Consider the following 226425-nt stretch of genomic DNA (forward strand, 5'->3'; position numbering starts at 1 on the left):
GCGGTACAGCTTGTGGGGCAAAGATGAATGCCAGAACGGCCGCCGCGACCCAGCCCGCAATGGCCAGAACCTCGCGCATGAAGCCACGTGAGTAGGCCAGCAAGCCCGACAGCACGATGATCAGGGCGACGACCCCGTCAATTATTGTAAAACCTTCCATGGCCCTCGCCTGTTCTTTTTCTGCCCCTCGGGGCGCGACTTTAACCTGCTCCGAAGGTTTCGCCAACAAACCCCACCAAATCAGAGGGTCGGGTGAGTGTCAGACCTGCCACAGTGCCGGTTTTGCCACCAGCCGGAGCAATTGCCGACGTGAAACCAAGTTTTTGCGCTTCTTTCAACCTGTTTTCGGTCTGTGGGGCCGGTCTAAGTGCCCCGGACAGCGAGATTTCTCCGAATACGACCGTGTCGGCGGGCAAGGCTGTGTCTTCGCGGGCACTCAGAAGGGCGGCAGCCACAGCCAGATCGGCGGCGGGTTCGCTGACCTTCAGACCTCCGGCAACGTTGAGATAGACGTCGAGCCCGGCAAAAGGAATTCCACAGCGGGCCTCGAGCACCGCAAGGATCATCGCCAACCGCCCGCTGTCCCAACCAACAACGGTGCGGCGGGGCTGTGAGTGGGGCGAGGGTGCGACCAGAGCCTGCAATTCGACCAGCACGGGACGAGTGCCTTCAATGCCCGCAAAAACAGCAGAGCCGGGGCTTGGCCTGCCACGTTCGGACAGGAACAGGGCCGAGGGGTTGGTCACTTGCGCCAGACCCTTACCGGTCATCTCGAACACGCCGATTTCGTCCGCTGGCCCAAAGCGGTTCTTGACCGCGCGCAGGATGCGGAACTGGTGGCCGCGCTCGCCCTCGAAATAAAGGACGGTATCAACCATGTGCTCGACTACACGAGGGCCTGCGATCTGGCCTTCCTTGGTGACGTGGCCAACCATGATGATCGAAACACCGTGCCGTTTCGCAAACGTGGTCAGTTCATGGGCCGCGGCCCGGACTTGTGATACGGAACCGGGTGCGCTGTCGACATTGTCTGCCCACATCGTCTGAATCGAATCGATGATGGCCAGGCCCGGTTTTTCGGCTTCCAGCGTCGTGAGGATGTCGCGCAGGTTGGTTTCGGCGGCAAGTTGAACGGGGGCGTTCTCAAGCCCAAGACGGCGGGCGCGCATACGAACCTGTGCGCTGGCTTCTTCGCCCGAGACATAGATGGTTTTCACGCCCGCACGTGCGAAACGCGCTGCGGCTTGCAGCAGCAGGGTGGATTTCCCGATGCCGGGGTCTCCGCCCACCAAAAGGGCGGAGGCCGGGACCAGCCCGCCGCCCAAGACGCGGTCCAGCTCCTCGACCCCGCAGAGGGTGCGGGGCGGCGGTGTTTCCTCGGTGGACAAATCCGTGAGTGCGATGGACTGGCCGCGTATGCCGCCGAGGGATTTTCTGGCCGGGCCAGTCGATATGGGCGCGTCCTGAACAATGGTGTTCCATTCGCCGCAACCGTCGCAGCGTCCGGACCATCGTGTATGCGTCGCACCGCAGGCCGAGCAGGAGAAGGATGTCGTCTTTGCCATGACGCACTTGGTGCCCGAGCTTGGACGGTTCTTCAAGCCCTTGCGGGCTTTCCTCACCGCCGATGGCGCGCTGCGGCCTCAGGCCCGGTTGGGCCATCGCCCGAAGCGGGTGCTGGCGCGCCTATTCCGCCGGTCGAAGGGGCGACATTGCAACCACGCTGGACGCCTTTGAGGAGCCGTTGTTGCGCGGTGTGTGCAGTTGGGTCGACAATTCGGGCAGAAGCTCGAACAGCTCATCCCGCAGGCGGGTAAGTTGCGACCTGGCGATCGTCTCTTCCATTTCCACATCCCGCGTCCACTGGCGCAATTCGTTCTGGATGACCTGCGCCTCTTCCAGACGCTGTTGAAACAGTTCGATCTCTTCCTGTCGCTGTTGCAGGAACATCCGCGCGCGTTCGACCTGCGCATCGCCATAGGTCCGGGCCAGTTCCTGGCTGATCTGGCTCATCTGCGCGGCCAGTTCCAGGATCTCGGGCTCGAGCGATTGCAGGTCGGGGTGCTGGCGCAGAAACCCCATGCGTTCCTTGACGGCGTCAAACTCGGACGACATCATGAACAGCCCGCCGCGATCGGCGGCATGTGCCATTTGATACGCTTGCGCGATGTCATGCATATTGAGCGCAAATTTGCGGTGGTTGTTTTCCAGCGCCATCATTCGGGCATTTGCCGGCAGGTAAAACGCCAGCATGAGAATCAGCGCTGTAAGGCCAATCTGGATGAACATGCCGGCATCCTTTGCCGGTGCCTCGCCAAATCCGGCCTGCATTGAGAGCCAGGGCAATACGCCAAAAGCGGACAACAACGTGGCTGAAACGGCCAACAAGGCCGCCAAACAGATCAGGAAAAAAGTCAGTCTTAAAAAGGCATTCTGAAATTGCAATGTAATACTGTGGAGGGCGGCCATGATCGTCGAACTCCTTCTTCAAACCGGTACACACCGGGCCCAAGCGGAAGGTAATCAAACGATTGCGTACGATCCGCTGCGGACCCGAAAACTACAAAACACTGCTGCTCGAAATATAAAGATGATACTTAGATTTGTGTTTTCAATCAATTAGGTCTGAGCTTTTCGTGAAGTGGATGTCATCTCTGTAATATGGCCAAGCACGATGGAGGCCAGAATGCAGGCCGTGAACAGGTAGAGACCCCATGCGGTCTCAACGGTGGCGTATGAGATGCCCTTGGCCAAAGTGATGTAAAGCGCGATCAGGAAAATGTCGGCCATGGCCAGCTTGCCAAGGATGTTGAGCGCGGGTTGGACGCGGGCATCCAGCAGGTTCCATTGGATCAGCGCGGTGCCGATGGTTTTGATGTAGGGCGCGAATAGGGCGAAGATGGTGACGATCAGCGCGAGGAAGACGTCGGATTTCCACAAGGATTGCAGCCCGGTGATGACACTGATTTCGCTGAGGCCGAAGATCGGCAGGAACCCCGCACGCATCAGTGGGGCGAACCACGCGATGGGGTAGAGGATCAGGAGCGAGAGAGTGGCGAGGCGGAGGGGCATGATCATATGCGCGAGAGAAGAAAAAGCAGTCCTATCACAACACTGCCAAAGTCAAATTCCAGCATACTGCCAGACCAACGTTTTCGAAAATTCCTTCGGATATTTATAGCCATGATGATCATTAGAACCCCGGCAGCCAAACTCAATATTGGATAGTGGAGCCTATTCACCAGAAACCACATAAAGAAAGCAATGGTTGCCAAGACTATGAGCCTCTGAACGTTTTGAAACAGAGAAGATTTCGTTGCCGCTTCGGAGTACTTTTCCTCGGCGCCCCAGCCAAACTTTTGCCTTCTGAGTGCGGCGATGGCGTCCGCGTAGTTGTCACCGGAGTCAGAGGTTCGTTGGAAACCAGGAATAAGGCCGGATAATATTATGCCAAGACCAGCCAAATAGCTGAAACCAATCTGTTTGACGAAATTCGACAGTTCTCCAAATGTCATTGGTTCGATCATCGCACCGCCTCGATCGGCCCTTCTGCGCTACCGCTGATGAACTGCTCCACGTAGGGATCACCCGACGCATCCATCTGGCTGACCGGGCCGGTCCACTGGATCACCCCATCGTGCAGCATGGCGACGTTGTCGGCAATCGCGCGGACTGAGCTCATGTCGTGGGTGATGGTCATCGCGGTGGCGCCCATCTCGGTTACGATCTCGCGGATCAGGTCATTGATGACGCCGGACATGATCGGGTCGAGGCCGGTGGTGGGTTCGTCGAAAAAGATGATCTCGGGCTCGGCGGCGATGGCGCGGGCAAGGCCCACGCGTTTTTGCATGCCGCCTGACAGTTCCGCCGGAAAGCGGTCGGCCACGTCGGATTTCAGGCCCACGCGGCGCAGTTTGTCGATGGCGATCTCGCGGGCTTCCTCGGTTGGACGTTTCAGAGAACCACGCAGCAGGCGGAAGGCGACGTTCTGCCAGACGGTCAGTGAATCAAACAGGGCCGCGCCCTGAAACAACATCCCGAACCGGGCCAGAAAGGCATCTCGGTCGCCCTTGCTGGCGTCTTTGCCGTCCACATAGATCATGCCGCGGTCGGGTTTGATCAGGCCCAGAATGCATTTCAGCGCGACCGATTTTCCGGTGCCCGAACCGCCGATGATGACCATCGAGGTGCCTTTGGGGATCTCAAGGTTCATGCCTTGCAGCACGTGGTTGTCACCGAAGGCCTTATGTACGTTCTCCATCCGGATCATAGCGAGAAGAATACCCCCGTGAGAACGAAGTTTGCGGCCAGGATCAACACCGCCGCGGCCTCGACCGAGCCTTTGGTGGCGCGGCCCACGCCTTGTGCGCCACGGCCGGAATTCATGCCGTAGTAACAGCCCATGATCGCCGCGATCAGGCCAAAGGCCGCGCCTTTGACCAGCGACGAGACGATGTCGCGTGTTTCAAGGAAATCGACCGTGTTTTTCAGATAGGCGGCCGGGTTGAAGCCCAGGTTTTGCGTGGCCACGGTGTAGCCCCCGGCAATTCCGATGATGTCACCCACTGCCACCAAAGCCGGCACGGTGATCAGGGCGGCCAGAACCCGCGGGGCGGTGAGGTATTTCATCGGGTGGGTCGACAGAGTGACCAGCGCGTCGATCTGTTCGGTCACTTTCATCGTGGCGATCTCGGCCGCGATGGATGAGGTCACGCGCGCGGCAATCATCAGGCCGACCAGAACCGGGCCGAGCTCTCGTACCATACCGATGGCGACGATCTGGGGCACCACCGCTTCGGCGTTGAAACGCGCGCCGCCAGCGTAGATCTGCAACGCCAGCGCACCGCCGGTGAAAATCGCGGTAAGGCCGACGACCGGCAGGGACAGCCAGCCGATGTTCAGCAGGGCCATGCCAAATTCGCGCGGATAGAAGGGGGGGCGCAGAATATGCGATATCGCATCAAGTGCGAACAGTGCCACCCGGCCAAAGGCCGCAAGCAGGCTCAGAACTGTGCGGCCCAGACCTCCGAGCGCGGTGAGCGGGTTCATTCCACATAGCCCCGCGAATAGCGATTGCCCATTGATGTGAGGATTTCATAGCCAATTGTCCCGGCAGCTTCGGCCAGGTCATCGACGGTCTGATGGCCATTCAGGATACGCAGGCGTTCCGGGTCTTTGGGCAGGTCCGTGACGTCCACCGTGATCAGGTCCATCGAGATACGGCCAACAACCGGGCAGGGCTGATTGCCGGCGAAGGCGTCGATGCCGCCCCCGATGGCGCGATGCAGGCCGTCAGCATACCCGGCCGCGACGGTGGCGATACGGGACGGCCGGCGCGCCACCCAACTGTTGCCGTAACCAACGGTTTCGCCCACGGCCAATCTGCGCACCTGAATGACAGGCAGATCGACGGTGACAACGGGTTTGGCATCCGCAAAGGGCAGGCCGCCATACAGGCCGATGCCCGGGCGGCAGAAATCGAAATGGAACTCGGGCCCCAAAAGCAAACCGCCGGTTGCAGCCAGAGAACGCGGCGCGGCGATACCGTCGGTCATTTCGCGGAAGGTTTTCAGCTGCTGGCGGTTCATCGGATGGTCCGGCTCGTCCGAGCAGGCCAGATGAGACATGACAACGGCCGGGTTCAGGGCCTCGGCCCTTGGGCGCAGTTCGGCCCAGTCGGCGGGTTCCAGACCCAGCCGGTTCATGCCACTGTCCAGCTGAATGCCAAAGGGACGGTCGGGCAGGGCCTCCATATGGCGCTGATACTGCTCGCCCGAGTTGATCAGCGGCGTCAGGTCATTGGCGCGCAGAAGGTCTGTGTCGCCCTCCATATGGCCGGAAAAGACAAAGATCATCGGGCCGGGGCCGACCGCCTTGCGGACAGCGGCGCCTTCTTCTGCGGCTGCCACAAAAAACTTGCGAACGCCTTCCTCGGCCAGCGTATCGCTGACGGGCCCGGCACCCAGCCCATAGGCATCGGCCTTGACCACGGCGCCGGTTTCGACCCCGGTTTTCGCGTCGAGCGCCCGCCAATTCCTGGCGAGCGCCTGAAGATTGATCGTCAAACGTGCAGTACTCATGGCACTGTTCATGACATTGCGCCGTCCAAGGTCAAGAGGGAATGGCGCATTTACCTGTCGGTTTATGTTGGTGTTTGGTCTGTTGTTACGGAAAACACCAAAAAAAAGAAGAAATGGCAGCATTCCGCCATGGTTGCAGGTTTTGGGGATTGTCTTCACATCAACGTTAAAGCGATCCTGGGAACCGGATCGTTCGGTTCCGGCAAAGACCGGGCGCAGCGTCAACTCATGAGGGAGCCATGGATTTTTCTACCGGTTTGACCCGGGACCCGTCAGAGATCATCCGTCTTTTTGCAGACGTTTTTTTCGCATCGGAAGGGCCAGAGGAAGGGGCGGCAATAGGTGCATTCGCACGTGAATTGCTCAACAGCACGCCGCCTGAAGATATCCTGGTGTGCACGGCTCAACACGATCACGAGCTGCTTGGCTGTGCCATCTTTTCCCGGATGACGTTTTCGCAGGATACGCGCAATGTGTTCATACTCTCGCCGATGGCCGTGCAAACGGGCAGGCAAAAAACAGGTATTGGACAGGCGCTGATTTCCTATGGTCTGGATCGCTTGCGGGCGGCAGGTGTGGATGTGGCACTGACCTATGGCGACCCGGCCTATTATTGCAAAACGGATTTTGTGCAGATCACCGAGGATACTGCCCAGCCACCGCTGAAACTAAGCCATCCGCACGGCTGGTTGGGACAGGCGCTGGACGGTTTTGACCTGAAACCGCTGAAAGGCCCGTCGCGATGCGTTTCCGCGCTGAACAATCCGTTGCTGTGGTAGGCGGGATCGGATTTTTCGCTTTGGTCGATGGCCTTGGTTCCACAGCCTAGAACAGGGCCTCATCTATGATCGCCTTGCTGTTCCGGACATGTCGGGCCACCAGCTTTTTCTGTCGCCTTCCGCTGGGGATATAAAAGGCAGGGTCCATATCCTTATTGCAGTCGAGACCCGGAAAAATCTGCAACAGCTCGTGCAACGCTTCGGGCGGAAGGGATTTGAGGGCTTCGGGGCCGGTGAACAGGCTTTCACTTGGCGCGCCTTCGGCAAAAAGAACCACGTGACGGTCACAGACAACGTGATGATAAACCACCTGCGTCGCATCGTAATCCACGTAAACGCCCGGCAGGTCTGTCAACCGGATGGCCGAGACCAAAACGTCCCTTGTGTCGAACATGCGCTGCGCGATGTCCGATCGGACCAGCATTCGGTGCTGTCGCGAAACAGTCAGGTCCCGGCGGGGCAGGCCGTGCCCCAGGGCGCCGGCCGTAATGCGGACTGGGCGCAGTTCGGGTGATTTCAACAGATCGGCCTGGCGCAGGGACCGGGATAGAACAAGCTGCACGCTGGCCGCGCTGCCTTCGGTCGTCATCACTTTGTCACCGGGGCGGATATCCTGAACGCTGATTTCGCCACGGTCCGTCAGGATCAGGGTGTCCGAAACGAAACAGGGCGCGCCGGGGCTGGGATTGGGATCCTCAACAAAGTTGACACCGTCCTTCGATGTCAGAGACGCTGTATCGTCCGTGCCGTTACTGCCGATCTGGGTCGAGGTCTGGCCGCTGGCCGGCCCCTGTGTCGCAGTCACCTGCGAGTCGAAGGATACAAAGCTGAGAACCGAACCATTGTCCGAAAGAGAGACCGCCCCAAACCGGTTGATGCGCGCCGAAATCACGTAATAGTCGAACCCGCCCACAGTGGTCATCGTTCCGTTGTCGACATCCGTCGAACTGCGCACCGAGCCATTGGGGTTGTAAACATCGACCTGCAAGCCGGTGACGTCGGTTCCGGTCGGAACCCGGATTTCAATGAAATCTCCGTCCGGAGCAAAGTTCGGGCCGTTGCGATATCTTATTTCCGATATGATCGCGGGCAAATCAGTGGGTCTCCGGGCAGGTTTGGCGCGTTGGGTTGAACGTCACCGTCACGTTAACACCGGGCAGGAAAAACACCAAAGGGCTTGGCGTTTCATTTCTGGGGCAGGTGTTCTGTCCGCGATCAATAACCCTCGATTTCACCACCCTGTTGCCAGGGCTTGACCAGATTGCCAAAGCGGGTGAATTGGGCTTCGAACGACAACTCGACCGTACCGATGGGTCCGTGACGCTGTTTGCCGACAATGACTTCAGCCTTGCCGTGCAGACGTTCCATCGCCTGCTTCCACTCTTCCATCTTTTCCAGTTCGTGATCGCCGGGCTTTTCGCGCTCTTTGTAGTATTCCTCGCGGAACACAAACATCACAACGTCGGCGTCCTGCTCGATCGAGCCGGATTCGCGCAGGTCGGACAGCTGCGGGCGCTTATCGTCGCGGTTTTCCACCTGCCGCGACAGCTGTGAAAGAGCAATGACCGGGATGTTTAGTTCCTTGGCGATAGCTTTCATGCCCATCGATATCTCGGCGATTTCGTTCACCCGGTTGTCGGCCATGCCGCGGCAGAGCTGTAGATAGTCGATGACCAGCAAGTCCAGCCCGTGCGTTCGTTTCAACCGTCGTGCCCGGGCGGCGAGTTGCGAGATCGGCAAGGCAGGGGTGTCGTCAATAAACAGGGGACACGCCTCAAGCTCTTTGGCCGCATCCACAAATCGACGGAACTCGGCCTCGGTCATGTCGCCCTGACGGATTTTGTGGCTGGAAATCTCCGAGGCTTCCGCCAGAACCCGGCCTGCAAGCTGTTCCGCACTCATCTCGAGTGAGAAGAAGCCAACAACGCCGCCATCGATTGCGCCTTCGCTGCCGTCGGGCTTTGTGCCGCGCTTGTAGGCCTTGGCAACGTTGAAGGCGATGTTGGTCGCCAGCGAGGTTTTACCCATGGATGGACGACCGGCCAGAATAATCAGGTCGGACGGGTGCAACCCACCCAATTGCTTGTCCAGATCGGCCAGACCGGTGGAAATCCCGGCCATGCCGCCGCCGCGCTGGTAGGCCTCGTTGGTGACGTTGACGGCTTCGGTGACGGCCTTGAGGAAGGACTGAAAGCCTTGCTCGGTCTGGCCCTGCTCGGACAGCTGGTACAGCTGCTGCTCGGCCTCGACGATCTGTTCTTTCGGCTCGCTCGAAACATCGACCCGCGCCGCTTTGTCCGAGATGTCGCGGCCCAGCCGGATCAACTCGCGCCGGATGGCAAGATCATAGATCATCTGGGCATAGTCGTGCACCGCGAATGCGCTGATCGAAGCGCCCGCCAGTTTGACCAGATAAGCGGGACCGCCCAGTTCTTTCAGGCCCTCATCCTCGGCCATGAATGATTTGAGCGTCACGGGCGAGGCAAGCGCATTCTTTGCAATGCGGGCCGAGGCCACTTCGTAAATCCGGGCATGGACCGGATCATAGAAATGTTCAGCCCCGATGATCGAGGCGACCCGGTCGTACAGGTCGTTATTGGTCAGGATCGCACCCAGAAGCTGCTGTTCGGCCTCAATGGAATGCGGCATGGTTTCGGCGTTCTGAATCTGTGCCGCTGCCTGCTCGATACTGCTGATCTCGTTCATTTTATCCCCGCTGCCCGTTCCGAGGTTCTACACGCGAAACGTCACCGCAAGCTATCTGGAAATACCTGTGACTAACTTGGGGTAAAGCCTAGGGATAACTTTCCAGACCGCTTGGATGCCTGCATATGCATCGCTTATTATGTAGGAATTGTCGGAAAAGTCACCACATATCGTGGCGACCTGCCCGATTCTTTCGGGTTTATCCCCAATCCTTCCACAAGAGGTTTACGCTGGTTTATTGGCCTCTTGCCATCCACGCGGGTCGTTCAGGAAAGCTTCGACACCCTCAAGTGTTTCCTGATCAAAGGCTTTCTGTGCCTTGGCCTCGGCCAGAACATCCCACCATGTGCAGAGCGAGTGCAGCTTGACGCCATGATCACCCAGCGTTTTCTCGGTCTCGGGGAAGATGCCGTAGTAGAAGATGACGGCGGTGTGCCCGCAGGTGGCACCGGTTTCGCGGATCGCATCGACAAAGGACAGTTTCGAGCCGCCGTCGGTTGTCAGGTCTTCGACCAGCAACACACGCTCACCTTCGCTCATCGCCCCCTCGATTCGGGCGTTGCGGCCATAGCCCTTGGGTTTCTTGCGCACGTAGGTCATGGGCAGAGCCATGCGCTCGGCGACCATGGCGGCAAAGGGGATGCCCGCCGTTTCCCCGCCTGCGATGTTGTCGAATGCCTCAAAGCCAGCCTCCCGCATCACCGTGACGGTCAGGAAATCCATCAGGGTCGAGCGGATGCGCGGATACGAGATCAGTTTGCGGCAGTCGATATAGGTCGGGCTGGGCAACCCGCTGGCCAGCGTGAACGGTTCCCGCGAGTTGAAATGCACGGCCTTGATCTCCAGCAGCATCCGTGCAGTCAGGCGGGCGATTTCGGTGCTGTCGGGAAAAGAACTGGGGATCATGGCGCAAACCTCGGGGCTGAAAATACGTTGCGGGCTGATAGCCCGACCCTTGGGCCGGAGTCGAGAGGGATTGGGCAAAAGAAAAGCGGACCCCCAAGAGGTCCGCTTTTGCCCATACGGGCGATGGGCAGCCAAGGTGGGCTTAACTGCTCATGTCATAGGCCCGCTCGCCATGTACCGAGAGGTCGAGGCCATTTGTCTCGGTCTCGGCGTCTACGCGAAGTGGTGTGATCTGTGCAACCAGTTTGACCAACACAAACGTGACAACTGCCGTAAAGGCACCCACGATAACGAGCCCGCCCAACTGAGCGGTCCAGGTTCCAAGGCCAAACAGGGCGATCATGAGCGTGCCGAAAATACCGCCGACACCATGCACGGCGAAGACATCCAGCGTGTCGTCGATATTCAGCTTGTTGCGCACGATGCTGACGGCTTCCTGACACAGAACACCGGCCACTGCGCCAATGATCAGGGCCTGAACCGGACCGACGAAACCCGATGCAGGCGTGATCGAGGCCAGACCCGCGATTGTGCCGGTGACCAGACCGACCATCGAGGCCTTGCCAAAGCGGATACGCTCCCACAGGGCCCAGCTTAGCGAAGCGGTGGCCGCGGACAGGTGCGTGACGGTCAGGGCCATCGCCGCTCCGCCATCGGCGGCCAGTTGCGAACCACCGTTGAAACCGAACCAGCCGACCCACAGCATTGCGGCGCCGACCATGACATAACCGGGGTTGTGCGGCGGAGTGGTGCGGTTGCGACGCGGCCCGAGGATGACCGCGACAATCAGCGCTGCCAGACCAGCGGTTTCATGCACCACGATGCCGCCTGCAAAGTCGCGCACACCGATCTCGCCCAGAATGCCGCCATCAGCCAGCATCCCGCCACCCCAGATCCAGTGCACCACGGGCGCATAGCACAGCAGCATCCACAGCGCCGAGAAAGTCAGGACAAAGCCAAAGCCCACACGTTCGACATAGGCGCCCACGATCAACGCAGGGGTTATGATGGCAAAGGTCATCTGGAAGGCGAAGAACAAGATCTCGGGCAGGGTTCCTGCAAGGCTGTCCACATCGACGCCGTTGAGGAAGGCCTTGCCCAAACCACCCCAAAGCCCGCTTTCACCGGGTCCGAACGCGATGGAATACCCTGCTACCAGCCACAGGACGCTCATCAAACAGGCGATGGCAAAGCAATGCATGAAAACGCTGAGAACATTTCGGGCACGCACGAGCCCGCCATAGAACAGGGCGAGGCCTGGCAATGTCATGAAAAGGACCAACGCGGTTGCTACGATGATCCAGGCTGTATCGGCTCCGTTCATGGGCCATTCTCCCTTCCGAATGAGTGCGCGGATCCGTGGAAACTGGGCACGGATCGGCGCTGCGTGAGCGGTGTGGGCTGTTTCAAGCCACCGTCGGTTGGAGAAAAAAGAGGCAAAGCGAAAAAAAGTGCCTGTTTTGGCAGCCTTTTTTCAACTGACTTCAAAAGAAGCGGTTTTTATGGCCATGTGCTGAAAGTTTAGGCGCCTGCGGAAAGGGCCGTGTACAGCAGGGTCAAGGCGTGGTCACGCGCCGCGCGCCGCACGGCATCGCGACCGGGTGCGCCGAATTCGACGGTTTCGACATGCGTCGGCTGTCCCTTGACGGCCAAGCCGAAACACACGCGCCCTTCGGGTTTGAATTCGGACCCGCCCGGCCCGGCAATTCCCGTGATCGAGACGGCAAGTTGCGCCAGTGAGTTGCGCAGCGCGCCATCTGCCATTTCGCGGGCCACCTGTTCGGAAACCGCACCGTGCGCGTTCAGCGTTTCGGTCTGAACGCCCAGCATGTCCTGTTTGGCCTCGTTGGTGTAGGTGACAAAACCCCGATCCACGACCGCAGAACTTCCGGGAATATCGGTCAGGGCCGCAGCGACCATGCCGCCGGTGCAGCTTTCGGCGGTGGCGATCATCACGCCCTGCGCCTTGGCGCGGTCCAGCAGGTCTGTCACGTTCATAGCCCCAGAACTCCGTGTGCGATACCTGCCAGAACCATCACACCGATGGCTGCAAACATACCCGCAATCACGTCATCCAGCATCACGCCCATCGGATCGCCGCGGCGATCAGCCCAGCCGACAGGGCCGGGTTTGGTGATGTCGAACAGACGAAACAGGATGAACCCAGCAACCCAGCCGGGCCAGAGCGCGGTAATGTCGATTCCATGCGCCCAGGACGGATAGGAAATTGCCCAAAGCGCAATGAACTGGCCTGCGACCTCATCAATGACGATTTCAGATGGGTCGTGGTCATCCTGACCTTCGGTCATCACGCGTGTGGCCCATAGGCCGCCGGCAAAAACCGCAACCGTTGCAAGGGCCAGCAACGGGAATCCGCCCAGCATGTGCAATACCCAGGCCATCGGCAGGGCCACCAGCGATCCCCAGGTGCCCGGGGCAGGGCGCAAATAGCCGACGCCGCCGACAGTCCCGATCATCTGTGCCGCGTTCATGCTTTCACCAGACAGGCCGTGGCGAGCGAGGCGATGCCCTCGCTGCGGCCGGTGAAGCCCAGACGCTCGGACGTTGTCGCCTTGACCGAAACCTGATCTGCACGCAGGTCCATGATTTCAGACATTTTTTCTCGCATGTCTGGTGCATGAGGGCCAATCTTTGGATATTCGCAGACCAGCGTGCAATCGACGTTCGATATACGGTATCCCATCTGCCCCGCCAGCTCGACCGCGTGGCGCAGGAAAACCTCGCTGGCGGCGCCTTTCCATTGCGGATCCGAAGGCGGGAAATGCTGCCCGATATCGCCCTGTGCCAGAGCGCCATAGATCGCATCGGTGACCGCGTGCATTCCGACATCGGCATCCGAATGGCCTTGCAGTCCGCGGTCATGCGGCACTTTCACACCGCAAAGGATCACATGATCCCCATCGCCAAAACGGTGCACGTCGTACCCGTTACCCAGCCTTACATCCATGTCCGTTCCCATTATGCGTTCCGCCCGGGCAAAATCCTCGGGTCGGGTGATTTTCAGATTGTCCGCATCGCCCGGTACGATGCAGACATCAAGTCCGGCGGCGCGGGCCACCTCGACATCATCCGCAGCGCCGCCCGGATGGGCGGCGTGGGCGGCGGTGATGGCGTCATAGTGAAACCCCTGCGGAGTTTGCGCGGCAAACAGGTTGCTGCGATCCTGCGTACCGGTCACGGCCTGTTCATGCCCAACCCACAGCGCATCGGTCACCGCCAGCCCGGGCGCCGCCGCCGGACATGTTTCCAGGGCGTTCAGAACGTCGGTGATGATGCGGGGTGTGACGCAAGGCCTTGCAACGTCGTGGATCAAAACGCGCTGTACGTTCCGGTCGGCCAGTGCAGCCAATCCATTGCGCACCGATCCCGCGCGATCCGTTCCGCCCGAAGCCAGGATCAGGTCGGTTTCACGGAATTCTTCCCATGCGGCGCTGTCTTCGTCGGACAACACCAGAACAATGTGATCCACCTGTCCGCGAAAGCGCTCGATCGTCCAATCGGCCACCCGCCGGCCCGCAAGGCTGCGCCATTGCTTTGGCACGCCACCCCCGGCGCGCGACCCGCGACCGGCGGCAACTATGATGGCAGCGGTTGTCATATGTGCGCGCTCTCCTCGTGATGGGCATTGTTTAGGCGGCGGTGAATGCAGAGGCAATCACCCATGGTCATGTGATTAATAATTAGGCAAATGATGATTTTGCGGGCTTGCTGCATGCCGATTTGTTGTTCATATGCGCAGAAACCGATATCAAAACCACAACTGCCCAAGGATTAAGCACGTTGACACTGCACCTTGCCGACAAGGAAATAGCACCGCCTGTTTTGCTGGCCCCCATGGCCGGAATCACCGACCGCCCGTTTCGCGATCTGGTGATGCGTTTCGGTGCGGGTATGGTCGTCAGTGAAATGGTCGCCAGTCAAGAGATGGTGCAGGCCAAACCTGGCGTGCGGGAACGGGCGGAACTGTCCGCGGATGTGGAAAACACCGCCGTGCAACTGGCTGGGCGCGAGGCCCATTGGATGGCCGAGGCGGCCCGTCAGGTGGCCGACCGTGGCGCGCGTGTGATCGACATCAACATGGGGTGCCCCGCCAAGAAGGTAACAAACGGTTATTCCGGCTCGGCCCTTCTGAAAACGCCGGACCACGCGCTTGCACTGATCGAGGCCGTGGTGGGCGCGGTCGATCTGCCGGTGACGCTGAAAACCCGGCTGGGATGGGACGACACTCTGTTGAACGCGCCCGACGTGGCACGCCGCGCTCAGGACGCGGGTATTCAGATGGTCACGATCCATGGCCGCACACGCTGTCAGTTCTACAAGGGTCACGCCGATTGGCGGGCAATCCGGGCGGTGAAAGAGTCCGTATCGATCCCGGTCATCGCGAACGGAGACATCGTGGACTCTGACGCCGCCCGAACCGCGTTGCTCCAATCCGGCGCGGATGGGGTGATGGTCGGTCGTGGCGCCCAGGGCAAACCTTGGGTGTTGGCGCAAATCTGTCACGACCTGTACGGGGCCGAGGCACCCGAGATTCCGACCGGTCATGATCTGGTTGATATGGTTTGCGCGCACTATCAGTCGATGCTGGATTTCTATGGCACAGATCTGGGTCTGCGTGTCGCCCGCAAGCACTTGGGATGGTACATGGACCAAGCCGCAACGCCTGCGCCCTTGCGCCGGGCGGTGCTGACGTCGCGCGATCCGGCGGAAGTGCTGCGCCTGTTGGCGGATGCGCTCAGCGTCACGGACGAGGTGGCGGCATGAATTCTGACACCAGCATCTGGAACTCGCTGCCGGTTCCGGCGTTCATTATTGATGAACAGGATCGGATATCCGATGTGAATGCTGCGGGTGAGGGGTTTCTGAACGCGTCGCGCAAATCGGTGATCGGCCATCCGGTGTGGGATCAGATCGCCGTGGACGCGCCGTTGGAAGAGGCGTTCGAGCGCGCCCGATGGCAGGGTACGCCATTGTTCGTGAATGATGTGGATGTGGGGTCGGGTAGCCGAGCGCCGCTGCAATGCGCGTTGCAGATTGCGCCTTTGGTCGGGCATCCGGGCTCTATGATCATGATCATATCGCCTCGTGAATTGGCAGGTCGGATGACGCGGGGGAATACGGTCAAATCCGCGGCACAATCCGCCATCGGCATGGCGGAAATGCTGGCGCACGAGATCAAGAATCCGCTGGCCGGGATCACCGGTGCGGCGCAGTTACTCAGCATGAATATACCGCCGCAAGATCTTGAACTGACTGACCTTATTGTCGCCGAAAGCCGCCGGATCGTGAAGTTGCTTGAACAGGTCGAGCAATTCGGGAACCTTCAGAAACCTGACTTCAAGCCGGTCAACATCCACGATGTGCTGGATCGCGCAAGACGGTCGGCATTGTTGGGATTTGGCGCGGACATGATGATCGCCGAAGATTACGATCCGTCGCTGCCGCTGGCTTACGGAGACCCGGATCAGATTCTGCAGGTGATCCTGAATCTGCTCAGGAATGCGTCCGAAGCGGCAGGACCGCAGGGTGGAACGATCCGCCTGCGGACCTATTTCGAACATTCCTTCCGGTTGCGTCGCAGTGACGGGTCAGGGCATTCGCTGCCTTTGCAGATCGAGATCATCGATGATGGTCCGGGCCTGCCAGAAGACATCCGCGGCGACATTTTTGATCCCTTCGTATCCGGCAAGGAAAACGGCACCGGCCTGGGGCTGGCGCTGGTCAGCAAGATCATCTCGGACCATGACGGCTGGATTTCGGCCGAATCCGTGCCCGGGCGTACGGTATTCAAACTGTCGCTGCGCCGCGCGCCGCGAGACGCAATCGAGGACAAGAAGGAGAGCACCTGATGGATGGCACCGTACTGGTCGCGGACGACGATCGCACGATCCGAACTGTTCTGACACAGGCCCTGACGCGTGCCGGGTGCAAGGTGCATGCGACTTCATCACTGACCACGTTGATGCGCTGGGTCGGCGAGGGAAAAGGGGACGTGGTGATTTCCGACGTGGTCATGCCCGATGGCAACGGTCTTGAGATGCTGCCGAAGATAGCCGAAGACCGCCCCGGTTTGCCGGTGATCGTGATTTCCGCACAAAACACCATCATGACGGCGATTCAGGCGACAGAGGCGGATGCGTACGATTATCTGCCAAAACCCTTCGACCTGCCGGATCTGATGAAACGGACGGCGCGGGCGTTGGATCAGAAGCAACGCGCCCAGCCAGAGCCGACCGTGGGCACAAGCGAGCGCCCCGAAGAGCTGCCTCTGGTCGGGCGAACACCGGTGATGCAGGCCCTGTACCGGTTGGTCGCCCGGGTGATGAACACGGATCTCTCGGTCATGATTTCCGGTGAAAGCGGCACGGGCAAGTCACTGATTGCGCGGGCCATTCACGATTTTTCCGACCGTCGAACCTTGCCCTTTGTCACTGTCACCGCTGCCGAATTGCGCGATCTGGAAGGCCCGGCCCGTGTGATGGCGCGGGTGCGCGGCGGCACGCTGTTGATAGACGAAATCGCAGATATCGAAGATGAGGTTCAGGCGCGCATCGTCCGCATGATGGACACACCGGGCGATCACGTTCCCCGTTTCATGGCCACCAGCCAGTCGGACCTGACCGAAGGGATGGAGAACGGGCGCATCCGTCAGGACCTTTATTATCGCTTGTGCGGGGCGACGATCCACGTTCCATCACTGCGTGAAAGGGTGGATGACATTCCGCTGCTGGCCGAGCATTTCCTGGCGCGGGAAGAGCGGGAAAACGGCACCAAGCGCTGGCTCAGCCCCGAGGCGGTGGAACTGGTGCGGCGCTATTCCTGGCCCGGGAACGTGCGGCAACTGGAAAATGCCGTGCGCCGGTTGGGTCTGACCAGCCGTGCTGATGAAATCACCAAAGCCGAAGTGGAAACGGTGCTTGGCAGCCAGCCAGAGGCGGAACCGGTCCTGAGCGGCGGTGAACGCGAAAAGCTTTCGACCTCGGTCGAGCGGCATCTGCGGAGGTATTTTGACCTGCACGGCAACATTCTGCCGCCCCCGGGCCTGTATCAACGCATATTGCGGGAAGTTGAGGCCCCACTGATCGAAATCGCGCTGGATGCAACTGGCGGAAATCAGGCGAAATGTGCCGATTTGCTGGGAATCAACCGAAATACGTTGCGAAAAAAGATTACGGATCTCGATATTCAGGTGACACGTCGACGCAAACTGATGTAATATCGCCACACAAACCGTGGCATCCCGGCATCTGTTGGGAAAAGATCACGATATATGGCGGTAAGCCGCGCAAGCGGCACATCAGGATGAGGGCAGACAGTGGCAACCCGAGCACAGAGCGGGATGATCCCATCGATCAGTCGATGGCGTAAATCACGGAAACTGCGCAATTTTGGCACGTTTGGCCTGGTTCTCATGGGGCCTGTTCTGGCGCTGGCCACTTACCTTGTCATCGGTCCTTTCGATCTTGGCGCCACGGCACCGACCTTGCGGCTGATTCTGTTGGCCGATCTCGTATACGTTCTGGTTGTTGCAGCACTTGTGCTTGGGCAGGTTGGTAGCTTGATTGCCGCACGTCGGGCCAAGTCGGCGGGTTCGCGCCTGCATTTGCGCCTGATCGGGGCGTTTACTCTGCTGGCGCTGGTTCCAACCGTGACCGTGGCGATTTTTGCCGGATTGACCGTCAATATCGGCCTTGAGGGCTGGTTCTCCGACCGCGTGCGTCAGGTTGTGGGATCTTCGCTGACCGCAGCAGAAGCGTATGAACAGGAACACCGCCGAGGGTTAACGCAAGACGCGTCTGTTCTTGCGCGATATCTGGACAACGCCCGATCGCTGGACTTCTATATCTCGGACGCTGAACTGCGCGAAGTTCTGGCGCAGGGGCAAGCTCAGATTCAACGGGGGCTGCGCGAAGCCTATGTCATCGACGGTGGTGGCGAAATCAAATCGCGCGGGGACCGGTCCTACCTGTTCAACTACGAAGCCCCAACCCCCGAGCAGATTGCAGAAGCCACCGACAAGGGCCTGCTGATCATCGCCGACTGGCCCAACAACGAGTTCCGCGCGCTGGTTCCTCTGAAGGCTTATCTGGACCGCTATCTCTATGTCAGCCGCGAGGTGGATGGGCAGTTGTTGACGCTGCTGGACGATACCAAGGAAACGGCACAGTTCTATCAGCAACTGGAAAGCGAACGGGGCAGGGTGCTGTTCGAGTTCGGCCTGTTGTATCTGGGCTTTGCGTTGATCCTGATCCTTGCGGCAATGTCCCTGGGCATGTGGTTTGCCGAACGGCTGTCGCGTCCCGTGGGGCGGTTGACCACCGCGGCGCAGCGGGTTGGGGCCGGTGATCTGAGCGTCCAGGTGATTGAAGAGGCCAGCGACGACGAAATCGCGATGCTGGGCCGGTATTTCAACCAGATGACCCGGCAGTTGAAAGGACAGCGCGATACTCTGTTGGAGAACACGCGGCAAATTGAAAGCCGGCGCCGTCTGTTCGATTCGGTGCTCAGCTCGGTCACTTCGGGTGTCGTTGGGGTGGACCCAGAAGGATGCATTACATTCGTGAACCGTTCGGCCGAGCGGTTGCTGGATTGGACCGGGGGCGAGCAGCATCTGGCCATCGGCATTGCGGTGCCGGAATTTCTGCCCCTGTTTGAAAGTTTGAAGGACAGCGGGCAAGAGGCCGTTCAGGGCGAAATCAAAGTGACCCGCAAGGGACGGCTCGAGAACCTGTTGGTCCGCATGGCCATCCGTCGGGGAGAAGATGGCGGCCTGGAAGGTTATGTGGTTGCCTTCGATGACGTCACCGATCTGGTCAGCGCCCAACGGATGGCGGCCTGGGGTGACGTGGCCCGCCGCATCGCGCATGAGATCAAGAACCCGCTGACCCCGATCCAGCTGAGCGCGGAACGGATCAAGCGCAAGTTCTCGCGCAAACTGGATGAGGAAGACAGCAGCAGCCTGGATTCGATGACTAACGTGATTGTGCGGCAGACCAACGATCTGCGCCGCATTGTGGATGAATTCTCGAAATTTGCACGGATGCCCGAACCTGAACGCAGGGAAGAAAACCTTGTTGATCTGGTGCACGAGGCTGTCCTGCTGCAACAGGCCGGGCAGCCGGATGTGCAGATCGATGCCGATCTGCCGCAACAGCCCATAATGGCTGATGTGGATGCAACCATGCTGAACCAGGCGCTGACAAACCTCATCAAGAATGCCGGGGAAGCCATTGTAACCCTTAAGGAAAAAGGCGCGCCCGACAACCTTAAGCCACAGATCAAAGTGGCGATTACCAGTGATGATGCGGGTACGGTCATAACCATTGCAGACAACGGGATCGGCCTGCCCGAGGATCGGGCACGGCTGTTTGAGCCCTATGTAACGACACGCGACGAAGGGACCGGGCTGGGCCTGCCCATCGTCAAGAAGATCATTGAAGAGCATGGCGGCGCGCTGACCCTCGAGGATGCGCCCGTATTTGACGGACAGGACCATTTTGGCGCGATGGCCGTGATCCGATTGCCGGGGGTTACTGTGTCCCAAACGGCAGCGCCACAGAAGCAGGCAATTAGAACCAACAAACTGAAAGCAGGCCAAAGATGAGTGACATTCTGATCGTAGATGATGAGCGCGATATTCGCGAGCTGGTGTCCGACATTCTGGAGGACGAAGGCTATTCAACCCGGCTGGCGGCCAACTCGGACGAGTGCATGGCGTCAATCAACTCTGAACCGCCGGGGTTGTTGATCCTGGATATCTGGCTGAAAGACAGCCGAATGGATGGCATCGACATCCTGAAAGCGGTGAAACGCGACAACCCGGATGTGCCGGTGGTGATCATTTCGGGCCACGGCAACATTGAAATTGCCGTCGCCGCAATCAAGCAGGGCGCGTATGATTTTATCGAAAAGCCGTTCAACATAGACCAGTTGATGGTGGTGATCCGCCGCGCGATGGAGACCTCTCGCCTGCGTCGCGAGAATGCGTCTCTGAAGCGGAAAGAAGTCAACAATTCCGACATGATCGGCAAATCCGCCGCGTTCCGCGCCATGCAGGGGCAGTTGGACAAGGTGACCAAGTCGAATGGCCGCGTGATGCTCAGCGGCCCAGCTGGGTCCGGCAAAGAGATTGCAGCACGGTATATCCATGCCCATTCAAATCGTGCCAACGCGCCATTTGTCACGGTAAACTGCGCGGGGATCGAACCCGAACGTGTGGAAGAGGTGCTGTTTGGCCGGGAATCGGCAGAACGCGGCGTGGAATCGGGTTTGCTGGAAGAGGCGCATGGAGGCGTGGTCTATTTTGACGAAGTTGCCGACATGCCCCTTGGGACACAATCAAAAATCCTGCGGGTGCTGGTGGATCAGCAGTTCCAGCGTGTCGGTGGCAGTGACAAGGTGCGCGTGGACCTTCGCGTGATCTCGTCAACAAGCAAGGATCTTGACGAAGAAATCGCGGCTGAACGGTTCCGGGAAGAGCTGTACCACCGTCTGAACGTCGTCCCGATTGCCGTGCCGTCACTGGAAGATCGGCGCGAAGATATCCCGGTTCTGGCGCAGCACTTTATCGAGATGTGCAACGAAACTCAGGGTTTGCCGATCAGGGAACTTTCGGAAGAGGCTGTCGCGCTGTTGCAGACGATGACCTGGCCCGGCAACGTGCGCCAGCTCAAGAACCTGATCGAGCGGGTTCTGATCCTTGGCGATGGCTCTGGCCCGATTGAGGCGCGTGAGTTGCCCAACGAGGAAGAAAAGGCAGAAGATTCAGGTCGTGTCGTGTTGTCTGGCGCATTGGCCACCTTGCCTTTGCGCGAAGCCCGCGAGGCGTTCGAGCGAGAGTATCTGCTGACACAGATCAACCGGTTTGGCGGCAATATCAGCCGCACGGCCAGCTTTGTGGGCATGGAACGCAGTGCCTTGCATCGGAAATTGAAATCGCTGGGCGTGGTGACGTCGAACAAATCCGGCGCGCGCGTGGCGCAGATCGATGAACCCGAACCGGCAGAATAATCTGCCGGTCGCACGGCCTCAGCCGGCCTGACCGGGCGTTATAATCTGAAATGAGCCGTCATCGAATTTCACAAAGCACGACGCGCTGTTGAGCGGTGGCAAAGTGGTTGTTCGCGTCGCGGGCACGCGTGATTTCACGTTCTGCTTGCACGGCGGCAGGCTGACGGGCCGAAACCCTTTCTGGGCCATGCATTGCGCTTCGACCGTGTTGCGCAGGCCCTGATTCACATCCACGGTATAAACCCGGCCGGGCTGCCACCAGCCTGGCGAATGATGGCAACGCCCCCTGCCGTCGCAATATGTACGCCCCGGCCAATAGGTTGGCGGGCTTTGGCGGATCTGATTGGCTACCGGCACTTCTTTGACCGCCTTCAGCTGGCACTGAGTGGTCTCTTTTTGCAGGCGCGATACGGTTTCACCTTCGCGGTAGTACAGCGAAAGTGGTCCGCAAGAAGACAGCACCATCAAAGGTACCAGCATAGGAAACAGCGTTTTCATACGCTTATCTTGCCGCAGCCGGGCTGCGATGACAATTCAATTGACCGCTCTGGGGGCATCTGTCATTCAATCCTTTCAGGCAGAAGGGCCAGAAGCATGAAGGTCATTATTTGCGGTGCGGGTCAGGTCGGCTGGCAGATCGCGCGGCATCTTTCGGGCGAGCTGAACGATGTTACCGTCGTGGACAACAATCCCGACCTGGTAAGGCGGGCGACGGAAACGCTTGATGTGCAGGGGATCGCCGGGTTTGCAAGTTATCCGGACGTGCTGGAACGGGCAGGGGCCCGTGACGCTGACATGATCATTGCCGCCACCCATTCGGATGAGGTGAACATGGTCACCTGCCAGATGGCGCATTCGGTCTTTTCGATCCAGCGCAAGATCGCGCGCCTGCGGTCGAAATCCTACCTCGAGGCGATCCACTCGGATCTGTACCGTCGTGATCATCTGCCGATTGATGTGGTGATCAGCCCCGAACGCGAAGTTGCCGCCGCCGCCATGCGCCGCCTGTCTGCCCCATCCGCCTTTGATACCGAGATTTTCATGGACGGCAAGGCGCAACTGCTTGGGGTGCGGGTGGAAGAGGATTGCCCGATCGTGAATACACCGTTGCGGCAGCTGACGGATCTGTTCTCGACCCTCAGTTCCATCGTGGTTGGGGTGCGGCGCGATGGCACGCTGTTTGCGCCCGAATCCGAGGATCAGTTGTTCGTGGGCGACGAATGCTATGTCTTTACCAACGTCAAGGACGTGGATCGCACCATGGAGGTGTTCGGCAAGGCGCAGAAGCGGCAGGATCGCGTAGTGATCGTGGGCGGCGGAAATGTCGGGCTGGAAGTGGCCAGAACGCTGGAGGAACGCGAAAGCCGTGTGCGGGCCAAGATCATCGAACGCGACCGCCATTGCGCTGAACTCGCCGCCGAAGCTCTGGAACGGACGATCGTGCTGCATGGCGACGGGCTGGATGCCGGGTTGCTGAGCGAAGCGGGGATCGAGCGGGCCGATGCGATGCTGGCAGTTACGGATGACGACCGTACGAACATGCTGGCCGCGGTGCGTGCCAAGGCCGAAGGCTGCGCTCTGGCGATTGCATTGATCAACGATCCCAGCATGGTGGCCCTGATGGGTCCTTTGGGGATCGATGCTTATATCAACCCGCGGGCCACGACCGTCAGTTCGATCCTGCGGCACATCCGGCATGGACGGGTGCGTCAGGTCTATTCCATAGGGGACGCCGAGGCCGAGGTGATCGAGGCCGAGGTTCTGTCAACCTCGCCTATGGCCGGGCAACGTCTGCGCGATATCGACTTTCCCGAGGGGGTGCTTGTGGGCGCGGTCCGCAAGGGAGACGAGGTTTTGCGACCGACAGGCAGCCTGCGGATCGATGAAAAAGATGTGGTCGCAATCTTTGCCATGGCCAAGGACGTACCAGAGGTTGAACGCCTGATGCAGGTTTCAATCGATTTCTTCTGATGGCGCATGCAGGGACACAACAGGTTGGATTGTTGCGGCGGTTGCCGTTGTTCCTGTTGATCTGGGGCATTGCATCCCTGACCATGTGGATTCCAGCGATCTATGCGTTGGCTCTGGACGATCACGACACGTCACGATCCTTTCTGTATTCCGGGATCTTGGGCTTGTTTCTGGTTGCCACCATCGCGATGGCTTCCTCCAACCGCATACCCCGGCGCGGCACGTTGGGGCAGCTGGCGGTGATGCTGGCCTGTTTCACGCTGCTACCCATCTTTCTGGCGATCCCATTTCACGACGCACTTGGAACGACCACCTTTCTGAACGCCTATTTCGATATGGTCAGCTCTCTGACGACCACGGGGGCGGACCTGTTTCCGGATCCGGCCCGCCTGACGGCCCCGTTGCATTTGTGGCGCGCCATGGTCGGTTGGATGGGCGGCCTGCTTATGTGGACCGCCGCTGCGGCGATCCTTGCGCCGCTGTCGCTTGGTGGGTTCGAGGTCACTGCCAAAGGCCAGCCGGGGCGCCCGGTGTCAGGGGTGGCACAGAGCGAGCGCGTGGACCCGCGAGGCCGTCTGATCCGTGTCGCCAGGACCCTGACGCCAGTCTATGTCGGGCTGACGACCGTGATCTGGGTTCTTCTGTTGATCGCCGGTGAAGTCGGTCTGACGGCCGTGTGCCATGCGATGGCAGTGATGGCCACGTCCGGAATCTCTCCGGTCGGCGGCATGGAGGGTGCGCAGGCCGGGTTTACGGGCGAAGCCATCCTGTTTCTGTTCCTGTTCTTTGCGCTCTCGCGCCTGACTTTTTCAAAGGATACCGCGACAACAGGCTATTCCCGTCTGGATACGGACCCAGAGTTTCGCATTGGTCTGATGATTGTCCTGGCTGTCGCAATCCTGTTGTTCTTCCGGGTTGTCGCGGGCGTGACGGAAATCGGTGGTCAAATGGAACCAATGCAGGCCTTGCAGGTCATCTGGGGGATGCTGTTCACCGTTCTGGCTTTCCTCACGACGGCCGGATTCGAAAGCGCGAACTGGAACGACGCACAGCAACTGTCGGGGTTGGGAACGCCCGGTTTGCTGTTGATGGGGCTGGCATTGATCGGCGGCGGGGTCGCGACGACGGCCGGAGGGGTCAAGCTGTTGCGGGTCTTCGCGCTGTATCTGAATGGCGCACGAGAGATCGACCGCCTGATCTATCCCTCGTCCGTCAGCGGTGCAGGGGGAGGCAATCGCCGCATTCAAAGCGACGGGGCGTTCATCGCCTGGATCTTTCTGATGCTTTTTGCGCTGACCCTTGCGGTATTCAACCTATTGCTTGCGGCGATGGGGTCCGGATTCGAACAGGCCATGGTGCTCAGCGTGGCCACGCTGAGCACGACGGGGCCGTTGATCGAGTTGGCCACCGACGTTCCAATTCGCCTGATCGACCTTTCTGCCAGCGCCAAGCTGACGCTGTGCGCGGCCATGGTCATCGGGCGTCTGGAAACGCTGGCGATCATCGCCCTGATCACCCCGTCGCTTTGGCGGGATTGAGCCGGGCACATCGTGCGGCGGCTAACGCCTGATTTTTCATCTGGAATATCTGTGCGTAGCACTCCATACTCTGCCGGAGGGAGCGCGTTGGTCCGCAGCGCGTAGCAAGAACAATGGCGAGATTATAAAAATATGGCTTCGGACAGACAGAATCTTCAGGATGCATTCCTGAACAATGTACGGAAAGCTAAGGTTCCGGTCACGATTTTCCTGATAAACGGTGTGAAATTGCAGGGTGTCATCACCTGGTTCGACAATTTCTGCGTATTGTTGCGCCGCGACGGACAGTCGCAGCTGGTCTACAAGCACGCGATTTCGACCATCATGCCGTCACAGCCGATCAACCTGTATGAGGGCGAAGACGCCTCTTGATGGAACATGAGCGGGCGCGCACCCGGGCCTGGGTGCTGCATCCCGAAATCAAATCAGACGAACAGCGCCGTGTCCCCGAACCGGCGCTGGAAGAGGCGGTGGCACTGGCCGCCGCATTGCCCGATCTGGACGTGATCGGATCAGAAGTCGTGCGACTTCAACGCGCGCAGGCCGGGTATTTGTTCGGCAGCGGCAAGATTGAAGAACTTGGCGAGCGTTTTCGCGACAACGAGGTTGAACTGGTTCTGATCGACGGGCCGGTGACCCCGGTGCAGCAGCGCAATCTGGAAAAGGCGTGGAAGGTCAAGATCCTCGATCGGACCGGGTTGATTTTGGAGATTTTCAGCGATCGCGCCCGCACGCGGGAAGGGGTGTTGCAGGTCGAGATGGCCGCGCTCAGCTATCAGCGGACGCGGCTGGTACGGGCGTGGACACACCTTGAACGTCAGCGCGGTGGTTTGGGATTTGTCGGCGGACCCGGCGAAACCCAGATCGAAGCCGACCGCCGCGCCATTGACGAGCAACTGGTACGCTTGCGGCGGCAGTTGCAGAAGGTGGTCAAGACCCGGACACTGCACCGGGCCGCCCGGGCCAAGGTGCCTTATCCAATCGTCGCACTCGTCGGGTATACGAACGCAGGGAAATCGACGCTGTTCAATCACCTGACCGGGGCCGAAGTGATGGCCAAGGACATGCTGTTCGCCACGCTGGATCCGACCATGCGCCGCGTACAGTTGCCCGACGGCCCCGAAGTGATCCTGTCGGACACGGTGGGCTTTATCTCGAACCTCCCGACCGAGCTTGTGGCGGCTTTCCGGGCCACGCTGGAAGAAGTCCTGGGTGCCGACCTGATCGTCCATGTGCGTGATATCAGCCACGAGGATACAGAGGCGCAGGCGCAGGATGTCGAGGCGATCCTGACCTCGCTGGGCGTCGGCGAAGAGAGGCCCCGGCTTGAGGTCTGGAACAAGATAGACCTGCTGAGCGCCGATGAGCGCGAGGCAACGCTGGCGCGGGCGGACCGAGATCCTGAGATATTCGCGATTTCGGCTGTAACCGGTGAAGGCATCGCGCCATTGCTGTCCGAGATCGCGATGCATCTGCAAGGTGCACGGCGTGAGGCGGTGTTGGATCTGTCTTTCTCTGACGGGGACAAGCGGGCCTGGTTGTTCCGCCAGGATGTGGTGCGCACAGAAGAACAAACCGATGACGGTTTCCGCATCACGGTATTGTGGACCGATAAACAGGCGGCTCAGTTCGAGGCGCTGAAGAATTAGCGACAGGGCCGGATATGTCTGACAAGCCGGACCAAAGAGTGTTCCTGACCGGCCATATCGATGTGCCCGTGGACCGGCTGGAAGAGGTGCGCGCAGCGTTGCCGGACCATGTGAAACTGACCCGGGCGGAACAGGGCTGCATATCCTTCGACGTGATCGAGGATCAGACCCGTCCAGGTCGGTTCAACGTGTCAGAAGTGTTTACAGATCAGCAGGCTTTCGATGCACATCAGGCCCGGACACGGGCGTTTGACTGGTCGCGGGTCACTCAGGGGATACCGCGGGACTACAGGATGGAACGCGCATCCAGCGGACGGTGAGTCAGGCCCCGTCTATCTGCCGTTGATGGTCGTCCGCGTCGAACCAGCCCGATGATGATTGTACAAGATAATCTGACGTCAGTTCCCACTCTTCCCAGCCGCGCGCTGTGACGTGATTACCGGTTACGGAATGGTGCCCTTCGCGGGTCCAGACGAATATGGCATGAGATCCGGCCCATCGCATCATGTCGCAACGCAGTTCGAGATCCGGAAAATCCGCGTAAAACCTCCGGGCCATGTCGGCGATCGCCACGCGCCCCTCGATCGGGTCGCCCCGGTTGATGGTGACCTGCCCGTTTGACGCGAAGAAGCCGGCAACCGCGTCGGGGTCACCTGAGCTCCAGGCTATTGCGTAGTCTCGCGCGAGGTTATTCAGAGTATCCCGAATGCTGGCCATACTCGCCCCCTTTTGGTCCCACATGATCGGTGATGTTATGTTAGGCGAATAAAGCTGTGGGTGCCACGATGCCCCCGCGAACAGGGCGGGGACTTGCCGAATAGGCGGATTATCGCGGGATCAGATTGGTTACCCCGACAGCCGCAGCGCGGGCCAGATCAAGATCCAGTGACATGGGTATGTATTCGCCACGCCGCCACAGCTGCGCCTGATCGTCATAGTAACGCGACAGGAAATGACCCGATTGCCCGGTCGCTGTAATGAAGACCGAGCTGTTGGGGTCGGCAAAGTCATACACCCCGCGATACCCGGCGCCGTGCACATTCTGGAACGGATCAGGCCCTTCCCCCGATGTTCGGCCACGCAGCAATGTGTTGTCGCCGCCGCTGGTCGATTGGCGAATATTCACAAAAAACCGCAATATCGGGACAGAGCCCAGCACGGGGTGATCATGAGTTGCCTGATGCGCGTCGCCCCAACGAAGGGATTCAAGCGCGCTGCCATATCGTTCAGAGATCCAGATCAGCGCGTCGTCCAGCGCAAGCCGCGCCATCTCGGTGCATGTCTCGACCGGTGCGCTTTGAATCACGTCGCACCAGACACCCGCGCCGTCAATGTCGCGATAGACCCGTTCGATGAACAGCGGTTCGACATGTTTGTATTCACTGGCCAGAGGCCCAAGCTCGTCCGAGATCAGCCGGATTTGCAGCGCACGCAGCCAGGCCGCATAGATCAACGGCTCGGGCAGGTGTTCGTTCATCTCACCGTTCCAGTCCGCCAGCAGCGACAGCGCGATCTGGCGCTGGCGTTCCGGCGTTCCTTCGGGGGCCGAAGCCCCGGTGAACCAAAGATCGGCACCGATCAGCGGCAGCAGGGACCGCGCGGTAAAGCTGACCGTGTCCAGCTGTGCCTCGATAAAGCTGTCGCGGGTATGCACCTCGCGCGATTGCATCAGGCGCTCCCAACGATGCACGCGCTGCGTATCGCCCCATTCATACGAGACGTGATCCGGGAAGGGGCGGTCGATGATCTTGTTGTTCGTGTTGCCCAGAACCCCGCCGACGGGGGCCACGAATTCCGGGTTGTCGGCATAGGGCAGGCGGCCTTGCCAGCGATTGGCCTCGATCCAGCCGGGCGAGGGGATGCGCCCCCTACTTTGATTTAGCAGATCACGCCGAGGCATGGCGCCGATCAGCTTCATCCCGATGGTCGTCTTGTCGACCAGCGACAGGTTCTGAGAAGGCGCGATGAACTGCTCACCGACCGCGATGGCCTGTTCCACGTTGTCGGCATTCATCAGCGCCATGGACGCCGACATCGACGTGTCCTGCGGGCTGAGCGCCGTCCAGGACAGCGATGCCACATGGCCTGGCGGCGTGATGGTTTCCAGCTTGTAATCCGTGCCCGGCAGCACCGGCCCATTGTCCGTCCAGCGCAGGGTCAGCGTTACCGGAGCTTCCCCCTTGATCTCGATGATCGAAGGGCGGGTCTGGAATTCCTTGAAGCCGGTCGGGGTCAGGTATTCCTCGGGATTGTCAGGATTCAACTGCTCGATATGAACGTCCTGATCGTCAAGATACGAGGATGTAAGCCCCCATCCCAGCCGGTCGCTGCGTCCGGTCATGATGGCGGGCACACCAGGGATCGAAGCCCCAATGACACCGCCTTTTTCCAGGCCGAGATGTGCCAGGTACCAAATCCCGGGCGCAGTGAAACCCAAATGAGGGTCGTTGGCCAACAAGGTCCCGCCACTTGCAGAACGTGACGGCGCGGCGGTCCAGGCGTTTGAGGCTCCGGCCAGACCACGTTTGGGAAGGGGCGAAAGAGGTGTGTCGGGAACGTCCGTTCCCGCCGCATACCGCGGGAGATTTGGGAACAGGGCGGCATATTCCGGCAACGCCGCGATGCCGGGTCCGGGAACGTCGGGCAGGATATCGGCCAGACGTTCGGGGTTGTTCAGCATCAGGGACGTACGCGCACGCAGAACTTCATCGGTCAGGTGGCCTGACAGTTGCAGCGCCATCAGCTTGATCACCGCGATACTGTCACCCGGTTGCCAGGGCGAGACCGGGGCGTTGAACAGGAACATTTCGGGTGCGCCGCGACCCAGCGCCTCTTCGTTGATCTCGGTCAGGCGGGCATTGACCCCGGCGGAATAGGCGCGCAGGGCGGCCTTGGTATAGTCGTCCTGCACCTCGACCGAGCGGTGGGCCAGCCCGTAAAGGTCCAGTCTGCGCAGCAGCTTGTCGATGTGAAGCGTGCGCGGGCCAAAGACCTCGGACAGTCGGCCTTGCGCGGTACGGCGCATGACCGTCATCTGCCACAGTCGATCCTGTGCATGGGCATATCCCAAACCAAAGAACACATCGGGATCGGTCTGGCCCAGAATATGCGGCACGTTGGCGGTGTCGCGCACGATCTCGACCGGGGCGGTCAGACCGTCGACCTCAAGCGTTTGGTCATAGTCCGGCAGGGATTGGCTGGCCAAAAAATAGACAAGGCCCATGGCGGCGAGGATCAGGATGATCAGACCCGACGCGATGCGCACCAGCCAGCGGAAAACAAGACCCATTACTGCCCCTATTCTTGTTCAGATGAATGTTGCGCAGAGACTAGAGGATGGTCGGTCCGACCGAAAGAGGAACGCGGCAAGAACCTGCGCGGGAAGGGTTGAAATCAAATGCCCCGCCGCAGTGTTGTGCTGCGACGGGGCCGTGTGTGGGGGAAGTGGTAATCCGGGTTATGGGATGATGCGGGTGTATTTCGTCCCTTCGACGGTCGCGCCGAATTTAAGACCGGCCTGGCCAAAGACCACCGCCAGCACCGGCGAACGCAGTGTTGTCGTGTCCGTGGACAAGGAATTCCCAGTTGCGTCAACTACATATCCAATGTCGGCACCAGCTGTCCATCCGCTGGAACGGCGGAAATCGTTCAGCGCATCTTCGGTCATGAAGAACAGGATGTGCGCATATTGCTGCGCACCGATTTGCAGACCTGCGGTGCCGGAAACTGCGGAATAGTAATCGACCGTGGCGCCGTTGATGCGCAGCGCGCCTTGGCCGTAGGCACCGCCAAAGAAGATCAATCCGGCGTCGGTGATCAGGGGCATAACCAACATGCCGTTGGCTTTGTTCGCGATTTCCACGGTGTTGGGATACCGGCTGTACATTTCGGTCAGCGTGGCATCGACGCGGGCGTCGATCATGGCCGAGTTTGAATTGCCGACGCCGTTGCCGCAGGCGGCGGTCAGGGACAGGCCTGCCATGCCCAAGGCAAAGCCGCGACGGTTCAGTCGGGGGGAGTTGGAACTGCTCATGGTTTTTTCTCTGTAACTGTGCCTGATGTGTCGGGTGATCCCGATCTTGCCGGCAAGGATACGCCGATTATGGCGTTGTGTCACGGGAAAGCTGCCCGCTCAAGGGGGTTTGTCGGCGAAAAGTTGCGACTCTTCGGGGTTTTAGCCTTGCAGGATGCGGGCAACCTGAGGTGAGAAATAGGTAAGAATACCGTCGCACCCGGCGCGCTTGAAGGCCAGCAGGCTTTCCAGCATCGCCTTTTCTCCGTCGATCCAGCCATTCTGGGCGGCCGCCTGGATCATCGCGTATTCTCCCGACACCTGATAGGCATAGGTGGGCGCGCCAAAGCTGTCTTTCACCCGTCGGCAGATATCCAGATAGGGCATTCCGGGTTTGATCATCACCATGTCCGCGCCTTCGGTCAGATCGCGTTCGATCAGGCGCAGGGCTTCGTTCGAGTTGGCCGGGTCCATCTGATAGGTTTTCTTGTCACCGGTCAGCGCGCCCGAGGCGCCGACGGCGTCGCGGAAGGGCCCATAAAAAGCGCTTGCGTATTTCGCGGCATAGCTGAGGATCATCACGTTGTGATGCCCGGCACCTTCCAATGCGCGGCGCATTTCCCCGATCCGGCCGTCCATCATGTCCGACGGTCCGATGATGTCGGCACCGGCATCGGCCTGGGCAAGGGTCATCTTGACCAACGCTTCGATGGTCTGATCATTCACGATCTCTCCGTCGACGACATAGCCGTCATGACCATTGATATTGTACGGGTCCAGCGCCACGTCCGTCATCACCGCAATGTCGGGGGCTGCCGCCTTGATCGCCCGGATGGCCCGGTTCGACAGGTTGTCGGGGTTCCAGGCCTCGGCGCAGTCTTCGGTCTTGAGCGCGGAATCCGTGTAGGGAAAGATGCATATCGCCGGGATTCCAAGCGCTTGCGCTTCGACGGCCGCTTTTGCAATCAGATCCACCGACCAGCGAACCACGCCCGGCATCGAGGGAACGGGTTCTTCAACCCCTTCGCCGTCGCGGACGAAAACGGGCCAGATCAGGTCATCCGTGGTCAAGACATTCTCGCGCACAAGTCCGCGGATTGCCCGGGATTGACGGGCACGCCGAAAGCGGGTCATGGGATAGGGGGCAATGGTCGGTTTCATGGCGCGTTCTCCTTGAACATTCGTGCATTGGGTGGCATGAATTCACAAAGGTCTCAAGGGTATCAATGGACGCGGCAGCGTGGCCAATCCTCCCTGAGTAGTTTGAATAAAGGGTTGGGTTTGGACTGGTACTCTTCGATCTTTGAAGTCATCGACATGCGTAGCTTTTCGAATCTCTGGTTCTGGATCGTGCTGGCGGTTGTCTGGTCTTCGGCGAGTCACTGGGTAATGGGCATTCCCTACGATCTGGTGGTGCGTGCCCGACGCATTGGCGGGCAGGTCGAGATCGACCTTCTGGACATCGTTCGCATACACACCAACCGGATCTTGTTGATCGTCGACATGTCAGGCACCATCCTGTTGGCATTCGGGTGTTTTCTGTTCACAGGGCTGGCCACGCTTGGGTTCTATTACGGCGTCGAATTCGCGCAGGCCGTGTTCCTTCTTCTGTTTCCACTGACGCTTGTTCTGGTGGTGAACATCGTGCACGCGCGACGATTGCGGCGGCAGGAACTGACGCTCGAGTCCGTTTCGAAAACCATTGCGCGCTGCCGGCTCTATACCCAGATCATAGGCATGATCTCGATACTGGTCACTTCGTTCTGGGGCATGTATCAGAACATCTCGATTGGCGTTCTGGGATAGCAAAATCTGAAAGGCGAGGCGATGAAGGCTCCGAACCACGTGACAGTTGGCGGCGCCCCCGAAGGGTTTGACGCGCAGCTTGTGCTGAACGAAATCGCCCGCAGCAACGGGCCGGTGGCCCATGTCGCACGTGACGACAAGCGGATGGAGGCGATGCGCGCGGCGCTGGCCTTCTTTGCCCCTGACATGCCGGTCTTCGTGTTTCCGGGCTGGGATTGTCTGCCTTATGACCGGGTGTCACCCAATGCCGACATTTCAGCGGCCCGCGTTGCCACGCTGGCGGCTCTGGTTCACCAGATGCCGCAGAAATTCGTGTTGTTGACGACATTGAATGCGGCAACCCAACGCGTCCCGGCGCGAGACGTGCTGCGCGAAGCTGCGTTCACCGCCCGTGTCGATCAGCGCATAGATGAGGCCGCGCTACGCAACTTCCTGGTGCGCATGGGCTTCACGCAAAGCCCCACCGTGATGGAGCCGGGCGATTACGCCATTCGCGGCGGTATCATCGACATCTTCCCGCCGGGTGAATCGGGCCCCGTCCGTCTGGACCTGTTCGGAGACGTACTGGACGGCGCGCGCCGTTTTGATCCCGTGTCTCAGCGCACGACCGAAAAGCTGGACGTGGTTGAGCTTGCGCCGGTGTCCGAGGTCATTCTGGATGATGCGGCCATCACGCGGTTCCGCCAGAACTACCGGATCGAATTCGGCGCCGCGGGCACGGATGATCCGCTCTACGAAGCGGTAAGTGCCGGTCGCAAGCATCAGGGTATCGAACATTGGCTGCCCTTCTTCCACGAGAAGCTTGAAACACTGTTTGATTATCTGCCGGATGCCACGATCACCGTCGACGATCAGGTTACACCGGCCAGACTGGCCCGATGGGAGACGATTGCCGATCAATACGAAACCCGGCGTCTGGCGCTGGAAAACCGATCCCGCATGGATACGGTCTATAAACCCACACCTCCGGGGCTGCTGTATCTGGATGATGCCGCGTGGGAGGCGGCTGTTGCGGATCGGCGCGTCATGCAGTTCAGTCCTTTGCCGCAGGCCTCGGGTCCGGGTGTCATCGATGCGGGCGGGCGGATCGGGCGCAACTTTGCTCCGGAACGTCAGCAGGAAAGCATCAGCCTGTTCGGTGCTTTGGCCAGCCACATCACCGCCAAGCTTGACAACGGTCCGGTGCTGATTGCGTCCTATTCAGAAGGTGCGCGCGAACGTCTGACCGGCCTGATCGAGGATGAAGGTCTGGCCGAGGCGATTCCCATTGCCAATGGAACGCGCATCGGAAAGCGCGGCCTGCACCTTGCCGTCTGGGCGCTGGAACACGGTTTCGAGACCCCCGACCTGACGGTGATCGCGGAACAGGATGTTCTGGGCGACAGGCTGATCCGCCAACCCAAAAAACGCCGCAAGGCCGAGAATTTCCTGACCGAGACCCAATCCCTCAGCCCCGGTGATCTGGTGGTGCATGTGGATCACGGCATTGGTCGTTATATGGGGATGGAGGTCGTCACGGCCGCCGGTGCCGCCCATGAATGCCTGCTGCTGGAATATGCCGAGCAGGCAAAGTTGTACCTGCCGGTCGAAAACATCGAACTGCTGTCGAAATACGGTCATGACGAAGGGCTTTTGGATCGACTTGGCGGTGGTGCCTGGCAGGCCAAGAAGGCCAAGCTGAAAGAGCGCATCCGCGAGATGGCGGACAAGCTGATCCGCATCGCGGCGGAACGTGCTTTGCGTAAGGCCCCCGTGATGGACCCACCGCCGCACGCGTGGGAGGAGTTCAGCGCGCGTTTCCCCTATCAGGAAACCGATGACCAGTTGCGCGCCATCTCGGATGTGATGGAAGACATGCATTCTGGTGCCCCCATGGATCGCCTGATCTGCGGCGACGTCGGTTTTGGCAAGACCGAGGTGGCGATGCGTGCCGCCTTTGTCGCCGCCATGTCAGGCGTGCAGGTTGCGGTCGTGGCACCGACAACACTGCTTGCCCGACAGCATGCCGCAAGCTTCAGGGAACGGTTTCGCGGCTTCCCTCTGGAAGTGCGGCAATTGTCGCGTTTCGTCTCGGCCAAAGAGGCGCAGCTGACACGTGACGGGCTGGCCAAGGGCACGGTCGATATCGTGATCGGGACCCATGCGCTGTTGGCCAAGAACATACGGTTTCACAATCTGGGTCTGCTGGTCATCGACGAAGAACAACATTTCGGCGTGGGACACAAGGAACGGCTGAAGCAACTGCGCAGTGACATCCATGTTCTCACCCTGACCGCAACCCCGATTCCGCGAACCTTGCAATTGTCGCTAACTGGGGTGCGCGATCTGTCGATCATCGGCACACCGCCCATCGACCGCTTGGCGATCAGAACCTATGTCAGCGAATTCGACGCGGTCACGATTCGAGAGGCGCTGCTGCGCGAACACTATCGCGGCGGGCAGAGTTTCTACGTGGTTCCGCGCATCTCGGACCTGCCCGAGATCGAGGAGTTCCTGAAAAACCAGCTGCCGGAACTGACCTATGTTGTTGCACATGGCCAGATGGCGGCGGGTGAACTCGATGACCGAATGAATGCGTTTTATGACGGTAAGTATGATGTGCTGCTGGCGACGACAATTGTGGAAAGCGGTTTGGACATTCCAACGGCGAACACGATGGTAGTGCACCGCGCTGACATGTTCGGTCTTGCGCAGCTCTACCAGATCCGGGGCCGGGTGGGGCGGTCCAAAACCCGCGCCTATGCCTATCTGACCACCAAGCCACGGCAGAAACTGACGGCTACGGCCGAGAAACGCCTGCGGGTTCTGGGCTCGTTGGACACGCTGGGGGCCGGGTTCACTCTGGCCAGCCAGGACCTCGACATTCGGGGCGCTGGCAATCTGCTGGGCGAAGAACAGTCTGGCCAGATGCGCGATGTGGGCTACGAGCTTTATCAATCCATGCTGGAAGAAGCGATTGCCAAGATCAAGGCCGGCGAGATGGAGGGGCTGTCAGATGCTGACGACCAATGGGCCCCACAGATCAATCTGGGCGTGCCGGTTCTGATTCCCGATGATTACGTACCCGATCTGGATGTTCGTCTCGGCCTCTACCGCCGCTTGTCGTCGCTGTCGACCAAGGTCGAGCTGGAGGGCTTTGCCGCGGAGTTGATCGACCGTTTCGGTAAATTGCCGAAAGAGGTGAATACCCTGATGCTGGTCGTGCGCATCAAGGCCATGTGCAAAAGGGCGGGCATCGCCAAGCTGGACGGAGGCCCGAAAGGCGCGACGATCCAGTTCCACAACGACAAGTTCGCATCCCCTCAGGGATTGGTTGAATTCATTCAGAACCAGCGCGGCATGGCCAAGGTCAAGGATAACAAGATCGTCGTGCGCCGGGATTGGAAGAAAGACAGCGACAAGATCAAAGGGGCCTTTGCGATTGCCCGCGACCTTGCTGAAAAAGTGGTCGCGGAAAAGAAGAAGACCAAGGCTGGTTGATAGGCAGGATGGGGCTCTGCCCCCTCTGCGCGTTCCGCGCATCTCCCCCGGGATATTTGCGGCCAGATGAAGTCACGGATCCCAGCTTCATCTGGCTGAAAATATCCCCGCCGGAGGCATCGCGCGGCAGCGCGATCCCGCCTATACACGCATTGCAGCCTGCGCGCAGAAGCAAGACGCTGCAACCGCCCGATCAGCGCGGGCCAAAGCCAAGTCGAGGCGTTGTTTGACCTGTCGGATTTCAACATCTTCCCCGCGGGCTTTGAGACAATCGTACAGCCCCTTCAGGCTCCAGACGTTGTCGGGATGGATCGACGCGCGGCTGAGCGAGCCGCCAAGGCCAAGATCTTCGCGATAGACGGCTTCTGCTTCTGCTGCATGACCTTGTTCGAACAGCAATGCGCCAAGCGCGTGGCGGGTGGGCTGCATCCAGCCCCAGGGCTCGTCATAGGGCAGGGTGTCGTCCAGTTCGACCGAGCGGCGCAGATGGGCAAAGGCGATCTCGAAATTGCCCTTTCGGTACTCGATCTCACCGCGCAGCATCTCCCCCGCGATTTCCAGCAGGTCGATCGCGCGATTGTTGTGCAACCGGCGTGTTGCCGGAACGCATTCCCTGGCTGCCAGAAACAGGTTCTCTTCCGCTTCGGCATGGACGACGTCACCGGTTGCGGCACGTGCGATGGCGCGGGCGTAGTGGGTCGTCGCCGTCAGGGTGCGGTAGAGATCCGGATCGGAGGGCAGCTCCAGCGCCTTTGCCTCTTCCCAGCGGCCAAAGCGGATCAGGATGTGCGGCCCCATGGACATGTAGCTTTCGAAGTAATCCGCCATGGGGGGGCTTTCGATGCGCAGCATCTCCTCTGGCGTTGTATCCCACAAACCCTGATTGGCGCGCAGGGCAGGTTCGATCTGACCCAGAAACAGCGCGCCGTAGATGGCGAAGTGATAATTGTGTTGGCGGTAGCCGGTGTAGATATTGAACGCGCCTTCGCGTTCGTAATATTTCAGATCCGCATCCGAGGCTTTTTCGTTCCACTGCACCACGTTGTGATAATGGCCGCACAGCACATCAATATGTGTCGGCATATGCACGAGGTGCCCCGCATCGGGCACCAATGTGCGCAGGACATCACCGGCTTTCAGAGCTTTTTCCGGCGTGGGCGACATCTCCATCAGGTGAACATAAAGATGCAGCAGGCCGGGATGTGACATGGCGGCCGGATCGTTGGCCATGGCCCATTCCAACGCCTCCTGCGCTTCAAGCGTTGCAGCGCCTTCGGCCGGTTGGCCTGTTTGCAGGTCCCACATTTTCCAGGGTGTCAGGTTCAAAAGCGCCTCGACGTAGATCGTGCGCAGGTCCGCGTGATCGGGGTGTGCGGCGAAGGCCGCGCGCATCGCTTCGGCAAAATCGTGGTCCCACCGGTGCATGTCCTCTGCCGGGTCTCGTTGCGGATAGCGCGCAGGGAGGGCTTGGATCAGAGCTTGCTCGACGGGCGTACAGCCATCAGTCAATCGAAGGGCGTTTTGCATGGCATCATAGGCCAGCGCCAGCGCCTTGCGGCGACCCCGCTCGTCCTGCAAGTCCCATGGCAGGTTGTAATTCGGTCCCGCCGCGTAGGCGACGCCCCAATATGCCATGGCGCATTGGGGGTCGTGTTCAGCTGCGCGCTGGAAACAAACCACGGCTTCTTCGTGATTGTACCCGTAGGTCCAGTTCAGGCCGCGGTCGAACCACAGCTGAGCCTCGGGAACGGAGGTCGTTACCGGACAGGAATAGCTGCCCAGATCATAGTATTCACGCATCAGAAGCCCTCCGCTTGGTTCAGGTCGAGGGTAGCGTGTTTCTGACGAGTCGCACAGATCAGGCTGGCAGACGTTCTTCGACGCGGCCCATGTGCAGCATAAGCCCGAAGGCCAGAATGCACATGCTCAGGATGCCGAAGGTCAAAGGCGTGATCGAACCGTCGAACAACAGCCCGATCGGGGCGGCGATGGCAGCGGCCAGCACCGTCGAAATCGATCCGATGACCGAGGCTGCCATTCCGGCAATATGCCCCATCGGCTCCATCGCGATGGCGTTCAGGTTGCCCAGCGTCACGCCGGCCATGAAAAACACCATTGTTTGCCAGAACACGAACAGCGCGAATGAGGCGTCTGGCGAAAGATGCGCGGCGTTCAGGGTCATGACAATGGTGGTAATCACGATTTGCCCCCCCAGCGCCCATGTCACCATCCGGCGCATGCCCACACGCACCACCAGTGCCGCGTTCAGCAAACTGGCCGACCCGGACATCAGCGCCACGAACCCGAACCAGAACGGAAAGCTTTCGGCGCGGCCATGGATTACGTCATAAACGGGCTGAACCATTGTCAGCATGGTGAACAGCACCCCCATGCACAGGGTCTGAACCATGATCGAAAGGCGCACGGTCGGATGCGCAAACATCTCCTTCGTGGCCGAAAGCATCAGCGGAATGCGGAACGGACGACGGTTTTCCCGGGCCAGAGATTCCGGCAACCGAAGGCCCATCCAGGAAATGATGATCAACGCAAACAGAATGAAAGATACAAAGATCCCGCGCCATCCGAACAAAGCGATCACACCGGCGCCCAGCATCGGTGCTGCCGCGGGTACCAGCGTGAAAATCATCATCGCAATCGAGATGATCCGCGCCATTTCGCGGCCTGAATACAAGTCGCGGATGATCGCCATGGCCACCACGCGCGGTCCTGCGGCGCCCAGGCCCTGAACCACGCGTGCAATCAAGACCAGTTCCAGTGAAGAACTGGCCCATGCGACAGCAGACGCCGCAATGTACAAAGCCGCGCCGCCGTAAATGACGGACTTGCGTCCCAGCGCATCCGAAAGCGGGCCGGTGAAAAACGTGCCGATCCCCATGCCCAACACAAATGACGTCAGGATCAGTTGGGCACGGTTGACGTCATCGGGGCTGAGCTGCGCGCCGATCTCGGGCAGCGCAGGCAGCATGGAATCGATCGAAAAGGCGATGGTGGCGAACATCATTGCGATCAGCGCAATGAACTCCGCCTTCGACATGCGATTGGCCATGAAGAACTCCTAACCCGTTCGCGCTATCACGGCGGGCCGGCATAGGCCAGACTTGAATTTTGCACAGACCTCTGTGCTATTCTGCAGGGGAAGCCTCAAGTTGAGACATGATCTCGGCGATCACTTTCTCCCACATTTCAGGAGGTTGGGCGCCGGGAACTGCATGTTGGTTCGCAACAATGAAGGTCGGGACCGAGCTCACGCCCATTTTGCGGGAATGGGCATCGCGGCTGCGGATATCCTCGCGGTCGGCGTCTGATTTCAGCAGCTTCATGACCACGGCGGCGTCCATTCCGGCGCTATCCGCGATGTCGGCCAGCACCTCGTGGTCGCCGATGTCGCGACCCTGCACGAAATAGGCGTCGAACAGCGCGTCGACGACGGCATTCTGCTTGCCTTCGATGCCAGCCCAATGGATCAGGCGATGCGCATCCAGCGTGTTGGGGGTGCGTTTCATGGCCTCGAAGTTGATGTTCAGACCGGCCTTTTCGGCATGTTCCACCACCGGCGCATAGGCGCGAACCGCGCCGTGCTTGCCGCCGAACTTGCGCTCGAGATATTCGCGCCGATCCATTCCCGCTTCCGGCATGTCAGGATTCAACTGGAACGGATGCCATTCAATGACAAAGGGGTGGTCGGGTACGTTGGCCAGCGCCTTGTCCAGTTGAGTCTTGCCGATATAGCACCACGGGCAGATCGGATCGGACAGGATGTCGAGCTTGACGGTCTGGGTCATTTTGTTGGTGCCTCGAAATAGGCCGGCAGCGCCCGGCGCAGGAGTTTGCCGTTTCCACCGGTCGGCAGGGCGGGCAGATGGATGAAGGCGCGTGGTTGTTTGTAACGCGCCAGGTTGGCTTCGACATAGGTGCGCAAGGCCGCATCGTCCAGCTTTTCCTGGCCCGTATAGAATGCTGCTATCACAAAGGTGTCCGGTTTGACCTCGACCGCGGCGGCGCCGACCTGCGTGATGCCCGGAAAGCGGGACAGGGCGGCTTCGACCTCGACCGGGGACACGCGATAGCCACCCGCGTTCATCATATCGTCGTCGCGGCCCAGATAGCTGATCTGGCCATCCACGGCCATTGCTCCCTGATCGCCGGTCAGAAACCACTCTCCCTGCATCCGCGCTTCAACCTCATCGGGTGCGTTGAGATAGGTCAGCATCAAACCGGGGTCAGAGCGGTGAATGGCGATGGTGCCTTCTTGCCCCTTCGGCACCGGGCCGTCCGGACCAAGGATCGCCACTCGACGCCCCGGTTGCGGTTGTCCCAATGCGTCGCCGCGCGCGGGGTGATCCGGGCTGGAGGAAATGAAGGTAGAGCATTCGGACATGCCGTAGGCTTCGAACAACTCGGTGCCGGTGGCCTTTCGCCATTGTTCGTGCAGCGCGCGCGACAGTTTCTCACCCGCGCACAAGCCGTGGCGCAGGTCTGGCAGCCCAATCCGATCGCACCCTTGCACCATCTTGCGATAGACCCCGGGGGCCGCTGCAAAGATCGTTGCGCCATGCTGGCGCAGCAGGGCAGGCAGGGCCGTGATTTCGGTGCCGGGCGCGGGGATCAGGGCAGTTGCGCCCATGATCCATGGATCCATCAGGCCGGTGCCTAGCGTATAGGTCCAGTTGAAGGCTCCGGCGTGGCACAGCCGGTCGGTCTCGCGAAGACCATACCAGCCATCGACCATCATCTGCCGCGCCCAGATTGCCCGGTGGGCATGGGCCACGGCACGAGGCTTGCCCGAGGTTCCAGAGGTATAGACGACATAGGCCATACGTTCCGGATCGCCCATGTCAAATTCTGCCGGGGGCAGGCATCGCATCGCTTTCAGCGCGTCCAGCCCGATCTGCTTGGAATGCGAGGCGCAGGCAACGCTCGGATCACGCAGAATCACCGCCGGAGAAAGCTCGTCGATCATCCTGGCGGTTTCGGGTTCCGTCAGTTGTGACGATGTCGGCACCGGTACGATGCCCACGGCAATTGCCCCCAGATAAGCAATCGGGAAATCCACCGTGTTTCCCAGCCGCATCAGCGCGATATCACCGGGTTTCAAACCGGCCCGCAGCAAACCCGTGCCTGTGCCCAGCACAGCAGCTTTCAGATCGCGATAGGTCCAGTCCTGCGCGCCATTCGGGCGCAATATCGACAAAGCCACTTTATCCTGCGCGTGATCGGCACGGCCCAGAACATGGGCCGCCAGATTGAATGGCGTGGGGCAGGGTGCGGGTGACCCCTGATCGAAGATTGACAACATGGCCTCTGGCTATCGCGCCGCCTGCCGCGTTGCAAGCGTGGCTGGCCGGGCCTATAGAAGGGTCATGAGCACTCAATATCCCAAATCTCTGATCCGAATTGCCCGCGACTCTGGCGACCATACCGAAGTCGAGCCGCTGGACCTTGGCGCACGTGTGCGAGAGCTGCGCAAAGCGCGGGAATGGACATTGGAACAGGCCGCCAGTCAGGCCGGATTGGCACGGTCGACGCTCAGCAAGATTGAAAACGGGCAGATGTCGCCGACTTACGACGCGCTCAAGAAGCTTGCGACCGGGCTGGAGATTTCTGTTCCGCAACTGTTTACGCCGCCCCAGCGCGATCAGGTGATCGGACGCATGGCGATCACCCGTGTGGGCGACGGCACGGCTCATGCCACCACAACCTATGAGCATGAGCTGCTAGCCGAAACCCTGACCAAGAAACAGATGCTGCCCTATCGTGCGCGGGTCCGCGCAAGATCAATGGATGAATTTGACGGCTGGGTGCGCCATGACGGCGAAGAATTCATGTATGTGCTGACCGGTGTCGTCAAGCTTTACACCGAGTTTTACGAGCCGGTTGAGATGCGCAGAGGGGACAGCGCGTATTACGACGGCAGCATGGGCCACAACGTGATTTCCGTCAGTGATGAAGACGCGACGATCCTTTGGGTTACATCACTTGCCTAAAGCGGTTCTGCTGAATTCCCGGTTCAGCCCTTCGGTGAACAGGAAATCTTCGACCTCTTCATGCGCCTCATTCATCGTAAGTTGGTGACGTTCGGCCAAATAGGCTTCAAACCCTTTTCGATCCTTCAACACGCGCATCATGTCCTTGTCACGCAGGTTCGGAAAACGCCGCTTTGCGCGTTCGCATGCCGCATTCCAGTCGTTTGTAAGATCGGTCCAGTTCATCATCAATGAGCTTCCCTTAGCAACGATTAGGACTGCTCTCCCCCGCTTCAGAGTACGGATAGGGTGCCGTTACGTAAGACATGACAAAATGTCGCAGCGCTGGACCTTGCCTTCTTGAGGGGAAAAGTGCCCGCTGCGAAGTTTCCGCAACGGGCCGACGGGCCTACATTTGGTGTGAGTGGTGGCGGGCCTGGTTGTTCTGTAATCCGCAGCGCCAGATTGTCCCGGCAGGCAGAGAGGCGGGGTCATCGCCAGCTTGTTATTAAGCTTAACTGCGCAATATATATGCATATTTTCCAGACAAGTAAAACTGTTTGTGGGTGTTTCTTTCCGGATCGCTTGCATGTGACGATGTTGGACCCTGATTACGATGCTTCCAATGCGGCCAAACGATATCTTGTGTGGGATGGCAATGTGCTGAAATTTGCCGATTGGTGGAAATTTCCTGAGCGCTGTTTGTATGAAACAGCTGGAACTTCAAGCTTCCGTCTTTCGGAAACTTCAATTGGAAAGACCAGCCGGATTCACATGTACAACGGCTGGTCTTGGGTTTGCGCCTTTTACCGGGCGTCGTACCACCAGACTTCGGGCATGTACTGCGGACCGTCGCCATAGATAGGCAGGGTTTCCGGGTGCTTAAGCTCTTTGACATGCGCGATGCGCCCGATGTCAAAGCTCCAGATCGGGATGACATAGCGGCCTGCCGTCAATACCCGGTCCAGCGCGCGGGTGGCCGCGGTAAAGTCCTCGCGGGTTTTTGAGGCCAGCATGGCATCGATCATGGCATCAACTGCGGGCGAAGAAACGCCCATCAGGTTGCGAGTGCCGGGGGCATCGGCAGTTTCGCTGCCCCAATAAAGACGCTGCTCATTGCCGGGAGATAGGGAAAGCGCTCGGCGGAACGTCGTGACGTCAAAGTCTAGTTCAGACGTGCGCCCGACATATTGGGCATTGTCGACCTGTTCCGTCGTGACCCGGATGCCAAGACGTTCCAGCGCGCGGGAATAGATCTCGACCACGGTTGCCATCTCGCTGTCACCCTGTTGAAGCAGGAAAGTCATCTGAAAGGGATCGCCATTTGCATTGCGCAGCACGCCATCCTGAACGGTCCAGCCTGACTCGGCCAATAGTCCGGCGGCCTTGCGGAGGTTTGCCCGGTTCCGGGCCGATCCGTCGCCTTTCGGCAGTTCATACCCTTCCAGCGTGCCGGGCAACAGGATGTCAGCGAAAGGAAGCAACTGGTCTTTTACCTGCCCCTGGGCCGGGCCGGGCTGCATCGCAAGGTCGGACCCCGAGAAATAAGACGTAATCCTTGGTTGCGCACCACCGGTTACCGTGTCGTTGATGAACTCGAAGTTGAACGCAAGCATCAGCGCTTCGCGCACGCGCCAGTCGTCGAACGGAGCCTTTCTTGTGTTCATCACGAACCCGGTCATTCCCGAAGGTTTTCCATGCGGAATTTCGGTCTTGATGACATCGCCGCGCTGCACGGCGGGAAAGTTGTATTGCGTGTCCCATTTGTCGGCGTTGAATTCACGCACGGCTGACAGCTCTCCGGCCTTGAAAGCTTCGAACAAGACGCTGCCGTCGCCGTAGAATTCGATCCGCAGCTCATCAAGGTTCATGGTGCCGCGGCGAAACGGGAGGTCGTTCCCCCAATAGTCCGGATTGCGTCGCAGATTCACGAAGCGTCCCGCTTCGTAGCTTTCGATCACATAGGGGCCGGTTCCAATCGGTACATCATGAAGTTGCGCATCCGCGAAATCCTTGCCCTCCCATTGCGCCTTTTTCAGGATTGGGCGCATCCCGGCCAGCAGCGCAAGCTCTCGGTCGGGTTCATTGAACGTGATCCGCACCGAACGCGGGCCGGTTTGTTCGATACTGTCGATCTTGCCCAAAAGACCGCGATAGCGCAGATGCCCCTGCGTGCCCAACGTTTCGTAAGACCAGATAACATCATCGATCGTGACCGGACTGCCGTCGGAAAACCGCGCCTCCTCCCGCAGGGTGAATTCGACCCAAGACCGGTCCGGATCGGTCTCAACTGATTCGGCTAACAGCCCGTAAAGTGTGAAAGGTTCGTCCCATGACCGTCCCATCAGGCTTTCATGGGTCCAGAAAGGCAATTGCCATGGCGAGGTGCCTTTTTGCAAAAACGGGTTCAGGCTGTTAAAACCGCCCGTGTTTCCGAATACGGCTTTGCCGCCTTTGGGTGCATTCGGGTTGGCGTATGGGAGTGACACAAAATCCGGTGGTAGGGCCGGGTCCCCATACATAGCTATGCCATGAGACGATTCTGCATGGGCGACAGAGATCACGAAAATGGTGGCGATTCCCGCCACAAGTGATCGAAACGGACGGAGAAAATCCGGGCTCATTTTGGAAACAATCCTGCTCTGGCCTTATTTTGTTGGTATTCACCGTAGTGATGATTTTTCTTATTATCAAACTTTTAGCTTGGACCAAGGCGCAGAATTGCTTATAAAGGTTGCACTGCTCGATAGGTTTCTTGCCTGTATGAAACCTGCCTCAATAACTTAACGCCCGCTTCGTGCGGGCGTTTTTTTTGCCTGTGGAAGTCTCAGGCCGGTATTCCAATCCCATATGTTTCCCCGTTTTCTTTGCAGGTGCAGCATGGCATGGTGCGCCTGATCAACGCTTGAGGGAGAATGGACATGAGCCTGTCCGGCAAAACGGCAATCATCACGGGATCAAATTCGGGCATCGGCCTGGGCGTCGCACGCGAGCTGGCCAAGGCCGGTGCCGATGTGGTTCTGAATTCCTTTACCGATCGCGATGAAGATCATGCGCTTGCCGCGCAGATTGCGAAAGAGACCGGAACCAATGCGCGCTACATCAAGGCCGACATGTCCAAGGGTGAGGAATGCCGATCCTTGATCGAACAGGCGGGGTCTTGTGACATTCTGGTGAACAATGCCGGGATTCAGCATGTCTCACCGATCGACAAATTCCCGGTTGAAAAATGGGATGCGATTATCGCAATCAACATGAACTCGGCCTTTCACACCACAGCGGCCGCGTTGCCAATGATGCGCAAGGCGGGTTGGGGGCGTGTGGTGAACATCGCCTCGGCCCACGGTCTGACGGCATCCCCTTTCAAGGCGGCATATGTTGCAGCCAAGCACGGTGTGGTTGGAATGACCAAGACCGTAGCGCTGGAAACAGCGCAGGAGCCGATCACCTGCAACGCCATCTGCCCGGGATATGTGCTGACGCCGCTGGTCGAGTCCCAGATTCCCGACACGATGAAAGAATACAACATGAGCCGTGAGGACGTTGTGAAGAACGTTCTTTTGGAACGGCAACCGTCCAAGGAATTCGCCACGGTCGAGCAACTTGGTGGAACGACTATCTTCCTGTGTTCGGACGCGGCCGCTCAGATCACCGGAACCACAATTTCCGTCGATGGTGGCTGGACCGCGCTTTGAGGTTTTGCGGGGGCGCTGCCCCCACACCCCCAGAGTATTTTGGAAAAGATGAAGGGTTTGCGGCATGAAGCAGATCAATCTGGCTTTGCAGGGGGGTGGGGCGCATGGCGCGTTCACCTGGGGTGTGCTTGACCGACTGCTGGACGAGGACGACATCGAGGTCGCTGCAATTACCGGAACTTCCGCAGGGGCGCTGAACGGTGCGGCCTACAAATCTGGTATGGTTCATTCCGGGCGCGAAGGCGCGCGGGCACGCCTGGACGGGTTGTGGAAGCGCATGGGCGCTATTGGCGACATGCGCTTTGCCAACTGGTTTCGCGGCCTTGAACCGGCGGCCATTGCGCAGGCGATGGAATATTCGGTGCCGTTTTCGATTGGGGATGCCTGGTCGCGGATGGTGTCGCCCTATGCGTACGGGCCGTTCTACAGCAACCCTTTGAAGCCGGTGGTGGACAGGTTCAATTTCGACGAGGTGTGCGCAGATGAAGGCCCGCGCCTGTTTGTGTGTGCCACCTGCGTACGCAGCGGCAAGATCCGCGTCTTTACCGGCGACGAAATCAGCACCGACGCCATCTTGGCCTCGGCCTGTTTGCCGACCCTGTTCAAGGCGGTTGAGATTTTCGACCCGAAGTCAAACCGGACCGAAGCCTATTGGGACGGAGGGTATACCGGCAATCCGGCGCTCTATCCGCTGTTCAACGATGATTTGCCGGATGACGTGGTGATCGTGAACATCAATCCGCTGGAGCGTGACGAAGTTCCGATCACGCCGCAGCAAATCCAGAACCGGATCAACGAGATCAGTTTCAACTCATCCCTGTTTCGCGAGTTGCGGGCGATCAGCTTTGTTCAGCGGCTGCTGAAAGAGGGCAAGCTGACGGCCGGAGAGATGAGCCGCGTGCTGGTTCACATGATTGCAGATAACGAGTTGATGAACAGCCTGTCGGTTGCCACCAAAACCGTGCCCAATCCGGTCATTCTGCACAAGCTGAAACAGGCCGGACGCAACGCCGCAGATGGTTTTCTTGCCAACCATAAGGACGATTTGGGTCAGACCAGCACAATTGATCTGCCTGCGATGTTCAGCTGATCACTCGGGCGGCTGTGTCGGGTCTTTTCCATTCGGGTATACAAGCCCCGCCGAAATCACCAGTTTGGCGGCGTCTTCGATGCTCATGTCCAGCAGGATCACGTCTTCTGCGGGGAAGAACAGCAGAAACCCCGATGTCGGGTTGGGTGTCGTGGGTACGAAGACGCTCAGCAGCTCGCCACCGGTTTCGGCGCGTTGGCTGACCTCACCCTTGGCGCTGGTCGAGACAAAGCCGATGGCCCAGATCCCGCGACGCGGGTACTGGATCAGGCAGGCTTTCTCAAAGGAACGCTCGGTCTGGGCAAACACCGTTTCCGAAATTTGCTTGATCCCGGAATAGACCGAGCGCACGACGGGCATCCGGTCAACAACGCTTTCGGCGAAGTGGATCAGGGAACGGCCCAGAATGCCCTTGGCGATCCAGCCGACCAGAACGGTGAAGATCAGGAAGATCACCACACCCACACCGCGCAGGTTGATGCCCACGTATTGTTCGGGCTGGAACTGTTGGGGCACCAGCGGCAGAACCGCGCTGTCTATCCAGCCGACCACCGACCAGATCAGCCAGACCGTCAACCAGACAGGCGCAATGACCACGATGCCCGTCAGAAAGGACGCGCGCAGCCGTGAAAGCATGCCCGGGCGGCGGTGAGGCTCTTCGTCGAAGGGTGTATTCATTGCGGTTCCGAATGGTTTCCGGATTTAGGTAGTCAATCCACGGCCTTGGTACAATAGGTTAACGTCACCTCTGTTTGACGAGCGCTTGCGCGATCTTGGCCGCCAAACGCGCATTGTTTCGAACAAGGGCGATGTTGGCGACCAATGACCGGCCTTCGGTCTTTTCAAAGATACGTTGCAGCAGATAGGGGGTCACGGCTTTGCCGGTGATGCGATGGGCATCCGCATCTGACTGGGCTTCGGCGATGATGGGGGCCAGTTCCTCGGCCGGGATTTGATCGGCGGCTGGTATCGGGTTCGCCACCAACTGCCCGCCGGGCAGACCCAGCGCGCGGCGGGTCGTGTGAGCTTTGGCGATGGCATCGGCACTGTCCATGCGCAGGGGCGCGTTAAAGGGCGACTTTGCCGACCAGAACGCAGGAAACTCGTCCTGGCCATGTGCGATCACAGGCACGCCCAGGGTTTCCAGAACCTCAAGCGTTTTGGCGAGGTCCAGGATGGCTTTCGCCCCGGCTGCGACGACGGTCACGGGCGTATGTCCAAGCTCGTGCAGATCGGCCGAGATGTCGAAGGTGGTCTCGGCCCCCTGATGCACGCCGCCGATACCGCCGGTGGCAAAAACCTCGATCCCGGCATAATGCGCGGCGATCATCGTGGCGGCAACGGTGGTGGCCCCGGTACCACCGGTCGAGATGCACGCCGCCATGTCCGCGCGCGAGATCTTGGCAACGCCTTGGGCCTGACCCAGCCATTGCAGCTGATCCTGCTCCAGCCCGACATGCAATTTGCCTTCGATCACGGCCATGGTTGCAGGAACCGCACCCGCATCGCGGATGTCCTGTTCGACCTGGGCCGCGACTTCGATGTTCTGCGGATAGGGCATCCCATGGGTGATGATGGTGCTTTCCAGCGCAACGATGGGCAGGCCCGCGTCCTTGGCGGCGCGGACCTCGGCAGAGTTTTGGATGTCGATCACAGTGGGGTTTCTCCGGAAACGTAGGTTGCAGCGGCGTGCAGGGCGCGGGTCAGAGCCTCGTCGCTGGATGCACCGCCGGATTCTGAGGCGATATGGGCCGCCATGAAGGTATCCCCGGCACCGGTCACGCGGGTGACCAGAACGGCAGGGGGTGTTTGCGTCAGGATTTCTGTCGCGCTGCCGATGGTTGCCGAATTGCCGCCATCGGTGACCAGCACACGCAGCGCGCCGCGATCCAGAAGACCCTTGGCCGCGGATTCGGAATCGGTGAACTCGCGCTGGCACAGGATACCGGCCTCTTCGAGGTTCACGTACAGCGTGGCGCGGGCATGTTTCAGGAACGGCAGCAGTCGTTCGGCCTTGCCCGGCGATGCCGGGGCCACGCGCAGATCCGCACGCGCAAAAGCAGGGCTTTGGGCAATCTCTTCCAGCAGGTCCAGTGTCAGATTGCCATCCAGTGCGATCGGGCCCTCAAATGGTGCGTTCTCATAGCCCAGCGGCCCGTGCATCAAAGGGTGCAGTATCTTTGCGCCTGCGGCCTCCAGCGAATGCGCGTCGGCAATCGCCGCGATCAACCCGTTCGCGCCTTCGACGGCCATATAGCGGTCAGTCGGCAAATCCTGCGACCGATAGATGTGATCCGTAACCATGCCCAGGCGCGAACAGGCATGGACAAGCTCGTCGCCTTCGGGATCGCAGCCAATGGCGGTCAGCAGGGTGGGTGTCATGCCGAAACGTACCAGTGTCATGGCAATGTTCATCGCAACGCCGCCGGGCAGGCGGGTGATCCGGCCCGGCACGTCCGAGCCCTGTCGCATGGCGCTGGCCGATCGGCCGATCACGTCCCACAGGACCGAGCCGATGCACAGGATATTGGTGTTCTGAGTCATAGGGGACGTCATGCCGCAGCGGTGTTGCCCGTGCAAGCCGGAACGTCATCGCAACAAGAGATTCCCGACCGGCCCGGACCGATATGGCCTTTGGGCTTGCGATCCGTGGTCTTCGCGGGAACAATCAAAAGCAATGATTGGTGATTATATTTTCCTGTTGGAGCGTTTCGTATGAATGGCCCTGTCTTCCGTGCCATCCTCCGAGCCCTCAATTTCTGCGCCCTGAGTTTTATCGTTCTTCTGACCTTGCATCCGGGATCCGTAAAGGCACAAACGGTCCCGCCGACGGTCATTGATTTCTGGGTCAAGGATGACACTCTGTTTCTCGAGGTGAAACTGAACGCCGAGGCCATGCTGGTCGGTGCCGATCCGACACAACCCGACGCTTATTCCGGCAACTCACAGTACCGATCTCTGCGGCGCATGGTGTCGTCGGAACTGGAACCGCAGATCAGAAATTTCGTTCAGGTCTGGAAGCAGAACCTCGTGGTCGAAGCGCCTGAACGCCTCGACCTGTCTTATGAAGGTGTGCGCATTCCCGTTGTGGGGGATGTGGAAAAAGTGCGTGTTTCCAAATTGTTGTTGACCGCACATTTGTCGGATCAGGCATCGAACCTGCGCCTGACCTGGCCGTTGCAAGGCGGGTCGGTCGTGCTTCGCCAGCAAAAGGTTGTGGCCCCGTATACTGGCTTTCTGGCGGCCGGAGAAATCAGCCCGTTGATCCCGTTGCGGGGCGGGGCGTCGCTGACGACCGAGCAGACACTGCAGACGTTTTTGGCAAAGGGGATCAGCCGGTTTGTTCAAAGTCCCCTCAAGCCAACCATCGTTGTTCTGACGCTCGTGATGCTGACGCTGAGCCTGCGGCCTGTGATGTCTCAGGTGGCGTTTTTGGCAGCAGGGGTTTTTGTCGGGCTCGGGTTGGACATGTACGGCGTGCTGGACCTGCCGGAAAGCTTGCAGGATCAGGCCTTGGTGGCTTCGATCATCATTCTGGCGCTATGGAACCTGGTGGCCCGGCACTTGCAGGTCTGGCGCCTGCTGGCCGTGCTTGCCGCAGGCTGCGTTTACGGATTGGCGCTGGCTTCGGATTTGACAAAGATCGGTGTGCCGCCCGATCATCTGGCCCCTGCTGTTTTGGGGTTTGGCGTCGGAAATATACTGCCTGTCGTCTTTGTGGCTGTTCTGGCCTTTGCCTGCGCGCTTTTGCTTGCAGGCGCGTCACACAGAAAACGAGGTCGGATTTCGGTTCTGGCCTCGATGCTGATCGCCGGGATCGGCGTGTATTGGATGGCTGAACCCTGGTTGCTGGCTTAAGACATTGCCGCCAGCAGCCTGTTCAGCGCACCCAGCGGGTCGTCATCGCCCCAGATCTCGTCCCCGATGCCGAAGAAATCGGTGCAGGGGGCCAGATCACCGATCAGTTCGGGCGTCAGGCCGCCTTCGGCCACGACCGGGACTTCGATCATCTCGGACCACCATTGGAACAGATCCTTTTCGGCGCGGGTTCCGTCGCCCAACGTGGCGGTGCCCACGGGGCCGAAGGCCACATAATCCGCGCCGTGTTCACCCGCCGTCATGCCGTCATGGCTGGACGCGCCGCAGAAACTTCCGACGATCGCGTCCGCGCCCAGTTCCTTGCGCGCGGCACGGACCGAACGTGCGCCGTCATCCAGGTGCACCCCGTCCAGCCCCAGACGTTGCGCCAGCAGCACGTGGTTCGAGATAACGATGGCCACGTCGCGGGCGTGGGCCACCTCGCGGCAGGCATCAGCAGCACGGGCGATGCTGTCTTCGTCGTTGCCAGCCAGCGCCAGACGAATGCAGGCGATCTCGGCCCCGTCCAGAACCGATGCCAGTTTGGCGGGGAACGTGCTCAGCTCGATGGTCGGAGGCGTGATCAGGTAAATCTGCGGCTGCTCGGGGGTGTCCATGGGCGCGTCCTTCGGCTTTTGGTCTTTGGCGCGGTTTAGCGGATTGCGGCGGGGAAGCAAACTTTTATGGCTGAGGCCGCGCAAATAACACCCCCAACGCCTTGCCCTGCAAGAGCCTGCCGATTACAGCAGGCCAAGTTTTCATAAGGTGAACCATGCCCAGCGACAAATCCCAGCCTTCCTTCGTGCTTGTTCGCCCGCAGATGGGTGAGAATATCGGTGCCGCGGCCCGGGCGATGTGGAACTTTGGACTGGACCGGATGCGCATCGTGGCGCCCCGCGACGGCTGGCCAAACCCCAAGGCGGTGGCGATGTCCAGCGGTGCGGGCCGGTTGCTGGACGAAGCGCAGCTGTTCGACGATCTGGCCGGATCGCTGGCCGACAGCACCTTTGTCTTCGCCACCACTGCACGGCAGCGCGGGTTGACCAAACCCGTCTACAGCCCCGAGCGCGCCATGCAGATCGCCGCCGAAAAGGTCGCGGCGGGTGAAAAGGTTGCGGTTCTGTTCGGCCCCGAACGCGCAGGGTTGGAGAACGAAGACATCGCCACGGCAAACGCAATCATCTCGGTGCCCGTGAACCCGGAATACGCGTCGCTGAACCTGGGCCAATGCGTTTTGCTGACCGCTTACGAGTGGATGCGCCAGACCGGCGACGTGGTGCATGAATCCACCGATCTGGGCAAGGGCGACTGGGCCACGGGGATCGAAGTCGAAAAACTGGTCGAGCACTACGAGGACCGGCTGGAAGAGGCCGGGTTCTTCTACCCCCCCGAAAAGGCCGAGGGCATGAAGATCAACCTGCGCAACCTGTGGTCGCGGATGCGGATGACGCGGGCCGACGTGCAGATGCTGCACGGGATCATGCGGCAGATGGTCCGCTGGAAAGACAAAGGCTGAGGCTGGACCTATCTTCCACCAAGCCCTAGCTTGCGACGAAATCAGGACATGAGGACAGCATGAGCGGTAAGCGCAGCATCTTCGAAGAGGTCTCGGAAACCGAAAAACAACAGGCTGTTCAACCCGGTATGATCGACCGGGGGCGTGGCGGTGCGCGCAAGGCAATCCGTGCCTGGCTGATGATCCTGTTCGCTTTGGTCGTGGTGATGATCGCTGTCGGCGGTCTGACGCGGCTGACTGACAGCGGGCTGTCGATTACTGAATGGCGCCCAATCACCGGAGCCGTTCCACCGTTGAGCGAGGCAGACTGGCAGGCCGAGTTCGACAAGTACAAGCAGATTGACCAGTGGCGCATTCAGAACCAGTGGATGCAGCTGAGCGACTTCAAAACCATCTATTGGTGGGAATGGGGGCATCGCCAACTGGGCCGTGTGATAGGGCTGGTCTGGGCCATCGGTTTCCTGGGCTTCCTCGTGGCCCGCAAGATACCCACGGGTTGGACCGGCAAGCTGCTGATCCCCGGCGTTCTGGGCGGTGTGCAGGGTGCTGTCGGCTGGTGGATGGTCGCCTCGGGTGTGACGCAGGGCGAAGGGATGACCGCCGTCGCCAGCTATCGACTGGCCACCCATCTGGGGCTGGCATTCGTAATTCTCGGGTTCCTCGCGTGGTATATTTTCGAGCTTGGCCGGGAAGAACGTGACCTGATGCAGGCGCGTCGCATGAAGGAAGCGAAACTGTTCTCGTTGTCCACCGGCCTGATGCATTTCGCCTTTTTGCAAATACTCATTGGCGCGCTTGTCGCCGGGATCGACGCCGGACGGTCTTATACCGATTGGCCGCTGATCGGCGGGCAGCTGCTGCCGCCGGACGCCACCGCGTTGGAGCCGATGTGGCGCAATTTCTTCGAAAGCCCGGGACTTGTGCAGTTCATTCACCGCTGCGCAGGTTACCTGTTGTTCATCTTTGCTATTGTCGTCTGGCGCCGCGGCAGCGCCAGCGCGCATCCTCAGACGCGCTTCGCCTTCAACGCGGCTTTCGCGGCCCTGTCGTTGCAAGTTGTCGTCGGCATTGTGACCGTCGTCTACGGAGCACCGTGGCAGATCGCCATCTTCCACCAGTTCATGGCCGTCGTCGTCTGGACCCTGATCCTGCGCGCGCGGTTCCTGACTGCTTATCCAATCGCAACATCTGTGCGCGGAGTAAAATAACATGACCGCTTTCGATGAACTGATGGCTTTTCAGCGTGAAACCTCGGCACTGGGCCAAATCGCTGGGCGATTGGGTTGGGATCAGGAAACTGTCATGCCGCGCGGGGCCGCGCCTCAACGCGCCGAGGAAATGGCGGCGATCGAGGCCGTCCTGCACGCGCGCCGATCGGATCCGCGCGTGGCAGAGTGGCTGGATCAGGCCGCGCCTCAGGATGAAGTCGGAAAGGCGCAGCTTCGAGAAATCCGGCGCGCCTATGATCGGGCGGTCAAGGTGCCCGCTGATCTGGCCACGGCGATTGCCCGGACCACGTCCGCCGCACAGGGAACATGGGCACAGGCGCGCGCGGACGAAGATGTCTCGTCCTTCCTTCCTGTACTGGAAGAGGTCGTATCGCTGAAGCGTCAGGAAGGCGAGGCGCTGGCACAGGGCGGAGACGTCTATGACGCCATGGTCGAGGATTATGAACCCTGTACGACTGGCGCTCAGATCGCGGCCATTTTCGATGAGATGCGCCCACGTCTTGTGGCCTTGCGCGCGGCCGTTCTGGAACGCCCTGAACCTGCCGCGCTGACCGGAAGCTTTGACGAGCTGACCCAGATGCGGCTTACGCAAAAACTGGCGGTCGCCTTCGGCTATGACCTCAACAACGGCCGTGTCGACAAGGCGGTTCACCCGTTCAGCTCGGGTTCGGGCCTGGATGTGCGCATCACCACGCGAACCAGCGAAACGGACCCGTTCAACTGCTTTTATTCCACCATTCACGAGGTCGGCCACGCGGCTTACGAACAGGGGATCGACCGCGGCTACCTGCTGACGCCGCTGGGGCGTGGCGTGTCCATGGGGGTGCATGAAAGCCAAAGCCGGATCTATGAAAACCAGCTTGGCCGTTCGCGTGCGTTTACGGGATGGTTGTTCGATCAGATGAAAGACGCATTCGGCGATTTCGGAATTGCCGATGCAGATGCTTTCTACGCTACCGTCAACCGGGTTCACAACGGTTATATCCGGACCGAAGCCGATGAAGTGCAATACAATCTGCACATCATGCTTCGGTTCGATCTTGAGCGCGCGCTGATGGCCGGGGACTTGCAGGTCAGCGAGCTGGAAGCGGCGTGGAATGACCGGTTCAAGGTCGACTTCGGTTATGCGGTCGACAAACCGTCGAACGGCTGTTTGCAGGATGTGCACTGGTCGGTTGGACTGTTCGGGTATTTCCCGACCTATTCGCTGGGCAATGTCTATGCAGGATGTCTGTATCAGGCACTGCGCGGCGCAGTTCCTGAACTGGATGCGCAACTGGCAGAAGGTGACACAACAGGCGCAACCGCTTGGCTGCGTGAACACGTTCAGCAACATGGCGGGCTTTATGCCCCACGCGAGATTATCCAGAGGGCGAGTGGAGTAGAGCCGGGGCCCGAACCTTTGCTGGACTATCTGGAACAGAAGTTCAGCGGATTGTACGGGCTGTGACAGCATGAATCGGTAGCCGATTGGCAAGGCTTCTCGCCATATACGCTGCAACATTGGCTTTGGCTTGAATACTCAAACCAGCGTGTCGTGCAAAACGTTTTCACATCTGTACCAAGCAGAGGAATTCGGGCGCGCGGGTATTTCATGTATGGTTTCCGGGTGACAACCCAATGTCTTGCGTCCGAAGGGCGAATGACCATGTCCAACCATGATTTTTCTTCGTGGATCTCACGGAACGGCGCAGCGGGTGCTTCAGAGTCTGTTTCCTATCACGCCGGTACTGGAACGCCGGTAGGCCAGCGTCGTTCCGACCACGCTGGAAATTGAGCACCAGAATGGCCGGGGCACAGGCTGGGTTTGGAGTGACTCTCACGATAGGCGCGATGTTTCTGAATTCATTGCCAAATACGCTTGAGGAGGTGTTGGCACGATTCCCGATTGATCTGGCACAGATCGTAACCACCGGCCATTCCCGCAGCGAACCGGAAAAGTGCGCATCAACAGATTTCGACATGTATTGCCGCCATGGCTACGACAACAGCGGTACTCCCTTCGCCACGCCCGGTTCTGATTGGTTTGATCCAGGTTCTATGGGCGCCGTGGAAGCCACACTAAGGCGCGGGACCTCTGCGGGTTTTCAATGGGACCAAGTTTTTTAGCATGGTGCTATGATCGGCGCATTCCGGGGGACTATGAGACCGGTTTGAACATTTCGGTTGTTGGCTACTAAATCAGGCATGGCGTTCCAAATGGCTGGAGCGATGTGATGCTCGACTGGTTTGAAGCGGTGAATGCTTTGGACCAGAGTGCTGCGAGCACAAATCCGATCACGTGAAGATCGAGTGGAGACTGCGATATATGAAAGTCAGATTGTTTTTTGATTTCACACTGAACGCTGATTTTGGGTGGCGCGTCCTTTCATTCTGCCCAAACACTTGCCGAACAAACATGCACAGATTGACCTAAACCACTGGCACCAGTTCAATCCGGGTCGCGACGGCTGCAAAGAACAAAACGCTGCCGACCAACACAAATACGTGCCAGATCGTATTGTGGAACGGCAGCCAATCCAGCAGGTAGAAGGCGACACCGATCGTATACACGAGCCCACCGGAAATCATCAGTGTGACGATTGTGGGGGACAGATCTGCCAACATGGATTGCCCGGCCCAGACGGCTGCCCAACCCATCAAAAGGTAAAGCGCAAGCCCGAACCAACGGAACCGGTTTGGGTCTAACATCTTGAGAACTGACCCAAGCGTTGCCGAGGACCACAACCCGAGCAACAGCCCAGGAGGCTGAGCACCGGACAACAGTAGAAATGGGGTATAGGTCCCTGCGATCTTGACGTAGATGCCGGAATGATCGAGGCGTTGCAGAAACCCGCGCCATTCCTCGCTTTCAATCATGTTGTACAACGCAGAAAACGTCAGCATGAGTATCAACGTCACCCCGTAAACCGACGCGCCCAGTACCGCAGATTGATCATACCGGTAATTGATGGTCATCGTGATCAGCAGGGGAACCGCAATCAACGCGCTCGAGACACCGAGCACATGGACCACCCCGTCGCTGATACGTTCTGTGCGGCTGTAAGCTGGTCGGATATGTGCAAAAGACCACATATAAAAAAGCTAGGCGTCAGAATGGCTTCGGGCAAGCGGATCATCCCGAGAGCTATCGATATCGTGATCCAGAATTACAAAACGCCCGCAGAGCGAGCGTTTTGTTTCATATCCGTAATTTAGCGTGAGAATTATTCTTCGGTTTCCTCATCACCCTGATCGGCGATCCGGGCGACGCTGACGACCTCTTCGCCCTTACCGGTGTTGAACACTTTGACCCCGCCGGCCGAGCGCGAGCGGAACGAGATGCCGTCGACCGGAACCCGGATCGACTGTCCCTTGGAGGTGGCCAGCATGATCTGATCGTCGATTTCGACCGGGAACGAGGCCACCAGCGGGCCGCCCCGCATCGCCTTGTCCATCGCCATCACGCCCATGCCACCACGGCCGCGCACCGGATAGTCATGCGACGAGCTGAGCTTGCCGGACCCCTTGGCCGTGATGGTCAGGATCAGGTTCTCGGCCGCCGACATCTCGGCATAGCGTTCCTGCGGCAGGATGCTGTCGGCATTGCCGCCATCCTCGTCGGCTTCGGTATCGTCGGTCACGCCGGCCATCAGGCGGCGCATTTTCAGATAGGCGGCGCGCTCGTCCGGGGTGGCCTCGAAATGACGGATCACCGACATCGAGACCACGCGGTCGCCCGCGTTCAGCCGGATGCCCCGCACGCCGGTCGATTTGCGCCCCTTGAACACCCGCACGTCGGTTGTGGAGAAACGGATCGCCCGGCCGGAATTGGTGACCAGCATCACATCGTCCTCGTCCGAGCAGATACGCGCGTTGACCAGTTCCACGCCCTCGGGCAGGTCCATCGCGATCTTGCCGTTGCGCTTGACGTTGGTGAAGTCGCTCAGCGCGTTGCGGCGCACGTCGCCGGCGCTGGTGGCGAAGACGATCTGAAGGTTTTCCCATTCTTCATCCGGCACATCGACCGGCATGATCGCCGCAATGGAAACGCCGGTGGGAATCGGTAGGATGTTGACGATCGCCTTGCCCTTGCCGGTGCGCCCCGACTGGGGCAGGCGCCAGGTCTTGAGCTTGTAGACCATCCCGTCGGTGGTGAAGAACAGAAGCTGGGTGTGCGTATTGGCCACGAAGAGGGTGGTGACCACGTCCTCTTCCTTGGTCTGCATGCCCGACAGCCCCTTGCCACCCCGCTTTTGCGCGCGGAAATCGGCCAGCGGCGTGCGCTTGATATAGCCGCCCGAAGTCACGGTCACGACCATGTCTTCGCGCTCGATCAGGTCCTCGTCTTCCATGTCACCCGACCAGTCGACGATCTCGGTGCGGCGCGGTACCGCGAATTGTTCGCGGACGCTGCGCAGTTCATCAGCGATGATGCCCATTATGCGTTCGCGCGAGGACAGGATATCCAGGTATTCCTTGATCTTTGCGGCCAGGTCTTCCAGTTCGTCCGTGACCTCTTTGACGCCCAGTTGCGTCAGGCGTTGCAGGCGCAGGTCAAGGATGGCGCGGGCCTGAACCTCGGTCAGGTTGTAGGTGCCGTCGTCGTTCATCTTGGACAGCGGATCGTCGATCAGGCGCAGATAATCCGCGATGTCGGCGGCCGGCCAGCGCCGGGTCATAAGCTTTTCGCGCGCCTCGGCCGCGTCGGCCGAAGACCGGATCGTGGCCACGACCTCGTCCACGTTCGAGACCGCCACGGCCAGACCGCACAGGATATGGCTGCGTTCCCGCGCCTTGCGCAGGTCAAAGGCGGTGCGGCGGGCAACGACATCTTCGCGGAAATCGATGAAGCTGGTCAGGAAACGGCGCAGGGTCAGCTGCTCGGGGCGGCCGCCGTTCAGCGCCAGCATGTTGCAGCCGAACGAGGTCTGCATCGGCGTGAACCGGTACAGTTGGTTCAGCACGACCTCGGGTGTTGCGTCGCGCTTCAGCTCGACCACCACCCGCACGCCGTTGCGGTCGGATTCGTCCTGAACATGGCTGACGCCTTCGATGCGCTTTTCGCGCACGGCTTCAGCGATCTTTTCGATCATCGAGGCCTTGTTCACCTGATAGGGGATCTCGTCCACGATGATGGCATAGCGGTCCTTGCGCAGCTCCTCCACGCGGGTCTTGGCGCGGATGATGACGCTGCCGCGGCCTTCCAGATAGGCCTTGCGCGCGCCGGAACGGCCCAGCATCACGCCGCCGGTGGGGAAATCAGGGCCGGGGACGTATTCGATCAGTTGCTCGGACGTCAGGTCCGGGTCGTCGATCAGGGCCAGCGTCGCATCGACCACTTCACCCAGGTTGTGCGGCGGGATGTTGGTGGCCATGCCCACCGCGATACCGCCGGCGCCGTTGACCAGCATGTTGGGGAACCGCGCGGGCAGGACGGTGGGTTCCTTGTCCTTGCCGTCGTAGTTGTCCTGGAAGTCGACCGTCTCTTTTTCGATATCCGCCAGCAGGGCGGCGGCGGGCTTGTCCATCCGGACCTCGGTGTAACGCATGGCCGCCGGGTTGTCGCCGTCCATCGAGCCGAAGTTGCCCTGACCGTCCAGCAGCGGCAGCGACATCGAGAAATCCTGCGCCATCCGCACCAGCGCGTCATAGATCGCGCTGTCGCCGTGCGGGTGATACTTACCCATCACGTCACCCACCGGACGGGCCGATTTGCGATAGGGTTTGTCATGGGTATTTCCGGTCTCGTGCATCGCATAGAGGATGCGCCGATGCACCGGTTTCAAACCATCGCGCAGATCGGGGATCGCGCGGCTGACGATGACCGACATCGCATAGTCCAGATAGGACGTGCGCATCTCGGATTCGATCGAGACCGTCGGGCCGTCATAGACAGGGCGCTCGGGCGGGGTTTCATCTATGTTTTCGGGGATTTCTGGCGTATCGCTCACGTAAACTGCCCGTATTTTGTGCTGGGTCTATATCTTGTGGATGCACCTTATCAGACCCGGCACATAAGGTGCAAGCAAGCAGCGTTCCCCAAGGTTCGAATCCTCGGTAACACCCAAGTAACATATTGTTATCTAAGTATTAGGGGGTTTTCGTGCTAGCCTGAGAATACCGTGCAACAAACCGGAGGTCTGCATGAAGACAAGTGAAACCGAATTGATGCTTAAGGGCTATGGCCTGACAACGGCCGAATTTTTCTATCACATGCCCGATTACGTCCACGTCCTGAATACCTTCATCTGGCAGGAATATGACCTTGCGCCGGATCATCCCAAACTGTTCGAATTCATCGAGTTTTGGCAACGAGAAATAGAAGGACCGCTGCATTCCGTGAAATTCACGCACCGCAAGATGATCGCACCGGGCGAGTGGCGCAACATGGTTGGCGAGTTTCGCGTGAACTGAGTGACCGGCCAGGTCCGCCTGTGCGTCGGAATTCCTGTTCTCATTTGAGGCAAGTCGCGTATGGTGACTGCCAATCTGATGGCGTCACAGGAAAAAACAATGATCAGAGCCGTTCTCTTTGTTGCAGCGCTTTGCATGACCAGCCCCGTTTTTGCCGAGGGTGTTCTGGACAAGATCAAGAAAGGTGCCGAGAGCGTCGGGAAGACGATCGACAAAGGTGCCGAAGCGGTTGACGATACGATCACGTCCACCTCGGAGCTGCTGTCCAACGAGGCAACACCTGAAGAGACGCGCGCAAAGCTTGACGCGATGGCAGGCGAGATTCTGGATCAGCTTTTGGCGGAAAACCCCGATGTGCGGCCACTTTATGACGTCAGTGCCGGGTATGCGGTGTTCGACTCTCGCAAGGTTACAGTATTCCCTGTGTCGGCGGGCTATGGCCGGGGCGTGGCGGTGTCGAAGGACACCGGGCAACACACATACATGAACATGGGAACGGGCGGGGTTGGTGGCGCCATCGGCATCGGTGGGTTCGAGACCAAATTCGTGATCCTGTTCGAAACCCCCGCTGATCTGGATAAGTTCATAAACCAAGGCTATGACGCGACCGCAGAAACGGGGGCCATGTATGGCGAGGACAAAACGGGCGAAACCCTGCGTTTTACTGATGGACGCTCGTTCTTTGTTCTCAACAAAAAGGGCTGGCGCGTATCGGCCGGCGCGTCCGGCACCAAGTTCTGGAAATCGCCCGAGCTGAACTGATCAGCCAGAACAGCTGGCCCCGCCCAAAACGCAGAATTTGGCGCAATGAGGATGGTTCAGATGCACGTCCGCCTCGGCCTCGGCCAGGGTATGACCCATCTCGAACTCGGGCGCATAGGGCAGCAGGGTGCAGGCCAAAACAGCCGGTTTTTCGGCCCCCTTGCGTTTGACCACCATTCGGGCGCTGGCGCACATGACGTCGTTTGGGGATTTGTTCAGAATTCCCCAGCACGCGGTGGTGATTTCTGGAACCTCGACAGTTTCGTCCATTTCGGGAAACAGAACGGTCTGAGCCGGGTTCTGCGGGTCAATGTCAAACCCGTGCTTGGCAAAGAACCTGGCATAGCCCGCACGGCTTTCCGCGTCTGACTCCCCCCAGACCGTACGCCCGGCGATGGCCATGTTGAAACCGTGGTCGCGCAACCATTCCATACCGGCCAGGGTTTTGTCGAAACTGCCGTCGCCGCGTTCTTCGTCGTGCAGCGCCGGGCGGAAGTGATCGACCGAAATGCGCAGAGTCAACATGTGGTTGAATTCCTTTTGCAACCCCAGCAACCCTTCGCGCATTTTGCGGCGCATCATCGGCGCCATTGCGTTGGTCAGGATCAGAACCTTGTACCCTCGTTCCAGCGCGGCGCGCGTCATGTCGATCATTTGCGGGTTCATGAACGGCTCACCGCCGGTGAAGCCGATCTCGTGCACGGGCCAGTTGCGGGCTTCGATCTGATCCAGGTAGTTCCGGACCTCGTCAGCGGTGATGTAAACCAAAGCGTCATTGCTCGGGCTGCTGGCGATATAGCAGTTCACGCATTCGATATTGCACAAAGTGCCCGTATTGAACCAAAGGGTCTCGGGCCGTGTAAGGGAAACCCTTGCGCGGGTCTGGCCGTCAGCTGTCACCGATTTGTTTTGAAACTTGCCGATATTGGCGAGCTGAGGGGCGTTGTCTTTCATTCCCGCATCCGGTTCTTAAAGGTCATCAATCCGATCTAGCCCTTTGTCGCGGATTTGGTAAGGGTGACGCAGCGGTTCTGACAGAGTTTTGAACAGAGTGATTTATTGCCGAATGGTTGCGCTAACATTGGACATGCCGGAAGGGGCGGGGTAAGGACAATTCATGGTTTCACGCGTCATACCTGTTGATCCCTTTGATCTGATCATTTTCGGCGGCACCGGCGATCTGGCGCAGCGCAAGATTCTGCCCGCGCTCTACCGTCGTTATTGCGCCGGGCAATGGCACGAGGATGCCAGGATTATTGCAGCAGCGCGGGCGGGCCATTCCGCGGAAGATTTCCGACGGATGGTCGCAGAATCGCTGCACCGGCATGCTGTGGTCCGCGCTTCGGAGTCCCCGGGGGTGTCCGGTTTTCTACAGCGGGTCGATTATGTCCCGCTGGATGCAGTATCAGCCGAAGGATGGGAGTTGCTGGGTGAAAAACTGTCGCCCAACCGCGTGCGCGCGTTCTATTTCTCGGTCGGCCCCAGCCTGTTCGGCCCCTTGGCCGAGCGGGTCCGGGCCTATGATCTGGCGACCGAAGATACGCGCATCGTGGTGGAAAAGCCGTTCGGGCATGATCTGGGCAGCGCGCGAGAGCTGAATGCCACACTGGCTGCGCATTTTGATGAAGGCCAGATCTACCGAATCGATCATTATCTGGGCAAGGAAACCGTCCAGAACCTGATGGCCGTACGGTTTGGCAACATGCTGTTCGAACCGCTGTGGAACAGCCAGTATGTCGACCACATCCAGATCACCGTTGCCGAAACCGTCGGTATCGATGGGCGCGAAGAATATTATGAACGCGCCGGCGCGATGCGGGACATGGTGCAAAATCACCTGATGCAGCTGCTGTGCCTGATTGCCATGGAACCCCCGGCAAAGTTCGATCCGGACGCGGTGCGGGATGAAAAGCTCAAGGTGATCCGGGCGCTTGATCCGGTGGAGCCGCATCACATCGTGCGCGGCCAGTTTTCGGCAGGGCCCGAGGGGGCGGGATACCGCGAATGTGTCGGCAATCCACGCTCGACCACTGAAAGCTATGTGGCGCTGAAGGCGCATGTCAGCAATTGGCGATGGGCGGGCACGCCGTTTTACCTGCGCACGGGCAAACGGCTGGTGGCGCGCTCGTCGATTATCAATGTGATGTTCAAGGACGCGCCGCATTCGATTTTCGGGGAAGAGGCCGGGCGTCACGCCAATGCGTTGTCAATCCGGTTGCAACCCAACGAAGGGATCACGCTGAAAGTTACGATCAAGGAGCCGGGACCGGGAGGGATGCGCCTGATCGACGTTCCATTGGACATGAGTTTCGCCGAAGCGCTGGGGCCCGAGAACCAAGACCCGCCAGACGCTTACGAGCGCCTCGTCATGGACGTGATACGGGGCAACCAGACGCTGTTCATGCGTGGGGACGAGGTCGAGGCCGCCTGGGCCTGGACCGATCCGATCATCGCCGGATGGCTGGCGCGCGGGGACGTGCCGAAACCTTATGACAGCGGCAGCACAGGGCCGGGCGACGCCGAGCTGCTGATGAAACGTGACGGTCGCCGCTGGCAGGGAATAAAGCCATGAACATTCAGGAATATGCCGACCGGGAAATGCTGGCCATCGATGTGGCAAACGCGTTGGCTGGTGAGCTTGAGGCCGCTTTGTTACACAATGACACGGTTGCATTGGCCGTTCCCGGCGGGACAACACCGGGGCCGGTTTTTGACAGCCTGTGTGCCGCCGATCTCGAGTGGGACCGTGTGCGTGTTCTGCCTACGGACGAACGCTGCGTGCCGGCTGATCACGAACGTTCGAACGAACGTCTGATCCGGGAAAGACTGCTGACAAACCGGGCATCCGTGGCGCAGTATCTTCCACTTTATGTTCCGGGCGCAGAGCCTGAAGCGGCGTTGCCGGAAATTGAATCGCTGATCGCGCCGGTGCTGCCTTTGTCGGTTCTTGTCCTCGGGATGGGGGAAGACATGCACACGGCCTCGTTGTTCCCGGGAATGGACGGGCTGGACAAGGCCCTCGACAGCCAGGCGCCGACCTTGATCGTCGCCCGGACCGATGTGCAGCCAGAGCCCCGGATTTCTTTGACGGCCCCTGTTCTGGACGGGGCCTTGTCGAAACATCTGATCATCTACGGTCAGGCAAAACGAGACGTTTTGGACAAAGCCATGTCGATGCCACCGGAAGAGGCACCGATCGCCGCGGTCCTCAGCGGCATGACGGTTCATTGGGCGGAGTGAGGCAATGCAGTTGGATGCTTTGAAGGCGCTTGCAGCAGCTGACCGCCGTATCGTCGACCTGTTTGCAAAGGATGCAACCCGGGCCGGGTCGTTTTCAGCCTCGACCGGGGATTTGCTGTTCGATTATTCAAAAACGCAGATCGATGAAGACGTGCGCGCTGCTTTGTTGCAATTGTGCGAAGATGCCGGGCTTGCGACGCGGCGCGACGCCATGTTTGCCGGGAAGAAGATCAACGAAACCGAAGGGCGCGCAGTGCTGCACACCGCCCTGCGCAACCTTGATGGTGGGCCGGTTGACGTGGACGGTCAGGACGTCATGCCCGGGGTTCTGGACACGCTGCATCGGATGCGTGTTTTTGCCGAGGAAGTGCGCGGCGGCGCCATTGCGGGGGCAGGGGGCAGTTTCACCGATGTGGTGAATATCGGCATCGGGGGGTCCGACCTGGGCCCGGTGATGGCCACGCACGCACTGGCCCCTTATCACGATGGCCCGCGGGTGCATTACGTCTCGAACGTGGATGGGGCCCACATCGCGGACACGTTGCGCCCGTTGGATCCGGCGCGGACGCTTGTGATTGTCGCGTCCAAGACATTCACCACGATCGAAACGATGACCAATGCGCGCACGGCCCGCGCCTGGATGTCCGAGGGCGGAGGTGATCCGTCCCGCCAGTTTGCCGCCGTATCCAGCGCGCTGGAAAAGACGCAGGCTTTCGGCATCCCCGAGGCCCATGTGTTCGGTTTCGCCGATTGGGTGGGCGGGCGTTATTCGGTCTGGGGGCCGGTCGGATTGCCGGTCATGATTGCCGTCGGTTCAAATGCATTTGATGCGTTTCTGCGGGGCGGGCAGGCGATGGATCTGCATTTCCGCTCGGCGGATTGGGTGGAAAACATGCCTGTGATGCTGGCGCTGGTCGGCATCTGGCACCGTCAGGTTCTGGGTTGTACCAGCCGCGCTGTGCTGCCCTATGATCAGCGGCTGCTGCGCCTGCCGGCCTATTTCCAGCAGTTGGAAATGGAATCGAATGGCAAATCTGTCGCGATGGACGGGTCTTCGCTGGCTGTCCCCTCCGGGCCGGTGGTCTGGGGTGAGCCGGGCACCAATGGCCAGCATGCGTTCTATCAGCTGATCCATCAGGGGACGGATGTCATTCCCTGTGAATTCATGGTCGCCGCCGAAGGGCACGAACCCGAGTTGACCCACCATCACCGCCTGCTATTGGCCAATTGTCTGGCCCAGTCAGAGGCTTTGATGCGTGGCCGGTCTTTGGATGAAGCCCGTGAACGCATGGCAGAGAAAGGCCTTGATGGCGACGAACTTGACCGGCAGGCGCGACACCGCGTGTTTCCGGGCAACCGCCCTTCCACAACGCTGATCTATCCGAAGCTTACGCCGTTCGTTCTGGGGCAGATTATCGCGCTGTACGAGCATCGTGTGTTCGTTGAAGGTGTTCTGCTGGGCATCAATTCCTTTGATCAGTGGGGTGTGGAATTGGGCAAGGAACTTGCCAACTCGCTTGGACCTGTCGTGGATGGTGTTGCCAGTGCTGACGGTAAAGACGGATCAACCGCCGCATTGGTCGCCTATGCGCTGAAACACCGAAATTAAGAGCGAAAAAATGCCGCCCACGGCCGTGTTGGGCTGCATTCTTTTATTGTCAGACAATTAAATGATTGGCAGGGTTCCTCCGTAGGAAACGACTGTATTGACGCATCGGGTCACGCCCCAAGCCGTCAATGCCAGATGGATAAGGCAGAGGCCATCCAAGGTCTCGCCAAGGACGGGAGGATGTCCATGCTAGGACAGATGATGACGCAGCCCCTGCTGGTTTCGTCGCTGATCGATCATGCAGACCGCTATCACGGCCAGACCGAGATTGTTTCGGTTGAAACGGATGGAACGGTCACTGAAACCAACTGGTCCGAGATTGCGGAGAATGCCCGACGAATGGCGTCGGCCTTGACCAATCTGGGGCTGGAACCGCAGGACAGAATCGGGACACTGGCCTGGAACAATCGGCGGCATCTTGAAATCTATTTTGCCACGTCGGGCGCGGGCTATGTCTGTCACACGGTCAATCCCCGCCTGTTCCCCGAGCAGCTGACTTTTATCATCAACCATGCCCAGGACAGGGTTCTGTTCTTTGATGCGACGTTCATTCCGCTGGTCGCCGCGCTGCATGACGCTTTGTCCGAAGTTCAGCATTTTGTCCTCATGGGGCCTCGCAATGAAGAGGCTGCGGCTCAGGTTCCTGATCTGAAGTTCTATGACGAGTTGATCCAGACAGGAGATGCGGATTTCCAATGGCCTGACCTGGATGAAAAGACGGCCTGCGGTCTGTGCTATACGTCGGGAACCACGGGCAACCCAAAGGGCGTGTTGTATTCCCATCGGTCAACACTGCTGCACAGCTTTGCATCGAACACACGGGATGTGATCGGGTATTCAGCGATGGATGTTGTCATGCCGGTTGTGCCGATGTTCCACGTCAACGCCTGGGGGTCGCCCTACGCCTGCGCCATGTCGGGATCGCGGCTTGTGCTGCCCGGGCCGGATTTGCACGGCGAAGCGCTGGTCAATCTGATCGACACCTATGGCGTGACTTTGGCCATGGGCGTGCCGACCATCTGGCAGGGCTTGCTGGCCCATGCCGCGGCATGCGGAACCGAACTCAAAAGCCTTGAACGCACGGTTATCGGCGGCGCCGCGTGCCCTCCGTCGATGATCGAAACGTTCCGCGAAACCTATGGCGTTGACACGGTCCACGCCTGGGGCATGAGCGAGATGAGCCCGCTGGGAACGACGAATTATCCCTTGGCCAAACACCTGAAGCTGCCGCCGGAGGAACAGCACAAGATCCGTCTGAGCCAGGGCAGACCACCCTTTGGGGTCGAATTGAAAATCGTGGACGAAGATGGGAATGATCTGCCGCATGACGGCGAAACCCAGGGCGATTTGATGGTGCGGGGTCACTGGGTTCTGGACAGCTACTTCCAGTTGCAGGATCAGGATCTGTTGCAGGATGGCTGGTTCGCCACCGGGGATGTGGCCACATTGGACCCGGATGGCTACATGACCATTCGCGACAGATCCAAGGACATCATCAAATCCGGTGGGGAATGGATCAGTTCTGTCGAGCTTGAAAACATCGCCGTGGCCCACCCCCAGCTTGCGACGGCCGCCGTGGTCGGTGTTCCGCATCCGAAATGGGATGAACGCCCCTTGCTGGTTGCCGTGAAAGCCGATGGTGAAGAGCCCAGCGAAGAGGATTTGCTTGCCTTTTTCGAAGGCAAAATCGCCAAGTGGCAGATTCCGGACAAGGTTGTCTTTGTCGACGCATTGCCGCTGAGCGCGACCGGAAAGGTATTGAAACGCAAGCTTCGGGCCGAGTTCGGCGACGCCCTGACAGGGTAGGTCTGCTGTGTTTTGGGGAAATGGCTCCGGCGGTAGGGATCGAACCTACGACCAATTGATTAACAGTCAACTGCTCTACCGCTGAGCTACGCCGGAACGGTTCGCGCCGTATAGCAATCCGGTTTCCCGACGTCCAGAGGGTGCGTGTGTTTTTCGACGAAAAAAAACGGCATAAATCGATGTGATTCTTGACGCCAATGCAGGTCTGAACGAAGGGGGATTTTGGCTCCGGCGGTAGGGATCGAACCTACGACCAATTGATTAACAGTCAACTGCTCTACCGCTGAGCTACGCCGGAACTGAGGCGCATATAGCAACCCCGATTCCGGACGTCCAGTGGTTAAGTACGAGAACCATCAAAAAATTTTGCTGTTTTAGCGAACCCGCCGAAAAACAGATGAAACTGACAGGGGGCCAATGGGGACCACTTTGTTTTTTCCAGTCAGATCAACGAGATGAGCGAAAACGTTGCGCTCGGCTGCGGGCAGCAATGCCGCTGGCGTATCCGTATAGATGCGCTCGGCCAGATGCCGCGCCGTCCCGTCTTCTTCTTCCAATGCGCTCAGAATCTGGGCCTCGCGGGTCTGGCGATGTGTAATCAGCCAGTCCAAACGTTCGGCAGGGCTGGTGATCGGTGCGCCATGGCCTGCATGGAAAACCGACCAGTCGCGCGCGCGCAGCCGATGGCAGGCAGTCATGAAGTCGGTCAGGTCACCATCCGGAGGGGACACCAACGAGCTGGCCCACCCCATGACATGATCCGCCGTGAAGCAGATGTTCTGCCAAGCCAGAGAAATGTGATTGCCCAGATGGCCCGGCGTGTGAATGACCTCAAGCTGCCACCCGTCGCCATTGATGATCTCACCATCCGCCACTTCGACATCAGGGCGAAACGTGGTGTCGATGCCTTCGCCGCCGCCGGTCAGCCCCTGCGCTGCAAGATCGGTCATGACGGCGCTGCGTCCTGCCTCGGGCCCGCCATAAGCATAAATCGTCGCCCCTGTGCGCGCCGCCAGCGGAGCGGCCAGGGGTGAATGGTCCACATGCGTATGTGTGACTATGATATGGCTGATCCTTTGACCCGGCGCCAAGGAATCCAGAATTGCGCCCAGATGTGCCTCGCTTGCGGGGCCTGGATCGATGACGGCAATGTCGCATTCACCCAGCAGATACGTGTTGGTGCCACGATAGGTCATCGGAGAGGGATTCGGGGCCAGAACACGCCGCAAACCCGGATGCAGTTCCTCTGGCTGGCCGACGGGCGGATCGAAATCATCTGGTGCCTGCATTCTGTGCTCTTTCTCTTGTCCGGGCAGCCCGTTAGGTTTAGCGCATGTCTTCGCACTGGCTCAAACCTTATATGCCTCGCAGTCTTTACGCCCGGGCAGCGCTGATCCTGGTTTTACCTGTGATCGTGCTGTTGCTGGTCGTGGGAATCGCGTTCCTTCAAAAGCATCTTGAGGATGTCACCGGCCAGATGACGCGCGCGGCATCCCGCGAGGTGATGCTGATTTCGACAATGATCGAGGACGCGGAAACGCAACAACAGGCGCTGGCGGCGATTCGTCCCGATTTGCAGGCCCTTGAGATGAGGGCCAGGTTTCTGGGCGTCAACGAACAGCCTGAGATCGGCGCGCGGCGATGGTATGATTTCATCGCGCCGCAGGTCGAATCCGAACTGTATGCCAGGTTGCCCAATCTTGACGCCGTGGCTTTACCCAGCAGCAAAGAAGCGCGGGTTTATCTGAATACGCATCTGGGGCTGCTGCAATTGACGTTCGATCGGCGCAGGTTGTCGCCCGCGGCCCCGCATCAATTGATCGTCACCATGGTGTTCTTTGCGGTCATCATGACGACGATCTCGTTTCTTTATATGCGGAATCAATTGCGTCCCATTACGCGCCTCGCTGATGCGGCGCAGGCATTCGGGCGGGGGCGAATCGTTCCGTATTCACCCGGTGGTGCTATCGAGGTGCGCGCGGCGGGAAATGCGTTTCTGGATATGCGGTCCCGGATCGAACGCCAGATCGAACAACGGACGTTGATGCTGTCGGGTGTCAGCCACGATCTGCGGACCCCGTTGACACGTTTGAAGCTTGGACTGTCGATGTTGCCGGAAGACGAGGCCGCACCGTTGCAAAAGGATGTCACGGAAATGCAATCCTTGCTGGATGCGTTTCTGGATTTTTCGCGTGGGGCTGCCGAGGGATCGACGGAAGAGGTCCAACCGGATGAATTCCTCCGCCAGATCGTGGATGATGCAAAACGGGCCGGTCATCAGGCAGAGCTGATCGCGGTCGAAGGGCAGGGGACGGTCATGATACGCCCCATGGCTGTACGCCGGGCGGTGGAAAACCTGATTGGAAATGCCATGCGCTATGGCAGCCGGGCCGAGCTCAGCCTGTTTCTGAACGCGAAATCGATGCGCATCCGCGTTGAGGATGACGGCCCTGGTATACCTGCGGACCAACGTACAGAGGCGGTAAAGCCTTTCACGCGGCTCGACCCGGCTCGCAATCAGAATCAGGGCAGTGGCGTTGGCCTTGGTCTTGCGATTGTGGCGGATGTCGCGCGCGCGCATGGTGGAGCTTTGCGACTGTCGAAAAGTGAACGTCTCGGAGGGCTCTGCGCGGACATTATTATCGGGCGATAGACCCCCTGTTATGTCTGCGCATGGGGTTCAATTTTGTTAATTTGTCTCGCCATGGCATCCTGTCCCCATAGTTTTTTGCTTTTTTGGGGGCGCATAGGATGGTTATCGCAGGATTCGTGAAATTGGCCGAAAAGGGGTTTGTCGGGTGCGCGACACTTGCGGCCCTGCTGCCTCTTTGGCAGTGGTATGACGAAACCGATGAAAGGCGGGTGGAACGCCTGACCGGTTTTATCGGGGCAGGCGATACATGTCTGAAATGGTTGCGGTCCGACCTGATCGAGCCGTTGGCATCCGAGTTGTGGCATGCGTCGCAGCAGGACGTGGTGGAAGGCGACGAGGATCTGGCACCTCTTCCGGTTCAGGTGCGTGCCAATATGGCGATATTTTGCGCTGAAATGCTGGACTATTTGCAGAATGACTTCGGCAAGTTCGATGAGCCTCTCGCCTATGATTATTACATGATGATCATGGATGCGTCCTTCTGGGTCGATCCTGATGAATTCGAGACCTATTTGGAGGCGGTGCATCAAGATCCGAGCCTGTCCGGCAGTCACGAGGATTACAGCTTTGGTGGGCGCGACGGCTATTCCTATGAATGGCAAGTAACCCAAGAGGAGCTCGACGCCTATTTTGGGTTCGAAGATTCGGACGGATAAGCCAGCGCATCAACGTCCAGACGGCAACAACCCACTCGGATGTTTCGGCGAAATGGTAGGCCCGGAGGGACTCGAACCCCCAACCAAAGCGTTATGAGCGCTCTGCTCTAACCAATTGAGCTACAGGCCCGCCTAGGCGCTTGGGTATCACGGTGAACAGCCGCGTCAAGCCTGACCGTTGCAACAAACGCCACAATCGACTAACCCGCCCGCAAAGCTTTCTTGAGGGACCGAACATGACAGCGGGTAAAAACGGAATCACCTATGCCGATGCAGGTGTGGATATCGACGCGGGCAACGCCCTGGTCGATCGGATCAAACCCGCCGCCAAGCGGACCAACCGCCCCGGTGTGATGAGCGGTCTGGGTGGATTTGGCGCGCTGTTCGATCTGAAGGCTGCCGGATACCAGGACCCGATCCTGGTCGGTGCGACGGATGGTGTGGGCACCAAGCTGCGGATTGCGATTAATACCGGCGTCGTGGACGGGGTCGGCGTCGATCTGGTGGCCATGTGCGTGAATGACCTGATCTGTCAGGGGGCCGAGCCGCTGTTCTTCCTCGACTATTTCGCGACCGGCAGGCTGGATACCGATACGGCGGCGCGGATCATCGAAGGGATTGCCGAAGGCTGTGCGCAGTCTGGCTGTGCCCTGATCGGTGGTGAAACCGCCGAGATGCCGGGAATGTATCCCGATGGCGATTTTGATCTGGCCGGATTTGCAGTCGGTGCGATGGAACGCGGCGCAGATCTGCCCGCGGGCGTTCAAGCCGGTGACGTCCTTTTGGGTCTGGCCTCGAACGGGGTGCATTCCAACGGCTATTCGCTTGTGCGCAAGCTGGTCGAACTGTCCGGTCTGGGCTGGGATTCGCCGTCGCCCTTCGGAGAGGGCAACCTGGGTGAGGCACTTCTGACGCCCACACGCCTTTACGTAAAACCGGCTTTGGCTGCGGTTCGTGCGGGTGGTGTTCACGCGCTGGCGCATATCACCGGCGGCGGGTTGACCGAAAATCTTCCGCGCGTGCTGCCCCAAGGGCTGGGGGCCCGGATCGATCTGGGCAGCTGGCAACTGCCCCCTGTCTTCGGCTGGATGGCGAAGACCGGCAGTATCGTTGAGGCGGAAATGCTCAAGACCTTCAATTGCGGCATCGGCCTTATTGTCGTGTGCGCCGCGGACAAGGCGGATGAGCTGTCAGCCCTGCTGGCAGATGCCGGTGAAATCGTCGCTCGGATCGGTGCCGTCACGGAAACGCCCGGCGTTGCCTATTCGGGCAAACTGCTGTGAGCCAGAAGCGCGTCGCGATCCTGATCTCCGGGGGCGGGTCGAACATGGTGTCGCTTGTTGACAGCATGACCAAAGATCATCCGGCGCGGCCCTGTTTGGTGCTGTCCAATGATGCGCAGGCAGGCGGGCTGAAAAAAGCTGCGGACCGTGGCATTCCGACCGCAGTGGTTGATCATCGCCCTTTCAAGGGCGACCGCAGCGCGTTTGAAGCCGAGCTTTTGAAACCCCTGCAAGAGGCGCAACCCGACATTGTCTGTCTGGCTGGCTTCATGCGGGTTCTGACCGCGGATTTCGTGTCTCGGTTTCAAGGGCGGATGCTGAATATCCACCCTTCATTATTGCCAAAATACAAAGGGTTACACACCCATGCCCGCGCGATACAAGCCGGAGATTCCGAACACGGATGCTCGGTGCATGAGGTGACGGCGGCACTGGATGACGGCCCGATTCTGGGCCAGGCACGGGTGCCGATCCAAGCCGATGATACACCGGAATCGCTGGCTGCGCGGGTGCTGGTGTGGGAACACAAACTCTACCCCGAAGTGCTGCGGCGCTTTGCAGAAGGCAACAGGTCGCCCGTCCTGTTGCCGTGAACGCTCGGTGGGTGATTTACACCCGTGCAATAATCGGCCTATGGTCGTCGACAACGCTCGGGACGAGGACAAAAACGGGCAGGCACAAAAACAAGAGCGATACTAGTACGGCGCATGAAAACCCTGACGACGACGCAAGAGCTGGCCGATTTCTGCAAGGCCGCCGAAGGCTATCCCTATATCACGGTCGACACCGAATTTCTGCGCGAGCGGACGTATTACTCCAAGCTGTGCCTGGTGCAATTGGCTGTCCCGTCCGAGGATGAAGACAGCGCGGTTCTGGTCGATCCGCTTGCCGATGGTTTGTCGCTTGACCCGCTTTACGATCTTTTCCGGAATGAAAGCGTGGTCAAGGTGTTCCATGCCGCCCGCCAGGACCTTGAGATCTTCTGGGTGGAAGCCGGCGTGTTTCCCAAGCCGCTGTTCGACACACAGGTCGCAGCGATGGTGTGTGGCTTTGGCGAACAGGTTGGCTATGAAACTCTGGTCCGGAAAATCTGCAAGCAGGGCGTCGACAAGACCTCTCGGTTCACCGACTGGTCCCGGCGCCCGTTGACCGATGCTCAGAAAAACTATGCTCTTGCAGATGTGACCCATTTGCGCGGGATCTACGAGCGTCTGGCCGCAGAACTTGAAAAGACGCAGCGCAGCCACTGGGTTGCCGAAGAATTGCGGACGCTGACACAGCCTGCCACATATGACATCCGCCCCGAAGACGCATGGAAGCGGGTAAAGACGCGCACGAACTCGGCCAAGTTTCTGGCTGTGGTGCGGGAATTGGCGCAGTTTCGCGAATCCTATGCGCAGGAAAACAACGTGCCCCGGAACCGCGTATTCAAAGACGACGCGCTGATCGAGCTGGCATCGACCAAACCCAAAACACATTCGGATTTGGGCGGATCCCGCCTGTTGCTGCGCGAAGCCCGCAAAGGGGCGATCGCCGAAGGTATTCTGGCAGCGGTCAAGCGTGGCGTGAATTGCCCGCCCGACAAATTGCCCAAGGTCGACACTTCGCGCGACAAGCTCAAGGTCAATCCGGCGCTGGCTGACCTGCTTAGGGTTCTGCTGAAGTCCAAGACCGAAAGTTCAGGTGTGGCGGCGAAATTGATCGCCACAAGCTCGGACCTGGATCAGATTGCGGCCGGCGAGCGGGATGTTCCAGCCTTGTCGGGATGGCGGTTCGAGGTCTTTGGCGAGGATGCTCTCAAACTGTGCGAAGGAAAGATTGCCCTCGCGGCCAAAGGACAGTCGGTCAAGGTCGTGTCCCTGTAACGGCGCTTACCGGCGCCGTGATTCCAATGCGTTCTGTTGTCCGACCACGCGGACCAGCCGAATACCTTCCAGTTCCTGCTTCGAGACGTTGATGGCGTCCGATACCATCCGGGTACGCTCCGACCCTTGCGGCGTCTCATAGCTGGGGTAGGTCACGCGGAACACGAATTCCAAAGTTCCGTTCTTCTGGTTTTCTTCCTTTTCAACAGGAACCAGACGCGCGTTGAATGCCCCCTGTCGTACAGCCGTGCCAGACGCATAGATGATCGCGCCGGTGGGGGTTGGGTCGATGCGCAACTCGTCGATCTGACCAATTGGAATGCTGGTGTCTTCGGCATCGGGGCGGGAAAACAGGCCGGTTCCTCCGCCTTGCTTCGGAACCAGTGCGTCGGCGGCATTTGGGTCGGGCGGTGTTTCGGCTTCGACAGATCTGCTGGATCCGAACCAGTTTGAAGGGTTCACCCGAGAGTCACGCCAGCTGCTGCATGCAGTCAGGGTCAGCGTGGCGATGATGAGAACGGACAGAGATTTTTGCATGGACCCACAGACTTTCACACGAGTTCAGGCAATGGGTTAGCGCATATTCTTCGCGTTGAAAAGCCACCGCGGGGGCTGGACAGTGGCGGGTCACCGGCTTAGGTCACAATTGTGAATGCAACCAAAGGATCACCGCATCATGGCCACGCCCGCCTTTGAAGAGATTGTCGAGGATTTCGAGTTTCTCGAGGATTGGGAAGACCGGTATCGCCATGTCATCGAGCAGGGCAAGGCGATGGAGCCGTTGGACGACGCATTCAAGGTTCCGGCGACAAAAGTGCATGGATGCGCCAGTCAGGTCTGGCTGCATCCGATGATTGAATCCGGCGTCTTCAAGTTCGATGGTGACAGCGATGCACTGATCGTGCGCGGTCTGATCGCTGTTCTTCGGTCCTTGTACAACGGTTTGCCCGTGGGCGAAGTTCCCAAAGTCGATGCGGGGGCGGAACTGGCACGCCTTGGCCTGAACGACCACCTGTCCGCCCAGCGCTCAAACGGCCTGCGGTCGATGATCGAACGCATCCGGCAGGTCGCACAGGAAAACGCCTGACCTCATCCTGGGCGGTTTGCCCAGTCCGACAGCGTGTTTTCCAGATCGCCGTAACCGGTGAACCGGCGTTCGAATTCAAGCCCCATCCGGTCTGCGCATTCGCGCGCGCGTTCCGTCAGCTCTGGGCTGTCGATCTGGGCCTGATAGACAAGTTTGGTGTAATTGCCGAAATACATGTCACGCAGTTCCGGGTGGCGGTCCAGGCCCAGTGGTTTCCAGACAAAGGCGTCGAATTGCCGGGCCAGGAAATCTGTCAGATAGAACGCGGTTGTTTCGTCTTCTCCGCGGTCCTGAAAGGCCTGATTTCCTTCGAAGAAGGAATAGCAATGGGGACCCTTCACCATTTCGACCCCAAGCTTTTCGCAGGCGGCCTGAAGCAGACCCCCGGTGCCGCAATCGGCGTAAACGATGTAGATCTTGTCAAAATTGCCTTGATGCTTGGCCACGGCGTCTTCCACTGCCTGGGTGATCCGCTCCGGGTGAACGTGCAGGATCGCAGGTAGGCAGGTCAGAGCCATGTGATCCCAGCCATTCCGTGTTTTGATATCCAGTATTTCGCGCGCAAGAGCGCCGCAGGCAATCAACAGGATGCTTCCCTTGCCTGTATCTTCATAGCCCGTCGAGGTCAGGCTTGCATCATCTGGCAGGGATTCGTTTGACATCGCTTGGCATCCTCCGGAGCTTTTGCCATAGGAGGATGATTGAGGCCGTTGGGCAAGCCCCGATCCGACATCTCATGTCAGGCCGCCGACGCATGCGCTTCGAACGTGGTCAGCAGGGGCCGGGCCAGCGGGCCGTAAGCGGCAACACCGTTCAGCGACAGTTCCGGAAACAGCGACAGGATTTCTTGCCGTGCGGCAGACCCGAGACTGTCCCAGATTTGCGCGCCGGGATGAAAGCTCTCGCTCAGGCAATCTTCGGCCCAGAGCAGCTCATGCCGGTCGAACAGCAAGTGGATGTAGGTCACCACCCCTCCGGGTCGCAGTATGATGTCGGACCCGTTCACGAGATGTTTGGCAGGCGCCAGGGCTTCGCGATGTCCGGTGTGCAGCTCAAGACGCCAGTCCCCAATCAGCATGCGGTGCTGTTGTGACACCAGAAGGTCGCGCGTGTTTCCGATGGCGCCGGCTTTGAAGAGAATTGGCGCATGCGGTCCCGTTGCCTTGACGGTTCGCCGCCCCATCCAACGCAGGGGTTGCAGGCCATGATCATGGGTTTCAATCCGGTCGCCGACGGATAGGGTTTCAATCGGTCGCGCGCCTTGCTCGGTGCGGATCATCGTTCCGGGGGTAAAGCAGGGTACCAGATCCCAATCTTCACGGCGGGATGTCAGGCCTGAATACCGGTTTCCGGCAAGGCTGTTGAGCGTGATCGAGCGGACAGGGCCAGCCTCCAATGCGGATTGGTCCGCATTGTCCGAGAATTCCGGCATCAGGTAGGTGTTGCCATCCACATCCTGCGCCACAACTGCGGAAATCCTGGCAGTTGATCCGTCAAAATAGGTGATCGTGGCGTTGTAGACCGAAGTGCCAGCGAATGTCTGAGGCGGCCCGCCATCGATCGAAAACCGATCATTGGCCGACATGTTGTTCATGTTGTAGTACGAACCCGGATTGCCGACCGCGCTCCAGGTGACGCTGTTGTGAGCCAGCGGATCGTTGGACCCGCCAAAGGTTTTCCCCACAAGCGCCGAAGCGTTTTCAGCTGTGTTGTTGCCTTCGAAACTGTCGATATCGGCAAGTTTGCCGAGCGAGATGGCTGTGAACGTAGTCGGCACGAGACCCCCTGAGGATGTGGATGCCTCGTTCTTTTAGACCTGCTTTGGTTTAGAATTGGATAATCCGGATTTTCCGGTGGCAAAGCGCTTCAGAATCGAAAAGGCCGCCCGGATCGGACGGCCTTTCAATCAGTATTATTCGGGTCTTAGCCAGCCAGTTGATTGTGCTTGCGGCCCACGAATTCCTTGGCGGTTTCCACTGCAACAGCTGCGTCGCGGCAATAGGCATCCGCGCCAATGGCCTTTCCGAACTCTTCATTCAGGGGCGCGCCGCCGACCAGAACGATGTAATCGTCGCGGACGCCCTGTTCGACCATCGTGTCGATGACCACTTTCATGTAAGGCATCGTAGTGGTCAGCAGGGCCGACATGCCCAGAATGTCGGGTTGTTCGTTTTCCAGTGCTTCCAGGTAGTTTTCGACCGGGTTGTTGATGCCCAGATCGACAACTTCGAAGCCCGCGCCTTCCATCATCATCGAAACAAGGTTCTTGCCGATGTCGTGGATGTCGCCCTTCACGGTGCCGATGACCATCTTGCCGACGCGCGGTGCACCGGTTTCGGCCAGCAGCGGCTTGAGAATGGACATGCCGCCCTTCATGGCGTTTGCGGCCAGCAGAACTTCGGGGACGAACAGGATGCCGTCGCGGAAGTCATGGCCCACGATGGTCATACCGCCAACCAGAGCCTTGGTCAGGATGTCATAAGGTGTCCATCCGCGTTCCAGCAGGATGTTGGTACCTTCTTCGATCTCTTCCTTCAGGCCATCATAGAGATCGTCGAACATCTGCTCGACCAGTTCGTCGTCATTTAGTTCGGACAGGACGATGTCTTCTTCGTCGGACATGGGGTATTCCCTGTGCTGGGCGGGCCATCGACCCGTGGTGGCATTTTTTCCGTTTTGGCCAAAACGTCGCATCGTGACTGTGACGATTGCGACGTCGGTCGTTTCGGGACCGACCTATAAGCCAAAAAATGGGGGGGCTCGATAGAAAAGTCTGCAAGATCATCCTGCAGACTCTTCAACTAAATTCAATCCAACGAAGATTTGGCGGGGGTTGCGCCAAATCGGCGACAGGCCTATGTTTGCGCTGGAACAAAAGAAGAACATGCTGACATGAACATCGCGCGAACGATCAAGGCAAGAGGAACAACGACGAACGAAGCTGGTCGGTTTGAACGCTTTGTCACCACGCCCGCCGAAGACGGGTGGGACATTGAGGAAGAATTGCCGCTGCTGCGTACCGAGACAAGCGAAGAGGTTGCGCGCAGCGCTATTATTTACAACCGATCCCCTGACTTGCCCTTCGATCGGTCGATCAACCCTTACCGGGGATGTGAACATGGCTGCGTTTACTGTTTTGCGCGGCCCAGCCACGCGTATCTTGGGCTATCGGCAGGATTGGATTTCGAAACCCGCCTGATCGCTCGACCCAACATGGGGCGTGTTCTGCGCAAGGAATTGTCTGCCAGATCCTACAAAGTCGCGCCGATTGCAATTGGTACGAATACGGACCCGTATCAGCCGATTGAGAAAAAGCACATGATTACAAAGTCATGCCTTGAGGTATTGAGTGAGTTCAACCACCCGGTCGCAATCGTCACCAAGGGTACCCTGATAGAGCGGGATCTGGAGTTGCTTGCCGATATGGCGGGCCGGGGGCTGGTGCGGGTTGGTATCTCGCTGACAACGTTGGATGCGGAATTGTCCCGCCGCATGGAACCTCGGGCGCCGTCGCCCCTTCGGCGGTTGCGCGTGATCCGAACGCTGACGGAAGCGGGCGTTCCGGTGCGTGTCATGACGTCACCCATCGTGCCGGGGCTGACGGATCATGAACTGGAAAGCCTTCTGGAGGCCGGGAAAGAGGCTGGTGCGGATGCCGCAAGCTGGATCATGTTGCGCCTGCCGCGCGAGGTATCGCAGCTCTGGCAGGGCTGGCTTGCCGATCATGAGCCGTCGCGGGCGGAAAAGGTCATGTCCAAACTGCGGGAAATGCATGGAGGGCGGGATTACGATCCGCGTTGGGGGCACAGAATGCGGGGCGAGGGTGAGTATGCCGGGATCATTGCTCAAAGGTTCTTGAAGACCTGCAAACGTCTGGGGCTGTCCATAAAATCGGCCCCGTTGCGTTGCGACTTGTTTGCGGTGCCGCCGCAGCCCGGGGATCAGCTGAGCCTGTTCTGAGGTCATGCGCCCCGGCTTGTCCGGTGCTGTCTTGCGCGGGAAAACACCGGGTCTTCGCGCTCTCATTGCTTCAGCCCAAACAAAAAGACCCCGGCAGTACCGGGGCCTTCGAAACAGATTGCCGCAAGGCGCATATCAGCGGTTTTCGATATCCACGTAATCGCGCAGCGTTTCACCCAGGTACAGCTGACGCGGGCGGCCGATTTTGTTTTGCGGATCGGCAATCATCTCTTTCCACTGGCTGACCCAGCCAACAGTGCGTGACAGGGCGAAGATCGGCGTGAACATCGAGGTCGGGAAACCCATCGCTTCGAGGATGATGCCCGAGTAGAAGTCGACATTCGGGAACAGCTTTTTCTCGGCGAAGTACGGGTCTTCCAGCGCTTCGCGTTCCAGTTCCTTGGCAACCTGCAATTTCGGGTTGTCCTCAACGCCCAACAGATCAAGAACTTCGTCTGCCGATTGCTTCATCACTTTGGCGCGCGGGTCGAAATTCTTGTAAACGCGGTGACCAAAGCCCATCAGGCGGAACGGATCGTTCTTGTCCTTGGCGCGGGCAATAAACTCGGGGATGCGATCAACGGTGCCGATCTCTTCCAGCATCTCCAGGCAAGCCTGATTTGCTCCGCCATGTGCCGGACCCCAAAGGCAAGCGATGCCGGCGGCGATACAGGCAAACGGGTTTGCCCCCGAGGACGACGCCAGACGCACGGTCGATGTCGAGGCATTCTGTTCGTGATCCGCATGCAGCGTAAAGATGCGGTCCATGGCGCGGCTGAGGATCGGGTTGACCTCATATTCCTCGGCAGGAACGCTGAAACACATGCGCAGGAAGTTCGAGGCATAGTCCAGATCGTTGCGCGGATACACGAAAGGCTGACCAGTGTGATACTTGTAGGCCCATGCAGCAATAGTCGGCATCTTGGCGATCAGACGATGCGATGCGATTTCACGCTGCTGCGGGTCCGAGATATCCGTTGAATCGTGATAGAAGGCCGACATCGCGCCGACAACGCCGACCATGATGGCCATCGGGTGCGCGTCGCGGCGGAAACCGCGATAGAAATACTGCATCTGCTCGTGCAGCATGGTGTGGCGTGTGATTGTGGTCTCGAATTTCTCAAGATCCTTTGCCGCCGGCAGTTCTCCGTACAGCAGAAGATAGCAGACTTCGAGAAAATGCGATTTCTCGGCCAGTTGGTCGATCGGATAGCCCCGGTGCAGCAGTTCGCCTTTTTCGCCGTCGATATAGGTGATGGTGCTGTCGCAGCTTGCGGTCGAAGTGAACCCGGGATCGTAGGTGAAGACGCCGGCCTGACCATAAAGCTTTCGGATATCAATGACATCCGGACCAGCGGTCGGAGAATGAACAGGCAACTCATACTCTTTGCCGTGAACGGTCAGAGTGGCTGTTTTGTTGCTATCAGTCATGGTTGTCCCTTCTTCATTCATGCGCACGCCAGAGATACCTCCGGTGATACGGGCAATGACTGCGCGTGGACGCGCAGTCCGGGTGTTAGCGGAGCAGCGTTACCCGTTTATGAAGCTTGGGTTATTTGCTGCTTCAGAAAGCCGCGCCAGGGTTTCTTCCCGTCCCAGCACAAGCATCATGTCAAAAACCGAAGGCGTAACGGCCCGACCCGCCAGGGCGGCCCTCAGCGGACCGGCCAGCTTGCCGAACTTGAGCTCCTTTGACTCGGCAAAGGAATTCAGGGCCTCCTCCAGTTCGTTCCGCGACCAGCTAACATTTTGCAGATGCGGCGTCAATTCCGTCAGTATACCATCGGATACAGTTGCCAGTGCCTTTGCCGCCTTTTCATCCGGAACGATCGGGCGGTTTGTCAGTGCAAAATGAGCCTTTTCAAGCAGTTCTGGGAAAGTGCGCGCCCGGTCCTTGAGGCAATACATCGCACGTTCCAGATCACTGGATTGTGTTTCGGTAAGGGGCGGAAGGTCTGCTGCGGCCAGATATGCTTCGATCTCTTGCCGCAGTGCAGCATCAACCGAGATTGCGATATGCTGTCCACACAGGTTTTCAAGCTTTTTCAGATCAAACCGTGCAGGGCTTTTGCCGATCCCGTCCAGATCGAACCAGTCCTTTGCCTGCGCATCCGTGAAAAACTCATCGTCGCCATGACTCCAGCCCAGCCGGGCCAGGTAATTGCGCATCCCGGCTGCGGGATAGCCCATGGCCTGATACTCCTGCGCTCCAAGAGCACCATGGCGCTTGGACAGCTTCTTGCCGTCCGGCCCGTGAATCAGCGGGATATGCGCCCAGACCGGAACGTCCCAGCCCATGGCTTCGTAGATCATCATTTGCCGCGCGGCGTTGTTGAGGTGATCGTCGCCGCGGATGACATGGGTGACACCCATGTCGTGATCGTCGACAACGACTGCCAGCATGTAGACGGGTGTTCCGTCCGAGCGCAGAAGAATCATGTCGTCCAACTGGTCATTGCGGATGCTCACATCGCCCTGAACCTGATCGTGGATCACGGTCACCCCGTCCTGAGGCGCCTTGATGCGTATGGCAAAAGGTGCATCCGGATGTGTCGCAGGATCGGCGTCACGCCATGGGCTGCGGAACAGGGTTGATTTCCCTTCGCTGCGCGCCTGGTCCCGGAAAGCCGCGATTTCTTCCTGGGTCGAAAAACACTTGTAGGCTTTGCCCTCGGCCAGCAACTGATGCGCGACCTCGGCGTGACGGGCAGCCCCTTCGAACTGGCTGATCACATCACCGTCGTGATCAAGGCCAAGCCAGGCCATGCCCTGAAGGATCGCGGCGGTCGCCTCGGGTGTCGAACGTTCGCGATCGGTGTCTTCGATCCGCAGCAGGAATTTGCCGCCCCGACCACGCGCATACAGCCAATTGAACAATGCAGTGCGCGCGCCGCCGATATGCAGGAAACCGGTGGGCGAGGGGGCAAAACGAGTGACGACCTGTTCAGTCATGGTGAGGATTAACCTTTTGGTAACCGTATCTGGCTTAGTTTGAAGCCTGTCTAACGAGCCCGAAGGACGGGGGCAACCATGCGTGTTCTTGCACGGGTCGAGGCCGCGCTGCTGCACCAGACAGGTTACCTTTTCCCTTGGACGCCGGTTTTTCTGGCGACGGGGATTGGTCTTTATTTCGGCGTCCGCGTCGAACCGGATTGGTCAGTTTATGCCGGTCTTGTCTGTCTTGGAATCGCTCTTGTCGCCTTGCGCCGCCGGCTGCCACCGGGGGTGGGAACGTTGGCAATCGGGGGGGTGCTGATCGCTGCCGGTTTCATTCTGGCAGGCGTTCGCGCCCATATGGTGGCAGAACCGGTACTGTCGTGGCGATATTATGGCCCTGTCGAGGGGAGGGTCGTCGCCATGGATCGGTCTGCCTCGGATGCGTTGCGGTTGACGCTTGATCAGGTACGCATAGGGGATGTACCTCAGGAGCGCAGGCCGCAGCGCATCCGTCTTTCCGTTCATGTTCCAACGGGCGCAATCGCACCGGGGCAGCGTATTATGACCACGGGTCATCTTTCGCCGCCGCAGGGCCCGGTCGAGCCCGGAGGTTTCGACTTTCGCCGTCATGCCTGGTTTCAACGATTGGGCGCGGTCGGCTATACCCGCGTCCCGATCATGACCATCGCGCCAGCGACCGAGGGGATCGACGGCATTCGGGTCACTGCGATCCGCATGGCCATTTCGCAGCGGGTCAGGCAGATTCTGCCCGGTGAAATCGGTGGATTTGCCGCCGCCGTCACCACCGGAGATCGCAGCGGGATGGGGCAGGAGACGCTATCATCCTTGCGGGCGTCCAATCTGGCCCATCTGCTGGCCATTTCCGGGCTTCATATGGGGCTTCTGACAGGCTTCGTATTCGTCGCGTGTCGGTTGGGGCTGTCGTTGTGCCCCCCCGTGGCGTTGCGACTTCCGGTTCGGAAGGTGGCTGCTGTTCTCGCGCTTTGTGCCGCAACCCTTTATCTGTTGTTGTCCGGGGGCAACGTTGCAACCGAACGGGCCTTTGTCATGGTCAGTGTCATGCTGGGGGCCGTGTTGATCGACCGACGCGCGATTTCACTGCGTGCGGTTGCCGTTGCCGCCGTAATCGTGCTGGTTCTTCGGCCCGAGTCGCTGCTGAGCCCCGGATTTCAAATGTCCTTCGCTGCAACCACAGCGTTGGTCGCCGTCTTCGGAGCGTTGCGAGAGATGGGCCCGATGCCCGGCCCAAACTGGTTGAAGCCCGTCGTCGGTGTGGTGATGTCATCGGCAATTGCAGGCCTTGCAACAGCCCCCATAGGTGCCGCGCATTTCAATACGATGTCCCATTACGGTCTGCTGGCCAACCTGCTTTCCGTTCCTGTCATGGGTCTTTTTGTCGTGCCCTCCGCCGTCGTTGCGGCGCTTCTGGCCCCGTTTGGACTGGAGGCAATTGCCCTGACCGTCATGGGCTGGGCGTTGCATTGGATCCTTACGGTTTCCGACTGGGTATTGCACCTTGATGGCGCGCAGGGGTTTGTCGTCAGCCCGCCTTGGTACATCCTGCCCCTGGTCGCATACGGCGCCTTGTGGATGGCTTTGTGGCAGGGACAAGCACGATGGGCCGGAGTGGTGCCTGTTGTCCTGGCATTTCTGCTTTGGAACTCGGGGCACCGACCGGATGTCCTGATCGCTGAAAACGGCGGATTGGTGGGGGTCATGACCGACAAGGGGCGGGCCCTCAGCAAAAGCAAAGGCAGCGGGTTTGTCGCCGGTGTCTGGCTTGAAAATGACGGAGACGGCGTTGATCAGATCGAGGCGGCGCTCAGATGGCCGGACAGCGACATCGTGCAACGATACCCGCTGAAGGATTTTGAGATCATCCATATCACCGGAAAACGGGCGGCGCGGGCGTTTGACGAATGTCAGGAAAACCAGATCATCATCTCGGCTGTTGCGCTTGCCCTGCAAGGTTCGTGCGGGGTGTTCGATCCGGAACGGTTGTACGAAACCGGAAGCCTGTCGGTTTCGAACGGAAAGCTGACCACGAGCGCGGACATGACCGGCCATCGGCTTTGGTCCCCGAAACCTGCCGGGGACCGTCATTCCAAGCGGGCTCAGTAGGTGCGGATCAGTCCGACCAAACGGCCCTGAACCTTGACCTTTTCTTCGGGCAGGACGCGCGTTTCATAAGCCGGGTTTGCAGCCTCGAGCGCGATTGCGTTGCCGCGGCGGAAGTACCGCTTGAGGGTCGCCTCCTGATCCTCGACCAAGGCAACCACGATGTCGCCGTTATCCGCGGTCGAGGTTTCCCGGATGACGACCACGTCACCGTCATTGATGCCAGCGTCGATCATCGAGTCGCCGCGAACTTCCAATGCATAGTGCTGACCCTGTCCCGAAACCATGGGGCCGGGAACGGCCACGTGATGCGATACATGGCTGATTGCTTCGATGGGAACACCGGCTGCGATCCGGCCCATGACCGGCAGTTCGAGCGCGTCGACCGATACAGGCTCCACGTTCGCAGGGCGGGGGCCCTTGGGCCGGTCGCCTTCGATCACACGTGGCGTAAAGCCGGCCGTCGGCTCGCCGCCAAGGCTTTCGGGCAATTTCACGATCTCGATGGCCCGAGCGCGATGGGCAAGGCGGCGGATAAACCCACGTTCTTCCAATGCGGTGATCAACCGGTGAATGCCGGATTTCGACCGCAGGTCGAGAGCAGCCTTCATTTCATCAAAACTGGGCGGAACACCGTCCGCCTGCACGCGTTTGTGGATGAATTCCAGCAAATCCAATTGCTTCTTGGTCAGCATCGCTCACACCTCGTCGCTCATGCGTTTTCTTTTGTTCTACGCATGTTCACGTTTTGTGTCAACGAATTTGAGGCTACATCAGATCGGCAGGTATTCGACCAATTCCCCGACGTCGCGCGCCGGATCGTGTGGGGCGCGGACCAACAGCGCGTTGGACTGCGCCAATACGCTGAGAAGGGAACTGTCCTGATCTGCGCAAGCTTCGATACCGGCATCCGTCACCACGGCGCGCATATAATGCTCGCGCGGGCCATTCTCGGGCAAAGGACCACTCAGCCGGGCCGTGCGGAAGGGCGGCAGCACCTGTTCAAGCCCCAGCATCCGGCGCACCATCGGGGCCAGAAACAGATAGCCGCAAACCATGGCGCTGACCGGATTGCCCGGCAACCCGACCATTGCCGCGGTGCCGATACGACCGGCCATCAGGGGTTTTCCGGGGCGCATTCGGATCTTGTAGAAGGATTGCTTCATCCCCAAGCCCTGCGAAACGTCCGACACGAGGTCATAATCGCCAACCGACGCCCCGCCGATCGTCACGACCAGATCCGCCCCCTGCGCAAGACCAAAGGCCGTTTCAAGCGACGATACAGTGTCCCGTGCGATCGGAAGCACGCGCACCACAGCCCCCAATCCTTCGAGCATTGCCTTCAGGCCAAATGTGTTCGAGGCGATGATCTGATCCGGGCCGGGTTCTTCCCCGGGCATGACCAACTCATCACCCGTCGAGATGAGGGCGACAACGGGTTTGCACGACACCGGAACGCGAGGGATGTTCATCGCGGCCATCAAGGCCACATCTTCAGCGCGGATCAATCGCGGGGCCGATATGGACGTGCCAGCCTTGAAATCCACGCCAGCGGGTCGGATGTTCGTTTTGGCGCCGGGTGTGTCCGTGATTGTCAGAAGATCACCGCGGCGGTCCGTATCCTCTTGAATAACAATGAAATCCGCGCCCTCGGGCACAGGGGCGCCGGTATAGATGCGAACGGCCTGTCCGGGGCCTACAGTGCCCTCAAACCGACGCCCGGCGGCTGACTCGCCCACGACTTTGAACATGGCGTGCAGTTCGACCTCGTCAGATTTGACTGCATAGCCATCCATGGAAGAGGCGGCAAAAGGCGGCTGATCCCGCGTGGCCGTGACGTCCCGCGACAGAACGCGCCCTGCGGACTGGGCCAGTGGGACTTCTTCTGCCGGCAATGGCCCCACAAGATCGAACAACAGGGCGCGCGCCTCTTCGACAGTAATCATTTCGCCTCGTAACGCCCTGATTTGCCGCCATCTTTAAGCAGAACGCGAATGCCGCCTATCTCCATCGCCTTATCGACGGCCTTGGTCATGTCGTATACGGTCAAGGCGGCTGTCGATACGGCGGTCAGCGCTTCCATCTCAACCCCGGTCTGGCCCGAGGTCTTGACGGTGGCCTGGATTCGAACACCCGGCAAGTCCGGGTCAAGAGTCAGCTCGACGGCCACTTTGGTCACCGGCAAAGGATGACACAGCGGAATGAGGTCCGGCGTCTTCTTTGCGCCCATGATGCCGGCCAAACGGGCAATGCCCAGAACATCGCCTTTCTTGGCGCGACCTTCGGAAATGATTTCAAAGGTTTCCGGCGCCATCCTGATGTGACCCTCGGCAACTGCGACGCGATCTGTCACCTTCTTGTCCGAGACATCGACCATATGTGCCTGACCTTGGGCATCGAAATGGGTCAGTGGCATCACATCACTCCGGGGATCAGCGGGTTTGACAGGATATGGCGCGTTGCCGCTTCAACATCATCCTGGCGCATCAGGTTTTCTCCGATCAAGAAGCAGCGGGCCCCATAGCGGGCAATGTCCTTCAGATCGTCTGGTGTACCCAGTCCGCTTTCGCACACGATGGTGCGATCGGCGGGCACCAGCTTGGACAGGCGGCGCGTCGTGTCGAGCGTTGTTTCGAAGGTTTTTAGATTGCGGTTGTTGATACCGATCAACGGGCTTTTCAGATGTGCCGCGCGTTCAAGCTCTGCCTCGTCGTGTACTTCGATCAGAACATCCATTCCCCAATCGAATGCAGTGTCTTCCAGTTCAGCCGCCTGATCATCGCTGACCGAGGCCATGATGATCAGAATGCAATCCGCCCCCAGGGCGCGTGCTTCGACCACCTGATACGGGTCGTACATGAAATCCTTGCGCAAGGCGGGCAGGGACGTCGCCTCGCGCGCCTGCGTCAGATACTCTTTCTTGCCCTGAAAGCTGGGGGTGTCGGTCAGGACGGACAAACATGTCGCGCCACCATCTTCATAAGCCTTTGCAAGAACGGGCGGGTCGAAATCCGGCCGTATCAGCCCCTTGGACGGGCTGGCTTTCTTGACTTCGGCGATCAGGCCATAGCCTTGCCGCGAGGCGTGTTGCAGCGCATTGGCAAAGCCACGGGGTTCCGAGGCGGACCGGGCCTCACTTTCCAGTGTTTCCAGGGATTTCTGCGCTTTGTCCGCCGCGACTTCTTCCAGTTTGTAGGCTTTGATTCTGTCCAGAACGGTTTCGGTCATGCGGCTTCCTGTGTCTTGGCGGCCAAGGCCGTGATTTTGTTTTTGGCATTGCCACTGTCGATGCTTTCAGCAGCCATGGCCACGCCTTCGCGCAGATCATTTGCCGCTTCGGCGACGACCAGAGCGGCGGCCGAATTCAGCAACACCGCGTCACGATACGCGGACGGGGCGCCATCCAGCAAAGCCCGGAACGCAACGGCGTTTTCCTCGGGCGAGCCACCGATGATGTCCTCGAACGGATGCACCGGAAGACCTGCGTCTTCGGGGTGCAGTTCGACCTCTTTCACAATCCCGTCTTCCAGAGCGGCGACCCAGCTGATGCCGGTGATCGTAAGCTCGTCCGTCCCGTCCGAACCATGCACCAACCAGGCGCGGTCCGAGCCCAGCAGGCCAAGCGTTTCGGCCATCGGGCGGATCAGGTCGCGGCTGAAGGCGCCGGTCAACTGCCGTTTGACGCCGGCAGGGTTGGTCAGGGGGCCGAGAATATTGAAGATCGTGCGCGTTCCCAATTCTTGCCGGGACGGCATCACATGGGCGATGGCAGGGTGGTGCATAGGCGCCATCATGAAGCCGATACCAACATCTTTCAGCGCATTTTCAACAACTTGCGGGCCAACCATGACGTTGATACCCATCTGGCCCAATGCATCCGCCGCGCCGGATTTCGAGCTCAGGTTGCGATTGCCGTGTTTCGCGACCGTGACTCCGGCACCGGCCACGACAAAGGCGGTCGCGGTCGAGATGTTCAGGGTGCCTTTGCCGTCACCGCCGGTGCCGACGATATCCATCGCCCCCTCGGGTGCGTTCACGGCATTGCATTTCGAACGCATCACGGCGGCTGCCGCGGCGTATTCATCGACCGTCTCACCGCGTGTCCGCATGGCCATCAGCAATCCGCCGATCTGGCTGGGCGTGGCTTCGCCATCGAACAGTATGGCAAAGGCTTTTTCGGCCTCGGCACGTGTCAAAGGACGATCGGCAGCGGCTCCGATCAACGGTTTCAGCGCGTCGCTCATGCCGGGACTTTCAGTTCTTGCAGGAAGTTTTTGAGAAGGGCGTGACCGTGCTCGGATGCGATGGATTCCGGATGGAACTGCACACCGTGGATCGGCAATTCCTTGTGCTGCAATCCCATGATCGTGTCGTCATCCAGCTCGGCCGTGATCTCCAGGCAATCGGGCAGGGTCTCGCGCTCGACCACCAGCGAATGGTAGCGCGTAGCCTCAAAGGGTGAGGGCAGACCGGCAAACAACCCCTTGCCGGCGTGCTTCACCGTGCCCATCTTGCCATGAACGATCTCGTGGCATCGAACCACCTTGCCGCCAAACACCTGGCCTATGGTCTGATGGCCCAGGCAAACCCCCAATAGCGGCGTTTTGGTTTCAGCGGCCGCTTCCGTCAGCGCCAGGCAAATCCCCGCCTGATCCGGGTCGCAGGGGCCGGGGCTCAGCAGAATGCCGGCGGGGTTCATGGCCATCGCTTCCTGTACATCCAGCGCATCATTTCGGCGAATGACCATTTCGGCACCAAGTTCGCCTAAATAATGTACCAAATTGTAGGTAAACGAGTCGTAGTTGTCGATCAGCAGCAGCATTTGGGCACTTATCTTCGCTTGGGCATTTCGGGCTGGCGATGCAGCCCCGGGCCACGGTATAATGTCCGCACATACATGCTCAGGCTTGAGCGGCAGCGTCAAGAGGACATACCGTTTCTGGCGCGTTCAATTGGCCGAGCGCCACACCAGATGGCGCAGAGCTGGACGAGGCAGAGGAAAGAGGCGAAAGGCAGGAAAATGGGCGGATTTTTCGGAGGAATGGTCGCGGGCGCGATCGTTGTTTTGATCTTGGGTGCGGTTGTGTCACTCAAGACGCCGATGGTGAATACCCCGGTTGTTGCAACCGAAGCACCGGCGCCGACGATTTCTGAAACTCCCGAGGCTCCGGCTGAAGTGGCGGACGCCGGATCTGACGCCGATCTGGTGGAACTTGCCCCGCGTGCGCCAGAAGCCGCCGATGACGCCGGCGAGGATCTGGCCGATCTGTCGGGGCTGGAAACGTCTATCGATTCCCAGCCGGTTGTCGGCGCGGCAACGGACGCGCTGAACCAACCGGAAGCGGCAGATGCAAATGAAGTGTCATTCGTGATCGAAGCGCCCGCCGCCCTGCCAGAGCCAAGTCAGGTTCCCGCAATTCAGCCAGACGATGCGCTGCCTGCCGTCATTGATGAAACACCGGCCCCGCCGGCAGAGCCCGAGAACACCGAGGTGGCCGCGCTTGCGCCCGAGCCAGACCCTCTGCCACGGGCAGCGCCCGAGCCGGAGCCAGAGGCGACAGAGGCCGAAGAACAGAACCCCTTTGAAAACAGCCCGATTGCCGTGGAAGGGGATGAAGACACCATGCCTCGCGAACTGCCGCGCATCGCTGCGCTGCCCCAGATCGGGGGTGAGCAGAAAGCAAGTGCCAGCTCGATCATCGGAAAACGCGTCGTTCCGCTGACGGAACGCGATGATGAGCCCGTCGTGGAACAGGCTTCGGCTGAGCAGCCGAAATCGGCCAAGCCGATCGAGCGTTTTGCGGCAAAGTTCGAAAACCCCGAAGCCAAGCCGCTGATGTCCATCATTCTGATCGATGACGAGGGCGCATTCGGGTCCGAGGCGTTGCAGGACTTTCCCTATCCGATCAGCTTTGCCGTGAACCCATCGGATCCAGACGCGGCGGAAAAGATGGCCCGTCATCGCAAGGCCGGGTTCGAGGTGCTGGCCCTGGCGGATCTGCCCGAGGCCGCAAGCGCGCAGGACGCCGAGGTGTCGCTGTCGGTGTGGCTGGATACCCTGCCGGAAACGGTTGGTATTCTGGAAGGTGTGAACAGCGGGATTCAGGGCAATCGCAAACTGGCTGATCAGGTCGCCGCGATTGCTGCGGGAACCGGCCGGGGGCTGATCACGCAGGACAACGGCCTCAACACCGTGCAGAAACTGGCGGCGCGAAACGGAATTCCGTCCAGTGTCGTTTTCCGCGATATCGACGGCGCACGGCAGGATCCCAAAATCATGCGCAGATTCCTGGATCAGGCCGCTTTCCGTGCGGGTCAGGAAGGGACAGTGGTCATGCTGGGGCGCGTGCGTCCCGAGACGATTTCAGCCCTGTTGCTGTGGGGGTTGGAAGATCGGGGCAACCGCGTGGCAATGGCTCCGATCTCGGCCGTCATGATGAAACAGGTGCAGTGACCTGCGCAGAATGCAAAGAAAAGGGGCGGTGATCATCTGATCGGCCGCCTCTGTTTTTTAGCCGTTTCCGTTGCCGGTAAACCGCGCGGCGTCAGCTGCTGCGCGCCGTATGGCGTTGGATTTATGAACAGTTTCCATGAACTCGGCTTCGGGGTCGCTGTCGTAAACAACACCACCCCCAGCTTGGATATAGAGTTTCTGATCCTTCACGATGGCGGTACGCAGGGCGATACACATGTCCATGTCTCCGCCTGCGCTGAAATAGCCGACGCCGCCGCCGTAAACGCCGCGCTTTTCCGGCTCCAGCTCGTCGATGATCTCCATCGCGCGCACTTTTGGCGCGCCCGAAACCGTTCCTGCCGGCATACCCGCAAAAAAGGCGTCCAGCGCGTCTTTGTCTTCGGCCAATTCGCCCACAACGTTCGATACGATGTGCATCACGTGGCTGTAGCGTTCGATGATGAACTCTTCTGTCGGTCGTACGGTGCCGATCTTTGACACACGACCGGTATCGTTGCGACCCAGATCCAGCAGCATCAGATGCTCGGCCAGTTCTTTCTTATCGGCCAGCAGATCCAGCTCGTTCGCCTTGTCTTCTTCGGGCGTCGCGCCGCGTGGGCGCGTGCCTGCGATGGGGCGAATGGTGACTTCGTTGCCAAAGACACGCACCAGGATTTCGGGGCTTGCGCCCACCACCTGAAAACCGCCGAAGTTGAAGTAGAACATGAAGGGTGACGGATTCGTGCGCCGCAAGGATCGGTAGAGTGCAAAAGGCGGCAGCGGAAAATCCTGCGTCCAGCGTTGAGCCGGGACAACCTGAAAGATGTCACCCGCGCGGATGTATTCCTTGGCCTTTTCAACCGCCTCCATATAGCCGGATTTGGTGAAGTTCGACACCGGCGGGGCGACCTCGCGCGCGTCGCCCAGATCGCGGGTTTCCGCGGGCATGGCCCGTTCCAGGTCGCGGACCGCATCCATCACACGCTCAGCCGCCTGGGCATAGGCCGCCTTGGCCGATTGGCCGTCGCTGGCCCAGACGGGTGAAACCACCGTCACTTCACCCTTGACCCCATCCAGCACCGCGATGACAGACGGGCGCAGCATGATCGCATCAGGCAAACCCAGTGGATCAGGGTTCACATCCGGAAGGTGTTCCACCAGCCGAACCATGTCATAACCCAGATACCCGAACAGCCCGGCAGCGGCCTGTGGCAGGTCATCGGGCAATTCCATGCGGCTTTCGGCAAGAAGCGCCCGCAGATTGTCCATCGGGTTGCCATCTTGGGGCAAGAACGCCTCGGCATCGAAACGGGCCGAACGGTTCAGTTCCGAGGTTTCCCCGTGACAGCGCCAGACCAGATCAGGTTTCATGCCGATGATCGAATAGCGGCCACGAACCTCACCGCCTGTCACCGATTCCAGCATGAACGCATCTTTCTGCGCGCCCGTCAGCTTGAGCATCAGTGAAACAGGTGTGTCCAGATCGGCGGCCAGACGCGTATATACAACCTGGTTTTCGCCCGCCTCATAGGCGCGCGCGAAGGTTTCAAAGTCGGGTGTCAGGGCCATATCTGTCTCGTTTAAAAGCTCGCCTGCACGGCGTTCAGCGCCTGTTGATCCACCACGGGGCGCGCCCGGGTCTGGGCGTCACGTACGTAGGCGTTGAAAATATTTTGTGCCAGAGCCTGATCCATCTGCGAGCTCAGGGCATCACGCAACTGACGCAGTTCATCAGTATCCGCCGGCGGCAGGGTTTCATCCAGACGCACTATCCAAGCCGCACCATTACCCGAAACAACGCGCAGCTCACCCGGTTCCATCGCGAAAACTTCGTTCATGAAATTGGCTGGAACATCATCCAGAAACGCTGTGCGGGTCAGGGCATTTTCGACGCGGAAGGGCAGGCCGGTGGCTGCGAAATCACCGTCAGGTGCCAGTTGGTTCAGAATGGCATCTGCCTTTTCGCGCAGGGCTTTGTTGATCTCGGCCTGTTGCCAGGCCTCGGCGACACGGTCGCGCGCGCTCTCCAGCGGTTCCGGGCGACGCGGCAGAACCTCGTTTAGGCGCAGGGCAAAAATTGACCCGTCTTCGAGGAAGGCGATTTCAGGGAAATCCCCTTCCTGAACGGCTTCTGCGGCCGCTCGGAACCCGTCATAGGCCGCAACGCCTTCGTCGCTGTCACGGGTCCAGTCGATCTGACCCAGTTCCATTTCGGTTTCTTCCGCCAGTTCTTCCAGCGTGGCACCGCCCGCCAGCATATCGTTGATATCTTCGGATTGCGCCTCGATCAGACGGCGGGCGCGTTCAGTCGCCAACTCTTCGCGAAGTGCCGGCTCGGCCTCTTCAAATGGAACAGTGTTCGCGGCCAGTGATCCGTTGACGCGGAACAGGGCCGGACCGAACACCGAAGGCAACGGGCCCACGACTGTGTCAAGCTCGGCCGCAAAAACAGCGTCCGCCGCTTCGCCCAGATCCTCACGCGTCACGTCGCCCAGATCAATGTCATTCAGTTCCAGATCGCGATCCCGAACCAACTGTTCGAACGTTGTGCCGCCAACCTCAAGCTGCGCCAAAGCGTCCTTGGCGGCCTGTTCGCTTGGAAAGTTCAGACGTTCGACCAGACGGCGTTCGGGCTGGTTGTATTCGTCGTTTCGTTCTTCATAAAGCTTGCGCAGCGCGTCTTCGTCGATGTCGACCGTGTCCACCAACATTGCTGGCGACAGAATCGCATAAGTCAGCTGCTTGGTGCGGGGCAGCATGAACTGTTCCCCATTGTCATCATAGAATGCCTGGATCTGTGCGTCCGTTGGTTCGGCTACAGGAGTATCCAGCGCTTCCGTCCCAACAGTTGCAACCGTAAAGCTGCGCCGCGCGCCGATATAATCGATCATCGTGTCCGTCAGCGTTTCCGGCATTTTCACGCCGCCCATGATTGCGCCCTGCACGATGGTTCGGGCGGATTCCTTGCGCAGATCGGATTCGAATTCGGAATCGGTCATGCCGACCTGTTCCAGCTGAAAGCGATAGGATTCACGGTCAAATGTTCCGTTGACACCCTGAAAGGCCGGGATCGAGATGATCTCTTGCTGAAGGTTCTCATCGCCGATGGAAATCCCAAGCTGACCGACCTCGTTGTCCAGCGCCGCCAAAGCGGTCAGGCGGGCAAGGGCGTTTCGGTCCAGACCCAGGTCGCGGGCTTGCGACATCTGCAAAGGTTGCCCGGACTGTGCCTCTACCGCTCGAATCTCGCGCTGCAATTCGCGCACGTAGTCATCGACCGAGATGCTTTCGTCGCCGACTGTCGCAACTGTGCGGATCGTCCCGCTGAGGTTGACCGCGCCAAATCCCGCAAGGCCCAGCATCAGCAGGCCCATCAGAATCCAGACAAAGGTTTTCGAAAGACTTTTAGCGCCTGCGGCCATGATGCCCTCTTGTTTTTTCGGCAGAGTTCTGCCCTGTCGGTTGCGGCCCTGAATACGACGCACACCGCCGAGGGGCAAGCTTAGAAGGGCAGGTCCTGCAACCGGTCGAACAATTGGCCCAGCCCGGCCCGATCCAGATTGGCAAAAGCAATGCGGACCTGCCGTTTTCCAGCCGGGTCATGATCGGGCATGAACATGGTTCCGGGCAACAGCAGCACGCCGGCTTCGCTGACCAGACGGCGCGCAAGCTCTTCTGACGGCATGTCGAACGGATGTTCGAGATAGGCAAAATAGGCGCCAAGTCCCAAAAGCCGCCACCCCCGTGCTTCAAGCGCCGGCATGCCTTCTGCAATGGCTGCGCGGCGGTCAAGAATTTCGTCACGCTCGCAGGCCAGCCATTGCGACAGGTTTTGCATACCCCACAACGCTGCGAACTGGCCGATCTGGCCCGGGCAAATGGCGACCGTATCCAGAAATTTCTCGACCTCGGACAACAACGCCGGGCTTGTTGCGATGGCACCCACCCTGTGGCCCGTCAGACGATAAGCTTTGGAGAAAGAGTAAAGATGGACAAGTGTTTCGTCCCACCCGGGTTGCTGAAACAGATCATGCGGGGGGCCGCTGCGGCTGTCGAAATCGCGATAGGTTTCATCGACGATCAGGCGGATCCCGGTTTCACGGGCCAGGTTAAAAAAGGCTCTGACAAGTTCGGCAGGGTATTCGATGCCGCCCGGATTGTTGGGCGTGACCAGCGCAATGGCGCGTGTCTTGTCGGTAATCAATCCGCGCGCACGCTCTGGATCGGGCAAAAGATCATCGCCGGTCGGCAGGTCCACGGACCGTACTCCGGCCATATCCAGCCACATTTTGTGGTTGAAATACCATGGGGTTGGCAGAATGACCTCATCCGCTTCGCCGGTGATCGCCGATATCACGGCCGAAAACGCCTGATTGCAGCCCGAGGTGATGGCGATCCGAGGTGCATCTACCTGCGCCGCATAGTGAGCACTGATCTGCGCCGCCAGTTCGGTGCGCAGATCGTCATTGCCCAATACCGGGCCGTAAAGATGCGCGCTGTCTTCGCGCACAGCAAACTCGGCCATAGCCTGCCGCAAGGCCAGCGGCGGCGGATCAACCGGGGCCGCCTGGCTTACGTTGATCAACGGGCGGTCGGATGGGAAGGCAACGCGCTCGACCCATCGGCGCGCCTCCATCACCGGAGGTGCGAATGTTGCGGCGGTACGGCTGAGCGTCATGAGCGGTCTACTAATCAGAAATCAATCGGTGCCGCGATACGGCTCGACATATTGAAGGGCCATATCCCATGGGAAGAAGATCCATGTGTCCTGGCTGACTTCGGTGATGAAGGTATCCACCATCGGGCGGCCCTTGGGTTTGGCGTAAACCGTCGCGAAATGCGCATGGGGGTACATGTCCCGAACCAGTTCCAACGTCTTTCCGCTGTCGACTAGGTCGTCGATGATCAGAATACCGGTTCCGTCACCCATCAGGTCGGCGTCCGGAGATTTCAGCACCTCTGCTTCACCCTGTTCCTGGTGGTGGTATGAACGCACGCTGATCGTATCGACCGTACGGATGTCCAGTTCTCGGCTGACGATCATCGCAGGCGCCATGCCGCCGCGCGTGATCGCGACAACACCCCGCCAGTTGCCATCATCGGGACCTTGCCCGTCAAGACGCCAGGCCAGCGCACGCGAATCGCGATGAATCTGGTCCCAGCTTATATGAAAGCCTTTTTCGTGGGGCAGGCGGTCCTTGGCGCTCATGTTATTAACCTTTTTCAACGTCCGGGGCGTCAACGGCCTTCATGCCGACGATGTGATACCCCGAATCCACATGCAGATTCTCACCAGTGACACCGCTGGACAGATCCGACAACAGGTACAGCGCCGAGTTGCCGACGTCATCGATCGTCACGTTGCGGCGCAGGGGCGAGTTATATTCGTTCCACTTCATGATATAGCGGAAATCGCCGATGCCGCTGGCGGCCAGCGTCTTGATCGGCCCGGCCGAGATCGAATTCACGCGGATCCCATCCTTGCCCAGATCCTCAGCCAGGTATTTGACCGACGCCTCCAGCGCGGCCTTGGCGACGCCCATGACATTATAATGCGGCATGACCTGCTCGGCGCCGTAATAGGTCAGGGTCACGGCGCTGCCGCCCTCTGACATCATCTTTTCGGCACGCTGCATCACGGCTGTGAAGGAATATACCGACACATCCATCGTCAGTTTGAAGTTCGCGCGGCTGGTGTCGACATAGCGACCGCGCAGCTCGTTCTTGTCGGAAAAGCCGATGGCGTGGACGACGAAGTCCAGCTTGCCCCATTTCTCTTCCAGAGCTGCAAAGAGCGCGTCGATGGATGCTTCGTCACTGACGTCGCAGGGCAGAACAATTTCGCTGCCCAATTGTGCCGCCAGCGGATCGACGCGCTTTTTCAAAGCCTCGCCCTGATAGGAAAAGGCCAGCTCGGCCCCGGCATTCGACAAGGCGCGGGCGATTCCCCATGCGATTGATTTGTCATTGGCCAGTCCCATGATGAGGCCGCGTTTGCCGGCCATCAACTGATTTGACATGTTCGGTTCTCCGCCTGTCTTCGCGTTATGTTGAGTTGGTTTATGCCATTGGTTGCGTTGCATCAAGGCCGTGCGCTCTTGCCCGCAGCGAGTTCTCGCCTTAGGTTCGACGTTAATACTTTCCAGGGGATGGAAATGACCGAGCGTGATGGCATCTTTGCTGGCTCCGATCCGTTTGAAATAGCGGCCCGGTGGCTTGCCGAGGCTGAAGAAACCGAATTGAACGACCCGAATGCGATTGCGCTAGCAACCGTTGATCCGGATGGCTTGCCAAATGCACGCATGGTGTTGCTCAAGGAAATCGAAGCGGACTCGTTTGTTTTTTATACGAACTACGAAAGCGCCAAGGCCAAGGAACTGGATGCCGCCGGAAAAGCTGCATTTGTGATGCATTGGAAATCTTTGCGGCGTCAACTTCGTGTTCGTGGTACAATACGTCGTGAAAATGGGCCCCAAGCAGATGAGTATTATGCATCAAGGTCATTGAAAAGCCGACTGGGCGCGTGGGCTTCAAAGCAGTCTCAACCGCTTTCAAGCCGGGCAGCTTTGATGGCAGAGGTCGCGAAAGTGACGGCGAAACTTGGGCCAAATCCACCGCGTCCGCCGTTTTGGGGCGGGTACAGATTGACGCCCACCGAGATTGAGTTCTGGGCCGATGGAGCGTTCCGCTTGCATGACCGGTTCAGATGGCAACGAATTGAGCCGGGATCGGCATGGCATGTTGAAAGGTTGAATCCATGACGTTCACGTGTCGTGAAATGCAACAGGCAGAAAATAAACGATTTTTTCAGCTTGAATTTGCCTGCCATTCCCATAAACAACAAACCCTTAACGAACTGTTGAAATTCGCGATGGGAAAACCGTGCCAGAAGACCTGAACAACATGTACCGCGTCCGTGGACACGTAAAATGGTTCGACCCTGCCAAGGGTTATGGCTTTGTTGTATCCGAAGAGGGCGGCCCGGATATTCTGTTGCACGTGAATGTTCTGCGCAATTACGGCCAGAGTTCGGTTGCGGATGGCGCCAGCATTGAAATCATGACTCACCGCACGGACCGAGGGGTTCAAGCGGTCGAGGTCGTTGCGATTGATCCGCCGGCGCGGACCGACTCGATGATGCTTGCCGATTTCGCCGAGCTGGATCCGGAGGCTATCGCAAAGGCGCCGCTGGAAGCCGCACGGGTGAAATGGTTCGACAAAGGCAAGGGTTTCGGATTTGCCAATGTCTTTGGGCGAAATGAAGACGTATTCCTTCATATCGAGGTATTGCGCCGGTCGGGTCTTGCCGATCTGCAACCAGGTGAAGCTCTGGCCATGAGGGTGATCGACGGCAAGCGTGGTCGGATGGCCGCGCAGGTTCTGGCCTGGGAAGCGGCTTTGGATAGCTGAACCGGATGAAACGGCTTCGGATACTCTTGACCATATTCGTAACGTTGTGGGCAGGAGTTGCCGCTGCTGCTTGCAGATCGGATCGTGTCACACTCAGAAATGACAGTGCGACCGTGCAATTTAACGTGGAAGTCGCCGTTACTCCGCAAGAGCGATCCCGCGGTTTGATGTTTCGCGAATCGTTGCCGGCTCGATCCGGTATGCTGTTCGTCTTTGATCCGCCTCAACCCGTTGCTTTCTGGATGAAGAACACACTGATCCCGCTCGATATGGTTTTTCTCGATCGCACCGGTTTGGTGACGCGTGTGCATGAAGGGGCGATTCCGGGTGATCTTACGCCGATTGAAGGGGGCGATTCCATATATGCGGTGCTTGAAATCAATGCAGGATTGTCCGCGCGCTACTCCATCGGGCCCGGGACACAGATGAAGCACGAAATTTTTTCGCAAGGACCTGCAATTTGGCCCTGTTAGGGCTTTTCAAATCAGATCGGCGTCGTTAGGAAGGCGCACGGTCCGGGGCGTGGCGCAGTCTGGTAGCGCACCTGTTTTGGGTACAGGGGGTCGTAGGTTCGAATCCTGCCGCCCCGACCACTTCCATCAAGCTAATTCGGCGAGCCACCCATTGTCTGGTAGAGCTCGCTGATGGCTTGATTCAAAACCTTACTTTCGACCGGAACTTCAACTGCCGCACCGGTTTTTTGCGGGACGTGGAAGAAAACACGCGCGTCCACGCGATACCCTGCGTTTGTTTTTGTTGACGTAAGTCGCATGACGCTTTGGGGCAGTTCCTGCGGATGTCCGTCGTAGTTCAGAATCAGAAAAGCTGTCGCCTTCGGGGGCAGGAACTCACTGCATTCAAAAACTTCGTTCCCGGTTTTTTTGAAAGACTCGCCAGGGCCCGAGCAACTGGTTTCAAAAGTATCGAACAGCCGTTTCGGGAAGGATTCAAACTGTGCGCTGCGTGACGGGATGGGCACATCTTGTGGTGCGCATGCAACGATGCAGGCCATGGCCGGGAAAAAATGAAACAACTTCATTCGCTTGAACTCCCTCGCTCTTGGGTAAACCGTTCGGCACATGGCGCAGGTCTGTTTGCCCGGACGGTATTGATTCCCTTTCAAGGTAACCAGCATGCCATTGGTTGATCAAATCCAGATAACTATGCTGGTAAAAACGGGAATTCACTTTGAGAGCGCAAAACGTCGGCGGAAATTCGCCGTGGATGAAGCTGTGGAGGAATCGCAGCCGGCACGCAGAAGGCCTCATGCAGCCATCAGGTCAATAAAAAAGATTTGGAAAATGACCGAAAAAGGGCGTTGACCTACTATGGGAACATACGTCAAATTGTATGAGCCAACGAGATTGCCACAACATCTGGTGTATACTCCGGAAAAGGCAGCGGGCGAGGGTCGGATAAGCACAAACGATTAACGTGCGGCCGCATTAGCGGCATTGCGCTGTCCAAGGCAGCGAACAGTACCTTTTTGCACGCTTCTCAGGGCGTTGTGGGCGACACCCTGCAACACAAGATTTGGTGTCGGGAATCTGAAATTGAGCTGAATAAACCAGGGCTGCGGACATGAAGATTGAAAGAAAATTCACCAAACCGGATCAGGACGCCTATGCGGAACTGAATTTTGTGTCCGCAACATCTGAAATCCGAAATCCGGACGGTACAATTGTCTTTCGTCTTGATGACATCGAAGTCCCCTCCAGCTGGTCGCAGGTCGCAAGCGATGTGATTGCGCAGAAATACTTCCGCAAGGCGGGGGTGCCCACCAAGCTCAAGAAAGTGAAGGAAAAAGATGTTCCTGAATTTCTGTGGCGATCGGTTCCCGCGGAAGGCGCAGATTTCGAAGGAGAAACATCGTCGAAGCAAGTGTTCGACCGTCTGGCTGGCGCCTGGGCCTATTGGGGCTGGAAGGGCGGCTATTTCTCGACCGAGGAGGACGCGCGCGCCTATTTCGATGAGATGCGCTATATGCTGGCGACCCAGCGTGCGGCGCCGAACTCACCGCAGTGGTTCAACACCGGCCTGCACTGGGCTTATGGAATCGATGGCCCGGCGCAGGGGCACCACTATGTCGATTACAAGACCGGCAAGCTGACCAAGTCGAAATCGGCCTATGAACATCCTCAGCCGCACGCGTGCTTCATCCAGTCGGTCGATGATGATCTGGTGAACGAAGGCGGCATCATGGACCTGTGGGTGCGCGAGGCGCGCCTGTTCAAATACGGGAGCGGCACAGGCACCAACTTCAGCCATCTACGTGCAGAAGGCGAGGCGCTGTCGGGCGGCGGCAAATCCTCGGGCCTCATGGGCTTTCTCAAGATCGGCGACCGCGCCGCTGGCGCGATCAAATCAGGCGGAACAACCCGTCGGGCAGCAAAGATGGTGATCGTCGATGCGGATCACCCGGACATCGAGCAATTCATCGAATGGAAGGTGATCGAAGAACAGAAGGTGGCCTCGATCGTTGCCGGATCGAAGATGCACGAGAAGATGCTGAACGGCATTTTCGAGGCCATCCGGTCTTGGGATGGATCTGCCGATGACGCCTATGATCCGAACAAGAACGACGCGCTGAAAAAGGCGGTTCGTGAAGCGAAAAAGGTTGCAATACCAGAAACTTACATCAAGCGTGTCTTGGATTATGCCAGGCAGGGCCACGACAGCATCGAGTTTCCGACCTATGATACAGACTGGGATTCGGAGGCCTACAGCTCGGTTTCGGGCCAGAACTCGAACAATTCCATCCGCGTGACCAATGCGTTCCTCAAGGCGGTTGAAAAGGATGCCGATTGGGAATTGATCAACCGCACCGACGGCAAGGTGGCCAAGACCGTCAAGGCGCGCGATCTGTGGGAAAAGGTTGGCCATGCCGCGTGGGCCTGTGCCGATCCGGGCATCCAGTTCCATGACACGGTGAACGAGTGGCACACATGCCCCGAAGATGGTGAGATCCGCGGCTCGAACCCGTGCTCGGAATACATGTTCCTGGATGACACGGCCTGTAACCTTGCTTCGATGAACCTGCTGACCTTCCTCAAGGATGGTGAGTTCCAGGCAGCGGATTACATGCACGCTTCGCGCCTGTGGACCCTGACGCTAGAAATCTCGGTGACCATGGCGCAGTTCCCGTCGAAGGAAATCGCGCAGTTGTCTTATGACTTCCGCACACTGGGTCTGGGTTATGCCAATATCGGCGGACTGCTGATGAACATGGGCTACAGCTATGACTCGGACGAGGGCCGGGCGATCTGTGGCGCACTGACAGCGATCATGACCGGTGTGGCCTATGCGACCTCGGCGGAGATTGCAGGCGAGCTTGGCCCGTTCAAAGGCTATGAGCGCAACGCCGAGCATATGCTGCGTGTCATCCGCAACCACCGCCGCGCGGCGCAGGGTGTGACAGAAGGCTACGAGAAACTGGCCGTCAAACCCGTGCCACTGGATCACGGCAACTGCCCGGACAAGCGCCTGGTCGATCTGGCCATGTCCGCCTGGGACGAGGCGCTGAGCCTTGGTGAGAAAAATGGCTATCGCAACGCGCAGGCCACCGTGATCGCGCCCACCGGCACCATCGGTCTTGTGATGGATTGCGACACCACCGGGATCGAGCCTGACTTTGCGCTGGTGAAGTTCAAGAAGCTGGCCGGTGGCGGGTATTTCAAGATCATCAACCGCTCGGTGCCATCGGCGCTGGAAAAGCTGGGCTATTCCTCGTCGCAGATCGAAGAGATCGTATCCTATGCCGTTGGTCACGGCACCATCGGCAATGCGCCAGGGATCAACCACACCTCGCTGACCGGTCATGGCTTTGGCCCGAATGAACTGGCCAAGGTGGATGCGGCTCTGGAAAGCGCCTTCGACATCCGGTTCGTCTTCAACCAGTGGACACTGGGCGAGGATTTCTGCACCGGTGTTCTGGGCATCCCGGCGACCAAGCTGAATGACCCGACATTCGACCTGCTGCGTCATCTTGGTTTTTCCCGTGCGGATATCGAGGCGGCCAACGATCACGTCTGCGGAACCATGACGCTGGAAGGTGCGCCGCACCTGAAGGAAGAGCATTATTCGATCTTTGATTGCGCCAACCCGTGCGGAAAAAAAGGCAAGCGTTTCCTTGGAGTTGAAAGCCATATCACCATGATGGCGGCGGCGCAGAGCTTCATCTCGGGTGCGATCTCGAAAACGATCAACATGCCGAATGACGCGACCATCGAGGATTGCCAGAAGGCCTATGAACTCAGCTGGTCGCTGGGTGTGAAGGCCAACGCGCTCTATCGTGACGGCTCGAAACTGTCGCAACCGCTGGCGGCGGCGCTGGTCGAGGATGACGACGAAGCGGCGGAAGTGCTGGAGAGCGGCTCGGCGCAGGAAAAGGCCGTCGTTCTGGCCGAAAAGGTGATCGAGAAGGTTGTGGTCAAGGAAATCATCCGCAGCCATCGCGAGAAACTGCCGCATCGCCGCAAGGGCTATACCCAGAAGGCAATCGTTGGTGGCCACAAGGTCTATCTGCGCACCGGTGAGTTCGAAGACGGCCAGTTGGGCGAGATTTTCATCGACATGCACAAGGAAGGTGCCGGCTTCCGTGCGATGATGAACAACTTTGCCATCGCCGTTTCGGTTGGTCTGCAATACGGTGTGCCGCTGGAAGAATTCGTGGACGCCTTCACCTTCACCAAGTTCGAACCCGCGGGGATGGTGCAGGGCAACGACTCGATCAAGAACGCAACGTCAATCCTGGATTACATCTTCCGCGAACTGGCCGTGTCCTATCTGGACCGCACCGATTTGGCCCACGTGAAACCCGAAGGCGCAACCTTTGACGATTTGGGTCGGGGCGAGGACGAGGGTGTCTCGAATGTTTCGGAAATCAGCGATACAGCCGCGTCCAAGTCGTTGGAAGTGCTGAAACAAATCAGCTCTACCGGTTATCTGCGCAAGCGCTTGCCGCAAGATCTGGCTGTGTTCAATGCGGGTCAGGTCGAGGTGAACGGCATGGCTGAACCGGCGGCTTCCTTTGAAGCATCGGCAGCCGAAACGGCGGTGGCCACAAGCATGGACGCCCGCACAAAGGCCAAGATGCAGGGGTACGAGGGCGATCCCTGCGGCGAATGCGGAAACTACACACTGGTGCGCAACGGCACCTGCATGAAATGCAACACCTGTGGCGCGACAAGCGGGTGTAGCTAAGGAAAGCGCCCCGGCACCCCGGGGCGTAGGGGTCGGACGCTGCCCTAGGTAACCGACCCCGACGAATTCGGAGAAAGGACACAAGACTTACCAGATGTCCTTTCTTCACTCGGCCGACATGCCCGTGTTGGCCGGGAACAGGGTGGGGCGGAATATTTGCTCCCTCCCACTCTTTCACGGAACGGGTGCGCTCGTTCCATGCGACGTCCAGGCCGCAGGCAAAAAAACACCGGGCGGTCAACGAAATGAGCCTGGATGGCGAAACTGACAGGGGGCTTCGGCCCCCTTTCTTTTTTGCGACTGGTTGCCCGGATGAGCGCGGTCTTGCCGGATCGGGCCATGCCTGTCGGGCAAGTTTTGCCGAAACGGGTCTGGCAAGGTTTTGCCCGGCGGTGTGTCGCAACACCGACTCGGGCAAACACGCAAAGATTGGCGCGACTTCCCGGAAATCACGCAAAACGGGTGACGCCTGCGGCTGTTCCGGTGTTTCTGGGGCCTGTCCGGACGAAGACATAATCAACTTATCCAGGAGGCACGAAAATGAAACCGCAGTACTTGATTGGGATTTCCATTGCTGCACTGACCTTGCCGGGAGTGCTCTCGGCGCAGTCCTCAACCGACGCCAATGGCGATGGCGTTCTGACCATCGAAGAAATTCAGGCCGTGTTGCCCGACGTTGACGCCGATACATTTTCGGCGATGGACGCAAATGGCGACGGGGCGCTGGATGCTGATGAAGTGGCCGTTGCACAAGAGGCAGGTTTGCTTCCACCCAGCAACGGGTAAACAAGAAAGGGCGGCCCGACACTCATCGGGCCGCTTTTCAGATGTTATAACGGCAAGTGAATGTTGAATTTTTCCCGAATCTCAGCATCCAGAAGCGGGTCGAACCGGGCCGCCGACGGGGTGGACAGGATCTCATTCTTTCGGGCCACTGCCTTTTCAACCAGATCCGGCTTGCCAAGCTCCACCCATTCCTTGGGGGACGAGCGGTCACCAAAGGTCGGATAGACATAGTCGGCCTGCATACGGCTGAGGGTCGCATCGGTGCCCAGATAATGACCGGGGCCGCCCATGCACACGGATGCGATCTGATCCAACGCCAGGGTTTCATCGGTCACTTCGATCCCGCGCACACAGCGTTGTGCCTGACCGATCAGGTCGTCGCTGAGGATGAGACTTTCAAAGCAGAATCCCAGCAGCGAGGCGTGCATGCCAGCGGCTTCATATACCATGTTCAGACCGGACAGCCCGGCCATCACGTTCGAGCACATCTGTTCCCACCCGGCCTGCATGTCGGGCAGCTTCGAATCTGATGCACCGGCCGCCGCGCCCCCCGGCAAATCGTAGAAGCGGTGCATCTGGGCGCAGCCTGCCGTCAGCAGGGCTTGTTCACCGGAACCGATGGACATTGCTCCGGTCCGCAGATCAAGACCAAAGGGCCAGGTGCCGAAAACTGCGGGTGCGCCGGGACTTACGGCGTTTACATAAACCAATCCCGCAAGGCATTCTGCCGTGGCCTGGGTGATTGCTCCGGCGATGGTTGATGGCGCGGTGGCACCGGCCATTCCGGCTGACAGCAACAGAACCGGCATTCCGGCCTTGATGCATTCCTCCATCACTTCGCAGCTTTCAGTGGCGAATTTCATCGGTGGGACGACGAAGCAGTTCGAGTTCGACACGAATGGTCGCTCGCGATATTTGTCTTCGCCGCCCGCGATCATGTAGATCATCTCCATCGCTGGGGCGACATGGCTGGGTTCCGTGAAGGATGTGCCGACGTGTTTGAATGTTCCTGAACAGCTGGCGTAGATCGTGTTCAGGTCCATTTCCAGGTTGTCCGCGATGTCGCGACAGACCATGGGGCGCTGAACAAAATGAATATTGTCAAGCTGTTGGCAGATACGTGCGGCATCGTGCAAATCCTGAACGGTTGAATCGCGATACTTGCGACCATGCACGTCGACCATGGAAACGGCTGCACCAGCCGTGCCGTAATGGACTTTTGTACCTGTCAGGTCCAGATCGGTTTTCCCGTCACGGCTGTACAAAGTGACATTGCGGTTCGCCTTTGCGATCGTGTCTTCGACAAGCGCACGGGGAAAGCGGATGCGGCCATCGTCGCCCAATATGCAGCCTGCACCAACCAGATAGTCGATTCCACTTTGCGGCGCGTCCGCCAGACCAATGGTTTCCAATGCGGTCAGGGCGGCCTCGTGGATACGTTCGATCTGTGCCTGGGTCAGGACATTCAGGACACCGCCCTCCATACCGGGGCGCACGGGACGCAGATGTTCAGGCAATGCGGTTGCACGGGCAGCGCGACGCGCAGCGCGACCGCCGCTGCGCGATGTGTTGCGAGATTGGTCGTTCATTTCTTTTTCCGATCTGTGAGAGATGTTTGGGGAACTGGCAAACGGCCGCTTACGGCCGTCCTCTCGCTGCACGCCCCCGGTCCGCACCAATGGTGCGGCTGATCAGGCTGATTTTCCAGTCGTGGTCAGTCATTCCGCCTCTCAACGTTTGGCGCAACAATTCCAAAACACGGCGACGCAATCTGTTCTGTTTGCGACCTCAACGGAATTTACTTCAGCAAATATCTGCCCAACAAACCTCTGACGGAATTCTAAGGCAGATTTTCTCCCCCGAGGACAGAAATCTGTTATACTGCATTCACTTACTCTTGAGCTTTGCGTGCAAGGAATTGAACTCTGACAAAAGCGATCCCAGTTGAATTATAAGTTAACACATGATCTGAAGCCCGAGTGAAATCGCGTTGAAACAGACTTTTGAACTTTTTTCTGTCCTGATTGTCGTGGCTCTGACGGCCAGCGCCAGCCCGGTTTTGGCAGAGGATTGGACAGGGGGGTACGTTGGGCTCAGCTTTGGGTACGCGGATGCGGATGGACCGGGTGGATCAAGCGGGGACGACACCGCCTTTGGTGCGCATGTAGGCTATGATCAGGATTTCGGGGCTTTCGTTCTGGGCGGTGAACTTGAATACAACCGCCTTTCCCTGAACCTCAGCCAGTCTCAGGGCAGTCTGGACAGCATGACCCGATTGAAACTGCGTGGCGGGTACGATTTCGGCAGCGCGCTGGGGTATGTCGTCGTTGGCGCGGCACGGGCCGAAACATCCGTCGACAGCGATACCGCCGCTGTTTACGGGATCGGCATCGCTTATCCGATTGGCGAGAATTTTGTCATCAGCGGTGAGGCGCTGCGGCAAGACTTCGATGATGTCACCCGATCCACCGGTGGTCTGGATTCTAACGTCTTCAACTTGCGTACAACGTTTCGTTTCTGACAACAGGCTTATTCAGCTGCGTGCTTCCTCGCAAGATGCGACGCGAATTCGCAAAGCGTTTTCAGCGCAACCGCAAAGCGTTCATCCGCCACGGTCATGGCCACCCGTATGTGCCCGGCAGCGGCCTTGCCGAAGCTTTCGCCGGGCATGACGGCAATTTTGTGTGCGTCCAGCAGCGCGTTGGCAAACGCGTCCCCCGACATCCCGGTCGCGCGGATATCCAGCATCAGATACATGGCGCCCTGCGCGGGGACGAGGCCAACGATGTTTTGCGAGGCCAGAATATCCATGGCCAAGGCACGGCGGCGGCGGAACGGAGCAGCGATTTTTTCTTCAAGTTCAACACCCGCGGTCAGCGCAAAACTCGACGCGTCCTGTACGAACCCGGGAACGCCGTAGGTGGTGTGGGTCGCCAGATTGATCAGATGGGCGATGACCTCCTGTGGGCCGATGACCCATCCACATCGCGACCCGGTCATGGCGTGGGACTTGGACATGGATCCAACCACAAGCGTTCGCTCTGCCATGTCGGGCAGCGCACGCGGAGAAAGATGTTCACCGTCCCAAACCTGCGTGTCGTATACCTCATCCGAGATCAGCCAGAGATCGCGCCCCTTGCACACGTCAGCGACCGCCTCAAGCGATTGACGGGAATAGACCACGCCGGTCGGATTGTTCGGCGTGTTGATCAACAGTGAAACCGCGCCTTCAGCAGCGGCATCGATCCGCTCGGCCTGGGGCTGGAAAGCGTCATCGGCCGGGGTTTGAACCGCACGGGCCACGGCGCCAACACCCCGAATCGTGCCGGGATAGGTGGCGTAGTACGGGTCGAGATACAATCCGACATCACCGGGGTCGCAAACGGCCATATGTGCCGCGAACAGGGCGGCTTGCCCGCCGGGGGTGATCAGAACGTTGTTCCGAGCGGTCGGAACGCCAGTGCGGGTCTGAACCCGTGCGGCGACCGTGTCGCGCAACAGGTCCGTGCCGGGCACCATCGCGTAACCTGTATGGCCGTTGCGGGCCGACAGCTCCATCGCCCGAAGAATCGAAGGGTCGGTTCGGGTGTCATGTTCACCGATCGTCAGTTCGGTTACGGCTTGTCCTTCACTCAACATCCGGCGCGCGCGATAGAACACGTCCCAGCCATCGCTGCCGCCACCGGTGATCTGCGTGATGCGTTCAGACAATCTCATGAAATCGCCTCTGGTTGCTTTGCGCTGAATGGGGCAGAGCAGTGGCCGTTTGTCAATCAGCTTCGCGGCGCCAGCGTTGCCTGAAGCTTTTTTGTCAGCGATGCGCGTACGAGGTCATAGGAAACCGTCAAACGATGGCGCAGTTCCTCGGTCTCGGCATCAAACGGCAGGCGGACCCAGCTGCGGTGAAAATAGGGGGCTTTCACCGCGACACCGGCATCAATTAGCATCTGAGCCGTCTCCGCATCGGGTGTTTTGACGGAAACACCGTCATTTGCAATTCCGATACAGGCAAACATCTTGCCGCCTACTTTCCACGCGTCATGACCGCCGCCCCATGGGTCTGACAGTTCTGCACCGGGAAATTCCTTGCAGATGGAATTAATGAAGTCTCGGTCCATGACGGGCACTCTGCCGGACCCGGTGAACAAACTCAACGCTTGGCTTGGCGGGGTTCCCGTGCTAACCGAGGGGCATGAACCCGGTGACCTGCATCATTATCTGCTGCATTACCTGCTGATTTATCAAGCGGGCCGGTTTCTTTCGTTTTCATCCCTGAGACAAGTTGCTAAGCCCGCGCCAACGCGCAAGCCTTTGCTGTTTTCTAGGAGCCCGACCGATGACGACGATCAAGCTGCACAACACGCGGACGCGGACGAAGGAAGATTTCGTACCGATCGACCCTGATAACGTGCGGATGTATGTCTGTGGTCCGACGGTCTATGACCGCGCCCATCTGGGCAATGCCCGCCCGGTGGTGGTGTTCGATGTGCTGTATCGTCTGTTGCGCCATGTCTATGGCGCAGAACACGTGACCTATGTGCGCAACTTCACCGACGTAGACGACAAGATCAACGCCACGGCGCTGGCCCGCAAACAGGCGGGCGCGGAAGGTACGCTGGAACAATTGGTGCAGCAACGGTCGGATGAAACCATCGGCTGGTACCTGCATGATATGGGCGCTTTGGGCACGTTGGAGCCGAACGAGATGCCGCGCGCGACCCAGTTCATCGCGCAGATGATCGCGATGATCGAAGACCTGATCGCTAAGGGTCATGCCTATGCCGCCGAAGGCCATGTTCTGTTCGCGGTGGATAGCTGGAAAGAAAGCTACGGCAAGCTGTCGGGACGCTCGGTGGATGACATGATCGCCGGCGCGCGGGTCGAGGTGGCGCCCTACAAGAAGAACCCGATGGATTTCGTTCTGTGGAAACCCTCGACCGATGAGCTGCCGGGCTGGGACAGCCCATGGGGGCGGGGACGCCCGGGCTGGCACATCGAATGCTCGGCCATGAGCTATGAGTTGCTGGGCGAGAGTTTTGATATCCATGGTGGCGGCAACGACCTGATGTTCCCGCACCACGAGAACGAGATCGCCCAGAGCAAATGCGCACACCCGCACGGTGAATTCGCGCGGGTCTGGCTGCATAACGAGATGTTGCAGGTCGAAGGCAAGAAGATGTCCAAATCGCTGGGCAATTTCTTTACCGTGCATGATCTTCTGGAGCAGGGTGTTCCGGGCGAAGTGATCCGCTTTGTCTTTTTGCAGACGCATTATCGCAAGCCGATGGACTGGACCGAGAAAAAGGCCCGCGAAGCAGAGGCGACGCTGCGCAAGTGGCGGGCGCTGACATCGGGCATCGAACCCGCTGCCAGCGCGGCACCTGAAGTGATCGCAGCGCTGAGTGACGATCTGAACACAGCAGGTGCCATGGCCGAGCTTTACCGTCTGGCGTCAGATGGAGACGCTGCGGGATTGCTGGCAAGCGCACAAATACTGGGTTTGCTGCTGCCCCAGATGGGGGGCTGGGCGGACACGGCGTCCATAGACCTGAGTGCCCATGCAGATCGCTTGGCAAAGGCCCGCGTATCTGCAATGGAAAACAAGGATTTCTCGGAGGTCGACCGCCTCAAGGCGGCGTATGTTGCGGCAGGGCTTGAGGTTCGAATGAGCAAGGAAGGTGTTGAACTGGTGCCGGGCGCCGGTTTTGATGCCGCCAAGCTGGAGGAGGTCTGATGACCAGAAAACGCCTCTATCTTTATGACACGACGCTGCGTGATGGGCAGCAGACCCAGGGCGTGCAGTTTTCGACCGCTGAAAAAGTGCAGATCGCACAGGCGCTGGACGCGCTGGGGGTGGACTACATCGAAGGCGGCTGGCCCGGCGCCAACCCCACCGACAGCGCGTTTTTCGAGGCGGCGCCAAAGACCGCGGCCCGCTTGACGGCCTTTGGCATGACCAAGCGGGCGGGGCGCTCGGCCGAGAATGACGATGTGCTGGCTGCGGTGATGAACGCGGGAACACAGGCCGTTTGTCTGGTTGGCAAGTCGCATGATTATCACGTGACCCATGCGCTTGGCATTTCGCTTGACGAGAACACGGAAAACGTTCGTGCTTCGCTGGCGCATATCGTGGCGCAAGGGCGCGAGGCGCTGTTCGATGCCGAACATTTCTTTGACGGGTACAAGGACAACCCCGAATACGCGACACAAGTTTGCCGGGCAGCGCTGGAGGCGGGCGCGCGATGGGTTGTGCTGTGTGACACCAACGGTGGCGCGTTGCCGTCCGAGGTTGGGCGGATCGTGTCCGAAGTGATCGCGGCCGGTCTGCCGGGTGAACGGTTGGGAATCCACACCCATAACGATACCGAGAACGCGGTGGCCTGTTCTCTGGCAGCGGTCGAAGCAGGTGCACGGCAAATTCAGGGAACGCTGAATGGTCTGGGAGAACGCTGCGGCAACGCAAACCTGACGGCGCTGATCCCGACATTACTGCTGAAAGAACCCTATGCCTCGCAGTTCGAAACCGGCGTCAGCCCTGATGCGCTGGCCGGGCTGACCCGCATCAGCCGCATGTTGGACGATGTCCTGAACCGGGTCCCCAGCAAGCAGGCGGCTTATGTGGGCGCGTCGGCTTTTGCGCATAAGGCGGGGTTGCACGCCAGCGCGATCCTGAAGGACCCATCGACTTACGAACATGTAGACCCGGCGAGCATAGGCAATGAACGTATCATTCCGATGTCGAACCAGGCGGGTCAGTCGAACCTGCGCAAACGCCTGACCGAGGCGGGGCTGAGCGTCAAAGCCGGTGATCCCGCATTGGGCCGCATCCTAGAGCGGATCAAGGATCGTGAAGCGGAAGGGTATTCCTACGACACCGCGCAGGCCAGTTTCGAACTGTTGGCGCGGGATGAACTGGGACAACTGCCTGAATTCTTCGAGGTCAAGCGCTACAAGGTCACTGTTGAGCGTCGGAAGAACAAATACAACAAGATGGTCAGCCTGTCCGAGGCTGTCGTCGTGGTCAAAGTGGACGGTGAAAAGAAACTGTCGGTCAGCGAGTCCATGGACGACTCCGGAAACGACAGGGGGCCTGTGAACGCGCTGGCCAAGGCGCTGGCGAAGGATTTGGGCCAGTATTCGCAGATTTTGTCAGACATGCGCCTTGTCGATTTCAAGGTCCGTATCACCCAGGGCGGGACCGAAGCGGTGACCCGCGTCATCATCGACAGCGAAGACGGCCAGGGGCGGCGCTGGTCGACGGTGGGTGTCAGTGCGAACATAGTTGATGCGTCCTTTGAGGCGCTGCTGGATGCGATCCAGTGGAAACTGGTCCGTGATTGCGATCCGCAAAAGGCAGCAGCCGAGTGAGTGTGACCTTCGACGATGATGTCAAAGCCTGCGCCGCGCTGGTTCAGCGAGCGGATCCTGACCGGTTCCGCGCGACGATGGCTGCTCCGGTCGCGGCTCGCGTGGTTTTGTTTCCGATCTATGCGTTGAATGTCGAAGTCGCCCGCGCGCCATGGGTGACGCAAGAGGCCATGATTGCCGAAATGCGGCTGCAATGGTGGCGCGACGCGTTGCAGGAGATTGCAGAAGGGTCCGCGGTGCGGCGGCACGAGGTGGTGACGCCTCTGTCGCGGGTCCTGTCGCCGCATCTGGCAGGCGTACTGGATGAATTTGTTGCCGTAAGACGTTGGGAAATATACCGGGATCCGTTCGAGGATCAGGAACATTTTGACGCCTATATCAACCACAGTTCCGGATCTCTTTTCGTCGCCTCTGCGCAGGCGCTGGGTGTGGCGAATGAAAGCGTGTTGCGCGATTTCGGGTACGGAGTCGGTGTGGCAAATTGGTTCCGCGCCATTCCCGAACTGGAAAAGCGGGGGCGCGTACCTTTGCTGGATGGTACGACGGGCGGCGTTCAGCAACTGGCCCAATACGCTTTGGACCGATTGCGCAAGGCGCGATCAAACCGGGGCGACATCGCACCTGAGGCGCGTCCCGCGCTGTATGCAGGCTGGTTGGCGGAACGGGTGCTGAAGCAGGCCATCGCCCAACCCGAGCGGGTGGCGGCCGGAACGCTTGAACCAGGCGAAATGCGTCAGCGACTGTCCCTGATGTGGACCGTCGGCAGCGGGCGCTGGTGATCAGACCCTTTCGGGATCGGCCGGGCGCAGAACCAGCCACAGCAATGCGCCACCTGCCAGTGTCAGCAAGGGGATCATGGCCAGGTTGACGGCGTTCCACCCCTCGATCGCGGATCCGCCCGAGCAGTTCATCAACCCGCCCGAGGCCAGCGATGCAAGTGTCACACCGCCAAACACCAGCAGGTCATTGAGGCCCTGCATCCGACCACGCTCTTGCGGTTCATGAGATGCGGCCAGCATCGTGGTCGCGCCGATGAAGCCGAAATTCCAACCAATGCCCAGAAGGACGAGGGCAACAAAAAAGTTCCCCAATTCAACGCCTTGCAGCGCAATCACTCCTGATGCGGCAAGTATGGCCAGGCCCAGAGCGACGATCTTTTCAATGCCAAATCGGGCGATCAGGTGCCCGGTGAAGAAGCTGGGAACATACATTGCCAGCACGTGACTTGTCACGATATCCGCCGCGTCATTGGCCGAAAACCCACATCCGACAACCGCAAGCGGTGTCGAGGTCATGACGAGATTCATCAGCGCATAAGACACCATGGCACAGATGATCGCGACGGCAATGCGGGGCGTTTTCAACAGCTCGATCCGTGACCGCCCCTTGGGTTCATCAGCCGCAGGTTTCGCAGGCGTCGGAATGTCGAGAAAGAAGAACAGCGCCGAGCCCAGAACGTTGATGCCGATTACGGCCATATATGTTCCCAGAAACGGGATGACGTATGCTTCAGACGTCAGCTTCACGATCTGAGGCCCAATGATGGCGGCCGCCAATCCGCCCGCCATGACATATGAAATCGCCTTGGGGCGGAAATCGTCTGAAGCGGTGTCTGCTGCTGCAAAGCGATAGAACCCGTGTGCGCTCATATAGATGCCGGTCAGCAGGCTGCCGACTAGAAAGATGGGGAACGAGCCCAGAAACAGGCCATAGGCCCCGATCAGCCCGCCCAGTGCACCGGCGGTTGCCCCGACAAGGAACCCCACGCGACGGCCCCATTTTTGCATGATGGCCGAGATCGGCGTGGCTGCCAGCATCGATCCCAGAACGATCAGGGATATCGGCAGCGTCGCCAGGCAGGGGTTCGAGGCCAGCGATTGACCTGCAAGCCCGCCGACGATGAACATCATCGGCATCTGCGCGCCCAGTATGGCTTGGGCAGCCACCAGCACGGCCACATTGCGTTTGGCCTGCCGGTCGTCCGGAAGGGTTGAAATCATGGTCATGGGCGAATGGTTATCGGCTAAGTGTTTGAGGCACAAGCGGGTTGCATCTGCGTCACATGCGCCTAACGTGCCCCGAGATAGCAGAGCAGGGAGGCCGCATGTCCGCAGGCCGCATCATCGAAACACCGGACTGTGTTGCCGAAGGGGCTGAATGGCTGGCCCAAACCTGTCCGCGCATGGCGTATGCGATGGATCAGACCGGCCCTTTGCCGCTGCGCCGCCGCCCCGATGGGTTTGCGCAATTATTGAGTGCAATCGTCAGTCAGCAAGTCAGTGTGGCTTCGGCCAATGCGATCTGGAAACGGCTTCAGGATGCCAGGTTGACCGGTCCGCGCAAGATCCTGTGGGCAACGGATGATGATCTGCGGGCAGTTGGCCTGAGCCGTCAGAAGATCCGATATGCGCGGGCTCTGGCCGAGGCACGCATCGACTATAAGGCGTTGCGCGATGCAACTGACGCAGATGTCGTCGCCACATTGACGCAAGTTCCGGGTATCGGTGTCTGGACAGCCGAAATCTATGCCATGTTCTCGCTGGGTCGCGCAGATGTCATCGCACCCGGTGATCTGGCCCTGCAAGAGGCGGCGCGCATCCTCTATGACTTGCCTGAACGTCCGACGGACAAGGAACTGCGCAAAATGGCCGAGGCCTGGTCGCCCTGGCGTTCGGTTGCGGCGCGGGTTCTGTGGGCCTATTACCGGGTTGCAAAGCAAAGAGAAGGGATCAGATGACACGGGTTTTGAATGCGCTCCGGAAAGAGCCTGTTTCGGGTGATACGCGCTCGGTCGTGGTGTTCGTGCATGGCTATGGCGCAAACGGTGCCGATTTGCTGGGTTTGGCCGATCCACTGGGCGAACACCTGCCTGATACGTTGTTCGTGGCCCCCGACGCCCCCGAGCAGATCCCTGGAATGCCAAACGGGTATCAGTGGTTCCCGATTCCGTGGATCGATGGATCTTCCGAGGAAGAAGCCCGCCGGGGCATGGAAATGGCTGTCGAGGACTTCAACGCCTTTCTGGACGCACTGATGGTGGACGAAGATGTTCTGCCCGAACAGGTTGTGCTGTTTGGCTTCAGCCAAGGCACCATGATGAGCCTGCACGTTGCGCCGAGGCGGGAAGACCCCGTGGCCGGGATCGTAGCCTTTTCAGGTCGTTTGCTGGAACCCGATCTGTTGGTGGATGAAACCGTCAGCCGGATGCCTGTCTTGCTGGTGCATGGCGACGCCGATGATGTCGTTCCGCCACAATCCCTGCCGGAAGCGGCCGAAGCCTTGCAGGCTGCCGGTTTCAAAGAGGTCTATGCCCATGTCATGAAAGGCACCGGGCACGGTATCGCCCCGGATGGGCTGAGCGTTGCGCTGGCTTTCATGCGCGACAAGCTGAGCCTTTAGTGTTTGGAATCTGATCTGCGGAGCGCCCATGCGTTCCGCACCGGATCAAGTCCAGAGGTGCGCTTCGGCGAACTCGACCGAGTTTCCGGCCGGGTCGCGCACATACAAAGACCGCACGCCGCCGGGCCAGTCAAACTCGGCATCTACCGGAATATTCCAGTCCAGAAGGTGTTTGCGCATCACTGCGATTTCCTCTCGTGACAGCACAAGACACACATGTCCGGGGCCGCGCGCGCCGTGGGGCGGAACCGGCATACCGGGGTCAAGCGGCGGTTGTTCGGTCTGGTCGGGATTGAATATCAGCAGGACCGACCCGCCAATGCGATAGAATACATGGCGGTCAGCGACACGTTGTATGCGTTCGAGCCCAAGAACTTCGCCGTAAAACTGTTCTGCCGCGTCCAGGTCATCAACATAGAGCGCCGCTTCCAGAATGGCCGAAGGGGCCGGGATGTCAGGCGTTTTCTTCATGACCCCAGTTTAGCAGATCGGGGCAGGGTCTGTCACCGGCGCGGGCGACGGTCGCGCTTGCGTTGAGGGGCCGCGTTCAGTGTCGGCATTGGCAGACTGTCCCACTGCCCGGGCTCAAGATCATCCAGGGTCCAGTCTCCGATGCGGTAACGGATCAGGCGCAGCGTCGGCAGGCCCACGGCAGCAGTCATCCGACGCACCTGTCGGTTTTTGCCCTCACGTATGGTCAGTTCAAGCCAGCTGTCCGGTACCGTCTTGCGTTCACGGATCGGCGGGGTGCGCGGCCAGAGCATTTCGGGCTCGTCGATCCGGCGGGCTTTGGCAGGACGGGTCAGACCGTCCTTCAATTCGACCCCGTTGCGAAGCGTTTTCAGGGCAGCCTCGTCGGGGGTGCCCTCAACCTGAACCCAATAGGTTTTGGCCATCTTGTGCTTTGGGTCAGAGATCTGGGATTGCAGCTTTCCATGATCTGTCAGCAGTATCAAACCTTCACTGTCACGGTCCAGCCTGCCCGCCGGATAGACGCCCGGCAGATCGATGAAATCGGACAGCGTGCTGCGCGGGCTGTCCGAATTGGCGCGGTCGGTGAACTGCGGCAGAACATCATAAGGTTTGTTGAAGCGAATGAACCAGGACATGATCTGCGCATAGCCTGAAGATTACCCCCGGTGCAAGCTGTGGATAACTGTCATGTGCCTGTTACGGATTCGCGTTACCCCGTCTGCGACATATTGTGGAAAATCAGGGCTTGTCAGAGTTTTAACACGATATATAGTTATAAAAAGACCGGAGCGGGTGCTCCCCGCTCTGGTGTCACAAGCGGGCAGCTGAGAGCTAGGAGCGATTCTGTGATGGACGGAGACTTCAGGACCGAATTTGTAAGGGAGCCGGGTGCGCTCAAACAACACCCGGCCCTGGTTTTGAACGCCGATTATCGCCCCTTGTCCTATTACCCGCTGTCACTGTGGCCCTGGCAAGAAGCGATCAAGGCGGCCTGGCTGGATCGGGTCGATATCGTGGCTGAATATGACGAGGTCGTCCGCAGCCCAAGCACCGAGATACGAATACCCTCGGTCGTTGTTTTGAAAGACTATGTAAAACCCAGAAAGCGCGTGGCCTTCACGCGCTTTAATTTATTTTTGCGGGATGAATTCCGCTGCCAGTACTGCGGCAGCCGGGACAACCTGACCTTTGACCATGTGGTGCCACGGGCCGCCGGTGGTGTGACCAGTTGGCAGAACGTGGTGGCGGCGTGCAGCCCGTGCAATCTGCGCAAAGGGTCGAAATCGCTGCGCCAGGCTCGGATGACCTTGCGCAAGCCGCCACGTCAGCCCGATGCCGAAGCGTTGCGCAATATCGGACGGAAATTCCCACCGAACCACCTGCATGAAAGCTGGATCGATTTCCTGTACTGGGATGCAGAGCTGGACGAGTTCTAGGCCGCGCGAGATTTCCATGCGGCCAGCCAGATCAGTACCAGCACAGCAGAAGCAATAGCGTTCCAGCCAGCCATCGAGATGCCGAACATCTCCCAAGGGATATCATCGCACCGCACCAAAGGCGCGGACATGATTTGATCGAACAGATCGTCAGCGGACAGACCGCTGATGCTGCCGGATGTGCAGCTGCTTGGGCCTTCCCACCAACCTTGTTCAACGCCGGCGTGAAATGCACCCACCGCCGAAGTCGTCGCGGCCGCTGCTGCGCCCAGCAAAGGAAGAAAGGTCAGCCTTGGCAATGCCAGCGCCACGGCGCCGATCGCGATGGCCACTGCATGAGGATAGCGCTGCCAGATGCACATCTTGCATGGCGCAAGCCCGCCGAGATGCTGAAAGCCAAAAGCGGCCAGAAGAAGGGCCAGTGATCCAAGACTTGCCACCGCGACAAGTTGCGAACGTCTCGTCATAAGTATTTCACCACCAGGAATCCGCCAAACAGGAGGATGATGAACAAAGTGAACATTAGCCCCAGGCGCTTTTCGATGAAGTCGCGGATCGGCTCACCGAATCCCCAGAGCAGACCTGCGACCAGGAAGAACCTCAAGGCGCGGGCCAGAATCGAGGTCGCGATGAAGGTTCCAAGCGGCATGCCGGTCCAGCCGGACATAATGGTGATGACCTTGTAAGGGAAGGGGGTCACACCCGCCGTCAGAACGGCCCAGAACCCGAAGTCGTTGAACCGGGTATTGAACTCTTCCATGGCATGGGCTTTCCCCATGGATTCCAGAATGGGCTGCCCGATGCTTTCATAGAAAAACGCACCAATCGCATAGCCCAGCATGCCCCCCAGAACCGAAGCCACCAGTGCCACGGTTGCGATCAGCCACGCCCGGGACGGGCGGGCCAGAATCATCGGAATCATCAACACATCGGGGGGAATCGGGAAGAACGAACTTTCGATGAAAGCCACGATGGCCAGCGCCCACAGCGCGTGAGGGTGTTCGGCCAGACGAATGGTCCAGTCATAAAGCGATCGTAACATAAAGCACTCAAATCCCGTTTTCGGTCTGAAGCCCAGCCAAACCATGCGCCTGACGGACCGTCAACAGTCGAGGGCGAAACAAATGGAATATTGGATGGTTTTTGCCTCTGGACCTTCGCTCGGATGGGCGCTAATCCAGTGTTCGTGGCCCAAGTGGCGGAATGGTAGACGCAGGGGATTCAAAATCCCCCGCCTTCACGGGCGTGAGAGTTCGAGTCTCTCCTTGGGCACCACAGTTCCGACAAACTCAGAACACCGTCCGTCCTCTTGGCGGGGTGCCGTGATCAAGGTGATGATCCGCAACCTAGATCTTCATGTCCTGTTTGAGGTCCTCTGTAGCAGTCCGTGAATGCCACGACGTTCCGGGCCTGCTTCAACGACAGATCATCAGGCCCCCGGCCGGGGGGGATCTTGAACCGGGTTGGTGTTAAAGGGCCTTTGTCAGATTCGCCAGAACGTACAAACGTGATATGCCCTGCCTCCTTATCCGAAACGCGGTTCGCTCTGTTTCGCGGTGATTTGCGCCAGGAATGAGGTCAGGTTTTGGATTTGGAGTGACTGCATGAACCCAGACGGCTCGCTGTGAACTGATGGGGAAAGTTCAGGATTTATGCTCATATATGCGAATTGGCGCAGGTCAGACCGGTGCCGGCCTTGACATTGCGGGTATCTGAATGAAACCTCGAAAGGGTTGGGAGAAATTGGGAAATTCAAAGATTTGTAGCCGTTGCGATGCGGGCCGGTTTGTATTATCGGCACGCTTCCCTGAGCAGGTGATCAAACTTGATTTCCAACTGCCAGACAAAAAAAGTGGGAGTTAACAGATGAAAAACAGCAGCAAACTGAGCGTCGGCGCCTTCGTCACCGCAGCCCTTCTGGCTCCGGCGGCATATGCCGAAGAGTTCATTACGATCGGTACCGGCGGTGTAACCGGCGTTTACTATCCGACCGGCGGCGCGATCTGTCGTCTGGTCAACAAAGGCCGGAAAGAGCACGGCGTGCGCTGCTCGGTCGAATCGACCGGTGGTTCAGTCTACAACATCAACACCATCCGCGAAGGCGAGCTGGAGTTCGGTGTGGCCCAGTCCGACTGGCAGTACCACGCCTATAACGGCACCTCGAAATTCGAAGAAGCCGGCCCGTTCGAAGGCCTGCGGGCCGTGTTCTCGGTGCACCCCGAACCCTTCACCGTGGTGGCCCGCGCCGATTCCGGCATCACCAACTTTGAAGACCTGAAGGGCAAGCGCGTCAACATCGGCAACCCCGGTTCCGGTCAGCGCGGCACCATGGAAGTTCTGCTGGGCGAGATGGGCTGGACCACAGATGATTTCGAACTGGCGACCGAGCTGAAAGCGGCTGAACAGTCGGCAGCCCTGTGCGACAACCAAATCGACGCGATGGTGTACACCGTTGGCCACCCCTCAGGTTCGATTCAGGAAGCCACCACCGCGTGTGACTCGGTTCTGGTGAACGTCAGCGGTGAGGCCGTGGACAAGCTGGTCAACGAAAACTCGTTCTACCGCAAGGCAACCATTCCCGGTGGCATGTACCGCGGGTCTGACGAAGACACCTCGACCTTTGGTGTGGGCGCGACCTTCGTGACCTCGGCCGATGTATCGGAAGATGCGGTTTACGCTGTCGTCAGCTCGGTCTTTGAAAACTTCGATGACTTCAAAAAGCTGCACCCGGCGTTTGCGAACCTGAAGCCCGAAGAGATGATTGCGGATGGCCTGTCGGCTCCACTGCATCCGGGCGCCGAGAAGTACTACAAAGAAAAAGGCTGGATTCAGTAAACCAGACCTGACGCAGGGTGCCCAAGGGCGCCCTGCACAAAACCCGTGTGAAACGGGATTTCAGAAGGCCGAACAATGGCCGCGACGGGGAGACATTTGATGAATTCCGACACTCAATCCAATCGTCCGCTTTCCGAAGAAGAGCTTCAGGATCTGGTTGCATCTTCTGACGCCGGAGGGCGCAATCCGGTCGGGAACGTGGGCGTTTTCCTGGCGGTCGTGGCCGCGATCTGGTCGATATTTCAAGTTGTTCTGGCCTCGCCCCTGGCGAATTATGTCTTGCCCGGAAGCGTCGTGAACAATGCACGGCAATTCCATCTGGCTTTTGCTTTGTTTCTGGCCTTTGCCGCTTATCCGGCGCTCAAATCCAGCCCCCGGAACTATATTCCGGTTCAGGATTGGATCATGGGGTTGGTGGGCGCGTTCGTCGCGCTGTACGGCTATTTCTTCTATGACAAGATCGTCAATGCGGGCGGTTTGGCCGACGACACCGACAAATGGGTTGCGTTGCTTGGCCTGGTGCTGTTGTTCGAGGCCGCGCGCCGTGCGCTTGGCCCGGCCATGGCAATTATCGCGACCATATTTTTGGCCTATGTGTTCTTCGGTGCCTCGGAATGGGTGCCCGAAGTTATCCGCTGGAAGGGCGCGAGCCTGAAAAAGGCGATGAGCCACATGTGGATCACGTCCGAGGGCGTGTTTGGTATCGCACTGGGTGTTTCCACGAAATTCGTCTTCCTGTTCGTGCTGTTTGGCGCATTGCTGGATAAAGCCGGGGCAGGGAACTACTTTATCAAGATGGCCTTTGGGGCCCTGGGCCACCTGCGTGGTGGTCCGGCCAAGGCGGCGGTTGTGGGCTCGGCTGCGACCGGCCTGATCTCAGGCTCGTCGATTGCCAATGTTGTCACCACCGGCACATTCACCATACCGCTGATGAAGCGTGTCGGGTTCAGCAGTGAACAAGCGGGGTCGGTCGAGGTTGCCAGTTCGGTCAACGGGCAGATCATGCCGCCGGTGATGGGGGCCGCTGCATTCCTGATGGTGGAGTATGTGGGCATCTCATATGTCGAGGTGATCACCCATGCATTCCTGCCGGCCGCGATTTCCTACATCGCACTGGTTTACATCGTGCACCTCGAGGCCGTGAAGCGGAACATGCCCACGCTGGGCGACCGCGATGTGCATCTGGCGCGGACCGTAGTGGGGATGCTGGGCTTCTTCCTGGTGTTTGCAGGTCTTTGCTATGGGTCACAATTCCCGGTGGATGCCGTGACAAGCTGGGTGCCGTCGGCCGCTGGGATCGTGCTCAGCCTGATTATCTGCGCGGTATATGTCGCGCTGCTCTATCTGGCGGCACAGGTGCCTGACCTGGAACCGGACGACCCCAATGCCAAAGAAGTGCAACTGCCGGTCATCGCCGATATCTACAAGGCTGGCCTGCATTACCTGCTGCCGATCATCGTTCTGGTCTATTTCCTGATGATCGAACAGAAGTCACCGGGCCTGTCTGCCTTCTGGGCCACATCGCTGCTGTTTGTCATCCTGCTGACGCAGAAGCCGCTGAAAGCGATGTTCCGGGGGCAGAGCAACCTGTACAACAGTTTCATCGATGGTGTTGCCGACCTGTGGCAAGGTCTGATCGACGGGGCACGCAACATGATCGGCATCGCGCTTGCCACGGCAACTGCGGGCGTGATCGTGGGAACCGTCACGTTGACGGGTGTTGGTCAGGTGATGGCCGATCTGGTCGAATTCCTTTCGGGCGGCAATCTGATCCTGATGCTGGTCATGGTCGGGCTGCTCAGCCTGATTCTGGGCATGGGTCTGCCAACAACCGCGAACTATATCGTTGTCAGCTCGTTGATGGCCGGGGTGGTTGTTGAGCTGGGCGCCCAAAGCGGGCTGATCGTTCCTTTGATCGCTGTCCACCTGTTCGTGTTCTATTTCGGGATCATGGCCGACGTGACACCTCCGGTCGGGCTGGCCAGCTTTGCCGCCGCGGCCGTGTCGGGCGGTGATGCGATCAAAACCGGTTTCACGGCGTTCTTCTACAGCCTGCGTACCGTTGCGCTGCCCTTCGTGTTCATTTTCAACACCGATCTTCTGCTGATCGATGTGACATGGGTCGAAGGGATCATAGTGGCGATTTTCGCGACGATAGCGATCCTTGTCTTCACGGCGGGCACCATGGGGTATTTCTTGACCCACAGCCGCATCTACGAAAGTATCGCGCTGATCGCCGTGGCCTTCGCCCTGTTCAGGCCGGATTTCTTCATGGATCGCATCGCGCCTCCATACACTTCGGTCGAACCTGCGGCGTTTGTCGAAACCATTGGCCAGACTCCGCCGGGAACCGAGGTTCGCATGGTGATCAGCGGGCCGGATTTTGACACCGGCAAGATGGTGGACACCACGATTGTGGTGCCAGTCGGATCCGAAGAGGGCGGTGAAGCGCGCGTCGATGCCATGGGGCTGCTGTTGCTGGAAGAGGATGGCCTCGTCAAACTTGACGAGCCGATGTTTGGATCACCGGTTGCCGAAGATCTGGCCAACTTTGACTATTACGGTGACGAGGCCGTGCGTCTGAGCTCGGTCAGCCTGCCGTCCAGCCAGCCTCCGAAGCAACTGGTCTATATCCCGGCGCTGATCCTGCTGGGGCTGATCGCTTTCCTGCAACGCGGCCGTGCCGCCAGACAAGAGGTGCTCGTATGACACGTTCCGTTCTGTGTGCCGTTGATATCAGCAATGGCGAGATTGATGCACCGGTGCTGCAAAAAGCAGCCGCGCTGGCGGATATGGAAGGGGCGCAACTTGACGTGGTGACAGTGCTGCCCGATTTCGGGGAAAGCTGGGTGTCGGGGTTTTTCGAATCCGATTTTCACGACAAGGCGTTGGAGGAAGCGCAGGCCAAACTGACGGCGCTTTGCGTATCGGCCCTGGGGGCCGAGCGCAACGAAACCATCCGCCATGTGGTTGCGACAGGCACAGCCTATCAGGAGATATTGAAGACGGCCGAAAATGCCGGCTCTGATTTGATCGTAATCGGAGCCCACAAGCCGGATTTCAAGGATTACCTGCTGGGCCCGAATGCGGCACGCGTGGTGCGACATTCCAACGTCTCGGTTTACGTGGTGCGCTGACGCGAAAAGCAGATGCTGTGCACAGTGGCGCCGGAGCCCCGACGGTCGCCTGCCGCCGTTCGGGCTCCCGCAGGCAGGTCAGTAGCCCGTCATCTCGAGATACCCGACGCCCTCGTGGCTGCCGGTGACCGTGACCGGACCCTCCCAATATTCAAAACGTGTCCCCATCCAGGCGTCCGGCGTCAGGGCGGATACCTTGACGTCGATGCCTCGGTCCGCAAGCACGACGCGCCATTGCGTCGGGACGTCGCGCCCTGCCACCAGATCGGTCGCAAGCGGCTCGAGCCTGACGGATCCGTCGGGGATGGCATCGGTGCTGCCGTCTGAATTGATCCATGTGGCCGAAGTGAAATCGCCGCGACCACCGCGCAAGCGAAAGGCCATCAGCTTGTCCCCGTCCTCGAAGCTGAGCGAGAACCAATCCCAGCCGGTTTGATCCTCGGCCAGGGGTTGCGAAGACCATTCCCGGTCCAGCCAGCCCTGACCGGTGACGCGCATATCGCCATCCGGCAGGTGCAGTACGCCTTCGACTGAATAGAAGGGTTGCGAATAGTAATAGCTGGCTTGTCCGTCGGCGGATTTGACGGAATAGCCCGCTTGGCCATGAAACACCAACGGGCCTTGTGCGCTCAGCGCAAGATCGTACCCGAAATCAGCCCCGTTTGCGGTCAGGGTCAGGGTGTCCATATCCGGTCCGGCCATGCGCCATTCGTCGATCCAGGCCTCGAACGGTTGCAACGCAACACCTGCCTGCCCAATCCCCCCACGCGACAGGCGTTCGGCAAAATAGTGGGTGTCAGGCGTGGTGACAGCCGCATGGCCCATCCAGATCTGCGGGCTTTGCCATCCATCTGTTTCAAACGGTTTCAGGGCCGACCGGAAAAGGGTCCATTGGATGCCATAGTCACGCCCGTCCTCGCCTTTGAGGTTGGCCGTCAGATACCACCATTCGATCCGATAAGCGGGATGAGGTCCGTGGTCTTTGGGAAAGTCGAATTCAAAGCCCGCCTGCGGAACCTCGAATCCTTCCGCCGACCCTCCAAGACCTGCATAGCCCTGCGCCCAAAGAGGCGATGGGCACAAAAACACGAGAACGGCCAAAAGGGCATTAACGTTCATTGGCGAACACCTTCAGCAAATCGGCAGGGGGCAGACGCAACATGCGCAGCGCGGGCAGGGCCGCTGCAACCAGGGCGGCCAGCAGGGTCAACAGGAACAGCCACAACCAATCCCAGGGAAACACGAACATCGGCAACCGCCAGCCAAAGGCTTGCACATTGATCACTGCCAACAGAACCCAGGCGAGGATCAGACCAAGCGGCAACGCCAGACACGCGGTCAGAGCCGCGAGCAGCACGCTGCGCAAAAGCTCCAACCGCGCCAGTTGCGCCCGGTTCAGTCCCAGCGCCCATACCGGAGCAATCTGAGGCAGGCGCTGGGTCCATAGGGTCAGCAGGCTGGTGAGTATGGCAAATCCCGCTACGCCGAGGGTCAGAACATTGAGCGCCGATGTCACGACAAAGGTCTTTTCGAAGATTGCCAATGATTGCGCCTTCATGGCGGCCTGCTGGACCACGGCCTGACGCGGAAGGGCAAACCGCTCGCGCAAGGCTTGCGCCATTTCAGTCGCCTGCTCGGGGTTCAAACGGATGCCAAACCGTCGAGTTTCGGCCCCTGGCGCGATCCGGTCAAGTTGGCTCATCGACACAATGGCTTGTCCGGTTGGGTTTCCATAATCCGAATAAACCCCGGCAATGGTCGGTGCGTGATCCGGGGGCAGTGTCAGCGTATCTCCGGGCCAGAGATTCGCGCGCCGTGCCAGTTGTTCGTTGATCAGCACCGCGTCTCCGGCCATGACGTCGTCCCATACGGTCGAGTTTGCCGATATCAACGGCCAGTGCTGCCGATAGACCGGATCGTCAATGACCCCGTACAGAAACAGGGGGCCCGTCTCGTGCGACAGTTCTATGTTGCGAATTGGAAGGATGGCGTCGACTTGTGGCCGCAGCCATTCCGTGATCTCGCGCCCCTGTTCTTCGTCACGGACGGTCAGATAGAGCTCTGAGGTCAGGCGCTGGTCGAGCCAGCCGACAAAGGTCAGCCGGAAACTTGAAACCATTGTGCCCACACCGATATTTGCCGCAAGCGCAAGCAACAGGGCCATCAGGGCAAGCGACAGCCCGGGCAATTGTGCGCGCATGTCGGCCCAGACCCACTGCGCGAGGGCACCACGGGACCTGTTGCCAAAGACGGAAAGCGCAAAGGTCAGAAGCGCGGGCAACAAAAGCGCGGCACCGGTCAGCAATCCGGCCAACAGCACGAAACCGGCAACCAGACCACCGATGCTGAGATAGGCGATGGTACCGCCGAAGATCAGGGCCAAGCCGAGCAAACCGGTCCCAAGGCGTGTCCGCGCATTGCCCTGCCAGGCTTGCACTCCGGGCCCCGCCAGCAGAGGCATACGAGACAATCGCCACAGCGCATGGCCACTGGCAAACAAGGTACCGCAGACAGCCATCGCCATCCCGGCAAACACCCAATGGGGGTGCAATGTCAGCTGTCCGGTCACGGGCGCACCATACAGACCGCGAAGGGTTGCTGCGACATCGGGCAACAACGCTCCGGCCAGAAAGAACCCAAGAAGCAGACCCATGGTTCCACCGATCAGGGCCAGCCCCGTCAGTTCGGTCAGGATCAGGAAGACCAGCCGCCGCATCGAAACACCCAGCGCACGCAGGGTACGGATCATGCCTCGGCGTTGGGCAAAAGCCAGCCCGACAGTGCCGTTCACGATGAACAGGCCAACGGCAAAGGACAACAGGCCAAAAGCCGACAGATTCAGGTGAAAACTGTCAGTCAGCCGTGCAGTATCGACTTGCGAGGATGGGCTGGCGCGCTCCAGTTCGGGAGCGATTTCGGCCAAGGGGGGGCGATCACGCGGCTGATCTGGCAACACAATGAGGCGCGAGATGAAACCAGCCTGGTTCAGCAGGGCTTCGGCTGTGCCGATATCCGTCAGGATAACGTCTGGTGGCAGCGCCGTGGTGAGTGAAAACGGCGGAAGGTTGTTCTGGTCGCGCAACAGCGGCGCGAGTTCTTCCGCGACCAGAAGCCGCCCCGGAGCGGTCAGCATGTCCGCCGGCTCAGTCGGCGCGGTGCTTTGGTCGGCTTCGGTAACGGCTGGCAGGGCCGGGTAGGCGACCATGTCCACACCCATCAGGCGCAATGTGCGGCCTCGAATACGATAGGGGCCTTCCAGAACGGCCGCCACCTGCCAGCCAGCACGACGCAGATCGACGTAACGAGAAACCGGGATCAGACCGGAAGGATTGCGCAGCTCGTCGAACTGCCCAAGGGCAAGCTGCGCGTTGGCCCGGGCATAGCTGGCGCGCGCTTCGGCATTGATGGCCTGAACCGCGGACCAGAGACCGGTGGCCAACGCGATGCCTGTCAAAAGCGTCGCCAGTTGCAACCAGTGCACCCGCCAGTGAGACATCAAAGCCTGAATGACGGCGCGTGTCATTGGATACGACCACCGCAGAGCTGGACGGTTCGATCCAGTCGGGCCGCAATCTGTTGGGAATGCGTGACCAACAGAAGTGCTGCGCCGGTATCAGCCACCAAGGCCAGCATCAGATCCAGAACCCTTGCGCTGGCGGTTTCATCCAGATTGCCCGTGGGCTCATCCGCCAACAGCAGCTTCGGACGCGCTGCCATGGCACGACCAATCGCCACCCGCTGCTGTTGCCCGCCGGACAGGCTTTCGGGATATCGGTCCAAAAGATCGGACAGGCCCAAGCGTTCTGTCAGATGCGCGGTCCAATCGGTATCCTCGGCGCCGGCAAGGCGGGCGTGAAAGGAAAGGTTCTGCGCAACGGTCAGCGAAGGGATCAGATTGAACTGCTGAAACACCAACGAAAGCTGACTGCGCCGCAATTCGGCCCGCCCGGCATCGTCCAGATTGGACAGAGGCGTTCGGTTCAAGATGATTTCACCGCTGTCAAAACAGTCAAGCGCTGCGGCAAGGTTCAGCAGAGTGCTTTTGCCACTGCCGCTTTCGCCGGTCAGGGCCAGTGTCTGCCCTTCATCCAATATCAGCGACACGTCGCGCAGAACCGGGCGCCCGCCGGGATAGGTTTTCTGAACACGGTCGATGGTCAACAGCATGGTCTGGCCTTTTTTCCTCCAAGGATGTGCGACGGAATTCCAAACTGTCCAGTGCGGACCCGCACTCGGTTCCATTCGCCGCAGGCGTTCCTCACGATCGCCGGGGTTGTGCCCCGTACCTCAAAGGGCCATTCTGCCCGGACGTTACACTGTCGTAAATCGGGATGAAAAACATGACGTTGCTGCATCAGATCGTTTGGGGCAGTACATTTCTGGCGCTCTGCTTCTTGGTCGAGATTCTCTTGCTGACCTGGTGTACCGTCGCGATCATCAAGTGGGATGAAAAATGGTCCGCCAAGGGGGTGTTCTTTGGAACGGCAGCACCAATCGCGGTATCTTTGGCCTTTATCGTCGCCACGCACACGATTCAGGTCTGGATTTGGGCCATCGTCTGGGTGTTGCTTGAGGTTTTGCCGGATTGGAACTCGGCCATCTATTTCTCATTGGTGACGTTCACGACCCTGGGATATGGCGATATCGTTTTGGGCGAAGGGTTGCGCATCTTTGGGTCTTTTGCTGCGGTTGCTGGTCTTCTGGCCTTTGGTCTGTCGACCGCTTATCTGGTGGCGATGATGACGCGCGTCTTTCAAGAGAAGTTCTTTACCTAGAGGATAGGCGCAAACAACCGCGCCAATGGGGCGCCGAACCGGATATGCGCGGGTTGCTGGGCCAGACTGCGCGTCAATTCATAGCTTGCCTCGAAATCCGCGCGTAGCATGCGATCGACAGCCAGGGCTGCGCGGGCATCGAAGAACAGGGCCATCGCCTCGAAGTTCAGCCGGAAGGACCGGTTGTCCAGATTGGTCGTGCCGACCGCAGCCAGCGTGTCGTCAACCACGAAAACCTTCTGGTGCATGAAACCGTCCGTGTATCGAAACACGCGCACGCCGCAATCGCGGATTTCGTCGAAATAGGCAAAAGCAGCCAGCCACGGCAGCCGATGATCAATCATATCCGGGACAAGGATGCGCACGTCAACACCGCGCATCGCTGCATGTTGCAGGGCGGTCATGACGTCGATGTCGGGCACAAAATAGGGCGAGGCAATCCACAGTCTTTCTTTCGCCTCGGCGATGGCCGAAAAGAACATCATGGCGCCGGTTTCGGTTTCGTCTCCGGGTCCGGTGGCCACCAACAGGGCATTCATGTCTTGCTCGGCCTCGCTGCCTGCCCAGTCGAGGTCGTCAATCAGGTCTTCATCGCGCGCCCAGTGCCAGTCTTCGGTAAAGATGAGTTGCAACTGCCGGACGATGTGGCCGGTCATCTTGATATGCGTGTCGCGCCAATGGCCGAAATGCGGGTCTTCGCCCAGATATTCAACACCCACGTTGTGACCGCCGATAAAGCCTGTTTCACCGTCGATGATGACGGTTTTGCGATGGTTCCGGTAATTCAGCTGAAACCTGAAATTCGGCCCGCGTTGCTCACGCGGGTCGGCCACGTCAATTCCAGCGTCGCGCATTGTGTCCAGATAGGTGTTTGCCAATCCATAGCTGCCGACGGCATCGGTCATGAAACGGACATGGACCCCGCGTTTCGCAGCTTCTATCAGCTTGGTCTGAAGCTGTCGGCCCAACGCATCGTCTCTGACGATATAGAATTGGATCAGGATATAGTTCCTGGCCTCGTCTATCGCCTGAAAAATGGCGTCAAACGTTGCCTGACCGTCGATCAGAAGCTGAGCGCCATTGCCACTGGATACCGGAAGATGAGCCAGAAATTCGAATGGTCGTGGATTGACCGACATCGTGGATGGGTTAGGTCTGGAGTAGTCAGCAAAGGTCTTGATGCCTTCGACGACCCGTTCGCTTTGTTGGCGCGAGATGCGGTAGCCGCGAAACCTGTGATGCCCCAGAAACAGGTACATCGGAACCGCAAAGATTGGCGCCGATACCAAAAAGACCACCCAGCCAACGGCTCCTTGCGGTGTGCGCGCGGTTTGCGCCGCGCGCACCGAAAACACAACTGCAGTTGCGTACAACGCAAAAACGAAGATGGATACAAGCAATGTCCACATGGGCGTTAAGTCTTTCGGGTCGTTCAGTTTCCTCCAGTGTAGACCCGCGACCAGTCTTTCGCCATATCGACGATGATCCAGCCTTTGTCCGGCCCCTGATCCAGACCGTCAACCAACCGCCCAATCGGACTTTCCCGATCATAGGCCCATTCACGTTCGGCATCCGTATGGTGGATCAGAACACCCAGCCGTGGTCCGCTACCCGAGGTTGTCCAATCCAGCATGGCGAAATCGCCGTCCGAGTTTCCTCCGGCCAGAATGGGGCGTTTGCCGATCGTGCGTTCGATGTTGATGGGTTTGCCTTCCTTGTCGTCGATGAAGGCAATCCCGGGGGCCTTGATGACAGTCGGAACGCCATCGACATCTTCGAATGTCGAGTTTCCATATGTGCCCAGAACCTGTTCCGGCGGAATGCCATAGGCCTGTTCCGCGAAGACCCGCATGAAGTGAATGCCGCCGCCCGAGACAATATAGGTCTTGAACCCTTCGTCCCGAAGATAGCGCAACAGCTCGACCATGGGCTGATAGGTCATCTGGTCATAGGGCAATCCGGTGTCCGGGTGTCGGGCCTCGGCCAGCCATTCCGCGACTTGGGCCTGAAACGCCTCGACAGTTGTTCCGGAATGTGACGCGTTGACAACTTCGATCAACGCATCGTGGCCCCCTTGAAGAACCGTCGCAAGATCACCTTCGGCAGCGGCTTTCAAAGCGGGTGTGGACAGGATCGAAGGATCTTGTTCAGCCAGTTCAGAAAGCCGATCCATGGCAAAGATTAACTGGAAATAAACCGGCTGTTCGGCCCAGAGTGTGCCGTCATTGTCAAATACCGCGATCCGATCTGAAGGCGTCACATAGTCAGGTCCTTCCGCGTCGGTAACACTGGACACGAATTCAAGGATCGCCTCTTTTGCCGCTGTGGCGTTCCAACTGGGCAGCGGATCAGCGAGCAGGGATACGGGAACACAGGTCAGAAAGGCACCCAAAAGAACGTGTTTCATGAAGCTCTCGATATCTGTTGTATTGAAGAAAGGCCGCCCTGCGCAGGGCGGCCTACAGCGTGGGGCCGCCGGGCCTAGTTGTTGGTCGGCGTTGTAAGCTTCTCCATGACCTGATCTAGGTTGAAGCTGGCTGCTTTCTGACGTGGCGGGAACTCCTGGAACGTGCTGAGGAAATTGCCAACGTATTGCTGGGCGGGCACAAGGAAATAGGCCCGGTCCAACAGCCAATCGTAATAGGTGTTGGACGTGCGGTACGCGCGTTCATACGGATCGCGGCGCAGGTTGACGATCAGCGGGATGCGCAGTTCGGTCCATGGCTCGATCCAGGCACGCAACGTGGCCCAGGCTTTCTGCTCCAGGAAGATGAGCTTCCAGTCTTCGAAACGCAGCGCCGTGAGGTCACCATCATCCGAGAAATAGAAGATTTCTTTCCGGGGACTTGCCGCAGTCTCACCAGTCAGCAGCGGCAGAATATTGTAGCCATCAAGGTGCACCTTATAGTCGCGACCCATGCCCGATGAGCTGTAGCCGGCCTTCAGTTTTTCCTTGATGTCCGGATCGCCGGCCACGGCGAGGTAAGTGGGCAGCCAGTCCATGTGATGCACGATCTCGTTTGTGACTGATCCGGCCTCGATCTTGCCCGGCCAGCGTACCATTGACGGAACACGCCAACCACCTTCCCAGTTGGTATTCTTCTCGCCCCAGAACGGCGTGGCAGCCGCATCCGGCCAGGTGTTCATGTGGGGACCGTTGTCAGTGGAATAATGGACGATCGTGTTGTCGGCGATGCCAAGCTCGTCCAGCAGATCCAGCAGCTGACCTACATGCATGTCGTGTTCGATCATACCGGCGGTGTATTCATCAGCGACCCGCCCCGACAACTCATTGGCCTTGGCGCGCATCTCGTCTTTGACGTGGGTGCGGAAGTGCATGCGGGTACCGTTCCACCAGACATAGAAGGGCTGACCTTGCTCATGCGCCCGCTTGATGAAGTCGATGGCCGCGGCCACGGTTTCGTCATCTACCGTTTCCATGCGCTTGCGGGTCAACGGTCCGGTGTCTTCGATCGTGCCATCGGATTTGGATTTGATGACGCCGCGCGGGCCATAGGCCTCGCGGAAGGTACGCCCATCCGCCAGAACGCGATCACCCGGATAGTCTTCGTTTTCCGGCTCTTCTTCGGCATTCAGGTGGTAAAGATTGCCAAAAAACTCGTCAAAACCGTGGTTTGTCGGAAGATGTTCGTCTTTGTCACCAAGGTGGTTTTTGCCGAATTGACCGGTCACATAACCGTGGTCTTTAAGAAGCCCCGGGATAGTTGGGTCTTCAACCTGCATTCCGAGATCTGCCCCAGGCAGGCCGACTTTGGAAAGACCGGTGCGGAACACGGATTGCCCCATGATGTATGACGAACGGCCGGCGGTACAGGATTGTTCACCGTAGTAATCGGTAAAGATCATTCCTTCTTTGGCAACCCTGTCGATATTGGGCGTCTGATATCCCATAAGACCCATTGTATAGGCCGAGATGTTGGATTGACCGATATCGTCGCCCCATATCACAAGAATATTGGGCTTTTGATCCTGCGCCCAGGCGGGCACGGCAAGGGCGACAGTTACGGTCGCCACTGCGAACCGGCGCAGTGTTCTACGCCAATTATCTGCAATCATTCGTGGAGAAGACATGAAGTGCTCCTGATCAGTCGAGCCTTAATGACCCGGAAAATTGAAATTTAATTGAAGCCGCTAGCTTATAACTTGAAGCTGCAAGCAAGTTCTTGATTGCCCGAATAAAAACAATTTCTTGTTCGAGCAGTGAACACAGCTATTTTACGCGATGAAACGTATCGAAAACTTATCATATGATCACTTTGAAAGATACAAATGTTTGATTCTGATGACGATATGCGGATTCTGGCCAATACCGACTGGTTTGGCACGCGCGATTCAAAGTTTCAGAGCGATCTTATGACGTGCGCAATTCAAAGAACCTTCGATTCCGGAGAAACCCTGTACCACCACGGTGACCGCGCCAACGGTATTCATGCGGTGCTCGCAGGCGCGCTTCAGATCACGGCACCTGCCGATGATGGACAGGAATTCGTATTGCATCAGGATGGATCAGGATTCTGGATCGGGGATCTTGCGCTGTTTGCCGAAGCCAAACGACTGGTCAGCGTCGTGGCAACGCAAAAAACCCGCACCTTGTATTTTCCCGGCTCGCGGGTAGAACGCCTGGTTCAGAAAAACCCAGAATACATCCGTGATTTCTATGCGTTAACGCATGAAAACATGAAGACTGCTCTGCGCATCATGGCCAATCTTGCGGTTACGGGGTCTGAAAAGCGCCTTGTACTGCGTCTGTTGCATCTTGACGAAGGTGCTTTGAGTTCGGACGGATGGATTGTTGTGTCTCAGGAAGAACTTGCTGAAATGGTTGCGGTATCTCAGCCGACCTTGCATCGGCATCTGCATCATCTGGCAGATCTGGGCCTTGTGGAATTGGGGTATGGCCGACTACGGTTGATCGACCGGCGCAAGCTGATCAGCAACTGTCAAAGTTGAAGTCTAAGGATTGAGCGGGGGCAAAGACCCGCTCTTTCGTTCTGTCGGGCTTTTCAGTGCGCCCAGGTTTAGCATGGCGGCATGCCAGTCTTCCGAGCTGTTGCCAGCCGTCGCTGAATACCGCGCCGCACCGATCTTCATCAGACTTCTCTCAAGATCCAAAGAACACTTGGGATGCGCGCTGCGTGATTTCCAAAGATCCAATGCCTGATAAACCGCAGGCAAATCCCGTGATATTAAAGCGGATCGCAAGGCATCGACGGCATATTTCTCCGATGCCAGATATCTGCGGCGCCGTTCCGTTTTCCAGGTTGCATAGCGCGGGCGCAGAAATCTTCCCAATGTCCACAATGCGAATACAACAATGACAAGGTAAAGAACTGATTTGATGATGGTTTGCGCGTCAGGCGGCTGTCGCCTGGGTAGTGCCAGTGTCAGCTTGGTCGGGGGAAGTGATGCCGTTTCGATCTGACCGGTGTCCAGATTGAACCAGTCGATGGAAACGGCCGACAACTGTGTTTCGCCACCATCTTGGGCGATGTACACGGTTTCTTCGACCCGCTGCCCGGACAAGATGCCCCGGTCTTCTGTTTCCGAAAAGCGGGGCTCCTTGGGATAGGCGCGAAGCAGTTGGCTTTGATCCTGCGGCGTCAGCGCCGGGATTGTCAGGGCCGTGGTGCCAGCGATCTGCGCGCTTATCTCGCGCGTGATGGAATCACCGGCCTGCATATCGGTCGGACCGTCCAGCTTCTGATCAAGAGAGAAACCACTTGCGATGATCAGCGGGTCAAGACCTTGAGCGCCCTCGGGGATCTCTGCGTTCAGCTGTATGGAAGGAAGCGCCACCGAAACCTGAACCGGGTCATTGGACTGCGGGTCGGCAAATGTCACGACAACCTCTTGCGCATCATACGCAACAGGCCCTGATGTCAGCGGATACAGGCGATAACTGCGCTGTACGCCGGACCACGTTTCTCCGTCCACCGTTTCGCTTATCGGGCCAGAAGCTCGCTCGGGCAACCGAACCAGGATATTTTGTTGCTCCAATGATGGGAATACCGGCGGCTGCGGCATGAAGGTCGGAACCAGAACCTTGATGCGGACGATGGCGGGCTGGCCGACGATGACGGCCTCGATCGGGACGTCCACTGATACCCTAGGTTGATAGGCTGAGTTTTCCTGTGCGGACACGGATAACGGCAACAACAGGAGGAAGACAGCAAGGTATCTCATTCTGTTTGCTCCTGAATTTCCAAAAGGAAACGGTTTCTCAGAAAATCCTGCATGTCGGTGTCGATCATACTGATCCACTGGTCGGCGGACAGTGACTGTGGCCCGTCCTTGGGGGCTTGAACCGTGGTGTCACTGCCGCGTGCTGCATCGTTGTCAAACACGGTATCATCGGCGCCGATGCCAGCCTCTTCCCCTGTGTCAGACTGTTCACGCGTCGTTTCGACATAGTCCAGGATGGCCTTGGATAGGTCGAGATTATGCTGGGCTTCGGGCCAGTCGGGGCGACGTTCCAAGGCGGTCTCGAACGCCGATATGGCTGGGCGATACTCGCGGTTTCTTATGCGGGCCATACCTTCGGCAAACGCAGCTTCCGGCGTGTCCAGTGTGGAAAACACGGCCGACGCCTTTTCGTATTGACCATCCCTGAGATAGGCATATCCCTTGTGATATGGATCTTCGAACATCTCGGCCGCGTCGCCAAAGCGTTTTTGGTTCATCGCGATCTGGCCTTGTTGGTCGGGGGTGAAAAACCAGTCTCGCCATCCTTCTGCCCGCGCGCCGGATGAAGGCAACGCAATCAAAGCCAGAAACGCCCAACGAATTACCCAGCCCTTGCGGAACCACAGCAGAGACAACACCGCAGCAGGCCAGGCCAGGATCCAGCCCTTGTCCTGCCAGTCCAGACGATCATCGTCATCCAGCGCAGCACTATAGGCCGATTGAATGCGGCGCATCAGTTGATTGATGTCCCGATCGTCGTCCGAAAACGCGACCACTGAGGCGTTGGGGATGTTGTCCAGCTGCGCGATACGACCACCATCCGGCAGCATGGTGAGAAAGAAAATATCAGAAGAAGAGGAGCTTAGCCCAGCTACCTGAGATGGATCAAGATCGTCCAATACGAACAGAATCGCCCCCGGGCTGTCGCTGTCGTCCAGAATGGACTGAGCCAACGCAAGCGCATCGGCTGCCGCATCGCCATCCTTTGGCATCACCGCGGGCGTCAACCCCTCAAGCAAGGGACGAAGTATATTCGCGTCTTCGGTCAAAGGCGCAACCCGGTGCGGCGATCCTGCATAGGCGATCAAAGCGGTACGTGCGCCGGCACGTTCGGTGATCAGGTCGGAAATCTTGAACCGTGCCCGATCCAGCCGCGATGGCGCAAGATCCGAGCTTTCCATGCTGTCGGTGACTTTAAGAGCGATCACCAACGGGGCCGTGTCTGCGATCAACGGGTTGGGCGCGCGCGACCATGTCGGGCCCGAGGCCGCCAAAGTGACAAGCGCCGCAATGATCAGCGCAACATCAATGGGCTGGATGCGCCTGTATTCTTCTTTGCCCAGCAGCAAGGCCTCTGCAAGGTGCGGGGCGATTCCTGATGGCAGTTTGGTGTCCGCCATCGGTCTGGGTCTGATCCGCCACCACAACGCAAGGATGGGGATGAGAAGCAGCAGGTAATAACCTCGGATAAAATGGAAATCGGCCAGATCCATTGTCAGACGACCCCCTGGTGTCGCTGTGAGAAATGGAACCAGGTCATGCTGACCATAATGACGATCAACGCGATGAGTAACGGAATATGGGCAAGGCTTTGCTTGGGGCGATAGCTTTGCGTTTCCACCATTCTGGGGTTCAGTGAATCAATGCGTGCATAGGTCTGTTCAAGGGCCGTTGCATCGTCGGCAAAGAAGTATTCTCCGCCGGTGCGATCGGCTATGTCCTTCAGTGCCTGAAGGTCGACACGGTCTTCGCCCGTGGCATTCGGGTCTCCGACGCCAATCGTATAGACAACCACGTTCTTTTCCGCAGCAATGGCCGCGGCATTGACGGGTGTCATGCGACTGGACGTATCGGCGCCATCGCTGAGGACAATCATCAGGCGCTGGTCAACCTTGCTGGATTCAAAGGTTCGAATGCCAAGCCCGATCGCATCGCCCAAAGCCGTGTTCGGACCCGCCATGCCAACTTGAGTTTGGTCCAGGAACCCATTCAAACTGCTCAGATCTTCCGTGAAGGGCGCTTGAATGAAGGCACGTGTTCCAAAGATGATCAGCGCGATCCTGTCACCATCTCTTTCAGAGATGAACTGCTTGAGAACCTCTTTGACCGCCTCAAGCCTTTGCATCGGGGCACCGGATCCGGTCTGGAAGTCGCGCTGATCCATCGAACCGGAGATATCCAGCGCCAAAACCACATCGCGGGCAGATTTTTCCATCACGACGGGGTCGCCCAGACGTTCCGGGCGCGCCAGTGCCAGAACCAGAAGTATCCAGATCAAGGCGGCGCTGGCCGTTTGGAGCCGGGCCCGGGTTCGGATCATTGACCCGGATTTCGGCTCGACACCCGCCGCCTGGGCCACGCGGCGGAAAAACGGAATGCGAATGGACACGGTTGTTTCCCGCCGGGGCGGAGCAATGGCGTAAACCAGCACCGGCAGCGGCAAAAGCAGAAACACCCAGGGTGCAGAGAAGGAAAACATCACGTTCCCCGATACCGTTTATGGGACTTGACCCAATGCCGAGCAAGCTGGGTCAAGGCACGGTTTGGCGGCAGGTCCTTGTACGGCGCGTCGACCAGCGTTTGTCCAAGATCTGATAAAAAGGAATTGTCATCAGAGGTTTGCGAAAGGAAATTCAACCAGTCATCCCCGTGAATCCCTGCAACCTGCCTGCGCGGATATGCGACCAACGCGGTGCGGCGAAGGATTTCGGAAACTTTTGCCGACGTGATATCCGGGTCTGCCAGCTTGGCCAGCGCATGGCGGCGATACGCGTTCTCCCGCCTTCGCCGGACCAAAAGAACACTGACCAGTACGGCAAGGCCAAGCAGTATGACGGCCAGCGCCAGCCACCCCCATGTCTGCGGAAACATCGAAACGGGCGCGGGGTCCGGTGCCGGCTCGAGCATATTCAGCAGATCAACCAGAGATTTCCCTGTCGTATCGATGCTCATTTCTGCCCCCTGCGATGTCCGAACAGATACAGCAACTGATCCAGGGCAGGTTCCGCGGTCGTCAATGGAACAACCGGAAAACCGTATCGACGGGACCATATGTGCAGGTGGTCCAACCTGTCTTCCATGGATTTGCGAATTTTGCCGGACAATTCGGGGTCGGCGCTGTCGATTTCGATCTGGTCGCGCCCGTCCGAGACCGTGAGTTTCAGATCGGGCGCCAGCCCCTTGGCTGTCCTGTCAGCGATATTGAACACAATCAGATCGTTTGAGACCGCAATGCGGCGCAGCAGGGATTCCGATTTTTCGTCAAGCCCGTCGCAGTCGGAAAACAGGCAAACCAGCCCGTTGGTTTGGGGCATACGCGCGGCTTCCGACAACATGTCATTCAAAGTTACGGTGGGTTGCGGGTTCAACGCGGCATGCAAGGCCGAATTGGCAGCCCCGATGGAAGACAGAAACCGCATGAGCGCGGCTGCGCGGCGCTGCGGCCTGTGTTCAGCAACGCTTGTGTCGTTGAATACCAGACCACCGACACGATCGCCCTGACCAAGAACGCGATGCGCGGTGATTGCGGCAGCTTCGGCGGCGATGACCGATTTCATGTAGACTTCGGTTCCGAAAAACATCGAAACGCGCTGATCGACCAGCAGCAGGGCAGGGCGGTCTCGTTCCTCGGTATAGACCCTAACGTGGGGCTCACCGGTTCGCGCCGTGACTTTCCAGTCAATTGTTCGGATGTCGTCGCCCGGTTGGTAGTTGCGCAATTCCTCGAAATTCAGGCCGCGCCCGCGCAGGCGCGATGCGTGTCTGCCATTCAGGATCGACCGGGCAGGCTGACGTGGCAAAAAGCTCAGGGCACGGGAATGCAGTTCCAGACGCAACAGGTGATCCGCACTGACGTGAATGCGGGGATCAACTGGATATGCTGAGGATCGCTGCACCCGGCCAACCCGAACCGTCAGGGCAGCGCGACGAGACGCAGGATTTCCGCGATCACGTCATCTGCCGTTTTGGCGTTCCCCTGCGCCTCGAAGCTCAGCGTGATGCGGTGACGGAACACGTCATGTGCAATGGCTCGAATATCCGCCGGGTCCACATAGTCACGCTGGTTCATCCACGCATGCGCCCGACCGCATTTGTCCAAGGCCAATGAGGCACGCGGGCTGGCACCGATGTCGATCCAGCTGGCCAGTTCTTCGCTGAGCGCCGCAGGCGTCCGGGTCGCCTGAACCAGATCGGCCATATAGCGATCCATTGCGTCCGAAACATGGATCTGCCCGATTTCCGAACGCGCTGCAAAAACGGCGTCCTGCGGGATTGTCGGTGGTTGCTCGCTTGACGCGCGTTTCCCGGCGGCGATCTCTTCGCCCCGAACCAGCCGGATCACTTCAACCTCGTCCTCGACCGGCGGATAGGTGATCTGAACATGCATCAGGAACCGGTCCATCTGCGCTTCGGGCAGGGGATAGGTGCCTTCTTGTTCAATGGGGTTCTGGGTTGCCATCACGATGAACAGCGGTTCCATCTTGTGGGTGGTCCCGGAAACCGTGACCTGCCGTTCTTCCATCGCCTCCAGCAATGCGGCCTGCACCTTGGCCGGTGCCCTGTTGATTTCGTCAGCGAGGACGATATTGGCAAAGATCGGCCCGGGTTCGAACCGAAAGGTGCCGCCTTCGTCAGTTTGTTGAAACACTTCGGTTCCCGTCACGTCTGATGGCAGCAGATCAGGCGTGAACTGGATCCGGCTGAAGTCTGCATCCAGATTGCGCGCCATCGCCTTGACTGCACGTGTTTTGGCCAATCCGGGCAGACCTTCGATCAGAAGGTTTCCGTTGGCCAGCATCCCGATCAGCAGTCGGTCGATGACCTCGGTTTGCCCGATGATGGACTGGCCCATGCGGGTTTTGAGATCAAGTATCTGATTAAGTGCATTCATGGGTGGTGGTCCAATCGGTGCCAAGCTGGAAGAAACGAATTGATAACGGAACAGGGGGTAAGCCGGTCAGGAATATCCCGAAATATCGGAATGCTAACAGGCTTTGGCGGACCGATCTACCGTGAATGCCTGGCGGTGAGGTGGTGCAAATCTTTCCTCAGTTCCTGTCGTATGGGCCCGGTGTTGGGCGCGTCTCGCAAACTGTCCAGCCAATGGGGGTGAGGCGCCTGTCCCGCGGCCCTGCTCCAGGTCAGATCCCGCAGGATTTTCTGTGCACCGACATCAAGTGTGTCAGGAATTTCGAAATCACTCAGGGTGGCCCAGACGCCGCTCCACAAGCGGCCTACGGACCAGGGATTGTATCCGCCGCCACCCAGAACCAGAAAGCGAGGCGAAAGAGGCTTCAGCGCCGCGACCGTTCGCCAATGCGCGTTGTTGGACAGGGTCAAACGCGAAAGCGGGTCTTCGGCCACGGCGTCTGCACCGCATTGCAGGACAATCGCCTGCGGTTTGAACGCCTCGGTCGCTGGCAGGATCAATTGATCCAGAATGGCGGCGAATTCGTCGTCGTTCAGATGCCTTGGAACAGGCAGGTTGAAGGCCGCGCCACCGGCGTCTTCCTCAAGTTGGCCCGTGAACGGCCATCGCCGCGTTTCATGGACCGAGATCATCCGAACTCTGTCCGACCCGTGAAACGCAAGTTCAACCCCGTCGCAATGATGGGCGTCGATGTCGACATAGACCACGCGATCCATGCCGGCGTTCAAAAGGGTCTGTATCGCCAGAACCGGATCGTTCAGATAACAAAACCCGTTCGCCCGGTCCGCAAGGCCATGGTGGGTGCCGCCCGCAGGGTTGAAAACGATCCCTCCATCCCGGATCAGTTCGGCGGCCAGCATGGAACCACCGGCGGCGGTTGCCGGCCGGCGGTACATCTCGGCGAAGACCGGGTTCGACAGAGTCCCCAAACCGTATTTATCCCGTGTTTCGTCCGTGACGTGCTGGTCCGCTTCGGCCTTTTGCAGGGCGGCGATATAGTCCGGCGTATGAAACCTTTCCAATACACTTGGCTTTGCGCAGGGGCTGACGCGGTAGTTTTCGGGCGTCAACCAACCTAGTTCGCGACACAGATCGATGACGGTTGAAACCCGTGGGATGGCCAGCGGGTGTTTTGAACCGTAGGTCGAGTTGCGGTAGATATCCGATCCGATGAACAGGGGGCGCTTCATGACCTAGCTTGCTGCGGCCTGACTGTTATCCTCGCCCAACCTGCCATCCAATGACATCAGTATGGCGACCGGCCGAAGGGCCGGGATGTGGCTGAACACGATCAGGATGCATACGGTCAGAGGAACGCTCAGAAACGCGCCGATCAGACCCCAGACCGTTGTCCAGAAGGTCAGGGCCAGAATGACAAGAAAGGTCGACATGTTCAGGGATCGGCCAAGCATGGCCGGATCCAGGAAATTGCCGATCAGGAATTGGATCGTTCCACATCCCAGCACGATCACCAGGAAGGGAAGGATCGTTTCGAATTGAACAAGCGCGATCATGGCCGGAAAAAACACCGCTATGATCGAACCGATCGAGGGGATGAAGTTCAGGGCAAAGGTCAATACGGCCCAGGTTTCCGCGTATTCCAGACCAAGCGAGCGGAAAACCGTATAGCTGATGGTTGCCGTTATCAGGCTGATCAGGGTTTTGACGCCGACATAGCGCTGCAAGCTGACCGAAATCGCATCGAGCATGGTGGAAAACTCTGCTGCGGCGACAGGATTTCCGGCGGCCAGTTGGATCTTTTTCCGAAAGGCAAGCCGTTCGGCCATCAGAAAGGCGACATAAAGGCTGATCAGGAAGAACTGGTTCAACAATGAAGTGGCGCTGCCCAGCAACACGCGGGCGACATAGGACATGTCGATACTGACCAGATTGTCACGAATGAAGGTGGTCACGTCGTTGCCGACCAGCCCCGTTACACGCTCGACCGCACCGTCAAACTGGTTTTCATAGGTGCTGATGGATCGTGCAAACTGCGTCGCCTGACTGCCCAGCACGTACATGATCATGAACAAACCCGCCAGAACGACGGTCACACCGGCAATATTTGCCAGCCAGACCGGAGCGCGGGTCAGGGCTACGACGCGATCGCTCAGCGCGATGATCAGAACATTGACCAGCAGCGCCATGGCCAGCGGGATCAGGAAGTTCGCACCGGCATAGAGGCCCAGCACGATCAGGGTCGCGATGATGCATGTATCCCGGACAACGGACAATCGAAGCCTGGGTCTAACCGTGATGTCTTTTTGATCCGGTGTCATTCGGTATCCTGTATCTGGCCCATTTCCCGTCCTGCGCCGCCCAATCCTGCACGCGAGGCCCGGTTTGTGCAATGCGTTCAGGCGTTTGTTGGCCCTCATTCTCGCAATAGATATCCATGACGGGTTCTGTGTTCCATTTCGGCAGGTTAGGGTTGCAGCATGACCACTGCCGCGAATCCCCTGTTTGGCCGACCTGTTCAGGCACTTTGGCTGTCGATCCGCCGGTTCAGCAGAAAGAACGGTTTCGTCATGAGCAGCCACGTGGCCATGTCGCTGATGATGGCGCTGTTTCCCTTTGTGCTGTTCACCGTGGCGCTGGCAGGGGCGTTATCTCAAGGCTATGTCACAGATGAATTGATTGACCTGATTTTCGGAGCGTGGCCCAAGGACGTCGCTGATCCGATCGTGGCCGAACTGCGGGCCGTTCTGGCCGGATCCGGCTCGGGTGTCATCACCTTGGGGGGGCTGCTGGCGATTTACTTTGCCTCCAACGGCGTGGCCGCCGTACGTGCAGCCATGAACCAGGCCTACCATGATGAAGACAGTTGGCCGTTCTGGAAAACCCGGCTGCTTTGTCTGGTGTTGGTCATTCTGGGCGGGTCGGCCATTCTGATCATTGCCGCGGTCGAGGTGGTTTTGCCGGTCTATACGAAACTGGTGGCTGAACACACGGAAGTTGCCGTGGCCAACTGGTTTTCCGTGGATCGCCTGCGCTGGACGTTCACCGTGGCGGTTCCTGCGGGCACCGTTCTTCTGGCGCATCTTGTGCTGCCGACTCGCAGGCACAGCCTGATGCAAATCCTGCCTGGCGTATTGTTGACTTTGGTCTTGTGGGCGGCTGGTGGATGGGCATTTTCAATTTATATCAGCCAGTTCGCCACCTACAGCGCCACCTATGCTGGGTTGGCGGGGGCCATGGCGGCATTGATTTTCCTGTATCTCTATTCCGCGATCCTGATTTTGGGGGCCGAATACAACGGTGCATTGATTGACCTGCAAAAAGCCGCCGAAGGAGATACGGCATGAGATTTGCCCTGATACTGGCCTGCCTTTCAATCGCTGGTGAAGTTCAGGCGCAGACACCGGAGTATGTGGGTTCAGACCAGTGTACCGACTGTCATCAGCAAGAAGCCGAAGCCTGGGCCGCGTCACACCATGCGCTGGCCTGGACAGACCCCGCTGACGGCGCTGTTGTGGCGGATTTCAACGGTACCCGGTTCGATCATGACGGGATGTCCGTCCAGTTCAAAAATGAGGCGGGTAGGTTCACCGCCGACGTAACGGAAAAAGATGGCGCAACCACGGAGTATGACGTTCATTCCGTAGTCGGGATCGAACCCTTGCAGCAATACCTTTTCGAGACCGAACCGGGCCGGTTGCAAAGTTTTGATGTGGTTTGGGACACAGAGCAAAAGCGCTGGTATCACCTGTACCCTGATCAGGACCTGCCGCCTGATGACGGGTTGCATTGGACCGGTCCTTACAAGAATTGGAACGCGCGCTGCGCCGAATGTCATGCCACGGGTTTTGAGAAGAACTACGACCCTCAAACCAGAAGCTACACGTCACAACAGGTCGAAATCGGGGTCGGGTGCGAGGCCTGCCATGGGCCGGGGTCCGCACATATCGACTGGGTCCGGGAAAAGCGTTCTTCAGATGGCCTGGCCAATGCCGGCTTTCTGTTGAGTTGGGGCAAGGGGCGGACCGAACAAGAAATACAGCAATGCGCCGGATGTCATTCCCGGCGCGAGGCGCATGGCAACGGAAACCCGGTTCCGGGAACCCCGTACCATGATGCCTATAATCTGGCCGTGCTGCGCCCCGGTTCCTATCATCCCGACGGGCAAATTCTGGATGAGGTCTACGTCTACGGCTCGTTCCTGCAATCCCGGATGTATGCACAGGGCGTCGGATGCATGAACTGCCACGAACCGCACAGCGCAGAATTGAAAGCCGAAGGAAACGGGGTTTGCACACAGTGCCATTCGCCTGCCGGAAATCCGGAATTCGCAACCCTTTCCGCAAAGGACTATGACACGCCTGCGCATCATAATCACCCGGAAAACAGCGAAGGCGCCCAGTGCAAAAGCTGCCACATGATCGAGCGGACCTACATGGGTGTCGACGGTCGACGCGATCACAGTTTTCGCATACCGCGACCGGATCTTGGGCTAGGCGTTGATGCCTGCACGGACTGCCATCAAGACCAGGATCAGGCCTGGGCCGCAAGCCAGATAGAGGGCTGGTTTCCGGGATCGCCAAATCGACGCCCGCATTATGGGACAGTTTTCAAAGCCGCGGCCGAAGGGCAGCTCGACACGCCCGAAGGTTTGCTTACGGTCGCAATGGATGCGTCGCAGCCCGGGATCGTCAGAGCGACCGCCGCTTATCTGTTGCAACCGTTTGGGTCGCCACAGATCGCCGCTGACACAGCGCCGCTTTTGCAGGACGTTGACCCGCTGATACGAGCAAATGCAGCGGCGCTGCAACGTCAGGCCAGCCCGGCAGATCAGGTGCGCAGGCTCGAGCCGTTGTTATCTGATCCTCTGCGAAACGTGCGCATCGCCGCCGCCAAAGAGTTCCTGAGCATACCGCCGCAGGGCTTGACGGCTGAGCAGCGGGCCAAGCTTGGGCAGGGCATGTCGGAATGGCAGCAGGTCATTTCGAACAGGTTGGACGCCCCGGAAACCCATCTTGTTCTGGGGGGCATGGCTTTGACGCTTCGCAACGCGCAGGCGGCGGAACAGGCGTTCAGAGAGGTCGTGACGCTGGACCCGCAGAGGGCAGAGGCGTGGCCGATGCTGGTGCAATTGGCGCAGATCAATCGTGGCCCGGAAGCTGCGCGCATAGTGCTGCAAGAGGCGCTGGAAAGGCTGCCGGATGATCCCAACCTGCTGCAATTGTCGCAACAGTTTGGGCGCTGACCCGGCACATCCGTGCCCGAATTCTTTCATTTTGACGGCAGAATTCCTTGTTACAGCCAAGAACAAAGTGCTGATCCGAGGTGAGTCATGTCCAGAGAAGCAACAATGCGGAAGATTCCGGGTTCAAGCTCGGTTTCACTAGCCCAGCGGATCGAAGACCTGCGCAACCGGGAACCATCATACGTGACGCACGGAGATACGCTGATGTTGCAGGGAATGGCTGCCACGTCCTTGCGTGAACAGCGTCTGAGCGGAAATCTTATCCGGCTAGATGATTAAGAGCCGCCTCGAAACCCGGTTGCTACAACGAATTTTTCCGAACTGTCCGAACGAGACGCCGGCGGTTTGACATTGGCGACTTTCTGGAATTTCTGCTTGAGCAACTTTTGCAGATCGCCCTCAGCCCCCCCAGCCAGAACCTTGGCAACAAAAGTGCCGCCTTCTTCCAGAACGTCAAAGGCGAAATAGGCGGCAGTTTCGCACAACGCCATGATGCGCAGGTGATCGGTCTGCTTGTGCCCCGAAGATGCCGCCGCCATATCCGACATCACGACGTCTGCCTTGCCGCCCAGCCAGTCTTTGACCTTCTGGTCGGCGTCATCTTCCATGAAATCCAGAACGTGGATTTCGGCCCCGGCGATTGGTTCGACCTCTTGCAGGTCGATGCCCAGCACGGTTCCGATCCGTTTGCCTGACTTTTCGCCCAGCGCGTTCACGCGTTTGACGGCCACCTGACACCAACCGCCGGGCGCACAGCCCAGATCCACAACCCGCGCCCCAGGCACGAGAAAGCGGAATTTGTCGTCCAGTTCCAAAATCTTGTAAGCTGCGCGCCCCCGATAGCCTTCGGACTGCGCACGCTTGACATAGGGATCGTTCAGTTGCCGCTCGAGCCAGCGGGTCGAGCTGAGCTTGCGCCCGCGCGCTGTCTTGACCTTGACCTTCAGGTCGCGTTGCCCGCGGCCCGAATTGTTTTTTCCACTTGGTGTCTTCGCCATCAGAACGGTCCGTCTTCCAATACACCGTCCGCGCTCATCTGTGCATAAAGCAGACCTTCGCGCAGCCCTCGGTCCGCCACCGAAAGGCGGTCAGTGGGCCAGCAACGGAGCAATGCCTGCAATATGGCCGAGCCGGACATGATCAGGGCTTGCCGGTCTTCACCAATGCGAGGGTCCCGGCGCCGCCCATGAGGGCCGAGTTCTAAATACCCGCGTATGACTTTGTCAATCTGATCGCTGGTCATGCGCAGCCCGTCCACTTTGGTCCGGTCATAGCGCTTGAGGCCCAGGTGCGAGGCCGCAACAGTGGTGACCGTGCCGCTGGTGCCGACGATCTGAAACCCTTCGCGCGCCTGTTCGTCCTTGTAGGGGGCAAAGTCGGCAAGGTTTTCTTCGAAAAACCAACTCATCAACGCAAAACGGGCCGCGTCATCCTCGACATCATTGAACTGGTCCCGCAGCGTTGCGACGCCCAGCGGCACGCTGATCCAGTCAACGACCTTGGCTGCGGGAAAAGGGCTGTCGACAGTGTGAAACCCGTGATGCAGCCGCATGATGGCCGCGGGCCGGTCGCGCCGTGGAACGGACGAGATGTCAATCCAGACCAATTCGGTCGAGCCGCCTCCGATATCGACGACCAGCAACTGCTCGGTCTTGGTCGAAACCAGCGGGGCACAGGAAATCACCGCCAGACGGGCTTCTTCCTCGGGCTGAATGATCTCGAGCGTAAGGCCGGTTTCGCGCTTCACCTGCCGGATGAACTCGCGCGAGTTTTTGGCGCGGCGGCACGCCTCGGTCGCGATCAGACGCATCCGTTTGACCTTGTTGCGTTTCAGCTTTTGCTGACAGATTCGCAATGCCTGAACGGTACGCGACATCGACGCCCGCGACAGTCGTCCGGTGCGTTCCAGACCCGCGCCCAACTGCACGGATTTGGAGAAACTGTCGACCACATGGAACCCACTTCCCTTGGGTTGGGCTATCAACATGCGGCAACTATTTGTCCCCAGATCCAGAGCCGCATAAAGAGCATCCGGATCGGGTCTTGCCGGCGCGGGGCTTTCGACCGCTTTCGGGAACGCGCCCGCACCTTTGGGACGCTTGGGCGCCATCTTTACGCCCTCCGATTTTCGAGTTACCCCGACCCTAGGCGGGGGATTGCTGACGTGCAAGTGATTTCAATTTTGAAATTAACGCGCGTGTCACATGCCGTTCACAAAATGATGCGATCTCCATGGGCGAACCCACGTTCGGGTTTATCTATTAGCTCTCAGCCAGATACGGAGACCGCAATGAAAGATGAGCGCATCCTTTCCTTCGACGAATTCGATGAAGTCGTAAATCCGCGCCCAGAAGAATGTGAATTTGATCGCGTTGTCGAACGCGCATTGTCCCGTCGCGGTTTTTTGGGCGGCGTTTTGGCGACGGGCAGTTTCACAGCTGTTGGTGGCTCGCTGATTCCTTCAGGGGCTCACGCGGTTTCCAACCGCTTCGCGTTTGAGGCGATTCCCGTGTCGACTGCGGACGAGGTCATTGTTCCCGCTGGATACAAGGCGGATGTTATGGTGCGCTGGGGCGATCCGCTTTGGTCGGACGCGCCAGAGTTCGATCACGCGACCCGTGGTACGGCTGCCAGCCAGGAACGCGCCTTTGGTGACAATACCGATGGTCAGGACATTTTCTTGCATGACGGTCACGTTCTGCTGGTTGTAAACAACGAATATACCAATCGTGACATCCTGTGGGGCAACAATCCGGACGCCAAGCCAGCATCCGATGACGACATCGCAAAGGGCATGATGGCGCATGGTGTCACGATCGTGGAAATCGCGAGCACCGATGGCAAGTGGGGCATCGTGAAGGACAGCCCCTATAACCGCCGCGTTACACCGCAGACCGAAATGTCCATTACGGGTCCGGCCGCCGGTCATGACTTGATGAAAACGGCCGCCGATCCGTCCGGAACGACGTGCAAGGGAACATGGAACAATTGCGGAAATGGCGTGACGCCGTGGGGCACTTACCTGGCTTGTGAAGAAAACTTCAATGGCTACTTCTCGGCCGAAGACGAAAATCACGAGGTCAATGCTGATCTGAAACGTTATGGCGTATCGTCAAAAGACTGGGGTTACGGTTGGGCCAAAATTGATGACCGGTTCGACGTCTCGAAAAACCCAAACGAACCGAACCGTGCTGGTTTTGTGGTTGAGATCGATCCGACTGACCCAACCTCGACTCCGCGAAAACTGACCGCTCTGGGACGCTTCAAGCACGAAAACGCCGAAGTCATAGTAAACAATGACGGTCGCGTCGTCGTTTACATGGGCGATGATGAACGCGGCGAGTTTCTTTACCGCTTTGTCTCGGAAGGTGTTTATGCCGCTGGTGTGGACACAAACGCACTGTTGGAACAAGGCACACTTTCGGTTGCCAAGTTCAACGACGATGGAACCGGTGAGTGGCTTGATCTGACGCCGGAAAGCACTGGCATGGCCTCGCAGGCCGAGATCAGCATCCACACCCGTCAGGCTGGTTCGGCGGTTGGAGCAACCACCATGGATCGTCCCGAGTGGGTTGCGGCAAATCCGAACGCGCCCGAGGTTTACTGTTGCTTGACCAACAACAAGAACCGTGGCGTCAAGCCGAATGCAGGGGGCGACGATACCTCGGCCAACGGCCCGAACCCGCGGGACAAGAACAACTACGGTCAGATCGTTCGCTGGCGCCCGGATGGCGGCGATCATGCTGCGGCTGGCTTTGGCTGGGATCTGTACGTTCTGGCAGGCAATCCCACTGTCCACCAAGACGCCTATGCCGGATCCGAGAACGTGAACGCCGACAATATGTTCAACTCACCCGATGGATTGAAGTTCGACAGCAACGGCTTGCTGTGGATCCAGACCGATGGCAATTATGGCAACGAAGGTGACTTCGCCGGGCAGGGCAACAACCAGATGCTGGCAGGCGACCCTGTCACCGGCGAAATCCGCCGTTTTCTGGTTGGCCCCAACGAATGCGAGGTCACCGGTCTCAGCTGGTCTCCGGACCGTCGCACGATGTTTGTCGGCATTCAGCACCCGGGCGAAGATGGCAACAGCCATTGGCCTGAAGGCGGGGACTCGGTGCCACGCTCGGCCATTATCGCCATTACGCGCGAAGATGGCGGTTTGGTCGGCTAAGGCCATTTGCCCCATCAATTCTTGCCTCGGACGGTTTTTCCCGTCCGGGGTTTTTCTTTTTCATGCAGCGCTTTCATAGAGACAATGAGAATTTTGATATGCGCGTTTTCCCGGAAACTGGGTAAAAGCCACTACACAGCAGTGGGCGCAAAACGTCGTTTGGAAAGCGTCGTGTGTCGAAAATCGACCGACCCAGGCCTACATTGAAGTTTAGAACCGGCCCATCGGGTTAGGAGGAATCACAGCAATGCCTGACGTCACCATCGTGTATTGGCGCGACATTCCCGCTCAGGTCATCGTCGGCAAAGGCCGTCGTGGCGCAAAGCGGCAGTTGGAAGAACGGTTTGAACAAGCCATCGACCGTGCCGCCATGAAGGTGAACGCCAAGGACAGTGATGCCTATCTGGCCGAATGGCGCAAAGCCGAACCTTTCGCGGTCGAAGGCGATCCTGCCGAGATTGCCGAAGCCGAGGCTGTGCGTCTGGAAACGGAATACGATCAGGACCGCGTCAAAGCGCTGATCGCAAATGACGGTTGGGCATGAGCCCCAGACTTTATGGGAGGCCGAAATGGCTTTGCTGAACTTCAAGAAACGTGATGCGGTCGAAAGCGGCCCAGTAAATCCGACCGTCGAAGCCTTTTTGCAAGGCTATTCGATCGAGGTCATGCCGCGTACCGCTGAAAAGGTCGACGATTTCCGCGCGCTGCTGCCCGAGGGGACACGCGTTTACATCGCCCATATCGAGGGCACGCCCATCGAAGACATGGTCAAGACCGCCAAGCGAATTGCGGCGGAAGGTTACCCTGTCATGCCGCATTTTCCGGCACGCATCATCAAGGATGCGGCGACGTTGGAAAACTGGATCGCCATGTATCAGGGCGAAGCAGGCGTTGAACAGGCGTTGTTGCTGGCGGGCGGTGTCGCCAACCCGCACGGCGAGTTCGACAGCTCGATGCAGTTGTTGGAAACCGGTCTGTTTGACAAGGCGGGCTTCAAGCGCCTGCACGTGGCGGGCCACCCCGAAGGCAACAAGGACATCGACCCCGACGGTTCGACCAAGAACGTCGATGACGCGTTGCGCTGGAAGCAGAAATTCAACGAGACCACGGATGCCGAAATGGCGCTGGCAACACAGTTCGCCTTTGACGCCAAGCCGATCATCGCCTGGGCCGACAGCCTGAAAGAAGCGGGCATCGATCTGCCGATCCATATCGGAATCGCTGGCCCGGCCAAGCTGCAAACCCTGATCAAATTCGCCATCGCGTGCGGCGTTGGGCCGTCGCTGAAGGTTCTGCAAAAGCGCGCCATGGATGTCTCCAAGCTGTTGCTGCCCTACGAGCCGACCGATGTCGTGACCGAACTAGCCAGCCACAAGGCGGCCAACCCGGATTTCAACATCACCAACGTGCACTTCTTCCCGCTGGGCGGGATCAAGACCAACGCCAACTGGGCGATCAATAACGGCGGCGCTTCGGCAAAGCCTGTAAACTCCTAAGGAACGGACATGACACGAACAGTCGTAGAATCAAAAACAAAAACAGCCGTCCTGGGCTTTGACGAACCGTTCTGCGTGATCGGTGAGCGGATCAACCCGACCGGCCGTAAGAAACTGGCCGCCGAGCTGGAAGCGGGCGACTTTTCGACCGTTGAGAAAGACGCCATTGCTCAGGTAGCGGCTGGCGCGACCGTTCTGGATATCAATGCGGGCGTTGTCTACAACTCGAACCCCAACCCGAACGAGACCGAACCACCGCTGATGCGCAAGATCGTCGAGCTGGTGCAGGGTCTGGTTGACGTGCCGCTGTGCATCGACTCGTCGGTTCCGGGCGCGCTGGAAGCCGGTCTTGAAGCGGCTGAAGGTCGTCCGCTGCTGAATTCGGTCACCGGCGAAGAAGAGCGTCTGGAACTGGTTCTGCCGCTGGTCAAAAAGTACAACGTACCGGTCGTGGCGATCTCGAACGATGACACTGGTATTTCGGAAGACCCCGATGTGCGCTTTGACGTCGCCAAGAAGATCGTCGAGCGTGCTGCCGATTTCGGCATCCCTGCACATGACATCGTGGTTGACCCGCTGGTTATGCCCATCGGTGCGATGGCGACCGCCGGTCAGCAAGTGTTCGCACTGGTTCGTCGTCTGCGCGAGGAACTGGGCGTGAACACCACCTGCGGTGCGTCCAACATCTCGTTCGGTCTGCCGAACCGTCACGGCATCAACAACGCGTTCCTGCCGATGGCGATGGGCGCGGGCATGACCTCGGCGATCATGAACCCGGTGGCGCTGCCCGTGACGCAGAAGAAGATCGCCGAGAAAAAAGAGGCCGTGGCTGCGGCCGGTATCATCCTGCCCGAAGGCATGGACGATGAAACCTTCGTACAGATGTTCGGTCTGGGATCGACCAAACCGCGCGCCGGCAAGGAAATGGAAGCCATCCGCGCGGCAAACCTGCTGACCAACAACGACCCGCATGGCGGTGAGTGGATCAAGTTCAACAAAGCACCGGATGAGGCTGGCGCCGCTGGGGCCGCCGGTGGCCGTCGCGGTGGTGGCCGTCGCCGCCGCGCCTGATCTGAACGACACAGACTGCAAACAAAGGCCGGGCTCAGCGCCCGGCCTTTTGCATTTGACCCGGATCAATGTCGAATTTGCAGAAGGTTTCAGAATACCCTGATCCAGGATGCATTGATCAGGTGGCAGCATGAGCAAACATCACCCCCCAAAACTCTCGGATGCGGATCTGACCAGGAAACTGAACAAAAAGGTCTACTTCGATCAGCTGATCGAATTGCAGACACGATTGGCGAGAATTCAGCAAGCTTATCTGTTTCATGGGCTCAAGGGCGTGTTGGTTTTCGAAGGGTGGGACGCTGCCGGAAAAGGTGGGACCATTCGCCGGATCAGTCAGGCCCTGGACCCGCGCAGCTTCAAGGTCTGGCCGATCGGCGCGCCCCGGAACTACTATCTCAACCGGCATTATTTGTTGCGTTTCTGGGAACGCCTGCCGCCTTCGGGTGCGATCTCCGCCTTCGACCGCAGCTGGTACGGCCGGGTTTTGGTTGAGCGGATCGAAAAGCTGACTCCGGAAACACGCTGGCGGGCCGCGTATCAGGAAATCAATGATTTCGAACGAATGCTGGTCGATGACGGGACACGAATCGTGAAACTGTTCTTCCACATTTCACAGGAAGAGCAGATGCGCCGATTTACCGAGCGGCTGACCAACCCGATGAAACGCTGGAAGCTGACTTATGAAGATTTCAGAAACCGCGAAAAATGGGATGTCGCAGAGGTGGCCGTGGATGAAATGCTGGCACGGACGTCGACGGAAGTTGCCCCTTGGCACGTGATTCCGTCCAACAACAAGAAATATGCCAGGATCACGGCCATGAAGGCCATTGTCGATGCGTTTTCGGAAGGGGTTGATCTGAACCCCCAGCATCTGGATCGCCGTACTTTGGAAGCAGCGGGCAAGACCTTGGCTGTCGACCAGTCCCTGATTGACAGCCTGAGGGCCCGAACCGAGTAAGAACCCGAAAAAGGTTGGTTACGATCCGGGTTGAACGTCTGGATGTTCTGGTGTTATTTCATCTGACAAGGCGGGTATGATGTAATGGTAGCCTGTCAGCTTCCCAAGCTGAACGCGCGGGTTCGATTCCCGCTACCCGCTCCAAAACCGGACTGCAAGGCGCTGTTAATTCATCAAAAAGGTGACGCTGCGTGGCTTTGCCACCGCCTTCACGGATCTAGCCGGCACGTGTTTCCACGGATCTGCTAAACGGGCTAGGAAAGGGAAAGCCGGTTCTAGCTGTTGAGGCCAAGCAAGGACTCTCTGCCAACGATGTGCGTCGGCAGTTCAACAGATTTGCCCGGTGCGTTGGATTCGATCATCTGAATCAACGCCTGAGCAGCCTTGCGTCCCATGTCACGATGAGGAACATGGACAGTTGTCAGGGCAGGGGCGACAATGCGCGCAAGCTCGATATCATCAAATCCGGTGATCGATACATCTTCGGGCACCCGCAGTCCCATCTGCTGAGCTTGCCGTACCGCACCGACGGCCAGAACGTCGTTGCCGCACAACACCGCGGTCGGCGGATTGTCATTCGACATGAGATGCTTGAACGCATCGGCGCCGTTTTCAATCTCGTACGAGGTTTCGATCACCGAAAGGTCGTCTTGCGACAGTCCATGTCGGGACATCGCGTCTTTTATCCCCTGGATCCTCAGACGCGCACGGTCGTTGCCCTTGCTGATGCCTGAAATCGTTGCCAAACGCGTATGGCCTAATTCGATGATCTTGCTTGTCAAAGCCTCCATCGCCCGCCTGTTGTCAAACCCGACGGACGGTATTGGTTCGTCTGGCAGGAAGGACCACGCGACAAGGGCCGGCACTTTTCGCTTTTCGAGATAGTCGTAGATTTGCGCGTCCCGGTCATGCCCGATCAGCAACAGCCCGTCCACGCCCCGCGCAACCAGTGTTCGGATCTGTTCTTCTTCTGCGGCCGGCTGGTAGGCCGAGCTGGAGACCAGCAAGGTGTAGCCCTGTTTGTGAATCTCCTCTTGGAACGCCTGCAACCCCCTTGCGAAGATTGCATTTTCCATCGTCGGAATTATTGCACCGATCGTGAAAGAACGCCGTGCAGCCATCACTCGGGCTGCAAAATTCGGCGTGTAGCCAAGGGTCTCTACGGCAGAAAGAACACGTTTCCGCGTTGCCTCGACCACCTGTTGCGGGGTGTTCAGGCACCGTGACACGGTGGCAGTTGAAACGCCTGCTGCCTTGGCAACGTCATCCAGCGTCGGTGCGGACCGATGTTTTGACATTCTCGAACTCTCAATTCCGGTTCGCCTAAGTTAGTCGCATTTTTCCAGGGATAAAAGCGTTTATGTAAGCGCTTGCATTTATGATGTAAGCGCTTACAAAGGTATTTGAGCCGATTCTGAAGGGAGTCCCGGAAATGTACCTCGCTGCATCAGTCATCGTTTTTGCGATCTATTTCGCAAATGTCGCTTTGGGTGCTTTTGCGAGCAGCGCGTTTCTTGGCGACGTTGGAGAGATGTTGGTTCTGTTCGCGGCTTCGATCCTGTTCGTTGTCGCAATTCTGAAAAAGGAAGCTGACCGGGACGCACAAAACGGCAGCTGAACTTTTGCTTGGGAGGGCAATTGATGAAAACCGACAAGACCGAACTGGCATCGGCCGAGCGCCGCAATTTTCTGAAACTGAGCGCCAGTGGCTCATTTACGGCCGCATTGGTCGCTGGGGCAGGGGGCGTTTTGTGGTCTTCCGAGGCCGCCGCGCAGACCGCGAAGGAAGAAAGCGAGCGTGAAAAGGCAGCAGATCACGTGATGACCGTGGCCACGGCCTATGTGCTTGGCGCGTCGCGCAGCTATCCGATCATGCAGCTGGACCTGAAGGAAAACATTCAGAACGCCACCAACGGCAAGGTCTATGTCAAACTGGCCCCCGGCGGTCAGCTTGGTGCAGGCGGCGCGCTGGTGCAGAAAGTGCAGGGCGGCACCATTCAGGCGGCGCAGCATTCGCTGTCGAATTTCGCGCCGTTCGCGTCGACAGTCGACCTGATCAACATGCCGTACCTGTGCGGCTCGAACCAGCGTTTCACCAACCTCGTCCATTCGGACACTTGGAAAAATGAGGTTCACCCCAAGGTCGAAGCGGCAGGGTTCAAGGCTCTGTTCTATGTGAACATCGACCCGCGCGTCGTTGCGGTTCGTCAGGGCGGCAATGCCGTGCTCACACCCGGTGATATGAGCGGGATCAAGTTCCGCGTGCCGGGATCGAAGATGCTGCAACAATACTACCGGATGGTCGGCGCCAACCCGACGCCCGTTGCCTGGGGCGAGACCCCCTCGGCCATCAAGCAGGGCGTTGCGGATGCGCTCGATCCTTCGGTAGGCGCACTCTATGTCTTCGGTTTCAAGGACATTCTAAGCCATGTGACCTTCACGCAGGCGGTGCCGGACAGCCAGGTTTATTCCTGTAATCTGGAATGGTTCAACTCGATGCCGGCTGATGTGCAGGAAGGCATCATGTGGGGGTCGGAAATGACGAGCCACCAGAACCTGTCCAAGGTTCCGTCGGCCCGCGCCTATGCCATGGCCGAGCTGAACAAGGCCGGGGTTCAGTTCCACTCGCTCAGTGACGACCAACTGGCGGAATGGCAGGATGCCGGCGGGTATCAGAACGCCGATTGGGATCCGTTCAAGACGGAACTGGCTGGATCGATGGAAAACTTCGAAAAGCTGGTCGAAGCCGCCGGTACACAGGGCAAATATTACGTCCACGACGCCTAAGGCCCAAACCGTGGGCGCCTGTCAGGCGTCCACGAACCTTACTTTCAGTCAGCCCGACAACAACCCGCCACATCAGGCGCGGGTCAGGCTGTCCCTGCGCCGGAGGATCAGATGACCATTCTTCAAAACATAGACCGAAACGCAGAGCGCTGGTTGCTGCTGGTGTTCTACGTGATGCTGGTGATTACCATGGCCATCGAAGTGCTGCGGCGCGAGATTTTTGCTTATTCGTCGATCTGGGGCGAGGAAATCGTTCGGTATTCCTTCATCTACCTTGCCTGGATCGGTGCCGCGGCTGCGGTGAAAGAGCGGGCGCATATCCGGATCGATGTGATCATGCATTACATCGGACCACGCCCCAAGGCGGTGTTGTATATTTTCGGCGATCTCGTGATGTTCGGCGTGGCGATCATCGCGCTCTACTGGTCGTATGAGGCGGTTCATGTCTCGGCCAAGTTCGGCTCGGTCACGGATGGGCTTCGGGTCTCGAAAGTCTGGTTCCTTATGGCGGTGCCCGCCGGATTCGCCCTGATGATATGGCGGCTGATCCAATCTTTCCTGCGTGACGTGAAATCACTTCGGGACGGCACCCCCGTCTTCGAAGGCGACAAGCTGTTTGACTGAGGAGAACACGAATGCTTTGGAATTCCCTCAATCAAACCGTTGAACTGGGCTGGGATTTTTACCTGCCGGTGATCCTGTTCGTGGGCCTGATCGCCTTGGCCGTGCCCGTTTGGGCCGCCATTGGTACAGCGGCGATCGTGATGCTGATCATGTCCGGTGATCTGCCTCTCAGCCTGGTCGGAGAAAGCCTGTTCACAGGTATCGACGCATTCGCCCTGACCGCTGTGCCCTTGTTCATTCTGACCGGAGACGTTTTGGTGCGGACCGGTCTGTCGCGCAAATTCCTGGACGTGGCCGAGGCGCTGACATGCTTTGCCAAGGGCGGGTTCGGGTCGGCCACGGTTCTGGTCTGCGGTATGTTTGCCGCGATTTCGGGGTCGGATGCCGCCGGGGCGGCTGCGGTGGGGCGCATGACCATCAACCGGCTGGTGGAAAGCGGATATCCGCGCCCCTATGCCTGTGCTCTGGTTGCGGCTGGTGCCTGTACCGGCATCCTGATCCCGCCCTCGATCGCCTATATCATCATCGGCCTCGTGCTGGGTATTTCCGCCTCGACCCTGTTTCTTGCAGCCTTGATCCCGGGTCTGGCCATCCTGGTGTCGATCCTGATCACCAACATCATCATGAACCGCCTTTATGCCTATGAGGGCGGCGGCATGATGACCATGGGGGAATGGCTGGCCAATCTGGGCAAGGCGCTGAAATCGGGCTGGTACGCGTTCATTGTGCCGGGGATCATCTTCTACGGCATCTTCTCAGGTCGCCTGACCCCGACCGAAGCCGGCGCAACGGCCGTTGTCGTCACCATAATCATGGGTTTCATCCTGCGCACACTGACGCTGGCAGACTTTCCATCGATGCTGGTCAGTTCGGCCAAGGTGAACGGAGTCATCCTGCCGATCATCGCATTCTCGGCACCTTTGGCCGAAGCACTGGCGATCATGGGAGTCCCGCAGGGGTTCGTGGCCTCGGTGACGTCGCTGACCAATGATCCCTATCTGTTGATATTGCTGATGATCGGCATCCTGATCGCAGCAGGCTGCGTGATGGAGACAACGCCGAACATCGTGATCCTGGCACCAATCCTGAAACCGCTGGCCGACAATATCGGCATGAACGAGATTCAGTTCTGCATCATGATGATCACCGCGTTGGGTGTGGGCTTCATCACGCCGCCGCTGGGACTGAACCTTTTCGTCGTATCTGGCATTACCGGTGAGTCCATTCTGAAGATTGCCGCCCGGGCCGTTCCTTTCGTACTGACCATGCTCATCGTGGTCATCCTGATCGCCTACGTGCCTGCTGTGTCGACCACCCTGCTTCCTGAAATCTACCAATAGGACCTGCTGAACATGCCTCGTGAATACTTGAAAAAGGCGACTCTCACCGCTCAATCGCATGCCTCTGAGGTGCATGATACGGTCAAGACCATCCTTGCCGACATCGAGGCAGGTGGCGACGACAAGGCACTGGAATATGCCCTCAAGTTCGACAAGTTCGAAGGAAATGTCCTGATGACGCAGGACGAGATTGATGCGGCCATCGCACGGGTGCCGGAAAAACTGAAGGCCGATATACGCTTTGCCCACGACAACGTCCGTCGCTTTGCCGAGACGCAGAAGGCCACTGTGTCGGACGTACAGATGGAGATCGTTCCCGGTTTTGTTGCGGGGCAAAAGGCGATCCCGGTGGATGCGGCAGGATGCTATGTTCCCGGTGGGCGCTACAGCCATATCGCCAGCGCGATCATGACGGTGACAACGGCCAAGGTCGCCGGGTGCCGTCATATCACGGCCTGTTCTCCGCCCCGTCCGGGTGAGGGCGTGGCGCCAGCGATTGTCTATGCCGCGCATATCTGCGGAGCCGACAGCATTCTGGCCATGGGCGGTGTGCAGGGCGTGGCCGCAATGACCTATGGTTTGTTCGGCTTGCCGCGCGCCAATATCCTTGTGGGGCCGGGAAACCAGTTCGTGGCCGAGGCCAAACGCATCCTGTACGGCAAGGTTGGTATCGACATGATCGCGGGTCCGACCGACAGCCTGATCCTTGCCGACAGTTCCGCAGACGCCCATGTGGTGGCAACCGATCTGGTCAGTCAGGCCGAGCACGGGTACAATTCGCCCGTCTGGCTGGTGACGGATGATCGCGACCTTGCGCAGAAAGTCATGGAGCTGGTTCCGGTTTTGATCGACGATCTGCCCGAGCTGAACCGGGAAAACGCCTCAGCCGCGTGGCGCGACTATGCCGAAGTCATTGTCTGTTCCGACCGCGAAGAGATGGCCGCCTGTTCCGATGAATATGCGCCCGAGCACCTGACGGTTCAGGCCGAGGATCTGGATTGGTGGCTGGATCGCCTGACCTGCTATGGCTCGCTGTTCCTGGGTGAGGAAACCACCGTGTCCTACGGGGACAAGGCAACCGGAACGAACCATGTTCTGCCGACTTCGGGTGCGGCCAGTTACACCGGCGGTTTGAGTGTTCACAAATACATGAAGATCGTCACCTGGCAGCGGGCCACACGTGAAGGATCGAAATCGATCGCCGAAGCCACCGCACGGATTTCCCGACTGGAAGGTATGGAAGGTCACGCCCGTGCAGCGGATGTGCGTCTGGCCAAGTATTTCCCGGATGAGCAGTTCGATCTGACCGCCGATGGATGACCCGCGCACATTGTTTGACCTGACGGGCCGGGTGGCCTGCATCACCGGCGCCAGTTCGGGGCTGGGACGGCAGGTGGCGCGGACACTTGCCGCAGCCGGCGCGCGTGTTGTCGGCGTGGCCCGGCGCAGCGACGCGTTGGCGCAGATGCAGGCCGAAATCGGCGAACACGCAGAAGCCGTCGTTGCTGATGTTGCGGATCGTGCCGGAATCGGCGGGCTGGTGCAGGTGATCAATTCCAAGTTTGGCGCACCGGATATTCTGGTGCATGCGGCCGGGGTCAACACGCGTGAGGCCGCCGACGAGGTGACACCTGATGGCTGGGATGCCACGCTTGCCCTGAACCTGAGCGCGCCGTTTTTCCTGAGTCAGGCGATGGTGCCCGAAATGAAAAAAAAGGGGTGGGGGCGCATCGTCAATTTCGCCTCACTGCAAACGACGCGGGCCTTTCCGGGCGGAATTGCCTATGGGGCCACCAAGGCGGGGATCGCGCAATTGACCCGTGCCATGGCCGAAGCCTGGTCGCCCTTTGGCATTACCGCCAACGCAATCGGCCCGGGGTTCTTTCCGACCGAGCTGACTCAGGCCGTGTTTGACGACCCCCAGCGCGCGGAACGCAACGCCGCTCAAACCTGCATTGGGCGCAATGGGCAGATGCAGGATATCGACGGGCCGATCCTGTTTTTGTGCTCTAACGCGTCCGGCTATGTCACGGGGCAGGTTCTTATGGTTGATGGAGGGTTCACAGCCAAATGAAGGCACTGGTTTACCAAGGTGTGGAGCAGATGGTGTTCGGCGATGTGCCGGATGCCAAGGCGGGTCCGTCCGAGCATTTGATCCGGATCGAGGCGGTTGGCATCTGCGGGTCGGACATGCACGCCTATCTGGGCCATGATGCCCGCCGTCCGGCTCCGCTGATTCTGGGGCACGAGGCGGCCGGTGTGATTGTCGACGGGATACGAGCCGGTGATCGTGTCACGATCAATCCGCTGGTAAGCTGCGGGAAATGCGCGGCCTGCCTTGCTGGTCGTGAAAACCTGTGCCCGGATCGCCAGATCATCTCGATGCCGCCGCGCGAAGGGGCGTTTGCTCAATACGTCACCATGCCTGCGAGCAATCTTGTTGAGGTCCCGGAGGATGTTTCGTTTGTCAAAGCCGCGCTGGCGGAGCCGCTGGCCGTCAGCTGGCATACGGTCCGGTTGGGGATCGAGGCTCTGCATACTGCGATGGACCGTCGCGCACTGGTGATCGGCGGCGGGGCCATCGGCCTTGCGGCGGCATTGGCCTTGCGGGCAATGGGCGTTGACGATGTGACCATCGCGGAACCAAACCAGCTGCGTCGCAACTACCTGGCGAAAATCGAAAGCTTTGCGCTGGTGGAGTCAACCAAAGGGACTTACCCGTTGGTCATAGATGCCGTGGGGTACGCTGCGACGCGGTCGGTTGCCTCGGCCATGGCCGAACCGGGCGGCGTGATCGCGCATGTGGGTTTGGGTGAGGATACCGGTGGTCTGGATGTTCGCCGGATGACCTTGCAGGAAATCACATTCATAGGGACTTACACATACACCGCCAAAGACTTTCGCCAGACGGCTCAGGCGATCTTTGACGGGCGGCTGGGGGCTCTGGACTGGATAGAAGAACGCACTCTGGCCGACGGCGCGCAAGCGTTTTGCGATATCCGGTCTGGCGCCGTGGCCGCACCGAAGATTATCCTGAGACCCTGGGGATAGAACTGACAGAACTGGAGACCTTCATGTACACAAAAATACTGGTCCCGTTAGCTTTGGATCACGGCATATCGCAACACACGCTGGAAATCGCACGGGCCTTGTCAGGAGAGGGCGCAGAAATAATTGCGCTGCATGTCTACGAGATGCCTCAGGGATCGGTCAGCGCCTATCTGGACAAATCGGTTGTCGCCGAAGGGTTTGAACGGGCCCGTTTGCAACTGTTGCAAAAAGTCGAAGGGCTTGAAGGAGTGACGGCCGAAATCGTCAAAGGCCATACCGCGCGGTCCATCATCGACTATGCCAGCAGCAAGAATGTCGACTGTATCGTTATCGGCTCGCACAAGCCGGACCTGAGCGACTACTTCCTTGGATCGACCGCTTCGCGCGTCGTCCGCCATGCCCCCTGTGCCGTGCACGTGCACCGAAGGGCCTGAATTCCTCAATCGCGCGTCTAGCGCCCCAAACAGGACCAAAAGCTGGATCATGAACATAGACAAAAAGATCACCGACGATCTGGTGGCCAACGAAATCTCGTTTGTCACCACTGTCCCGTGCAAGCAATTGGCAGGTGTCATCGCGGAAATCGACGAGCGCGAGGGCATCTATCACATCCCGTCCAACAAGGAAGACGAAGGGATGGGCCTGTGTGCAGGGGCGTGGATGGGCGGCAAGCGGCCCGCGATCATCATGCAGAACACGGCCATTGGCGTGACGATCAATACGCTGGCGACGCTGATCCAGTATTACCGGATGCCGCTGCCGATGCTGATATCGTACCGGGGGGAATTGCGCGAACCCATTGCCTGCCAGGTTGAAATGGCGGTTCACACCAAGGCGCTACTGGCTCAGTTGAACATCCCCACCTACCACTTCCACCATCAGGCCGATGTCGAAGAGCTCGACGCGATCCTGAAATACACATTCATGTGCAACAAGCCGGTCGCCATCCTGACCGACGCCAATTTCTGGGGAGGCTATGGCGACCAATGATCCGTTCTGAAATCCTGAAGGACATCGCCCCGATCCTGCGTGATCAACTGGTTGTCTGCAACATCGGCATTCCCAGCCAGGAACTGCATGCCATCGACGACCAGCCCACCAACTTCTACATGCTTGGCACCATGGGGCTTGCGTCCTCGATCGGTCTGGGGCTGGCGCTGTCACAGCCGAAGCCGGTGATCGTGATCGACGGCGATGGCTCGATCCTGACCAATCTGGGCACCCTGCCAACGATCGCCAACAACGTGGCGGACAATTACATCCTGCTGATCGTGGACAACGGCTCGTACGGCTCGACCGGCGATCAGCCGACCTATGCGGGGCAGAAGACCTCGCTGGCAAAGATGGCCGAGGCCGCCGGGTGTGAGCGCGTGATCGAATGTGCCGCCGAAGACACCGGGCGCGTACTGCAAGAGGCGCTGGATGCCAAACAGATGACCATCATCGTAAGCAAATGCGAAAGCGGCAATGCCAAGATGCCGCCGATCACGATGGATCCGGTGGTCATCCGCGACCGCTTCATGAAGGCCGTTCAGGCCTGATGGGCGCAAGCGCCATCCACAGCGCCGAGGACGCCCGCCGCCTGGCGCGGCGGCGTCTTCCGTGGATGGTGTTCGACTATATTGATGGTGCAGCCGGGGCCGAGATGGGTGCCGGTCGCAATCGGTCCGCTTTGGATGCAATGACCTTGCGCCCGCGCATCCTGCGCGACGTCAGTGAAAGATCTCTGGCAACTTCCCTGTTCGACCGGCCCGCGAAACGCCCGTTTGGTATCGCGCCGATGGGCTTGTGCAATTTGTCCGCGCCGGAGGCCGACTTGATGCTGGCCCGCATCGCGGCACGCCACGAGGTGCCGCTTGGGGTTTCGACTGTGGCCTCGACCGCGATGGAGGATCTGATCGTCGAAGCGGAAGGCCATGCCTGGTTCCAGCTGTATTTCAGCGGCGATGGCAGCGGCACGTTCAAGCTGGTCGATCGCGCCAAGGCAGCGGGGTACGAGACACTGGTGCTGACCGTGGATGTGCCCGAGGTTGGCCGACGCCCGCGCGAGTTGCGTCATGGGTTCAAAATGCCTTTCAAAATGGGGCCAAAGCAGGTGATGGATTTTGCCCTGCACCCCCGGTGGTCCTTGCCGGTCCTGCTGAAAGGCAAGCCGGAAATGGCGAATTTCCGGATGGATGGCTACGATTTCGACCGCACCGAAAGCCGCGCCAAGGCAACGTGGGAGACATTGGCTCGTCTGCGCGACCAGTGGGCCGGGAATCTGGTGGTCAAAGGCGTATTGGATGCAGACGACGCGCAAAGGCTCAAGTCAGCGGGCGTGGACGCCATTCAGGTCTCAAGCCATGGTGCACGCCAGTTGGAAAGTGCGCCCGCGCCAATCACGGTGCTGCCCGAGATACGCAAGGCCGTCGGTCCGGATTTTCCGCTTTTCTACGACAGCGGGCTGCGTTCTGGTGAAGACGTCCTCAAGGCACTTGCGAACGGGGCGGACTTTGCCTTTTTCGGTCGCATCCTTCAATTTGCAATAGCGGCCGAAGGCGAAAAGGGTCTGGCGCAGCTATGGTCGGTACTCAGCGAAGAAATCAGCATCGCCATGGCCCAACTAGGCGTCACGTCGCTGGACGAGGTCCGACGCAACGCCTGATATGGGTGAGGACAATGACCCGGGGTTTCCCACGGGTCACTGAACTGTCGGTTTAACCGCGGCGCCTGCGACGACGTCCGCCACCTGCTTCGGTTTCGCCGCCGGTGTTGAAGCTTGGGTTGGGCAAAGTGACAACCTGGGCCAGTTCCGGGAACGGATCCGTCTTGTGCGGGATCGCATTGGCGGCCACGAAGTGATCCTGAAACTTCGGCTCAATGGCGGTTTCGATCTTGGTGATCTCGCGCACGACGCGCTCGATCTCGGCGCGCGATCCGATATTGCACAGCGCGATACGTGCGCCGGTGCCTGCGGCGTTGCCCGCGCTCGAGACTTTCTCCAGTGGCGCGTCGGGTATCATTCCCAGCACCATGGCGTGTTTGGTCGAGATATGCGCGCCGAACGCACCGGCCAGAACCACGCGATCCACCTTTTCGACATTCATTTCGTCCATCAGCAGGCGTGCACCTGCGTACAATGCTGATTTCGCAAGCTGGATGGCACGGATGTCACCCTGCGTGACCGTGATGCGGGGGCCACCCTCGGCGCTGGCATCGTGGATCAGATAGGCATGTGTGCGACCTTCGGGCACGCAGCGGGCAGTGCCGGTCTGTTCCGCCGATCCGATCAGGCCGCCTTCGTCCAGCAGGCCTGCGATACGCATCTCGGCCACTGCCTCGATGATACCGGATCCGCAGATGCCTGTGATCCCAGTCGTAGCAATCTCCTGATCAAAGCCGTCTTCGTCGGACCATTTATCGGACCCGATGACGCGGAACCGGGGTTCCTTGGTAACAGGGTCAATCTCGATTCTCTCGATCGCCCCGGGTGCGGCGCGCTGGCCGGAACTGATTTGAGCGCCTTCAAAGGCAGGCCCGGTGGGCGAGGAGCAGGCGAGCACGCGGCTGGTATTGCCAAGCAGGATTTCAGCGTTGGTGCCCACGTCGACGATCAGAACCAGATCCTGCGACTTTCCGGGTTCTTCGGACAGGGCCACCGCCGCGCAGTCCGCGCCCACATGGCCTGCGATACAGGGCAGGATATAGACCTGCGCGCGTGGGTTCATGGTTGTCAGATCCATGTCGCGGGCGGGCAGGGACATGCTTTCCGACGTTGCCAGCGCAAACGGGGCCTGACCCAGTTCCACCGGGTCCAGCCCCAGCAGCAAGTGATGCATGACCGGGTTGCAGACGAACACAGTTTCCACGATCAGAGAGGCATCGATGCCTGCCTCTTCGGCAATCGACGTGGCCAGGTCATTGATTGCCTCGCGCACTGCCTTGGTCATCTCCTGATCGCCGCCGGGGTTCATCATGGAATACGAAACACGGCTCATAAGGTCTTCGCCGAACCGGATCTGGGGATTCATGAGGCCAGAGGATGCCTTGACCTCGCCGGTTTCCAGATCGGTCAGATGCGCGGCGATGGTGGTCGAGCCGAGGTCGATGGCCAGACCATACAGCCCGCCTTCATGCAGGCCGGGCCAGATTTCGACGATACGCGCCACGCTGTCCTTGTGACCTTTGTGGACCGCCACGGTGACTTCCCATTTACCCTTGCGCAGAACCGGTTGAAGTTTGGACATCAGCGTCAGGTCGGCCGTGACGGCTTCGATGTCCCACTGTTCGCGCAACGCGCGCTCGAGCCGTTCCAGATCACCGGTGGGCGAATGCATGTCGGGTTCTTCCACCACAACGAAATAAAGGCGCGTGGCCGGGTCCATCGTGATGGCACGCGCGGCTGCCGCCTTGCGCACGACCTGCCGGTGCACCTGGCTTTCGGGCGGTACGTCGATCACGACATCGCCCTGAACCGAGGCCTGACAGCCCAGACGGCGGCCCGGTTTCAGACCGCGCTTGTCGTCATAACGCTGTTCGACGGCGTTCCATTCGCTCAACGCGTCCTCTGACACCGTGACGCCGTGCTTGGGAAATTCGCCATAGCTGGGTGTGATCTGGCACTTTGAACATATGCCGCGGCCCCCGCAGACAGAATCCAGATCCACTCCCAATTGACGGGCCGCCGTCAGAATTGGGGTGCCGACGGGGAAGTGCCCGCGTTTGCCGGACGGGGTAAAGACGACAAGAGGGTCGGTGGTCATCAGTGACATACCTTTTCATATTCGCGCGTATGCCGGGCAAGATATGGGTTTGCGCGAAAAGGGAAAGGCCATCAGCGGCACGATCTGCACAACGAGCGTCGTTTTCTTCCACTGCATCGACAACCAGAGCCAAAGAGTTGCCCCCAAGGGCTTTTCCTTTGGTTCAATCCATGTAATAGGGTCACCGCCAAACGGGCTTTTGCATGGGGTATTCAGATGCAGATTCGTGAGGCACTTACCTTTGACGACGTTCTCCTGGTTCCGGGCGCATCTTCCGTGCTGCCGGCAACGGCGGATACGACCACGCGTGTGACGCGCGAAATCACCATGAACATCCCATTGTTGAGTTCGGCCATGGACACCGTGACCGAGGCGCGCATGGCCATTGCCATGGCTCAGGCGGGCGGCATCGGTGTGGTTCACAAGAACCTTTCGGTGGAAGAACAGGCCCGCGAAGTCCGCCGGGTCAAGCGGTTTGAATCCGGTATTGTCTATAACCCGGTGACATTGCGGGTGGATCAGACATTGGCCGACGCCAATGCGCTGGTACAGCGCTACAACTTCACCGGTTTTCCAGTCGTCGACGAGCAGGGCCGCGTGGTGGGTATCCTGACCAACCGAGACATGCGCTTTGCAAACTCGGACGATACACCGGTACACGCGATGATGACTTCGGACAACCTGGCGATGCTTCAGGAACCGGCCGATCTGGAAGAAGCCAAAAGCCTGATGCGGGCGCGCCGTATCGAAAAGCTGCTGGTCGTGGATGGTGAAGGCAAGCTGACCGGTCTTCTGACGCTGAAGGATACGGAACAGGCCGTTTTGAACCCAACCGCTTGCAAGGACCGCCTGGGTCGCCTGCGGGTCGCTGCGGCGACGTCGGTCGGGGATGCCGGATTCGAACGGTCCGAGCAATTGGTGGATTCGGGTGTCGACATCATCGTCGTCGATACGGCGCATGGTCATTCGCAGGGCGTGCTGGACGCTGTAAAGCGGGTCAAGACCCTGTCGAACGAGGTTCAGATCATTGCCGGAAATGTTGCAACAGGAGAAGCGACCAAAGCCCTGATCGATGCTGGTGCCGACGCGATCAAGGTGGGCATCGGCCCGGGATCGATCTGTACTACACGGATGGTGGCGGGGGTTGGTGTGCCTCAGTTGACCGCGATCAGCGATTGTGCGGCGGCAGCGGGCGACGTGCCGGTCATCGCGGATGGGGGCATCAAGTTCTCGGGTGACTTTGCAAAGGCGATCGCGGCCGGGGCATCCTGTGCCATGGTCGGGTCGATGATTGCGGGCACCGACGAAAGCCCGGGCGAGGTGATCCTGTATCAGGGCCGTTCGTTCAAATCCTATCGCGGTATGGGCAGCCTGGGTGCAATGGCGCGCGGATCAGCCGACCGCTATTTCCAGAAAGATGCAGCCAATGACAAACTGGTGCCCGAAGGCATCGAAGGGCAGGTACCCTACAAAGGCTCGGCCAGTGCCGTGATCCACCAGTTGGTTGGCGGCTTGCGTGCGGCGATGGGGTATACCGGCTGCGCCACCATCGAAGAGATGCGCAAGAACTGCAATTTCGTGAAAATTACGGGCGCCGGTTTGAAGGAAAGCCACGTGCACGACGTGCAGATCACCCGCGAAAGCCCGAACTACCGGGTCATGTAATCCATCCAGCAAGACACAAGGCACCCGTGAACGGGTGCCTATTTGCCACATGGATCGGCCAGCTGGGCCCATTTCTGCCGAGGTATTCCACAATGACACCCGCCGCCCGTGTTCAGGCCTCGATCGAAATTCTGGATGATATTATGGCTGGCGCGCCGGTCGAAAAAGCCCTCACCGGCTGGGCGCGGCGCAGTCGCTTCGCCGGATCCAAGGATCGGGCAGCCATTCGCGATCACGTATTCGACGCGCTGCGACGCAAGCGCTCGTATGCAGCGTTGGGAGGGTCCGACACCGGGCGCGGTTTGATGATCGGTGCGACCCGTGCGTCAGGCGGGGATCTGGCCGACCTGTTCACCGGCGACCGTCACGCTCCGATGCCGGTTGAGGAAACGGAAATGGCGCGGGAATTCGCGTCCGAGGCCGAAAGATATGACATTCCGGAGTGGCTGTGGCCTCGGTTCGTTGACTCTCTGAAAGATGCCTTGGTTCCTTGCGCGATGTCATTGCAGAACCGGGCGCCCGTTCACCTGCGGGTCAATTTGCGAAAAACCGATCTGGGCGGGGCCATCGACGCCTTGAAGTCCGAGGGCGTGATCACCCATCCGGTTCAGGTATGCCAAACCGCGCTCGAGGTGACAGAGGGGGCCCGGCGCATTGCCCAAAGCCAGGCCTATGCCCAGGGTCTGGTCGAGCTTCAGGACGCTGCAAGCCAGGCGGTCGTGGCCGCGCTGGATCTGCGGCCGGGGATGCGTGTTCTGGATTATTGCGCGGGTGGTGGCGGCAAGGCGCTGGCGCTTGCAGCGCACGAGGGCGTCGACGTGTTTGCACATGATGTGAATGCCGGTCGCATGAAGGATATTCCGACCCGGGCGGAACGAGCAGGCGCAAAGATAACCATCCTCAACTCCGATGACCTTTCAGGTGTGGATCCGTTTGATGTGGTTTTGGTTGATGCGCCGTGCTCTGGCAGCGGATCGTGGCGAAGGGCGCCTGCCGGGAAATGGGCCTTGACCGAGGATCGCTTGCGGGACCTCACCGCCATTCAGGCCGGTATTCTATCGGACATTGCGCCTTTGGTGCATCCGGGCGGCCTGCTGGCTTACGCAACCTGTTCGGTTCTGAACGATGAAAACGGCAAGATCATAGACGATTTTCTGGATCAGTTTTCCCAGTGGCGGGAAACCTTCCGGAAAACGTGGCACGTTACACACGACTCTGACGGGTTCTTTACGTCGCACTTGACGCGCTGAGCTTTTGGCAAATAACAACCTTGGGTAGATTCTTTATTTCCGAGCGCCGTTAAGCGGGAATTAACCAATTTTGGCCGTTATAGCCGATAACTTTGCGCCCGAGCCGTTTATGTCTGACACAGCAGAATTTTTCAGCGACCCATCTCTTGTCCACACGCCTTCGGCATCTCGTCTATGGTCGTTGGTGGCGGTGGCATTGTTGATCAGCATTGCCCCCATGGTCGGGTTGTTGCCACCGGATTGGACAATGGGCATGATGGTCGCGGGAACTTCGCTTTTCATCGTGGCACTATGCGTCGTGATCAAAGGCCAGGTCGACGCCAGACATGCGCAGCAAACCACTGCTGTCATGGCCGCGTTTGCAGAACAGGAAGAGTCACCTTTCCTGATCGCAAATGCCTATGGCGACATTCTGGCGTCCAACGCACCAGCGCGGGAACAGTTCGGAGCTGCGAAAGGAGCCTGCCTTGAAACCTGCCTCAGTTCGACGTTCTCGACCCCTCAGGTGATTTTGTTGAGGTTGCAATCTCAGGCCCGATCATTCGGTCGGGCCCGCGAAGACTGCGTGATCAGGGGAAACACAAGCAGTGTCACCGTGTTTCAATTGGCTCCCGACATTTTTTGCTGGCGGTTTCAACAGTCAGAACAGGAAAGCTGGCAGTCTCTCAACCTGCCGGTTCTGACCATCGGATTCGCGGATGATGTGGTGCACCCGAATCCGGCGGCTAAAAAGTTGCTTGGGCCGCGTCCCGGTCGGGTGCGCGACATCTTCGGTGATGCTGATCCCCGGATCGGAGCCTCAAACATCATCAAGTCACAGGACGGAATGATACCGGTCGCTGTGACGGAGCTTTCCCGATCCAGCAAGGAACAAAGCCTTGGTTTGGTGCCGCTCATTGAAACTCCGGCGCCCGGGGCCAGCACGTCTTTTGCAGATCTTCCGGTTCCGGTTCTCACCCTGTCTCCGGCGGGGGCCATTCTGAATGCCAACAGGCTGGCGAATAAGCTGCTGGGAAATGAAAACCTGGAAGGCACGAACATAGCCGACATCATGCGGGGTATGGGGCACCCCATTCTGGATTGGCTGGCGCGGACGGCAGCGCAAGAAGATGCGCAACGATCCGAGTTTCTTCAGTTGACCCGAAAAGACAAGGAAGTCTTCGTACAGGTCACGCTGAGCCGTGTCGTTGTCGATGGCAAGATCTGTCTGATCGCGGTTCTGAATGATGCGACCGAGTTGAAGACTTTGGAGGCTCAATTCGTCCAAGGGCAGAAAATGCAAGCTGTGGGTCAATTGGCCGGCGGGGTCGCACATGATTTCAACAACCTGCTGACGGCCATTTCCGGGCACTGCGATCTGCTGTTGTTGCGTCACGATCAGAATGACCCGGATTATGGGGATCTGGTACAGATCAATCAGAACGCCAACCGGGCCGCTGCGCTGGTCAGCCAACTTCTGGCATTCTCGCGCAAACAGACGCTCAGGCCCGAAGTTCTGGATTTGCGCGACACGATCTCGGACCTCATTCACTTGTTGAACCGCCTTGTGGGCGAGAAAGTTCTGCTGACCCTCAGCCATGATCCGGTGTTAAAGCCGGTTCGGGCGGACAAACGGCAGCTGGAACAGGTGTTGATGAATCTGGTCGTCAACGCGCGCGATGCTATGCCTGACGGGGGCGAGATCCGCATCGAGACCGAGGTATTGAACCTGTCGCAACCGCTCAGCAGGGACAGGGCGACCGTCCAACCCGGCGAATACGTTACGGTCAGGGTCATGGACAGCGGCGTGGGAATACCTGCCGACAAACTACAAAAGGTCTTCGAGCCGTTCTATACGACAAAGCGTACGGGCGAGGGGACAGGGCTTGGGCTTTCAACAGCGTATGGCATCGTCAAGCAGACGGGCGGCTTCATCTTTGTCGACAGCACGGTGGGTCGAGGCACCGAATTCACCGTCTTTCTGCCGGTTTGCGCCACGGTGGCAGAGGCTGAACAGGACACTCCGGCCCAGCCCGAAGCCCAAAGCGCCCGGCAAGGAGAGGGCGTCGTGCTTCTGGTTGAAGACGAAGCACCGGTCCGCGCCTTTGCAACCCGGGCCCTGCGGCTCAAGGGCTACACTGTGCTGGAAGCGGATTCGGCCGAGGAAGCCCTACGACTTCTGGAGGATCCATCTTTGAACGTGGACGTATTCGTAACGGATGTGGTCATGCCCGGCATGGATGGGCCGACCTGGGTGCGCAAAGCTCGGGAAACACGTCCGGATGCCCGCGTGGTCTTCGTATCGGGGTATACGGAAGGTGCCTTTGGCGATTCAGAACCCGAGATCGCCAATTCGATCTTCCTGCCCAAGCCGTTTTCTCTCACCCAGTTGACCGAGGCGGTTTTCCAACAGCTGAACTGAGCACCCTACAAGGCTGCATCGTGGAGCGCGAACTCCTCTGCGTGTCTTTTGCGAAATTTCTGACGAGTCTCTGGCGTCAGCGTCAGATCACCCGGTGGTGATACATTCTCTTGCGGCAGGTCGATCTGCATATTCAGTCGCGCTTGCAGGAAGTCGAGAATTTTGCCCCGGTTTTCGTATTTGAAAATATGCGTGGCGCCGCGACCATTGCTGCGGGTACGGAAAAACTGGCTTTGGCTGCCAACATCGGCAAAATCCGGGCGCGGGTTTGACATATAGGCCTGCACAAACGTGTCGAAACTCATGTCTCGGGTCGAATGGACGTGGCCGACCAGATCGGCGCGGCTGCGAAATCGATACCAGCTGCCCAGCCAGTCAACGGGTTCGCGAACAACTGCCAGGATCTCCATCTCGGTATCGTACATCTTCCGAAAAACGTTCTGGAAAAACCGATCATACCTGCGCACCGGAGCATGTTTGAGCTCGGGCGGATGAGTGACAACGATATCAGCGCGATCCCGCAACGCCGTGTGATAAGCCGTGCTGCCGGTTTTCGGAACGGCAAGGAAGGCAAGGCGTTCCTCATAGAAAACAAGCATTTAATTGCTCCAATTGTCATCCGGCTATGCGCGCAGATTGTCGTAAAGGACTTCTTAATACAATTGCTGAAGACTAAATCCCGTAAGTTTTTATTGAAATGTTCTTCTTTTGGTCCCATAAGGAACAAGAGGCGAACAAAGCAGCGATTGCTGCCCGATCAAGGGTGTGACAAAAGGGAAGGCGACAGGACAATGGCGGATCTTCTGACAATGAGCGACAAGAAAAACGCAGACAAGCAAAAGGCGCTCGACAGCGCGCTGGCCCAGATCGAACGGCAGTTCGGCAAAGGCTCCATCATGAAGCTTGGCGAAGGCGCCAAACAGGACATCGACGCAAGTTCGACAGGCTCGCTCGGGCTGGATATTGCGTTGGGAATCGGCGGTCTGCCCATGGGGCGGATTGTAGAGATTTATGGCCCCGAAAGCTCGGGGAAGACGACGCTGACGCTGCATTGCATTGCAGAACAGCAGAAACGCGGCGGCGTCTGCGCCTTTGTTGACGCCGAGCACGCACTGGACCCGCAATATGCGCGAAAGCTGGGCGTTGATCTGGATGAGCTTCTGATCTCGCAGCCCGATACCGGAGAGCAGGCGCTGGAGATCACCGATACACTGGTGCGCTCGGGCGCGGTCAACATGGTCGTGGTCGATTCGGTTGCGGCGCTGACGCCGAAATCCGAACTGGAAGGCGACATGGGTGACAGCAATGTCGGCGTTCAGGCCCGTCTGATGAGCCAGGCGATGCGGAAACTGACAGGCTCGATCAGCCGCTCGAACTGTATGGTGATCTTCATCAACCAGATCAGGATGAAAATCGGTGTTATGTTCGGCAGCCCCGAAACCACCACCGGCGGTAATGCACTGAAATTCTACAGCTCGGTCCGTCTGGATATCCGCCGCATCGGCGCGATCAAGGACCGCGACGAAGTTGTCGGCAACCAGACGCGCGTCAAGGTCGTCAAGAACAAGGTGGCGCCGCCCTTCAAGCAGGTGGAATTCGACATCATGTATGGCGAAGGCATCAGCAAGATGGGTGAGTTGCTGGATCTGGGTGTCAAAGCCGGAGTGGTCGAAAAGTCAGGGTCATGGTTCAGCTACGGCGACGAACGGATCGGGCAGGGGCGTGAGAATGCCAAACAATATCTGCGCGACAACAGCCGCATTGCCTTTGAGATCGAAGACAAGATTCGGGCGGCTCACGGGCTGGATTTCGACATGCCTCCGGACGCAGCCGAGGATGATGACATCCTTGAAGCCTGACGGTCGCTGACGGGGTGCGCTACGTTCCCGACCCGACATGTTGTGTTGAAAATACCATGAACAAGGCGGTCCCCGGGCCGCCTTGTTTCGTTCGGACGCGCCTCTGCTGTGGACACTCGTTTGACAGGGGGATAAACCTGCGGGGACCAAGTTTTTTGTGCGCCGAGAGAGCCCTATGCCAACCCTGAACGACATCCGATCGACCTTTCTGAACTACTTTGAAAAACAGGGGCATGAGGTCGTGGCGTCCAGCCCGCTGGTGCCGCGCAACGACCCGACGCTGATGTTCGTCAATTCGGGCATGGTGCAGTTCAAGAACCTGTTCACCGGATTGGAAACACGTGACTACAAGCGCGCCACCACGGCGCAGAAATGCGTGCGTGCCGGCGGCAAGCACAACGATCTCGACAATGTGGGTTACACGGCGCGCCACCATACATTCTTCGAGATGTTGGGGAACTTCTCGTTTGGTGATTACTTCAAACACGAAGCGATCCCGTTCGCGTGGGAGCTGATCACCAGGGAATTTGGGATCGACAAGAACCGTCTGCTGACAACGGTCTATCATACCGATGACGAGGCGTTTGAAATCTGGAAAAAGGTCGGTGTACCCGAAGACCGGATCATCCGCATCGCCACCAGCGACAATTTCTGGCAGATGGGCCCGACCGGCCCCTGCGGCCCGTGTACCGAGATCTTCTATGACCACGGAGACCACATCTGGGGTGGTCCTCCGGGCTCTGCCGAAGAGGACGGCGATCGGTTCATTGAAATCTGGAACGTCGTCTTCATGCAAAACGAGCAGTTCGAAGACGGCTCGATGGTCGAGCTCGACATGCAGTCGATTGATACGGGCATGGGGCTCGAGCGGATCGGTGCATTGTTGCAGGGTAGCCATGACAATTATGACACCGATCTGTTCAAGGCACTGATCGAGGCATCGGCCGATGCAACTGGCGTGGATCCTTACGGGGATCAGAACGTGCACCACCGCGTGATCGCGGACCACCTGCGTTCGACTTCGTTCCTGATTGCTGATGGCGTGATGCCCAGCAATGATGGCCGCGGCTATGTTCTTCGCCGCATCATGCGTCGTGCCATGCGTCATGCGCATCTGTTGGGTGCCAAGGATCCGGTCATGCACCGGCTCGTCCCGTCATTGGTACAACAGATGGGCGGTCACTATGCCGAGTTGACCCAGGCACAGCCATTGATCGAAGAGACCTTGTTGCTTGAAGAAACGCGTTTCAAGCAGACGCTGGACCGGGGGTTGAGGCTGCTGGACGATGAGGTGTCCGGCCTTTCCGAGGGTGCGCCTTTGTCCGGTGAGGCGGCATTCAAACTGTATGACACCTACGGTTTCCCACTGGATCTGACACAGGATGCGCTGCGTGAGAAAGGCCGGACAGTTGACACCGAAGGCTTTGAAACAGCGATGGCCGAACAAAAGGCCAAGGCGCGGGCTGCCTGGGCCGGGTCAGGTGAAGCCGCGGATCAGGCGGTATGGTTCGATGTTCTGGACAGCGCCGGGGCGACCGACTTCCTTGGCTATGACACCGAGAAAGCCGAAGCTCAGGTTGTGGCACTGGTTGTCGACGGTGCCTTGGTTGACAAGATCGAAGCGGGAAACAGCGGCTGGGTCGTGGTGAACCAGACGCCGTTTTATGGCGAAGCTGGTGGCCAGGTGGGCGACACCGGCGAGTTGCGGCGTCTTGAAGATCGCGATCACCTCAGCCGGGTGGAGGACACCAGAAAATTCGCCGATGGGAAGGTCTATGCACATAAGGTGACGGTCTTCAGCGGTGCCGTGTCAAAAGGCGATTCTGTCGAGCTGGAAGTCGATCATGCGCGCCGCACGGCAATCCGGGCCAACCATTCGGCCACGCACTTGCTGCATGAAGCGCTGCGGGAAACACTGGGCGACCATGTGGCGCAGCGCGGCTCGCTGAATGCGGCGGATCGTCTGCGGTTCGACTTCAGCCATTCCAAAGCGCTGAGCCTGGAGGAAATCCAGAAGATCGAACGTGAGGTGAACGGTTTCATCCGCCAGAACTCGGCTGTCGAGACACGGGTCATGACACCGGATGACGCACGCAAACTGGGCGCGCAGGCACTGTTCGGCGAGAAATACGGTGACGAGGTGCGTGTTGTTTCGATGGGCAAGGCACCTACGGGCAAGGGCCATGATGGCGAAACCTGGTCGATCGAACTGTGCGGCGGCACCCATGTGCGCCAGACGGGTGACATCGGCACCTTTGTCATCCTGGGCGAAAGCGCAAGCAGTGCAGGCGTGCGCCGCATCGAGGCACTGACCGGGGATGAAGCGCTCCGTTACCTTTCGGCACAGGATCATCGTCTTGCGCAGGTGGCGTCGGAACTGAAGGCGCAGCCGGATGATGTGGTGGCCCGCGTGAAAAGCCTGCTGGAGGAACGCAAGTCATTGCAGAACGAAGTGGCTCAACTGCGTCGAGATCTGGCGATGGCCGGCGGGAGCGGGCAGGGCGGCGGTGCCGAAGCGCGTGATGTGAACGGCGTTAAGTTCATAGCGCAGGCCCTCAGCGGGGTGTCCGGCAAGGATCTTCCGGCATTGATCGACGAACATAAGGAGCGTCTTGGGTCGGGGGCTGTTCTGCTCATCGCGGATACAGGCGGCAAGGCCGCTGTTGCGGCTGGCGTCACCGAAGACCTGACAGGAACCGTTTCGGCGGTCGATCTGGTCAAGGCCGCCGTGGTGGAATTGGGCGGCAAGGGCGGCGGCGGCCGCCCGGACATGGCCCAGGGCGGTGGACGGGATGCGTCGAACGCGGATTCGGCGATCAAGGCCGCAGAACAGGTTTTGGGAGGATAAGATGGCCGCACTCTGGATTGCACATGTGACGGTGACCGATGCTGAGGCGTATGGAAAATATGCCGAATTGGCCGGGCCAGCCATTGCCAAGCACGGGGGCACTTTCATCGCCCGTGCGGCGCGTTACGTTCAGTTGGAAGGCAAGGAACGGCCACGCAACGTTGTTGCCCGTTTCCCGTCGCTTGAAGCGGCTGTCGAATGCTATAACTCGGATGACTATCAACAAGCATTGAGTCATGCGCGCGACGCCAGTGAACGTGAATTGGTTGTGGTTGAAATAACGGAGTGAACATCTGCGTTCACGACGTGTAGCGCGGTTTGCCCGGTAAACGGGCAGCCAATAGGCAATCATTGGCTCATGCCACCAAACGGTCAAGGGAACTCAGCCCGCTAACAGGGGGCTGGGTTTATTTTTGCATTATTTCAATCGCTTGTCAGTCCACGCTGTCGCGGATTTGCGCGATCGGTGCCCGAATTGTGGCCGCGCCACCCAAATTCTTGCGCAAAAAGGTCAGATTGACGGACGAATTTCCGCCCTTTTTCCCCTTCAACTTTTTGGGTGATTGCCTGGGCGGGTTTGTTCGCGGATAGTTTCACGAATCGGAATGCGACCCTGTTTGACGTGCAATCGTGCGAAGAACATCGGATTGGGGTACAGGCATGAAACACTTCACAAATCTGGCCAAGCGGTTTGGTGCAAGACTTCTGCCGATTTCAGTGCGGGCCTTCAGCATCAGTTTTTTTGGCGTTTGCACCCTAGCGGTGGTCCCCGTCGCACATGCGTCCGGGAACGGGTTTATCCCAAGTGTCGCGTCCTCGCCGCCACCTTCAGGGGCGGCAAATCTGTGCGCCGAGTACAAATGGGCCTGTGCCGAAAAACGATCCGTGTCCATGTCCAGCCAGCAAGAACTGAAGGTTGTCGAACAGGTGAATCGGCGCGTGAACAGATCGACGCGAGAAGTCACCGATCAATCTCAGTACAAAATGACCGAGCGTTGGGCGCTTCCCACGGACAGGGGGGGCGATTGCGAAGACTTCGCGCTGTTGAAGAAAAGAGATTTGATCCATGCCGGCGTCGATCCAAGTAAACTGTTGATCGCGACGGTTCTGGACACGCGTCGGGTGCCTCATGCGGTGCTGGTGTATCGCTCTTCAAACGGTGATTTGGTTTTGGACAACCTCACGAACCGTATCAAACCCTGGACGGCGACGCGGTATCTGTTTCTTCGCATGCAAGACCCGAACCGCCCCGGACGTTGGGTTGGTGTGTACGGCCATAGCTGAGGAAACCTGAAAGTCTTTTTGAGAAACTGAATACCGGTGCAATCGTATCTTGCACCGGTATTTTTGCTTCCAAATTAAAACGTTTCGCCGCCGCCTTCGTTTTCACCGCCACCTTCGTTTTCGCCGCCGCCTTCGTTTTCGCCACCACCTTCGTTTTCACCGCCACCTTCGTTTTCACCGCCGCCGCCAGAGCCGCTGCCTTCGCCCCCTAGGCCAGTGCCACCGCCGCCGGTGCCGCCGTTTTCACCGCTTGTACCGCCGGTTCCACCGCTTAAACCGCCACCACCACCGAAAGCCGAGCCGCTGTCGACTGTCTCATCGGACGGACCATCTCCGGATCGCTGATCACTTGCGCCGATCGACGCCGTCGGCAAATCTGAAAGCAAGTCTGCAAGTGGCGCACATTCAGCACCTACACGCGCCAGAATTTGATCGAAATCGTGCCGGCGTTGAATGTATCGGATCATACCCGATGTCACAGCGTCACACTCACATAACACCTGTGCGGATGCAGCGGATTGTCTGGCTGTTTGAACGGTGCATGTTCCGGCGGCGAAAGCTTCACCCGTAGGCGAAAACAAAAATGTCGTAGCGACAAAATACAGCGGGATATTGCGGGACCGGATACCCATGTGGAACTCCTCGAAACTCGATACTTTACTACGTGTTCATATGAACCACCGCAGCGAGGGTGTTTATGAACGACGTCACACAACTGGCATATTTTCACCTTAAACGGGTCTCAATCACAACATGTGGATTGGGGGAGTGATGGAGAATTAATGCAACCCAAAGAAGAAAGTCTACTCTTTTCAATTGAAAACCGGGCGTAGTGCCCGGTTGTCCGTTTTTTATCTTTTGTCCGTTTGGACGCAAAATTGCCACACTTGGGCAATTGTTTCCGATTGCGGCAGCGGTCTGCCGGGTAAATCAGGCCGACTTGGCCATCCGCTTGCGCTCGTGCGGGTCAAGATAACGCTTGCGCAAGCGCACTGCATTCGGGGTGACTTCGACCAGTTCATCGTCGTCAATATAAGCAATTGCCTCTTCCAGCGAGAACTGAATATGCGGCGTTAGACGAACCGCATCGTCCGAGCCACTCGCGCGTACGTTTGTCAGCTTCTTGCCTTTCAGCGGGTTCACTTCCAGATCATTGTCACGAGAATGCTCGCCAATCACCATGCCTTGATAGACATCCGTTTGAGGACCGACAAACATCCGGCCACGCTCTTCCAGGTTCCACAGGGCATAGGCCACGGCTTGGCCATTCTCCATCGAGATCAGAACGCCCGCTCGGCGGCCCGGGATCGGGCCTTTGTGCGGCGCCCAGCCATGGAACACGCGGTTCAGAACGCCTGTGCCGCGGGTGTCGGTCAGGAATTCGCCGTGATAGCCGATCAGGCCACGGGACGGTACATGGGCAATGATGCGGGTCTTGCCGGCACCTGCGGGGCGCATCTCGACCAACTCACCTTTGCGGGCCCCGGTGATCTTTTCGATCACGGCGCCCGAGTATTCATCGTCAACGTCAATGGTGACTTCCTCGATCGGTTCCAGCCGCTGGCCGTTTTCTTCACGGAACAGAACCTGAGGGCGCGAGATGCTGAGTTCGAACCCTTCACGGCGCATGTTCTCGATCAGAACACCCATCTGCAACTCGCCGCGGCCCGCGACCTCGAAAGCCTCGCCGCCGGGTGTGTCGGTGACGCGAATCGCGACATTGGATTCGGCTTCTTTCATCAGGCGATCACGGATGACGCGCGACTGAACTTTCTTGCCGTCACGACCGGCCAACGGAGAATCATTGATACCAAAAGTTACGGTGATCGTCGGCGGGTCGATGGGCTGTGCAGGCAGGGCTTCTTCGACCTGCGGAGCAACCAGAGAATCTGCCACGGTTGCTTTGCTCATGCCGGCGATGGTGACGATGTCACCGGCTTCGGCCACATCGATAGGTTGCTGTGCCAGCCCACGGAACGCCAATATTTTTGAGGCGCGAAAGTTTTCGATCAACGATCCGTCACGGCTCAGGGCTTTCAGGCTGTCGCCAGCTTTCAATGTGCCGCTTTCCACACGACCCGTCAGAATGCGGCCGATGAAAGGATCGCTGCCCAAAGTGGTGGCCAGCATCCGGAACGGCTCACCCTTATGCGCGATCTGTTTCGGGGCAGGAACGTGATCGACGATCAGATCAAACAGTGCGCTCAGGTCCTTGCGCGGGCCGTCCAGCTCCATATCGGCCCAGCCGGAACGGCCCGAGGCATACATGGCCGGGAAATCCAACTGGTCATCATCGGCGCCGAGGTTTGCGAACAGGTCAAAGCATTCGTCCAATGCGCGGTCAGGTTCCGCATCCGGCTTGTCGACCTTGTTCAGAACCACGATCGGGCGCAGGCCCAGCGCCAACGCCTTCGACGTCACGAATTTGGTCTGTGGCATCGGGCCTTCGGCGGCGTCAACCAGCAGGACGACACCATCGACCATGCTGAGGATACGCTCGACTTCACCACCGAAATCGGCGTGGCCGGGGGTGTCGACGATGTTGATGCGTGTGTCTTTCCATTCGACCGAAGTTGCCTTGGCCAGAATGGTGATGCCACGCTCGCGCTCCAGATCGTTGCTGTCCATGGCGCGTTCCGCCACGGCCTGGTTTTCCCGGAACGCGCCGGATTGTTTGAGCAGCTCATCCACCAGGGTCGTCTTGCCGTGGTCCACGTGAGCGATGATTGCGATGTTGCGCAGGTCCATGAGAGGTCAGCCTTTGAACGGAAAGTTGCCGCGCGCATAGCGCGGCGCGACAAAATATACCAGCCCTAACCGTGGATCAGTGACCGGCAGTCTTGGAAAAGAGGTGAATGATCAGGATTCCGGACAAGATCAACGTCAACCCCAGGATCGCAGGCCAATCCAGCCTTTGGCCGAACACGATGAATCCGATCACGGCGATCAGAAAGATGCCCAGACCGGACCAGATCGCATAAACGATACCGACAGGCATGTATTTCAGCGTCAGCGCCATGAGGTAAAATGCGAGTCCGTACCCCACGACCACAAGGACGGACGGCCAGAACCGGGTGAATTGTTGACTGGCCTGCAAGGCCGTGGTGCCAATGGTTTCCGCAACAACAGCCAGCATCAGATACAGATACGCTTGGGGCATTTTGATCCTCGAAACAGGAAAGATACCCTCGCGTTGAGCATGAAACCGAAGGGGTGGGCAAGGCGATTTTTTGGGTCTGAGGATATGAGAATACCATCTGAGGTCAGGTATACCTGACTATTCAGAGAATCGAATTGGTGTAGTCTTCTCAACGTATTTTATGATTTGTTATTGAGTTTTGAGTTATGACGACATTTTCGAAATCCGTAATATTTGCTGCGGGTCTGATAGTGGCGATTGGGTGGCTTGCTGACGGGGGGTCCGTCGAAGTTGAAGCAGCCAACATGGTTGAACAGTTTGATGGTAGTAGTGTTTTTTAAGCGCCACGTAGAGCTTAGCAGGGAAAAAGGAGCCGTCGGGCTCCTTTTTTCTTTTCTGCCTAGTGGTGTACAGACTCGGCGCTTTGGAAGTGTGCAGCCAGTTGCGGTTGCAGCCAATCCCACAGCCGAGGAGAACCTGCTGCAATCGCAGGCTGAACGCGTGCCTCAAGCTGGGCATATGTTACCTTGTAATCGACCCACGATCCGCCACCGGTTTCCAGATTGGCGACAGGTGTCTGAAAACGATCAACGGCTTTGGCGAACCTGGCGTCGGGGCTGTCTGCCGCTTCAAACTCGTGCCACAATGTCGTGAAGGTGTTGGATTGCGTGTCGGGCAGCAACCCGAACAAGCGCTTGGCCGCCGCTTGTTCCTTGGCTGCTTGCGCTGCGTGATCGACCTGCCCGTGGATCGGATTGTCGCCAGCGTCGATTTCAACAATATCGTGCAGCAACAGCATTTGAAGGACCCGATCAACACTGATCCCTGTGGGCGCATTTTCAGCCAGGACCCAGGCGTAGAGCATGATGTGCCACGAGTGTTCTGCCGAGTTTTCGAAACGATCACCCGCCATCAGCCGCGAGGCACGAAGAACAGACTTCAGCCGATCAGCTTCGGTCAGAAACGCCAGCCGTGTCGTAAACGCGTTGGCCTGCGTATCTGCACCAGCCAGCAGGTTTGCGGCGTGCTCGTAGGCCAGTGGAAAAACCTGTTCCAGATAGGCGGCGCGACCGCCTTCGAGATTTGAACGCGCTATGTCCACGTGATCCGGATCTGGGTTCGGGGCACACAGAACCTGAAACAGTGGCTGACAACGATCCAGAACCTTTGCAAACCGGGCGTCGGCGGTCTGATCCTCTTCAAATTCACGCCAGACAGCGTGAAACGCATCGGCCTGATCCTTTGGCAAAAGCCCAAACAGTTCTTTGGCTGCAGCTTGCTCAGCTTTGGCAACCAAGTTCCAGTCAGTCTTAAGGTGGATTGGATGGTCGCCGACAACGATTTCAACAAGGTCATGCAGCAACAGCATGCGTAAGACCCGATCAATCGAGACATCCGGCCCTGCCAACGGGGCCATGACAAGGGCCCACAAGGCCAAATGCCAGCTGTGTTCTGCCGAGTTTTCGGGTCTGGACCGGTCAAGCAGGACATTTGCCCGCTCGACCATTTTCAGTTCGTCGGCCCGTTTCAGAAATGCGATTTGCGCCGGCAAACGGTCGGTCATTGCTTTTCGATCGCCTTCTGCTTTGCACGATGCGCAGACAAGCGTTTGATCACGAACTGCCTGGCTTTCCGTTCAGCCAACCGAACACGAATTTCCGTCAGAAACGCCTCTTCCAGAGACTGAGACGCGGCCCCGAGCACTTCACCAACTTCGACAAAGAACCTGTCTTCGCCCGTCTCATCCATTACCTTCATCGTATCTTCGGCCAGTTTGGCGGCAAGAGATGTGATGGTGTCGGACATCAGCGGGTGTTCTCGGTCAGGCGGCGTTTCACATAGTCGCTGACATTGGTGATCAGCGTGTCCATGTGACGATCCTGAAAGAAGTGATCTGCACCTTCTACTTCGGTGTGCGTGATGGTGATCCCCTTCTGCTCGTGCAGCTTGTTCACCAGCGAGGTCGTGTCAGCCGGTGGCGCCACCCTGTCAGCCGTTCCGTTGATGATCAGGCCGGAAGACGGGCAGGGGGCAAGGAACGAAAAGTCATACATGTTTGCAGGGGGCGATACACTGATGAACCCCGTGATTTCAGGGCGGCGCATCAGCAGCTGCATACCGATCCACGCACCGAACGAAAAACCTGCGACCCAGCAGTGTTTCGAATTGTTGTTCATCGATTGCAGGTAGTCCAGCGCCGATGCCGCATCGCTCAGCTCGCCCACGCCCTGATCATACTCGCCCTGGCTGCGACCGACGCCGCGGAAGTTAAAGCGCAACACGGTGAACCCCATGTTGTAGAAGGCATAGTGAAGATTGTAGACCACCTTGTTGTTCATGGTCCCGCCGAACTGAGGGTGCGGGTGAAGCACGATGGCGATCGGTGCGTCTTTTTCCTTTTGCGGGTGGTAGCGGCCTTCCAGGCGGCCTTCGGGTCCGGGAAAAATCACCTCGGGCATGTGTGCTTTGGTCCTGTCTTTTTCGTGCCGATGCCCGGATATACTTGACGATAATCGTCGGGCACCTTAGAACGGTTCTAATTATGTTGCTTGGCGCATACCAGCGCTGTCAGTCGGAGATACGCACTGGCAACGTCGGCGTCAATGATTTCGCGCAAATCCTGCTGAAAGGGGGCATGGAATGAAGCTGTCGACCAAAGGGCGTTACGCAATGGTCGCCCTGGCGGATATTGCGCTCCAGCCGACGGAACGACTGGTGACGCTTGGGGAAATCTCCGAGAGGCAGGACATTTCGTTGCCATATCTCGAGCAGCTCTTCGTCAAACTCCGCCGGGCGGACTTGGTGTCTTCCGTGCGGGGGCCCGGCGGCGGGTATCGACTGGCACGCCCGGCATCCGAAATTCGTGTCGTCGAAATTCTGGCGGCCGTGGACGAAACCGTTGATGCGCTGCAAAAAGGGGCCGGAGCGTCCGGGGCCTCGTCCGGCAGCCGCGCTCAATCATTGACCAATCGGCTTTGGGAAAGTCTCAGCGCGCATGTCTATGTGTTCCTGCATCAAACCCGTTTGTCAGATGTGATCAAGAACGACCTCGCCCCGTGCCCGGCCGTTCCGAGCCTGTTTTCCGTTGTAGATGAATGATCTTAACGGGCGGGATATGAAATGAAGTCTGTCGGCAAAAAGATGTATCCATGAAACGTGTTTATCTGGATCACAATGCAACAACGCCGCTGCGCCCCGAAGCGAGGGACGCGATGATTGCGGCGATGGAAGTCTGCGGCAATCCCTCGTCGGTTCATGCGGAAGGTCGGGCCGCCAAAGCTCTGATCGAGCGCGCCCGGGCTCAGGTTGCATCGGCCTTTGGGGCGGATGGTGCGGATATCGTCTTTACATCTGGTTCAACCGAAGGTGCGGCACTGGCATTGTCGGGGCGCCAATTGCACGGCGCGGCGATTGAACATGACGCGGTAAGAGCCTGGATCAACGAGGATCTTACGGTTTCAGAGGCCGGAGACGTGCAGGTAACCGCGCCTGAAATGTCGACATTGCAACTGGCAAACTCAGAGACGGGGATGGTTCAAACACTGCCGTCCGGTCTGGCCGTGACAGACGCCACACAGGCTTTTGGCAAGCTGCCCGTCGCGTTCAACTGGGTGAATGCCCAGATGGCCCTGGTCTCGGCGCATAAACTGGGCGGTCCAAAAGGTGTCGGTGCCGTTGTGATGCAACGCGGAACCGATCTGGCGGCACAGATCAAGGGGGGCGGCCAGGAAATGGGTCGCAGGTCAGGAACCGAAAATGTTATTGGTATCGCGGGGTTCGGGGCCGCAGCTGAAGCTGCGATGCGGGATCTGGCCAATGGCGTTTGGGAGCAGGTCGAAGAATTTAGAAATATTCTAGAAAACGCTCTTGAGGCCGCTGTAAAATCACCTATTTTTGTCGGGAAAGGGCGGCAACGCCTGCCGAACACCCTGTGTTTTGCTGCGCCCGGGTGGAAGGGCGAAACCCAGGTTATGCAAATGGACCTGTCGGGATTTGCGGTCAGTGCGGGCTCTGCCTGTTCCAGCGGCAAGGTTCGTTCCAGCGCGGTGCTTACCGCCATGGGATTTGACGAGGAAACGGCCAGCAGCGCAATCCGCGTATCGCTGGGACCTCGGACAACGGAAGAAGATGTGCTGCGTTTCGCCGAAACGTGGCTTGAAAAAGAGAAAAAGCATCGCGCGCGCGCCGCGTGATCTGACGGAGGGTAAGTTATGGCCGCTTTGGACCAGACCCAGGTGAAAGAGGGTGTCGATCAGGAAACCGTGGATGCGGTGCGCGAGGTCGGAACCTATAAATACGGCTGGGACACGGACATCGAAATGGAGTACGCGCCGAAAGGTGTGAACCCGGACATCGTTCGTCTGATCTCGGAAAAGAATGAAGAACCGGAATGGATGACCGAGTGGCGTCTGGCCGCGTTTGAACGCTGGACCAAGATGGAAGAACCGAAATGGGCCATGGTCACATATCCAAAGATCGATTTTCAGGATCAGTATTACTATGCGCGTCCGAAATCGATGGAAGAGAAACCCAAATCGCTGGACGATGTCGACCCCAAGCTGCTGGCCACTTACGAAAAGCTTGGTATCCCTCTGAAAGAACAGATGATTCTGGCCGGCGTCGAAGGTGCTGAGGATGCTCCGGCCGAGGGTCGCAAGGTTGCTGTGGACGCGGTGTTTGACTCGGTGTCCGTCGGCACGACCTTTCAGGCCGAACTGAAAAAGGCCGGTGTGATTTTCTGTTCGATTTCCGAAGCGATCAAGGAACATCCTGAGCTGGTCAAAAAGTATCTGGGCACTGTGGTTCCGGTGTCGGACAACTTTTATGCAACTTTGAACTCGGCCGTGTTTTCGGATGGGTCCTTCGTCTACATTCCGCCCGGTGTCCGCTGCCCGATGGAGCTGAGCACCTATTTCCGCATCAACGCCGAAAACACGGGCCAGTTCGAGCGCACTCTGATCATCGCTGACAAAGGCTCGTACGTGTCCTATCTGGAAGGCTGCACCGCGCCCCAGCGCGACACCGCGCAGCTGCACGCGGCCGTGGTCGAGATCATTGTCGAAGAAGACGCCGAAGTGAAATACTCGACCGTTCAGAACTGGTTCCCCGGGGATGAGAACGGCAAGGGCGGGATCTACAACTTCGTGACCAAGCGCGCCGATTGCCGGGGCGACCGGTCCAAGGTGATGTGGACGCAGGTCGAAACCGGCTCGGCCGTGACGTGGAAATACCCGTCCTGCATCCTGCGCGGCAACGAAAGCCAGGGTGAGTTCTATTCGATCGCGATTGCCAACAACTATCAGCAGGCCGATACCGGCACCAAGATGGTTCATCTGGGCAAGAACACCAAGTCGCGCATCGTGTCCAAGGGCATCAGTGCGGGCAAGGCGCAGAACACCTATCGTGGTCTGGTCTCGATGCACCCGAAGGCCAAGGACAGCCGCAACTATACCCAGTGCGACAGCTTGCTGATCGGCGACAAATGCGGCGCGCATACGGTTCCGTATATCGAGGTCAAGAACAACTCGTCCCGCGTTGAGCATGAGGCGACGACGTCCAAGGTGGATGACGATCAGCTGTTCTATTGCCGTCAGCGCGGCATGGATGAAGAAGAGGCCGTGGCTTTGGTGGTCAACGGGTTCTGCAAGGACGTTCTGCAAGCACTGCCGATGGAGTTCGCCATGGAAGCGCAGCAACTGGTGGCAATCTCGCTGGAAGGGTCGGTTGGCTGATGACGCGGGCGTCACGAAGCGGCATCCGGAAAGAAGACGTGCTGACCTGGCTGGGTTACGCGTTGCCGGTTCTTGGCGGTCTGCTGGGTATGGCTTACGTCAACATCAACCACATGGAATTCATCAACCCGGTTTGGGCGGTTGGCGGAGGGGCGATCCTGGGCTGGATCGTCGCGCGTCTGATCCGCAAGTTGCTGGGATAAGAAGGTTTCGGGGCCACGGTGCCCCCTGCGATACGCAAAAGGATAAAAAATGCTGGAAATCAATAATCTGCACGTGAAGCTTGAAGAAGAAGACAAGCAGATCCTAAAGGGTGTGGACCTGACGGTTGAAGCCGGCAAGGTACACGCGATCATGGGGCCGAACGGGTCAGGCAAGTCAACACTCAGCTACGTGCTGTCGGGCCGCGACGGGTACGAAGTGACCGAGGGTTCCGCCACGCTGGATGGCGAGGATCTGCTGGAGATGGAACCGGAAGAGCGCGCCGCTGCCGGCGTGTTTCTGGCCTTCCAATACCCGGTCGAAATTCCGGGCGTGGGCAACATGACCTTTCTGCGCACCGCCGTGAATGCACAGCGCAAGGCGCGGGGTGAGGACGAGCTGTCCGCCGCGGATTTCCTCAAGGAAGTGCGTGCCAAGGCCAAGACGCTGAAGATCGACGCGGATATGCTCAAGCGTCCGGTCAATGTGGGCTTCTCGGGCGGTGAGAAAAAGCGCAATGAAATCCTGCAAATGGCCATGCTGGAACCCAAGATGTGCATCATGGACGAAACCGACTCGGGTCTGGATGTGGATGCGATGAAGCTGGTCGCCGAAGGTGTGAACGCCCTGCGCGATGAAGGTCGCGGGTTCCTGGTCATCACCCATTACCAGCGCCTGCTGGATCACATCAAACCCGACGTCGTGCACATCATGGCCGATGGCCGCATTGTCAAAACCGGAGGCCCAGATCTGGCGCTCGAGGTTGAAAACAACGGTTATGCCGACATTCTTGCCGAGGTGAACTGATGGCCTTGCCCGAAGTCAAACAATCCGCGACCGAGGCCCGGCTGTCTGCCTTGACCATGCCCGACGCGGGATGCACCCGCGCCGCGCGCGAAGACGCGCTGGCCCGTGTTCTGGAAACCGGTCTGCCCGGACGGCGTGACGAATATTGGAAATACACTCAACCGGACACTCTGGTCTCGCCAGACGCGCCTCCGGCTGCGGTGTTTGCCGATGACGAGCCGTTGATGTTCAGCGGACTAGACCGGCTGAACATCGTCTTCGTGGACGGTGAATTCAGCGCCGAAGAGTCGGACGACCTGACGCTGGAAGGCGTGACCATCGACCGGCTCGAGGATATCTGCTGCAAGGACATTCATTGGGCGAAAGACCTGTATGGCGTGCTTGAGACGCGCGGTCAGTCTCCGGTCCAGCGTCCGCTGGCGGCGCTGAACACGGCTTTTGCGTCGGATGGTGTGGCCATTCATGTCACCGGCAAACCGTCCAAACCGATCAACCTGATCTATCGTCATGCGTCGCCGACCTCGGATGCGATCCTGCACCACGTCATTCGCGTCGAAAGCGGGGCCGAGGCCACCATTCTGGAAACCGGTCCGGCTGCGTCACGCTTCAACAAATGCATGGAGATCGACATCGCCGACAAGGGCACGCTGCACCATGTGCGCGCCCAGGGCAGGGACCATGAACGCCGGGCCGCGACCCATATGTTCACCCGTCTGGGCACGGAATCGGTCTATAAATCCTTCACTTTGACCGTGAATGGCGTGCTGACCCGCAATGAGCAGGTCGTCGAGTTGACGGGCGATGACGCGGTCGCCCATGTGGCCGGAGCCTGTGTTGGCGATGGCGACTTCCATCATGACGACACGGTTTTCATCACCCATGATGCGGTAAACTGCGAAAGCCGTCAGGTGTTCAAGAAAGTGCTGCGCAACGGGGCGACGGGCGTGTTTCAGGGCAAGATCCTCGTGAAGGAAGGCGCCCAAAAGACCGACGGTTACCAAATAAGCCAATCGCTGCTTCTGGATGATGACAGCCAATTCCTCGCCAAGCCCGAGCTTGAGATCTATGCCGATGACGTGGCGTGTTCGCACGGCTCGACCTCGGGTGCGATCGACGAAACCGCTCTGTTCTATCTGCGGTCCCGTGGCGTGCCGGTCAAGGACGCAACCAACATGCTGACTTTGGCCTTTCTTGCCGAAGCGGTGGATGAGATCGAAGACAGCGCCCTGGCGGAAGAGATCGTAAGCCGTCTGGAAGGGTGGCTGGCGCGTCGTAGCTGATGGCCGTCTCGTCTGACATATTGGCCACATACCGGGGGCCGGGGCGCGTGGTGCGCCGGCTTCTTGAAATGGGTCAGCGGGAAGACAGGGCGCTGGTGTTTGTCATGGTGTTTTGCGTGGTGGCCTTTGTCGCGCAAATGCCCAGCCTTGCCCGCAAAGCGCATCTTGAAGGCGTCGAGCTGAACATGCTTTTGGGCGGCGCTTTGCTGGGGTCGGTGTTCATACTGCCGTTGTTTTTCTACACGCTGGCGCTGATTTCCTATTGGGCGGCGCGGATGGCGGGCGGGCAGGGCACTGCTTATGGCGCACGACTGGCCCTGTTCTGGGCGTTGTTGGCATCTGCCCCCCTGGTCTTGTTGAATGGTCTGGTTGCCGGGTTCATCGGGCCCGGGCCCGCTTTGACAATTGTGGGTGTCGTCTGGGTTGCTGTTTTTGTCTGGTTCTGGTTATCCGGTCTGAGACAAGTACAAAGGTCCGCTGCATGACTATCAATTCCCTCGGCGCTCTGGCGGTTCTGACGATCAGAAGCCCCGACCAAGCCGCCCGCCAGCTGTTATCCCTGAAACCGGGGCGGGAAGGGTTGTGGTTGGCCTTTGCGCTGGCAGTGGTTTTGAACTGTCTCGTGCAGTTGGGAATCGATTTGTCGGTGCCTGTGCCGCAAGGTCAAATCGCACCACCACCCGAAAGTGTCCCCGTTGTATTGCTGCGATCCGCCGGAGCAATGCTGCTGAGCATCCTCGCGTTCTTCGTTGTCGGAAAAGCGATAGGCGGCAAAGCAAGCTTTGACGATCTGATGGTCCTGACAGTGTGGTTGCAGTTCCTGCAAATCGTCGCCCTGGTCATGACCCTTGTTCTAAGCCTGACGATGCCGTTTCTGATGATGATGATGCTGTTCGCAACGGCGATCCTGAGCCTTTACATCACGCTTCATTTCCTGAACGAAGCGCATCAATTCGGATCCCTTTGGAAGTCTTTCGCCGTAATTCTGTTGTCAGCCCTGATTGCGGTTCCCTTCGTCCTGTATTTAACACCGGCCGCGCCTGTCTAGGAAAACCGTATCATGTATGATGTGCAGAAAATTCGCTCTGACTTTCCGATCCTGTCACGTCAGGTGAATGGCAAGCCGTTGACCTATCTGGACAACGGTGCGTCTGCTCAAAAGCCTCAGGTCGTCATCGATGCGGTGACCCGTGCCTATTCCGAAGAGTATTCGAATGTTCACCGTGGATTGCACTATCTGTCCAATCTGTCGACCGAGAAATACGAAGCTGTTCGCGGCATCATCGCCCGTTTCCTGGGGGCATCGAACGAGGATGAGATCGTTCTGAATTCAGGAACGACCGAAGGGATCAATCTTGTTGCCTATGGCTGGGCCATGCCACAGCTGGAAGCCGGGGATGAGATCGTCCTGAGCGTCATGGAGCATCACGCCAACATCGTGCCCTGGCATTTCCTGCGGGAACGGCAGGGCGTTGTTCTGAAGTGGGTGGATGTGGACGCTGACGGGGGGCTGGATCCGCAGGCGGTAATCGATGCGATCGGCCCGAAAACCAAACTTGTGGCCGTGACGCAATGTTCCAATGTTCTGGGTACCGTCGTGGATGTCAAAGCCATCACCGAAGGTGCACATGCCAGGGGCGTCCCGGTGCTGGTTGATGGCAGTCAGGGCGCGGTGCATATGCCGGTGAACGTGCAGGACATCGGTTGCGACTTTTACGCCATTACCGGCCACAAGCTGTATGGCCCGTCGGGGTCGGGTGCGATCTACATCAAGTCCGAACGCATGGCCGAGATGCGCCCCTTTGTCGGTGGCGGTGACATGATCAAAGAGGTCAGCAAGGATCAGGTGATCTACAACGACCCGCCAATGAAGTTCGAGGCCGGAACACCCGGCATTGTCCAAACAATTGGCCTGGGCGTTGCGCTGGAATACATGATGGATTTGGGAATGGACAACATTGCCGCCCATGAATCCGACCTGCGGGACTATGCCATGCAGCGCCTGAACGGTCTCAACTGGCTTCAGGTTCAGGGCACGCGGCCAGACAAGGCAGCCATCTTCAGCTTTACGCTGGACGGGGCCGGCCATGCCCATGATGTATCCACGATATTGGACAAAAAGGGGGTTGCCGTCCGCGCCGGGCATCACTGTGCGGGCCCGCTTATGGATCACCTGGGCGTCACGGCGACCTGCCGTGCCAGCTTTGGTCTATATAACACGACGGATGAGGTCGACACACTGATCGAAGCGCTTGAATTGGCGCATGATCTTTTCGCCTGATTTTGGTTTCAAAGAGGGTGCAACAATCACGATTTTCAGTTGCACCCGGATTGGAACAAGGTTAGCTAACGGCCAAGGCACCTGTAGCTCAGCTGGATAGAGCGCTGCCCTCCGAAGGCAGAGGCCAGAGGTTCGAATCCTCTCAGGTGCGCCACCATCGCCATATTTCTAAGGCTTTTTGGCAAAACAGGAACTTCTGCGCCGAATTGGCAGAAGTTCGCGGGCCACATGGCCGTCGCTAATGAAGGACAAGCGTCCTGCGCTGGTCCGAGGATATGCGCAGCATAGCGTTATTCAACATCTACCCCGGCCAAGCGCTTCTTTAGCTTTGACGTTTTCGGTTTCCAGCGCCCGAAGCTTCTTTGCTTCCGACAATTTCAACCCACGTCTGCTATTGAAACTACGAAAGGTGCCCTGGCTGATCCCTTCTCGGGATATTTTCAATGCGAATACCCTTTCGGACCATGGATAGTGTCTGCAAGCCTCCGTTCTTCGCCCGCTTGCCACCACCCTATTAATCCTGACCATCATTTTGAGGCTTAACCCCTCAAGCAGTGGTTTTTTTGATGTACACTTTCCGAACGAGGCTGGCGCGCGTCAGCTCAAATGGAGGAAGGAATGTGAAAGTCATCTCTTCAAATAAGAAGCTGATAATCGTTGTCGTGATTGTAGCACTATTGGGTAGCGCGATTACCGGGGTTTCAGCTTCAAGCGTTTTAGGATGGATCGTGGTCGCCGTAATTCTGGCGTTTATCCTTGGAAAGCTGACCGATGATGAAGAACCCGAAAGCGATGATGATTCAGAAAGCGACAATGCTTCCGGTTCCAGTGTTCCCACTGACGTCGGTTATGAAAAGTCTCGTGAGACCAGCAATTCCACTGCGGCGACAGCATCCAGCAATGACACCGGAGGCGGTGATGCCGGCGGCGGAGGGGGTGACGCGGGGATGTAACTGGCCGCCCCAGTCAAATCCCTGTCAACTAAGCCGAGATCGTGAAGTCGCTGTCTTAGCCGCGCCAGGTGCGGACGACACCGCAGTCCATATGCACGAAATTGGACCCGTAATATTGACCGACACCGCCGGCCCGGCATGACATAGCAGCCTTAGCCATCTGCGAGACGGAGCGGGAAGACAGGCGCAGGTCTGCCGCTTGTCCCTTCATATGAAGCGATTTCCGGGCGACGCCGCGAGAGCGGGCGCGGAGCATGGCGTTGGTCTGGGGGGAGCGATAGCCCGACAGCAACATGTAAGGTTCGTTGACATCCAAAAGGTTGTGTGATGCCGCCATGATATCAATCGTGCGTAAATCGATGGATTTTACGTGATCTGTACGCCAATCGCGCATGAAATGGTTCACTTCTTTGACAGCGTCCTTGATATATTTACCATCGACCCAATAAATCATGTCCAACCGTTCGCCCGTGCGACCGGAATACATGCGAATGCGACGGATATCGCCGCCGCCGCGCAAAAAGCCTGCTGCTTTGGAGTAGGTGGGTGCTGCTGCGACTGCTGTTGCTGCAAACGCACCCAATAGGGCACGTCGGGTCAAGCCCGAGGAACTGCTCTTGGTCATTTTGGTTCGTCCCGTACTGTTCCTGCCTGCGCACGATGTTACGCGCGCTGTCTTAATTTTTCCCATCCCAGATGCGGAATTTATGACACAATCGGATTCGACGGCCAAGAAGTGTTTCATAGTCACCTTTTCAAGGGGGAATTTTCGGCAGATTTTTGCGCAAATGTCACAGCCGAGCGCAGAATATTTGCAGGTGTTGGCTGCGCATCACCGGGCCGATGCAAACGCGCATCAGACGCCAACAGAAGCAATTCGGTAAGGAATTTGTGAATAGACAAGTTTGCGCAACCAAACTCATAGTTGTTCGACGCACGTATCACCAACCAAGCCATTGATTCCAAGGCCATCCAATGCTTTCTGTTTTCCGAACCCGTACCAGTATCCTGCTTGCCGCCTGTTTTGCGGCCACCGCCAGTATGGCAAACACCACTTCTGAACCTGCGCACAACACGGCGTTTCAGATGGCCGTAGCAGAACATACCCCACGGGAATCGAAGATCGCAGAGTTTTACCGGACAAACGGATTTTCGCCGATTTGGGTGGGTGAATCCGATGAGCATATGCAACGCCGGGCCGCATTGATCCAGGCACTGTCACATGCGCATCTGCACGGTCTGCCGCAGGCTGATGCCACTGTTTCATCCTTGATTCAGAAAATGCAGGATGCACGCTCGACACGCGACCTTGGCGCCGTTGAGGCTGAACTGAGTAGGGTTTTCGTAGAGTTTGCCGACGCATTGTACTCAGGTTTTCTTCGGCCCGGAAATATCGACGACGGACTTGTTCGGTCGGTGGATCGTCGCAGCGCGGCCGAGCATCTGAACGCCCTGAACACACAGGGCGCCGCGTATCTTGCTCAATTGGCTCCTCAAACCCGTCAGTACCGGGCTCTGATGAAGCAGAAACTGGCGCTTCAGGATTTGGTAGATCAAGGCGGTTGGGGGGCGACTGTCCCGGAAACCAAGCTGGAGTACGGTGATACCGGGCCCAATGTTGTAAAGCTTCGCAATCGGTTGGTGTTGATGGGCTACATGAAACCATCGGCCAACCCGTCTTTCGACGCCGCGCTGCTGGAAGGGGTCAGGGCCTTTCAAAACGCGCATGGATTGGAACCCGATGGCGTTGCAGGCAAGGGCACGATTGCCGAGTTGAATCGCCCCGCCGTGGACCGGCTCAAGGCTGTTTATGTCGCTCTGGAACGAGAGCGCTGGCTACCTCGGGATCGCGGCGCGCGTCATATTCTTGTCAACCAGACAGATTTTTCGGCAAAGATCGTGGATGACGGGCAAGTCACGTTTGAAACCCGTGCGGTGATCGGCAAGAACACGCATGATCGCCGCAGCCCAGAGTTCTCGGACGTGATGGAACATATGGTGATAAACCCCAGCTGGTATGTCCCGCGCTCGATCATCACCAAGGAATACCTTCCGAAGCTGAAAGCGAACCCCAACGCGGTCAGTCATATCCAGATCACGGACAGCAGGGGGCGGCAGGTCAATCGCGGGGCGGTTGATTTCAATCAGTTCACCGCGCGAAGCTTTCCTTTTGCGATGCGCCAGCCGCCCAGCAAAAGCAATGCTTTGGGGCTGGTCAAGTTCATGTTCCCCAACAAGTACAATATCTATCTGCATGATACGCCTCAGAAAAGCCTGTTCGCGCGTGAGGTGCGGGCGTTCTCGCACGGCTGCATCCGACTGGCTCAGCCTTTCGAGTTTGCTTATGCATTGCTGGCCAAACAGGAAGAGGACCCCAAAGCATTCTTTCATCGTGTTCTGAACACAGGAAAGGAAACCAAGGTTGATTTGGAACAAAAAGTTCCGGTCCACCTGATCTATCGAACGGCATATGTCGGTCCAAAAGGCGAGGTGCAGTATCGCCGCGATGTCTATGGCCGGGACCGCAAGATTTGGGAGGCCCTACAAAAGGCAGGGGTGGCCCTGCCGGACGTTCAGGGTTAAGCACAGGGCAAATCCTGCCAAAAGGAAGCCCGAGATGCAGTTTACCATTCAGCAAATCGCCGACGCTTTGGGTGCCGAATGCCAAGGCGATGGTGGCCTGACGATCGTGCGGGCGGCCGAGCCGGGCGATGCCGGACCAACAGATCTGGCCATGGCCATGTCACCGAAATACGCCGAAGCGCTTTCGAAAGGGGAAGCTCGCGTCGCCGTTCTGTGGGAAGGCGCGGATTGGCAGGCAATGGGGTTGCGAGCGGCCGTTTTCGTGAAGCGTCCGCGCATGGCGATGGCGGGGATCACCGCAATGCTGGATCGCGGGCAAGGGATTGAACCGGGCATTCACCCTTCCGCAGTGATCGATCCAACGGCCGAAATTGGACCAGATGTGGCGATAGGACCTCTGACTGTTGTTGGTGCTCGGGCGCGAATAGGTTCGGGCTCGGTCATCGGTGCACACTGCGTGGTGGGAATGGACGCCATTCTTGGCGAACAGGCCCTGTTGCGCGAAATGGTTAGTATTGGCGCGCGCGCACAAATCGGGGATCGGTTCATCGCGCAACCCGGTGCAAGAATTGGCGGCGACGGGTTCAGTTTCGTAACGCCCGAGGTCTCTGGCGCTGAGCGCGCCCGCGAAACGTTGGGTGATCAAGGGGACGCCAAGGCGCAAAGCTGGCTTCGTATTCATTCTTTGGGCGCGGTTGAGATCGGTGACGATGTCGAGGTTGGCGCCAATTGCACCGTCGACAATGGAACCATCCGCAACACGCGGATCGGTAACGGCACCAAGCTGGATAATCTTGTCCATGTCGGACACAACACCCGCGTCGGGCGAGATTGTCTGCTGTGCGGTCAGACGGGTGTGTCCGGCTCGGTCGAGATCGGCAACAACGTCGTTCTGGGCGGTCAGACCGGAGTGGTCGACAATATTTTCATAGGAGACGGCGTCATTTCGGGCGGGGGCACGAAGATTCTGTCAAATGTGCCCGCCGGGCGCGTCATCATGGGGTATCCGGGCATCAAAATGGAGACCCATACCGATGTCTACAAGGCGCAGCGGCGACTGCCCCGAATGGCACGCGACGTTGAGGCACTTAAAAAGGCTGTTTTCAAACAGACCCCAAGCGATTAAATCATCGTCAAACTGAAAATCAGGGGATCGACATGAGCATCAGCGACCGCGTCATCGCAATCATTGCAGAGCAGGCCGTGCTGGAGCCATCGGATGTGACGCCCGAAAGCACGCTGGAAGATCTGGGAATCGACAGCCTTGGTCTGGTCGAAAGTATTTTCGCCATCGAGGAAGAGTTCGACATTTCAATTCCGTTCAACGCCAACGAACCCGAGGCCAACGATTTTGACATATCCAATGTCGCTGCGATCATTGCCGGGATCGAAAAGCTCGTGGCGGAAAAGGTCTGACTGACGCTCATGAAACGTGTTGTCATTACCGGCGCAGGTACGATCAATTCACTGGGCCATTCGGTTCCTGACACCCTGGAAGCCATGCGCGAAGGCCGTTGCGGCATCTCGGAACTGGAATTTCGGGATGTTGATCGGTTGGCCATCAAAATCGGCGGGCAGGTTCGCGGCTTTGAGGCTGAAGGTCGGTTCAACCGTCAGCAGATGTCGTTGTATGACCGGTTCACTCAGTTCACTCTGACCGCCGCCAAAGAGGCCATCGATCAGTCCGGCATCGAGTTTCACGGAGAGTTGGCCGCAAAATCAGGTGTTGTTTTGGGGACCGCCGGCGGTGGCGTATCGACCTGGGATGACAATTATCGCTCGGTTTATGAGGACGGAAAGAACCGGGTACACCCGTTTGTTGTTCCCAAACTCATGAACAATGCGGCGGCCAGCCATGTTTCTATGGAACACAATCTCAAAGGCCCCAGCTTCACCGTGTCGACCGCCTGCGCGTCGTCGAACCATGCCATGGCACAGGCCTTTCAGATGGTCCGAAGCGGCATGGCCCCGGTCATGATCACTGGCGGATCCGAATCCATGTTGTGCTTTGGAGGCGTCAAGGCCTGGGAAGGGTTGCGCGTCATGTCCAAGGATGCGTGTCGACCGTTCAGCGCCAACCGAAACGGAATGGTACAGGGCGAAGGGGCCGGTATCTTTGTTTTCGAGGAATACGAGCACGCCCGCGCCCGTGGCGCCGAGATCATGTGCGAAGTCGTTGGTTTTGCCATGTCGTCGGATGCGGCCGATATCGTGATGCCCAGCAAGCAAGGGGCTTCAAGGGCCATGTCAGGTGCCTTGGCCGACGCCAGATTGAATGCAAGCGATGTGGGCTATATCAACGCACACGGCACCGGGACGGCCGCGAATGACAAAACCGAATGCGCCGCCGTTGCGGATGTTTTTGGGCCCCATGCTGACGACCTGATGATATCGTCGACCAAATCCATGCATGGTCACCTGATTGGTGGAACCGGTGCGGTGGAACTCTTGGCATGTATCATGGCGCTACGGGACGGTGTTATTGCACCCACCATCGGATACGAGGAACCCGATCCGGAATGCGCGCTTGATGTTGTGCCAAACGAGGCTCGGGAAGCCAAAGTTGACGTCGCGCTCAGCAATGCGTTTGCTTTCGGCGGGCTGAATGCGGTTTTGGCGTTGAAGCGAATTTGATCCGCGAAGCGCCGCCGCAATCGGTGCGGCGGCACAATCGTAAACGCACCCTCAGTTCGCGTTGACGGTCAGGGTGTCATAGCCGGACGTAAAGCCGGACAACGACATCTCCATCTCCAGTACCTGATCAGGGAAGCGGGCCGGAACCAGCGAGAAGATCGCCTTGGTGCCAGCTTTCATTGCATCGATATCGCCCTGGCTCAGGCCCAGCTGCGCGACGCAGCCAACAGGCAGGCAATGATGATAGTTGTACAACTTGCGGGGCGCACCATCGATGGACAGGGCGAGCTGAGCTTGCAGCAGTGTTTCCAAAGGAACGATCACATTCGCCCATGCAACTGCCGCGCCGCCCTCGGGCAGTCTTCCAATCGACACCTCAGCTATCGGATCACCCTGGTTGCCCTTCAGAATCTGGACGATGGCGCACGGGTCTTCGCCTTGCTGCGCCTTGATGCAGGACAAGTCCCAGTCGCCGAACTTTTCCTTGACGAACTGTTCTCCGGGGCGCGGGCCTTCCTGACCCAAATCGAGACCGTTGTCCGGTTCGGATGTCGTTGTGTCCTGCGCATAAGCTGCGCCACATAGAAGAATTGCCGCCACTGTACTTAGCGAGAGGATTTTCTTGATCATGAATGCCTCGACTTGATGCTTGAGCTTTTTGCTTCGTTTAACACTCTTCTGAACTGGTGTCAGGCACTAACAGAACGCCATGTCTGAACGTGAACGGATTCTTGCCAGAACACCAGAAACCAACTGCCCTGAGACAGAAAAAGAGAGCTGTATAAGCCAGCTCTCTTTTCCAAAAGGTTCTCCCCGTCGGACTGGCCGACTTATTTATGCGCAAACCCTACGAAAGGGGCGCAGACGGGTCAACAGCTATCCTCAAATTTTAATATTATGGTCAGAACTTTGAAACCAAATTCGAGCCTGCAAAAAAGCCGTGCCCGAAGGCACGGCCAGTCGACAGGGAGGAAGTCTGCCCCACGTGAAGGAAGCAAACGCGGGGCAAATTGACTATCGCAGTCAAAGGTTAACTTTGTATGCTGGTCACGGATCGGTGAAACATAAGGCAATGTTAATGGGCAAGAATATATTTTTGGGTGGCGGAGGCGAAGGCTATGGCCAGCCGCAGGAACTGGCGCTGAAATATGCGAACCGCCATGGGCTGATTGCCGGCGCCACCGGGACCGGTAAGACCGTAACGTTGCAAATCCTCGCGGAAGGCTTTTCCCAAGCCGGAGTTCCGGTGTTTTTGTCCGATGTCAAAGGCGATCTGTCGGGCCTGGCTTTGCCCGGAAGCGACGCGCATAAACTGCATCAGGCATTTATGGATCGTGTCAAACGCATTGGGTTCGACGATTTTGCCTATTCCGCCTGCCCGGTTACGTTCTGGGACCTTTTTGGCGAACAAGGCCATCCGGTGCGGACGACGGTCACTGAAATGGGCCCTTTGCTGCTGTCCCGGTTGATGGAATTGAGCGAAGCGCAGGAAGGCATCCTGAACATCGCGTTCCGCGTGGCCGATGAAGAGGGAATGCCTCTTCTGGATCTCAAAGACCTTCAGGCGCTGCTGGTCTGGATCGGCGAGAACCGGGCCCAGCTTTCATTGCGATATGGCAATGTATCGACATCTTCGATCGGTGCGATCCAGCGGCGATTGCTGGTGTTGGAAAACCAGGGTGGAACAAAGCTGTTTGGCGAACCCGCGCTGGATCTGTCCGATCTGATGTGCACCGATGAAAACGGGCAGGGGATGGTGAACATCCTTGCTTCGGACAAACTGATGGCCGCGCCACGGCTTTATGCGACATTCCTGCTGTGGCTGCTGAGCGAATTGTTTGAGGAACTTCCCGAAGTCGGTGATCCTGACAAACCCAAGTTGGTGTTCTTCTTCGACGAAGCGCATCTGTTGTTTGACGGTGCTCCGAAAGTGCTGGTGGACAAGGTCGAACAGGTTGCGCGCCTGATCCGGTCCAAAGGCGTGGGAGTCTATTTCATCACCCAGAATCCCGCCGATATTCCCGAGGATATTCTGGGGCAGTTGGGCAATCGCGTTCAGCACGCTTTGCGAGCCTTCACGGCGCGTGACCGAAAGAACCTGCGTCTGGCGGCGGAAACCTATCGCGAAAACCCCGCCTTCGACACCGAAGCCGCAATTCGTGAGGTGGGCGTTGGTGAGGCTGTCACGTCAATGCTTCAAAAAAAAGGCGTTCCCGGAATTGTCGAGCGCACATTGATTCGTCCGCCGGGATCCCAGTTGGGGCCCATTTCTGATGTCCAGCGGCGGGCCATTCTCGATGCCTCGCCGATGGCGTCTAAATATGACGATGGTATTGATCGAAAATCGGCCTTTGAAATCCTCCAGGCTCGGGCTGAGGCCGCCGCTAAGGCCGCTGAACAGGCAGAGGCCGATGAAGTTCTGGAGGCACAATCACCGATGGAACGAGAGTATTCTTCGGCCCGCAGATATTCAGGAAGCCGGGTCGGCAGATCCTCGTCCCGGGTGCAACGGCGGAAAGACACGTTTGCATCGGCGATGACCGACGCGGTGATCAAGGAACTGAAGGGAACGACCGGACGCCGGATCGTTCGTGGTATTCTGGGTGGATTGTTCCGCAACAGATGACGGAACGGCGCCCATCACGGGCGCCGCAATACTTACTTCAAACGACGCTGGCCTTCCTGACGGCAGTAGGCGTCAGCCTCCGGCACGGACATTTTCGAAGCCGGGAAGTCAATCGCCCGGTCCCAAGTCACCCGGTCGTGACGATATAGCTGACAGGTTACGACACCTTTGGGCGTTTGAACCTTGACGGGAGTTGTTTCAAGTTCTTCCGGAGTGGGAATGCAGGCGGTTGTTACGATGGCAACAACCGGAAACAGAAGCAGTGTCTTGAACCGTGGTGCTTTCATTTTTGACTCTTTTCAAAACGTGTAAATGATCGTTACAGATCGGCGTAGACGGATGTGAGTGCCGGCGACATACCGCAAAAAGAAAACACTGCGGTGTGTCCGTTTATTCAAAAAATCGTTAAGAATCAAGAAACCGCGCCGGATAAGAGGCGCGGTTTCGCTTATTGAAGGTGGAAGTGATCTATTTCTCTGGGATCAGCCCTCTTGGGCTGAATCTGAGAACAATCAACAAGATCAGACCCATCGTGAACAGGCGCATATGTGCGGCGCTGTCCAGCAGGTGGGCTTTCAATGCACTTCCGTCCGGCAAGCCGGCGGTAATGACATTCATCAGCCACAAGCCGATCGGTTCAACCTGAACCCACAAGAACCAGATCAGGAATGCGCCCAGAACGGCCCCGAAGTTGTTGCCCGAACCACCCACGATCACCATCACCCAGACCAGAAAGGTAAAGCGCAGCGGTTGATACGCGCTTGGCGTCAACTGGCCGTCCAGCGTTGTCATCATCGCACCCGCGATACCGCAAACGGCCGAACCCAGTACGAATATTTGCAGATGACGACGGGTGACATCCTTGCCCATGGCCTCAGCCGCCACTTCATTGTCACGGATTGCGCGCATCATCCGGCCCCACGGGCTTTTCAGCGCCATCTGTGCCATCCAGAGCAGAACCAGAAGCACTATCATGAACAGCAGCGAATAGCCGAGTTTGACCGAGAGGGTGGACGCGGTGACGGGGTCCAACCCCAACCATTCGGCCCGCGCCAGAAAGGCCGGGTCGTTCTGCAAATCCACTTCGTAGCCCACAACGGGGGACGGGCGAGGAATGCCGTAGACATTCTTGACGCCCCGGGCCAGCCAGTCTTCGTTTTTCATGACAGCGATGATGATTTCGGCGATCCCCAATGTGGCAATCGCCAGATAATCCGAGCGAAGGCCCAGCGCCGTTTTACCGATCAGCCACGCAGCACCCGCCGCCAGCAAACCACCCGCCGGCCAGGCCAGCAGAACCGGTAGATTCAAACCTCCGATATTGCCGGCAATTGCCGGGTCGATGGCCTCGACCGCCGCAATGCTGGGATCGAACACCGCGCGATAGACAAAAAAGCCCACGACAAGAACGGCGATGATCGTCAGGGTTTGCACACGGCCCTTCGGCAGCTTTGTTGCCACCAGAACGGCGGCAACCACTGTCGCGGCGCCCAGCAGCAAAGACAGAACGATGCCATAACCTCCGGCAGCCCAAGCACCGGGCGTGGGCGGCGTTGAAACCAGTACGACGGCCAGACCGCCCAGTGCGACAAAGCCCATCACGCCCACATTGAACAGACCGGCAAAACCCCATTGCAGATTTACTCCGATCGCCATGATGGCGGAAATCAGCCCCATATTCAGGATCAGGATCGCGGTGTTCCAGCTTTGCGTGAAACCGGTCAACAGGATCAGGCCGCCGACGATTACGAACAGCAGCGTGTTTTTGACAGAGTCGGTCATACGGCCTTTCCCTTGAAAAGTCCCGTGGGCTTGAACAGAAGCACGATCAGCAGGATGACAAAGCTGACCGCGAACTTGTAATCGGTCGAGAGGAGCTGGACCAAACCTGACGGCGCCAGACTTTCAGGAGACACATAGGTCAGCACCTTCTTCCAAGCGTATGTTATCGTCACTTCGGAAAACGCGATGATAAACCCGCCTGCGATGGCGCCCAGAGGATTGCCCAAACCACCCACGATGGCCGAGGCAAAGATCGGCAGCAGAAGCTGGAAATAGACGAAGGGTTTGAAGCTTTTGTCCAGCCCGTAAAGAACGCCAGCAGTTGTGGCCAGTGCCGCAACGATGATCCATGTGATCATCACCACACGTTCCGGGTTGATGCCTGACAACAGCGCCAGATCCTCGTTGTCCGAATAGGCCCGCATCGACTTGCCGGTGCGCGTCTTGTTCAGAAACCAGAACAGCAGCGCCACGGCAACAACGGCCACGATCACCGTGATGCCTTGCGACGTCTTGATGGCGAGACCCTCGCGCAGACCGGTCATCGCCTTGAAATCGCGCGCCGAAACAATGAACCGAGCCCCATCCGAGAACCGTTGGTCATCCGGCCCGATGATAAACCGGACAAGGCCGTTCATGATGAACATCACGCCCATGGAGACGATCACCAGAATAACGGGCTTTGCCTTTTGTTCACGGTAGAATTTGTAGACCAGCCTGTCGGTGATCAGCACCAGCACGATACAGCCCAGGATGGCAAAGGGCAGGGCAAGCAGGGCGGTTGGCAACGGTCCAAAGCTGATTCCGGCGGCCTGCAACCCCCATGTGACCAGTACAGCGACCATCGCGCCAAAGGCCATGGTGTCACCATGGGCAAAGTTCGAAAACCGCAGGATGCCGTAGATCAGGGTCACGCCAAGCGCGCCCAATGCCAGTTGGCTGCCATAAGCGACCGCTGGCACCAACACAAAATTCGCAAGCGCAACAAGCGCGTTGAGTAGATCCATTATTTCTTCTCACTGTCCGGGTGCGGCTTTATGGCACGACGCCGACGAAAGACACAACAATTTGGAACATGATTTTTAGGGCTTGATGCATGTTTTTATGCCGCTTGGCAGGCTTCGGACACGCTGGCAGAGGCCCCTTGGTTCTTCCCCAAAGAAAAAGACCGCGCCACACTGAGGGGCGCGGTCCGAAATCGTGAAAGATCGCGGGGCTAGGCACCGGTTTCCGTGCATTGGCCGCGGTCATTGTGCAGAACCGGGCGGCGGATGGACAGGTTGTAGGACAGATCCGGGCTTTTGACGAAGAACGTCATGACATGCTGCTCGGTCGTCAGGATGAACGTCAAGTTGTTCAGCCCCGGAAACACCTGCGCGTCCCCGGTCGTGTCACCGAATTTGACCGATCCCTTTTGCGCACCTTCGAACCGTGTCAGCCGATACTCGGTTCCATCAATTTCCGATGTACACACAAATTCGCGCTGCTGAGCGACGGCACCGGTTGCCAGTTGTGCGACCAGGGCGGCGATCATCCATTTTTTCATTTTGACTTCCAATTCTTGTGTCCCCAACCGGGGCGCGTTTCGGGGATTGGTTTAGGTGTTCGTGCGCAGCGATATTTTTGAAATTGGGCCTGATTAAAGCAGCAGATTGGCATTCGGCGCGTTTTCAAAGTCTTTTTTCCGCAACGGCCCGCAGGAGATTAATTGATATTTTTCAGACACCTAATACAGGCTCTCATGTCCTGAGCCTCGGTTTGAAGCACCGTTTGCCATGTTCTGGCCTTCAATTTTGCGCATTGCGATCAAGCAAAAGGACCAGCCGAGAATCTCGACTGGCCCCACATGAAAACCTGCCATTGAAAAGCGTCGATCAGCCGCCCAAAAACGACTTTCGCACCTCGGGGTCGGCCAGCAGTTCCTTGCCTGTTCCGGTATAGGCATTGCGCCCCTGAACCAGAACGTATCCCTTGTCAGCGATCTCCAAGGCCTGGCGGGCGTTTTGCTCGACCATCAGGATCGGCAGGCCGGTGCGGGACACTTCGATGATCCGGTCGAACAACTCATCCATCACGATCGGCGAAACACCTGCCGTAGGCTCGTCGAGCATCAGCACCTTGGGCTGGGTCATCAGGGCGCGGCCCACGGCGACCTGTTGGCGTTGTCCGCCCGACAGCTCTCCGGCGGCCTGATTGCGCTTGTCGCGGAGGATGGGGAACAGGTCATAGACCTGCTCCATCGTCTGGCTGATGTCGTCGCGACGGATGAAGGCACCCATTTCCAGGTTTTCTTCCACCGTCATAGAGGTAAAGATGTTCTGTGTTTGCGGCACAAAGCCCATGCCACGCATGACCCGATCCTGTGGGGTGAGGTTTGTAATATCCTCGCCATCCAGACGCACAGACCCGGAACGGACATCCAGCATCCCGAACACGGCTTTCATCGCCGTAGACTTTCCCGCACCGTTGGGGCCGACGATGACTGCGATTTCACCCTTGTCCACCGCGATGGTGCAATCATGCAGGATGTCGGGCCCTTTGCCGTAGCCACCCGTCATGGTGTCGCCGATCAGAAACGGGCCGCCCCCGACCTTATGCGTCGCACCACTTTTGCGATGGGCCGGCGTCATGGTGCCGACACCGTGCGGATTGGTGATCGAGGCGTCCTTGTTGCCCTTGTCATCCTGATAGGGGTTGTCGCTCACGCGCCTGCCTCCAGTTTGTCTTTGTTCTTCAGGCCGGTGCCCAGATAGGCTTCGATCACGTGCTCGTTCGCCTTGATCTCGTCCAGGGTACCCTCAGCCAGAACCTTGCCTTCAGCCATGCAAATGACCGGATCACAGATCTTGCCTATGAAATCCATGTCATGTTCGATAACGACGAAGGTATAGCCGCGCTCTTTGTTCAGGCGCAGGATCGTGTCGGCAATGGTCATCAACAGGGTGCGGTTCACACCCGCGCCGACCTCGTCCAGAAACACGATCTTGGCATCCACCATCATCGTGCGGCCCAGCTCCAGCAGCTTTTTCTGACCACCCGAGACCTGACCCGCCTTGTGATCGGCCAGATGTTCGATGGTCAGAAACTCCAGCACCTCATCGGCCTTGGCCTTCAGCGCGCGTTCTTCATCAGCGATGCGCTTGCGGCCAAACCACGTGTTCCACAGCGACTCGCCTGATTGCGCGCCGGGCACCATCATCAGGTTTTCACGGCAGGTCATCGACGGGAATTCATGTGCAATCTGAAACGTGCGCAACAGACCCTTGTGGAACAATTCATGCGGGGGCAGACCGGTGATATCTTCGCCATCCATCACCACCTTGCCGCTGGTCGGCGGCAGAACACCTGCGATCACATTGAACAGAGTGGTTTTTCCTGCCCCGTTGGGCCCGATCAGGCCGGTGATCGACCCTTTCTGGATTTCCAGCGATGCCCCGTCCACCGCATGAAATCCGCCGAAATGCTTGTGCACGTCCTCGACGACGATCATCTTTTCCCCTTGCCGCCTGTTCGGCGCTGTTGTCTCGACCCCGTTTGCCGGGTGCGGTCTTTTTTCATTGAAACAGCCCGGACACAAGGCCCGGGCTGCTTGCATTCATAGCCTTTGGCGATCAATCAACGGAAGTTGACGGTCTTGTTTTCACCGTCGGTCACTTCGATCTCACGATAGGACCCCGCGCTTTCGCCGGGGCCGATCAGCTCAACACCGGACGCACCGACATAGTCGATGTCCTGACCGTTTGCCAGCAATTCCAGACCCTTGGCCAGTTCGCCGGGATAGATCTTTTCGCCCGGAGCGTTGGCGACGTCCATGATCTTGGCGCCATAGTCGGCCGGATTGGTCGATCCGGCAGCCTGCATGGCCAGCATGAACAAAGCCGCAGCGTCATAGGATTCGGGCGAATAGGGCGACGAACCGTCGAACCCTGCCGCTTCGGCCATGGCAAAATACTTCTCGGCGCCTTCACCGCCCGAACCGGCGATCTGACCGAACGAACCGTTCAGGTCGGGGCCGACATTGGCCGGCAGCGAGTCACCGATCATGCCGCCGGGCAGGCCAAAGGTGTCAAACGCACCGCTGTCCAGCGCCGACTGAATGATGCCCAGACCGCCCTGATCCAGATAGCCCGCAACGACCAGAATGTCGCCACCGGCCGAGGCCAGAGCACCAACTTCGGCCGAATAGTCGGCCTTGCCATCCTCATGCGCTGCAACGATGGTCACTTCACCACCCGCTGCCTCGAAAGAGGTTTGAATCGCGTCCGCCAGACCCTTGCCGTAGTCGTTGTTGGTATAGGTCAGAGCGATCGAGTTGATGCCGCGATCCTTCAGGATATCCGCCATCACCTGGCCTTCGCGCGCATCTGACGGCGCGGTGCGGAAGAACAGGCCGTTGTCTTCCATGGTCGACAGGCCCGGCGAGGTCGCCGAGGGTGAGATCATGACCATGCCATTCGGAATCGCGACGTTCTGAAGGATCGCACCGGTCACGCCCGAGCAATCGCCGCCTATGATTCCGGCAACACCGTCCGCAATCATGCGTTCGCCGTTCGAAGTGGCCAAACCGTTATCAATGCAGCCGGTGTCGGCGCGCGATGCGGTCACTTTGGATCCATCCAGCAGTTTTCCGGATTCGGTGACTTCCGCCATCGCCAATTCAGCGCCCGAACCCATTGCAGGTGCCAGCGATTCAATTGGACCGGTGAATCCGAACAAAACACCAAGCGTGATGTCCTCGGCCAGCGCAGGTCCGGCCAGCAAAGCGGATGCTGCAGTTGCTGTAAGCAGCTTTTTCATATGGTTACTCCCTATTGTGAACGTATTCGTTCTGGCCACGAACCTAGGCAAGCTGCCCGGAAAAGAAAAGTCCTAACGCAATCGTGCTTTTATCGATCGGAAATCTATCTGTTTTGTTAGGGTTTGCCCAAGATTGTCCGGAGAGGGGTCAACATGCGCAGAGCTGCCGCGATTCTGTTCTTCACTTTTTGCACTCAAAGCGCCTTTGCACAGGCGGTGTCGACCTCGGTCGGGAAAATTGAACTCACCGAAATGGCAGGCGGGCTGGATACGCCCTGGGCCGTCGGCATCCTGCCTGACGGCAGTTTTCTTGTCACCGAACGGGACGGAAACCTGCTGTATGTTCAGGACGGAGAGGCGAAAGCCATATCCGGCGTTCCCAAGGTTGCAGCTTCGGGGCAGGGCGGATTGCTGGACATCACGATCCCGCGCGATTTCAATCAAAGCCGCGAGGTCTTTCTGACCTTTTCAAAACCGCAAAAGGGTGGCGCAGGCACGGCTGTCACCGTCGCGCGCCTGTCTAAGAACGGCACGCGTCTGACGAATCTGCGGGTCATTTTCGAGGCTTCCCCCGGCGGATCAGGCGGGCGGCATTTCGGCTCGCGCGTTGTAGAAGCCAATGACGGCACGCTTTTTGTAACCATCGGAGATCGAGGGGATGCGCCACAGGCGCAGGATCGCTCGAACGCCATAGGGTCCGTGATCCGTATCAACCGCGACGGCTCGGTGCCGTCGGACAATCCTTTCATCGGGCAGGCAGATATCCGACCTGAAATCTGGACCTATGGGCACCGCAACCCACAGGGGGCCGATCTGGATGCGCGCGGCCGATTGTGGGTGTCGGAACACGGGGCGCGCGGCGGCGACGAGGTGAACCTTGTCAAACCCGGCGCCAATTACGGCTGGCCGGTCATCTCGTACGGCACGCATTATTCCGGAGAGAAGATCGGCGAGGGCACCAGCAAGCCCGGTATGGAACAGCCGCGCCTATACTGGGACCCGTCGATCGCGCCGTCGGGGTTGATGGTCTATTCCGGCGATATGTTTCCTGAATGGCGGGGCGACATTTTCGTGGGCTCGCTGAAATTCGACTATATCGCGCGGCTGTCCGGAGACCCGCTGCGCGAGGTCGAGCAGATCAAGGGCCCCGAGACCGAACGGGTCCGTGACATAGTGCAGGCCCCGGATGGGGCGATCTGGTTCATTTCAGTCGGGCAGGGCGCGGTTTACAGGATGTCTGTCAAACAGTGACATACGAAGCATGCCAGCAGACTTTACAATTCCATTTGCGCGTTTCCATCGTCGCAGTCACTCTGTCCAACAGGTTACACGGTTAAGGGGATACTAATGAGTGATTTCGACATTGAATTGTGCACAAGTATCCCGCTAAGAACCGAGCTGAATATGATTTTGGAGCAATATTATGCTCTTATCGCTCAAAGAATGCAGGGTATGGGGTTCGAATTGGATCCTTCCGCGCCGCAAAGCGCACTTGAGGAATTCTGGACGAACACGGATGACTACATGCCTCCGAACGGATGCCTGATCGTCGCAAGAAACCGCGATGGCATAATCGTAGGGTGTGGAATGATGAAACGGTTTGATCAGTCTACCGGCGAGTTGAAACGTGTATTTGTAACCGAAGACGCTCGGGGCACCGGAGTGGGGCGCGCATTGATTCAAGCACGAGAACAAGCCGCCAGAGCTATGGGGCTGAAGCGATTGATCGCAGATACACTCACTCCAAATGTGGAAATGCGGTCTTTGTATCCCAAGCTCGGGTTTGTGGAACTGGACTCTCCGATCGAGACAACAACCTACAAAGATCAGCCCATGCTCCGACCGCACTTGCACTATTTCGTCAAAGAGCTTTGACGCTGAGCCTTATACTGACAGTCTTCCACTTTGCGCACCACGTTCGCGATAAGGCGTGGTGTTGTAGTGCGCCCGGTAGCATTTCGAGAAATGGCTGGGCGAGGCGAACCCACAGGCCAGCGCCACGTTGATGACGCTCATATCGGTCTGCATCAGCAGGTTGCGGGCCTTGTGCAGGCGCAATTCCATGTAATAGCGCTTGGGGGAACGGCTGAGATACCGGCGGAACAGACGCTCCAGCTGGCGGGTCGACATACCCACGTCCTTGGCAAGGATCGAGGGCGAGATCGGCTCTTCGATGTTTTTCTCCATCATCAGGATAACCTGGCTCAACTTCGGATGCCGCACACCGATTCGGGTCGGAGTTGACAGGCGCTGCGTGTCCTGGTCGGTTCGAATCGAGGAATAGATCATCTGATCCGCCACCGCGTTGGCCAGATCCTCGCCATAGTCATCTGCAATCAGTTTTAGCATTAGGTCAATCGACGAGGTGCCGCCCGCAGTCGTCATGCGACTGCCATCGATCTGAAAGACGGCTTTGGTCAGTTCGACCTCATCGAATTCCTCGATGAAACTGTCAGAGTTCTCCCAATGGATCGTTGCCTTCTTGTTGTCCAGCAACCCGGCCTTTGCCAGAGTATAGGCCGCAGTGCAGAGGCCACCGATCCGCAATCCCCTTCGGGCTTCGCGCCGCAGCCAGTTCAGCACGCGCTTGCTGGTGGCCGCCTGAACGTCCACGCCACCGCAGATCAGAACAACGTCGTCTCGCTGCAACTCTACCAGATCACTGTCAAGCTTGAACTCGGTCCCGGCCGAGCAGGTTACCGTTTCTCCGCCTTCTCCCATCAGCTTCCAGGTGTAAAGCTGTCTGTTCGCCATGCGGTTGGCGATGCGCAGACTGTCAAGCGCCGAAGCAAAGGACAGAAGCGAAAATTTGTCCAAAAGGACAAACACGAAATTCCGGGGTGGGGCCGCAGTGTCTTCCACCGTGACAACTTGGCGTTGCTCTTGCATGGCGAGATGTCCTTGCTTCGCTGCTGGTCAGTTGATTATCCAGCAGCAGATTTGACAGCCACCATGATCAAAGCTTGTTTACGTCGTCAAGAGGCGCAAATGGGATATGGTCACTCTTCATTGCATTTTGTATAGAGACCACCTGAAAACTTCAGCGGAGATCAAAGCTATGACCGAATGGCAAAAATCGAACTGGCGCAACAAGCCCCGGGTTCAGATGCCAGATTATACCGACGCGGCCGCGCTGGCCAAGGTCGAGGCTCAGCTTTCAAAGTATCCCCCGCTGGTCTTTGCCGGCGAGGCGCGGCGTCTCAAACAGCATCTGGGTGCCGCCGGGCGCGGCGAGGCCTTCCTTCTGCAAGGTGGGGATTGCGCTGAAAGCTTTGAACAATTCAGCGCTGATGCGATCCGTGACACCTTCAAGGTGATGCTGCAAATGGCGATGGTTTTGACTTATGGCGCCAAGGTGCCAGTGGTCAAAGTCGGTCGTATGGCCGGGCAATTTGCCAAACCACGCAGTGCTCCGACCGAAGTCGTGAATGGTGTGGAACTGCCAAGCTACCGCGGCGACATCATCAACGAATTGGCCTTCACGCCCGAAGCCCGGATTCCGAATCCCAACAAGATGTTGCAGGCCTACACGCAAGCGGCGGCGACGCTGAACCTGCTGCGAGCATTCTCGACCGGCGGCTTCGCTGATATGAGCCGCGTGCATGCCTGGACTTTGGGTTTCGCGGATGAACAGGACGTTCAGAAATACTCCGAGGTAGCGGACCGTATTCAGGACACCATCGACTTCATGGAAGCCGCTGGCATCACTGCGGAAACAACCCATGAATTCTCGACCGTTGAATTCTACACCAGCCACGAGGGGCTGTTGCTGGAATATGAAGAGGCACTGACGCGTCTGGATTCGACCTCGGGCAACTGGCTGGCCGGCTCTGGTCACATGATCTGGATCGGCGACCGCACCCGTCAGCCCGACGGCGCGCATGTCGAGTTCTGCCGCGGGGTTCTGAACCCGATCGGTCTGAAATGCGGCCCGACCACCACGGCCGAAGACCTCAAAGTTCTGATGTCCAAGCTGAACCCCGACAACGAAGAGGGGCGTCTGACCCTGATCGCGCGCTTCGGTGCGGGCAAGGCGGGCGAGCATCTGCCGCGTCTGATCAAGGCGGTCAAGGAAGAGGGCGCCAAGGTCACCTGGGTCTGCGACCCTATGCACGGCAACACGATCAAATCGGCCACGGGCTATAAAACCCGCCCGTTTGATTCTGTTCTGCGCGAGGTGCGTGACTTTTTCGGAGTGCATCAGGCCGAGGGAACCATCCCCGGTGGCGTGCATTTCGAAATGACCGGGCTGGATGTGACCGAATGCACCGGCGGTGTACGTGCCGTGACCGAAGAGGACCTGTCGGACCGCTACCACACCGCTTGCGATCCGCGCTTGAACGCGTCGCAGTCGCTGGAACTTGCGTTCCTGGTGGCGGAAGAGCTGACCAACCTGCGCCGCAACGGCTCGAAACGCGCGGTAAGCTGAGCGCATCTGAATCACTGACAACAGCGGGCTATCGGCCCGCTGTTTCTGATCACGGCAATCGGCGGGTCTCAATCGTCGCGAGACACCACCAGATGAAGATGGCCGGCAGAGCGCTTGAATTCGCGTTGTTCCTCGGCAAAACCTTCCACAGGGCGGCGCTGTGTGGGCGCGGGCACCTTAATTTCAGAAACCGGTTTGATCCGCGTATCGGCCAGTGAAAACCGGCGCGGTGTCTTGCCGATTGCGCCATCGGCGATCATGACCCCCAAAACACGACTGACATCCCCAAGGTCGCTTTTCAGTGGCAAAAGGATCATCCGGGCCTGCATCCGGGTACGTCCCAACACCCCGCCCGAGTTCAGACTCAATTCGGCAACAGCGGGGGATGCAAATACCTGTTCCAGAACATCCTTGGTTTGCGCACGGGCATCCGGTTGAAAGAACGCGGTCAACGGCATCCCTCGCACTTCCATCCCTGCAAGCGCGTTCAGATGGCTGCCTGCCAGACGAAATCGGGCCAGGCCGGGTGCGATGCGTTCCAGGATGAACGTATATTCAAGAACATTCTCAAGACCGCGCGGGTCGATTTGAGACCGCATGGGCACGCTGTCGCCGCTCAACAATGCGGTCCAATACGCCTCGGCCTGGCGGATCGGCGATAGGCTGCGCCCACTGTCAAAGCGATCCATTGCGACGATCTTTCCAAATTCTGACCCGGAACCTATCCCGAAAAAGGTTTTCATTTTCATCACCCTACCGTCAATTGTCCGCCTTTTTCATAAAATGCAACACATTGGAAGCATCTGCGGCCCGCAAACCATTGCTATGGGCATTTTGACTCGGGTTATTTCAATTTTGGAGCAATTCTTTAACGAATGGTTAACTTGCGCCAAACAATTGCGTCGTCAGCAAACTCTTGCTCTGCACCAGTCAATGGCATTAGGTGCGGCACATGCTCGAAACAGCAGGGGAACAGGAAAGGGCCATCATGATCAGATCCATGACCGGGTTTGCCGCGGGGAAGGGAACTTTCGGCCCGCACAGTTGGTCGTGGGAACTTCGCAGCGTAAATGGCAAGGGGCTGGACATGCGTCTGCGCGTGCCCGACTGGTTGACCGGCCTCGAAGTCGCGTTGCGGGCGTCCCTGTCCAAATCCCTGAGCCGGGGAAACGTGACCCTGTCGATGCGCTTGAACCGCGAGGATTCTGCCCCGGAACTGGCCTTGAACGAAACCGCGATGGCTGCGGCCCTGACGGCTCTTGAGCGAACTGAAGCGCGGGCAGCTGCGCGCGGCATCACGCTTGCGCCGTCGCGTGCGTCAGATCTTTTGGCGCTCAAGGGGATGATGGATGCAGGAACCGAGGCCGACGATCCGGCTCCGCTTGTTGCTCATCTAACGTCCGAATTCAAAGATCTTCTGGCGGCGTTCATAGATATGCGCAAAGCCGAAGGGGCAGCTTTGGCCGCTGTCTTGAACACGCAACTGGATCAGGTCGCGGAGCTGACGGCGCAGGCCGCAGAGATTGCCGAGCAACGCAAGGACAAGATGACCGAGGGGCTGCGCGAGAATCTCGCGCGGGTGCTGGAGAATACGCAGGGCGCGGATCCCGATCGTGTCGCGCAAGAGCTTGCGATGATCGCGGTCAAGGCGGATATAACCGAAGAAATCGACCGCCTGACCGCGCATGTGGCGGCCGCTCGTGAGTTGTTGGCACAGGACGGGGCCGTGGGCCGCAAGCTGGATTTCCTGATGCAAGAGTTCAATCGCGAAGCCAACACGCTGTGTTCCAAGGCGCAAAGCTCGGACCTGACATCGGTCGGGCTGGAACTGAAAGCGGTGATCGATCAGATGCGCGAACAAGTGCAGAATGTGGAATAAGAATGGGAACGACTGACATGGCGGACCGCCGAGGCCTACTAATCATCCTGTCTTCTCCGTCCGGAGCGGGCAAATCGACCCTGGCCAGACGGTTGATGGCCTGGGATACGGATCTGGAATTCTCGATCTCGGCGACGACCCGCGCCCCACGCCCCGGGGAAGAGCATGGGCGCGAGTATTTCTTTCTGTCCGAGGACGAGTTCAAACAGCAGGTCGCTGATGGGCAGATGCTGGAACACGCCCATGTATTCGGAAACTTCTATGGTTCGCCTGCCGAGCCGGTCAAAAATTCGATCAATGCCGGTAAGGACGTATTGTTCGACGTCGACTGGCAGGGTGAAGTGCAGATCCGAAACTCGGATCTGGGCAAACACGCGTTGTCGATCTTCATTCTGCCGCCGTCAATCCCCGAGCTGCGCCGCCGGCTGGAAACGCGCGGACAGGACAGTGATGACGTCATCGGCCGCCGTATGCTCAAAAGCTGGGATGAAATCAGCCACTGGGGCTATTACGATTACGTCCTGATCAACGATGACCTCGAGGCAACCGAAGAAAAGCTGAAAACCATCGTCAGCGCTGAGCGGATGCGCCGCATTCAGCAACCCAGGTTGCAACAGCACGTCCGCAAGTTGCAGAGAGAATTCGAGGGACTGTCATGACCATCTACGCTTTGGGCGAGCACGCTCCGCACATTCACGAGGACACCTGGGTCGCGCCGGATGCCAATCTGATTGGCAAGGTTGTGCTGGAGCAGGGGGCCTCGGTTTGGTTCGGCTGCACGATTCGCGCGGATCACGAAGAAATCCGGGTCGGCGAAGGCAGCAATGTTCAGGAAAACTGCGTGATGCATATCGACGCCGGTTTTCCCCTGACGATCGGTCGGAACTGCACCATCGGGCACAAGGTGATGCTGCATGGCTGCACCATAGGCGAAAACACGTTGGTCGGAATGGGCGCAATCGTTTTGAACGGCGCAAAGATCGGCCGGAACTGTCTGATCGGAGCAGGGGCCCTGATCACCGAGGGCAAGGAAATCCCCGACAATTCGCTTGTCATGGGATCGCCGGGCAAGGTCGTGCGCCAGCTGGATGAGGCCGCGGCCCAAAGGATCACCTTCAGTGCGCTGCACTATCAGGAAAACATGCGCAAATTCCGTGAAACCCTGAAACCTGCGCTTTGACGCGGCGGAATGAGTGGGTTTTGAACCATGACCGAAGACGTTCTTGAGGACATTGTTCTTGCGATCCCGTTGCCTGCGCTGATGGTTGATCAGACCGAACGGATCATTGTGGCGAACACTGATGCAACGTCACTTCTGGGCCAGAACATTGTTGGACGCCATTTTGCGACCATGCTGCGACAGCCGCAGGTTCTGGACGCGATCGAGCAAAGCCTGACAAGCAGAAGCGCAAAGAAAGCACGTCATCTGTCCAATGACGGTGCGCAGGACACAACATACACAGTTGAATGCAGATACATGAACGGGGTCGCTTCCGAAGGGGCCGTCATGGTCACGTTTCAGGATACCACCCATCTGGAGCACGCCAGCCAGATGCGGAGGGATTTCGTGGCCAATGTCAGCCATGAATTGCGCACGCCGTTGACCGCCTTGATGGGGTTTATCGAAACCCTGCGCGGTCCGGCACGGGACGATCCCGCCGCGCGTGACCGGTTCCTCAAGATCATGGCCGATGAGGCCAACCGGATGAACCGTCTGGTCGGGGATCTGTTGTCGTTGAACCGGGTCGAAAGCGAAGAACGTGTTCGACCCAAGCAACAGCTGGAACTTACCGGTCTACTTCAATCCACAATAAACTCGCTGCGGCCCCTTGCGGAGGATGCTGGCGTGGTTTTGTCGCTGGATGTGAAAAACGGTCCGCTTTCAGTCACCGGTGACAGCGACCAGTTGCGACAGGTTTTCACCAATCTCATCGAGAACGGGATCAAGTATGGCGCCAGTGGCGGTAGTGTTACGGTACGTGTCCTGCCGGCGGACAGGGATCCGGCGATGCGCGGCCCGGCTGTCCGAATCCAGTTCATAGACAAAGGGCCCGGCATAGATGCCGTTCACCTGCCGCGCCTGACAGAGCGATTCTATCGCGCCGACAGCCACAGGTCGCGGCAACTGGGCGGAACCGGGCTTGGCCTTGCGATCGTGAAGCACATCGTCAATCGCCATCGTGGAAGACTTCGTGTCGAAAGCGAATTGGGAAAAGGTTCTGTTTTTACGGTAATTTTGCCCCGTTGAAACAACTTGGAATGCAAGTTTTCTTTTAATCTGACCCCACGGGGCATTGGCTGTTCCAAGGGTCAAACGCAAAAAAATGCCCTGCTGTCATAAAACCGTTACGCATGTGTCACAAAAGGCTTACGCACGCCCCATAGGGGTCCCCGCAGGATCATCATGGTGGTGATCAAGTACACCTTTTCAGGGAGACTGAAATGTCCTTTGTAAAACTGTCGGCATCTGCGCTGGCTATCACTGCCGTCTCGGCGACCACTGCTGCGGCGCGTGACAACGTTCAGATCGCCGGTTCGTCGACCGTTCTGCCTTATGCCTCGATCGTAGCCGAACTGTTCGGTGAAAATACAGACTTTCCAACTCCGGTTGTTGAATCCGGCGGTTCGTCGGCTGGTCTGAAGCGTTTCTGCGAAGGCGTTGGCGAAAACACCATCGACGTTGCAAACGCGTCGCGCGCGATCCGTGAAAAAGAGATCAAAGCCTGCGCCGAAAACGGTGTGACCGACATCATGGAAGTCCGCATCGGTTATGACGGCATCGTATTCGCAAGCCAGCAGACCGGGCCTGCCTTCACCGCGTTCGAACCGTCCGACATTTTCAACGCTCTGGGTGCAAAAGTTCTGAAAGACGGTGAGATCGTTGACAACCCGTACAACACCTGGGCCGAGTTCAACCCAGAACTGCCCGATGTTGAAATCGCAAGCTTCATCCCGGGCACCAAGCACGGCACCCGCGAAGTGTTCGAAGAAAAAGTTCTGCTGATCGGTTGTCAAGAAACCGGCGCCATGGAAGCCATGATCGCGGGCGGCATGAGCGAAGACGACGCTGAAGATGCCTGTCTGGCGGTTCGCACCGATGGCAAGTCGGTTGATATCGACGGTGACTACACCGAAACCCTGGCGCGTATCGACACCAACCCCAACGGTATCGGCGTGTTTGGTCTGGCGTTCTACGAGAACAACACCGACAAGTTGAAGGTTGCCACCATGTCGGGTGTCGCGCCGTCGACCGAAACCATCTCGACCGGCGAATATCCGGTTTCTCGCCCGCTGTTCTTCTACGTGAAGAAAGCTCATATCGGCGTGATCCCGGGCCTGAAGGAATACGCGCAGTTCTTCACCCATGACGAAATCGCCGGTCCGTCGGGCCCGCTTGCCAATTATGGCCTGGTCGCCGATCCTGAGCTGGCAAAAACTCAGGACGCGATCGCCAACGAAGTCACCATGGTTTCGGGCAGCTGAGCCTGACACTGTTCTAATGCAAATAGGGGCGACGGATCAGTCGCCCCTTCACTGTCTTTTTACTACTCGCAATCGAAGGCAATGGGGGTGTCATGCCGATACTTTGGCTCTTTCTGATCGTTTCGGCAATCGCGGCTGTCGGCTATCTGTTGGGACGCACACGCGCACTGCAAAACGCAGATGGTGACAGTCGGAATCTGCATTCCCTGCCATCATTTTACGGCGCAAACGTTGCGCTGAAGACACTTGTTCCGGCCTTCGGTCTCTTGATCGTGTGGCTGTTGGCGCAGCCTTTCTTCCTAAATGCGCAGGTGTCGGACATGATACCGGACTCCGTGATAAAGGAAGGTTCCTCTCGCAGCCTGGTGATGGCCGAAGTACGCCGCACGGCCGCCGGGCTGGACAATGCGGTTGCGCTTGGAACCCTGACCGAGAACGCCGCCAGTGATGCCGATGCAAATATCGGCGAGATCACCCAGCTTTTGAAGGACGCGGGGCAGGTGGTGACCTCGGACATCACTCAACCGGTACTGCGGGCTGCGCAGAGCTATCGCGCCATGAGCTCGACCGGGTATGCGATCATGTCCATTGCCGTTATCGCGGTTGCCTTGATTGGTGCCTTAGCGGGCTGGTTGCAAACCAACGCCGAATACCGTGCGCGCAACGTTGTGGAACAGGGGGTTCGTGTCTTGCTTCTGGCGGCCGCGTCGGTTGCAATCCTCACAACGGTGGGCATTGTCCTGTCTCTTGTGTTCAACACCTGGGAATTCTTCAAACTGTACCCCGCGTCAGATTTCTTTTTCGGCATGACCTGGGCGCCCAGCTTTTCGGGCCGCGGCGGGTTGTCCGAACTCGGGATCTTGCCGCTGCTGTGGGGGACGCTCTACATCTCTGTCGTGGCGTTGCTGGTCGCAGTGCCGATCGGGTTGTTCGCCGCGATCTATCTCAGCGAATACGCTTCGCCCCGCTTGCGTTCTGTCGCCAAGCCGCTGCTTGAGGTGCTGGCCGGGATTCCGACCATCGTTTACGGTCTCTTCGCTTTGTTGACAGTTGGCCCGCTGCTGTTGGATGTTTTTGGTGAAAGTGGCCTGGGCTGGATGAAAGCCGGCACCGCCGTCATGACTGCGGGTCTGGTGATGGGGATCATGTTGATCCCGTTTGTCTCATCACTGTCTGACGACATTATCAACGCGGTGCCGCAGGCCATGCGCGACGGTTCCTACGGTCTTGGCGCCACGCAATCCGAAACCATCCGTCAGGTCGTTCTGCCCGCCGCGTTGCCCGGTATCGTCGGCGCGATCCTTCTGGCGGCATCGCGCGCCATCGGCGAGACCATGATCGTGGTTCTTGGGGCAGGGGCTGCGGCCCGCCTCAGCCTGAACCCGTTCGAAGCCATGACAACTGTGACAGCCAAGATCGTCAGCCAGTTGACGGGGGACGCCGACTTTGCCTCGCCCGAGGCGCTGGTCGCCTTCGCACTTGGCATGACCCTTTTCATTCTCACCTTGGGGCTCAACGTGTGTGCCCTGTATATCGTGCGCAAGTACCGGGAGCAGTACGAATGACCGACACCAGTATGCAAAGCCCCCAATCCGGTCGCCATACGATCTCGCTCACGGCTTCGGATGAACGTACGAAGAAACGTGCCAAGGCCGAGAAACGGTTCCGTGCTTATGGCATCGCCGCAATCGCAACCGGTCTGTTCTTTTTGGTTGTTCTGTTCGCTTCGATCCTGTCGCAGGGGATTCCGGCCTTCCAACGCACGGTCGTCAGCATTGAATTCACACTGACCGAACCGCAGCGGGACGAGGCCGAAGGGGCCCTGTTCAAGACAAAAGTCTATTCCAACCTGTTCGTCGCCCAGTTGAACAGTGAACTTGCTGAACGCGGAATCAGCGTTGATTTTGATGAGGCCGCGATCGAGCGTCTTTTGGGTAAAGTCGGCGGCACGATCCGGACCTTTTACACCGAAAACCCCGACAAGCTGGGTGAGCCGGTCCAATTCGATCTGGCAGCATCCAGCCGGGTGGACGGGTATTTCAAAGGCCGCGTATCCCGCGACACGATACAGGACAGCCGGTTTCTGCAAAAAAGCGATCTGGATCTGGTCGATGCGCTGGAACAGGCTGGCATCATCAAGCAGGCATTCAACTGGCCCTTCATCACCGGCGCGGACGCAGGCGTGGACAACCCCGGCGGCGCAGGCATCGGTGTCTCGGTTGTGGGATCCTTCTTCATGATGCTGGTCGTTCTGTGTCTGTCTCTGCCGATTGGCGTTGCAGCTTCGATCTATCTCGAGGAGTTTGCGCCGCAAAACAAGTTGACTGACCTGATCGAAGTGAACATTTCGAACCTGGCCGCGGTTCCGTCCATCGTCTTCGGTATTCTGGGCCTGGCCGTTTTCATTCAGTTCATGCACTTGCCGCAATCGGCACCGCTGGTCGGCGGTCTGGTTCTGACCCTGATGACGCTTCCGACGATCATCATCTCGACCCGCGCGTCCTTGAAGGCCGTGCCTCCGTCGATACGCGACGCGGCGCTTGGGGTAGGGGCGTCGAAAATGCAGGCGGTGTTTCACCACGTGTTGCCGCTGGCTGCGCCGGGCATTCTGACAGGTACCATCATCGGTCTGGCGCAAGCCTTGGGTGAAACCGCACCTCTTTTGCTGATCGGCATGGTGGGGTTTGTCGCACGCGGATATCCCGACGGCTTTCTTGCAGGCTTTACCGAGCCGAATTCAGCCATGCCCGCCCAGATCTATACATGGGCCGCACGTGCTGACGTTGGCTTTTACGAGAAGGCGTGGGGTGGGATCATCATACTTTTGATGTTCCTGCTGACCATGAATATCATCGCAATCATCTTGCGCCGCCGCTTTGAACGTCGCTGGTAAATGGGGGCTGGAATGAACGACATGACACGAGTGGAGAGAACCGTGGACTCCAAAGACATCAAGATCAACGCCAAGAACGTACAGGTTTTCTACGGTGAAACCCATGCCATCAAGGACGTGAGCGTTGAGATCGAAGACAAGACTGTCACGGCCTTCATCGGGCCATCTGGTTGTGGCAAGTCCACCTTCCTGCGCTGCCTGAACCGAATGAATGACACCATCGATATCTGCCGCGTCGAAGGCGACATCCTGCTGGATGGTGAAGACATCTATGACAAGCGTGTCGATCCGGTCCAGTTGCGCGCCAAGGTCGGAATGGTGTTCCAAAAACCCAACCCGTTCCCGAAATCGATCTATGACAACGTGGCCTATGGCCCGCGCATTCACGGCATGGCCCGCAACAAGGCGGAACTGGATGAAATCGTGGAAAAATCCCTGCGCCGCGGCGCGATCTGGGATGAGGTCAAGGATCGCCTGGATGCACCTGGCACCGGCCTGTCCGGCGGCCAGCAGCAGCGTTTGTGCATCGCCCGGGCCGTCGCCACTGAACCCGAAGTTCTGTTGATGGACGAGCCGTGTTCGGCCCTTGATCCGATTGCGACCGCACAGGTCGAAGAGTTGATCGATGAACTGAGGTCGCGGTTTTCTGTTGTGATCGTCACCCACTCGATGCAGCAGGCGGCACGGGTCAGTCAGAAAACGGCCTTCTTCCACTTGGGTAATCTGGTTGAATTCGGTGAAACCGGCCAGATCTTTACCAATCCGATAGATCCGCGCACGGAAAGCTACATTACAGGCCGCATCGGCTAAGCACAGGTATCTGACAATGAGCGAACAACATATTGCAACTGCTTTTGACCGCGACCTCGAGGCGATCCAAGCGCATATCATGAAGATGGGCGGGCTGGTCGAGGCCGCCATTATAGGCGCGGCCCGCTCGCTGGAAACCCGTGATGAAGAGTTGGCGCAAGAGGTGCGAAAAGGCGACAAAGCCATCGACGCGCTTGAAGAACTGATCAACGAAGAAACGGCCAGGTTGATTGCGCTGCGGGCACCCACGGCCAGTGACTTGCGGCTGATCCTGTCGGTTCTGAAGGTATCCGGCAACCTTGAGCGCATTGGCGACTATGCCAAGAATATCGCCAAACGAACTACGGTTCTGGTCAATGCCAGCGAGATAAACGGAAGCGCTGCGGCCCTGCGCCGTATGGCACGCGAGGTCGAGCGGATGCTGCGTGATGCGCTGGATGCCTACATTCAGCGCGATGCGGAACTGGCCACAGACGTCATCAACCGCGATGAAGAGGTTGACCAGATGTATAACGGCCTGTTCCGGGAGTTTCTGACATTCATGGCCGAAGACCCACGCAATATCTCGGCCTGCATGCACCTGCATTTCATCGCCAAGAACATCGAACGCATGGGCGATCACGTAACCTCGATCGCTGAACAGGTCGTGTATCTGGTCACCGGCGACCGCCCGGCCGAAGCCCGGCCCAAGGCTGACAACACGTCGCAAACCGTTTAGGAGACGAGCGAGATGTCCGCAGATCAACCTACCGTTCTGGTTGTAGAGGATGAAATGGCCCAGCGTGAGGTTTTGGTTTACAACCTTGAAGCTGAAGGGTTTCGGGTTTCCAAGGCTGGCAACGGCGAAGAAGCCATGCTGTTGGTTGACGAAGACTGTCCGGACATCATTGTTCTAGACTGGATGATGCCCAATCTGAGCGGTATCGAAGTCTGCCGACGCCTGAAAAGCCGTCCGGACACGCGTTCAATCCCGATTATTATGTTGTCGGCCCGGACCGAGGAAGTCGACAAAGTCCGCGGTCTTGAGACCGGCGCGGATGATTACGTGGTCAAGCCATATTCCGTGGTCGAGCTTATGGCGCGCGTTCGCACGCAATTGCGCCGCGTCCGTCCTTCGACCGTTGGTTTGCGCCTGGAATTCGATGACATCATTCTTGACTCCGAAACGCACAAGGTCAGCCGGGACAACAAACCCCTAAAACTCGGGCCGACCGAGTTCCGTCTTCTCAGCACATTCATGGAAAAGCCGGGCAGGGTCTGGAGCCGCGAGCAATTGCTGGACCGGGTTTGGGGTCGCGACATCTATGTCGATACCCGAACCGTTGATGTGCATATCGGGCGATTGCGCAAAGCTTTGACGCAATATGGTGGGACCGATCCAGTACGAACCGTCCGCGGCGCTGGATACGCCTTGGGATAACCACATACTGTGCACATGACGCCAAAATCGTTTGATTTTATTTGCAGAACTCGTATTTGTGGCTGGCGCCCCCGTGGCGGTAATCGGTATTCGTATAATAGGTATTATGGTAATTTATGACCACTTGTAACTTGGCAGTAAAGTGAACACTCTGCCCAAAACACATAAGACTTTTTTGGAATGCGCCATGGATCTCAGAGATAGAACTGTCATCGTCACCGGTGCCGCAGATGGCATTGGCCGGGGTCTGGCGGAACGTTTTGCTCAGGAAGGTGCGCGCATCATCTGTTCGGATATTGACGAAGCCGGAGCCCGTGAAGTCGCAACCCAAACTGGCGGTGTTGCGTTCACATGTGACATTTCGGATGAGGAACAGATCAAGGCGTTGATTGATTTCACCGAAGATACTGTTGGCCCAATTGATCTGTTCTGCGCAAATGCCGGCATCCTGACGCTTGGCGGTCTGGATGTTCCCGATGATCAATGGGAAAAAATTTGGAAAATCAACGTGATGTCGCACGTGTGGACCGCGCGCCATTTGGTGCCTCGTATGATCGGTCGCGGCGGCGGATATATTCTGACGACGGCCTCTGCGGCGGGTTTGCTGAACCAACCGGGTGCAGCGCCATACGGTGTCACGAAACACGCGGCGGTCGGATTTGCCGAGTGGCTGTCGCTGACATATGGGGCCAAAGGTCTGCGGGTTTCGGTTCTTTGTCCTCAGGCGGTTCGGTCGAAAATGACTGAAGGACATGAGGTTTCAGTGGCATCGATCGACGGAATGCTGGAGCCCGAAGACGTTGCTGAAACCTGCGTACAAGCCATCCGAGAAGAACGATTTCTGGTTCTTCCGCATCCGCAGGTTTTGGATTATCTGCAACTCAAAGCGGCTGACTACGATCGCTGGCTGGGCGGGATGCGAAATTTGAATCAACAGTTTACGCCGGATACTTAACGTTTTCTCTGAACCTTCCTCATAAGACCTTCCTGAGCCACCGACGCGACCAGGGTTCCGTCTTCTGAATAGATCGATCCGCGATTGAAGCTGCGTCCCTGCCCCGTCCACGGAGAATCCATCACATACAGATGCCAGTTCTGAAATTTCACAGGTGCATGAAACCACAAAGCATGGTCCAGACTGGCGCCGTTGAACTCTCCGGAAAACCAACTCAGCCCGTGCGGTCGCAAACCTGACGACATCAGGTTCATATCAGACGCATAGGCCAAAAGCAGATGTTGAGTTTTCGCGTCCGCAGACGCGGCAGCCGCCATGCGAAACCAGGTTTTGTTGCGGTCGTCCGACACTTCGGGGTTGAACGGATCCAGATGATCCACCTCCCGCACTTCGATCGGGCGTTCACGCAGAAGCTCACCGCGAAAACCTTCGGGCACGCGATCCACATATGCGTGTCGAAGCTCAGAACGCGATAGGTACGTCTGGGGTGGATTAACGGTTGGCATCGGATGCTGATGATCCCAACCTTCATCCTGAACGTGAAAGGAAGCTGACATGTTCAGGATCTGCTTGCCATTTTGAATGGCAACAACGCGACGGGTTGTGAACGACCCCCCGTCACGCGCTCTATCTACTTGATAAATAACGGGTTTGTCTGGATCCCCGGGTCGGATGAAATAGGCGTGCAGGGAATGGCACAACCGGTCTTCCACGGTTCTGTATGCCGCGGCCAAGGCCTGCGCAATGACCTGACCGCCGAAAATTCGGGTTGGTGTTTCTCCACCCGATCCTGTGCCGCGGAAAAGATCGACTTCAAGCCGTTCGATATCCAGAAGGTCCAGTAAGATGCGTTCCGCTTCGGTCATTGTCTGCTCATGGGCTAATTGATCGAAACCCGGGTATCAGCCTGAGCAAAATCATTCAATCATGGCGGCGTGCACTAAGGCCTTGAGTTCAGCCCGGGATGGATAGGAACTGGACGGCGACAATTGCGTGAAGAACACAGCCGTCAGATCGTTCTGCCAGTCGATCCAGAAATAGGTCGAGGCCATGCCACCCCAGCTGAAATCACCAACGGATCCGGGCACGCGCACCCGACCCGGATTGAGGACAATCGACCCTGCAAGGCCAAATCCCATGCCTTCCATGGGCTGTTCCGCAAAGCTCTTTGGTCCCATCGAGGCGATATCGCCCGGCAAGTGGTTGCGCATCATGAAGTCCACCGTTTTCGGGCCAAGCAGTTGATGCCCGTTGCCGGACCCGCGATTGCGAAGCATGTCGACGAATTTGACATAGTCATCGATTGTGGAAACCAGCCCACCGCCGCCCGAGAAGGTTGTCGCATTCGCAAATGGAGAGGTTTCGTGGGTATCCACCAGCCGCAAGGTATCGCCTCCCTGATCCGCGGAATTCAACGCCATCGCGTCGCCGGCCAGCGGCGTATAAAGCGAGGCGAACCGGTCCCCTGCCCCGTCGGGCACGGAAAACCCGGTTTCGCGCATCTCGAGGGGCGCCAAGATTTCCTGCCGGAAGAATTGTTCCAGGGTCTGTCCCGAGACGACCTCGACAACGCGCCCGAGCACATCGGTTCCAACCGAATATTCCCACCGTGTTCCGGGCTGGAAAGCCAAGGGTAACTCTGCCAGTTCACGTACGCGATCTTTCAGAAGACCCTGATTTGGTTTGAATATAAGGTCCTTTTCATCCATCGCCTCCGGTAGAATCCCAGGGTTGAACGGATAGCTGAAACCGCTGGTATGGGTCAGCAACTGATGAAGGGTCGGGCTTGCCGCGTCCTCGGCTTGATCCAGCTTGTCCGCGCCGGTTACCAGAGCCTGCATCTGTTTGAACTCGGGAAGGAAATCCGAAAGCGGTGCGTCGAGGTGAAACAGCCCACGTTCCGCCAGCATCATCAAGGCAACAGACGTAACGGGTTTGGTCATCGAGTAGATGCGCACCAGCGTATCGCGTTGGAACGGCAAGTCCTCTTCAAGATTTCGCAGGCCGCTGGAGTGGAAAAAGACCTCATCCCCCTTGTGCTTCAGCAAAAAGGACGAACCCGCGTATTTACGCTGCTCAACATAGCGGTCCATCCAGATGCGAATCCGGTTCAGGCGCGTTTCATCGAACATGACTTGTTTTCGAAGCATTTTTTGAGTTCCACCAGAAGTTGACTAATATCGTGCACGCGTAGGGCCTGAAACAACAGCAAAACCCGGGCTGAAATGAATGGTTATACAAGCAGGGCCAAGAGGCACGCCTTAAATCCAAGTGATACAGTGAAACCGATACAGATTCGCTTGTAAATTGTTGGATGGCGACGTGCCGGACTGGCCTGGAGGAACATCATGACGCAAAGCATAGATTTCGTTTACGATTTTTGCAGCCCAAATGCCTTTCTGGCCCACAAGATGCTGCCGGAACTGGCCGCGCGGCACAATGCCAAGATCACGTATTCCCCTGTCCTTCTGCCTGTTGTTTTCAAGGCAACGCACAACCAAAGCCCGTTTCAGGCGTTTTCCGAGAACCGCCAGAAAACCGCCTATCTTACCCACGACCTGCATCGGTTCGCGCGGCGTCGCGGGCTGAGCTTTCACATGAGCCCGCATTTTCCGATCAATACGAAATTTGCGATGCGCGGCGCCCGGTTCGCCAGTGGTAAATCTTGGGAAATCAAATACATAAACGCCATCTTTGACGCCATATGGGTGCATGGGCAAAAGGCGGATGAACTGGCCGTTCTGATTGACATTCTACAGGAAAATGAATTGCCCGTTCGCAAGCTGCGCGAGGCCATGACAAGCCCTGAAATCAAACAGGACCTGAAGGATCAGACCAAATCATTCGTGCGCCGAGGCGTTTTTGGAGTTCCCAGCCTGTTTTACGGTTCTGAAATGTTCTTTGGCAAGAACAGCTTGCCGAACCTGGAAATTGAACTGTCGAAAAACAAGAAACGACACAAATCCAACACGTTGTGAATAGGATCGGTTTTGATCGCAGCGCGTCTCAGAACGCTTCGGCAAAGATATTGCCCGACGTTACAACGTTGATTCCACCAGAAACCGGGATAATCGAACCGGTTACATAACTGCCCCCGCGTCCGCACAGAAACAGCACGCACCCGGCTATATCTTCATCACAGCCGACGCGCCCAAGAGGCACTGACTTGCCGACCTTTTCACGCTTGTCCTCATCCGCCGTAGCAAAGGCCGTCATCCGCGATACGAACGGCCCCGGAGCCAGCGCGTTGACCGTCACGTGGTAGGGCGACAGTTCCTTGGCCATGATTTTTGTCAGATGCAGAACCGCAGCTTTCGAGGCTGAATAGCTATAGGCGCCATCCCCCATGGGAACCTCTCCCATCACGGATCCAACATTCACGACCCTGGCCGGATCGTCTGCGGTTCCGGATTGCATCAACATCGGCAGCAGCCTCTGGGTAAGCTCGAATACCCCGACCACGTTGACCGACATCACCTTGTCCCACGCGTCATACGGAAACTGGCCCAAGGGCGCGCCCCAGGTCACGCCAGAGTTATTCATAAGAATATCAAGCCGTTCCGTCCGATCCTGAATGTCCGAAACCAGTTTGGCGATACTTGCCTCACTGCCGATGTCTCCGGCAAACCCTTCGGCACTTCCCGGTGCCTCCAGTGCATTCAGCTCGGCGGCGGCCGCCACACAGGCGTCCCCGTTTCGAGAAGCAATCAACACGCGCGCGCCGGCCCTGACCAACGCCTCTGCGGCCATCCGACCGATACCCGTGGCGCCTCCGGTGACCAATGCGGTTTTGCCGGGCAGCGAGAAAAGGGTATCGGGGGTCATTGTCGTGTTCCTCTGCTAAATCTGATTTCGGTTGCATTCCGACCCGGTTCAAAGCCTCGTTGTCTTTACGGCAATCAGCCGCCCGCCGCGTTGGCACGAAACCGGGTTGCACCAAAATTCCACATGACAATCTTCAATCGCATCAGAAACGGTTTGCAAGGATTACTCAGCGTCGCAAAGGGCCGGCCGATAAGCCCGGATAGTTCCAATGTTCCGATACTGAAACCGACGGCAATGCGCCCGAAAACCTGTCTTCCCGCAATCGAAAAACGGATGTAAATATACGGCCCAAGCCCTAACGGACGCGCGGTGTCGTCATCTCGAATGACTGAACTTGGTTTCCTCATCCATCTCAAGGCCTGTTTTCAGGGCAACTGTCTGTATTCAATCCACCAAAGTCAGGTAGACAACCCGGCCTTTTCGCGTCTATGAACCAAGTATGGGGATCGTGAAAACATGCATAACGTTTTGGTATTGAATGGCCCAAACCTCAACCTGCTTGGAACACGGCAGCCCGAGGTTTACGGCAGCACGACACTACATATGATCGAGGACCGTTGCGTTCAGCATGGCGCCTACATCGGGCTGGACGTCACCCACCTGCAATCCAATCACGAAGGTGTGCTGCTTGACGCCATTCACGCGGCCCGCGGTGTACAAAGCGGGCTTATACTGAACGCAGGCGCGTTCACGCATACGTCGATTGCCCTTATGGATGCGATTGCATCGGTGGAACTGCCGGTTGTCGAAGTGCATCTTTCCAACATTCATGCCCGGGAAACGTTTCGGCACAGGTCCTACATAGCCCCTGTCGCACTGGGTCAGATCTGCGGATTCGGTGCCCACAGCTATATCCTCGCGCTGGATGCGCTCGCGGCTCATCTGAAAGCAGGCAGTGCGACATGAAGCTCAAGGAATATCTTCGGTTTGTCAGCTACGCCAAAACCCTGGAAGACCTGTGGGATGCACATTGCCGCCAAATGGCCGAATACGGATTTACCCGCCTGATCTATGGGTACACGCAATACCGGACGGCCACGTCTCTGGGTGATCCAGAAGATTTCGTAATCCTGACGAACCACAAACGGGCCTATGTGGACGGGTTCATCAAGGATGGTCTGTATTTTCACGCTCCGATGTTGAAGTGGGCCTTGGACAACGAAGGCGCCGCCAGCTGGAAAATGTTGCAGGACATGAACTCGGGCGGGACGATGACCGCGAAGGAACGCGAAGTTTTCGAGTTCAACAAATCCATGGGCGTGGTTTCCGGTTATACCGTCAGCTTCAACTCGGTTTCCATGCGCTCGAAAGGGGCGATTTCCCTGTCGGCCAATAATGGGTTGAGCCAGGAGGATGTGGATGGGGTCTGGGAAGAGCACGGCGACGACATTCTGCTCATGAACAATGTTGCCCATCTGAAAATCCTGACATTGCCGTTCCATCCGCCGAACCGGGCACTTACCAAACGCCAACGCGAAGCTTTGCAGTGGGTTGGTGACGGAAAAACCACTCAGGATATCGCGCTGTTGATGGGACTGACATCTGCAACGGTGGAAAAGCACCTGCGACTCGCGCGCGAGGCGCTTTCGGTCGAAACGACGGCGCAAGCGGTTCTCAAGGCGTCACTGCACAACCAGATGTTCATTATGGAAGCATAACCGCAATATTTTGACGCTATCCCGCGTCAGTTTACCCTAGGTAAGGAAATCACTACTTTTCAAACCAATCGAAAAAGTTGCAAAGTGAGATTGTTCCGTGAGTGGTGGCTTTAGCCAGGGAACATTGGATTGGATCTTTGCAATAACAAAGCTCTCCGATCACTCTGACAAGGGGGCGCCTATTTGTCCGCGTACCGGTGTCGGAATTTTGGGGGGCCTCGACCATCCCCATCATGCGGGGCCCTCCAATTCTTCTCTACATTTCAGAATTTTGAAATCCGCCGATGGCAGAAAAAAAGGGTTACGCAGTGCGTAACCCTTTAGGTTTGTTGGGAAAGGCCGTTGCTGTTACTTTCCCTGTGCCCTTTTAGCCTTGCGCGGCTTTGGCGACTTCGGCGGCGAAATCTTCTTTTTCAACCACGATGCCTTCGCCAACTTCCAGACGGATGAAGCCGGTGATGGTCGCGCCTGCTTCCTTGGCCGCTGCTTCGACGGTCAGGTCAGGGTTCACGACAAATTGCTGGTTCAGCAGAGTCGATTCCGCGACGAATTTCTTCATGCGGCCTTCGATCATCTTTTCGATCACCTGCTCCGGCTTGCCGGATTCGCGGGCGATGTCCATCTGGACTTGCTTTTCTTTCTCGACAACCGCCGGGTCCATGTCTGCTTCGGACAGGGCCGCCGGGTTCACAGCCGCGATGTGCATTGCAACCTGCTTGCCAATCGCTTCGTCGCCACCGGTCAAAGCAACCAGAACGCCGATTTTGCCCATGCCGTTGGTGGCCGCATTGTGGACATAGGACACAACGGTGTCGCCCGACAGTTTCGCCATGCGACGCACCGACATGTTTTCACCGATGGTGGCAATTTTGTCGGTCAGGGTGTCCGCGACGGACTTGCCGCCCAGATCCGCTGCCAGCAGTTCCTCTACGTTGTCGACGCCTTCAGCCGCATATGCAATCTTGCCGACCATTTCCTGGAATTCGGCGTTTTTCGCGACAAAGTCGGTTTCCGAGTTCACCTCAACAGCAACACCGCTGCCGCCATCGACGTGAACTGCAACCAGACCTTCAGCTGCGGTACGGCCCGATTTCTTGGCCGCCTTGGCCAAACCTTTGGTGCGCAGCCAGTCAACGGCTTCATCCATGTTGCCGCCAGTTTCAGTCAGCGCTTTTTTCGCGTCCATCATGCCTGCGCCGGTCGAGTCGCGCAGTTCTTTAACCATTGCTGCTGTGATTGCCATCTTTAGGCTCTCCTCAATTCAAATGGAATTGGGGCAGGTCTACCCTGCCCCATATGTCATTTACGTGACGGGCAGCTTACGCTTCGGCTTTGGCTTCCGGAGCAGCTTCTTCAGCGGGTGCTT

Annotated in this window: 213 protein-coding genes and 7 tRNA genes (2 of these 220 only partly in view); 115 read left to right on the forward strand and 105 right to left on the reverse strand. The window is 58.4% G+C overall.

Going from position 1 to position 226425, the window contains the following annotated elements; all coding sequences use genetic code 11:
- The 8 genes from ACR0C6_RS03700 to alr all read right to left on the reverse strand — a co-directional run.
- Positions 1–160, reverse strand: the beginning of a protein-coding gene (locus ACR0C6_RS03700) for a CvpA family protein (RefSeq protein ID WP_480618294.1). It extends 434 nt beyond the left edge of the window; only the first 160 of its 594 coding nucleotides appear in the window; it begins with the start codon at positions 158–160; its stop codon lies beyond the left edge, outside the window.
- A gap of 40 nt (positions 161–200) precedes the next feature.
- Complete coding sequence (gene radA / locus ACR0C6_RS03705) at positions 201–1565, reverse strand: DNA repair protein RadA (RefSeq protein WP_480618295.1); 1365 nt, start codon at positions 1563–1565, stop codon at positions 201–203.
- Positions 1566–1686: 121 nt separating this feature from the next.
- On the reverse strand, positions 1687–2469 hold the full coding sequence (locus tag ACR0C6_RS03710) for a DNA repair protein (RefSeq protein ID WP_480618296.1): 783 nt from the start codon (positions 2467–2469) through the stop codon (positions 1687–1689).
- Positions 2470–2619: 150 nt separating this feature from the next.
- Positions 2620–3072 (reverse strand): paraquat-inducible protein A, encoded by a 453-nt coding sequence (locus tag ACR0C6_RS03715; RefSeq protein WP_152458166.1) that lies wholly within the window; start codon positions 3070–3072, stop codon positions 2620–2622.
- Between the two features lie 2 nt (positions 3073–3074).
- Positions 3075–3527 carry a hypothetical protein gene (locus ACR0C6_RS03720; RefSeq protein ID WP_480618297.1) on the reverse strand — a complete coding sequence of 151 codons (453 nt, stop codon included), beginning with the start codon at positions 3525–3527 and terminating at the stop codon, positions 3075–3077.
- Positions 3524–4270 (reverse strand): ABC transporter ATP-binding protein, encoded by a 747-nt coding sequence (locus ACR0C6_RS03725; RefSeq protein ID WP_480618298.1) that lies wholly within the window; start codon positions 4268–4270, stop codon positions 3524–3526. The genes ACR0C6_RS03720 and ACR0C6_RS03725 overlap by 4 nt, the downstream gene beginning before the upstream one ends.
- Complete coding sequence (locus ACR0C6_RS03730) at positions 4267–5049, reverse strand: MlaE family ABC transporter permease (protein ID WP_152458163.1); 783 nt, start codon at positions 5047–5049, stop codon at positions 4267–4269. Before ACR0C6_RS03730 ends, ACR0C6_RS03725 begins: the two co-directional genes overlap by 4 nt.
- Positions 5046–6080 (reverse strand): alanine racemase, encoded by a 1035-nt coding sequence (gene alr, locus ACR0C6_RS03735; protein WP_480618299.1) that lies wholly within the window; start codon positions 6078–6080, stop codon positions 5046–5048. The genes ACR0C6_RS03730 and alr overlap by 4 nt, the downstream gene beginning before the upstream one ends.
- Before the next feature lie 239 nt (positions 6081–6319).
- Here alr and ACR0C6_RS03740 point away from each other — a divergent pair, with 239 nt between their 5' ends.
- Complete coding sequence (locus ACR0C6_RS03740; protein WP_480445301.1) at positions 6320–6859, forward strand: GNAT family N-acetyltransferase; 540 nt, start codon at positions 6320–6322, stop codon at positions 6857–6859.
- Between the two features lie 46 nt (positions 6860–6905).
- On the opposite strand, the gene ACR0C6_RS03745 is transcribed toward ACR0C6_RS03740, so the two are convergent.
- The 7 genes from ACR0C6_RS03745 to ACR0C6_RS03775 all read right to left on the reverse strand — a co-directional run bounded on the left by ACR0C6_RS03745 (position 6906) and on the right by ACR0C6_RS03775 (position 14090).
- The gene (locus ACR0C6_RS03745; RefSeq protein WP_480618300.1) at positions 6906–7952 is read right to left on the reverse strand and encodes a Hint domain-containing protein; all 1047 of its coding nucleotides are present in this window, start codon (positions 7950–7952) and stop codon (positions 6906–6908) included.
- A 122-nt stretch (positions 7953–8074) separates the two neighbouring features.
- Positions 8075–9565: a replicative DNA helicase gene (locus ACR0C6_RS03750; protein WP_152458159.1), complete on the reverse strand. Its 1491-nt coding sequence runs from the start codon at positions 9563–9565 to the stop codon at positions 8075–8077.
- A gap of 225 nt (positions 9566–9790) precedes the next feature.
- Positions 9791–10471 carry an orotate phosphoribosyltransferase gene (locus ACR0C6_RS03755; RefSeq protein ID WP_171115637.1) on the reverse strand — a complete coding sequence of 227 codons (681 nt, stop codon included), beginning with the start codon at positions 10469–10471 and terminating at the stop codon, positions 9791–9793.
- A gap of 142 nt (positions 10472–10613) precedes the next feature.
- On the reverse strand, positions 10614–11795 hold the full coding sequence (locus ACR0C6_RS03760) for an ammonium transporter (protein ID WP_480618301.1): 1182 nt from the start codon (positions 11793–11795) through the stop codon (positions 10614–10616).
- Positions 11796–11992: 197 nt separating this feature from the next.
- Positions 11993–12469: a CinA family protein gene (locus tag ACR0C6_RS03765; protein WP_480618302.1), complete on the reverse strand. Its 477-nt coding sequence runs from the start codon at positions 12467–12469 to the stop codon at positions 11993–11995.
- The gene (locus ACR0C6_RS03770; RefSeq protein ID WP_171228212.1) at positions 12466–12963 is read right to left on the reverse strand and encodes a phosphatidylglycerophosphatase A family protein; all 498 of its coding nucleotides are present in this window, start codon (positions 12961–12963) and stop codon (positions 12466–12468) included. Before ACR0C6_RS03770 ends, ACR0C6_RS03765 begins: the two co-directional genes overlap by 4 nt.
- A complete protein-coding gene (locus tag ACR0C6_RS03775) occupies positions 12960–14090 on the reverse strand; it encodes a bifunctional 2-C-methyl-D-erythritol 4-phosphate cytidylyltransferase/2-C-methyl-D-erythritol 2,4-cyclodiphosphate synthase (protein ID WP_480618303.1) in 1131 nt (376 codons plus the stop codon). Before ACR0C6_RS03775 ends, ACR0C6_RS03770 begins: the two co-directional genes overlap by 4 nt.
- Positions 14091–14272: 182 nt before the next feature.
- Here ACR0C6_RS03775 and dusB point away from each other — a divergent pair, with 182 nt between their 5' ends.
- The 5 genes from dusB (at position 14273) to ntrX (ending at position 21502) form a co-directional block, all read left to right on the forward strand.
- Complete coding sequence (gene dusB, locus ACR0C6_RS03780; protein ID WP_480618304.1) at positions 14273–15256, forward strand: tRNA dihydrouridine synthase DusB; 984 nt, start codon at positions 14273–14275, stop codon at positions 15254–15256.
- Positions 15253–16341 carry a two-component system sensor histidine kinase NtrB gene (locus ACR0C6_RS03785; protein WP_480618305.1) on the forward strand — a complete coding sequence of 363 codons (1089 nt, stop codon included), beginning with the start codon at positions 15253–15255 and terminating at the stop codon, positions 16339–16341. Before dusB ends, ACR0C6_RS03785 begins: the two co-directional genes overlap by 4 nt.
- Complete coding sequence (locus ACR0C6_RS03790) at positions 16341–17708, forward strand: response regulator (protein WP_480618306.1); 1368 nt, start codon at positions 16341–16343, stop codon at positions 17706–17708. Before ACR0C6_RS03785 ends, ACR0C6_RS03790 begins: the two co-directional genes overlap by 1 nt.
- Before the next feature lie 123 nt (positions 17709–17831).
- Positions 17832–20096, forward strand: coding sequence for a sensor histidine kinase NtrY-like (locus tag ACR0C6_RS03795; RefSeq protein ID WP_480446175.1), 2265 nt, complete (start codon positions 17832–17834; stop codon positions 20094–20096).
- A complete protein-coding gene (gene ntrX, locus ACR0C6_RS03800; protein WP_152458151.1) occupies positions 20093–21502 on the forward strand; it encodes a nitrogen assimilation response regulator NtrX in 1410 nt (469 codons plus the stop codon). The genes ACR0C6_RS03795 and ntrX overlap by 4 nt, the downstream gene beginning before the upstream one ends.
- Positions 21503–21520: 18 nt before the next feature.
- Here the strand turns inward: ntrX and ACR0C6_RS03805 are convergent, their stop codons facing one another.
- Positions 21521–21982, reverse strand: a complete 462-nt coding sequence (locus ACR0C6_RS03805) for a hypothetical protein (RefSeq protein ID WP_480618307.1) — start codon at positions 21980–21982, stop codon at positions 21521–21523.
- Between the two features lie 114 nt (positions 21983–22096).
- Between ACR0C6_RS03805 and trkA the strand changes: the two genes are divergently transcribed.
- The 5 genes from trkA to ACR0C6_RS03830 all read left to right on the forward strand — a co-directional run bounded on the left by trkA (position 22097) and on the right by ACR0C6_RS03830 (position 26980).
- A complete protein-coding gene (trkA, locus tag ACR0C6_RS03810) occupies positions 22097–23473 on the forward strand; it encodes a Trk system potassium transporter TrkA (protein ID WP_171228217.1) in 1377 nt (458 codons plus the stop codon).
- Positions 23473–25011 carry a TrkH family potassium uptake protein gene (locus ACR0C6_RS03815; RefSeq protein WP_480618308.1) on the forward strand — a complete coding sequence of 513 codons (1539 nt, stop codon included), beginning with the start codon at positions 23473–23475 and terminating at the stop codon, positions 25009–25011. The genes trkA and ACR0C6_RS03815 overlap by 1 nt, the downstream gene beginning before the upstream one ends.
- A gap of 132 nt (positions 25012–25143) precedes the next feature.
- Complete coding sequence (gene hfq / locus ACR0C6_RS03820) at positions 25144–25383, forward strand: RNA chaperone Hfq (RefSeq protein ID WP_005982826.1); 240 nt, start codon at positions 25144–25146, stop codon at positions 25381–25383.
- Positions 25383–26660 carry a GTPase HflX gene (gene hflX, locus ACR0C6_RS03825; protein WP_480618309.1) on the forward strand — a complete coding sequence of 426 codons (1278 nt, stop codon included), beginning with the start codon at positions 25383–25385 and terminating at the stop codon, positions 26658–26660. Before hfq ends, hflX begins: the two co-directional genes overlap by 1 nt.
- A 14-nt stretch (positions 26661–26674) precedes the next feature.
- On the forward strand, positions 26675–26980 hold the full coding sequence (locus ACR0C6_RS03830; protein ID WP_152458146.1) for a putative quinol monooxygenase: 306 nt from the start codon (positions 26675–26677) through the stop codon (positions 26978–26980).
- A 1-nt stretch (position 26981) separates the two neighbouring features.
- Here ACR0C6_RS03830 and ACR0C6_RS03835 read toward each other — a convergent pair whose 3' ends face one another.
- The 4 genes from ACR0C6_RS03835 to hemB all read right to left on the reverse strand — a co-directional run bounded on the left by ACR0C6_RS03835 (position 26982) and on the right by hemB (position 31833).
- Entirely contained in the window at positions 26982–27377 is a 396-nt protein-coding gene (locus ACR0C6_RS03835; protein ID WP_480618310.1) for an SgcJ/EcaC family oxidoreductase, read from the reverse strand.
- A gap of 109 nt (positions 27378–27486) precedes the next feature.
- Positions 27487–29949 (reverse strand): penicillin acylase family protein, encoded by a 2463-nt coding sequence (locus tag ACR0C6_RS03840; RefSeq protein ID WP_480445282.1) that lies wholly within the window; start codon positions 29947–29949, stop codon positions 27487–27489.
- A gap of 168 nt (positions 29950–30117) precedes the next feature.
- Positions 30118–30693, reverse strand: a complete 576-nt coding sequence (locus tag ACR0C6_RS03845) for a lipid-binding SYLF domain-containing protein (protein ID WP_171228223.1) — start codon at positions 30691–30693, stop codon at positions 30118–30120.
- 141 nt (positions 30694–30834) lie between these two features.
- Complete coding sequence (hemB, locus tag ACR0C6_RS03850; RefSeq protein WP_480618311.1) at positions 30835–31833, reverse strand: porphobilinogen synthase; 999 nt, start codon at positions 31831–31833, stop codon at positions 30835–30837.
- Between the two features lie 120 nt (positions 31834–31953).
- On the opposite strand from hemB, the gene ACR0C6_RS03855 reads away from it, so the two are divergent.
- Together ACR0C6_RS03855 and mfd are read left to right on the forward strand one after the other, a co-directional pair.
- Complete coding sequence (locus tag ACR0C6_RS03855; RefSeq protein WP_152458141.1) at positions 31954–32478, forward strand: component of SufBCD complex; 525 nt, start codon at positions 31954–31956, stop codon at positions 32476–32478.
- 21 nt (positions 32479–32499) lie between these two features.
- The gene (gene mfd, locus ACR0C6_RS03860; protein WP_480445280.1) at positions 32500–35958 is read left to right on the forward strand and encodes a transcription-repair coupling factor; all 3459 of its coding nucleotides are present in this window, start codon (positions 32500–32502) and stop codon (positions 35956–35958) included.
- Between the two features lie 141 nt (positions 35959–36099).
- Here the strand turns inward: mfd and ACR0C6_RS03865 are convergent, their stop codons facing one another.
- The 4 genes from ACR0C6_RS03865 to ACR0C6_RS03880 all read right to left on the reverse strand — a co-directional run bounded on the left by ACR0C6_RS03865 (position 36100) and on the right by ACR0C6_RS03880 (position 41275).
- The gene (locus tag ACR0C6_RS03865) at positions 36100–37758 is read right to left on the reverse strand and encodes a tetratricopeptide repeat protein (RefSeq protein ID WP_480618314.1); all 1659 of its coding nucleotides are present in this window, start codon (positions 37756–37758) and stop codon (positions 36100–36102) included.
- A 58-nt stretch (positions 37759–37816) separates the two neighbouring features.
- Complete coding sequence (locus tag ACR0C6_RS03870; protein ID WP_480618315.1) at positions 37817–39025, reverse strand: multidrug effflux MFS transporter; 1209 nt, start codon at positions 39023–39025, stop codon at positions 37817–37819.
- Positions 39026–39101: 76 nt separating this feature from the next.
- Positions 39102–39761: a DsbA family oxidoreductase gene (locus ACR0C6_RS03875; protein ID WP_480618317.1), complete on the reverse strand. Its 660-nt coding sequence runs from the start codon at positions 39759–39761 to the stop codon at positions 39102–39104.
- On the reverse strand, positions 39758–41275 hold the full coding sequence (locus tag ACR0C6_RS03880; protein ID WP_480618319.1) for a class I adenylate-forming enzyme family protein: 1518 nt from the start codon (positions 41273–41275) through the stop codon (positions 39758–39760). Before ACR0C6_RS03880 ends, ACR0C6_RS03875 begins: the two co-directional genes overlap by 4 nt.
- 64 nt (positions 41276–41339) lie before the next feature.
- Between ACR0C6_RS03880 and ACR0C6_RS03885 the strand changes: the two genes are divergently transcribed.
- Positions 41340–41963 (forward strand): helix-turn-helix domain-containing protein, encoded by a 624-nt coding sequence (locus ACR0C6_RS03885; protein WP_480618321.1) that lies wholly within the window; start codon positions 41340–41342, stop codon positions 41961–41963.
- Here the strand turns inward: ACR0C6_RS03885 and ACR0C6_RS03890 are convergent.
- Together ACR0C6_RS03890 and ACR0C6_RS03895 are read right to left on the reverse strand one after the other, a co-directional pair.
- Entirely contained in the window at positions 41952–42191 is a 240-nt protein-coding gene (locus tag ACR0C6_RS03890) for a hypothetical protein (protein ID WP_170344111.1), read from the reverse strand. The genes ACR0C6_RS03885 and ACR0C6_RS03890 overlap by 12 nt on opposite strands.
- A 557-nt stretch (positions 42192–42748) precedes the next feature.
- Complete coding sequence (locus tag ACR0C6_RS03895) at positions 42749–44566, reverse strand: extracellular solute-binding protein (RefSeq protein WP_480445272.1); 1818 nt, start codon at positions 44564–44566, stop codon at positions 42749–42751.
- Between the two features lie 297 nt (positions 44567–44863).
- On the opposite strand from ACR0C6_RS03895, the gene ACR0C6_RS03900 reads away from it, so the two are divergent.
- Positions 44864–45637, forward strand: a complete 774-nt coding sequence (locus ACR0C6_RS03900; RefSeq protein WP_152458132.1) for a 3-hydroxybutyrate dehydrogenase — start codon at positions 44864–44866, stop codon at positions 45635–45637.
- A gap of 64 nt (positions 45638–45701) precedes the next feature.
- Positions 45702–46727: a patatin-like phospholipase family protein gene (locus tag ACR0C6_RS03905; RefSeq protein WP_480445271.1), complete on the forward strand. Its 1026-nt coding sequence runs from the start codon at positions 45702–45704 to the stop codon at positions 46725–46727.
- Here ACR0C6_RS03905 and ACR0C6_RS03910 read toward each other — a convergent pair whose 3' ends face one another.
- From ACR0C6_RS03910 to ACR0C6_RS03920, 3 genes are all read right to left on the reverse strand, one after another.
- Complete coding sequence (locus ACR0C6_RS03910) at positions 46728–47405, reverse strand: DUF502 domain-containing protein (RefSeq protein ID WP_152458130.1); 678 nt, start codon at positions 47403–47405, stop codon at positions 46728–46730.
- Positions 47406–47469: 64 nt separating this feature from the next.
- Complete coding sequence (locus ACR0C6_RS03915) at positions 47470–48381, reverse strand: pseudouridine-5'-phosphate glycosidase (protein WP_480445269.1); 912 nt, start codon at positions 48379–48381, stop codon at positions 47470–47472.
- Entirely contained in the window at positions 48378–49271 is an 894-nt protein-coding gene (locus ACR0C6_RS03920) for a PfkB family carbohydrate kinase (RefSeq protein ID WP_480618324.1), read from the reverse strand. Before ACR0C6_RS03920 ends, ACR0C6_RS03915 begins: the two co-directional genes overlap by 4 nt.
- Before the next feature lie 171 nt (positions 49272–49442).
- Between ACR0C6_RS03920 and ACR0C6_RS03925 the strand changes: the two genes are divergently transcribed.
- Positions 49443–50585 carry a HupE/UreJ family protein gene (locus tag ACR0C6_RS03925; protein WP_480445266.1) on the forward strand — a complete coding sequence of 381 codons (1143 nt, stop codon included), beginning with the start codon at positions 49443–49445 and terminating at the stop codon, positions 50583–50585.
- Here ACR0C6_RS03925 and ACR0C6_RS03930 read toward each other — a convergent pair.
- The gene (locus ACR0C6_RS03930; protein WP_171639410.1) at positions 50582–51202 is read right to left on the reverse strand and encodes a thiamine phosphate synthase; all 621 of its coding nucleotides are present in this window, start codon (positions 51200–51202) and stop codon (positions 50582–50584) included. The two genes, ACR0C6_RS03925 and ACR0C6_RS03930, sit on opposite strands and share 4 nt — an antisense overlap.
- A 155-nt stretch (positions 51203–51357) precedes the next feature.
- Here ACR0C6_RS03930 and ACR0C6_RS03935 point away from each other — a divergent pair, with 155 nt between their 5' ends.
- From ACR0C6_RS03935 to ACR0C6_RS03950, 4 genes are all read left to right on the forward strand, one after another.
- Positions 51358–52101: an RNA methyltransferase gene (locus ACR0C6_RS03935; protein WP_171231551.1), complete on the forward strand. Its 744-nt coding sequence runs from the start codon at positions 51358–51360 to the stop codon at positions 52099–52101.
- A 59-nt stretch (positions 52102–52160) separates the two neighbouring features.
- Positions 52161–53309: a heme A synthase gene (ctaA, locus tag ACR0C6_RS03940; RefSeq protein WP_480618326.1), complete on the forward strand. Its 1149-nt coding sequence runs from the start codon at positions 52161–52163 to the stop codon at positions 53307–53309.
- 1 nt (position 53310) lies between these two features.
- Entirely contained in the window at positions 53311–54780 is a 1470-nt protein-coding gene (locus ACR0C6_RS03945; RefSeq protein ID WP_480618328.1) for a carboxypeptidase M32, read from the forward strand.
- 383 nt (positions 54781–55163) lie between these two features.
- Entirely contained in the window at positions 55164–55439 is a 276-nt protein-coding gene (locus tag ACR0C6_RS03950) for a hypothetical protein (RefSeq protein WP_480459088.1), read from the forward strand.
- Between the two features lie 303 nt (positions 55440–55742).
- Here the strand turns inward: ACR0C6_RS03950 and trhA are convergent, their stop codons facing one another.
- Positions 55743–56405, reverse strand: a complete 663-nt coding sequence (trhA, locus tag ACR0C6_RS03955; protein WP_152458121.1) for a PAQR family membrane homeostasis protein TrhA — start codon at positions 56403–56405, stop codon at positions 55743–55745.
- A gap of 131 nt (positions 56406–56536) precedes the next feature.
- Entirely contained in the window at positions 56537–59263 is a 2727-nt protein-coding gene (gene gyrA, locus ACR0C6_RS03960; protein ID WP_480618329.1) for a DNA gyrase subunit A, read from the reverse strand.
- A 193-nt stretch (positions 59264–59456) separates the two neighbouring features.
- On the opposite strand from gyrA, the gene ACR0C6_RS03965 reads away from it, so the two are divergent.
- Together ACR0C6_RS03965 and ACR0C6_RS03970 are read left to right on the forward strand one after the other, a co-directional pair.
- Positions 59457–59726 (forward strand): usg protein, encoded by a 270-nt coding sequence (locus ACR0C6_RS03965; protein WP_152458119.1) that lies wholly within the window; start codon positions 59457–59459, stop codon positions 59724–59726.
- 99 nt (positions 59727–59825) lie between these two features.
- Entirely contained in the window at positions 59826–60488 is a 663-nt protein-coding gene (locus ACR0C6_RS03970) for a lipid-binding SYLF domain-containing protein (protein WP_480445255.1), read from the forward strand.
- Here ACR0C6_RS03970 and ACR0C6_RS03975 read toward each other — a convergent pair whose 3' ends face one another.
- A complete protein-coding gene (locus ACR0C6_RS03975; protein ID WP_480445254.1) occupies positions 60489–61442 on the reverse strand; it encodes a radical SAM protein in 954 nt (317 codons plus the stop codon).
- 163 nt (positions 61443–61605) lie between these two features.
- Between ACR0C6_RS03975 and zwf the strand changes: the two genes are divergently transcribed.
- The 4 genes from zwf to ACR0C6_RS03995 all read left to right on the forward strand — a co-directional run bounded on the left by zwf (position 61606) and on the right by ACR0C6_RS03995 (position 67143).
- The gene (zwf, locus tag ACR0C6_RS03980) at positions 61606–63060 is read left to right on the forward strand and encodes a glucose-6-phosphate dehydrogenase (RefSeq protein ID WP_480445252.1); all 1455 of its coding nucleotides are present in this window, start codon (positions 61606–61608) and stop codon (positions 63058–63060) included.
- Positions 63057–63728, forward strand: a complete 672-nt coding sequence (pgl, locus tag ACR0C6_RS03985; RefSeq protein WP_152458116.1) for a 6-phosphogluconolactonase — start codon at positions 63057–63059, stop codon at positions 63726–63728. The genes zwf and pgl overlap by 4 nt, the downstream gene beginning before the upstream one ends.
- A gap of 4 nt (positions 63729–63732) precedes the next feature.
- Positions 63733–65337 carry a glucose-6-phosphate isomerase gene (gene pgi / locus ACR0C6_RS03990; protein WP_480445250.1) on the forward strand — a complete coding sequence of 535 codons (1605 nt, stop codon included), beginning with the start codon at positions 63733–63735 and terminating at the stop codon, positions 65335–65337.
- A 186-nt stretch (positions 65338–65523) separates the two neighbouring features.
- Positions 65524–67143, forward strand: coding sequence for a long-chain-fatty-acid--CoA ligase (locus ACR0C6_RS03995; protein WP_480618330.1), 1620 nt, complete (start codon positions 65524–65526; stop codon positions 67141–67143).
- Between the two features lie 21 nt (positions 67144–67164).
- Here the strand turns inward: ACR0C6_RS03995 and ACR0C6_RS04000 are convergent.
- The 3 genes from ACR0C6_RS04000 to ACR0C6_RS04010 all read right to left on the reverse strand — a co-directional run bounded on the left by ACR0C6_RS04000 (position 67165) and on the right by ACR0C6_RS04010 (position 68432).
- Positions 67165–67239: transfer RNA gene (locus tag ACR0C6_RS04000), tRNA-Asn, on the reverse strand.
- A 127-nt stretch (positions 67240–67366) separates the two neighbouring features.
- Positions 67367–67441 (reverse strand) — tRNA-Asn (locus ACR0C6_RS04005).
- A 76-nt stretch (positions 67442–67517) separates the two neighbouring features.
- A complete protein-coding gene (locus tag ACR0C6_RS04010) occupies positions 67518–68432 on the reverse strand; it encodes an MBL fold metallo-hydrolase (RefSeq protein WP_480618331.1) in 915 nt (304 codons plus the stop codon).
- A 44-nt stretch (positions 68433–68476) separates the two neighbouring features.
- On the opposite strand from ACR0C6_RS04010, the gene ACR0C6_RS04015 reads away from it, so the two are divergent.
- Together ACR0C6_RS04015 and ACR0C6_RS04020 are read left to right on the forward strand one after the other, a co-directional pair.
- Positions 68477–69796, forward strand: coding sequence for an ATP-binding protein (locus ACR0C6_RS04015; RefSeq protein ID WP_480618333.1), 1320 nt, complete (start codon positions 68477–68479; stop codon positions 69794–69796).
- 98 nt (positions 69797–69894) lie between these two features.
- Positions 69895–70452, forward strand: coding sequence for a hypothetical protein (locus ACR0C6_RS04020; protein WP_152458112.1), 558 nt, complete (start codon positions 69895–69897; stop codon positions 70450–70452).
- Between the two features lie 53 nt (positions 70453–70505).
- On the opposite strand, the gene ACR0C6_RS04025 is transcribed toward ACR0C6_RS04020, so the two are convergent.
- A tRNA-Ile gene (locus ACR0C6_RS04025) sits at positions 70506–70582 on the reverse strand.
- A gap of 106 nt (positions 70583–70688) precedes the next feature.
- Here ACR0C6_RS04025 and purM point away from each other — a divergent pair.
- From purM to rnd, 3 genes are all read left to right on the forward strand, one after another.
- Positions 70689–71735 (forward strand): phosphoribosylformylglycinamidine cyclo-ligase, encoded by a 1047-nt coding sequence (gene purM, locus ACR0C6_RS04030; protein ID WP_480445244.1) that lies wholly within the window; start codon positions 70689–70691, stop codon positions 71733–71735.
- Entirely contained in the window at positions 71732–72328 is a 597-nt protein-coding gene (purN, locus tag ACR0C6_RS04035) for a phosphoribosylglycinamide formyltransferase (RefSeq protein WP_171228249.1), read from the forward strand. Before purM ends, purN begins: the two co-directional genes overlap by 4 nt.
- A 114-nt stretch (positions 72329–72442) precedes the next feature.
- Positions 72443–73600, forward strand: a complete 1158-nt coding sequence (rnd, locus tag ACR0C6_RS04040) for a ribonuclease D (protein WP_152458109.1) — start codon at positions 72443–72445, stop codon at positions 73598–73600.
- Between the two features lie 6 nt (positions 73601–73606).
- Here rnd and ACR0C6_RS04045 read toward each other — a convergent pair whose 3' ends face one another.
- Complete coding sequence (locus ACR0C6_RS04045; RefSeq protein ID WP_480618336.1) at positions 73607–74137, reverse strand: hypothetical protein; 531 nt, start codon at positions 74135–74137, stop codon at positions 73607–73609.
- A gap of 139 nt (positions 74138–74276) precedes the next feature.
- On the opposite strand from ACR0C6_RS04045, the gene ACR0C6_RS04050 reads away from it, so the two are divergent.
- Positions 74277–74687: a SufE family protein gene (locus ACR0C6_RS04050; RefSeq protein WP_480445242.1), complete on the forward strand. Its 411-nt coding sequence runs from the start codon at positions 74277–74279 to the stop codon at positions 74685–74687.
- Positions 74688–74689: 2 nt separating this feature from the next.
- On the opposite strand, the gene ACR0C6_RS04055 is transcribed toward ACR0C6_RS04050, so the two are convergent.
- From ACR0C6_RS04055 to ACR0C6_RS04065, 3 genes are all read right to left on the reverse strand, one after another.
- Positions 74690–75349 (reverse strand): DUF1638 domain-containing protein, encoded by a 660-nt coding sequence (locus tag ACR0C6_RS04055; RefSeq protein WP_480618339.1) that lies wholly within the window; start codon positions 75347–75349, stop codon positions 74690–74692.
- A 77-nt stretch (positions 75350–75426) separates the two neighbouring features.
- On the reverse strand, positions 75427–76464 hold the full coding sequence (locus ACR0C6_RS04060) for a Hint domain-containing protein (RefSeq protein WP_480618341.1): 1038 nt from the start codon (positions 76462–76464) through the stop codon (positions 75427–75429).
- Positions 76465–76610: 146 nt separating this feature from the next.
- The gene (locus ACR0C6_RS04065) at positions 76611–77309 is read right to left on the reverse strand and encodes a corrinoid protein (protein WP_152458104.1); all 699 of its coding nucleotides are present in this window, start codon (positions 77307–77309) and stop codon (positions 76611–76613) included.
- 270 nt (positions 77310–77579) lie between these two features.
- Here ACR0C6_RS04065 and ACR0C6_RS04070 point away from each other — a divergent pair, with 270 nt between their 5' ends.
- On the forward strand, positions 77580–78647 hold the full coding sequence (locus ACR0C6_RS04070) for a PA0069 family radical SAM protein (protein ID WP_480618343.1): 1068 nt from the start codon (positions 77580–77582) through the stop codon (positions 78645–78647).
- Positions 78648–78782: 135 nt separating this feature from the next.
- On the opposite strand, the gene gltA is transcribed toward ACR0C6_RS04070, so the two are convergent.
- Both gltA and gltX read right to left on the reverse strand, forming a co-directional pair.
- Positions 78783–80078 (reverse strand): citrate synthase, encoded by a 1296-nt coding sequence (gene gltA / locus ACR0C6_RS04075; RefSeq protein ID WP_209503811.1) that lies wholly within the window; start codon positions 80076–80078, stop codon positions 78783–78785.
- A 99-nt stretch (positions 80079–80177) separates the two neighbouring features.
- Complete coding sequence (gene gltX, locus ACR0C6_RS04080; RefSeq protein ID WP_480618345.1) at positions 80178–81599, reverse strand: glutamate--tRNA ligase; 1422 nt, start codon at positions 81597–81599, stop codon at positions 80178–80180.
- Between the two features lie 78 nt (positions 81600–81677).
- Here gltX and ACR0C6_RS04085 point away from each other — a divergent pair, with 78 nt between their 5' ends.
- Positions 81678–83726, forward strand: a complete 2049-nt coding sequence (locus ACR0C6_RS04085) for a ComEC/Rec2 family competence protein (RefSeq protein WP_480618346.1) — start codon at positions 81678–81680, stop codon at positions 83724–83726.
- Here ACR0C6_RS04085 and lexA read toward each other — a convergent pair.
- The 6 genes from lexA to ACR0C6_RS04115 all read right to left on the reverse strand — a co-directional run bounded on the left by lexA (position 83720) and on the right by ACR0C6_RS04115 (position 88545).
- Positions 83720–84418: a transcriptional repressor LexA gene (lexA, locus tag ACR0C6_RS04090; RefSeq protein WP_152458099.1), complete on the reverse strand. Its 699-nt coding sequence runs from the start codon at positions 84416–84418 to the stop codon at positions 83720–83722. The two genes, ACR0C6_RS04085 and lexA, sit on opposite strands and share 7 nt — an antisense overlap.
- Positions 84419–84496: 78 nt before the next feature.
- On the reverse strand, positions 84497–85669 hold the full coding sequence (locus ACR0C6_RS04095; RefSeq protein ID WP_480618347.1) for a molybdopterin molybdotransferase MoeA: 1173 nt from the start codon (positions 85667–85669) through the stop codon (positions 84497–84499).
- Positions 85666–86139 (reverse strand): cyclic pyranopterin monophosphate synthase MoaC, encoded by a 474-nt coding sequence (moaC, locus tag ACR0C6_RS04100; protein ID WP_480445231.1) that lies wholly within the window; start codon positions 86137–86139, stop codon positions 85666–85668. Before moaC ends, ACR0C6_RS04095 begins: the two co-directional genes overlap by 4 nt.
- Positions 86139–86951 (reverse strand): indole-3-glycerol phosphate synthase TrpC, encoded by an 813-nt coding sequence (gene trpC / locus ACR0C6_RS04105; RefSeq protein WP_480618348.1) that lies wholly within the window; start codon positions 86949–86951, stop codon positions 86139–86141. Before trpC ends, moaC begins: the two co-directional genes overlap by 1 nt.
- Positions 86948–87967, reverse strand: coding sequence for an anthranilate phosphoribosyltransferase (gene trpD, locus ACR0C6_RS04110; protein ID WP_171228257.1), 1020 nt, complete (start codon positions 87965–87967; stop codon positions 86948–86950). Before trpD ends, trpC begins: the two co-directional genes overlap by 4 nt.
- A complete protein-coding gene (locus ACR0C6_RS04115) occupies positions 87964–88545 on the reverse strand; it encodes an anthranilate synthase component II (protein WP_480618349.1) in 582 nt (193 codons plus the stop codon). The genes trpD and ACR0C6_RS04115 overlap by 4 nt, the downstream gene beginning before the upstream one ends.
- Positions 88546–88743: 198 nt before the next feature.
- On the opposite strand from ACR0C6_RS04115, the gene ACR0C6_RS04120 reads away from it, so the two are divergent.
- Entirely contained in the window at positions 88744–90177 is a 1434-nt protein-coding gene (locus tag ACR0C6_RS04120; protein ID WP_480618350.1) for a divergent polysaccharide deacetylase family protein, read from the forward strand.
- A 57-nt stretch (positions 90178–90234) separates the two neighbouring features.
- On the opposite strand, the gene trpE is transcribed toward ACR0C6_RS04120, so the two are convergent.
- The 5 genes from trpE to fabI form a co-directional block, all read right to left on the reverse strand.
- Complete coding sequence (trpE, locus tag ACR0C6_RS04125) at positions 90235–91746, reverse strand: anthranilate synthase component I (protein ID WP_480445228.1); 1512 nt, start codon at positions 91744–91746, stop codon at positions 90235–90237.
- An 11-nt stretch (positions 91747–91757) separates the two neighbouring features.
- Positions 91758–93599, reverse strand: a complete 1842-nt coding sequence (locus ACR0C6_RS04130; RefSeq protein WP_480618351.1) for a peptidylprolyl isomerase — start codon at positions 93597–93599, stop codon at positions 91758–91760.
- A gap of 80 nt (positions 93600–93679) precedes the next feature.
- Positions 93680–94855: an aminotransferase gene (locus ACR0C6_RS04135; protein ID WP_480618352.1), complete on the reverse strand. Its 1176-nt coding sequence runs from the start codon at positions 94853–94855 to the stop codon at positions 93680–93682.
- Positions 94856–94876: 21 nt separating this feature from the next.
- The gene (gene gpt, locus ACR0C6_RS04140; RefSeq protein ID WP_480618353.1) at positions 94877–95386 is read right to left on the reverse strand and encodes a xanthine phosphoribosyltransferase; all 510 of its coding nucleotides are present in this window, start codon (positions 95384–95386) and stop codon (positions 94877–94879) included.
- A gap of 4 nt (positions 95387–95390) precedes the next feature.
- Positions 95391–96197 carry an enoyl-ACP reductase FabI gene (gene fabI, locus ACR0C6_RS04145; protein ID WP_171228263.1) on the reverse strand — a complete coding sequence of 269 codons (807 nt, stop codon included), beginning with the start codon at positions 96195–96197 and terminating at the stop codon, positions 95391–95393.
- A 135-nt stretch (positions 96198–96332) separates the two neighbouring features.
- Between fabI and pdxH the strand changes: the two genes are divergently transcribed.
- From pdxH to ACR0C6_RS04165, 4 genes are all read left to right on the forward strand, one after another.
- On the forward strand, positions 96333–96938 hold the full coding sequence (pdxH, locus tag ACR0C6_RS04150; protein ID WP_152459861.1) for a pyridoxamine 5'-phosphate oxidase: 606 nt from the start codon (positions 96333–96335) through the stop codon (positions 96936–96938).
- A gap of 142 nt (positions 96939–97080) precedes the next feature.
- A complete protein-coding gene (locus ACR0C6_RS04155) occupies positions 97081–97587 on the forward strand; it encodes a cold-shock protein (protein ID WP_174829352.1) in 507 nt (168 codons plus the stop codon).
- 5 nt (positions 97588–97592) lie between these two features.
- Positions 97593–98060: a DUF192 domain-containing protein gene (locus ACR0C6_RS04160; protein WP_480618354.1), complete on the forward strand. Its 468-nt coding sequence runs from the start codon at positions 97593–97595 to the stop codon at positions 98058–98060.
- A 43-nt stretch (positions 98061–98103) separates the two neighbouring features.
- Positions 98104–98180, forward strand: a tRNA-Pro gene (locus tag ACR0C6_RS04165).
- A gap of 11 nt (positions 98181–98191) precedes the next feature.
- Here ACR0C6_RS04165 and ACR0C6_RS04170 read toward each other — a convergent pair.
- Positions 98192–98722 (reverse strand): hypothetical protein, encoded by a 531-nt coding sequence (locus tag ACR0C6_RS04170; RefSeq protein ID WP_254443822.1) that lies wholly within the window; start codon positions 98720–98722, stop codon positions 98192–98194.
- A 446-nt stretch (positions 98723–99168) separates the two neighbouring features.
- On the opposite strand from ACR0C6_RS04170, the gene ACR0C6_RS04175 reads away from it, so the two are divergent.
- Complete coding sequence (locus ACR0C6_RS04175) at positions 99169–102789, forward strand: vitamin B12-dependent ribonucleotide reductase (protein ID WP_480445221.1); 3621 nt, start codon at positions 99169–99171, stop codon at positions 102787–102789.
- Between the two features lie 540 nt (positions 102790–103329).
- Positions 103330–103575, forward strand: a complete 246-nt coding sequence (locus ACR0C6_RS04180) for an EF-hand domain-containing protein (protein ID WP_117868858.1) — start codon at positions 103330–103332, stop codon at positions 103573–103575.
- A 44-nt stretch (positions 103576–103619) separates the two neighbouring features.
- Here the strand turns inward: ACR0C6_RS04180 and ACR0C6_RS04185 are convergent, their stop codons facing one another.
- Positions 103620–105164 carry a trimethylamine methyltransferase family protein gene (locus ACR0C6_RS04185; RefSeq protein WP_480618355.1) on the reverse strand — a complete coding sequence of 515 codons (1545 nt, stop codon included), beginning with the start codon at positions 105162–105164 and terminating at the stop codon, positions 103620–103622.
- Between the two features lie 401 nt (positions 105165–105565).
- Between ACR0C6_RS04185 and ACR0C6_RS04190 the strand changes: the two genes are divergently transcribed.
- A complete protein-coding gene (locus ACR0C6_RS04190; protein WP_253283440.1) occupies positions 105566–106096 on the forward strand; it encodes an outer membrane protein in 531 nt (176 codons plus the stop codon).
- Between the two features lie 8 nt (positions 106097–106104).
- Here ACR0C6_RS04190 and ACR0C6_RS04195 read toward each other — a convergent pair whose 3' ends face one another.
- Positions 106105–107292, reverse strand: a complete 1188-nt coding sequence (locus tag ACR0C6_RS04195; RefSeq protein WP_480618356.1) for a pyridoxal phosphate-dependent aminotransferase — start codon at positions 107290–107292, stop codon at positions 106105–106107.
- A gap of 56 nt (positions 107293–107348) precedes the next feature.
- Positions 107349–107693 (reverse strand): MmcQ/YjbR family DNA-binding protein, encoded by a 345-nt coding sequence (locus tag ACR0C6_RS04200; protein ID WP_171115769.1) that lies wholly within the window; start codon positions 107691–107693, stop codon positions 107349–107351.
- Positions 107694–107911: 218 nt separating this feature from the next.
- On the opposite strand from ACR0C6_RS04200, the gene cysS reads away from it, so the two are divergent.
- The 3 genes from cysS to ACR0C6_RS04215 are packed head-to-tail and all read left to right on the forward strand — an operon-like array spanning position 107912 to position 111722.
- The gene (gene cysS / locus ACR0C6_RS04205) at positions 107912–109309 is read left to right on the forward strand and encodes a cysteine--tRNA ligase (RefSeq protein ID WP_480618358.1); all 1398 of its coding nucleotides are present in this window, start codon (positions 107912–107914) and stop codon (positions 109307–109309) included.
- Entirely contained in the window at positions 109309–110943 is a 1635-nt protein-coding gene (gene cimA, locus ACR0C6_RS04210; RefSeq protein WP_480618359.1) for a citramalate synthase, read from the forward strand. The genes cysS and cimA overlap by 1 nt, the downstream gene beginning before the upstream one ends.
- A 2-nt stretch (positions 110944–110945) precedes the next feature.
- Positions 110946–111722, forward strand: coding sequence for a squalene/phytoene synthase family protein (locus ACR0C6_RS04215; protein ID WP_480446174.1), 777 nt, complete (start codon positions 110946–110948; stop codon positions 111720–111722).
- Here the strand turns inward: ACR0C6_RS04215 and ACR0C6_RS04220 are convergent, their stop codons facing one another.
- Complete coding sequence (locus ACR0C6_RS04220; RefSeq protein ID WP_480618360.1) at positions 111723–112949, reverse strand: MFS transporter; 1227 nt, start codon at positions 112947–112949, stop codon at positions 111723–111725.
- A gap of 98 nt (positions 112950–113047) precedes the next feature.
- On the opposite strand from ACR0C6_RS04220, the gene ACR0C6_RS04225 reads away from it, so the two are divergent.
- Positions 113048–113680 (forward strand): DNA-3-methyladenine glycosylase family protein, encoded by a 633-nt coding sequence (locus ACR0C6_RS04225; RefSeq protein WP_480445209.1) that lies wholly within the window; start codon positions 113048–113050, stop codon positions 113678–113680.
- Positions 113677–114342, forward strand: coding sequence for an alpha/beta hydrolase (locus tag ACR0C6_RS04230; RefSeq protein WP_152458076.1), 666 nt, complete (start codon positions 113677–113679; stop codon positions 114340–114342). Before ACR0C6_RS04225 ends, ACR0C6_RS04230 begins: the two co-directional genes overlap by 4 nt.
- 45 nt (positions 114343–114387) lie before the next feature.
- On the opposite strand, the gene ACR0C6_RS04235 is transcribed toward ACR0C6_RS04230, so the two are convergent.
- On the reverse strand, positions 114388–114813 hold the full coding sequence (locus ACR0C6_RS04235; RefSeq protein WP_171632270.1) for a VOC family protein: 426 nt from the start codon (positions 114811–114813) through the stop codon (positions 114388–114390).
- Positions 114814–114845: 32 nt separating this feature from the next.
- Positions 114846–115451: an rRNA large subunit pseudouridine synthase E gene (locus tag ACR0C6_RS04240; protein ID WP_480445207.1), complete on the reverse strand. Its 606-nt coding sequence runs from the start codon at positions 115449–115451 to the stop codon at positions 114846–114848.
- A gap of 213 nt (positions 115452–115664) precedes the next feature.
- Between ACR0C6_RS04240 and ACR0C6_RS04245 the strand changes: the two genes are divergently transcribed.
- A complete protein-coding gene (locus tag ACR0C6_RS04245; RefSeq protein ID WP_152458073.1) occupies positions 115665–116252 on the forward strand; it encodes an HNH endonuclease in 588 nt (195 codons plus the stop codon).
- Here ACR0C6_RS04245 and ACR0C6_RS04250 read toward each other — a convergent pair.
- Positions 116249–116719 (reverse strand): disulfide bond formation protein B, encoded by a 471-nt coding sequence (locus ACR0C6_RS04250; RefSeq protein ID WP_224855945.1) that lies wholly within the window; start codon positions 116717–116719, stop codon positions 116249–116251. The two genes, ACR0C6_RS04245 and ACR0C6_RS04250, sit on opposite strands and share 4 nt — an antisense overlap.
- A complete protein-coding gene (locus tag ACR0C6_RS04255; protein WP_480445206.1) occupies positions 116716–117294 on the reverse strand; it encodes a YqaA family protein in 579 nt (192 codons plus the stop codon). The genes ACR0C6_RS04250 and ACR0C6_RS04255 overlap by 4 nt, the downstream gene beginning before the upstream one ends.
- A 147-nt stretch (positions 117295–117441) precedes the next feature.
- On the opposite strand from ACR0C6_RS04255, the gene ACR0C6_RS04260 reads away from it, so the two are divergent.
- The 4 genes from ACR0C6_RS04260 (at position 117442) to ACR0C6_RS04275 (ending at position 122224) form a co-directional block, all read left to right on the forward strand.
- Positions 117442–117527: transfer RNA gene (locus tag ACR0C6_RS04260), tRNA-Leu, on the forward strand.
- 591 nt (positions 117528–118118) lie between these two features.
- A complete protein-coding gene (locus ACR0C6_RS04265) occupies positions 118119–119087 on the forward strand; it encodes a TAXI family TRAP transporter solute-binding subunit (RefSeq protein WP_152458069.1) in 969 nt (322 codons plus the stop codon).
- Positions 119088–119186: 99 nt separating this feature from the next.
- A complete protein-coding gene (locus ACR0C6_RS04270; RefSeq protein WP_480618361.1) occupies positions 119187–121796 on the forward strand; it encodes a TRAP transporter permease in 2610 nt (869 codons plus the stop codon).
- Positions 121793–122224, forward strand: a complete 432-nt coding sequence (locus tag ACR0C6_RS04275; RefSeq protein WP_152458067.1) for a universal stress protein — start codon at positions 121793–121795, stop codon at positions 122222–122224. Before ACR0C6_RS04270 ends, ACR0C6_RS04275 begins: the two co-directional genes overlap by 4 nt.
- 78 nt (positions 122225–122302) lie before the next feature.
- Here the strand turns inward: ACR0C6_RS04275 and ACR0C6_RS04280 are convergent, their stop codons facing one another.
- Genes ACR0C6_RS04280 through ACR0C6_RS04290 form a run of 3 tightly spaced genes read right to left on the reverse strand, consistent with a single transcriptional unit; the run spans position 122303 to position 126391 of the window.
- Positions 122303–123343 (reverse strand): lipocalin-like domain-containing protein, encoded by a 1041-nt coding sequence (locus ACR0C6_RS04280; RefSeq protein ID WP_480618363.1) that lies wholly within the window; start codon positions 123341–123343, stop codon positions 122303–122305.
- Entirely contained in the window at positions 123333–125747 is a 2415-nt protein-coding gene (locus ACR0C6_RS04285; protein ID WP_480618364.1) for an ABC transporter permease, read from the reverse strand. The genes ACR0C6_RS04280 and ACR0C6_RS04285 overlap by 11 nt, the downstream gene beginning before the upstream one ends.
- The gene (locus ACR0C6_RS04290; protein ID WP_480618365.1) at positions 125744–126391 is read right to left on the reverse strand and encodes an ABC transporter ATP-binding protein; all 648 of its coding nucleotides are present in this window, start codon (positions 126389–126391) and stop codon (positions 125744–125746) included. Before ACR0C6_RS04290 ends, ACR0C6_RS04285 begins: the two co-directional genes overlap by 4 nt.
- A gap of 173 nt (positions 126392–126564) precedes the next feature.
- Here ACR0C6_RS04290 and ACR0C6_RS04295 point away from each other — a divergent pair, with 173 nt between their 5' ends.
- Positions 126565–126999, forward strand: a complete 435-nt coding sequence (locus ACR0C6_RS04295) for an ion channel (RefSeq protein WP_480618366.1) — start codon at positions 126565–126567, stop codon at positions 126997–126999.
- Here the strand turns inward: ACR0C6_RS04295 and cls are convergent.
- From cls to ACR0C6_RS04310, 3 genes are all read right to left on the reverse strand, one after another.
- Positions 126996–128408, reverse strand: coding sequence for a cardiolipin synthase (gene cls, locus ACR0C6_RS04300; protein ID WP_480618368.1), 1413 nt, complete (start codon positions 128406–128408; stop codon positions 126996–126998). The two genes, ACR0C6_RS04295 and cls, sit on opposite strands and share 4 nt — an antisense overlap.
- A 23-nt stretch (positions 128409–128431) precedes the next feature.
- Positions 128432–129406, reverse strand: a complete 975-nt coding sequence (locus tag ACR0C6_RS04305) for an HAD family hydrolase (RefSeq protein WP_480618370.1) — start codon at positions 129404–129406, stop codon at positions 128432–128434.
- A 74-nt stretch (positions 129407–129480) separates the two neighbouring features.
- Positions 129481–131091 carry an arylsulfatase gene (locus tag ACR0C6_RS04310; protein ID WP_480618371.1) on the reverse strand — a complete coding sequence of 537 codons (1611 nt, stop codon included), beginning with the start codon at positions 131089–131091 and terminating at the stop codon, positions 129481–129483.
- 198 nt (positions 131092–131289) lie between these two features.
- Here ACR0C6_RS04310 and ACR0C6_RS04315 point away from each other — a divergent pair, with 198 nt between their 5' ends.
- On the forward strand, positions 131290–131970 hold the full coding sequence (locus tag ACR0C6_RS04315) for a Crp/Fnr family transcriptional regulator (RefSeq protein WP_480445193.1): 681 nt from the start codon (positions 131290–131292) through the stop codon (positions 131968–131970).
- 3 nt (positions 131971–131973) lie between these two features.
- Here the strand turns inward: ACR0C6_RS04315 and ACR0C6_RS04320 are convergent, their stop codons facing one another.
- The 8 genes from ACR0C6_RS04320 to ACR0C6_RS04355 form a co-directional block, all read right to left on the reverse strand.
- Positions 131974–133203, reverse strand: a complete 1230-nt coding sequence (locus ACR0C6_RS04320; RefSeq protein ID WP_480618373.1) for a hypothetical protein — start codon at positions 133201–133203, stop codon at positions 131974–131976.
- Positions 133200–134603, reverse strand: a complete 1404-nt coding sequence (locus ACR0C6_RS04325) for a VWA domain-containing protein (RefSeq protein WP_480618374.1) — start codon at positions 134601–134603, stop codon at positions 133200–133202. The genes ACR0C6_RS04320 and ACR0C6_RS04325 overlap by 4 nt, the downstream gene beginning before the upstream one ends.
- Positions 134604–134698: 95 nt before the next feature.
- Complete coding sequence (locus ACR0C6_RS04330; protein WP_480618375.1) at positions 134699–135682, reverse strand: VWA domain-containing protein; 984 nt, start codon at positions 135680–135682, stop codon at positions 134699–134701.
- Positions 135682–136155 (reverse strand): DUF4381 domain-containing protein, encoded by a 474-nt coding sequence (locus ACR0C6_RS04335; protein ID WP_480618377.1) that lies wholly within the window; start codon positions 136153–136155, stop codon positions 135682–135684. Before ACR0C6_RS04335 ends, ACR0C6_RS04330 begins: the two co-directional genes overlap by 1 nt.
- Positions 136152–137099 carry a DUF58 domain-containing protein gene (locus ACR0C6_RS04340; RefSeq protein ID WP_480618378.1) on the reverse strand — a complete coding sequence of 316 codons (948 nt, stop codon included), beginning with the start codon at positions 137097–137099 and terminating at the stop codon, positions 136152–136154. The genes ACR0C6_RS04335 and ACR0C6_RS04340 overlap by 4 nt, the downstream gene beginning before the upstream one ends.
- 17 nt (positions 137100–137116) lie before the next feature.
- Positions 137117–138094, reverse strand: coding sequence for an AAA family ATPase (locus ACR0C6_RS04345; protein WP_480618379.1), 978 nt, complete (start codon positions 138092–138094; stop codon positions 137117–137119).
- Positions 138095–138210: 116 nt separating this feature from the next.
- Entirely contained in the window at positions 138211–139323 is a 1113-nt protein-coding gene (locus tag ACR0C6_RS04350; RefSeq protein WP_480618381.1) for an acetoin utilization protein AcuC, read from the reverse strand.
- Between the two features lie 3 nt (positions 139324–139326).
- Positions 139327–140412 (reverse strand): AI-2E family transporter, encoded by a 1086-nt coding sequence (locus tag ACR0C6_RS04355; protein ID WP_480445183.1) that lies wholly within the window; start codon positions 140410–140412, stop codon positions 139327–139329.
- 159 nt (positions 140413–140571) lie between these two features.
- On the opposite strand from ACR0C6_RS04355, the gene ACR0C6_RS04360 reads away from it, so the two are divergent.
- From ACR0C6_RS04360 to ACR0C6_RS04370, 3 genes are all read left to right on the forward strand, one after another.
- Positions 140572–141438, forward strand: a complete 867-nt coding sequence (locus tag ACR0C6_RS04360; RefSeq protein ID WP_480618382.1) for a YihY/virulence factor BrkB family protein — start codon at positions 140572–140574, stop codon at positions 141436–141438.
- On the forward strand, positions 141435–143336 hold the full coding sequence (locus ACR0C6_RS04365) for a multiheme c-type cytochrome (RefSeq protein WP_480618384.1): 1902 nt from the start codon (positions 141435–141437) through the stop codon (positions 143334–143336). The genes ACR0C6_RS04360 and ACR0C6_RS04365 overlap by 4 nt, the downstream gene beginning before the upstream one ends.
- A 105-nt stretch (positions 143337–143441) precedes the next feature.
- On the forward strand, positions 143442–143615 hold the full coding sequence (locus tag ACR0C6_RS04370) for a hypothetical protein (RefSeq protein ID WP_480618386.1): 174 nt from the start codon (positions 143442–143444) through the stop codon (positions 143613–143615).
- Here ACR0C6_RS04370 and ACR0C6_RS04375 read toward each other — a convergent pair.
- Together ACR0C6_RS04375 and ACR0C6_RS04380 are read right to left on the reverse strand one after the other, a co-directional pair.
- A complete protein-coding gene (locus ACR0C6_RS04375; RefSeq protein ID WP_171204794.1) occupies positions 143612–144334 on the reverse strand; it encodes an RlmE family RNA methyltransferase in 723 nt (240 codons plus the stop codon). The genes ACR0C6_RS04370 and ACR0C6_RS04375 overlap by 4 nt on opposite strands.
- On the reverse strand, positions 144334–145446 hold the full coding sequence (locus ACR0C6_RS04380) for a Ppx/GppA phosphatase family protein (RefSeq protein WP_171115826.1): 1113 nt from the start codon (positions 145444–145446) through the stop codon (positions 144334–144336). Before ACR0C6_RS04380 ends, ACR0C6_RS04375 begins: the two co-directional genes overlap by 1 nt.
- Positions 145447–145626: 180 nt before the next feature.
- On the opposite strand from ACR0C6_RS04380, the gene ACR0C6_RS04385 reads away from it, so the two are divergent.
- The 6 genes from ACR0C6_RS04385 (at position 145627) to ACR0C6_RS04410 (ending at position 151182) form a co-directional block, all read left to right on the forward strand.
- Positions 145627–147513, forward strand: a complete 1887-nt coding sequence (locus ACR0C6_RS04385; protein WP_480618387.1) for a PhoX family protein — start codon at positions 145627–145629, stop codon at positions 147511–147513.
- A 247-nt stretch (positions 147514–147760) separates the two neighbouring features.
- Complete coding sequence (locus tag ACR0C6_RS04390) at positions 147761–148057, forward strand: virulence factor (protein WP_117868895.1); 297 nt, start codon at positions 147761–147763, stop codon at positions 148055–148057.
- 25 nt (positions 148058–148082) lie between these two features.
- On the forward strand, positions 148083–149009 hold the full coding sequence (locus tag ACR0C6_RS04395) for a methylenetetrahydrofolate reductase (protein WP_480618389.1): 927 nt from the start codon (positions 148083–148085) through the stop codon (positions 149007–149009).
- A 9-nt stretch (positions 149010–149018) separates the two neighbouring features.
- The gene (locus ACR0C6_RS04400) at positions 149019–150080 is read left to right on the forward strand and encodes a methyltetrahydrofolate cobalamin methyltransferase (protein ID WP_224855895.1); all 1062 of its coding nucleotides are present in this window, start codon (positions 149019–149021) and stop codon (positions 150078–150080) included.
- Positions 150081–150210: 130 nt separating this feature from the next.
- Positions 150211–151038: a polyphosphate kinase 2 family protein gene (locus tag ACR0C6_RS04405; protein ID WP_480618391.1), complete on the forward strand. Its 828-nt coding sequence runs from the start codon at positions 150211–150213 to the stop codon at positions 151036–151038.
- 70 nt (positions 151039–151108) lie between these two features.
- A tRNA-Gly gene (locus tag ACR0C6_RS04410) sits at positions 151109–151182 on the forward strand.
- Between the two features lie 131 nt (positions 151183–151313).
- Here ACR0C6_RS04410 and ACR0C6_RS04415 read toward each other — a convergent pair.
- Positions 151314–152336 carry a LacI family DNA-binding transcriptional regulator gene (locus ACR0C6_RS04415; RefSeq protein WP_171228296.1) on the reverse strand — a complete coding sequence of 341 codons (1023 nt, stop codon included), beginning with the start codon at positions 152334–152336 and terminating at the stop codon, positions 151314–151316.
- 134 nt (positions 152337–152470) lie between these two features.
- Between ACR0C6_RS04415 and ACR0C6_RS04420 the strand changes: the two genes are divergently transcribed.
- From ACR0C6_RS04420 to ACR0C6_RS04470, 11 genes are all read left to right on the forward strand, one after another.
- The gene (locus ACR0C6_RS04420) at positions 152471–152656 is read left to right on the forward strand and encodes a hypothetical protein (protein WP_171228297.1); all 186 of its coding nucleotides are present in this window, start codon (positions 152471–152473) and stop codon (positions 152654–152656) included.
- A gap of 23 nt (positions 152657–152679) precedes the next feature.
- Complete coding sequence (locus tag ACR0C6_RS04425; RefSeq protein ID WP_480445173.1) at positions 152680–153825, forward strand: TRAP transporter substrate-binding protein; 1146 nt, start codon at positions 152680–152682, stop codon at positions 153823–153825.
- A 111-nt stretch (positions 153826–153936) separates the two neighbouring features.
- A complete protein-coding gene (locus tag ACR0C6_RS04430) occupies positions 153937–154449 on the forward strand; it encodes a TRAP transporter small permease (protein ID WP_171115839.1) in 513 nt (170 codons plus the stop codon).
- An 11-nt stretch (positions 154450–154460) separates the two neighbouring features.
- Positions 154461–155789 carry a TRAP transporter large permease gene (locus ACR0C6_RS04435; RefSeq protein WP_480618394.1) on the forward strand — a complete coding sequence of 443 codons (1329 nt, stop codon included), beginning with the start codon at positions 154461–154463 and terminating at the stop codon, positions 155787–155789.
- A gap of 12 nt (positions 155790–155801) precedes the next feature.
- A complete protein-coding gene (gene hisD / locus ACR0C6_RS04440; RefSeq protein WP_152458036.1) occupies positions 155802–157109 on the forward strand; it encodes a histidinol dehydrogenase in 1308 nt (435 codons plus the stop codon).
- The gene (locus ACR0C6_RS04445; protein WP_480618396.1) at positions 157102–157863 is read left to right on the forward strand and encodes an SDR family NAD(P)-dependent oxidoreductase; all 762 of its coding nucleotides are present in this window, start codon (positions 157102–157104) and stop codon (positions 157861–157863) included. Before hisD ends, ACR0C6_RS04445 begins: the two co-directional genes overlap by 8 nt.
- On the forward strand, positions 157860–158840 hold the full coding sequence (locus ACR0C6_RS04450; protein ID WP_480618398.1) for a zinc-dependent alcohol dehydrogenase: 981 nt from the start codon (positions 157860–157862) through the stop codon (positions 158838–158840). Before ACR0C6_RS04445 ends, ACR0C6_RS04450 begins: the two co-directional genes overlap by 4 nt.
- A 23-nt stretch (positions 158841–158863) precedes the next feature.
- Positions 158864–159274: a universal stress protein gene (locus tag ACR0C6_RS04455; protein ID WP_152458033.1), complete on the forward strand. Its 411-nt coding sequence runs from the start codon at positions 158864–158866 to the stop codon at positions 159272–159274.
- A gap of 49 nt (positions 159275–159323) precedes the next feature.
- Complete coding sequence (comD, locus tag ACR0C6_RS04460; RefSeq protein WP_171231609.1) at positions 159324–159830, forward strand: sulfopyruvate decarboxylase subunit alpha; 507 nt, start codon at positions 159324–159326, stop codon at positions 159828–159830.
- A complete protein-coding gene (gene comE, locus ACR0C6_RS04465) occupies positions 159827–160381 on the forward strand; it encodes a sulfopyruvate decarboxylase subunit beta (protein WP_480618400.1) in 555 nt (184 codons plus the stop codon). The genes comD and comE overlap by 4 nt, the downstream gene beginning before the upstream one ends.
- Entirely contained in the window at positions 160381–161487 is a 1107-nt protein-coding gene (locus ACR0C6_RS04470; RefSeq protein ID WP_480618401.1) for an alpha-hydroxy acid oxidase, read from the forward strand. The genes comE and ACR0C6_RS04470 overlap by 1 nt, the downstream gene beginning before the upstream one ends.
- Positions 161488–161539: 52 nt before the next feature.
- Here ACR0C6_RS04470 and ACR0C6_RS04475 read toward each other — a convergent pair whose 3' ends face one another.
- Positions 161540–163585: an ASKHA domain-containing protein gene (locus tag ACR0C6_RS04475; protein ID WP_480618403.1), complete on the reverse strand. Its 2046-nt coding sequence runs from the start codon at positions 163583–163585 to the stop codon at positions 161540–161542.
- A gap of 216 nt (positions 163586–163801) precedes the next feature.
- Here ACR0C6_RS04475 and guaB point away from each other — a divergent pair, with 216 nt between their 5' ends.
- From guaB to ACR0C6_RS04490, 3 genes are all read left to right on the forward strand, one after another.
- The gene (guaB, locus tag ACR0C6_RS04480; protein WP_480618405.1) at positions 163802–165250 is read left to right on the forward strand and encodes an IMP dehydrogenase; all 1449 of its coding nucleotides are present in this window, start codon (positions 163802–163804) and stop codon (positions 165248–165250) included.
- Positions 165251–165342: 92 nt separating this feature from the next.
- Positions 165343–166500 (forward strand): RsmB/NOP family class I SAM-dependent RNA methyltransferase, encoded by a 1158-nt coding sequence (locus tag ACR0C6_RS04485; protein ID WP_480618407.1) that lies wholly within the window; start codon positions 165343–165345, stop codon positions 166498–166500.
- Positions 166501–166609: 109 nt separating this feature from the next.
- Positions 166610–168901: an ATP-binding protein gene (locus ACR0C6_RS04490; protein WP_480618408.1), complete on the forward strand. Its 2292-nt coding sequence runs from the start codon at positions 166610–166612 to the stop codon at positions 168899–168901.
- A gap of 5 nt (positions 168902–168906) precedes the next feature.
- Here ACR0C6_RS04490 and ACR0C6_RS04495 read toward each other — a convergent pair whose 3' ends face one another.
- Positions 168907–169500: a gamma-glutamyl kinase gene (locus ACR0C6_RS04495; protein WP_480618409.1), complete on the reverse strand. Its 594-nt coding sequence runs from the start codon at positions 169498–169500 to the stop codon at positions 168907–168909.
- A 192-nt stretch (positions 169501–169692) separates the two neighbouring features.
- On the opposite strand from ACR0C6_RS04495, the gene recA reads away from it, so the two are divergent.
- From recA to ACR0C6_RS04515, 4 genes are all read left to right on the forward strand, one after another.
- Entirely contained in the window at positions 169693–170760 is a 1068-nt protein-coding gene (gene recA / locus ACR0C6_RS04500; RefSeq protein ID WP_480618411.1) for a recombinase RecA, read from the forward strand.
- Between the two features lie 175 nt (positions 170761–170935).
- Positions 170936–173608 carry an alanine--tRNA ligase gene (gene alaS, locus ACR0C6_RS04505; RefSeq protein ID WP_480618413.1) on the forward strand — a complete coding sequence of 891 codons (2673 nt, stop codon included), beginning with the start codon at positions 170936–170938 and terminating at the stop codon, positions 173606–173608.
- Between the two features lies 1 nt (position 173609).
- Positions 173610–173897: a DUF1330 domain-containing protein gene (locus ACR0C6_RS04510; protein ID WP_170344227.1), complete on the forward strand. Its 288-nt coding sequence runs from the start codon at positions 173610–173612 to the stop codon at positions 173895–173897.
- A gap of 371 nt (positions 173898–174268) precedes the next feature.
- Positions 174269–174892 (forward strand): transglutaminase-like cysteine peptidase, encoded by a 624-nt coding sequence (locus tag ACR0C6_RS04515; protein ID WP_480618415.1) that lies wholly within the window; start codon positions 174269–174271, stop codon positions 174890–174892.
- A 74-nt stretch (positions 174893–174966) separates the two neighbouring features.
- On the opposite strand, the gene ACR0C6_RS04520 is transcribed toward ACR0C6_RS04515, so the two are convergent.
- From ACR0C6_RS04520 to ACR0C6_RS04545, 6 genes are all read right to left on the reverse strand, one after another.
- Positions 174967–175359, reverse strand: a complete 393-nt coding sequence (locus tag ACR0C6_RS04520; RefSeq protein WP_480618417.1) for a hypothetical protein — start codon at positions 175357–175359, stop codon at positions 174967–174969.
- Positions 175360–175822: 463 nt separating this feature from the next.
- Positions 175823–177640 carry a translational GTPase TypA gene (typA, locus tag ACR0C6_RS04525; protein WP_152458021.1) on the reverse strand — a complete coding sequence of 606 codons (1818 nt, stop codon included), beginning with the start codon at positions 177638–177640 and terminating at the stop codon, positions 175823–175825.
- A gap of 76 nt (positions 177641–177716) precedes the next feature.
- Positions 177717–178052 carry a DMT family transporter gene (locus tag ACR0C6_RS04530; protein WP_152458020.1) on the reverse strand — a complete coding sequence of 112 codons (336 nt, stop codon included), beginning with the start codon at positions 178050–178052 and terminating at the stop codon, positions 177717–177719.
- A gap of 379 nt (positions 178053–178431) precedes the next feature.
- The gene (locus ACR0C6_RS04535; protein WP_480618420.1) at positions 178432–179595 is read right to left on the reverse strand and encodes an HD domain-containing protein; all 1164 of its coding nucleotides are present in this window, start codon (positions 179593–179595) and stop codon (positions 178432–178434) included.
- Positions 179592–179837, reverse strand: a complete 246-nt coding sequence (locus ACR0C6_RS04540; protein ID WP_152458018.1) for a hypothetical protein — start codon at positions 179835–179837, stop codon at positions 179592–179594. Before ACR0C6_RS04540 ends, ACR0C6_RS04535 begins: the two co-directional genes overlap by 4 nt.
- Entirely contained in the window at positions 179837–180490 is a 654-nt protein-coding gene (locus tag ACR0C6_RS04545) for an alpha/beta hydrolase (protein ID WP_152458017.1), read from the reverse strand. Before ACR0C6_RS04545 ends, ACR0C6_RS04540 begins: the two co-directional genes overlap by 1 nt.
- A 181-nt stretch (positions 180491–180671) precedes the next feature.
- Here ACR0C6_RS04545 and iscR point away from each other — a divergent pair, with 181 nt between their 5' ends.
- From iscR to ACR0C6_RS04600, 11 genes are all read left to right on the forward strand, one after another.
- Positions 180672–181130 (forward strand): Fe-S cluster assembly transcriptional regulator IscR, encoded by a 459-nt coding sequence (gene iscR, locus ACR0C6_RS04550; RefSeq protein ID WP_152458016.1) that lies wholly within the window; start codon positions 180672–180674, stop codon positions 181128–181130.
- Positions 181131–181180: 50 nt separating this feature from the next.
- Positions 181181–182224, forward strand: a complete 1044-nt coding sequence (locus ACR0C6_RS04555) for a cysteine desulfurase family protein (protein ID WP_480618422.1) — start codon at positions 181181–181183, stop codon at positions 182222–182224.
- Between the two features lie 18 nt (positions 182225–182242).
- A complete protein-coding gene (sufB, locus tag ACR0C6_RS04560; protein ID WP_171204775.1) occupies positions 182243–183763 on the forward strand; it encodes a Fe-S cluster assembly protein SufB in 1521 nt (506 codons plus the stop codon).
- Between the two features lie 38 nt (positions 183764–183801).
- The gene (locus ACR0C6_RS04565) at positions 183802–183966 is read left to right on the forward strand and encodes a hypothetical protein (RefSeq protein ID WP_480618423.1); all 165 of its coding nucleotides are present in this window, start codon (positions 183802–183804) and stop codon (positions 183964–183966) included.
- A 49-nt stretch (positions 183967–184015) separates the two neighbouring features.
- Positions 184016–184771, forward strand: coding sequence for a Fe-S cluster assembly ATPase SufC (sufC, locus tag ACR0C6_RS04570; protein ID WP_480618425.1), 756 nt, complete (start codon positions 184016–184018; stop codon positions 184769–184771).
- Complete coding sequence (locus ACR0C6_RS04575) at positions 184771–186051, forward strand: SufB/SufD family protein (RefSeq protein WP_171168079.1); 1281 nt, start codon at positions 184771–184773, stop codon at positions 186049–186051. The genes sufC and ACR0C6_RS04575 overlap by 1 nt, the downstream gene beginning before the upstream one ends.
- Positions 186051–186536, forward strand: a complete 486-nt coding sequence (locus ACR0C6_RS04580) for a YIP1 family protein (protein ID WP_480618427.1) — start codon at positions 186051–186053, stop codon at positions 186534–186536. The genes ACR0C6_RS04575 and ACR0C6_RS04580 overlap by 1 nt, the downstream gene beginning before the upstream one ends.
- Positions 186533–187099, forward strand: coding sequence for a YIP1 family protein (locus tag ACR0C6_RS04585; protein WP_171328360.1), 567 nt, complete (start codon positions 186533–186535; stop codon positions 187097–187099). The genes ACR0C6_RS04580 and ACR0C6_RS04585 overlap by 4 nt, the downstream gene beginning before the upstream one ends.
- Before the next feature lie 12 nt (positions 187100–187111).
- Positions 187112–188332, forward strand: a complete 1221-nt coding sequence (locus ACR0C6_RS04590) for a cysteine desulfurase (protein ID WP_480618429.1) — start codon at positions 187112–187114, stop codon at positions 188330–188332.
- Between the two features lie 77 nt (positions 188333–188409).
- Positions 188410–188486: transfer RNA gene (locus tag ACR0C6_RS04595), tRNA-Arg, on the forward strand.
- 466 nt (positions 188487–188952) lie between these two features.
- Positions 188953–189285 carry a hypothetical protein gene (locus tag ACR0C6_RS04600; RefSeq protein ID WP_480445148.1) on the forward strand — a complete coding sequence of 111 codons (333 nt, stop codon included), beginning with the start codon at positions 188953–188955 and terminating at the stop codon, positions 189283–189285.
- A 55-nt stretch (positions 189286–189340) separates the two neighbouring features.
- On the opposite strand, the gene mepK is transcribed toward ACR0C6_RS04600, so the two are convergent.
- Positions 189341–189910: a peptidoglycan L,D-endopeptidase MepK gene (gene mepK, locus ACR0C6_RS04605; RefSeq protein ID WP_152458006.1), complete on the reverse strand. Its 570-nt coding sequence runs from the start codon at positions 189908–189910 to the stop codon at positions 189341–189343.
- A gap of 122 nt (positions 189911–190032) precedes the next feature.
- The gene (locus tag ACR0C6_RS04610) at positions 190033–190389 is read right to left on the reverse strand and encodes a hypothetical protein (RefSeq protein WP_254443844.1); all 357 of its coding nucleotides are present in this window, start codon (positions 190387–190389) and stop codon (positions 190033–190035) included.
- On the opposite strand from ACR0C6_RS04610, the gene ACR0C6_RS04615 reads away from it, so the two are divergent.
- Genes ACR0C6_RS04615 through ACR0C6_RS04630 form a run of 4 tightly spaced genes read left to right on the forward strand, consistent with a single transcriptional unit; the run spans position 190294 to position 194502 of the window.
- Positions 190294–191868 carry a L,D-transpeptidase family protein gene (locus ACR0C6_RS04615; protein WP_480618816.1) on the forward strand — a complete coding sequence of 525 codons (1575 nt, stop codon included), beginning with the start codon at positions 190294–190296 and terminating at the stop codon, positions 191866–191868. The two genes, ACR0C6_RS04610 and ACR0C6_RS04615, sit on opposite strands and share 96 nt — an antisense overlap.
- A gap of 34 nt (positions 191869–191902) precedes the next feature.
- Complete coding sequence (gene lpxD, locus ACR0C6_RS04620) at positions 191903–192994, forward strand: UDP-3-O-(3-hydroxymyristoyl)glucosamine N-acyltransferase (RefSeq protein ID WP_480618431.1); 1092 nt, start codon at positions 191903–191905, stop codon at positions 192992–192994.
- A 32-nt stretch (positions 192995–193026) separates the two neighbouring features.
- Positions 193027–193284 carry an acyl carrier protein gene (locus tag ACR0C6_RS04625; protein ID WP_480618433.1) on the forward strand — a complete coding sequence of 86 codons (258 nt, stop codon included), beginning with the start codon at positions 193027–193029 and terminating at the stop codon, positions 193282–193284.
- A gap of 9 nt (positions 193285–193293) precedes the next feature.
- Positions 193294–194502: a beta-ketoacyl-[acyl-carrier-protein] synthase family protein gene (locus ACR0C6_RS04630; RefSeq protein WP_152458002.1), complete on the forward strand. Its 1209-nt coding sequence runs from the start codon at positions 193294–193296 to the stop codon at positions 194500–194502.
- A 51-nt stretch (positions 194503–194553) separates the two neighbouring features.
- On the opposite strand, the gene ACR0C6_RS04635 is transcribed toward ACR0C6_RS04630, so the two are convergent.
- A complete protein-coding gene (locus tag ACR0C6_RS04635; protein ID WP_171228322.1) occupies positions 194554–195132 on the reverse strand; it encodes an invasion associated locus B family protein in 579 nt (192 codons plus the stop codon).
- 448 nt (positions 195133–195580) lie between these two features.
- Between ACR0C6_RS04635 and ACR0C6_RS04640 the strand changes: the two genes are divergently transcribed.
- A complete protein-coding gene (locus ACR0C6_RS04640) occupies positions 195581–197128 on the forward strand; it encodes a helicase HerA-like domain-containing protein (RefSeq protein WP_480618435.1) in 1548 nt (515 codons plus the stop codon).
- A 32-nt stretch (positions 197129–197160) separates the two neighbouring features.
- Here ACR0C6_RS04640 and ACR0C6_RS04645 read toward each other — a convergent pair whose 3' ends face one another.
- The 7 genes from ACR0C6_RS04645 to ACR0C6_RS04675 all read right to left on the reverse strand — a co-directional run bounded on the left by ACR0C6_RS04645 (position 197161) and on the right by ACR0C6_RS04675 (position 203707).
- Entirely contained in the window at positions 197161–197415 is a 255-nt protein-coding gene (locus ACR0C6_RS04645; RefSeq protein ID WP_171115893.1) for a hypothetical protein, read from the reverse strand.
- A 181-nt stretch (positions 197416–197596) separates the two neighbouring features.
- Entirely contained in the window at positions 197597–198910 is a 1314-nt protein-coding gene (locus ACR0C6_RS04650) for a branched-chain amino acid ABC transporter permease (RefSeq protein WP_480618437.1), read from the reverse strand.
- Positions 198907–199917 carry a branched-chain amino acid ABC transporter permease gene (locus ACR0C6_RS04655; RefSeq protein WP_152457997.1) on the reverse strand — a complete coding sequence of 337 codons (1011 nt, stop codon included), beginning with the start codon at positions 199915–199917 and terminating at the stop codon, positions 198907–198909. Before ACR0C6_RS04655 ends, ACR0C6_RS04650 begins: the two co-directional genes overlap by 4 nt.
- Positions 199918–200126: 209 nt before the next feature.
- Positions 200127–200456 (reverse strand): hypothetical protein, encoded by a 330-nt coding sequence (locus ACR0C6_RS04660; protein WP_171639487.1) that lies wholly within the window; start codon positions 200454–200456, stop codon positions 200127–200129.
- A gap of 328 nt (positions 200457–200784) precedes the next feature.
- Entirely contained in the window at positions 200785–201615 is an 831-nt protein-coding gene (locus ACR0C6_RS04665) for an ABC transporter ATP-binding protein (protein WP_152457995.1), read from the reverse strand.
- On the reverse strand, positions 201612–202400 hold the full coding sequence (locus tag ACR0C6_RS04670) for an ABC transporter ATP-binding protein (RefSeq protein ID WP_152457994.1): 789 nt from the start codon (positions 202398–202400) through the stop codon (positions 201612–201614). Before ACR0C6_RS04670 ends, ACR0C6_RS04665 begins: the two co-directional genes overlap by 4 nt.
- Before the next feature lie 125 nt (positions 202401–202525).
- A complete protein-coding gene (locus ACR0C6_RS04675; RefSeq protein WP_224855817.1) occupies positions 202526–203707 on the reverse strand; it encodes an ABC transporter substrate-binding protein in 1182 nt (393 codons plus the stop codon).
- Positions 203708–203860: 153 nt separating this feature from the next.
- Between ACR0C6_RS04675 and ACR0C6_RS04680 the strand changes: the two genes are divergently transcribed.
- Both ACR0C6_RS04680 and ACR0C6_RS04685 read left to right on the forward strand, forming a co-directional pair.
- Complete coding sequence (locus tag ACR0C6_RS04680) at positions 203861–204958, forward strand: PQQ-dependent sugar dehydrogenase (RefSeq protein WP_480445137.1); 1098 nt, start codon at positions 203861–203863, stop codon at positions 204956–204958.
- A 96-nt stretch (positions 204959–205054) separates the two neighbouring features.
- Positions 205055–205582, forward strand: a complete 528-nt coding sequence (locus ACR0C6_RS04685; protein WP_480618440.1) for a GNAT family N-acetyltransferase — start codon at positions 205055–205057, stop codon at positions 205580–205582.
- Positions 205583–205591: 9 nt separating this feature from the next.
- Here ACR0C6_RS04685 and ACR0C6_RS04690 read toward each other — a convergent pair whose 3' ends face one another.
- Positions 205592–206596, reverse strand: coding sequence for a GlxA family transcriptional regulator (locus ACR0C6_RS04690; protein WP_171168156.1), 1005 nt, complete (start codon positions 206594–206596; stop codon positions 205592–205594).
- A 169-nt stretch (positions 206597–206765) separates the two neighbouring features.
- Between ACR0C6_RS04690 and ACR0C6_RS04695 the strand changes: the two genes are divergently transcribed.
- Positions 206766–208136, forward strand: a complete 1371-nt coding sequence (locus tag ACR0C6_RS04695; protein WP_171115908.1) for a class II 3-deoxy-7-phosphoheptulonate synthase — start codon at positions 206766–206768, stop codon at positions 208134–208136.
- Positions 208137–208204: 68 nt separating this feature from the next.
- On the opposite strand, the gene ACR0C6_RS04700 is transcribed toward ACR0C6_RS04695, so the two are convergent.
- On the reverse strand, positions 208205–208879 hold the full coding sequence (locus ACR0C6_RS04700) for a PAS domain-containing protein (RefSeq protein ID WP_480445135.1): 675 nt from the start codon (positions 208877–208879) through the stop codon (positions 208205–208207).
- 245 nt (positions 208880–209124) lie between these two features.
- Here ACR0C6_RS04700 and ACR0C6_RS04705 point away from each other — a divergent pair, with 245 nt between their 5' ends.
- The 11 genes from ACR0C6_RS04705 to ACR0C6_RS04755 all read left to right on the forward strand — a co-directional run bounded on the left by ACR0C6_RS04705 (position 209125) and on the right by ACR0C6_RS04755 (position 219576).
- Positions 209125–210015 (forward strand): YicC/YloC family endoribonuclease, encoded by an 891-nt coding sequence (locus tag ACR0C6_RS04705; protein WP_171328396.1) that lies wholly within the window; start codon positions 209125–209127, stop codon positions 210013–210015.
- Between the two features lie 17 nt (positions 210016–210032).
- Positions 210033–210674, forward strand: coding sequence for a guanylate kinase (gene gmk, locus ACR0C6_RS04710; RefSeq protein WP_170344277.1), 642 nt, complete (start codon positions 210033–210035; stop codon positions 210672–210674).
- Positions 210671–211195, forward strand: a complete 525-nt coding sequence (locus tag ACR0C6_RS04715; RefSeq protein ID WP_480618443.1) for a gamma carbonic anhydrase family protein — start codon at positions 210671–210673, stop codon at positions 211193–211195. Before gmk ends, ACR0C6_RS04715 begins: the two co-directional genes overlap by 4 nt.
- Positions 211196–211222: 27 nt before the next feature.
- The gene (locus tag ACR0C6_RS04720; RefSeq protein WP_480618445.1) at positions 211223–212263 is read left to right on the forward strand and encodes a sensor histidine kinase; all 1041 of its coding nucleotides are present in this window, start codon (positions 211223–211225) and stop codon (positions 212261–212263) included.
- 194 nt (positions 212264–212457) lie between these two features.
- Positions 212458–213498: a substrate-binding domain-containing protein gene (locus ACR0C6_RS04725; protein WP_480618447.1), complete on the forward strand. Its 1041-nt coding sequence runs from the start codon at positions 212458–212460 to the stop codon at positions 213496–213498.
- A gap of 92 nt (positions 213499–213590) precedes the next feature.
- Positions 213591–215063 (forward strand): phosphate ABC transporter permease subunit PstC, encoded by a 1473-nt coding sequence (pstC, locus tag ACR0C6_RS04730; protein ID WP_480618449.1) that lies wholly within the window; start codon positions 213591–213593, stop codon positions 215061–215063.
- A complete protein-coding gene (gene pstA / locus ACR0C6_RS04735; protein WP_152457981.1) occupies positions 215060–216391 on the forward strand; it encodes a phosphate ABC transporter permease PstA in 1332 nt (443 codons plus the stop codon). The genes pstC and pstA overlap by 4 nt, the downstream gene beginning before the upstream one ends.
- 12 nt (positions 216392–216403) lie before the next feature.
- A complete protein-coding gene (pstB, locus tag ACR0C6_RS04740) occupies positions 216404–217201 on the forward strand; it encodes a phosphate ABC transporter ATP-binding protein PstB (RefSeq protein ID WP_152457980.1) in 798 nt (265 codons plus the stop codon).
- Between the two features lie 16 nt (positions 217202–217217).
- The gene (gene phoU, locus ACR0C6_RS04745; RefSeq protein WP_171115921.1) at positions 217218–217919 is read left to right on the forward strand and encodes a phosphate signaling complex protein PhoU; all 702 of its coding nucleotides are present in this window, start codon (positions 217218–217220) and stop codon (positions 217917–217919) included.
- 12 nt (positions 217920–217931) lie between these two features.
- Complete coding sequence (gene phoB / locus ACR0C6_RS04750) at positions 217932–218621, forward strand: phosphate regulon transcriptional regulator PhoB (protein WP_480618451.1); 690 nt, start codon at positions 217932–217934, stop codon at positions 218619–218621.
- A gap of 187 nt (positions 218622–218808) precedes the next feature.
- The gene (locus tag ACR0C6_RS04755; RefSeq protein ID WP_480618453.1) at positions 218809–219576 is read left to right on the forward strand and encodes an SDR family oxidoreductase; all 768 of its coding nucleotides are present in this window, start codon (positions 218809–218811) and stop codon (positions 219574–219576) included.
- On the opposite strand, the gene ACR0C6_RS04760 is transcribed toward ACR0C6_RS04755, so the two are convergent.
- Entirely contained in the window at positions 219573–220442 is an 870-nt protein-coding gene (locus tag ACR0C6_RS04760) for an acyl-CoA thioesterase (RefSeq protein ID WP_480618455.1), read from the reverse strand. The genes ACR0C6_RS04755 and ACR0C6_RS04760 overlap by 4 nt on opposite strands.
- Before the next feature lie 51 nt (positions 220443–220493).
- The gene (locus ACR0C6_RS04765) at positions 220494–221708 is read right to left on the reverse strand and encodes a serine hydrolase domain-containing protein (protein WP_480618457.1); all 1215 of its coding nucleotides are present in this window, start codon (positions 221706–221708) and stop codon (positions 220494–220496) included.
- Positions 221709–221924: 216 nt separating this feature from the next.
- On the opposite strand from ACR0C6_RS04765, the gene ACR0C6_RS04770 reads away from it, so the two are divergent.
- Complete coding sequence (locus tag ACR0C6_RS04770) at positions 221925–222554, forward strand: 2-hydroxychromene-2-carboxylate isomerase (protein WP_171228761.1); 630 nt, start codon at positions 221925–221927, stop codon at positions 222552–222554.
- 28 nt (positions 222555–222582) lie between these two features.
- On the opposite strand, the gene ACR0C6_RS04775 is transcribed toward ACR0C6_RS04770, so the two are convergent.
- Complete coding sequence (locus ACR0C6_RS04775) at positions 222583–223401, reverse strand: SDR family oxidoreductase (RefSeq protein WP_480618459.1); 819 nt, start codon at positions 223399–223401, stop codon at positions 222583–222585.
- Positions 223402–223857: 456 nt separating this feature from the next.
- Between ACR0C6_RS04775 and aroQ the strand changes: the two genes are divergently transcribed.
- Both aroQ and ACR0C6_RS04785 read left to right on the forward strand, forming a co-directional pair.
- On the forward strand, positions 223858–224307 hold the full coding sequence (aroQ, locus tag ACR0C6_RS04780; protein ID WP_480618461.1) for a type II 3-dehydroquinate dehydratase: 450 nt from the start codon (positions 223858–223860) through the stop codon (positions 224305–224307).
- On the forward strand, positions 224304–225059 hold the full coding sequence (locus tag ACR0C6_RS04785) for an autoinducer binding domain-containing protein (protein ID WP_480618463.1): 756 nt from the start codon (positions 224304–224306) through the stop codon (positions 225057–225059). The genes aroQ and ACR0C6_RS04785 overlap by 4 nt, the downstream gene beginning before the upstream one ends.
- Before the next feature lie 367 nt (positions 225060–225426).
- Here the strand turns inward: ACR0C6_RS04785 and tsf are convergent, their stop codons facing one another.
- Positions 225427–226302, reverse strand: coding sequence for a translation elongation factor Ts (tsf, locus tag ACR0C6_RS04790; RefSeq protein ID WP_171115937.1), 876 nt, complete (start codon positions 226300–226302; stop codon positions 225427–225429).
- A gap of 76 nt (positions 226303–226378) precedes the next feature.
- Positions 226379–226425, reverse strand: partial view of a 30S ribosomal protein S2 gene (gene rpsB, locus ACR0C6_RS04795; protein WP_152457971.1) — the final stretch only. It continues 754 nt past the right edge of the window; 47 of the gene's 801 nt are visible here — the last part of the coding sequence; its start codon lies beyond the right edge, outside the window; its stop codon occupies positions 226379–226381.

Source organism: Ruegeria sp. AL12 (genome assembly GCF_056540885.1).

What these genes read in the sequence shown, in the direction of transcription:
- radA (WP_480618295.1), bottom strand. Translation starts at nt 1,565, where the DNA reads ATGGCAAAGACGACATCCTTCTCCTGCTCGGCCTGCGGTGCGACGCAT.
- ACR0C6_RS03710 (WP_480618296.1), bottom strand. Translation starts at nt 2,469, where the DNA reads ATGGCCGCCCTCCACAGTATTACATTGCAATTTCAGAATGCCTTTTTA.
- ACR0C6_RS03715 (WP_152458166.1), bottom strand. Translation starts at nt 3,072, where the DNA reads ATGCCCCTCCGCCTCGCCACTCTCTCGCTCCTGATCCTCTACCCCATC.
- ACR0C6_RS03720 (WP_480618297.1), bottom strand. Translation starts at nt 3,527, where the DNA reads ATGATCGAACCAATGACATTTGGAGAACTGTCGAATTTCGTCAAACAG.
- ACR0C6_RS03725 (WP_480618298.1), bottom strand. Translation starts at nt 4,270, where the DNA reads ATGATCCGGATGGAGAACGTACATAAGGCCTTCGGTGACAACCACGTG.
- ACR0C6_RS03730 (WP_152458163.1), bottom strand. Translation starts at nt 5,049, where the DNA reads ATGAACCCGCTCACCGCGCTCGGAGGTCTGGGCCGCACAGTTCTGAGC.
- alr (WP_480618299.1), bottom strand. Translation starts at nt 6,080, where the DNA reads ATGAGTACTGCACGTTTGACGATCAATCTTCAGGCGCTCGCCAGGAAT.
- ACR0C6_RS03740 (WP_480445301.1), top strand. Translation starts at nt 6,320, where the DNA reads ATGGATTTTTCTACCGGTTTGACCCGGGACCCGTCAGAGATCATCCGT.
- ACR0C6_RS03750 (WP_152458159.1), bottom strand. Translation starts at nt 9,565, where the DNA reads ATGAACGAGATCAGCAGTATCGAGCAGGCAGCGGCACAGATTCAGAAC.
- ACR0C6_RS03755 (WP_171115637.1), bottom strand. Translation starts at nt 10,471, where the DNA reads ATGATCCCCAGTTCTTTTCCCGACAGCACCGAAATCGCCCGCCTGACT.
- ACR0C6_RS03760 (WP_480618301.1), bottom strand. Translation starts at nt 11,795, where the DNA reads ATGAACGGAGCCGATACAGCCTGGATCATCGTAGCAACCGCGTTGGTC.
- ACR0C6_RS03765 (WP_480618302.1), bottom strand. Translation starts at nt 12,469, where the DNA reads ATGAACGTGACAGACCTGCTGGACCGCGCCAAGGCGCAGGGCGTGATG.
- ACR0C6_RS03770 (WP_171228212.1), bottom strand. Translation starts at nt 12,963, where the DNA reads ATGAACGCGGCACAGATGATCGGGACTGTCGGCGGCGTCGGCTATTTG.
- ACR0C6_RS03775 (WP_480618303.1), bottom strand. Translation starts at nt 14,090, where the DNA reads ATGACAACCGCTGCCATCATAGTTGCCGCCGGTCGCGGGTCGCGCGCC.
- ACR0C6_RS03785 (WP_480618305.1), top strand. Translation starts at nt 15,253, where the DNA reads ATGAATTCTGACACCAGCATCTGGAACTCGCTGCCGGTTCCGGCGTTC.
- ACR0C6_RS03790 (WP_480618306.1), top strand. Translation starts at nt 16,341, where the DNA reads ATGGATGGCACCGTACTGGTCGCGGACGACGATCGCACGATCCGAACT.
- ACR0C6_RS03795 (WP_480446175.1), top strand. Translation starts at nt 17,832, where the DNA reads ATGATCCCATCGATCAGTCGATGGCGTAAATCACGGAAACTGCGCAAT.
- ntrX (WP_152458151.1), top strand. Translation starts at nt 20,093, where the DNA reads ATGAGTGACATTCTGATCGTAGATGATGAGCGCGATATTCGCGAGCTG.
- ACR0C6_RS03805 (WP_480618307.1), bottom strand. Translation starts at nt 21,982, where the DNA reads ATGCTGGTACCTTTGATGGTGCTGTCTTCTTGCGGACCACTTTCGCTG.
- trkA (WP_171228217.1), top strand. Translation starts at nt 22,097, where the DNA reads ATGAAGGTCATTATTTGCGGTGCGGGTCAGGTCGGCTGGCAGATCGCG.
- ACR0C6_RS03815 (WP_480618308.1), top strand. Translation starts at nt 23,473, where the DNA reads ATGGCGCATGCAGGGACACAACAGGTTGGATTGTTGCGGCGGTTGCCG.
- hfq (WP_005982826.1), top strand. Translation starts at nt 25,144, where the DNA reads ATGGCTTCGGACAGACAGAATCTTCAGGATGCATTCCTGAACAATGTA.
- hflX (WP_480618309.1), top strand. Translation starts at nt 25,383, where the DNA reads ATGGAACATGAGCGGGCGCGCACCCGGGCCTGGGTGCTGCATCCCGAA.
- ACR0C6_RS03830 (WP_152458146.1), top strand. Translation starts at nt 26,675, where the DNA reads ATGTCTGACAAGCCGGACCAAAGAGTGTTCCTGACCGGCCATATCGAT.
- ACR0C6_RS03835 (WP_480618310.1), bottom strand. Translation starts at nt 27,377, where the DNA reads ATGGCCAGCATTCGGGATACTCTGAATAACCTCGCGCGAGACTACGCA.
- ACR0C6_RS03840 (WP_480445282.1), bottom strand. Translation starts at nt 29,949, where the DNA reads ATGGGTCTTGTTTTCCGCTGGCTGGTGCGCATCGCGTCGGGTCTGATC.
- ACR0C6_RS03845 (WP_171228223.1), bottom strand. Translation starts at nt 30,693, where the DNA reads ATGAGCAGTTCCAACTCCCCCCGACTGAACCGTCGCGGCTTTGCCTTG.
- hemB (WP_480618311.1), bottom strand. Translation starts at nt 31,833, where the DNA reads ATGAAACCGACCATTGCCCCCTATCCCATGACCCGCTTTCGGCGTGCC.
- mfd (WP_480445280.1), top strand. Translation starts at nt 32,500, where the DNA reads ATGAAGGCTCCGAACCACGTGACAGTTGGCGGCGCCCCCGAAGGGTTT.
- ACR0C6_RS03865 (WP_480618314.1), bottom strand. Translation starts at nt 37,758, where the DNA reads ATGCGTGAATACTATGATCTGGGCAGCTATTCCTGTCCGGTAACGACC.
- ACR0C6_RS03870 (WP_480618315.1), bottom strand. Translation starts at nt 39,025, where the DNA reads ATGGCCAATCGCATGTCGAAGGCGGAGTTCATTGCGCTGATCGCAATG.
- ACR0C6_RS03875 (WP_480618317.1), bottom strand. Translation starts at nt 39,761, where the DNA reads ATGACCCAGACCGTCAAGCTCGACATCCTGTCCGATCCGATCTGCCCG.
- ACR0C6_RS03880 (WP_480618319.1), bottom strand. Translation starts at nt 41,275, where the DNA reads ATGTTGTCAATCTTCGATCAGGGGTCACCCGCACCCTGCCCCACGCCA.
- ACR0C6_RS03885 (WP_480618321.1), top strand. Translation starts at nt 41,340, where the DNA reads ATGAGCACTCAATATCCCAAATCTCTGATCCGAATTGCCCGCGACTCT.
- ACR0C6_RS03890 (WP_170344111.1), bottom strand. Translation starts at nt 42,191, where the DNA reads ATGATGAACTGGACCGATCTTACAAACGACTGGAATGCGGCATGCGAA.
- ACR0C6_RS03895 (WP_480445272.1), bottom strand. Translation starts at nt 44,566, where the DNA reads ATGAGCCCGGATTTTCTCCGTCCGTTTCGATCACTTGTGGCGGGAATC.
- ACR0C6_RS03900 (WP_152458132.1), top strand. Translation starts at nt 44,864, where the DNA reads ATGAGCCTGTCCGGCAAAACGGCAATCATCACGGGATCAAATTCGGGC.
- ACR0C6_RS03905 (WP_480445271.1), top strand. Translation starts at nt 45,702, where the DNA reads ATGAAGCAGATCAATCTGGCTTTGCAGGGGGGTGGGGCGCATGGCGCG.
- ACR0C6_RS03910 (WP_152458130.1), bottom strand. Translation starts at nt 47,405, where the DNA reads ATGAATACACCCTTCGACGAAGAGCCTCACCGCCGCCCGGGCATGCTT.
- ACR0C6_RS03920 (WP_480618324.1), bottom strand. Translation starts at nt 49,271, where the DNA reads ATGACTCAGAACACCAATATCCTGTGCATCGGCTCGGTCCTGTGGGAC.
- ACR0C6_RS03925 (WP_480445266.1), top strand. Translation starts at nt 49,443, where the DNA reads ATGAATGGCCCTGTCTTCCGTGCCATCCTCCGAGCCCTCAATTTCTGC.
- ACR0C6_RS03930 (WP_171639410.1), bottom strand. Translation starts at nt 51,202, where the DNA reads ATGGACACCCCCGAGCAGCCGCAGATTTACCTGATCACGCCTCCGACC.
- ACR0C6_RS03935 (WP_171231551.1), top strand. Translation starts at nt 51,358, where the DNA reads ATGCCCAGCGACAAATCCCAGCCTTCCTTCGTGCTTGTTCGCCCGCAG.
- ctaA (WP_480618326.1), top strand. Translation starts at nt 52,161, where the DNA reads ATGAGCGGTAAGCGCAGCATCTTCGAAGAGGTCTCGGAAACCGAAAAA.
- ACR0C6_RS03945 (WP_480618328.1), top strand. Translation starts at nt 53,311, where the DNA reads ATGACCGCTTTCGATGAACTGATGGCTTTTCAGCGTGAAACCTCGGCA.
- ACR0C6_RS03950 (WP_480459088.1), top strand. Translation starts at nt 55,164, where the DNA reads ATGTTTCTGAATTCATTGCCAAATACGCTTGAGGAGGTGTTGGCACGA.
- trhA (WP_152458121.1), bottom strand. Translation starts at nt 56,405, where the DNA reads ATGTGGTCTTTTGCACATATCCGACCAGCTTACAGCCGCACAGAACGT.
- ACR0C6_RS03965 (WP_152458119.1), top strand. Translation starts at nt 59,457, where the DNA reads ATGAAGACAAGTGAAACCGAATTGATGCTTAAGGGCTATGGCCTGACA.
- ACR0C6_RS03970 (WP_480445255.1), top strand. Translation starts at nt 59,826, where the DNA reads ATGATCAGAGCCGTTCTCTTTGTTGCAGCGCTTTGCATGACCAGCCCC.
- ACR0C6_RS03975 (WP_480445254.1), bottom strand. Translation starts at nt 61,442, where the DNA reads ATGAAAGACAACGCCCCTCAGCTCGCCAATATCGGCAAGTTTCAAAAC.
- zwf (WP_480445252.1), top strand. Translation starts at nt 61,606, where the DNA reads ATGGTTTCACGCGTCATACCTGTTGATCCCTTTGATCTGATCATTTTC.
- pgl (WP_152458116.1), top strand. Translation starts at nt 63,057, where the DNA reads ATGAACATTCAGGAATATGCCGACCGGGAAATGCTGGCCATCGATGTG.
- pgi (WP_480445250.1), top strand. Translation starts at nt 63,733, where the DNA reads ATGCAGTTGGATGCTTTGAAGGCGCTTGCAGCAGCTGACCGCCGTATC.
- ACR0C6_RS03995 (WP_480618330.1), top strand. Translation starts at nt 65,524, where the DNA reads ATGCTAGGACAGATGATGACGCAGCCCCTGCTGGTTTCGTCGCTGATC.
- ACR0C6_RS04010 (WP_480618331.1), bottom strand. Translation starts at nt 68,432, where the DNA reads ATGCAGGCACCAGATGATTTCGATCCGCCCGTCGGCCAGCCAGAGGAA.
- ACR0C6_RS04015 (WP_480618333.1), top strand. Translation starts at nt 68,477, where the DNA reads ATGTCTTCGCACTGGCTCAAACCTTATATGCCTCGCAGTCTTTACGCC.
- ACR0C6_RS04020 (WP_152458112.1), top strand. Translation starts at nt 69,895, where the DNA reads ATGGTTATCGCAGGATTCGTGAAATTGGCCGAAAAGGGGTTTGTCGGG.
- purM (WP_480445244.1), top strand. Translation starts at nt 70,689, where the DNA reads ATGACAGCGGGTAAAAACGGAATCACCTATGCCGATGCAGGTGTGGAT.
- rnd (WP_152458109.1), top strand. Translation starts at nt 72,443, where the DNA reads ATGAAAACCCTGACGACGACGCAAGAGCTGGCCGATTTCTGCAAGGCC.
- ACR0C6_RS04045 (WP_480618336.1), bottom strand. Translation starts at nt 74,137, where the DNA reads ATGCAAAAATCTCTGTCCGTTCTCATCATCGCCACGCTGACCCTGACT.
- ACR0C6_RS04050 (WP_480445242.1), top strand. Translation starts at nt 74,277, where the DNA reads ATGGCCACGCCCGCCTTTGAAGAGATTGTCGAGGATTTCGAGTTTCTC.
- ACR0C6_RS04055 (WP_480618339.1), bottom strand. Translation starts at nt 75,349, where the DNA reads ATGTCAAACGAATCCCTGCCAGATGATGCAAGCCTGACCTCGACGGGC.
- ACR0C6_RS04065 (WP_152458104.1), bottom strand. Translation starts at nt 77,309, where the DNA reads ATGTCCGACGAAGAAGACATCGTCCTGTCCGAACTAAATGACGACGAA.
- ACR0C6_RS04070 (WP_480618343.1), top strand. Translation starts at nt 77,580, where the DNA reads ATGAACATCGCGCGAACGATCAAGGCAAGAGGAACAACGACGAACGAA.
- gltA (WP_209503811.1), bottom strand. Translation starts at nt 80,078, where the DNA reads ATGACTGATAGCAACAAAACAGCCACTCTGACCGTTCACGGCAAAGAG.
- gltX (WP_480618345.1), bottom strand. Translation starts at nt 81,599, where the DNA reads ATGACTGAACAGGTCGTCACTCGTTTTGCCCCCTCGCCCACCGGTTTC.
- ACR0C6_RS04085 (WP_480618346.1), top strand. Translation starts at nt 81,678, where the DNA reads ATGCGTGTTCTTGCACGGGTCGAGGCCGCGCTGCTGCACCAGACAGGT.
- lexA (WP_152458099.1), bottom strand. Translation starts at nt 84,418, where the DNA reads ATGCTGACCAAGAAGCAATTGGATTTGCTGGAATTCATCCACAAACGC.
- ACR0C6_RS04095 (WP_480618347.1), bottom strand. Translation starts at nt 85,669, where the DNA reads ATGATTACTGTCGAAGAGGCGCGCGCCCTGTTGTTCGATCTTGTGGGG.
- moaC (WP_480445231.1), bottom strand. Translation starts at nt 86,139, where the DNA reads ATGCCACTGACCCATTTCGATGCCCAAGGTCAGGCACATATGGTCGAT.
- trpC (WP_480618348.1), bottom strand. Translation starts at nt 86,951, where the DNA reads ATGACCGAAACCGTTCTGGACAGAATCAAAGCCTACAAACTGGAAGAA.
- trpD (WP_171228257.1), bottom strand. Translation starts at nt 87,967, where the DNA reads ATGAGCGACGCGCTGAAACCGTTGATCGGAGCCGCTGCCGATCGTCCT.
- ACR0C6_RS04115 (WP_480618349.1), bottom strand. Translation starts at nt 88,545, where the DNA reads ATGCTGCTGCTGATCGACAACTACGACTCGTTTACCTACAATTTGGTA.
- ACR0C6_RS04120 (WP_480618350.1), top strand. Translation starts at nt 88,744, where the DNA reads ATGGGCGGATTTTTCGGAGGAATGGTCGCGGGCGCGATCGTTGTTTTG.
- trpE (WP_480445228.1), bottom strand. Translation starts at nt 91,746, where the DNA reads ATGGCCCTGACACCCGACTTTGAAACCTTCGCGCGCGCCTATGAGGCG.
- ACR0C6_RS04130 (WP_480618351.1), bottom strand. Translation starts at nt 93,599, where the DNA reads ATGGCCGCAGGCGCTAAAAGTCTTTCGAAAACCTTTGTCTGGATTCTG.
- ACR0C6_RS04135 (WP_480618352.1), bottom strand. Translation starts at nt 94,855, where the DNA reads ATGACGCTCAGCCGTACCGCCGCAACATTCGCACCTCCGGTGATGGAG.
- gpt (WP_480618353.1), bottom strand. Translation starts at nt 95,386, where the DNA reads ATGAGCGCCAAGGACCGCCTGCCCCACGAAAAAGGCTTTCATATAAGC.
- fabI (WP_171228263.1), bottom strand. Translation starts at nt 96,197, where the DNA reads ATGTCAAATCAGTTGATGGCCGGCAAACGCGGCCTCATCATGGGACTG.
- pdxH (WP_152459861.1), top strand. Translation starts at nt 96,333, where the DNA reads ATGACCGAGCGTGATGGCATCTTTGCTGGCTCCGATCCGTTTGAAATA.
- ACR0C6_RS04155 (WP_174829352.1), top strand. Translation starts at nt 97,081, where the DNA reads ATGTACCGCGTCCGTGGACACGTAAAATGGTTCGACCCTGCCAAGGGT.
- ACR0C6_RS04160 (WP_480618354.1), top strand. Translation starts at nt 97,593, where the DNA reads ATGAAACGGCTTCGGATACTCTTGACCATATTCGTAACGTTGTGGGCA.
- ACR0C6_RS04170 (WP_254443822.1), bottom strand. Translation starts at nt 98,722, where the DNA reads ATGCTGGTTACCTTGAAAGGGAATCAATACCGTCCGGGCAAACAGACC.
- ACR0C6_RS04175 (WP_480445221.1), top strand. Translation starts at nt 99,169, where the DNA reads ATGAAGATTGAAAGAAAATTCACCAAACCGGATCAGGACGCCTATGCG.
- ACR0C6_RS04180 (WP_117868858.1), top strand. Translation starts at nt 103,330, where the DNA reads ATGAAACCGCAGTACTTGATTGGGATTTCCATTGCTGCACTGACCTTG.
- ACR0C6_RS04185 (WP_480618355.1), bottom strand. Translation starts at nt 105,164, where the DNA reads ATGAACGACCAATCTCGCAACACATCGCGCAGCGGCGGTCGCGCTGCG.
- ACR0C6_RS04195 (WP_480618356.1), bottom strand. Translation starts at nt 107,292, where the DNA reads ATGAGATTGTCTGAACGCATCACGCAGATCACCGGTGGCGGCAGCGAT.
- ACR0C6_RS04200 (WP_171115769.1), bottom strand. Translation starts at nt 107,693, where the DNA reads ATGGACCGAGACTTCATTAATTCCATCTGCAAGGAATTTCCCGGTGCA.
- cysS (WP_480618358.1), top strand. Translation starts at nt 107,912, where the DNA reads ATGACGACGATCAAGCTGCACAACACGCGGACGCGGACGAAGGAAGAT.
- cimA (WP_480618359.1), top strand. Translation starts at nt 109,309, where the DNA reads ATGACCAGAAAACGCCTCTATCTTTATGACACGACGCTGCGTGATGGG.
- ACR0C6_RS04220 (WP_480618360.1), bottom strand. Translation starts at nt 112,949, where the DNA reads ATGACCATGATTTCAACCCTTCCGGACGACCGGCAGGCCAAACGCAAT.
- ACR0C6_RS04225 (WP_480445209.1), top strand. Translation starts at nt 113,048, where the DNA reads ATGTCCGCAGGCCGCATCATCGAAACACCGGACTGTGTTGCCGAAGGG.
- ACR0C6_RS04230 (WP_152458076.1), top strand. Translation starts at nt 113,677, where the DNA reads ATGACACGGGTTTTGAATGCGCTCCGGAAAGAGCCTGTTTCGGGTGAT.
- ACR0C6_RS04235 (WP_171632270.1), bottom strand. Translation starts at nt 114,813, where the DNA reads ATGAAGAAAACGCCTGACATCCCGGCCCCTTCGGCCATTCTGGAAGCG.
- ACR0C6_RS04240 (WP_480445207.1), bottom strand. Translation starts at nt 115,451, where the DNA reads ATGTCCTGGTTCATTCGCTTCAACAAACCTTATGATGTTCTGCCGCAG.
- ACR0C6_RS04245 (WP_152458073.1), top strand. Translation starts at nt 115,665, where the DNA reads ATGGACGGAGACTTCAGGACCGAATTTGTAAGGGAGCCGGGTGCGCTC.
- ACR0C6_RS04250 (WP_224855945.1), bottom strand. Translation starts at nt 116,719, where the DNA reads ATGACGAGACGTTCGCAACTTGTCGCGGTGGCAAGTCTTGGATCACTG.
- ACR0C6_RS04255 (WP_480445206.1), bottom strand. Translation starts at nt 117,294, where the DNA reads ATGTTACGATCGCTTTATGACTGGACCATTCGTCTGGCCGAACACCCT.
- ACR0C6_RS04265 (WP_152458069.1), top strand. Translation starts at nt 118,119, where the DNA reads ATGAAAAACAGCAGCAAACTGAGCGTCGGCGCCTTCGTCACCGCAGCC.
- ACR0C6_RS04270 (WP_480618361.1), top strand. Translation starts at nt 119,187, where the DNA reads ATGAATTCCGACACTCAATCCAATCGTCCGCTTTCCGAAGAAGAGCTT.
- ACR0C6_RS04275 (WP_152458067.1), top strand. Translation starts at nt 121,793, where the DNA reads ATGACACGTTCCGTTCTGTGTGCCGTTGATATCAGCAATGGCGAGATT.
- ACR0C6_RS04280 (WP_480618363.1), bottom strand. Translation starts at nt 123,343, where the DNA reads ATGAACGTTAATGCCCTTTTGGCCGTTCTCGTGTTTTTGTGCCCATCG.
- ACR0C6_RS04285 (WP_480618364.1), bottom strand. Translation starts at nt 125,747, where the DNA reads ATGACACGCGCCGTCATTCAGGCTTTGATGTCTCACTGGCGGGTGCAC.
- ACR0C6_RS04290 (WP_480618365.1), bottom strand. Translation starts at nt 126,391, where the DNA reads ATGCTGTTGACCATCGACCGTGTTCAGAAAACCTATCCCGGCGGGCGC.
- ACR0C6_RS04295 (WP_480618366.1), top strand. Translation starts at nt 126,565, where the DNA reads ATGACGTTGCTGCATCAGATCGTTTGGGGCAGTACATTTCTGGCGCTC.
- cls (WP_480618368.1), bottom strand. Translation starts at nt 128,408, where the DNA reads ATGTGGACATTGCTTGTATCCATCTTCGTTTTTGCGTTGTACGCAACT.
- ACR0C6_RS04305 (WP_480618370.1), bottom strand. Translation starts at nt 129,406, where the DNA reads ATGAAACACGTTCTTTTGGGTGCCTTTCTGACCTGTGTTCCCGTATCC.
- ACR0C6_RS04310 (WP_480618371.1), bottom strand. Translation starts at nt 131,091, where the DNA reads ATGTCTTCTCCACGAATGATTGCAGATAATTGGCGTAGAACACTGCGC.
- ACR0C6_RS04315 (WP_480445193.1), top strand. Translation starts at nt 131,290, where the DNA reads ATGTTTGATTCTGATGACGATATGCGGATTCTGGCCAATACCGACTGG.
- ACR0C6_RS04320 (WP_480618373.1), bottom strand. Translation starts at nt 133,203, where the DNA reads ATGAGATACCTTGCTGTCTTCCTCCTGTTGTTGCCGTTATCCGTGTCC.
- ACR0C6_RS04325 (WP_480618374.1), bottom strand. Translation starts at nt 134,603, where the DNA reads ATGGCGGACACCAAACTGCCATCAGGAATCGCCCCGCACCTTGCAGAG.
- ACR0C6_RS04330 (WP_480618375.1), bottom strand. Translation starts at nt 135,682, where the DNA reads ATGTTTTCCTTCTCTGCACCCTGGGTGTTTCTGCTTTTGCCGCTGCCG.
- ACR0C6_RS04335 (WP_480618377.1), bottom strand. Translation starts at nt 136,155, where the DNA reads ATGAGCATCGATACGACAGGGAAATCTCTGGTTGATCTGCTGAATATG.
- ACR0C6_RS04345 (WP_480618379.1), bottom strand. Translation starts at nt 138,094, where the DNA reads ATGAATGCACTTAATCAGATACTTGATCTCAAAACCCGCATGGGCCAG.
- ACR0C6_RS04350 (WP_480618381.1), bottom strand. Translation starts at nt 139,323, where the DNA reads ATGAAGCGCCCCCTGTTCATCGGATCGGATATCTACCGCAACTCGACC.
- ACR0C6_RS04355 (WP_480445183.1), bottom strand. Translation starts at nt 140,412, where the DNA reads ATGACACCGGATCAAAAAGACATCACGGTTAGACCCAGGCTTCGATTG.
- ACR0C6_RS04360 (WP_480618382.1), top strand. Translation starts at nt 140,572, where the DNA reads ATGACCACTGCCGCGAATCCCCTGTTTGGCCGACCTGTTCAGGCACTT.
- ACR0C6_RS04365 (WP_480618384.1), top strand. Translation starts at nt 141,435, where the DNA reads ATGAGATTTGCCCTGATACTGGCCTGCCTTTCAATCGCTGGTGAAGTT.
- ACR0C6_RS04370 (WP_480618386.1), top strand. Translation starts at nt 143,442, where the DNA reads ATGCGGAAGATTCCGGGTTCAAGCTCGGTTTCACTAGCCCAGCGGATC.
- ACR0C6_RS04375 (WP_171204794.1), bottom strand. Translation starts at nt 144,334, where the DNA reads ATGGCGAAGACACCAAGTGGAAAAAACAATTCGGGCCGCGGGCAACGC.
- ACR0C6_RS04380 (WP_171115826.1), bottom strand. Translation starts at nt 145,446, where the DNA reads ATGGCGCCCAAGCGTCCCAAAGGTGCGGGCGCGTTCCCGAAAGCGGTC.
- ACR0C6_RS04385 (WP_480618387.1), top strand. Translation starts at nt 145,627, where the DNA reads ATGAAAGATGAGCGCATCCTTTCCTTCGACGAATTCGATGAAGTCGTA.
- ACR0C6_RS04390 (WP_117868895.1), top strand. Translation starts at nt 147,761, where the DNA reads ATGCCTGACGTCACCATCGTGTATTGGCGCGACATTCCCGCTCAGGTC.
- ACR0C6_RS04395 (WP_480618389.1), top strand. Translation starts at nt 148,083, where the DNA reads ATGGCTTTGCTGAACTTCAAGAAACGTGATGCGGTCGAAAGCGGCCCA.
- ACR0C6_RS04400 (WP_224855895.1), top strand. Translation starts at nt 149,019, where the DNA reads ATGACACGAACAGTCGTAGAATCAAAAACAAAAACAGCCGTCCTGGGC.
- ACR0C6_RS04405 (WP_480618391.1), top strand. Translation starts at nt 150,211, where the DNA reads ATGAGCAAACATCACCCCCCAAAACTCTCGGATGCGGATCTGACCAGG.
- ACR0C6_RS04415 (WP_171228296.1), bottom strand. Translation starts at nt 152,336, where the DNA reads ATGTCAAAACATCGGTCCGCACCGACGCTGGATGACGTTGCCAAGGCA.
- ACR0C6_RS04420 (WP_171228297.1), top strand. Translation starts at nt 152,471, where the DNA reads ATGTACCTCGCTGCATCAGTCATCGTTTTTGCGATCTATTTCGCAAAT.
- ACR0C6_RS04425 (WP_480445173.1), top strand. Translation starts at nt 152,680, where the DNA reads ATGAAAACCGACAAGACCGAACTGGCATCGGCCGAGCGCCGCAATTTT.
- ACR0C6_RS04430 (WP_171115839.1), top strand. Translation starts at nt 153,937, where the DNA reads ATGACCATTCTTCAAAACATAGACCGAAACGCAGAGCGCTGGTTGCTG.
- ACR0C6_RS04435 (WP_480618394.1), top strand. Translation starts at nt 154,461, where the DNA reads ATGCTTTGGAATTCCCTCAATCAAACCGTTGAACTGGGCTGGGATTTT.
- hisD (WP_152458036.1), top strand. Translation starts at nt 155,802, where the DNA reads ATGCCTCGTGAATACTTGAAAAAGGCGACTCTCACCGCTCAATCGCAT.
- ACR0C6_RS04445 (WP_480618396.1), top strand. Translation starts at nt 157,102, where the DNA reads ATGGATGACCCGCGCACATTGTTTGACCTGACGGGCCGGGTGGCCTGC.
- ACR0C6_RS04450 (WP_480618398.1), top strand. Translation starts at nt 157,860, where the DNA reads ATGAAGGCACTGGTTTACCAAGGTGTGGAGCAGATGGTGTTCGGCGAT.
- ACR0C6_RS04455 (WP_152458033.1), top strand. Translation starts at nt 158,864, where the DNA reads ATGTACACAAAAATACTGGTCCCGTTAGCTTTGGATCACGGCATATCG.
- comD (WP_171231609.1), top strand. Translation starts at nt 159,324, where the DNA reads ATGAACATAGACAAAAAGATCACCGACGATCTGGTGGCCAACGAAATC.
- comE (WP_480618400.1), top strand. Translation starts at nt 159,827, where the DNA reads ATGATCCGTTCTGAAATCCTGAAGGACATCGCCCCGATCCTGCGTGAT.
- ACR0C6_RS04470 (WP_480618401.1), top strand. Translation starts at nt 160,381, where the DNA reads ATGGGCGCAAGCGCCATCCACAGCGCCGAGGACGCCCGCCGCCTGGCG.
- ACR0C6_RS04475 (WP_480618403.1), bottom strand. Translation starts at nt 163,585, where the DNA reads ATGACCACCGACCCTCTTGTCGTCTTTACCCCGTCCGGCAAACGCGGG.
- guaB (WP_480618405.1), top strand. Translation starts at nt 163,802, where the DNA reads ATGCAGATTCGTGAGGCACTTACCTTTGACGACGTTCTCCTGGTTCCG.
- ACR0C6_RS04485 (WP_480618407.1), top strand. Translation starts at nt 165,343, where the DNA reads ATGACACCCGCCGCCCGTGTTCAGGCCTCGATCGAAATTCTGGATGAT.
- ACR0C6_RS04490 (WP_480618408.1), top strand. Translation starts at nt 166,610, where the DNA reads ATGTCTGACACAGCAGAATTTTTCAGCGACCCATCTCTTGTCCACACG.
- ACR0C6_RS04495 (WP_480618409.1), bottom strand. Translation starts at nt 169,500, where the DNA reads ATGCTTGTTTTCTATGAGGAACGCCTTGCCTTCCTTGCCGTTCCGAAA.
- recA (WP_480618411.1), top strand. Translation starts at nt 169,693, where the DNA reads ATGGCGGATCTTCTGACAATGAGCGACAAGAAAAACGCAGACAAGCAA.
- alaS (WP_480618413.1), top strand. Translation starts at nt 170,936, where the DNA reads ATGCCAACCCTGAACGACATCCGATCGACCTTTCTGAACTACTTTGAA.
- ACR0C6_RS04510 (WP_170344227.1), top strand. Translation starts at nt 173,610, where the DNA reads ATGGCCGCACTCTGGATTGCACATGTGACGGTGACCGATGCTGAGGCG.
- ACR0C6_RS04515 (WP_480618415.1), top strand. Translation starts at nt 174,269, where the DNA reads ATGAAACACTTCACAAATCTGGCCAAGCGGTTTGGTGCAAGACTTCTG.
- ACR0C6_RS04520 (WP_480618417.1), bottom strand. Translation starts at nt 175,359, where the DNA reads ATGATCCGATACATTCAACGCCGGCACGATTTCGATCAAATTCTGGCG.
- typA (WP_152458021.1), bottom strand. Translation starts at nt 177,640, where the DNA reads ATGGACCTGCGCAACATCGCAATCATCGCTCACGTGGACCACGGCAAG.
- ACR0C6_RS04530 (WP_152458020.1), bottom strand. Translation starts at nt 178,052, where the DNA reads ATGCCCCAAGCGTATCTGTATCTGATGCTGGCTGTTGTTGCGGAAACC.
- ACR0C6_RS04535 (WP_480618420.1), bottom strand. Translation starts at nt 179,595, where the DNA reads ATGACCGACCGTTTGCCGGCGCAAATCGCATTTCTGAAACGGGCCGAC.
- ACR0C6_RS04540 (WP_152458018.1), bottom strand. Translation starts at nt 179,837, where the DNA reads ATGTCCGACACCATCACATCTCTTGCCGCCAAACTGGCCGAAGATACG.
- ACR0C6_RS04545 (WP_152458017.1), bottom strand. Translation starts at nt 180,490, where the DNA reads ATGCCCGAGGTGATTTTTCCCGGACCCGAAGGCCGCCTGGAAGGCCGC.
- iscR (WP_152458016.1), top strand. Translation starts at nt 180,672, where the DNA reads ATGAAGCTGTCGACCAAAGGGCGTTACGCAATGGTCGCCCTGGCGGAT.
- ACR0C6_RS04555 (WP_480618422.1), top strand. Translation starts at nt 181,181, where the DNA reads ATGAAACGTGTTTATCTGGATCACAATGCAACAACGCCGCTGCGCCCC.
- sufB (WP_171204775.1), top strand. Translation starts at nt 182,243, where the DNA reads ATGGCCGCTTTGGACCAGACCCAGGTGAAAGAGGGTGTCGATCAGGAA.
- sufC (WP_480618425.1), top strand. Translation starts at nt 184,016, where the DNA reads ATGCTGGAAATCAATAATCTGCACGTGAAGCTTGAAGAAGAAGACAAG.
- ACR0C6_RS04575 (WP_171168079.1), top strand. Translation starts at nt 184,771, where the DNA reads ATGGCCTTGCCCGAAGTCAAACAATCCGCGACCGAGGCCCGGCTGTCT.
- ACR0C6_RS04580 (WP_480618427.1), top strand. Translation starts at nt 186,051, where the DNA reads ATGGCCGTCTCGTCTGACATATTGGCCACATACCGGGGGCCGGGGCGC.
- ACR0C6_RS04585 (WP_171328360.1), top strand. Translation starts at nt 186,533, where the DNA reads ATGACTATCAATTCCCTCGGCGCTCTGGCGGTTCTGACGATCAGAAGC.
- ACR0C6_RS04590 (WP_480618429.1), top strand. Translation starts at nt 187,112, where the DNA reads ATGTATGATGTGCAGAAAATTCGCTCTGACTTTCCGATCCTGTCACGT.
- mepK (WP_152458006.1), bottom strand. Translation starts at nt 189,910, where the DNA reads ATGACCAAGAGCAGTTCCTCGGGCTTGACCCGACGTGCCCTATTGGGT.
- ACR0C6_RS04610 (WP_254443844.1), bottom strand. Translation starts at nt 190,389, where the DNA reads ATGTTCTGCTACGGCCATCTGAAACGCCGTGTTGTGCGCAGGTTCAGA.
- lpxD (WP_480618431.1), top strand. Translation starts at nt 191,903, where the DNA reads ATGCAGTTTACCATTCAGCAAATCGCCGACGCTTTGGGTGCCGAATGC.
- ACR0C6_RS04625 (WP_480618433.1), top strand. Translation starts at nt 193,027, where the DNA reads ATGAGCATCAGCGACCGCGTCATCGCAATCATTGCAGAGCAGGCCGTG.
- ACR0C6_RS04630 (WP_152458002.1), top strand. Translation starts at nt 193,294, where the DNA reads ATGAAACGTGTTGTCATTACCGGCGCAGGTACGATCAATTCACTGGGC.
- ACR0C6_RS04635 (WP_171228322.1), bottom strand. Translation starts at nt 195,132, where the DNA reads ATGATCAAGAAAATCCTCTCGCTAAGTACAGTGGCGGCAATTCTTCTA.
- ACR0C6_RS04640 (WP_480618435.1), top strand. Translation starts at nt 195,581, where the DNA reads ATGGGCAAGAATATATTTTTGGGTGGCGGAGGCGAAGGCTATGGCCAG.
- ACR0C6_RS04645 (WP_171115893.1), bottom strand. Translation starts at nt 197,415, where the DNA reads ATGAAAGCACCACGGTTCAAGACACTGCTTCTGTTTCCGGTTGTTGCC.
- ACR0C6_RS04650 (WP_480618437.1), bottom strand. Translation starts at nt 198,910, where the DNA reads ATGACCGACTCTGTCAAAAACACGCTGCTGTTCGTAATCGTCGGCGGC.
- ACR0C6_RS04655 (WP_152457997.1), bottom strand. Translation starts at nt 199,917, where the DNA reads ATGGATCTACTCAACGCGCTTGTTGCGCTTGCGAATTTTGTGTTGGTG.
- ACR0C6_RS04660 (WP_171639487.1), bottom strand. Translation starts at nt 200,456, where the DNA reads ATGAAAAAATGGATGATCGCCGCCCTGGTCGCACAACTGGCAACCGGT.
- ACR0C6_RS04670 (WP_152457994.1), bottom strand. Translation starts at nt 202,400, where the DNA reads ATGATCGTCGTCGAGGACGTGCACAAGCATTTCGGCGGATTTCATGCG.
- ACR0C6_RS04675 (WP_224855817.1), bottom strand. Translation starts at nt 203,707, where the DNA reads ATGAAAAAGCTGCTTACAGCAACTGCAGCATCCGCTTTGCTGGCCGGA.
- ACR0C6_RS04680 (WP_480445137.1), top strand. Translation starts at nt 203,861, where the DNA reads ATGCGCAGAGCTGCCGCGATTCTGTTCTTCACTTTTTGCACTCAAAGC.
- ACR0C6_RS04685 (WP_480618440.1), top strand. Translation starts at nt 205,055, where the DNA reads ATGAGTGATTTCGACATTGAATTGTGCACAAGTATCCCGCTAAGAACC.
- ACR0C6_RS04690 (WP_171168156.1), bottom strand. Translation starts at nt 206,596, where the DNA reads ATGCAAGAGCAACGCCAAGTTGTCACGGTGGAAGACACTGCGGCCCCA.
- ACR0C6_RS04695 (WP_171115908.1), top strand. Translation starts at nt 206,766, where the DNA reads ATGACCGAATGGCAAAAATCGAACTGGCGCAACAAGCCCCGGGTTCAG.
- ACR0C6_RS04700 (WP_480445135.1), bottom strand. Translation starts at nt 208,879, where the DNA reads ATGAAAACCTTTTTCGGGATAGGTTCCGGGTCAGAATTTGGAAAGATC.
- ACR0C6_RS04705 (WP_171328396.1), top strand. Translation starts at nt 209,125, where the DNA reads ATGATCAGATCCATGACCGGGTTTGCCGCGGGGAAGGGAACTTTCGGC.
- gmk (WP_170344277.1), top strand. Translation starts at nt 210,033, where the DNA reads ATGGCGGACCGCCGAGGCCTACTAATCATCCTGTCTTCTCCGTCCGGA.
- ACR0C6_RS04715 (WP_480618443.1), top strand. Translation starts at nt 210,671, where the DNA reads ATGACCATCTACGCTTTGGGCGAGCACGCTCCGCACATTCACGAGGAC.
- ACR0C6_RS04720 (WP_480618445.1), top strand. Translation starts at nt 211,223, where the DNA reads ATGACCGAAGACGTTCTTGAGGACATTGTTCTTGCGATCCCGTTGCCT.
- ACR0C6_RS04725 (WP_480618447.1), top strand. Translation starts at nt 212,458, where the DNA reads ATGTCCTTTGTAAAACTGTCGGCATCTGCGCTGGCTATCACTGCCGTC.
- pstC (WP_480618449.1), top strand. Translation starts at nt 213,591, where the DNA reads ATGCCGATACTTTGGCTCTTTCTGATCGTTTCGGCAATCGCGGCTGTC.
- pstA (WP_152457981.1), top strand. Translation starts at nt 215,060, where the DNA reads ATGACCGACACCAGTATGCAAAGCCCCCAATCCGGTCGCCATACGATC.
- pstB (WP_152457980.1), top strand. Translation starts at nt 216,404, where the DNA reads ATGAACGACATGACACGAGTGGAGAGAACCGTGGACTCCAAAGACATC.
- phoU (WP_171115921.1), top strand. Translation starts at nt 217,218, where the DNA reads ATGAGCGAACAACATATTGCAACTGCTTTTGACCGCGACCTCGAGGCG.
- phoB (WP_480618451.1), top strand. Translation starts at nt 217,932, where the DNA reads ATGTCCGCAGATCAACCTACCGTTCTGGTTGTAGAGGATGAAATGGCC.
- ACR0C6_RS04755 (WP_480618453.1), top strand. Translation starts at nt 218,809, where the DNA reads ATGGATCTCAGAGATAGAACTGTCATCGTCACCGGTGCCGCAGATGGC.
- ACR0C6_RS04760 (WP_480618455.1), bottom strand. Translation starts at nt 220,442, where the DNA reads ATGACCGAAGCGGAACGCATCTTACTGGACCTTCTGGATATCGAACGG.
- ACR0C6_RS04765 (WP_480618457.1), bottom strand. Translation starts at nt 221,708, where the DNA reads ATGTTCGATGAAACGCGCCTGAACCGGATTCGCATCTGGATGGACCGC.
- ACR0C6_RS04770 (WP_171228761.1), top strand. Translation starts at nt 221,925, where the DNA reads ATGACGCAAAGCATAGATTTCGTTTACGATTTTTGCAGCCCAAATGCC.
- ACR0C6_RS04775 (WP_480618459.1), bottom strand. Translation starts at nt 223,401, where the DNA reads ATGACCCCCGATACCCTTTTCTCGCTGCCCGGCAAAACCGCATTGGTC.
- aroQ (WP_480618461.1), top strand. Translation starts at nt 223,858, where the DNA reads ATGCATAACGTTTTGGTATTGAATGGCCCAAACCTCAACCTGCTTGGA.
- ACR0C6_RS04785 (WP_480618463.1), top strand. Translation starts at nt 224,304, where the DNA reads ATGAAGCTCAAGGAATATCTTCGGTTTGTCAGCTACGCCAAAACCCTG.
- tsf (WP_171115937.1), bottom strand. Translation starts at nt 226,302, where the DNA reads ATGGCAATCACAGCAGCAATGGTTAAAGAACTGCGCGACTCGACCGGC.